Genomic DNA, 230,686 nt, shown 5'->3' with positions numbered 1-230,686 from the left:
CGGAAGGCAGATGCACAAGCTGGAAGAGGAATGTGGATTTCGCCTTTTCTATCGTCACGGGAGAGGCGTCATGCTGACGCCAGAAGGCCAATCCTTGCTCGACAGGGCCGGGCCGCTTCTGCTCGAGTTGACTGCGATTCCGTCCGATCTGCAATCGGAATACGCATCCCCCAAAGGCGCGGTGACTGTCGGCGTAACCCCTACTATCTGTAATCTGCTCGGCCTGAAGCTCATTACTTCCATCCAGGAAAAATATCCTGAGCTACAGATAAACCTGGTCAGCGGATACAGTGGTTATGTCCATGAGTGGCTGGTGGATGGGCGGGTTGATATTGCAATCTTGCACGATGCCCGGCGCTCTGCATCGATTCAGGTAGCGCCGTTGTGCCAGGCCGAGCTGTACTTCGTGACCTGCGCCAGCCACGACCCTTTTAAAAACACTGATCAGGTAGAACTGAGCCAGGTCACTGAACATCCCTTAGTCCTTCCTACCGGTAATCATGGCCTGCGCAGGACTTTGGACTATGCCACCAGCAAACTGGATATTAAGCCAAACATCAAATTTCAGTCCGACACGCTTGAGCTTCTCAAAGAAATCGTTACGGCAAATCTGGCCTCGACAATTTTGGCCAAACCCGCCGTGATGCAGGAAATCGCCAGAGGCACGTTGAGTGCGCACCTAATTACCTCCCCGTGTCTGTTTACAAAATTGGTACTGGCTACGGTGGTCAATCGCCCTGTAACCCGAGCCATCAAACTGATTGAGCAGGAAATAAAAAATATCGTCGACACACTCGTCGAAAATGACTCCGCCACGCTGGGCATCAGGTCCCTACGCACGCTCTAGTGGCCTGTACGGTTAGTCCGTTGCGACTGAATTTTTCGACGTACAACAACCTGATGTGATTTTGCCGTTTACGCAGATAAAACACATGAACCAGCCCTCCTTCACAATATCAAGGGTCAGCGGCCAGCCCAAAGGAATGCTGCCGAGGAATCTGCTCCTTAGCGATTGGCCGTCTAATGAGATAACCGGTATTCATTTCGCTATGCCGATTTCCGCAGCTAATCAAATGCATTGAATCAAGACAATCAACCTACCGACAAGCAGACTACTTCCAAGGCCTCAGAGATACCTGGCTAAACTCGGTTGTTATTTCGATAGGGGGATATCCGCATGAAGCATGCTAATAAGGTAGCTGTCGTAACCGGTGCTGCCCAGGGCCTGGGATTGGCTATCGCCGAACGTTTTATCGCAGATGGCGCTAAAGTTGTCTTGGTAGATGTGCAGGCCGACAAAGTGAAAGCAGAAGCGAAGCGCCTCGGCACCAACGCAAGCTGGATCGTTGCTGACTTGAGCGTTATCAGCCAAGACATCGCCAACGACATCGTCAACAAAACCGTCGATAAGTTTGGATCGCTGGACATTTTGATGAATAACGCGGGCATTATTCATCAGGCCGAGTTCGTCGATTTTCCCGAAGATATCTTCGACCGCATTCAGCAGATTAATGTCAAATCGTATTTCCTGATTGGCCAGGCTGTGGCTCGCTACATGATTGCCAATGGAATCAAGGGCGCCATCGTCAACATGTCCTCGATTAATGCGCTCTTGGCCATGCCAAATTCAGTGGGTTACGCCGTGTCAAAAGGCGCAGTAAAACAACTGACTTCAGTAATGGCCGTAAGCTTGATCAAACATGGCATCCGTGTGAATGCGGTCGGACCAGGCACTATCGCGAGCGACTTGGTCTCCACCGTACTGGCTAGCGACCCGAATGCCCGCCGTGGCATTCTATCCCGAACCCCGATCGGCAGAGTGGGGGAAGCCTCTGAAGTGGCCAGCGTTGTATCGTTCCTGGCCAGCGACGATGCCTCGTACATTGTTGGACAGACCATTTACCCGGATGGCGGTCGTTTGGTACTAAACACGGTCGTTCCGGTGACTGAGTAATTGATTTTCTACTATGTAGGGTCAGCCCATCTCCTGCACTCCCTCCGCACTGAACATCTCATTTTCAAGGATCGGGTTGAGAGTAAAGAGCTCAACCGCTCGTGAAAGCACTCATTAACATTGAGTGCTAGTTAAACTGGCAGCCTAGGCTTCATTTTTTTGCTCTTGTCATGCGTACTAATATTTTTTTGGATAGCGAGAGGCATCACGAATTATCGAGCGCAAGTATCGGTACGCGAATCCATAAAAACATACACAACGCTGTTCTTCTACAAAAAATCGAGATCCCCAAAAAACATGGACAAACTCGTGACATAACACCCACGCGCAGGAGTCGAACACAAAATAATTGGTCAAGAGCCAGTGTCGTTTTCACCTAACGAAGAAAGCAAATATATAATTATTTTTTCTGGAAACGATAAAAAACTCGAAACACCTAACGATATTGAGGTAAATGGAGATCTATCACTTCGTAGCATTCTTGATACCACGAAAAAAAGCCAAAAAAGAAGGCAAGCTTTACCTTCCGCAACCCCATGGTTGCGGAACACATCCCAAAAGTTGCGGAACGCTTCCTAAATCGCAGGCATTAAAAAACCCCGTAAACCATTGATTTACGGGGCTTTGAAGGTGGAGGCCGAGGTCGGAATCGAACCGGCGTAGATGGATTTGCAATCCACTGCATAACCATTTTGCTACTCGGCCTCAGGTCGAATCGAGCGCCCTTGCAAGCCAGGCTTGCCGCAACTCCTTGATTCTTCAGCGTTCACGACGTTGCCGCCCGAGCTGATGGCGCGCATTATGTCCTAGTTGCATGGCACTGGCAACCCCCTGAATTCTAATAATTTTTAGGTCAGTCCAGGTCTTTGCGCGCAGCCGCCAACTGTACCAGTCGCGCCGCCAGCGACTGGGCCTGACTCGCCACATCGGTGACCGCCGTACTCTCCCACCATAGGCCCCGCAACGGCGGTCCCATGGCAAACAGCCGCATGGAAATATCACCCTCCACATTCATTACCGCGCCGCCCGGATCGGCTGCGATACCTAGGGCCAACGGTCCTGGCCGGATCAATCCTCGTGCCAGTAATCGCTGGGGCAACGGGCGATCCACCCGACGCCAGTCATATTCGATACCCGTGGAGTTGATCAAGGCCGCGCCCGTGACGATACGTGTCTGCGACTCACCCCGAGGTCGAATGAAAATGCTTACCTGCCCGTCCCGTGGTTCGTCCAAGCCCTTGAACGATGCCGCCTCGATGGTCAGCCGCCCTTCCCTGTACAGGCGCTCCACCAGCTCGGCGCTCAAGGGTGGCGAACGGTGGTGATGGCTTTCCCACCATGGCCGTACATGCTGGAGAAACTGGCGACGCTGGATGTCGCTGGCCTGGCTCCAGAGTCGGCCGATATGAGCCCGTACCGTGTCCAGCGGCGCCTGCCAGTCGATGCCGGCCCGCAAGGCTTCGGCGCATTGGCAACGGACCTCGCGCAGCAGGTGGCGTGGGCTGCGAATACTCAGGTCGGCGGCCAGGAAGTCGACCCAGGCCGGTGGCTGGCGGCGCACATGGGGCAGCAGCCCGTGGCGGGAAATGACCCGGATCGGTCCGCGATGCCCGGCCTGTTCCAAAGACACCACGGCATCGACCATGGTCAGGCCGGAGCCGATGATCAGCACCGCGCCCTGTGGATCGAGCCGCGACAGGGTCGCTACGTCCCAAGGGTCCAGCGCCGCCGCGTTCAGGCCGTTAGATTGCTTTTGCCGGGCCCGCGCCGCCGGGAACATACCGGTCGCCAGTACCGCATGCTCCCCTCGCAGTTGCCGGCCATCGGCCAAGGTCAGGTGTACGCCGTGGCCGTCGCTGTGCAGGTCGACCGCCTCGCCGCGCACATGCTCGGCTGTCGAGCCCCAGGCCGCCCCCTGCTGCCGGGCCTCGGCCAAGCGCTGCTGGACGTAGAGGCCGAAGATTCCTCGGGGCATGAACAGTTCGCTGACCGGCACCTGTTGCTGGTCCGACTCGGGCCAGCCGCCAGCGGCGATATGGATCTGCAACCATTCGGTCAGGTCATCGGGATTGTCCGGGTCGACGCTCATCCGCGCCGCATTGGCGTTCAACGTGTGCCCAAGCTGCGTGGCACTGTAGGCCTCACCCCGTCCCAACTCGGCACGTGGCTCGACGATCAAAATCCGCCGCCGGCCCGCCAGACGCAGCAACTGCACTGCCAGCATCGCGCCACTCAGACCACCACCGACAATCAATACATCGGTCGCCAAGATAGCGTGTGTTGCTTGTCCGCTCAGGGTTTCAGCCATTATTCGCTCTCTTGTTCAATGCTCGCCTCAGTAGAAAGCGTGCAGGTCGCCGTGACCAGTCAATCATCCGACGTATTGCCGAGCACCAGCCGGCCAGTGTCGAATACGGGCCAGGCAGTTGGCAAAGACCGCCTCCAGAGTCCTCGCGAGTGCAAAAAGCAGGCATGGGACATCGCAAGAACAAAAAAAGCTTAAAGTCAGTTAATTACGCCAAAAATCTAGAGATTCCCACAAGCAAAAACAGTCAGCCGCCCATCAGCAGTTACTGCATCAATAGTGCCCAGCCGTCTAGATCACCACATTGCGCACAAACCGCGCAGCCGCCTCGCCATCATTGCGGTAGCCGTGGGGCTGGTTGCTGGCGAACATGAAGAACTCGCCGGCATGGATCTGCCGCTCCTGTTCGCCGAGCCACAGGGTCAGGCAACCCTCAAAAACGTACAGTTGCTCGCTCCAGCCATCGCCATCGGGCTCGGAGTGGTAGCGCTCGCCTGGTTCCAGGCGCCATTCCCATAGTTCGACTTCACGGCAAGCCACCGCCTTGGCCAATAGCACTGCCTTGCTCCCGGGAATCAACCCGGCCCAGGCCAGTTCGTTGATACGGCTCGGGTCACGGGCATCCGGCGCCTGGATCAGGTCGCTGAAGGCTACGTTCAGTGCTTCGGCCACACGATCGAGGGTGGTCAGGCTGACGTTCTTTTCCCCCGCTTCGATGGCCACCAGCATCCGCCGACTGACTCCGGATTTCTCCGACAGCGCGGTCTGGCTCAACTGGGCCTCATGCCGCAGGTGTCGCACATTTCGGCTGACGTGTTGCAGGACCGACGCGCGTTGCGAGGTTTCTTTGTGCACTATATTGCTCACTCAGTGGGTTTGCGCAGTATACTGCCCAGCTCCGGCGCATTGTGCGTCTCACTCAGGTAGCGCGCAAGGTCATGACTCCGGTGAAATCCAACAACAAGTGGTTACCCTCGACCCTAAGGTTCAGCAAAGCCGAATGCGTGCTGATCCTGATCACCATGGTCTGGGGCGGCACTTTTCTGCTGGTGCAAAACGCCATGACCGTCAGCGGGCCGATGTTCTTCGTGGGCTTGCGGTTTGCCGCGGCGGCGTGCATCGTCGCGCTGTTTTCGGCGCGCAGCCTGCGGGGCATAAGTGCTTTCGAGATGAAGGCCGGAATCTTTATCGGCACCGCGATCATGCTGGGCTACGGCTTGCAAACCGTGGGTTTGCAGACCATTCCCAGCAGCCAGTCGGCATTTATCACCGCGCTCTACGTGCCCTTCGTACCGCTGTTGCAATGGCTGGTGCTGGGCAAGCGGCCCGGGTTGATGCCAAGCATCGGCATCATGCTGGCTTTCACCGGGCTGATGCTGCTGTCCGGGCCGAGCGGCGCCCATCTGGACTTCAGTCCAGGGGAAATTGCCACCATTATCAGCGCCATCGCCATTGCCGCCGAGATCATCCTGATCAGCAACTATGCAGGCAAGGTCGATGTGCGTCGCGTCACCGTGGTGCAACTGGCCACCGCTTCGGTGTTGGCGTTCCTGATGATCGTGCCGACCCAGGAACAACTACCGGACTTTTCCTGGCTACTGTTGGCCAGTGCGGTCGGCCTGGGCGCCGCCAGCGCGGCGATCCAGGTGGCAATGAACTGGGCGCAGAAAAGTGTTTCGCCCACCCGCGCGACCTTGATCTATGCCGGCGAGCCGGTCTGGGCCGGGATTGCCGGGCGATTGGCCGGCGAACGCCTGCCGGGATTGGCACTGGTCGGGGCGGCATTGATCGTCGCGGCAGTGATTGTCAGCGAGCTGAAGACCAAGGGCAAACCGCTGGTCCCGGTCGATGACGAGATCGAGAGCGAGGCTCTGGATTCCAACAACCCATAACACTCGGTGGCGAGCGGGCTTGTCGGCACGCCGCACCGCCGCGCTCGGCTGCGCAGCAGTCACAACCTCAGTCCCTTGTTTTATCTGAGACACCCCGAGACCGGTTTTAGCGCCGCTTCGCACCCCGGTGCCGACAAGCCCGCTCGCCACAGGGCTCGGTTCTCCATCTACAATTTAGACCATGCATATCAGCCATTTATCTCCCACTTTGTAGGATTCGGCGACAGCTTAAGGGTTGGTGATCCAACTCCAGCCACGTATGATTCTTCGCAAACTCCCGCAGATTAGAAGCCTATGTCTCTGATAGTTCTACTACTTCTGCCTTTTATCGGCAGCTGTCTGGCGGCCCTGCTGCCGCATAACGCACGTAACAGTGAATCGATCCTGGCCGGTGTGATTGCCCTGGCCGGCACGATTCAAATGGCCTTGTTCTACCCGCAGATCGCCCATGGCGGTGTGATTCACGAGACCGTCACCTGGCTGCCCAGCCTGGGCCTGAACCTGATCCTGCGCCTGGACGGTTTTGCCTGGCTGTTCTCCATGCTGGTGCTCGGCATCGGCACGCTGGTGTCGCTGTACGCCCGCTACTACATGTCGCCTGACGATCCGGTGCCGCGCTTCTTCGCGTTTTTCCTGGCTTTCATGGGCGCGATGCTCGGCCTGGTACTGTCGGGCAACCTGATCCAGATCGTGTTTTTCTGGGAACTGACCAGCCTGTTCTCGTTCCTGCTGATCGGCTACTGGCACCACCGTTCCGATGCCCGCCGTGGCGCCTACATGGCACTGACGGTCACCGGCGCCGGTGGTTTATGCCTGCTGGCGGGGGTACTGATCCTCGGCCATGTGGTGGGCAGCTATGACCTGGACGCCGTGCTGGCAGCAGGCGACCAGATCCGTGCCCATGCCTTGTACCCCGTCCTGCTGCCACTGATCCTGATCGGCGCTCTGAGCAAGAGTGCGCAATTCCCCTTCCACTTCTGGCTGCCCCATGCCATGGCAGCGCCCACCCCGGTTTCCGCTTACCTGCATTCGGCGACGATGGTCAAGGCCGGGGTGTTTCTTCTGGCCCGGCTATGGCCGTCGCTGTCCGGCAGCGAAGAATGGTTCTGGATCGTCGGCGGCGCCGGCGCCGCGACCCTGGTGCTCGGTGCCTACTGCGCCATGTTCCAGAACGACCTCAAAGGCCTGCTGGCCTATTCGACCATCAGCCATCTGGGCTTGATCACCCTGCTGCTGGGCCTGAACAGCCCACTGGCCGCGGTCGCGGCGGTGTTCCATATCCTCAACCATGCGACCTTCAAGGCCTCGCTGTTTATGGCTGCCGGGATCATCGACCATGAAAGCGGGACCCGCGATATCCGCAAACTCAGCGGCCTGGTCAAACTGATCCCATTCACCGCCACGCTGGCGATGGTCGCCAGCGCCTCGATGGCTGGCGTGCCGCTGCTCAATGGTTTCCTCTCCAAGGAAATGTTCTTCGCCGAAACCGTTTTCATCCACTCCACCGCCTGGGTCGAGATCGCCCTGCCGATCATTGCGACCCTCGCCGGGACCTTCAGCGTTGCCTACTCGCTGCGCTTCACCGTCGATGTGTTCTTCGGCCCGGCGGCCACCGATCTGCCCCACACGCCCCACGAACCGCCGCGCTGGATGCGTGCGCCGGTGGAGTTGCTGGTGTTCACCTGCCTGCTGGTGGGCATATTCCCGGCGCAGGTAGTCGGCTCGATCCTCGCCAGCGCCGCCCTGCCGGTGGTGGGCGGGGCTCTGCCACCATACAGCCTGGCGATCTGGCACGGTCTGAACGCGCCGATGGTCATGAGCCTGATCGCCATGTCCGGCGGCGTGCTGCTCTACCTGCTGCTACGCAAGCAGCTCAAGCGCGGTCGCTTCAGTCGCCTGCCGTTGATCGGTCGCCTCAACGGCAAGCGTCTGTTCGAACGCAGCCTGGCGATCATGATGCGCGGTGCCCGGCACCTGGAACGCCGCATCAGCACCCAACGCCTGCAACCGCAACTGTTCCTGCTGGTGCTGGCAGCCGTGGTGGCCGGGCTGATCCCGATGCTCCACGCCAGCCTGAGCTTTGGCGATCGGCCGAAGATTCCCGGATCCATCGTCTTTGTCACCCTCTGGCTGCTGGCAATCGCCTGCGCCCTGGGCGCCGCCTGGCAAGCCAAGTACCATCGCTTGGCGGCCCTGACCATGGTCAGTGTCTGCGGCCTGATGACCTGTGTCACCTTTGTCTGGTTCTCCGCGCCGGATCTGGCCCTGACTCAATTGGTGGTCGAGGTGGTGACCACGGTGCTGATCCTGCTCGGCCTGCGCTGGCTGCCACGGCGGATCGAAGAGGTCTCGCCGCTGCCCGGCAGTCTGCGCAAGGCGCGCATTCGCCGCCTGCGCGATCTGCTGCTGTCGGGTCTGGTCGGTGGCGGCATGGCGCTGCTGTCCTACGCCATGCTGACGCGCCAGACGCCCAACGATATCTCCTCGTTCTACCTCAGCCGCGCCCTGCCCGAAAGCGGCGGCAGCAACGTAGTGAACGTGATGCTGGTGGATTTCCGTGGCTTCGATACCCTCGGCGAAATTACCGTGCTGGTGGCCACGGCCCTGGCGATCTTCGCCCTGCTGCGCCGCTTCCGCCCGCCCAAGGAAAGCCTCCAGTTGCCCAACCAGCAGCGCCAACTGGCCAGCGACGTGGTCACCGATCTGGTCAACCCGCGCAGCGCCAGCGATACCGCGCTGGGCTTTATGATGGTCCCGGCGGTGCTGGTGCGCCTGCTGCTGCCGATTGCCTTCATCGTCTCGATGTACCTGTTCATGCGCGGCCATAACCAGCCCGGCGGCGGCTTTGTTGCGGGCCTGGTGATGTCGGTGGCGTTCATCCTGCAATATATGGTCGCTGGCACCCAGTGGGTCGAGGCCCAAATGAGCCTGCGGCCACTGCGCTGGATGGGCACCGGCCTGCTGTTCGCCACCGTCACCGGGCTGGGGGCCATGGCCTTCGGCTATCCGTTCCTGACCACTCACACTGCGCACCTGCATCTGCCGCTGCTGGGTGATATCCATATTGCCAGCGCACTGTTCTTCGATATCGGTGTGTACGCAGTGGTGGTCGGCTCGACCCTGCTGATCCTCACGGCCCTGGCGCACCAGTCGGTGCGCGCCCATCGGCCAAGCCAATTGGCCCTGCCACATGCCAGGCCACAGCCTCAACTCAAGCCAGGAGCCGCCTGATGGAAGAAGTCATTGCAATTGCTATCGGCGTGCTCGCCGCGTCCGGCGTCTGGCTGATCCTGCGGCCCCGGACTTTCCAGGTGGTGATGGGCCTGTGCCTGCTGTCCTATGGGGTCAACCTGTTCATCTTCAGCATGGGCAGCCTGTTTATCGGCAAGGAGCCGATCATCAAGGATGGCGTACCCCAGGACCTGTTGAACTATACCGACCCGCTGCCCCAGGCCCTGGTGCTGACGGCGATTGTCATCAGCTTCGCCATGACTGCGCTGTTCCTGGTGGTGCTGCTGGCCTCACGGGGGCTGACCGGCACCGACCACGTCGATGGCCGGGAGGCCAAGGAATGAACCTGATGCCGCACCTGATCGTCGCGCCCATCCTACTACCGCTGCTGACGGCGGCGCTGATGCTGCTGCTCGGCGAGAAACATCGCCCGTTCAAGGCCCGCCTCAACCTGGTGTCGAGCCTGCTCGGCCTGGGTGTTTCCGTGCTGCTGCTGATCGGCGCTCAGCAATCTTCGGAACCTGCGTCCATTGGCGTGTATCTGCCGGGCAACTGGCAAGCACCGTTCGGCATCGTACTGGTGGCCGACCGCTTGTCGGCGCTGATGTTGGTGCTCACCGGGATCATCGGTGTCAGCGCCCTGCTGTTCGCCATGGCTCGCTGGGACCGTGCCGGCGCGAGTTTCCACGCACTGTTCCAGATCCAGTTGATGGGCCTGTACGGTGCCTTTCTGACCGCCGACCTGTTCAACCTGTTCGTGTTCTTCGAGGTGCTGCTGGCGGCCTCCTACGGTCTGGTCCTGCACGGTTCGGGACGGGCGCGGGTGTCCTCGGGCCTGCACTACATCGCGATCAACCTGCTGGCCTCGTCGCTGTTCCTGATCGGCGCGGCGATGGTTTATGGCGTTACCGGCACCCTGAACATGGCCGACCTGGCCCTGAAGATCCCGTTGGTGCCGGAAGCCGACCGTGGCCTGCTGCATGCCGGTGCGGCGATTCTCGCCGTGGCGTTCTTGGCCAAGGCCGGAATGTGGCCGCTAAACTTCTGGCTGGTGCCCGCCTACTCTTCGGCCAGCGCGCCGGTGGCGGCGATGTTCGCGATCATGACCAAGGTCGGGGTCTATACCCTGCTGCGGTTATGGACCCTGCTGTTCTCCGGTCAGGCCGGTGCTTCGGCGTACTTTGGTGGTAACTGGCTGATCTACGGCGGTATGGCGACCATCGCTTGCGCTGCCGTGGCGATCCTCGCCGCCCAACGCCTGGAGCGCATGGCCAGCCTGAGTATTCTGGTGTCGGCGGGGATCCTCCTGTCAGCAGTGGGTTTCGCCCAGCCGAACCTGACGGCGGGCGCGCTGTTCTATCTGGTCAGCTCGACCCTGGCGCTGAGCGCGCTGTTCCTGCTGGCCGAGCTGATCGAGCGCTCACGCTCGGCCAATGAGCTGCCGCTGGAGGAAGATATCGACCCATTGCCGCGTCCATTGGAATCGCTGCACCCGCGCCCCGGCACCAATCTCGACGACGAACAGAATGTGGTGGTCGGTCAGGTGATTCCCTGGACCATGGCTTTTCTCGGCCTGAGTTTTATCACCTGTGCCCTGTTGATCATCGGTATGCCGCCGCTGTCCGGGTTCATCGCCAAGCTGAGCCTGCTCAACGCCCTGCTCAATCCATTGGGCTTGGGCCATGAGACACTGATCTCGCCAGCGGCCTGGGGCTTGCTGGTATTGCTGATAGTGTCCGGCCTGGCCTCGCTGGTGGCCTTCTCGCGCATGGGCGTCCAGCGCTTCTGGACCCCGGCGGACCGCCCTTCGCCGACGCTGCGGCGCTTGGAATGCCTGCCTATTGTCGCCCTACTCGGCCTGTGTATCCTACTGACGATCAAGGCCGAGCCGCTGCTGCGCTACACCCAGGCCGTAGCCGACAACCTCAATACCCCCGAGCACTACGTCATGGCAGTGCTGGCGACCCGCGCGGTGCCCAGCCCCGAAGCCAGGGCCACGGCACTGGAGGTGCAGCCATGAAACGCTTGTTCCCCGCACCCTGGCTGTCCCTGGCGCTGTGGCTGCTATGGCTGGTGCTGAACCTGTCGATCAGCCCTGGCAACCTGCTGCTGGGCGCTGCCCTGGGGTTTTGTGCGCCATTGATGATGGCGCCACTGCGGCCGCTGCCGGTGCGCATTCGTCGACCGGGGGTGATCCTGCGCCTGTTCCTGCGGGTGGGATGGGATGTGATCGTCTCCAACCTAGCCGTCGGTTGGAGCGTTTTGAATGCCGGTCGGCGCCCGCCGCACTCGGCCTTCGTCAAGGTGCCGCTGGACTTGCGCGACGCCAACGGCCTGGCCGTGCTGTCGATGATCTGCACGGTGATTCCCGGCACGGTTTGGTCCGAGCTGGCGCTGGACCGCAGCATCCTGCTACTGCATGTGTTCAACCTGGAGGAAGAAGCGTCGTTTATCCAGAACTTCAAGGCGACTTACGAACGCCCCCTGATGGAGATTTTCACATGAGCGACCTGCTCGCCAACGCGATCCTGTTCAGCCTGTTCATCTTCAGCGTGGCCCTGGTGCTGACCGCCGTCCGGCTGTTCAAGGGCCCCTCGGCACAAGACCGGGTCCTGGCCCTGGACTACCTGTACATCGTCGCCATGCTGATGATGCTGGTGCTGGGCATCCGCTATGCCAGCGACACCTACTTCGAAGCGGCGCTGCTAATCGCCCTGTTCGGCTTTGTCGGCTCCTTTGCCCTGGCGAAATTCCTCCTGCGCGGCGAGGTGATTGAATGAACCAGTTGTCCCTGTGGATCGAGATTCCAGTGGCCGTACTACTGGTGCTCGGCAGTCTGTTCGCCCTCTGCGGTGCCATCGGCCTGCTGCGCATGAAGGACTTCTTTCAACGCATGCACCCGCCGGCCCTGGCCTCGACCCTCGGTGCCTGGTGCGTGGCACTGGCCTCGATCCTGTACTTTTCGGTGCTCAAGTCGGAGCCGGTGATCCATGCCTGGCTGATCCCGATCCTGCTGTCGATCACAGTGCCGGTGACCACCCTGTTGCTGGCTCGTACCGGGCTGTTTCGCCAGCGCGTGGCCGGCTACGACGTACCGGCGGAGGTCAGTGGTGGCCGTACCGAAGGCGGCAGTTGACCGCGTGCCCCGCTGCTATCAGCGCTCGCTGAAAAACGCCCGGCCATCGCGCTTGAGCAGGTCGAGCATGGTCTGCGCCGCCGGCGATAGATAACCGCCGGCCCGCACCGACACCACCAGGGTACGTTTCATCGTGGTTTCCTTGAGCCGCACCTCCCGCAGGTGCATCGCCCCCCGCACATCCTCCAGGGTTTCGCGCGCCAGGAAGCTCAGTAACCGGGTCTGGCCGATCAGGCGCGGCAGCAGGGAAATCGTGTTGGTCTCGATTTGCACCGAAGGTAGCGGCAGGTCATGGCCGAGAAACACATTGTCGATCCAGCGTCGCGATGACACCCCGGTTGCCGGCAACACCCAGCGATAGCGCCCCAACTCACTCAGGCGAATCGGTCCATCGAAAATCGGATGATTGCGACTGGCAACCACCACCGCTTCGTCGTCGAACAACGGATGGGATAGCAACTGCCGGTCATCGTCGAACAGCGGGCAGATCACCATGTCCAGCCGTCCCGAGCGCAACGACTCGCACAACATGTCGTCCTGGCCGATGGCCAGGTTCAGGGTGATCTGCGGTGCCCGCTCAAGCAGGGCGGTGGTTAGCTGCGGCAGCAGGTATTCGGCCATGCTCGCCGCGCAGCCCAGGCGGATATTGCCCAGCACCCCTCGGGCAAAGTCCCGCACCTCCCTGTGGGTATCGGCAATGCTCTGCTGCAATTGCCGACCGCGCTGCTGTAACAACACGCCCACCGGCGTCAGCTTGATCCGTCGACCCTCGCGCTCGAACAACTTAGTGCCGAACGATTCCTCCAGGCGCTGGATGCTCTTGGTCAGCGCCGGCTGGCTGCGATTGAGCCTTTGGGCCGCACGCCCCAGATGTCCCAACTCGGCGATGGTTTCGAAATAAGTGAGATCGCGCAGATCCATATTGATCAACCAAAGTTATCGATTCATCACAATTAGAAACTAGACTTGATCAATAGCGCCATCAATAATTGACCTACCGCGCCGATCCCAACGCCCTGCAACAGGCGCGTCCAGCGTTTTGGAGACTGTCCTTGTCCGCAACACCCCGCTTGTTTTTCACTACCTGGCCCCGCCCACTGCAATGGCTGGCCCTGATCATCCTCGCCGGCGCCGCCGGACAACTGCTCAAGAATGCCGAGCTGCCCGCCGGGCAATTTATCGGTCCGATGCTGGTGGCGATCGGCTTCGGCGTCAGCGGAGCCCATATTCGTATTCACCGTCAGGTCTTTCGCCTGAGCCAGGGGTGCATCGGCCTGCTTGCCGCTCACTCCATGACCCTGGCGGTCCTGACATCGATGGCCCAATCCTGGCAACTGATGCTGTTCGCCACGGTGCTGACGGTGTGCCTGAGTGCCCTGGTGGGCCTGGCAATGGTGCGTTTCGGCGGGATCAAGGCCAGCACCGCCGCCTGGGGCACCTCACCGGGCGCGGCGTCGGCCATGGTCCTGATGGCCGACGATTTCGGTGCCGACGGACGGGTCGTGGCAACCATGCAATACGTGCGCGTGGTCTGCGTGGTGGTGATCGGGGCGCTGGTCAGTCATATACTGGAGGCCCCCGTCAATGGCACCGACGTGCACGTCGCGGATACCGCCCTGCACAGTTTCAGCCCGGTCAATCTGGGGCTCACCTTGGCCGTCGCGATGCTCGGCATGCTGCTCGGCGCGCATATTCCTGCTGGCGCGCTACTGGTGCCGCTGCTGATCGGTGGCGCCTTGCAACTGTCCGGACTACTGCACATCACCCTGCCCGCCGGTCTGCTGGCAGTCGCCTACGGTGCCATCGGCTGCTTCGTCGGCCTGCGTTTCGACCGGCCCACCGTGCTGTACGTATGGAAACAGCTACCGACGATGATCCTCGGCGCCATCAGCCTGATCGCCCTCTGCGCCGCCTCGGCCTGGGTCCTGGCAAAATGGCTCGGCCTGGACTTCCTCTCGGTGTACCTGGCCACCAGCCCTGGTGGATTGGATACCATGGCGATCATTGCGGTCGACACCCACTCGGATGTCGGTCTGGTCCTGGCGATGCAGACCTTGCGCCTGCTGGCGGTGATCTTCACCGGCGCCTTCTTCGCTCGATTGGTGATTCGTCTCGCCCGCTAGTGGCCTGTACGAACTGATTTTGCGCGAAGGTCGGGCAACGCAAGCCGGCTTTCACCGCCATATGGGCGAGCGCAGATACATTTCGTACAGAGCCTGAGTCGCGAAGAAGACATTGGCCTTCGCACACACCCTCGTGTCCCTGGCGGACTGGATGAGCAAGAGGATAGCGGATAGAAAGGCAAAAGGTTTTTCGTATACCATATCCCCTTCCCCTCTTTCGAATGATCTCGCCGTGACTCTACCCAAGCTTAACCTCCCGGACCTGGGCAATGCGCCTTCGACCTCGGAGATCATCACCCGACATCTGCGCGAGGCCATCGTCGCCGGCAATTTCGCCGAGGACCAAGCGATTCGCCAGGACGAAATCGCCCGCCAGTTCAACGTCAGCAAGATTCCTGTGCGCGAGGCCCTCAAGCGTCTGGAGGCCGAAGGGCTGGTGGTGTTCCAGCGCAACCGCGGGGCGATGGTCACACGCCTCTCCGAGCCGGAACTGGCGCAAATGTTCGAAGTGCGCATGCTGCTCGAAGACAAGGTGCTGCGCCTGGCCATCCCGAACATGAGCGAAGACACCTTCGCCCAAGCCGAGCGCATCTGCCAGGAGTTCGTCGGCGAACACGACATCGGGCGCTGGGCTGAACTCAACTGGCAACTCCACACCTGCCTCTACGAGCCGGCGCAACGACCATTCCTGGTCAGCCTGATCCGCTCGGTCAATGACAAACTGGAACGCTACCTGCGTCTGCAGATGAGCCTTTCGGCTGGCAAGGAGCGCGCCGACCATGAGCACCGCGACATCATTGAGGCCTGCCGCGCCCGCGACGTGGAACGGGCGGTGAAACTGCTCGACGAACACATTGCCGGTGTTTGCGCGACACTCCTGGAGCACCTGCCGCGCGCCCGTTGAGTCGGGCCTCGCTGTGCTGATTTCCTCATCGGAGCGCCATAAAAGCATCAAGCCGCAGCACCCTCCGACAAGCCACTCTGCGAACTCTTTTATTCGCCAGTGGCCTGCCATGAAACGTATCAGTGTGATCGACTCTCATACCGGTGGCGAACCGACCCGCCTGGTGACCGCCGGTTTCCCTGAGCTGGGCGCTGGCAGCATGGCCGAGCGCCGCCAGCGGCTGGCCGAAGAATATGATGCGTGGCGCGCCGCCTGCGTTCTCGAACCACGCGGCAACGATGTGCTGGTCGGCGCCCTGTTGTGCGCACCGGTGAACCCGGCGGCCACGGCCGGGGTGATCTTCTTCAACAACACTGGCTACCTCGGCATGTGTGGGCATGGCACCATCGGCCTGATTGCCTCGCTGGCGCACCTGGGGCGCATCGGGCCGGGTATCCATGCCATCGAAACCCCGGTGGGCACGGTGCAGGCCACCCTTCACGCAGACCGCTCGGTCAGTGTGCGCAATGTCCCGTCCTACCGTTACCGGCACGCCTTGGCCCTGCACGTGCCGGGCATCGGCGAGGTGATGGGCGATGTGGCCTGGGGTGGCAACTGGTTCTTTCTGATCGCCGACCATGGCCTGGACGTCACCCGCGCCAACCTGCAAGCGCTGACCGCCTATACCTTCGCCGTACAACAAGCGCTGGAACAGCAAGGCATCCGTGGCGAGGACGGCGGCCTGATCGATCATGTCGAACTGTTCGTCGACGACGCCCACGCCGACAGCCGCAACTTTGTACTCTGCCCTGGCAAAGCCTACGACCGCTCGCCCTGTGGCACCGGCACCAGCGCCAAGCTGGCGTGCCTGGCGGCCGACGGCAAACTACTGCCGGGACAACTCTGGCGTCAGGCCAGTGTGATCGGCAGCGAATTTACAGGTTCCTACGAGTCCGACGGCGACCGCATCGTACCGACCATTCGCGGGCGTGCGCATATCAGCGCCGAAACCACCCTGATCCTCGAACGGGACGACCCATTCGCCTGGGGTATCTGCCCGTGAACGAAGGCACGGTGGCCGACATCATCGTGATCGGCGGCGGAATCATCGGCGCCGCCTGTGCTCAAGCGCTGGCGAATCGGCGCCTGAACGTGCTGGTGCTCGACGCCGGCCTGCCCAATGCCACGGCGGCGGGCATGGGCCACCTGCTGGTGCTCGACGACAACCCGGCGGAGTTGGCGCTGTGCCAATACTCCGTGCAACGCTGGCGCGAGGTGGCTGCCGACCTGCCCGAAGGCTGCGCCTATCGTAACAACGGCACGCTGTGGATCGCCGCCAACCCCGAGGAGATGGCGCTGGCCCAGGCCAAATACGCCCACTTGCAAGCCCATGGCATCGCCTGCGAGCTGCTCGGCAGCCAGGCTCTGCGCGCACGCGAAGCCCAACTGCGCGACGGCCTCGAAGGTGGCCTGCTGATCCATGGCGACGGCATTCTCTATGCCCCGGCCACGGCCCGCTGGATGCTCGAAACCGCCGGTATTCGCCAGCGCCGGGCACGGGTCAGCGAAGTCGACGGCAACCGTGTGCGACTCGACAACGGCCACTGGCTCGGCGCCGGGGCGGTGGTCCTGGCCAACGGCGTGCAGGCCAATGAGCTGTGCCCGGAACTGCCCATCGAACCGAAGAAAGGCCATCTGCTGATTACCGACCGTTACCCAGGAACCGTCACCCATACCCTGGTGGAGCTGGGCTATGTCACCAGCGCCCACCACGCCAACGGCCCTTCCGTTGCCTGCAATATCCAGCCACGCCCCACCGGCCAATTGTTTATCGGCGCCTCGCGACAGTTCGGCACTCGCGACCCGCAGGTCGAAGGCTGGATGCTGGCAAAAATGCTCAAGCGCGCCGTCGAATATCTGCCGGGCTTGGCTCGGCTGAATGCGATCCGAGCCTGGACCGGCCTGCGTGCCGCCAGCCCGGACGGTTTGCCGCTGGTGGGCCGACATCCACAGCGCGAGGGTGTGTGGCTGGCCGTCGGCCATGAAGGACTGGGAGTCACCACCGCCCCCGGCACGGCGGACCTGTTGGTCGCCCAGTTGTTCAACGAAACACCGCCCCTGACCGCCGCCGCCTATCTGCCGCAACGCTTTCTCGGAGCCCAGCGCCATGCCTGAGCTGACCCTGGACGGTCGCGCCCTGCGCGTCGCCGAAGGCACCACCGTGGCCGCGGCCCTGGCCCTGGGTGGTGACGGTTGCAGCCGTACCTCGGTCAGCGGCAGCCGTCGTGTACCGGTATGCGGCATGGGCATTTGCCAGGAATGCCGGGTCAACATCGACGGCAATCGCCGCCTGGCCTGCCAGACCCTGTGCCAGGACGGCATGCAAGTGGAGACCCGGCCATGATCGACTTCGCCGACCTACTGATCATCGGCGCCGGGCCGGCGGGCATCGCCGCCGCCCTGGCCGCCGCCCCCAGTGGCGCCCGTATCGTCATCATCGACGACAACCCGCAGGTGGGCGGGCAGATCTGGCGCGACGGTCCGCGGGCCAGGCTGGCGCCCCAGGCGCGCAAGCTACGTCAACGCCTGCAGGCCCGTGACAATGTGCGGCACTACCCCAGCACCCAAGTGATCGCCAGCAACGGCGCGAAACGACTGTTGCTCGAAGGTCCGCGACGGAGCTGGCAAATCGGCTACGATCAACTGATCCTTTGCACCGGAGCCCGCGAACTGTTGCTGCCGTTCCCCGGCTGGACGTTACCCGGTGTTACCGCCGTCGGCGGCCTGCAAGCACTGATCAAGGGCGGCTTGCCAGTCAGCGGCGAGCGCCTGGTGGTCGCCGGTAGCGGGCCGTTGCTCCTCGCCAGTGCCGCCACCGCCCGCCACGCCGGGGCGCGGATCCTGCGAGTCGCCGAACAGGCTGCATGGCGATCCGTCGCCGCTTTCGCCACGCAGTTGCCGCGCTGGCCACACAAATGGCTGCAAGCCTTCGCTCTGTTCGACCCGCATTACCGCACCGACAGCCACGTGATCGCCGCGCTCGGCAGCGAGCGCCTGGAGGCTGTGCGCCTGGAACAACGCGGCCAGATCACCGAGCTCGCCTGTGACCGCTTGGCCTGCGGCTTCGGCCTGATCCCCAATACCCAGCTCGGCCAGGCCCTGGGCTGCGCGCTCGACGGCCTGGCCCTCGCCGTCGACCCCTGGCAGGCCAGCAGCCTCGCCGATCATTACGCGGCCGGGGAATGCTGCGGTTTCGGCGGCAGTGAACTGGCCCTGGTGGAAGGCGCGATTGCCGGTCACGCGGCGGTCGGCGAGCGTGACGCGGCTCAGCGCCTGTGGCCGGTCCGAGCGCGCTGGCAGGGTTTCGCCGACACCCTGAACCAGACCTTCGCCCTGGACCCGCGACTCAAGGCCCTGGCCAAGCCCGACACCCTGGTGTGCCGTTGCGAGGATGTCACCTATGCCGCTCTGCAAGGCCATCGCGATTGGCACGAAGCGAAGCTGGCTAGTCGCTGCGGCATGGGTGCCTGCCAGGGCCGGGTGTGCGGTGCCGCAACCCGGCACCTGTTCGGTTGGCAACTTCCGGCACCACGCCCGCCCTTCAGTCCGGCGCGAATCGACACCCTGTTATGTCTCGACGACACTCCGCCGGTATAAGCCGGTATGAATAGTGGTGCGGGGGTTTCGACCGCCTCGCAGGGTCTCTATGATCCCAAGAGTTGCCGCCAGATGCCCGACGCCATGTACACCTCGCTCAACCGCTTCAAACCCTGTGACCTAGCGACCCTGCTAAGCAGCCTGAATGCCATCGCGCCCTTGCTCGATACCCTGGCGGACGTGGTGTTTTTCATTAAGGACAGCGAGGCGCGCTATGCCTTCGTCAATCAGACCCTAGCCCGGCGCTGCGGCTTCAAGCTGCCCGGCGAACTGCTGGGGCAGACCGCCGACCGGGTCTTTCCGGAACATTTCGGCACCTCCTATACCGCGCAAGACCGCCGGGTCTTGAACAGCGGGCGCGAGCTGGCCGACCAGTTGGAGCTGCACCTCTATGACGGCAATCAACCGATCTGGTGCTTGACCCACAAGGTCCCGCTGCGCGACCCAACGGGGCGGATCGTCGGCTTGGCGGGTATTTCCCGCGACCTGCAACTGCCGCAATCGCACCACCCGTCCTTCCAGAAGGTCGCCGCGGTGGACGCCCATATCCGCCAACATTTCGCCCAACCCATCAGCCTCGCCGAACTGACCCGGATCGCCGACTTGTCGGTGGCCCAACTGGAACGCCACTGCAAGCGGATCTTCCAACTCACCCCACGGCAGATGATCCACAAGGCCCGCCTGGAAGAAGCCGCGCAACTTCTGTTGCACACCCACCTGCCGATCACCGAGATCGCCCTGCGTTGTGGCTACACCGACCACAGCGCCTTCAGTCGCCAGTTCCGTGCGCTCACCGGCCTGTCGCCGAGCCATTACCGCGAAAGCCATCGCTGACCGTGGTGTTCCTTTAAGGGGCTTGCACGGGGAAAAATGCTCCCTTCTGTAACATCCTTTCACCCTTCAAACACGGGAAACTCGCCCCCGAAACCAGGCACCGCCTCTAATCAAAGGGCCACTGAGAGATTCATGTTCTGGTGTAGCAATCGGCACAGTCATTGCTAATATAATATCGTATACGAAATTCATAATACGAAGAACAACGCCACTTACCAATAACGAGGCATTCATGAAAAATCCCGTTTTTGTCGTAGCGCTCAGTGTGGTTCTCAGTTCGTCCCTTATAACCACGGCCCAGGCCGACAAGCTCGATGACATCATCGGTTCCGGCAAGCTGCGCTGTGCCGTGACCCTGGACTTTCCGCCGATGGGCTCGCGCGATGCCGGCAACCAGCCAGTGGGCTTCGACGTCGATTATTGCAACGACTTGGCAAAAGTCCTCGGGGTCGATGCCGAGATCATCGAAACGCCCTTTCCAGACCGTATTCCCGCACTGGTGTCGGGCCGTGCCGACGTGATCGTCGCCTCGACCTCCGATACCCTCGAACGGGCCAAAACCGTCGGCCTGACCATTCCCTACTTCGCCTTCCAGATGGTGGTACTGACCCGCGACGATACCGGGATCAACCAATACCAAGACCTCAAGGGTCATCCTGTCGGCAACACCAGCGGTACTTATGAAGCCATCGCTCTGGAAAAAGACCAGAAGAGCTGGGGCACTGGCAGCTTCCGCGCTTACCAGTCGCAGAACGACACCATCCTGGCCGTCGCCCAGGGTCATATCGATGCCACCGTCGTTACCAACACCGTGGCCGCCGCGACGCTCAAATCAGGCAAGTACAAAGGCTTGAAGGTCGTCGGCAATGCTCCTTACGTGATCGACTACGTCTCGCTGGGTGCCAAGCGCAACGAATACGGCCTGATCAACTACCTCAACCTGTTCGTCAACCAACAGGTGCGCACCGGACGTTACAAGGAGCTGTTCACCAAGTGGGTCGGGACCGAGATCCCACCGACCGACCTGACCGTGCCCCACGTCTACTACTGAGGAAGACCGCATGCCCAGCACCCCCACTTCCCTTACCGGACGCTGCCTGGTCGAGGGTGCCGCCCAAGGTCCGCTGCTGTTCGCCGATATCGGCCTGAGCTTCTGGGGCGGTGTCGATCCGTTCAGCGGCGAGGTGATCGACCGTCATCACCCCTTGAGTGGCGAGCACTTGGCCGGTTGTGTGCTGGCGCTACCCAGCGGTCGCGGGTCCTGTACCGGCAGCAGCGTGATGATGGAACTGATCAGCAACGGTCATGCCCCGGCCGCGTTGTTACTGGCCGAGGCCGACGAGATCCTGACCCTGGGCGTGCTGGTGGCCCAGGTGATTTTCGAACGCTCCCTGCCGGTGCTGTGCATCGGCAGGGAGGCCTTTGCCGCCTTGCGCGGCCAAGCGTTTGCCCGGATCGAAGGCGCCAGCCTGACACTCTTCGACAAAATACCCGCCGCCCCCTGGCGGGCACTGGCCATGCCGGTGCGAGCGCAACCCGCGACCCGCAGTGTCGCGCTCAGCCAACATGACCAGGCCCTGCTTGATGGCCAGTACGGCAAGGCCGCCCAGGTGGCTATGCAAATCGTCCTACAGATGGCCGAGCTACAAAGAGCCTCCAGCCTGCTGGACGTGACCCAGGCGCATATCGACGGCTGCATCTATACCGGGCCGGCGAGCCTGCGCTTTGCCGAACAACTGGTGCAATGGGGCGCGTGCGTGCGTGTCCCGACCACCCTCAACGCCATCTCCGTCGACCAGCGCCGCTGGCGTGAGTTGGGTGTCGACCCGGCCCTCGGTGAACCCGCCAGTGCCCTGGGCACGGCCTATATGGCGATGGGCGCGCAGCTCAGCTACACCTGCGCGCCCTACCTGCTCGACAGCGCGCCGAAGGCCGGCGAACAGATCGTCTGGGCCGAATCCAATGCCGTGGTCTATGCCAACAGCGTGCTCGGTGCCTGGACCCAGAAATACCCCGATTACCTGGATATCTGTATCGCCCTGACGGGCCGCGCACCGCTGACTGGCTGCCACCTGGCCGAACGGCGCAAGGCGCGCCTGGAGATCGAAGTACCGCCCATGAGCGAACTGGACGATGCCTTCTACCCGTTGCTCGGCTACCACATTGGCGCCCTGTCCGGCAGCTATATCCCGTTGATACGCGGCCTGGAGCTGGCCCGGCCCAGCCTCGACGACCTCAAGGCGTTCGGCGCGGCCTTCGCCACCACCTCGGCGGCGCCGCTGTTCCATATCGCCGGGGTCACCCCGGAGGCCCTCGACCCGCAGCAGGTGCTGGAGCCGGGTCGGTCGTTGCCGGTGCAACGTATCAGCCTCGACGATCTGCTGGGTAGCTGGCGTGAACTCAATAGCGCTCGCGAGCCGCAGGTGGATGTCGTCTCGCTGGGCAACCCGCACTTCTCCCTCAGCGAATTCGCCCACCTGGCACGCCTGTGCCGTGGTCGCCACAAGCACCCTGACGTGGTGCTGGCAATCACCTGCGGGCGGGCCGTGCTGGAGCAGGCCCGTGCCGCCGGGCATATCGCCGTGATCGAAGCCTTTGGCGCGAGCCTGATCACCGACACCTGCTGGTGCATGGTCGGTGAACCGGTGATTCCACCGGCCGCCCGGACGCTGATGACCAATTCCGGCAAGTACGCCCACTACGCCCCCGGCCTGGTGGGGCGCACGGTGCACTTCGCCAGCCTGGCCGAGTGTGTCGACAGCGCTTGCAGCGGCCAGGCCAGCGGGCACCTGCCGGCCTGGCTGCCACGAGAGGAAGCGGTCCATGTTTGAGTTCGACTATACGTTCCAGTGGCGCGCGGCGCTGCGCGCCCTGCCCGACATGCTCAACGGTGCCTGGGTGACCTTCGAGACAGCCGCTCTGTCGATGGTCTTCGGGGTGCTGATCGCCCTGACCCTGACCGTGATGCACGACGCCAAGCAACCGCTGTTGCGCGGCATCGCCAATGGTTGGGTGTCCATCGCCCGCAACACCCCGTCACTGTTCCAGATCTACATCCTCTACTTCGGCCTCGGCTCCCTGGGATTGCATGTCAGCTCCTGGCTGGCGCTGCTGGCCGGGATCACCTTCAACAACGCCGGCTATCTGGCGGAAAACTTCCGTGGCGGCCTCAAGGCCGTGCCCGACACTCAGATGCGCGCGGCACGCTCACTGGGCATGAGCGCTTTTCAGGCCTACCGGATGATTATCGTCCCGCAATTGTTGCGAGTGGTGTTCTATCCGCTGACCAACCAGATGGTCTGGGCGGTGCTGATGACCTCGCTGGGGGTGATCGTCGGTCTCAACAACGATCTGACCGGGGTGACTCAGGACTACAACGTCAAGACGTTTCGCACCTTCGAATACTTCGCCATCGCGGCGGTGCTGTATTACCTGATCGCCAAGGCGATCGTCGCGCTAGCCCGGCTCTTGTCCTGGCGGTTGTTTCGCTATTGAGGGGTCTGCTTGATGTTTTCCACCAGTCTTACCGGGAATGACCTGTTGTTCCTGCTCAGCGGAGCCTGGGTCACGCTGCAACTGACCGTCTGGTCGATCCTGCTCGGCACCGTGGCCGGCTTGCTGTTCGGTCTGTTGCGTGCCTTGCTGCCACGGCTTAGCCTGCCGCTGGCCTGGACTCTGGACGTGTTTCGCAGCGTGCCGCTGCTGATCCAGTTCGTCCTGTTCAACTCGCTCAAAAGCATCGTCGGCCTGAATATCAGCGCCTTCGCCGTCGGCTGCATCGTGCTCGGAATCTACGCCGCCGCCTACTTCACCGAGATCGTCCGCGGCGGCGTGCTCGCGGTGCCGCTGAACGTGCGCCGGGCCAGCCGTTCGTTGGGCCTGAGCTACCTGCAAGACCTGCGCTGGATCGTTCTACCCATGGCTTCACGGGTGGCGTTCCCCGGCTGGCTGAACCTGGTCCTCAGCGTCATGAAAGACACCGCGCTGGTGATGTGGATCGGCATCGTCGAACTGCTGCGCGCCTCGCAAACCGTCGTCACCCGCATCCAGGAACCCTTGCTGGTGTTGTGCATCGCGGGCCTTATCTACTACGTCATGAGCCTGGTGGTCGCCCGCCTGGGCGCTCGCCTGGAAAGAAGGTGGCAAGAAAATGATTGAGATCGACAACGTACACAAATCCTTCGGCGACCTGGAAGTGATCAAGGGCGTCAGCCTGACGGTGAACAAGGGTGAAGTGGTGTCGATCATCGGTGGCTCCGGCTCCGGCAAATCGACCCTGCTGATGTGTATTAACGGTCTGGAATCAATCCACCAGGGCCATATCCGCGTCGATGGCATCGAGGTCCACGATAAGGCCACCGACCTCAATCGCCTGCGGCAGAAGATCGGCATCGTGTTCCAACAATGGAACGCGTTCCCGCACCTGACCGTGTTGGAAAACGTCATGCTGGCGCCGCGCAAGGTGCTTGGCAGGAGCCAGCAGCAAGCCGAGGAACTGGCCGTGCGGCAACTGACCCACGTGGGTCTGGGCGACAAGCTCAAGAGTTTTCCCGGCAGGCTCTCCGGCGGTCAGCAACAACGCACGGCCATCGCCCGCGCCCTGGCCATGTCGCCAGACTACATGCTGTTCGACGAGGCCACTTCGGCCCTCGACCCGCAACTGGTAGGCGAGGTACTGGACACCATGCGCCTGCTCGCCGAAGACGGCATGACCATGGTCCTGGTGACTCATGAAATCCGCTTCGCCCGGGATGTCTCCGACCGCGTGGCGTTCTTTCGCAACGGCCTGGTGCACGAGATCGGCTCGCCCGACCAGGTCCTCGGCCATCCCCAGCGGCCGGAAACGGCGGCGTTCCTCAAATCGGTCAAATAGGAGCAATCCATGCGTTCATCGAAGATCATTCATGTGGTTAGCTGCCACGCCGAAGGTGAAGTCGGCGATGTGATTGTCGGCGGGGTCGCCCCGCCACCCGGCGCCACGGTGTGGGAGCAGTCGCGCTGGATCGCGCGGGATGAAACCCTACGCAATTTCGTGCTCAACGAACCGCGTGGCGGAGTGTTCCGCCACGTCAACCTGCTGGTGCCGGCCAAGGACCCACGGGCGCAGATGGCCTGGATCATCATGGAACCGGCCGATACCCCGCCGATGTCTGGCTCCAACTCGTTGTGCGTATCCACCGTGTTGCTCGACAGCGGCATCCTGCCGATGACCGAACCGCAAACCCGGCTGGTGCTCGAAGCCCCCGGCGGCCTGATCGAAGCCGTGGCCGAATGCAAGGATGGCAAGGTCCAGCGAGTGGAAATCAAGAATGTGCCGTCGTTCGCCGACCGCCTCGACGCTTGGATCGAAGTCGCAGGACTGGGATCGATCCGGGTCGACACGGCCTATGGCGGCGACAGCTTCGCCATTGTCGACGCCCATCACCTGGGCTTCGACATTCGTCCCGACGAAGCCCAGGACATGGTCGAGATCGGCCTGAGAATCACCCGCGCCGCCAACGAACAACTGGGCTTCGTCCATCCACTGAACCCCGACTGGTCGCATATCTCCTTCTGCCAGATCGCCGCTCCGGTGGTCTACGAGAACGGTGTCGCCACCGGTGCCAACGCCGTGGTGATCCGTCCTGGCAAGATCGACCGTTCGCCCTGCGGCACCGGTTGCTCGGCGCGCATGGCGGTGTTGCAAGCCAAGGGGGTACTGAAAGCCGGCGAGCGCTTTATTGGCCGCTCGATCATCGGCTCGCAGTTTCATTGTCGCATCGACTCCCTCACCGAACTGGCCGGCCGTGCGGCGATCTATCCGTGTCTTTCCGGCCGAGCCTGGATCACCGGAACCCATCAGTTGCTGCTCGACCCCACCGATCCGTGGCCACAAGGCTATCGATTGTCGGACACCTGGCCCGGCGCCTGAGTCCCCTCTGCCTGAGCGCTGATTGAAACAACGCTGTAGCGCCGACATGGCGCCCGACGAAAGAACACCGGGCGACTATTTTTACCTGAAAAATAGTATACGAAATACTTTTAATCCTTGGAGTTAATCATGAACAAGCGCATCAATTGGAGTGGCGTCTTCCCGGCGGTTACCACTCAATTCAACGACGACTTTTCCATCAACCTGGAAAAGACCCATCAGGTGATCTCCAACGTAATCCGCGACGGCGTCTCGGGTCTGGTGGTGTGCGGCTCGGTGGGGGAAAATACCTCGCTGAGTACCGAGGAAAAGATCGCCGTGACCGAAGTCGCGGTGGACGCCGCCAAGGGCCGCGTGCCGGTGATTTGCGGCGTTGCCGAGTTCACCAGCGTGCAGGCGGCCAAGGTCGCCAATGCGGTGCGCCAAGTCGGCATCGACGGTGTGATGCTGATGCCAGCGCTGGTCTACGGCTCCAAGCCGTTCGAGACCGCCGAGCACTACCGCTATGTGGCCAAGCACACCGACCTGGCGCTGATGGTCTACAACAACCCACCGATTTATAAAAACCACGTCACCCCAGACATCCTGATTTCCCTGGCCGACTGCGACAACGTGGTGTGCTTCAAGGACTCCTCCGGCGATACCCGACGCTTTATCGACGTGCGCAATGAAGTCGGCGACCGCTTCGTGCTGTTCGCCGGGCTCGATGACGTGGTGCTGGAGAGCATCGCCGTGGGTGCCGAAGGTTGGGTGTCGGGCATGTCCAACGTGTTCCCCAAGGAAGGCGAGACTATCTTCCGCCTGGCCAAGGCCGGACGTTTCGCCGAAGCCCTGCCGATCTACGAGTGGTTGATGCCGATTCTGCATCTGGATGCCCGTGCCGACCTCGTGCAGTGCATCAAGTTGTGCGAAGCCATTGCCGGTCGCGGCAGCGCGCTGACCCGCCCACCGCGCCTGGCGTTGCCGGAAGCGGACCGGCTGTTTGTCGAGCAGATTATGGCCAAGGCCATGGCCAATCGACCGGCATTGCCGGATGTGGGCCTCTGAGCGAGGCGCCCAGAACAAAAAGATATTTGTCGACTCCCCCTAAACCGCAGGCGTAGGGGGATTGGCAAGCAACGAACACCTTACTGCGCCTTGCTATCGCCTTGACCCATGTGTTTGTTCATGTTTCGCATCATTTCATTGCAGTTTTTCATCATTGAATTCATCTCCTGCATCATCGGCATCTTATTGCCATCCATCATATGCATACCTTCTCCTTTCATCATCTCAGAACTGCCTTGGACAATATTCTTGGATGGCTCGGCAACAGCAACGGAAACCGTACCAAAAATTATTGTGGAGGCAAGTATTGCGCTATAGACAATGGAATTACGCATGGCGATTCTCCTGATCGATAATGGTAGTTTGGTTTATGTTCCGGCTCAGCAACGGTTGCTTCGCAGCTTCTTGCTCGCAGGTCTTGCCCTTCATGTTCTTCATGCACATCCCGGCTATCACCAGGCAAGGCAAGACAGATAGCAGAATAGGCAGAGTGGCTACAGCAAACAGACTGTGCAAGTTAAGCAGCACAGTGAAGACGACGGCGACGGCAAGCCCCGCAACCAGTGGGTGACGCTGCAGTAGAGTCGTCAGGTAAAGCCTGGTGTTCTTGATCATCGTGCAACTCTCAAAATTGATTCAGGTGTGCAATGCTGATTAGCATATGCCAGTTACCTGGCTATCGCCCGGCCATGCCTATATGAACCATGTAGGGCCGGGCTTTAGCTGTGTCAAAGACATAATCCAGATACGGTAAAATTCAGACCCCCGCTCAATTGCCTGAACCAGCGCCGCCATAAACCTGATACTTCAAGGCTCGCACGGTGCCGCTGCTATCTTCATACCGCATGATCGAAGGCACGAGGCCGTATTCCTGGCTCGTATCGCTGATGGACAAGACCCGTGCAATATCCAGTTTCATTCCATAGCGGTAAGTCTCGACCGGAGGGCTGCCGGCTATCGTCGTGCCCCCTTGCATGGCTTGCCCCTGAGCAGCTTGAGCCATTCCACCAGCCACCAACAGAGTCATCGCGGCTAATAGAGTCGTGGCGCGTTTGGCATATATCGATCCAAGCACAAGCATAAGTTTCAACGTTTTCATTTGGTATTCTCCTCAAGCAGATAGCCGTATCCCTGATGAACCAGGGAATCGCCTCCGCGTGGTTGTGGGTATCAACAACAATCAAAATATCAGTGATCGTATCTAATATTATTCGTCTGAAAATCCGCCTCGCGGACGTCGACGAGAAGTTTCAGATAGTGCTCAGGACAGATTGTTTAGGAGGAAAAGGATCGGGAGCGACAGCCATACGGCCAAGAAGGAAAGCGTAATAATCATGTTGCGGCGAAGTCAGGCCGGACGCTGGGTCGACAATGTTCGTTACCGCCCCGAGATAAGAGGCCGTGCAACTGATCGAACAGGACATTTGGTGGTCCATATGTGGACAGACATTATCCACTTGCATATCGACTCCAGCCTGCACTCCTTGCATCACCAGGCAACTAACGGACGAACTTGCAGGCTCGGCGCTGAGTTCCCGGGGGCCGCCATGGGCCACACCCAGATACAAAATCAGCACCATGAGGAGCTTGATCAGTATTCTGTCCCCTCTTCGAGCCGTCGCCATTGTCATTTCCCAGGTTTAGATGAGCAGTTGAGTTAAAGCGTATTCCTTACCATGGTGGCAAGGTCAAGCGTTGGCCATGCGAAAATTCGACAAACTCAAGAATAACCATGGAAGCGTGGTCATTCTGGCAGGCGGCCTTCCTTTGTCCATCCATGCTAAACGGCTACAGGCCCTGATCCCCGAGCGGCATATCGAGCAGCGCCGAGCCTGCCGTTTCGCGAAACGCCAAAGACCTGATCAGAGCCGACCAACGTCATCGCCGAAGGCGCGGATCAGGTCCAGCAGCATCTTCACCCGCAGCGCCAGGTTGCCAACCGGATACACCGCATGCATTTGCGGGTTCTCGCCATTGCTGGAGGTCAGCCGGTACTCGGGGCAAACCCGCACTAGCCGCCCGAGTTCCACCTCGGGCTCCGCCAGCCAGTCTGCCAGCCGAGCAATCCCCACCCCCGCCAACGCCGCCTGAAACACCGCCGCGCCGGAGCTGAAGCGAAATTTCGGACGCACTCGGAAGTTGATAGCCTGCTGCTCGCTACGAAAATTCCACTCTTTAAGAATCCTGGGGGCGGTGTGCAGGATCAACGAATGGGTTTCCAATGCCTCTATCGAATCTGGCGTGCCACGGCGCTCCAGATAATCGGGACTGGTATAGAGATGGCGGGCATAGCTCCACAATGGAAAACCGATCAGGTCGCTGGACCGCGGAAAGGCACCGCGGATCGAGAAATCCAGCTTGCTCTTGGCCGGGTCGACGGTTTCGTCGGTGAAGATCACGTCGATACTCACCTCGGGATAGCGTTCGCAGTACTGCGCGATCAGCCTGGGTAGCACTCCATGGCCAAGAAACTCGGGCGCTGAAAAGCGGATCCAACCGGTGGCCGAACCACTGATGCCTGCCAGGTCTTCATCAGCCTCGCGTTGCAGATCGAGCATTTTGTGCGCATGGGGCAGCAGGTGCTCGCCGGCCTCGGTCAGGCTTACTGCATTGGCCGAGCGATTGAACAACTTGACACCGGCGTTTTCCTCAAGGGCCTGAACTGCACGGGTCAGCGAGCTCGGCGAGCGCCCCAGGGTACGCGCCGCAGCGATAAAACTGCGTTTGCGCGCCACGGTCGCGAACGCTTCGAGCTCACCCAACAAATCCAGCGCCATCCTCAACCTCATTGCACTTTTCACAATGTGACATTGCAACACAAAAATGCGCCCTTCCGTTAGCCTTCGCGCTTAACCCACAGGGACGTAGGCACACAGGAGCAAAGGACGTGTCAAAGCTGGATGAAACAGTCAGGAAGTCCGCCTTCCGGATCAGTGAGCAAAGCCAGCAATGGCAGGCCCCGAAGCCACCGGTATCGATTTTGTCGACCTTGCCTGAAATTCACATTTCGTTCACCGAGCATCAGCAGTTGAATGAAGCCCTTGCACCGTTCGCAATCACCGACAGCACCTCGGGTATTGCGAGCATGCCGGCCCTCGCCCGGTTGTTGGAAGGTGTCCTGGACGCGGAAAAACGCCAGGCACTCCGCGCCTTCCCCCGGTCCGGCGATGTGGCCCTGATTGTCCGTGGCCTGCCGGTCGACCCGCAGTTGCCGGCCACACCCTACGCTGCCGAGCCCGGTATCGAGCAGGTGCCGGTCCTGGCCGGCGCGATCCTGTCGGTGCTGGCTATGTTGGAAACCCACCCGGTGGCCTATGAAGGGGAAAGCGATACCACGGTATTCCGCCATGTCTCGCCCAAGCAGAAATACCAAACCACCACCAGTTCCTTCGGCTCGCGCCTGGGCCTGGGCATGCATGTCGACAATCCGCACCTGCCGCTGACCTGCGAGCCGGTCAGCGACTTGTCCGCCTGCCCCGAATACCTGAGCTTGACCGGACTGCGTTGCGAGCTGGATGTCCCCACGCGCATCGTCGCCATCCACGATGTGTTGGACAGACTGCCCGGCTTTGTCGAACAGGAACTGCAGCAACCACATTTTGCCATTCGCCGCCCAGACTCGTTCGGTAAGCAAGGCAACGTGCTGGAAAACGTGCCGCTGCTCTACAGGACCGAATCCGGTGGCCTGTACTGCCGCTACAACAAAGCCAGCGTCACCGCGACCACGGCCCATGCGGACGTTGCCCTGCAATTGTTCGACGCCGCCGCCAGCCACCCCGATGTCATCCGCCATATCCTGCTGCAGCCGGGCGACATGTTGATCTTCAAGAACCAGCAGACCCTGCATGCCCGGGACGGTTTCACTCCACGCTACGACGGCCGCGACCGCTGGCTGATCCGAGTGTTCGGGGTTGACGATCCGGCCCGCATGGTGCCGCTGGACCCGACTCTCCCCTTTATTGTAAGAGCCTGATTTCATGGTCGATATCGTCGTCCTTTGCCTCTTCGCCTTCTGCGCCGGTCTTATCGACGCAGCGGTCGGCGGTGGCGGACTCATCCAGATCCCGGCACTATTCAACGTGCTGCCCACGGCTTCGCCAGCCGCGCTACTGGGAACCAACAAGGTTGCCGCGGCCTGTGGCACGACCTTCGCGGCACGATCGTTCGTTCGCAAGGTGGTGATCGATTGGGGACTGGTGGTCCCGGCAGCCGGGGCGGCCTTTGTCATGGCGTTCTGCGGCGCGGCGACGGTCTCGGCGGTACCGCAATCGGTGATCCGTCCTGCGGTGCTGGTGCTGATCGTACTGATGGCGCTCTATACCTTCTGGAAAAAAGACTTCGGCGCGCTGCACAAGCCCCTGCGCATCGGCATCCGAGAAAAACTGCTGGCGATCCTGATCGGCGGCGCCATCGGCTTCTATGACGGACTGTTCGGCCCCGGCACCGGCAGCTTCCTGATCTTCCTGTTCATCCGCTGTTTCGCCTTCGACTTCCTTCACGCCTCGGCCTCGGCGAAACTGGTTAACATCGCGACCAATGTCGCCGCGCTCGTGTTCTTCATCCCCACCGGCAATGTGCTCTATCTGGTGGCGATTCCCATGGCGCTGTTCAATATCCTCGGCGCCCTGACCGGTACCTGGCTGGCGGTACACAAAGGCGTGCCCTTTGTCCGCGCGTTATTCCTGGTGCTGCTGGTCATCTTGATCAGCAAACTCTCCTACGACCTGATCACGCAACTCTGAGGAACGTCCATGCATCCAATCTTCGATCGACTGGTCAGTCTGCTGGACAGCCATGCCGCCACCTACCGCCTCTTGATGCACGACGCCGAGGGCCAATCGGCGCGAGTCGCGCAGATCCGTGGCACTCAACCAGGCCAGGGCGCCAAGGCTATGCTCTGCACCCTCAAGGGCCAGGCCGAACGATATGCCTTGGCCGTATTGCCGGGTGACCAGAAGCTCGATATGAAAAAACTGGGCGCTGCCCTGGGAGGAAAAAAGGCTGAACTGGTGAAGGCCGAAACCGCCATGGCACTAACCGGTTGCCGGATCGGGGCAATTCCGCCGTTCGTCTTCGATGAGCGGATCCAACTGATCGTCGACCCAACCCTGACCAGTCGTTATGAAGACATCGCCTTCAACGCCGGTCGCCTGGACGCCTCCATGGTCCTCGCAACCCGCGACTACCTGGCGATTGCCAGGCCGCGGTTGCTGGATATCAGTCTGATCTGATCACGATAAACACCGAAACACACCACCGCTCGTTATCGGAGTACAGGTCAAATATCAGCGGAGGTAAAGTGCCCAGCTCAAATTACGGTTGAGTCATACCGACGATCAATGACCAGAGGAGTGCCAGTCCCCGAAAACACGAATTGAATGCTGCCGACCATGACGCGCTGACCTATGGTCGGTCCCGTAAAACCAATTGCGTTCAAGTCGGTCTGACTGAAATCAAGGTAAAACCGAGCGCTGAAAACGAACATGAAAAAACTTTTATGGGTACTGGCTGCGCCTTCACTATTCCTGGGCACCGGCCCCGCTCAGGCAGCCAGCTTCGATTGCGACAAAGCCAGGCTACCGGCGGAAATGAGCATTTGCACCGACCGCCAACTGAACGACCTTGACGTCGAAATGGCCACCACTTACCGCTTACTGCGCGGCCTGTTCGCCATGGGAAACCGCGGCGCCATGCAAGATGAACAAGCTGCCTGGCTCAAGGAACGCAACGCCTGCGGCAGCGACCAGGATTGTCTTTCGCACGAGTACGAGAAGCGCCTGAGGCAGTTGAAACAGCGTTACGATCACATTGAAAAACCGCTCTGAGCCCTGATGAAACAACGCTTTCAGGCGTGCTCAGCGGTCGGGCTTTCTCAACTTCGACCCGATAGTGATCGGCCATTTCTTTGAGCCTGGTGCCTTTGCGGCTCGCGCTCTGGATCGCGCCAGGCTCATCCGGCCCCGACTCGCGCTTACGCGCCCAAGCCTGGGCAGCCTGTTTTCGGGCGAAGGTCTGGCTCTCCGTGTAGACTTGCTTTCCGTGGCGTTTGATGCGGATCTGAGCCGTGTAGCTCACAGTCCCATCTGCCAGTTTTCTTGCCCTGATAGTCGCCACATCTAAAGTGGTACGCGTCAGTTTTTGAGTGATAAATCGTACCGCTGAGACTTAAAAAACGCCTGAAAACACCCCAAAACACGCTAAAAACACGTTGAGTAAAATGGTACAAAAACAAAGTTCCAGCCCAGCAGAATCAAACCCCGCACTGTCTCGGCGCCTCAGCGTAGCCCCGATGATGGATTGCACCAACTAATCCTACAGGCCATGTAATCCGGCCATTACAGAGCAGACTAGAAAACTCCGTACCACTTTTGTACCACTCCTCACCTGAAACAGCATCTCCGGCAAGCCGTACAACCTACCGCGCCCATATCCCGGCGTAAGGTTCCGTCGCTCCAATCCCAGCACACACCTACAAGCACGCCCACGCGCTTTTAAGTGTGTGCACCAGAGCGTCCGTACATCATCGTCATGATGTGCGCAGTGAGGCGAACGGACGCACGGCGTGTATGCATGAGCGTTTTTTGAGTAAGGCGTCGGGAAAAGGTAAGAAATGTAAGTGCGGCCAGTGAATCAGCTACAGCCCTTTGTTTTCAAGGCTTTGAGGCGAAAGCGGAAAGGTAATATCTAAGTAATAAATAGGTTATGTAATTACTATTCTTCAAGGTAATCTGGACCCTGTCGCCCTCGGCCTCAACTTCTCCGCGATGGTCTTTGTCACGTTGCACGAGGGTAACCGGCAAGCCGTCGAAGCATTCGAGGCGGCGCTAGTCGAAATACCGCAGGTGATCGATGCGCAGCGGCTGTACGACGACAGCCTTTCAACATTGCCCAATGTTCAAAGACTGACGTCGACGCTGGTGATAAAACGGATGGTTCAGGATCGGCCGTTGCCGTTGTAGTTCGGCGTTCAGGCCCCCACGGCTTCGACAGGCGTTTGCCCACGGGCAAAGCGCGTCGCCGAGGTCTGCAGCAACAGCACGACCGACAGGGTCACCAGCAGGAACGGCAGCAGCCAGGCGTTCTCGATGATCGCCAACTGCATACTGAGGATCAGCAGCAGCATCGGCGTTGCCAGGGCATTTGCCTTGCTCACGTACAAACCGACGGCCGCTTCGCTGTAACGGCAGGCAATCGCGACACGGATATGCACACGAGCACCACCAAAGGCCATGCCCAGAATTAACAGGCTCAGCGCTTTGAGAAACAGCGTGTCCGGCATCAGCCACCACATCGTGGTGGAAATCACCGCCAGCGCAGTCAGCGCCGACAGGTAAACCAGCAGGTTACGGCCGGTGTTGGCGATGATGACCAGCACACCGATCAGCGCCATGCCCAAGCCGAACACGGCATCAAGGACACCCAGTTCAAAAAGCGTCCATCCGTGATTCGATACGTACACGGGCAGCATGAAATTGAACGCGCCCAGAATCGGCCAGATCAGCACCATCGGCACCAACAAGGTCATCGGCAGTCTGGCGGGAGCCGCCCCTTCGAGCTTCTCGCGAACATCCATAGGCAGGCCGTTGCGCGTGTAGCAAATACCCGCAACCAGCAAGAAACCGGTGCTCAGTACAAGGGAAAAACCGATGCCGGTCAGAATCGGCATCAAACCCGCTGCCAACAACGGACCGATCATCAGGGCCGCCTGGCTGGTGGCCGTGGTGGCGCCACTGATCCGCCGTACTTTGGCTTCATCCATGCCCCGTTGCAGCTGGGTAAACCACATGTCCAGGCTGGCCTCGAGCGACATGATCATCAGCCACACAAACAGGTTGGTGATCAGCAAGCCGAGGGTAAAGTTTCGCGAGAACCCGGAGATCAGCGCCAGGCCCGTCAGGCACAGTACGAACAGACTGCTCATCTGGCGTCCGGTCATGTGGCGCGACAGGCGCTTGATCATCATCGGGGTGATGAACGCCGGTATGAACGAGCAGAAAATCGCCAAGGCCAACGGCAGGTAGTCGCCATCGTTCTGTTTGAGAATGGTCCAGGTCAACGAGACCAGCAGTGCGCCGGAAAACAGGCGGTAGACCGTCGAGCAGAACAGGAAAATGACCAACTCTTTTGCGGGGCTTGGGTGTTCACTCATGTCGTCGATCCTTACCCTTGAGTACGCGCGATTCATTGAATTTGAACGGACGACGTCAGCCCCGTAGCCGCGTTGAGCGGTGCAGAAGACTGGCGTCGATCCGGGCTGGCTGGGTGTCAGGCGAACGTGCGCATGACCTTGAGGGTTTTCTCGATATCTTCAGGGGTGTTGATGATCCCGGCAGAGAAACGCACCGTCGAATGGCGATACGGTGTGGCACTGGCGATGATCTTCTGCGCTTTCAACTTCGCCACGACATCCTTGGGCGTCCAGCCTTTAACGTCGCAGCACACGATGCCAGCGGAAAACTCGGCGCAACGGGGCGTGTGCAAGTGCACATTGGGCAGCTTCGCCAGGCCCTCTTTCAGTTGACCGTTGAGTTCGGCGACGCGATCGGCGATGCGCTTGCGGCCGATTTTCTTGACGAACTCAAACGCCTCGATCACGCCCCACTGGTTTTCAAACGCCAGGAACCCGCCAGGGCTGACCCAGGCGGCCTGCGTTTCACCTTGCGGATCGCGTTGCTGGCGCCAGGCGTTGCCAGGCTCGGCGGCCATGATGGTAGGGATGGTGGGAGTGATCTGCGCCCATTGACCTTCACGTGCCCAGACCAGCCCCGTACCATGCGGGCCAAGAATCCACTTGTGCGTGCCAGCGCTGAAAAAGTCGCAGCCTAGACTCGCCACCTGCGCCTCGGAACAACCGAAGCCGTGCACACCGTCGATCACGTAGATGATCTGATCGGCTTCAGCGCGCTCACGATTGAGTCGGGTCACAAGTGTACCGATGTCCTTGAGCGGCAAGCGCACGCCAGTGCCCGAGTGCACCCAGGTCATGGCCAGAATGCGCGTCGAGGGTTTGATGGCCGCTTCTATGCGCGCGACGATCGCGTCGACACTGACATCCTCAGGCCCTTCGTACAGATCGATGCGACGGATGCTCCCACCCCATTTGACCACTGCCAGGCGCATGGCCTCGTCGTGGGTATACCACTCGTGATGGGTGGTCAGGATTTCCTGATCGGGACGCAGCTTCAGGCCGTTGTAAATCATCGCCAGACCCTGCGTGGTGCTGGTGGTCAGCGCAATGTCCTCAGCCCGGCCACCGGTGTACTCCGCCGCCGCAGAGCAAACCTTGCGCCAAACCATGTCTTCGGGTTTGGCGAACATATTGTCTTCAAGGTAGGTATAAGGGTTCTCGTCGAAGGCCTGGCGGTGGCGCGCCATCGCATCGCGTACCGGCTTGGGGTTGGAAGCCAGAAAGAAATTGGAAATGTGCACAATCTCCGGAGACAGCTTGAACTGCGCCCGTACCGACGCCCAATCGGCGGGATCAAGTGTCGTCACGGTTTCATCCTTGACAGGTGCTTGACCCACCTGTGCGTTTACTACACTTGCAACCATGCTGCCTCCAATCAGGGTCGCTCCTACAGTGGCGCCCATAAAATCACGTCTTCCCAGATTCATACCGGCTCCCTATCGATTCACATTGAAGTGCGCGCAGGGCGCGCGAACATAGCATTGAAAATACGCTGACCATAGAGGCCGACGGCCAGGCCGAGTACGATCAGCACCACCGCCAGTACTTTGCTCACCGGCACACTTTCGTTGAACACCACTACCGAACCGAGCATGCCGAAGATCGGCACCAGCAGAGACAGCGGCGCCACTGTGGAGAGCGGATAGGTTTTGAGCAGCGAGTTCCAGATCCAGTAAGCGAACAGCGTGTTGGGATAGACCTGGAACAGGATCGACAACATGGCAGTCGTGTTCACCTGACTGACAAACGCGGTGTAGCCGGCGCTGCCGTTCACCGCGTAATCGAGGGCGAACAGCGGAATCGGTGCAAAAGCGCTGGACCAGACCAGAAAGCCGAAGACATCCTTGGTGCTGGCCTTCTTGTTGATGATGTTGGCAACGCTCCAAGACGCCGCGCCCACCAACACCAGCAACACGCCGGTCAGGCTCACCGAACCGTCACTGATCTTGATGATGCACACCAGCCCCGCGAGGGCGATCAACATGCCCAGCACCTGAAAGCGGGTCAGCGCTTCCTTGAACACCCAACCGCCGAGCAGGATGGTGAAGAACGCGCTGAACTGCAGCACCAGCGACGCGATGCCCGCCGACAGCCCGGCCTTGATACCCAGATTGACCACGCCCCACAGACCGATGCCGAACACCAGACCATAGCCGATGATGTAGCGCCACGGCACGTCGGGTTTACGGATGAAGAAAATCGCCGGTAACGCACAGAGACTGAAGCGAATACCCGCCAGGATGAACGGATCGACGGTGGCCAGTCCCAGTTTGATCACCGAGAAATTCACACCCCAGATTGCCGTTATCAATACAGCCAACACTACGTGCAGTGGTTTCATGGATTATTTGCCTTGATGAAGGAGGTCGGTGTCACGCTACAGAGGTCAGGTTGTGCGCCAGGCGCACACGTGAAAACAACGATTGCATCCATGCCCGGGTCTGCTGGGGTTCCGCGCTTTTGACGATGCCGGCCAATGGCGCTTCGAACGCCGAATACGTCACGTGCTCCGGCAACAGCGCGCCCACTGACAGTTCATTCCATTGCACGACGTGCGCACTCGCGCGCAGCTCTTCGGCGCCGTCCAGGCCCTGGTAGATCCGCTCCGGATGGGTGTGCCCCGGGAACACAAACCAGCCGAAACCCAAGTCGCTCTGCTGGCAACTGAAGGCCGAAAGGTCCAGTTCGCCGTCTACGTGAATGCGTAATTCCAGCGACGGCAAGTGGATGCCCGTGGCGAGCTCATAGGTCGCGACCACATCCGCGCCACCGACTCGGTTACCGACCTCGAGGAACACCGGCTCGTCGTCCGCCATGATCGCTTCGAGATGAAACGCGCCATTGTGAATCTGCACCGCTTGCAGCGCCGCGCTGACCCACTCATGCATCGACGCCGTGGTTTCGATGTGCCACGAACCGAGCGGTTGACCGCGCTCCATGTAATCCAGGCAGGTGCCCACGTATTCGCTGGACATCAGGGTGATGACCCGACCGTTCAATACCAGACCGTCGAAATGGCGGATCGGGCCGCTGATGTACTCTTCGACCTGAAACTCATCAACGCGCAGCGCAAGACCACTGATCTTGTGCCTGATCTCATCGAAGGCGCGAGCCGGTTGCTGATGAATGCTGACGTCCATGCTCGACGCGCCGCTGTGAGGTTTCACCACGGTTGCGCCAGTCCACGGCGCATGGCCTTGCAGCGCCAGATAGCGCTCCAGCGACATGAAGCGCGGTACACGCAGATGCCGGGCTTGAACCGCTGCTTTCATCTCCAGCTTGTTGCGCGCCAGGGTCACCGACTGCAACGACGCACCTTCGATATTCAGCACTTTGCGCAGACGCGCCGCGTCGAGCAATTCGTACTCGGACATCGAAATGACGCGATCAAAGGTTTGTGGACTTTCAGCCAGCCACGCCAGCGTTTCATCGAAGGCGCTGTTCAGCCCGACTCGCACCACGCTGTGGCAGCGCAGGTCGGCGGGGAGCGTATCGATCGCCGATTGTTTGCCGATGTACGTGACATCGTGCAAGTCATGGTCAATCCCGCGGTGGTATTCGATACGCGGATACGGAACACGGTAAAGAATCAGGATTTTCATGCCGGGGATCTCAAAGCATATTAGAGAGAAGTCAGGACGCGACCTTGAACAATTGCGCAGCGGACAGGTGACGGTTCAGTACCGTGAGCCACTGTTCACGCAACACCGTCACCAGATCGCAGATGTCGATGCGCGCGTCATGCAACGCGACGCAGGCATGGGCCACGAAGTCGCTGTTGTCTCTGGGGGTTGCATGGATCAGCCGTGACTGGCCGATGATCCAGGCGCATTCGAGCAACACGATATCGTCCTTGGCCAAGTCGATGGTCTGCGCGGCCAACGTCAGCGTGTCATCAACCATGGTGCGGATTTCGCCCAGTTCGATCGCGTCGAGCGTCATGTCCTCGGGTACGCCGAACATCACCGTGGCGGCGCTGCAGGTTGCCGGTGGCAGTTCCTGCGGCACCGACGCGGAGAACACCGAATCGACCCACGCCGCATACAGATCGACTCCATGTACCGCGTGCGCCAGCGTCCAGATTTTCATGCCGCCGGGGCGACGGTTAGGCTCGATCACGGCCGTTTGGTAAGCGGCATCGCTGAGTTTGATCTCGTTGTGAAACGGACCGATTCGCTGGCCGACCAGACGATTGACCTGCTCGCCGGTCTGATAAATCGCCTGACGCTCTGGCTGGCTGAGGCGGGCGGGCAGGATCTGCGCTACTTCCACGGGATAACGTCCGGTGGCGCTGACTTTTTCCGTGATAAACCACAGATCGCCCAAGCCGTCATAGGAGTATTCGCGGGTGAAGGTGATGAACGCTTCTGCCAATACACCGCCCTCCAGGTAGGGCGCCACTTCGGCAAAAGCCTGCTCGCAATCGCCCCCCGGTGCGACCATCACCACCCCGCGATTGTTGCCTTCACACGCAGGTTTGATGACGAAGCCGCGTTCCTGGCGCAGGGCGAAATTGCGCACATCGTTGATGCATCCGATCTGCTGGAAGTCCGGCAGCATGACCCCCAGCGGCTCAAGCAGGGGACGATCGCGACGCTCGGCGATGCGGTAGGCCAGTTTGTCAAAGGCGCCCAGCGCCAGCTCGGCGTCGTCCACCGGCAGGCCGAGTTGTTCGAGCAGGGCCGCACCGCTGGCGACCGCGTTGTCGGAAAACACCATTCCGGCACTGATTCTGTCCGCGTCCTCGCCCAACTGACGCAGCGCATGGCGGACGAAATCCGAGTCCAGCGGGTCGGCATCGATGACCCGATCACTGATCTGCAGGTCATGATCCTGAGGATTGTCCCGGACCAGCCAGGTCTCGGCGCCCCATTGCTGGCGCGCATAGTTGCGCATGTGCAGAACATCGCCGATCCGGCTCAGGTTGTAGTCCACTATTAACAATACAGGCGCACGCAGCGGCATGTTCGTCATCCTCAAATGCATGGAATTGCTCGTGGACAGCATTGCTGTTCCAGGTGCTTGCTCAGCGGGATTTCAATGGCTTTCAACGTCGTACTGGATGTCCAGCGCCGTGGCGCAAAGACGCGCCAGGCGCTCAAGTTCCGTTGCCTGACGGTCTCGGTCGAACGTCCACAGCAACTGGCCCAAAAACACTTCGCGGGCATGCGCGGGAATCACATCGCCTGCTTTGAGCAGGATGTGTTTCACCACCGGCGCCAAGGGCAGGTCGTTGAGGGTGATTGAACTCAGTGTTCCCGGTTTGGCGAAATAAACCCGGAAGAAAGTCGCTGTGGTCTGTGCGCTGCTGCCGTCCGCCTGCCAGCCAAATTGGGTCAGGCGTTGCACAAGCGCTTCGCGGGGCAGGGCGTCGTCCTGACTGGCCAGAAGCAGATCCAGCCACAGCGAGAGCACGCTGTGGCCGCCGGTGACTGCCTGGACACTGTGGGAAATCAAGCTGCCGCCAACGCGCGGATTGATCTCGATCAGGTCCCAGTGTTGCCCGGTGAAACGCGCTTCAACGTGGTAGCAGCCCCACTTGAGATCCATGCAGTCCAGCACGTTCTTCAGCCACTGCAAGCCCGCCGCAATCTGCGCCTGATCAAGGCTTGCCGGCGGCGTGGTGCAGCTGTCTTCCAGTACCGTGTCAGCGGTCTCGGTCACTTCGTATTTTTCATGGACGGCCACGACATGCGCCTGACCATCGACCAACAGCATCTCGAAACTGAATTCCTGACCGGCGATGTAATCCTCCGCCATGAACTGCAAGCCGTCGTTGAAGGCCGAGGCATACACCGTGTCCTCGACCGAAGCCTTGCGCAGTTCCTCAAGCGCCTCCCAGGTGGTGTCCTTGCGCATCGGAAACGCCGCATACGAAGCGATCCCGTGGATCGGTTTGATGAAGTAGCGCTGGTTCCGCGCTTGCAGTGTTTCCAGTACCGGTGCAGTCAATGCATAAGCATTGGCTTGCGATAATCCTGCCTCGGCCAGTTGGTTGCGCACCTCAAGCTTGTTGCGCAATGCCAGTGCCTGTCGGGCATCAATGTCATACGTTCCAAGCGCAGCGTTGGCTGCGGCCATCAGGTGTCGATAACCTTCCCACACACTGATGCAGCAGGTGACTTGCTCGCCGGACCTGCGCAGCGTCTGGAGTGTGTTGTTCACCTCTTCCAGTCTCAACTGGTGAGAGTCTGCGGTGCAGAGCCGGTCCGCCCAGCCCTGAATCTGTTCCAGGCGGGCCGGTACGTGTTCAGGAAGCGGCAATGAAGTCAGTACGAAACACCGGAGCTGGCGGCGATGCAGCTCCTCCTTCAAGTCCTCCAGGAAAGAAAAGCCGCAGTGGCTCAGGATCAAAACGCCGGCTCGATTTGAATTCATTGCCTGCTCCATGGCTTAAGCTGCCTTGTCTTGCGGCTTGGCCAGGGTGTCGATGTACAGCTCGCTGAAGTACATGGCGAGAATTTTCTGATGCTCGGTCAGGTAGCGTTTCAGGGCTTCGATGTCCTGCTCACCTTTAATCAGGAAGCGCAGAGCGGCCCAGACTTCACCCGGATGGTCGTCGTTGATATCGGTGTGAGAGTGGGAAACCTGACCGATGATGTTTTTCTCGCCAACCGACGCCTTGAGGGCTTCGAGCTTGCGTGGTTCGAGCTTCACGTTCACATACTCGACCAGGTAGGAATAGGCAACGACGCCCAGTGGGCCTTCGTGGTCCAGCAGGTAGGAGAAGAAGCCCGCCAGCAACTTGGTGGACAGGTACGGTTCGGTGGCCAGGAACTCTTCGCGACTTACGCCGACACGTTCCAGATCCTGAATGAACAGGTCGTCGTGGAGCATTTCTTCCTGTTCGTAGTGGGCCCAGATCTGTGCAGCTTCCGGGCTGACCTTGGCCACATCGACCAGGGCTTTTGCTTCAGCCACGCGCAGCAGACGGATGCGCCATGCGGTTTCGACCAGGTGACGTTTGTAGTACGCGCTGTTGACGTCTTTGCCTTCCAGGTGAGCGGCTTGAGGCACGGTTGCGTACCATTGCTCGACTTGTGTATCGATAATCCGGTCAATTTCCCCACGCAGATTTAACGACGCGCCAGCATTGAGAAAAGGAGTGCGATCACCATAGCCAACATTCTTCACACGGTTAAGCATAATCAAGCCTCTGTTTTGGTTTTTTTAACGCGTTAATTAATGAACCGACTTCAACTGCAGCTATCAGCCAATGACGTCAATAGCTAATTCACCTCTTATCAGGCACTGGCACGCCAGACGGTATTCTTCTCCGGTGTAGCCCAGCACTTCGATAAACGCTTCCTCATCGCCGTCCCGAGGGCTTAACGCATCGAGACCAGATTTGACTTTGATCAGACATGCGCCGCAGGCCCCGACGCGGCACCCCAACGGAATCACATTCTTGCCACCAGCTTCCCACTCGATATCGGTAATAGGCGAGTTGACCGGTAATTGAAACTCAAGTTGATGCGACGCAATAGTGAGTGTGTGCAACGCCATACTGACCTCGGCTGATATTAAAGTGTGTGTGGCAGCCCCACTGTTTCACGCCAACCGTTAACTTACGATCGCGAGAAGTTTGTTGATGCTGGAAAGTTATTTGGAAGTCAGTCCCAGGTAGATCCAGTACATCAGGGCGATTGCGCTGATGGCGGCACCCAATATACAAACGACGACCCAGCCAAAGTGTGCATAAGTATAAGTAGCGGCTATTGCGCCCAGACCACTGCCCACCGAATAGAAACACATGTAGGCGCCCACCAGTCGGCTTTGTGCATCGGGTCGTGCGGCAAAGATCAGGCTCTGATTGGTGACATGGACGGCTTGCACGGCGAAATCCAGTAACACCACACCCACCACCATGGCGAACAATGAGTGTTCAACGAACGCCGTAGGCAGCCAGGACAAGGTCAACAGTGCTAACGCGACGCCCGTGGTGCGATTGCCTCGCCCTTGGTCGGCGAGCCGTCCAGCCCGTGCCGCTGCCAGCGCACCGGCCACACCGGCGAGTCCGAACAAACCAATCTGGGTGTGTGACAGCGACAACGGTGGCGCGCTGAGCGGCAGTACCATCGACGTCCACAACACACTGAACGCGGCGAAGATCAACAGGGCGAAGGTGCCCCGGACACGCAATGTGCGTTCGGTCAGGTACAACTGGAACACCGATCGCAGTAATTGCCAGTAGCCGCCTTTCGCCGGTGGCGTGGTGGAGGCAGGCATGGTGCGCATCAGCACCAGTGCCATGCCGATCATCAGGGCGGCCGAGACAAAATAAACGCCGCGCCAGCCGGCCAGATCAGCCACTGCACCGGAGACGAAGCGGGCCAGCAGAATTCCCAGCACCACGCCACTGGTCACGGTGCCGACGGCTTCGCCACGCTGCTCGGGACTCGCCAGCGAAGCGACGTAGGCAACCACCACTTGCACCACGACCGCCATCAGGCCCACCAGCACCATCGCGCCGAGCAACATGCCCCAATCCTGCGACAGGCCAACTGCGCACAGGGCCAGAGCCGACAGCAGCATTTGTGTAAGGATAAGTTTCTTGCGATTGAGCAAATCACCCAGCGGAACGATGAACAACAATCCGACGGCATAACCGGCTTGTGTCACGGTCACTACGACACCAATCGTGCCCGGCGAAACTGCCAGGCTGGCAGCCATCGATTCCAGCAAAGGCTGGGCGAAGTAGACGTTTGCGACCGCCATGGCGCAGATAATTGCAAAAAGAAAAGTCTGATAGCGACTGAGCTGGGAGGTGTCCCGGGTTGGAGGGGCTTGCGTGTGCCCACCGCTGAATTTTTCGGCTTCGATGTCCATCTTTACCGGGGCATGAGACTTGAACAGCATCACTCCATCCTTGGAATATGTGGTTTCTAAAGGAAACCGATGCGTTGATTTTTATCAAATGAGGTTGTTAAATGCAACCATATTGGTAAAACATTTTCGTCTGACGTTTGAACTTTTCCCCCCTTCCTACTGACCCGCCTCCAGGAGACCCATGGCCAGACAGCAATTACTGGCGCAGAGCGAATGCCCGGTCGCCCGCACGCTCGAAGCAATCGGAGATCGCTGGGTATTAATGATCATCCGCGATGCGTTCGACGACGTTCGCCGCTTCAGTGAATTTCAGAAACGTCTTGGTCTTGCCAAGAACATCCTCACGGTCAAGCTCAAAATGCTCGTCGAGTTGGGCGTATTCAACATCCAACCGGCATCCGACGGCAGTGCCTACAAAGAATATGTGCTGACTGATATGGGGCGCACGGTGTTTCCCATCATCGTCAGCATGCGCCAGTGGGGGGAGCGCTACTTGTTCAACACAGGGGAGAGCTACTCGGTGCTGCTCGACAATGAATTGTCGGAGCCGGTAGAAACCATCGCCGTACGTTCCAAGGCGGGCAAGGTGTTGACCTCGGTCGATTGTCATCGGCGGGTCGTCAAGCGCTGGGATTGACGCGAGTCGAAACGACTGGTCGACAGCAACGGATCGCCGATCAAGTTGCTCCGAAGCGCCGAAGAGTTGAATCGAACGAAGACCTGACCGCAAGCTAATCTGTTCATCACTGGCAGTGCTGCTAGCGATGAAAGGCAATTCAAACGGGCGTCAGGGTACTGTGGCGTCTTATCGTTTGCAGCGTAAAGGCGAATCCAATTAAGTCTCACGTGGAGGCCTCCCCGCTCGCGTTGCCTGTTTTCGGGCGAGGGTCTGGCTTTCCTGATAGACTATCGCGCCCTTTTGCATGATGTGAATCTATGCGTTATAGGCGACAGACCCGTCTTTGCGCTTGCGGACGGTGATAGATCCCATTTTGCTGAATTCCTAATGGCTCTTGCTGAATTTCAACAACACCATATCAACAATAAGCAAAAATGGTAGCCAATAGCGGTAAATAAGAGACTCAAGAATGCGGACAAAACCCACAGAAAACCTAGCTGAACTAGCAACTACGGCACTTAGGAGGTTTTCTGTTGCCCCGATGATGGATTGGACAGATAGACACTGCCGCTTCTTCCTGCGCCTGCTCTCCAAGCACACTCTGCTCTACACCGAAATGGTCACCACTGGCGCCATTCTCCAGGGTGATCACCAGCGTTTCCTGCGCTACCACGCCTCCGAGCACCCGCTGGCGCTGCAACTGGGCGGTAGTGTACCGGCTGATCTGGCCGCTTGCGCCCGCATGGCCCAGGACGCCAGTTATGACGAGGTGAACCTCAATGTCGGCTGTCCCAGCGATCGGGTGCAGAACAATATGATCGGCGCCTGCCTGATGGGGCACCCGGAACGGGTGGCCGATTGTGTGAAGGCAATGTGCGATGCGGTGTCGATTCCGGTGACGGTCAAGCATCGTATCGGGATCAATGGTCGTGACAGTTATGCGCAGCTCTGCGATTTCGTCGGCAAGGTCCGGGATGCCGGTTGCCGCAGTTTTACCGTGCATGCACGGATCGCGATCCTGGAAGGACTGTCACCCAAGGAGAACCGGGATATTCCACCGCTGCGGTACGACGTGGCCGCACGGCTGAAACAGGATTTCCCAGAGTTGGAGATTATCCTCAATGGCGGAATCAAGACGCTGGCGCAGTGTCATGAGCATTTGCAGACGTTTGACGGGGTCATGCTGGGGCGCGAGGCGTATCACAATCCATATCTGCTGGCGCAGGTGGATCAGCAGTTGTTTGGCAGTGATGCGCCGGTGATTTCCCGGGCTCAGGCGTTGGCAAGGTTGCGACCATATGTGGCCGGGCATATAGCCGATGGCGGGGCGATGCATCACGTGACCCGCCATGTGTTGGGACTGGCCACGGGGTTTGCTGGGGCGCGACGGTTTCGGCAACTGCTGTCGGTGGATATTCACAAGACGAAGGATCCGTTGGCGTTGCTGGATCAGGCCGGGGAGCTGTTGGAGGGGCACTAATCCGAGGGCGCGTTATCGTGCTTCGCGGGCTAGCCAGCGTCGACAAGGGCTGAGGGTTTTCGAAGGCGTAAAGAAAGCAATATCAAGGTAAATGTCACCCTTTTTGCGCTCAAGCCTTCAGTTGCTCAACTACGCTCCAGCGCGTTCACCAGGTCGTGAAACGCTTCGCGGTTGGAGTCGTTCAAGCCCATGAGGATCTTGTGCGCTTCCAGCACTTTGACCCGCACCACCTCTTCTGACTGGTCCTGCGAAGGCAGATCGGTCAGGCATTCCGGACACGGGACCGGGCGATTGACGATGTTGAATACTTGATCGAAACCCATGGACTGCAGCAAACGGGTGATGTCGTCGTGGACGGTTACCACGGTCGGCAACAAGCCTACTTTCTGCCGCGACAGGATCGAGAGCTTGGCCAGCAAGCCCAGGGTGGTGCTGTCGATGCTGCGGGTTTCGGTCAGGTCGATCACGATCGCCGTGAAATTCAGCGCCGTGAAGATCTTCTCGATCGTGGCATCCAACGCTGAACACAGAGTCAGGCGAACTTCACCAACGAACTTCAGAACGAAGGTGCCATCCTGCTCAGCGAACTGGATTCTACCGGTACTCATCAAAGATTCCTGCTCAACACTAACAAGGCGATATCATCCGGCATATCCCCAAGCGTGGCCAATCCAAAAACCTGGCGCAAGCCATCCAGGCTGCCTCCAGCTGTTCTCACCAATTGAGGCAAGGCAGCCTCTTTCTCTTTGAGTGTATCTTGTTGCAAAAGATCCAAAATGCCATCAGACATGAGTGTAAGACTAAATGTCTGTGGCAGTTTCAGAATGTGGTCTTCATAGGTGGCTTCGTTGAATAAGCCCACCGGCAGACCACGGCCTTCCAGATAATGCGCGCTGTCCGGGGTGTACAAGACCGGCAGCGGCAAATGGCCACCGATGCTGTAGGTCAACAACCCGGTTTCTTCATCGATCACGCCACCGACCATGGTCACATGCTTGCCCAGCTTGCAGTTGATCAGGCCACGGTTGATATGACCCAGCACCTGCGAGGGGGTGAACTCTGGCAAGGTGCCGTTGCGCTTGGACTCGAACAGTAGTCGCGTGGTCATGAACTTCAACAGCACGGTGACAAAAGCCGACGATGCGCCATGGCCCGAGACATCCGCCAGATAGAACGCCACACGTCGCTCATCGACTCGGAAGTAGTCAACGAAATCGCCGGACAAATACAGGGACGGGATGATTTGGTGAGCGAAGCGGAAGTTGTCGATGCTCCAGGGACTGACCGGCAGCATGTTCATCTGTACCTGGCGACCGGCGTTCTGATCCTCCTGCAACAGATGGAGGCTGGCTTCGAGTTCGCGGTTGGCGGTTTCAAGCTTCTCACGGTAGCGCTGGTTCTCCAGCAGCAGGCGCGCACGGTCCAGCGCCCGATGCACGGAATGCTCCAGCACGGCGAGGTCTTCGAGGGGCTTGATCAGGTAGTCCGCCGCGCCCAGGCGCAACGCTTCGACGGCATCGTTCATAACGCCCGCGCCCGATACCACGATCACCGGCGTCTGCGGGGAAAGGTCGGTCACCTGGCGAATAAGCTCAAGGCCGCCCATCTGGGGCATGCGCAGGTCGCAGATCACCAAATCAGGCCTTGTTTGCTCGAATACCTGAAGTCCCTGCTGGCCGTTACTGGCTTGCAGGACGCTGAATCCGCTGTCTTCCAAATAGGCCGCAAGGCTTGCGCGCACTACTTCGTCGTCATCAATTATCAGCAGCGTGGCACTGGTTTTTTGCATGTGGGCAAACGGCGCCAGGATTAGGTTGGCGTAGCCGGCGAGGCTTTTAGCCCGACGCGCACTACTGGATTCGCTCTGGCCCCTCTGTTTCGAACGCGACGGACGATCAAGTCCGGTGCATAGCGATCAGAGGTGCCCTTCTAAGGCGCAGACGGTACTCCCATCCGCCGGGCGTTTCAAGCTCATGCCGACAGTGGCTTGAGGTCTTTACACCTCAAATCACCGGGAGTTATAAAAAGTTCGAAAACCACAACGAAATCGCTAGAAGTCGTCCTCCACTTTGCCGTCCTTGACCTTGAATTCGCGGTTCTGCAGGTAAGCGTTGCGGATAAAGATGTACTTGTCGCCGCTGATCAGCTTCTCGCTGGACAACAGGCTCGCACGGGTGTCGATGATATCCACGCCGAAGGTGATGTTGCGCGCTGACATGTCGTCCATGTAGCGATAAGGCTTGGTGTAGCTGTCGGCAAACCTGGAAGGCGCGTCACGCAGGGTGCTCGGGCCGAAGAACGGGATAACTACGTAGGGACCGCTGCCAACGCCCCAGTGACCGAGGGTCTGACCAAAGTCTTCGTCGTTGCGCTGCAGCCCCATCTTGGTGCCGACATCAAAGAAACCCGCCACGCCGAGGGTGGTGTTCAGCAGCAAGCGCGCGGTATCGATACCGGCAGCCCGTGGTTTGAGCTGCAGTACGTCGTTGACCAGGTTGCCAACGTCGCCGAAGTTACGGTAGATGTTGTGAATACCGTTCTCTAGGAACTGCGGAGTGACCGCCTGATAGCCTTGGGCCAAGGGTTTCAGGGCGTAGGTGTCCAGTGTATCGTTGAATTTGAAGATCGGCCGGTTGAGGCTTTCCCACGGATCTTCGTCCGCCGCCTGCGCGGCAAATGGCGCCAGCGCAACGCCGGCACACAACGACAACTGAGCTAGACGATCGATCCAGCACATAGAGAGGAACTCCTTGGATGAGACGGGATACGAGGCGCTATGCCCTGATTAATAAGGCGCAGTATAAAGCGAATACTTGGATTTAGGCAGTGTGACCCGGACAAGTCCTACAAAGAATTACAGGTTAGACCAAGGACGCCTGGTCATCCAATTGTCATGGCGGCGCCTTATTCTACGCAGTCATCATCAGGGACGTTGCCATGCCATTACTCGCCGTCGCACCTCTACCCGCGCCCACCGCCCTGCTTTTAGGCTTGTCCGGTTGCCTGGTGGATTTCGGTGCCCGCGCTCGCCGACATCTGGATTCGGACGAACACCACCACACCACGCCGGGCGCACTGGACATTCTCCAAGGACTACAACAACGCGGTGTGCCGTGCGCCTGGCTGGATGAATTGCCCCACACACTGAGCCTACCGCTCGCCGCTCCCCTACCCGGTTGGATCAAACCCTCTCTCACCCCCGCCCACTGCGCACAGTGGCCGGCACCCAATGCCTGCTGGCATGCGCTGATGGCGCTCGGCGTGGAACAACTGGAGGGTTGTGTGTTGATCAGCGGCGAACCTCGCCTGCTGCAAGCGGGCTTGAATGCAGGCCTGTGGACCATCGGTCTGGCCTCCTGCGGCCCCTTGTGCGGCCTGTCATCCAGGGAATGGCAGGCGCTGTCAAAAAAAGAGCAGGAAAAAAAGCGCGCCAAGGCCACCGTGGAGCTGTTCAGCCTCGGCGCGCACTCGGTGATCGATCACTTGGGGGAACTGGCGAGCTGCCTGGACGATATTGCTCTGCGCCGGCTCAAGGGCGAGAAGCCCTGAGCAACGAACTGACGGTGCAGGCTGCTCGATCGGGCGCGGATCGCCAGTGTGGATTACTCTAAAAGGTAGGCATAGACCTTTATCATTGCATGAAGGTCTATGCCAGAGACTATCTAGAGAAGGAAACCACCATGCCTGCCCGCGAACTGCAAAAACAACTCAATACCTTGCGCGAGCAACTTAAACAGAATCCACCGCTGTCCAGAGCCGAGCGCGCCAATCTGCGGGAGCTGATGCGACAGATCGAATTGCAGTTGGAACTGGAAACCGCAACCCAGGACAGCAGTCTGGCCGACGGCGTCAACCTGGCGGTCGAGCGCTTCGAACTCGAACACCCCGCCATTGCCGGCACCTTGCGCAATATCGTGCAGACCCTGGGCAATATCGGTATCTGAACAGCGCGACACAGCAGCCCGCCCATCCGGCATCGCGAAGGCTGTTTTCAAGGCTGCAGGTCACAGGTCCGAGCTGTCGGGTGCCTGTGCCCTGTCCAGCGCTCGTTGGGTGATCCGCACCTCCTCGGCTTTGCGCTCACGATCGATCACTTCGAGCGCCTGCTCATAGACGGTATCGCTCATGTTCTGGCCTATGGGAATAGCCGCCTCGGCGATCCCCAAGGTACTGGCTCCCTGCCGCACCGTCTCGGTCCAATTGGCGATATCCCGTGGTGAGGCTTGCGGCTGCCGTGCCAATTGCTCCAGGGCCTCGCGCAGCTCTTCGAGGATTTGCAACTGCTCCTGTGCCACGAGTTCATAGCCTTCCGTCTCGGGCAGGGTTTTCAGGTAATCTTTCCAGAGCGGTTGCTCCAGCAGTAGCTCGACCTGTTTGCCAGGTACACTCTCGACCGCCAGGATTTGGTCGCCCGCTTCCTGGGTCATATCCTGAGTGACATTGCTGGCCCCCCGATACAGCATCGACAGCGGTTGCCAGGGTAGTGCCAGGCGCTCGGCGAGATCGACGCGGTAAGCCAGGTAGATCTCGACTTCATCGACATGCGGCCAACGCGCATCGGCGATCTCGGCCGCTACACGCCCGGCCTCCTCAATGTCGGTCTCACTCCGATCGCGCGCGCGCGCCGCAGCGATTGCCTGCGCCCTGGCATCCTCAATGCGGGAGGCCCTGAGAATATCCTGGTGGGCGGTTTCGACTTTGCAGATATCATTCAGCCGCGCCAAGCGCGAGCGCCCCAGAGCCAACTTCAGGTACGCTGCCTCCCTGGCATCGCCCTCAAGTTGCCGCGCCTCATAGAGCAGCACTTCACCGCCCAACCGGCTGAACACCTCGGTAAAACCGTCGGTGCAGGTTTCCAGGTCGCTCGTCCAATCGAACAAGGCCTGACGCAATTGGGTGTCGGCAGTCGCCGCCTCGATCATTCGCCAGACACGCCGCATCAACTGACTTCGGTATTCGCCGCGATAGTCGGCCGAGTAACGTAGCGCGGCAATCGCATCCAAAAAAGTTTCGCTCTCTGGCTCATGGGCAATCAGGTCCCACTGCGCTCTTTTGCGCTCCTGCTCTGCCACCGTGAAACTGCTGTCCAGCCAGTTTTCCACGACAGGCGTCAACCTCGGCACTTCTTGCTCGATGATGCCCGCGTCCTCCGGCAGGGTGAAACGTATAGAGGGTCGATCAATAAACTGGGAAATCGCATATCGCGTCGCCACATCGAACGGATTGCCGTAAAGCAGCACCGTTCTCATCCTGCGACTGCTCAGGCTGTAGAAGCTCCAGGGGATGGAGGTCAATCGATTGCCCTGTAGGTCCAGCAGCGCCAGATCGAGCAACTCCAGCACCCCACCCGGCCAGATGGACAATCCGGTGCGCTGCAGTTGCAGCGCCTGCAGCCTGGGCATTCCCGCGACACTGAACACTCCCAGCGGGTTGCCGTCCAGATTCAATTGCCTGAGGCGCCTCAGACCACGCAATCGCTGCCCCAGCACCTGGGTCCAGACAATCCGATTGTCATTGAGCTGCAACTTGAGCAGTTCGCTCATCCCGCTAATGCTTGATGGCAACCGTGTCAGCCGCCCGCCCGTGATGCGCAACTCACGTAGCCCTGGAAAGCCTTTGAGAAAGGCATCGAGATCCTCCCGTTCCCGAAGTCCGACCAAGGTCAGCTTCAATGAAATTACATGATCGAAACTACCCTCTTTCAGTTCGGGCAACTTCAGCAGGCGCTCCCCCGAAAGATCCAACTCATGCCCCACCGGCTGGCCACTGTCATCAAGCAGAGGACGCGACTCTCGACGCCAGCACCTTTTAATACGATCCACTACCCGTGACTTGGACGCCTTATTGACCAGCCACCCTCCCACACCCCCACCGCCATGCTCATACTCATTGTCAATGCGCCAGTGCTCCAGCGTCAGTTTCAACCGATGGTATTCGCCATACTGCTTATTGAGTGCTTTCAGGAACGCTTTGTCATCTTGCCCCTCAGCCGACAGGAACAGGCGAACAACCTCCAGGTCCTTACCGGGATAAAGCTTGTCGACCAACAGTTGCAACTGACTCGGCGATACCGCTTGCGCACTCTGCTGCCCACCGAGCGGGTAGCCGATCCGCCCATCGCTCAAGCGCAAGGGCGACCTGAATCCAGGCTTGATGGGTTGCATGCCGAGCAACGAGCGAGCGCGCGCGCGGTAGCATCAGGTGGCTCACTACCGCCTGCTTGAGCAATTCCGGGCGAGTTGTGCGCGAGAACCCCAGAGCCTTGAGCTGATTTTCCGGCAGTGCATGCAATAACTTCATCTGGAGGTTACCGGGCAGCTTTTGTCCCTCGATCTCATAGCCCCTCGACTGACGTACCAACTCCAGAGGAGCCTCGGAGGAGCGTGGGCCCAGGCTGTCGACCAGGCGTCGCCCGCTCGGTGCCAACTCGGCAGGCTCGTACAGCTCGATACGCAAGGTTTTCGACCAGCCCGGCAGGTTTTCCAGTGAATGCAAGAACAACCGATCGGCATCCAGGCTGACCGATGACTCGATAAAAAAACCTTCATAGGCCCGAGCGATACGCACCTGCTGCAGATACCAGCGACTTTCTTCCGCCAGCCGCAACGGCACCTTCCCGCTTTTCAGCACCTCGATCTCATACCCCTCGGCCGCATGGGCCAATTCATCGGCGATCGCCGTCGGCAAGCTGGGGAAATCGCGTTTGAACAAGGCGACAAAGGCATTTCGGGAGCGGCTACGAAACTCGTAATAGGCCTCGAACAATGCACTGCGTTGGTTCTGCGCCTCGGTGGCAAGTCGCTTGTTCAGAGCCGTCAGTTGCTCGGCAGGGGTCAACCGTGCCTCGCCTGCCTGACGACCGAGCAACGTATCGACCTCGTTCTGGTCAAGTCCGCGCAACACCACGTTCAGCAGTTCGGCCTCGTGTATCTGCGCTTCGGTGACGGTCACCACGGGCAACAGCGCCTTATTTGCCGGGCCGTATTCCTTCAACACCTGCCCTTCCCCATTGACGAATTGCAATACCTTGGTGGGTGGCCACAAGGTCTCGAGCAGTTGTTCCTGCATACGCCAATCGACAATGCCACCATTGGTGGTACCGGTCTGGATAAATCGTTGGATATCTTCATCGACCCTGAAGCGCTCAACCGTATCGCTCAGCAGCGCGGGCCGGCTCATCTGGTCCAGGTAGACCGGGCGCAACTGATCGGCCTCCACGCCGCTGATGGTCATGATTCGATCCGCCTGCTCCGGGGAAAAATCCGCCAGATCCGGTCCCAGGCGTTGGAACAGCTTGAACGCGTCCCACTGCAACGGCTCTTCCAGCTCATGCGTCCAGGCGCCTGAGCCGTTATGACTGAACAGTGGCGAATAGGTTGGCCGGTTGGGATGCTCGGCACGATACTCATGGCTGACGCGAGTGGGCCGAAGCTGGTAGTAGTTCCCGTCCAGTGCCAGGTAGCTACTGGAGTTGTGCACGCGTAGTCCTGAGCCGTCGGGCTCGAGCCCTTCGGGCAAGACCGGTGTATGTCGATAGGGCGCCAGGTCGGCTTTCCATAACCGGGTTCCTTCGTCCGACAGTTTGACCTGCTTGAGTGTGTCAACAAAAACAGCCGCTTCGGCGTCACGGGCCAGAACCTGGAGGAAGGCTCCAAGCTCCAGATTCAATACCACGCTAAGAAAGGTCAGTACCGCCTGCTTCTTTTCGTCGTGTTGCCAATCCTCGATCCCGTCGTAGAGCTGGACCAACAACTGGGCAGCCACCACCGCTAACATCGTTTCACCAAGGCCCGGTACAAAAAACAGCAAGCTGACACCCCAATCCAGAAAGGAATGCCAACGAGCGCTACGGGTCTTCTTGTCCTCCGCATTCGTCGACACCGCCAATATCCGGGCATCATCAAGCAGTTTGTCGGTGTGCTGCACATAGAGCTCGAAAAAGGGATCTCCCGTTATCGGGGCGAGCTGGAGCTGCAAGCGCGCCTGCTCATCGGGCACACGCCGACGTACCTCGGGATTCCAGCGATTCAGGCGTTCGTTCAGGGTGGTGAAAAACACCGGCTGAGTTCGCAGATGGAGGTAGCGCCGAAAGCCGTGTTGATAACCCTGATCACCCAGCCTGCCTCTGAGGTCGTCCTCGAACGCCGCCAGGCTTGAATATTGCTTGAGCGCCTGTTCGGTATCGCCGGACAGGTATACCACACAAGGGCAAGGCTCACGGGCGTTGGCGACGTCAAAACGGATCAGCAATGCGCCCTTGAGCAAAGCCCCCCGATAACCGCTGTCGGGAATACGCACATCGAGCATCTTTATCTCATGAAACTGTACGGCATGCTGGCTCCAGAGAGGGCTGGAGTCGCCGCCGACCCACTGCTTGAGCATCCGATAGGCCGAGCCGTCGATATGCCCTTTCATCACCGCGATATCGGCCTGCAGCGCCAGCTCGGAGATTTCCTTGGCCACGCACAATCGACGAAATTCATCGTCGCGTTGCCCGGAGGCGCTCTTACGCAACAGAAAAGACTCAATATGCTCTTTATATTTCCCGCCCAGATCCAAATCTCGGCATAACTTGGCAAATAGCTGGGGCGTAAACGCTTTCTTCAAGACAGCCGGACTCTTGCGAAGTATCTGCGAGCCTCGATCGAAACCAAAATAAGTGGTTTCGCTTTCCTCGAAGTTCTGTAAGGCAGCTTGTAATAGCGACTGTTGTGTAAGCTTTTGCTGATAGGGTGTGGAGAGTGTTTCTGCCGCCAGTATATGAACGTGCCTGAGCTGGTCCTGATGCACATCCAACCCTGTCCCGAACTCATCGTCCAGGGCTTGCTGCAACAGTGGCGCGGCAAAAGCCTCGGGGTTTCGCAAACCCTGTAGATAATCGGCCAGACGGGTTTTATTCGCCTGATGGCGACGCATGTTGGCCACATAGGCGCTACGGGAAGCGAAGGGCGCGGCCTTCAACCAATCCGGCAGTCGACTTGCCACCAGCGTATGATACTCCTCCCTTCCAAGGGGTGCAGCGACATCCGATGTTTCAAGAGCATAAACAACCATATCCGAAATACCTTAAATAATCCCACCCTCTTATACTAATCTTCAATCACTCGATAAAAAGTTCAAATAACCAATCGCTTAGCCTATTTTTTTATCTATATTACCCACTGATAATATATCTATTAACGCCCTCTAACAGTTCAATCGGTGAACGAGTCTTTGGCTGATCGCAGCCGCCTTTATAAAAACTCCAACAAAAAACCCCGACGCTCACGCGTCGGGGTTTTCGGTGACTGCTTCAGGCGATCAAAGCGTTGGTGAACCGCTCAATGCCAGGTCCATCAACTCACGGTTGGCGACCGCGTACATGGCGTAGTCGGTGCCGCTGGCGGCACGGATTTCCACCAGCATGGCACGCCAACGATCAGCCATGCTCGCGTTCTGCTCCAGCCACAGGGCCACGCGGGCTTCCATGTCCTCAGGCGCATCGGCCAGCTTCAGCACCGAGATGGTGATCGCCCGCTGCTGCCAATCGACATCGTCGCGGAACGCTTCGCGAGCCTGGGCCTGCCAGTTGTTGCCGACACGCAGGTCGCTGATCTGCTGGGAATACCAAGTCAGATCCAGGGCACTGCCCACCGCGAAGTAGGCCTTGGCCACTTCGGCGGCGTCGTGACCGGTGACATCGGCGGCCTCGATGATCGGCAACAGGGTGTACAGGTGCGTGGTGCCGGCCACCATACGCGCCAGCAGTTCCGGTACACCGGCCTGGACATAGGCCTGGTAGCGGATCTGCCAGACTTCCCGGGTCGGCCCTTCCAGCAGTTCGTCGAGTTTGAGGCCCAAGGCTGCCAGGTGCGGCCCGAAGTGCGCCACGTCACGGGCAGCATCTTGTTCGTTGCGACGGCTGCGTAGGAACCAGCGCGTGGCGCGACGACCCAGGCGCATCAATTCATCCATCAACTCCAGCTGGGTCTCGGCCGACACTTTGTAGTCCAACGCCTCGATCTGACGGAACCAGTGCGGAAGGTGGAAGATGTCACGCACGATGACATAGGCGCCGGCGACATTTGCCGGGCTCATGCCGGTGGACTCCTTCAGACGCTGCACGAAGGTGATGCCCATGTGGTTGACCAGGTCGTTGGCGATCTGGGTGCTGACGATTTCACGCTTGAGGCGGTGGCGACGCATCGCGTCGGCGAACTTGCTCACCAGCGTCGGCGGGAACGCAGTTTCCATGTCGCGGGTCAGGTACTCGTCGTCCGGTACCTTGGAGTCGAGCAACGCCGCCTTGAGGTCGATCTTGCTGTAGGAGATCAACACCGACAACTCGGCACGGGTCAGCCCCTGGCTGGCGGCAATACGCTCGGCCAGTTGCTCTTCCGAGGGCAGAAACTCGATGGCACGGTCCAGCTTGCCACGACCTTCCAGATCGCTCATCAGGCGCTTGTATTCGGCGATCCGCTCGTAGGCACGACGGGCGGCCAGGGACAGGGCCTGGGTCTGCTTGTAGTTATTGCCGAGCACCAGGCTGCCGACTTCATTGGTCATGCTGCCGAGCAACTGGTTGCGCTGCTTCTCGGTCATATCGCCAGCCTGCACCACTTCGTTGAGCAGGATCTTGATATTCACTTCGTGGTCGGAACAGTCCACGCCACCGGCGTTGTCGATGAAGTCGGTGTTGGAGCCGCCACCATTGAGGCCGAACTCGACGCGACCGAGCTGGGTCATGCCCAGGTTGCCGCCCTCGCCCACCACCTTGCAACGCAATTCGTTACCGTTCACGCGCAGTGCGTCATTGGCCTTGTCGCCGACATCGGCATGGCTTTCGCTGCTGGCTTTGACGTAGGTGCCAATACCGCCATTCCACAACAGGTCCACCGGTGCCTTGAGTAACGCATTCAACAGTTCGGTTGGGGTCAGTTTATCCGCGCTGATGTCGAAGCGCTCTTTCATCTGCGCGGAGATCGCAATGCTCTTCGCGCTACGCGAGAAGATACCGCCGCCTTCGGACATGATACGGGTGTCGTAGTCGGACCAGGCCGAACGCGGCAGATCGAACAGGCGCTGGCGCTCGGCGAAGCTGGTTGCCGGATCTGGATTCGGGTCGATGAAGATGTGCAGGTGGTTGAAGGCCGCGACCAACTTGAGCTTGTCGGACATCAACAGGCCGTTGCCGAACACGTCGCCGGCCATGTCGCCGACACCGACCACAGTGACACTGTCTTCCTGGACATTGATACCGCGCTCGCGGAAGTGACGCTGTACGCCCACCCACGCGCCCTTGGCGGTGATACCCATCTTCTTGTGGTCATAACCGGCCGAGCCGCCGGAAGCGAAGGCGTCGCCGAGCCAGAAACCGTAGTCGATGGCAATGCCGTTGGCGATATCGGAGAAGGTTGCGGTGCCCTTGTCCGCCGCCACCACCAGGTACGGATCATCGTCGTCATGGCGCACGACGTTGGCAGGCGGCACCAGGGCGCCGTCCTTGAGATTGTCGGTGATGTCCAACAGGCCGCAGATGAAGATGCGGTAGCAGGCGATCCCTTCGGCCGCGATCTCGTCACGGCTGCCGCCCAGGGGCAGGCGACGCGGCAGGAAGCCGCCTTTGGCGCCCACCGGCACGATGACCGAGTTCTTCACTTGCTGGGCTTTTACCAGGCCCAGGACTTCGGTACGGAAGTCCTCCTCGCGGTCCGACCAGCGCAGGCCACCACGAGCGACGTTACCGAAGCGCAGGTGTACACCTTCGACCCGTGGCGAATAGACGAAGATTTCAAACTTCGGCACCGGCTTGGGCAACTCGGGAATCGCGTGTGGGTTGAACTTGAAGCTGAAGTACGATTTGTTCTGGCCATTGGCATCGGCCTGATAGAAGTTGGTCCGCAGGGTCGCCTTGATCAGGTCAAGGTAACGACGCAGGATGCGGTCTTCGTTCAGCACCTGGACATCGTCCAGGGCCGTCAGGATTGCCTGTTCGAGGCGCAGTTGCTTGTCGTCGAGGTCATCGGCGCTCAGCTTGCGGGCCAGGTAGAAGCGGGTTTTGAACAGGCGCGTCAGCTCGCGGGCGATATCGGTGTGGTTGTTCAGGGTGCTGGCGATGTAACCCAAATCGAAACCCAGACGAATCTGCTTCAGGTAACGGGCGTAGGCACGCAGCAGCGCCACGTCGCGCCACGGCAGACCTGCGGTAAGTACCAGGCGGTTGAACGCATCGTTCTCGGCATCGCCACGAACGATGTGGACGAAAGCATCCTGCAGGGTGTCGTTCAGTTGCTGGATATCCAGGTCCAGGCCTTCGGCGGCGGTAAAGGCGAAGTCATGGATCCAGAACTCGCGACCGTTGCTGTGGCGCAAGCGATACGGGAACTCGCCCAGTACACGCAAACCGAGGTTTTCCAGAATGGGCAGGACGTCGGACAGTGCCAACGGAGTATCGGCATGGTAGAGCTTGCAATGCAGCTCCCGCTGGCCGGAAACCTGCCCCAGTGGCTGGTAGAAACTCATCACCAGCGGATTGGCCTCGGTCAGGCTCAGCAGGTGCTGCATGTCGACCACGGCGGAGTGCGCGGCGAAACGCTCGCGGTAACCGGCGGGAAAGCCTTTCGGGAAGTCCGACAACACGCTGGTGCCGTGGGCTTCGCCGAAGCTCTCGACCACCAGGCTGGCGTAGTCGTCCTGCCAGCTGCGGCAGGCCTGGACCACTTCTTTTTCCAGCAGGATCGGATCGATGTCCAGGCGATTCTTCGGATCGACCCGCAAAATCAGTTGCACACGGGCCAGCACGGACTCGGAGAAGAAGGTCCAGAACTCGCAGTCAGTGGCTTTCAGGCGATCCATCAGCACTTGCTGGATCTTTTGGCGCACTTCGGTGGAATAGACATCACGTGGCACATAGGCCAGGCAGTAGCAGAAACGGCCATACGGGTCCTTGCGCAGGAAAACCCGGATCTTGTTGCGTTCCTGAATCTGCACGATGGACATCACGGTGCAGAACAACTCATCCACCGGGGTCTGGAACAGGTCATCGCGCGGCAGCACTTCGAGCACCTGAGCCAGTTCCTTACCCAAGTGGGCCTTGGAATGGAAGCCGGAGCGGCGCTCGATTTCCTCGACCTTGCGGCGGATGTACGGAATCACCCGCACGCTCTCGCCGTACACCGAGGAGGTGTAGAGGCCCATGAAACGGCATTCCTTGAGCACCTTGCCGGCGCCATCGATCACTCGCACGGAAACGAAATCCGGGTAGGCCGGACGATGAACGCGACTCGGGTGCGCAGCCTTGGCGAACGACAGCGGAGTCGGTTCGGCCAGGTAATTCACGGCATAGTCTTCGATGTGCAGATCGTCGGCGGTGAGGCCGGCGCGCAGTAGTTTGGTCAGGCCGAGAAAGGAGCTCTGGTCATACTCGATGTGACCACCGTTCTGGCCGTCACGGACCACGAATTCTTCGTAGCCGAGGAAGGTGAAATGGTTGCCCACCAGCCATTCCAGGAAACTCTTGATCTCGCTCTTTTCATCGGCGGCAATAGCGAACTGACTGTTCTCGATACCGTCGATCAACTGCTGGACCTTGGCCTTCATCGGCTCGAAGTCAGCGACCGCGACCCGGACTTCCGCCAGAACCTGTTCCAGTTCCTTTGACAGCACGCTCAGCTCAGCGGCATTGGCGCAGCGGTCGATCTCCAGGTACATCAGCGATTCGTGGAAAACCCCCTCGCCCTGGGTGCCTTTTGGCAGGATTTCCAGTAATTCGCCCTTGCCGCCACGGCGAACACTGAGCACGGTGGTTTGCAGGGTATGGATGCTGTAGCCGCGGCGATTGAGTTCTGTACGCACCGAATCCACCAGAAATGGCAGGTCGTGGTGCAGGACTTCGACGGCGGTGTGGGTCGACTGCCAGCCATGGCGTTCGTAATCGGGGTTGTAGACCCTGACTTGTGGCTGGGCGTGATCGAAGCGCTCCAACAGGCGCCAGGCCGACAAGGTACAGCCGGCAAGATCGGAAAGTCGACGCTGGGTCAACTCGTCCAGGGAAATGATGCCGAAGAACTGTTCAGAAAACAACGCCACTTGGGCCAGTGCCTGTTCGCTGATGTGCTGGGCCAGTGCCGCTTGCAGTTGCTGCTGGAAGTCGGCTTTGCTGGCTGCGGTGAAGAACGCCATCTGTGGTACTCCGCTAGGGCTTGTTAAGAGAGAAGCGTCGCGCGTTTTCCCCGAAAAAAAGGGCCTGTATCACTCCGTAGGGTATATCGGGGCAGCGCAGAGTGACAGGTTGATGAAGCTGGTCGCGACCCAGGGGTCACATTCACGTTCGAAGACTAGCCTCTTCGGCGGCCGCCGCCGATTTTACAGACCACGGCCAGGGAAGAATTATCCGTTGCGAAGCTTAACGAGTGGGCGAACGCTTGTGCTTGCGACGCTGCGACATATTCGGACATTGACAGGCAGCAGAGGAGAAATCAGGCGCGATGCGCGCGCAATGCGGACATCCGCCCGTTGGAGAGGACTTTTTGATAGACACCGACATATCCGCGAACCATTTCCTTGGCGGTGAACAACTGCTCGAAGCGCAACTGCGCCCGAGCGCCCATCTCTTGAGTTCTTGGCGCATTGCCCCAGAGACGGGTCATGGCACAGGCCAGTGCCGCGGGATCTGCCGGCGGTACAACAAGGCCTGTCTCACCAGCGATATTGATATAACTAGTGCCCGTACCGATCTCGCAGGAAATCATTGCCTTACCGAACATCGCCGCCTCCAGCAGGGCGATCCCGAACGCTTCCGAGCGTAAATGGGAAGGGAAAACCATGCTGTAGCACAGTTGCAACAACGCGGCTTTATCGACATCCGCAAGCCCGCCCAGAAAATGCACATGAGTCAGCCCCAAACGCTCGGCCTTGGCTTTCAAGCTGGCCTCCAGGTTGCCAACCCCGACGATGGCGATGGGGTAAGTAATCTTTGCCGCCGCCTCCAGCAAATAATCGAGCCCTTTGTAATAACAGAGCCTCCCGACAAACAGAAAAAAGCGTTCCCCCATGACCGACCGCCAGAACGCCAGCTTTTCGGGGGGAACCTGGGGATAGGTGTCTTTATCAAGTCCGATAGGAATAACTGACAACTTGTCCCGATATCTGGCCAGCACCGGACTGCTTTCAAGGTAGTTGGGTGAACTGACGACGATACGATCCACGCTGCCCAGGAACCTGTGCATCAACGGCCTATATAGACCCAACAGAAATTTCTGCCTGACGATATCCGAATGGTAACTGACAACGGTCGGCTTGCGCAGACAGGTAGCGAAATGCACCACATCGGCGAAAGGCCATGGAAAATGATAATGGACAATGTCGGCTTCACGGGCCAATTCGGAGAAATCCTTAAAAGCCGAAAGCGAAAAACCGGTGGAGGCAACCTGCAAGTCGAGTCGTGAAGCATGAGAGTAATGTCGACCGACTGCTAAACAACGCGCGGGGCCCTGTGGGCTCAAATATAAGGTTTCGGCATTCACCCCGTGTGCAAATCCGCCTTCGGAGAGCTGGAAAATAAATTGCTCGATACCGCCGCCGAGACTCACGGGGTAATAGGTCTTGAAGAAATGAAGAATTTTCATGTTCTTTATTTCCTACTTATCAGGCGGGCCGGTACCCCGACGTATACACCTGCAACTTCAAGAGACTTCGTGGCGCAGGCCCCGGCCCCCAAGGTCACGCCATTGGCAATATTCAAACCATCGATCACCGTCGACCCCGCGCCCAGGAAACACCGGCGCCCTACCTGGCCACGACCCGCAACGCATGCGCCAATAGAGACATGGGAGTACTCCCCCACTGCCACCTCGTGGTCAATAACCGCACCCGTATTGACGATACATCCCTGTCCCAGATGAGACCTCGGTCCGACATGCGCATGTTGGGCAACAAAACACCCCGCTCCCAATACCGCGCCAAACCCGATAGTAGCCGTCGGCGCGACCAGGGTCGCCAGCGGCCAGCCACGCTCGATACTCCACTGGCACAACGCCTGTCTTTTACTGTTATCCCCACTTGCCGGCATGACAGCCCAGCCGTCAGGTAATTCACCGGGCCAATCGGTCAAAACTTCAAAACCTGCAAAGCACTCATTGGGCCGAGCATACTCATCAATAAAACAGAGCTGGCCTATCCCCCCGGCGATAGCCACATCGGCAACACTACGTGCATGCCCGCCAAAACCGAGTATCAACAATCCAAGATAGTTTTCCATTACCGTCTCCCTTACTTATCTTTAGAACCAGTGACCTGCACAATTAGTTGATTAGCTGAAATTCCGACACCGGCTGACCTAGAGGCTTATGGCGCCGAAACTAACTAACAGAACTAGCCACACGGACCACCAGATATCCGATCCAGGATTTCGATATGCTCATTGGCGACATCGGCCCATGTGCGTCGTGACAACACTTCGTAAAATTTTTTCTGTATTTCTAATAATTGCTCCCGGTGGGTAAGCCCCCATTCAATACATCTCGCCATGTCTCGCCAGTCATAAGGGTCGAAAAGAGTGACCTTGTATATCTGTGGGTCTTGAATGATTTCCTCGCTCACCGCCGTTCTTGCCATCACGACAGGCGTGGAAACTGACAGCGCCTCAGTCAGGGTAAAGGGGCAGCCGCCCTCGCTGAGGCTCGGATTGACGGCCAGGTCAGCCAGTTTGTAACAAGCTGCCAGCTCTTGAATGCTCAGGCCATGCAGGCAAATGACGTCATTTTCCAGGAAATGCTCCTTGATAAACTCACGTATCTGCGGATACCCATCGATATTGCCAGTCAATAGCAGCTTATGCGTAATAAACCGTCGTCTTAATAGGTACTCGTATGCAGTCAACAGCGTCAGGACATTTTTATTTGGACGAAATTGACTTGCATAAAATATAAATTTTACCTGAGCATTGGCAAAACCCGCAGCATATGAAAAATTTGATGACTTCTTGAACGCCCTTATTAACAACTTCTCACAGTAGTTCCGTGACGCCAATTCACCATCTGAAAACCCGTGCACCGTGACCAAGGAGCTCAAGTCATTTGGCGCATGGCGGATCACGGTAATGGCCGAGGGCGCTATGGCATAGCGATCAACCAGTGTCGCCCACTTCACCGTTTCGCTATAACAGACAAGATTCGTGGCTGATCGAATGGAGGATCCGATTTGTTCAAACACCTGTAGAAATCTATTTTCACCGACGTTTGAAAATCCAACGGAAAAATCAGCCAGCACGACATCGGGTACACACATAAGACGCGGAGTGGCGATGTTATTGAACGCAGGCCAAAAGGCCGTCGGGCAATACCAGGCCCTGACCTCATCCATGCGCTCGATGAGATGCTGCATTCTCTCGGCTTCGGCCCACTCAAGCCGCTTATACAGCCGCAATACAAACGCATCGCCCTTGGGCCGATTCACCATGGAATACCAGCGTGAAGCGGTTGACGTTGAGCCAATGGCCCCAAGAACTCTTTTGAGACGTCGCGCACCCGCCGTGATACCAAGGCCTATTCCCCACAGAACCGCCAAAGGGCTTAACAACAGCAGCAGCAGAAGGACAATCAGAACCTCAATGCCGATTAAAAATAACCCCCGGTATGAAAACGTACTCACCAAGCGATTCTCGACATGCTGGAGGCCACGTGATTTCAATGCCCTGAATTTATCCAACAACCAGGTTTTAAGACCTAGCGTTCTACGCCGGCCTCTCCTCGCGAGATAGGCCTCGTACAGATAAATAATCAAGGGAACCCGCTCAGGAGAAACCACTTCGAATCGATCCTGGCGTACACCCTCGCTGATAAAGAGAGACTCAAGATCGTCTTTCGACCAGTTTGGGCAAATCAACACAAAGCGGACGTCCTCACGCTCGGCTGCGCCTTTGAGAAATGCAGCCAGATGCCGACCCAATCCCTCATGCTTGAGATTGACGCCCGGCGCGTAAGCCAGATAAATGCCGAACGTTCTTATAGACATGTTCTAACCACCCGCCAGTAATCTCCTGCCAACGCCTCCAGGCCCTGTTCCAGCATCTTGCTACGATCAGGCAGACAAGTTCGAAGCGCCCGATAGGAGCGCTCCATCTCTTTGAGACCGGCCGCCATTTGCCGGGGCTCGAACGCATCCATCCAGCTCACCCCCAGTGAAAACTGCTGATCAATTTCGCGCATGGCCGGATAATCGCTGCTAAGCGCCGGCACCCCCAGGCTGGCTGCTTCGACAACACTGAAAGTACCGTTGTCGATTGCGCCCGCATGCCAAAGAAAAGCCGCATTGGCCAACAGTTGCCGGTAGTCTCGATCTGGCAATTCACCCCGAATCGTCAACTGTCTACTTAGCGGGACACTCTTCTTAACAAGTTCAGCCAGGCGCCGTGGGCGTCGCAAATCACCTTTCAACAACTTCTCCGTTTCCACTCCGACCAGAAAGCACACCAACTCCCCCTGCATCTCTTCGTAGTAGATCTTCAATGCCTTGAGGGCATTCTCATGGTTCTTGTGCATGGCCAGATTGCTTGTCCACAAAAAATACGCAGGGGCTTGTGGATCTCTCGGAAAGATGGGTGTGTCTGGGTAAAGGTCCGGCGCCAACATGGGTAGTTTGAACACCTTGTCAGGCGCAACACCGGCATATTGAAGTACATCGTTGTGGGTAAACCGAGTGGTCACCAGAACTTTCGTGGCACGCCGGGCAGCATCCAGGTAAGGCTGATCAGCACCATCGGGCAAGATACGCACATACCGCTGCAAGTAGTCATAGACCATTAAAATGGCCGGTTTGATCGGCAACAGGGGCGCGGACAGCCGGTCAGAAACAACCAACCACAGGTCACAGTCCTCAAGCGAGTGAATACCATCATCCACCGCAAGATAACGTTCACTATCGGGCTCCCAGCCCTCATGGCCGGCATAGCGCATGGCTCGACGCGCAGCATCGCGACTCAAAACCATCCATCGGAAGGGACGCACAGAGATATCCGTCGGCACATCATCGAACAGTTCAGGCGAATAGACTTCAGGACTGTCAAGATGAAGAAAAACGATATCGGCATCTTCACCGGCCTGACGGCTCCCGACACTGAGGGCTCTGGCAAGTAGAATGGCTCCCCTTAGACTGCCCCCACGATATTCAATGGGAAGGATCACCCCAATGCGCTTGCGCTTTCTGGGGCGAGACAAGGATTCACTGAGTGCTACCGCGCGTGCGGCAATGACCTTTGCGAAACCAGCACTCCAGAATTGTTTACAATATCCGGCACTCATCCGATCCAGCAGGCAGACTTGGCTCTCGCAAATACTTTTTATCAATTTCTCGTCGTTGGCGAGCAGGCGCCTGGCCTTCGTTCTAGCCTCTGCAATGGATTTGCAACGACCAGGAAGTACCAACCCACCCATTTTATCCAGCATGCCACCGGCCATGAACAACAGCGGCATACCCTGTTTTACCGCTTCGAAGGGGTGATAGTGAATATGATTAGGCTCCGTCGAATGATAAAACATCAATTTATGCTGCTTCATGTTGTATTCATGCTGTTCGCTCGAAACGAAACCGAGCACCCGGACATCGCTTACGGCGATGGGCTGTGCCCCACCCACGCTATAGTCAAACCCGGCAAAATCGCGCACAAATGTTCGATAGATATTTTCAAAATAAGGAGATGAGCCAATTCGTGGGCATACAAATAATATTTTGTTCAACATGCCCTGCCACCCTCCGACCCTGTCGATATCTTTCAATCCCATGGGTAAGAAACAGGTACGATCGGCCAGGAAGTGACACTCGTTATCGCTTAAATGCTCATAGCCCACGCCGAACCAGAAACGAGCTCCCATGGACTTGATCTTTCTGACGACCGCCTCCCCGACCTCTTCGTATAAAAGTTGGGAATAAGAGTATCCCGCGCTAAGCCCGAATACCCGGAGAATGACCGAGCCGTGGAATCTGTAGACGGTCGATTCGATTTGCTTGGGGAAAAAACCGATGATCGCGATATCGAAATGGCGATTGACGATATCCCATGCCTCGTCGCTGGGCGACGAATACCAGTCTTGCGCGTTAAGCACTGCCAACGACTCGGCCGACAACGATAAAGTTGCATCCTGGCTGAAGTCGATACTGGCGGAGAGGTTCCCTTCATCATAGGCAAAGCTTTTGGGCAGAAATATCTCAGACACCCCACAGGCACGAAGCTGTTCAATCTCAAACTTTCGCAAGGTGGTGTGATTGAGCAACCAGAGGACACGCAATGTCTTCATGATTGCCTCACACCGTTGATGATCTGGTACTCCGTGATGGCTTGCTCACAAGGCCCGTCATAAACCAGCCGCCCGTGATGGAAGACCAGGCCACGGCTGCAGATTGAACGCAGGGCACTGAAATCATGCGAAGCAAGGACCAGGATTTCCGACTGCTCGATAAGACCGGCAATGCGTTGCCTGGCCCTCGCCATAAAACTAGCATCACCCGCGCCGATGACTTCATCCAACAGCAGGATATCGCCACCGACCATGGTCGATATGGCGAATGCCAACCTGACCTGCATACCTGCCGAATAAGTCCTGATCGGATAATCGATGAACTCGCCCAAATCGGCAAAAGCAACGATCTCTGCTTCTTTTTCACGCATGAAGCCAGGCGTCAAACCCAACAATAAACCACGATAAAGAATGTTTTCCCGACCACTGGCATCGGGCTCAAACCCCAGGCTCAGGTCAAAGAGAGAACGGATTGCCCCCTCAACACTCACTGTGCCGCTGGAAACCGGATACAGCCCGGCCACTGTTTTCAGAAAGGTACTCTTGCCAGCACCGTTGTGCCCCAGCAACCCCACCCGCTCACCCTGCACGATATCGACGCTGATATTTTTCAACGCGTGGATATCCAGCACGTTTGCCCTGCTGTTTTTTTTGCTGAAAAGCCCAGTCATGAGCGTTTTCAACGAGCGCTCCTTGTACGCCACAGAGGCATAGTGAAGGTTGACGTTCTGCAGGGAAATCCTGTTCTTTTTCATAGATAAAAAATCACCTTACGCTCGACCCGTCGGCCAACGAGTAGTGCAATCAGTGCAAACAAGCACGCTGTGCCCACACTGAAGAGATAGTTATCCATTGTTGGCCACTCTCCGTTTAACAAAGGAGCTCTAATCAACTGAAGGATGTGATAGACCGGGTTATAGTCAACCAATGCGTCAAGCCCACCGCGCCTGAACATTTTCTCCTCGAAATAAACCGGCGAGATGAACCACAGCGATTGCATCACCAACCCGAGGGCATGGGGAATGTCTCGAAAACGGCTACTGATATAGGACAACAGTGTCGCCACCGGCCAGGCGATCAGGCAGAGAATGGGGTATAAGGTCAAGCTTGCCAGCCAGCACCAGCCTATATTTTGCGGCAGTACGACCGCTGCCCAACCATAGAGAGACAAACTCGCCAGCATCAATACAATGACGCTACCAATCACGGTACGCAAGGTATAGATGGCCAACGGATGATTACATTGTTTTATATAGGCATCCGCCTGCACAAAAGAAAGCGAGCCGGCCACGGTGTTAGCAGAGATAAACTCCCAAACGATAATTCCTGACAAGATATACGGTGCATAACTGACAATATTGGTATTGAACAACTTACTGAATACAAGGGCCAGTAACAAGGTCATCCCCAGCGGCTGAATGACCGACCAGGCCACCCCTAAAAATGATCGCCGCCACCTGGCTCTCAAATCGGCAAGTGCAAGGTGTACCCAAAAATAGCGGGCGTCCCAGATACGAGCAAAATAAGTACTCATCAAGCAGACCGCTCCAAGTAGCTGCGAATTTCCTCGCTCACCTGCAGCACCTGATCCTGACGTAAGGTTGGATAACTGGGTAAATTGAGACCGCGAGAACTCAGGCTCTGTGCCACTTCAAATATCTCGTCGGTTTGACAATGAGGCATGGTGTGCGCGGGTGGAAACAGTGGCCGCGTATCTATGCCACATGCCTTTAGCCAATCCCGAAGCCCCTGACACAGACAGGACTCCCGCAAAAGAATGGAGCACATCCAGTAGGAATGGCGCGTACCGGCTAATTCAGCGTGAAACGTCAGGGGTAAACCTTCCAATGCCTCACGGTACCAATGTGCAATCTGACGTTTGCGGGCAATGATGGTGTCTGCCTGTTCCAACTGCGCAAGCCCTATGGCCGCACAGATATTGGTCATGCGGTAGTTGTACGCCACTTCGTCGTGCCAATACTCGCGAGTCTTCGAAACTCCCTGATTTTTCAGGTAGCAGGCTCTCTCGTGAACATCCTCTTTCTGGCAAACGACCATTCCGCCTTCCCCCGTGGTGATGGTCTTGTTGCCGAAGAAACTGAAAGTCGCTACATCACCGAACGTGCCGACGTGACGACCTTTATAAAGAGAACCAAATGCTTCGGCGCAGTCCTCGATCAGCAATAGATTGTGCTCCCTGCACAGCGCGACGATTTCATCCATGTCACAAGCTTGACCATATAGATGAACCACCATCACGGCTTTTGTTCTTGCGTTGATACGCGCCCTGATATCGGCAACATTGATATTCCAGCTGGGTTCGGACGAGTCTGCGAACACCACACGGGCGCCTGTTTGCATGATCGTATTGATTGATGCTATGTAGGTCAGAGTCGGAGCAATGACTTCATCACCCACCCCGATCCTCAACGCAGCCATTGCCAGATGAAGCGCGACGGTGCCGTTACTGACCGTCGTTGCATGCTCCGAACCAATATAGCTGGCAAACTCGCGCTCGAAGCGCGAAATGAATTCGCCCCGTGAGGAAATCCATGTCGACTCAAGACATTGGTTAACATATTCCTTCTCACGAGCGCCTAAATAAGGCTGATAGACCGGAATCATCCAAACCTCCGCTATTCTTGACCATTGAAATACTTATAACCATGGGTCTTGGCCAACTGATCCCTGCTAGCTTCGCGCATATCTTCGCGCATCATCTCTTCGACCAAGTGCGTAAAGGGAATTTTTGGCGTCCAACCCAACTGTTCTCTGGCTTTTCCAGGGTCGCCCAACAGCGTTTCAACTTCCGTCGGACGAAAATAACGGGAATCAACGCAGACAATGCACTTTCCGGTCTGCGCGTCATAACCTTTCTCGTCAACGCCGCTCCCTTCCCAATTGATGTCGATATCAATGACCCTGGCGGCCAGCTCCACGAACTCGCGAACCGAGTGTTGCTCTCCCGTGGCAATCACGTAATCGCGCGGCACAGCCTGTTGCAACATGATCCATTGCATTTCAACATAGTCACGCGCGTGCCCCCAGTCACGTAGCGCGTTCATATTGCCCAGATACAAACACTCCTGCAGCCCAAGTTTTATACGGGCCAGTGCGCGAGTGATCTTGCGCGTTACAAAAGTTTCACCGCGCAGGGGCGATTCGTGATTGAACAAGATGCCGTTACACGCATAGATGCCATAGGCTTCCCGATAATTGACGGTCATCCAGTAGGCGTAAAGCTTCGCAACCGCATAAGGTGAACGAGGGTAAAACGGCGTCGTTTCTCGTTGCGGAACTTCTTGTACGAGCCCATATAGTTCGGATGTAGAAGCCTGGTAAAATCGTGATTTTTTCTCCAAACCGGCAATACGAATGGCTTCAAGAAGACGCAGTGCGCCGAGCCCATCGGAGTTCGCCGTGTATTCAGGCTCCTCAAAAGAAACCGCGACATGACTTTGAGCACCGAGATTGTAGATCTCATCCGGCTGCACATCACTGACGATACGAATAAGACTGCTGGAGTCCGTCAAGTCACCGTGATGCAAGGTCAAGTCATAACCTTGCGCATGCGGGTCATGATACAAATGATCGATACGTGCCGTATTGAATTGCGAACTACGGCGTCTTATGCCATGCACGGAATATCCTTTCTTGAGCAAAAACTCGGCCAGATAGGCTCCGTCCTGCCCAGTAATACCGGTAATCAATGCTACTTTTTTGGCATCCATATCTTCACCGCTTAAAAAATCAATTAGCTGACAGAGAACATCCGGAAAGCACCCACGCTTCCAACAGACGAAACTCTCCTGTCGTCGGGGAAACCCGAACAAGATCACTACTACAGAACTCAGTGACCCACTGACTAAAACCTAGCGACCAGCCACTTCGACACGACCATAAGTGTCTTCAAAACGAACAATGTCATCCTCACCGAGATAATCTCCGCTCTGGACTTCAATCAACACCAGATCCACCACTCCTGGATTGCCCAGCCTGTGCTTGCGGCCCGCCAAAATGAGCGTGGACTCATTGGGGTTGAGCACCATCTCCTGTTGATCATTGACAACCAGCGCCGTACCACTGACCACGATCCAGTGCTCACAACGATGATGGTGCATTTGCAGGGATAACGAGGCTTTGGGCCTCACCACTATTCGCTTGATCTTGAAACGTTCACCTTGCTCAAGCACCGTATAGGTGCCCCAGGGCCGGTGAACGGTGCGATGCAACAGATGTGAGGTATGGCCACTGGATTTGAGATGCCCGACAATATGCTTCACCTCCTGCGCATGATCCTTGTGAGCGACCAAAATCGCATCGGGCGTTTCAACGACCAGCAGGTCCTCGACGCCCACCAGCGCCATCAGACGGTCCTCACTGTAGACATAGTTATTGCGAGCCGAATGAGTGACCACCTCACCGGCGAAGCGATTACCTTGAACATCGGCGGGCGTCAGATGACTCACGGCATTCCATGAACCAATGTCGCTCCAACCAATATCACAGACAACGGTCGCCACCCTGCTGGAACGCTGCATCAGGGCACAATCGATCGAGACCTCGGGAACCGTTGCAAATGTCTCGGCATCCAGTGTCAGGCAGCGATGACCGGAAGCCGTCGTGGTTCGAGAGCGGGCGAGTGTCTCGACAGCTGCGCCAAGCACATCTGGCGCGTGCAGTTGCAACTCATCCAATAGACTGCCTATGCGAAAACAGAACATGCCGGAGTTCCAGTACCAGCAACCCGTTGAGACATAGTCCCGTGCCGTTTGCAGGTCGGGTTTCTCGACAAAATGTTTTACCGCAAAACCACCCCCGAGATCCTCTCCAGTTGTCTCGATATAACCAAAACCCACCTCGGGATGCGTCGGAGTCATACCAAAAGTCACCAGCCAGCCCTTATCAGCCAATGCCTTCGCATCGCTGACCGCGCGAGTAAACGCCGCGTCATCCTGGATCAAGTGGTCGGCCGCCAATACCAGCATTTGCGCATCGGAGCCGTAGATAGCCTGCAGTTGCAAAGCCGCAATTGCCACCGCTGCCGCCGTATTACGACCGAAGGGTTCGAGAATAAAACCCTGCCTATGCCCTTGCTGATCGATAGCCCGATATTCAGCTTGTGCCTTGAAAAGTAACTCCTGATTCATCACCGTCAGGATTTCAACAACCCCTTGTACTTCAGAGGCACGCAGAAATGCCTTCTGAATCAGATTTTGCCCGTCGGGCAGAAACATGAAAGGTTTGGGATGATCTTCTCGTGATAACGGCCATAGGCGGCTCCCCACTCCTCCAGAAAGAATCACGGAAATCAGTCCCATTCTTTAATCCCCGGAGTTCCGACAGTCATTTTCATTCCAGATCCCGATATTTTTTCTGCACCGATAATCTCAAAATGGCATGAGCGCACAAACTTGAATTACCCGCACTGTAAAACCGGCAATATCCTCTGAATTGAAAAAAAACAACACTCCTCAATTCCGTTAAAAAGATAAGAACCTTCCGATAAAATACATCCAACATTCCTACAGAATTATCGAGACACGACAGCTTGCCCGACACACCCGCCAATTCACCGCGCAACCCTGCCCAGCCGCAACCCTGCCCATGAGCAGCATGAAAGGTTTGCAACCATACCAAGACGGTATTTATTCTTTTGTTCTGGTTGCAGGTATCGTCCTGATCAAGCCAGGTGTGCTGGCCCGCCGGGATTGCAGGAGCACAACCGGATAACAGGAGATTATTCGAACCAACGAGTAACCTGAGGCGCTCCACGAACCAGCCACTGGCGTCATGCCGGACTGTCTTTGGGAACGCCTCGCCGGGGCTGCTACCGGGTATCGGCAGACTCCAGCTGGAATGGTTTTGGCATACAAAGAAGTTAATCTGTCTGACCAGAAAACACCGGCAGACATACTTCAGGATTTTCAATACCGCGCTCCTCCGCAAAGATTTTTATGAAAAATCTTGAACCGGACAACACTGGAACTCGGCTTGGAGACGATTATCAGGATTTCAGTTGACGGCGTCTACTGTCAAAAATGACAGGTATGTACGAGTAGTCCCACTTAAAGCGAGAACAGATAAACCTGCGTGGATGGCACGAAACATATGAGATCACGCTGAGTGGCGTCCTCAATATAGATTTACCTTAGATAAACTGGCGCCTACTTAGCGATCAACCTGACGTTCCAGTGAGTCGCCTCCTTGGGACCACTTCAAGTCGTCAGTGTCAGAGTTTCGTTATTTTTTCAGCACTCGGTTTGAAGGGTTGACCGCGACGCGGCGGATCCTGAAAAAAAATCCGAATGCAGGCAAAATACGCTATCTCTCTGCCCAGATAGGACACCTCTCCATGCAACTCAATACCGCCCATCTCATCGCCAACCCTTGCGACGATGAAGAAGACGATATGGCCATGCTTTGTTGCCACAGTGACACGGGGGAAATGTTTCTGATGACCCGCTATCCCGACGAGGATGAACTGGAGATCACCCTCGATGGCGAACCCTCCACCCTCGATGGCGTCAAGATCACGCTGAGCGCCACACGTCTGCTGATCGAAATCGCACCCGGCGATGCCGATGCGTTGAACGGCGATGATCACCTTGAGATCCGTCACAAGACCCCTGCTTCGGACCTGGCGGAAGTCGAGCAGACGCTGAAAAACATCCTCGACGGTACCGGTACCTATATCAGCGAATTGGGTTAGTAGCCTGAAACATTCAGGATCAGAATCGACATAAAAAATAGAGGATTGCTGGTTTAGAGTGCTGCAGTTTTTATTTCTGATCAGGAATCCCGAATGAGCAAGTGGCTTAAAATCTCAGCGCCGGTGGTGGCTGCGGCGGTATTGGTGGCGGTGTCCTGGCTGATCTGGGGGCACGGCAACGGTGATGCGCTGTGGCGGATTGTCAGCCAGCAATGTGTGCCTGATCAACGAGACATGAAAAACTCCGCACCTTGCCTGGTGGTAGACCTCGAACAGCACTATGTCCTGTTCAAGGATCGCCAGGGGCCTTTGCACCATCTGATCATTCCGACAGAGCGGATCACAGGTATCGAAAGCCCGCGGCTGCTCGAAGACAATGCCTACGCTTTTTTTGCCAATGCCTGGCAGCAACGTGGGCGCCTGGCCGCCGAAGCAGGCCAGCCGATCAACGACCAATTGCTGTCGCTGGCTGTCAACTCCCGTTATGGCCGCTCCCAGGGCCAGTTGCATATCCACCTGGCCTGTCTGCGTCCCGAGACGCGCGCGTTATTGGACGAACATGCCCCACAGGTCACGCGGGACTGGCAGCCTCTGGGCGTCAGACTGAACAGGCATGCATACCTGGCGAAACGCCTTGACGGCCAGGATCTGGTCCGGGAAAACCCGTTCAAGGTATTGGGTGACTATGTACGTCGGCAAGATGACAGCATTGCCCGCTATGGCCTGGCCCTGGTGGTAGCCCCTGGGGGAGACCTGCTGTTGCTGGCAAACCGCCTGAGCCTGGTTGATTTCAACCTGGGCTCTGCCGGCGAGATCCAGGACTATGGCTGCGCGCTGGCCAGGTAAACCTGAGAACCACGCAGTCTGGCCCCGCCCAAAGCGACAGGACGGGGTCATGTACAAGATAGGTGCCTCAATAATAATGTAGGACTTTTCCTCAAAATCCATAAAATCTCCCCTGGCCGTTAGTCGGCACCGCCGCGATGGATTAAAGTAACGCCCTCAGCCGCGATATTATTCGAATGCCGTCGGCCACCCTCTCCAGGAACACTCATCGATGGAACATCGTGAAGCGCTGCTGGCGCTGCGAACCTTTCTCTCAGCGCAGATTCTCGGCCAGGAAAAACTGATCGAGCGCCTGCTGATCGCGTTGCTGGCCGACGGCCACATGCTGGTCGAAGGCGCCCCCGGCCTGGCCAAGACCAAGGCCATCAAAGAGTTGGCCGAAGGCATCGAAGCGCAGTTCCATCGCATCCAGTTCACCCCTGATTTGCTGCCTGCCGATATTACCGGCACCGAGATCTATCGCCCGGAAACCGGCAGCTTCGTGTTCCAGCAAGGCCCGATCTTCCATAACCTGGTACTGGCGGACGAAATCAACCGGGCTCCGGCCAAGGTCCAGTCGGCCTTGCTTGAGGCCATGGCCGAGCGCCAGGTCAGTGTCGGACGCAGCACTTACGAGCTGTCACCGCTGTTCCTGGTGATGGCGACCCAAAACCCAATCGAGCAGGAAGGCACCTATCCATTGCCCGAAGCCCAGCTCGACCGTTTCCTGATGCACGTCAAGATCGGTTTCCCGGATGCCGCTGTCGAACGGCGAATCCTGCAACAAGCTCGCGGCGAAGCGCTGAACGGCGAAACCAAGCCCGAGCGTCGGGTCAGCCAGCAGGCGATCTTCGCCGCACGCAAGGAGATCCTCGGCTTGTACATGGCCGATGCCGTGGAGGAGTATCTGGTGCAATTGGTCATGGCGACCCGCACCCCGGCCAAGTTCGACCCGGAAATGGCCGAATGGATCGCCTACGGCGCCAGTCCGCGCGGTTCGATCGCTCTTGACCGTTGTGCCCGCGCCCATGCCTGGCTGGCTGGCCGCGACTTCGTCAGCCCGGAGGATATTCAAGCAGTACTGTTCGATGTGCTGCGTCACCGCATCATCCTGTCGTTTGAGGCCGAAGCAGCGGGGATTGACCAGGACCGGGTCGTGCAGCGGATTCTCGATGTCGTCGCCGTCGCCTGACCATGATTCCCCCCCTGCCCGCCGAACCCGGCATCCGCACCACACTCGCCGAGTTGATCGAGATGCGCCATCGCGTGCGCGAAGTGCAGCTATTCTCAACGCCAAGCCAGCGCAGCCCGTTGATCGGCCTGCATCATTCGAAACTGCGTGGACGCGGGGTGGACTTTGACCAGGTGCGGGTCTACCAGGCCGGTGACGATGTGCGGACTATCGACTGGCGAGTCACCGCGCGGACCCAGGAACCCCATACGAAACTGTTCCACGAAGAACGGGAGCGGCCGATTTTCATTCTCGTGGAGCAAAGCCGACAGTTGTTCTTCGGTTCGGGGCAGACGTTCAAGTCGGTGCTCGCCGCCCAGGCGGCAAGCCTGATCGGTTGGGCCGCGCTGGGCCACAACGACCGGGTCGGCGGGCTGGTTTATGGTGATAACGAGCACTACGAGATCAAGCCCCGACGCAGCAAACAGAGCCTGCTGCAGTTGCTCAATCGGCTGGTGCGGGTCAACCAATCGCTGCACACCGAAACCGCAGCAGATCGCGATGCGCTGGGCCTGGCGCTGATTCGTGCGCGCGAAGTACTGCGTCCGGGCAGCCTGGTGATTGTCATCTGCGACGAACGAGCGCTGAGCAATGCCGCCGAACAGCAGTTGAGCCTGCTATCGCGCCATTGCGACCTGTTGCTGCTACCGGTGTCCGATCCACTCGACCACGCCCTGCCCGCCGCCGGCCTGCTGCGTTTTTCCGAACGTGGCGCGCAATTGGAACTCGATACCCTGAACCCGGAGCTGCGTCGGGCTTATCGCGACCAGGGTGAAGCGCGGGTTGCCCGCTGGGAACTGCTGGCGCAGAAATTGCGGGTGTTGCTGATGCCCTTGAGCACTCAGAGCGAAATGGTCGAGCAGTTGCGCGACTACCTCAATCCGCAACGTCCGGGGAAACAGCCATGAGCGGGCTGGACTCGTTGCAACCATTGATCAGTCCGCCGGTCCAGGGTTTCTGGCCGCCGGCACCGGGCTGGTGGCTACTGGCGCTGTTGCTCCCACTGCTGGGCGTCGGCCTCGGGTATCTGCGCCGCTGGCTGGTGGGCAAACGCCCACTGGCGCTCGCCGAACAGCCGCTGGATCCGCTGCGACTGGCTGCGCTGGACGAACTCGCACGCCTGCCCAAGCCCTATGACGGCGCGCCAGCCGGTGCCTGGCTGCAGCAACTCAACGCGCTGCTCAAGCGCTTGTGTCGCAACGATTACCCTTATAGCCAGAGCCATACCCTCAATGGCCGTCAATGGCTGGCATTCCTCGACAACCGCTGCCCGGCTGCCGGGCTGACCCGCTGGATGGTGCTGGTGGAGGGGGCCTACAAGCCCGAATGCAAACTCGACGACAAGGCCATCGCCGGGTTGAGTCAGTCCATCGACACCTGGATTCGCAAGCATGTTTGAGTTCGCCTGGCCATGGATTTTCGCGCTGTTGCCGCTGCCCTGGTTGCTGCGCCTGGTGCTGCCGGTGGCCGACAGTGGCGAAGCGGCACTGAAGGTCAGCTTTCTCGCCGATCTCGAAATCCTCGCCCGTCGCCGCGCCCGGATCAACCTGCCGGGCTGGCGCCAACAGCTCCCCTTCCTGTTGCTCTGGCTGCTGCTGTTGATGGCCGCTGCCCGCCCGCAGTGGCTTGGCGAGCCGTTGCCGATCGCCGCCAGCGGCCGCGATCTGCTGGTAGCAGTGGATGTCTCCGGCTCCATGGAGTTTCCCGACATGCACTGGCAGGACGAAGAAGTCAGCCGCTTGAACCTGGTCCAGCACCTACTCGGCGACTTCCTCGAAGGCCGCCAAGGCGACCGCGTCGGGCTGATCCTGTTCGGTAGCAAGGCCTATGTCCAGGCGCCGCTGACCTTCGACCGGCGCACCGTGCGGATCTGGCTGGACGAAGCGAAGATCGGCATCGCCGGGAAAAACACCGCCATCGGCGATGCCATCGGCCTGGCCCTCAAGCGCCTGCGCCAGCGCCCGGCACAGAGCCGGGTGCTGATCCTGGTCACCGACGGTGCCAACAATGGCGGTGAGATCGACCCGATCACCGCCGCGCGCCTGGCGGCCGAAGAACAGGTGAAAATCTACCCGATTGGTATCGGAGCCGATCCGCAGCAGAGCGCCAGCCTGTCCATGCTCGGGCTCAATCCGAGCATGGATCTGGACGAAGCGAGCCTCAAAGAAATCGCCCAGATCACCGGCGGCCAGTATTTCCGAGCCCGCGACGGCAATGAACTGCAACTGATCCGCCGCACCCTCGACACACTCGAACCCGTGGCCCAGCAACCGACCCAAGCCCGTCCCGTTCACGCCCTTTACCATTGGCCGCTGGCCATCGCGTTGGTATTGAGCCTGCTGTTGGTGATCCGCGAGCATTGGCCGGACAAGATGCTCCAACGCTGGCTGGCCAGCCGCCACTTCTTAACCCAACATCCGCACTGGCGCCAGCGTCTCAATCGCCTGCGCTTGCGGAGGCGTCGATGATCGCCGAACTCTGGTCCACCCTCTGGCCGCACTGGTTCCGCCCCTGGTGGCTGTTACTCTTGCCCCTGCTCGGTCGGTTGCTGTGGCAACTCTGGCATCGCCAAAAACGTGCCGGGCGCTGGCAGATGATCCTGCCATCCGCCTTTCACCGCGTGTTGCTCGGCGGTGGCAGCGGGCGCGACAGCAAACTACCGTGGATCGCCCTCGGACTGGGCTGGACACTGGCCCTGTTAGCGCTACTAGGCCCCAGTTGGCAGCGTGTCGAACAATCGACCCAGAAACCCTCGGACCCGCTGGTGGTGCTACTGGAACTGACCCCGGACATGCTCGCCACCGATGTCCTGCCCAATCGCCTGGAGCAGGCCCGCCGCAAGCTGTTGGACCTGCTACGGGCGCGCAGCGACGCACAGACGGCGATCATCGTCTATGCCGGCAGCGCCCACACCCTGGTGCCGCTGTCCGATGACATGAGTACCAGCCGCAACCTGCTGGACACCCTCAAGCCCTCCATCATGCCCCAGCAGGGACACCGGGCCGACCTCGCCGTGGCCAAGGCACTGACCTTGCTCGAACGTGGCGCTCAGGGCCAGGGTCGCCTCTTGCTGATCGGCTCCTCTCTCAGCGAACAGGAGCGTGAAGGTATTCGCCGAGCCCTGGACGGGCGGCGTCACAGTCTATTGATCCTTGGCATCGGCACCCGTGACGGTGCGCCGGTCGTCCAGGACAACGGCGGTTTGCTCAAGAATGCCCAGGGCGCGATACAGGTCTCGCGCCTCGACGGCCGCCGTCTCAGGGCCTTTGTCGGCGAAGTGGGTGGCCGTTATCGCCAGGCGCGCCTGGACGAGAGCGATCTGCGCGGCCTGGGCCTGCTCGACGGCCCACGGCATTTGCGTGACGACGGCCAGGTCGTGCAACTCGACAGTTGGGTCGACCAGGGTTACTGGCTGCTACTGCCCCTGCTGCTGTTGGCCGCCTGTGCCGGGCGGCGCGGCTGGTTGTTCTGTCTGCCGTTGTGGTTTCTGTTCCCACAGCCGAGTCAGGCCTTCGAGTTCAACGACCTGTGGCTGCGACCGGACCAGCAAGGCCTCAAGCTGCTGGAACAGCAGCGTCCACTGGAGGCGGCCAAGCACTTCGAGGATCCGCAGTGGCAGGGCCTGGCCCTCTACGAGGCCGGCGACTATGTCGCCGCCGCCCGCAGGTTTGCCGAGGGCAACGATGCCAATGCCCATTACAATCGCGGCAATGCACTGGCCCGCAGCGGCGAGCTGGAGGCAGCCCTGGACGCCTATGAGCAGGCGCTGGAGCGTCAGCCCGACTTGCGCCCGGCCTTGAGAAACAAGGCCCTGGTCGAGCAGATACTTGAGGAAAAACGCACCCAGCCGCCGGTTGAGCCGGACAAACTCGCCGACACCGCACGAACCGGTAGTGAGTCGCCTGTCGTTGACCACCAAGCCCAGCCCGGCAGCGTCCCCTCTGACCAGCAGACAAACAGCACCGCGATGCCGCGGGAGGACAACTCGCCCTCCGATACGGGACCGCCCGAGACCACCGTTGCGGCGACGAGTGAGAATGACGTACCGGGTAGCGAACTGGGCGACGAGCACACTACCCGGCCACCGCCGCGCAACGCCTCGCAGACCCTCGATGGCGAGCGGCGCCAGGCCCTCGAACAATGGCTGCGGCAGATCCCCGATGATCCGGGCGAGCTGCTGCGACGCAAATTCTGGTACGAACAACAGCTCCATCAGGACAAGACCCGATGACCACTCGCTTTTCCGTTCTCTGGCTGTGGCTGCTGTGCGGGGTCCTGCCAGCCCACGCCGATGGGTTGATCGCCAGCGTCGACCGCATGCGCCTGAACTCCGGCGAGTCGGTGGAGCTGACCCTGGAGTCCGCCGATGTCACCCAATTCGGCAAGCCAGACCTGGAGCCGCTGGCCAGCCAGTTCGAAGTGCGCGGTACGCGCCAGGTCAACCAGTTGAGATCCCTGGGCGGTGACAAACAGGCGACGACGCGCTGGATCATTACCCTGACCCCGAAGCAGAACGGCAGCGTGCTCATTCCGTCATTGCAATTGGGCGAGCTGAAGAGCCAGCCCATCACCCTGCAAGTGCTGCAGAGCGAGGAACAAGACGCGGCCAACAGTCTGGCGCCGGTGTTCATCGAGGCCAACCTCGACCAGGACAGTGTCTACGTCCAGGCCCAGGCGGTACTGACCCTACGGATCTACCATTCAGTGTCGCTGTATGACGACAGCAGCCTGAGCCCCTTGCAGGTGAGCGATGGACGCATCGAGCTATTGGGCGAATCACGCACCTATGAAAAGCTGATCAATGGTGTGCGCCATGGGGTGATCGAGCTGCGCTACGCGATCTATCCGCAACACAGTGGCAAGCTGACGATTCCGGCACAGGTGTTCAGCGCGACGCTGGTGGATATCGGCCAGGACCAGGTGCCGGCGGTGCCCAAGCCCGGCAAGCTGATTCATGTCAGCTCGGCCGAGATGACTCTCGACGTCAAGCCACAGCCCTCCACTTGGCCCGCCGATACTCCCTGGCTGCCAGCCCGCAGCCTAAGCCTGAGCGAAAGCTGGAGCCCGGAGCCCGAGCACAGCCAGGTCGGAGACTCACTGACCCGCAGCCTCACCGTCAAGGCCGAAGGCCTGTCCAGTGCCCAGTTGCCACCGCTGCCGACGACCAGCCTCAGTGGTCTGCGCCGCTACCCGGACCAGCCGCAATTGGACAATCAGAACAGTGAACGCGGGCTGATCGGCAGCCGTGAAGAGCGCGAGGCGCTGGTGCCAACCCACAGTGGCAGCTTCGAGCTACCGGCAGTGGCCGTGATCTGGTGGAATACCTACGAAGATCATATGGAACGCAGCAGCCTGCCGGCACGGACCCTGCAGGTAGCGAACAACCCAAGCCTGGCGCCGGACACCCCGGTCAGCGGAGTACCGGGAAACGTCGCCGCTGACGCGACGAACCTATGGATCTGGAAACTCAGCACCCTGTTACTGGCCTGCACCACCCTGTTCGGTTTCGGCCTCTGGTGGCGGGCGCGCCAGCAGCCGGCCGTGCACCGTGCCACACAGACCGGTCCGAGCCCACGCACCCTGCTCGATGATCTCAAACGTAGCTGCCTGGCCAACGACCCCCAGGTCACGCGCCAGGCGCTGGACGCCTGGGCTCGCCAGCAACCGGAAACCCTGGCCGAAATGGCCGCGCGTTTCGTGCCGCTGTCCGATGCTCTGGACGGCTTGAACGGTGCACTGTACAGCGAAACCGGCCTACACTGGCAGGGCGAAGAGTTGTGGCGGGTGATCCGCGCCATCCCGGCGGCCGAGCGGGCGCAGGATCCGGTGGGCGACAGTGGCTTGCCGCCGCTCTATCCCAAATAGCTGCGCACTGATCCCTCAACACCTGCATTTACCCGTAAACTTACTGGTCTTGCGCACCGCCACCTTGTCTTGAGCGGTCGCCACCGTCTTCGCGGAGTTTGCCTTGCGCCTGTTTCATACCTCCGACTGGCACCTGGGTCAGAACCTTCATGGCCAGGAGCGGGATTTCGAACACGCCTGCTTCCTGACCTGGCTGCTCGCCCAGCTCGCCAGCCAACAGCCGGATGTGCTGCTGATCGCCGGTGATATCTTCGACACCGTCAACCCGCCGGTCAAAGCCCAGGAACGCCTCTACGACTTTATCGTCGGAGCCCACGAACAGCAGCCGCTGCTGACCATCGTGATGATCGCCGGCAACCACGACTCCGGCTCGCGAATCGAGCTGCCCGCACCGTTGATGCGGCGCCTGCGTACCCATGCCCTGGGCCGGGTGCTGTGGCTCGACGACGGTCGGCTCGACAGCGAACGCCTGCTGATCCCGCTGCCCGACGCCCGTGGCAACATCGCCGCCTGGGGCCTGGCACTGCCCTTCCTGCGCCCGGCCGAAGTCACCGGCATGCAACTGGGCGACGACTACCTGCGTGGCATCGCTCAGGTCCATCGCTGGCTGATCGAGGCGGCTAATGCCAAACGCCAACCGGGACAGGCACTGATCGCCATCAGCCATGCGCACATGGCCGGCGGCTCGGTCTCGCAAGATTCCGAACGCAGCCTGATCATCGGTACTGCCGAAGCCCTGCCCGCCAGCCTGTTCGATGCCAGTGTCAGCTATGTTGCCCTGGGCCACCTGCACAAGCCGCAGAAGGTCAACGGCGAAGAGCGCATTCGTTATAGCGGCTCGCCGATCCCGTTGTCATTCTCGGAAATCGGCTATCAACACCAGATCCTTGATATCGTCCTCGACGGCGAAACCCTGGTCAGTGTCGAACCGCGGTTGATCCCGCGCGCCGTGAACCTGCAACGCCTGGGTCCGCTACCGTTCGCCGAGATGCTGGAAAAGCTCGCCGAATTGCCGAACGTCGACCTGCTGGCCGACCTGCAACGCCAACCCTGGCTGGAAGTGCGGTTGTGCCTCGACGAGCCACAACCGGACCTGCGTCAGCGGGTGGAAACCGCTCTGCAGGGCAAGGCTGTGCGCCTGGTGCGCATCGCCGCCGAATACGCAGGCGGCAGGAGCGACCGCGACGATGACCCTGAGCGGTTGATCGACCTCGACCAACTCAGCCCCCAGCAGTTGTTCTGCCGTGCCTGGCAGGACAGCTATGGCAATGCAGTCGACGAGCAGACCCTCAACGACTTTGCCGAACTCCTGCGGGAAGTTCAGTGGGAGGGCGAACAGCCATGAAGATCCTCGCCATTCGCCTGAAGAACCTCGCCTCCCTGGCAGGCCCCTTCGAGCTGGACTTTACCGCGCAGCCGCTGGTCAGCGCCGGTCTGTTTGCCATTACCGGGCCAACCGGCGCCGGCAAGAGCACTCTGCTCGATGCCCTCTGCCTGGCGCTGTTCGGTGCCGTGCCGCGCCTGAACAACGCCTCGCGGGACGCCAAGGTGCCCGACGCCGACGGTGAAATCGCTACCGGCGACCCGCGCACCCTGTTGCGTCGCGGCACCGGCGCCGGCTTTGCCGAGGTGGATTTTGTCGGTATCGATGGCCGCCGCTATCGTGCTCGCTGGGAGGCCAATCGGGCTCGGGACAAGGCCAATGGCAAACTACAGGCCAGTCGCCAGAGCCTGCGCGACCTCGACAGCGACCAGTTGCTGGCCAGCCAGAAAGGCGAATACAAAGCCCAGCTCGAAGCTTGCCTGGGGCTCAATTTCGAGCAGTTCACCCGCGCCGTGCTGCTGGCCCAGAGCGAATTCAGCGCCTTTCTCAAGGCCGACGACAACGAACGCAGCGAACTGCTGGAAAAACTCACCGACACGGCGCTGTATACCCGCCTCGGCCGCCGCGCCTTCGACAAGACCAAGCAAGCCCGCGAGACCTGCAAGCAGTTGCAGGACCAGGCCAGCGGCGTCACCCCCCTGCCTATTGAGGCGCGCGCCGAACTCGACGAGCGCTTCAACGCTGCACAGCAGCGGCTCGAGCTGCAGAAGGCACAACTGCGCCAGCTTGAGCAGCAACAAGCCTGGCTCAAGGACTTGCACCAATTACAGGACGTACAACGGGCCGCCGCCGAGCGGCTGGAAAGCGTCCAGCAAGAGTGGCAAGGGCTGGCCGACGAACGCCTGAAACTGACGCGCCTGGAACAGCTCGCCCCGCAACGGCATCAGTTCGCTCGCCAGCGCGAAGTCGATAACCTGCTGACGCCCCTGGCGGAGCAAATCGCCCACCACACCCAACAGCACAGCGCGTTGAGCGAACGCCAGGGCCAACTGGAGCACAGCCTTGCGGCGGCCCAATCAGCCTTGATAGCCGCACAACAACAGCACAACAGCAGTGTTCCCTTGCTGCGCCAGGCCTTTGAAGAGCAGAGCAGTCTCACTCGCCTGGCCAGGGACGCTCTGCTTGGCGCGCAAGCACAAGACGTAGCCGAACAGGCTTGCATTGAGGGCCAGAAGACGATTCAGGCTCTGCTCGATCAGCAACGACAGGTCGCCGGGCGCCTGCAGCGGGTCGCCGCTGAACTTGCGCAAAGTGTCCATCTGGCGCCCTTGAGTGACGCCTGGAATGCCTACCGCGACCGCCTGCAACAGTTGATGCTGATCGGTAACCGGCTCAACCAGGGCCAGGCGGAACTGGCGAGCCTGGCACACACTGCCGACCAGGCCGCACAAACGCTGAGCGAACAGAAACAACAACTGCAAGTGCTCTATCAGGAAGCCGCCGCCGAACCAGATGCCGTGGTCGAGCAGATCGGCATCCTCGGCGGCCTGCTACAGGACAACCGCAAGCAACTGCGCGCCATCGAAGACCTGACTCGGCTCTGGTCCGGCCAGCAGGAACTGGACAAGCGCAGCGCCGAGCTACAACAACGCCTGCTCCAGGCCCAGCAGGAACGCGAGCGCCTGACCCAGGAGGGGGTCAAGACCAAGGCCGAGCTAACGGTGGCTGAACAGACCTTCAACGTCACCCGCGAACTGCTGGAGCGCCAGCGCCTGGCGCGCAGTGCCAGTGTCGAAGAGCTGCGTGCGCAGTTGCAAAAGGACCAGCCATGCCCGGTCTGTGGCAGTCATGAGCATCCTTATTATCAGCCCGAAGCCCTGCTGCAGAGCCTCGGTCGTCATGATGAGAGCGAACAGGCCCATGCCCAGGCCTTGGTGGACCGGCTCAAGGAACAACTCGGCGAACTGCGTGCCGAAGTCGGTGGGCTGATCGCCCAGCAAAAAGAACTGCGGCAACAACAGGAACAACTGACGGAGCAGCAGCAGGCCCTGGCACCGAGCCTCGAAGCCCATCCGCTGGCGACGCAACTGCTTGACCTGGCAGCCGACCAGCGCGATGCCTGGCTCGCCCGGCAGGCTAGCCAGTTGAACCAGAGCCTGAGCCAGGACGAACAGCGCCAGAACGCCCTGCTCACCCTGCAACAGGATGCCGCGCGCCTGATACAGCAACTGCGCCAGACTGAAACCGCGCATCAGCAGGCCGCCCAACGGTTGAGCAACCAACAGCGGGAACTGAGCAGCGACCGCCAGCGCCTGGACGAAGAGTTGCAGGCCTTCAGCGCGCTGCTACCGGCGTCCACACTGGAAGCTCTGCGCAACGAACCGGCAGCGACCTTTATCCAGCTTGACCGGCAGATCGCCGAGCGACTGCAACAGCTTGAGCAACAGAGCGACGAGCTCGCCGAGCAACAACAACGCCAGCAGACCCTGGAGAAGGAACAGGACCGCCAGCAGAGTCGCGAACAGCAACTGGAAAGCGCCCGTCAGCAGTTCAAGGTCCTGGCCGAGCAACAACAGGCCAGCCAGCAGCAACTTGGCCAACTGCTCGGCGAGCACACCAGCGCCGAGCATTGGCAGCAGCAACTGGAACAAACCGTAGACCAGGCCCGCATGGCCGAAACCACTACCACCCAGGCGTTGCAGGAACTGCGCACGCAGCTTGTACAAATCGCCGCCGAGTGCAAGGCGCAACAGCAGCGCCTGGAGGCGCTGGAGCATGAGGCCCATGAGCTGGCCGGCAAGATTGATGACTGGCGTGCCGGTCATCCCGAGCTGGACGATGGCGGTCTCGAAAGCCTACTCGGCCTTGATGACAGCCAGGTCGACGAACTGCGCCAGCGCTTGCAGCACCATGAAAAAGCCATCGAACAAGCCAAAGTGGTGTTGCAGGAACGTGACCAGCGCCTGCTTGAACATCAGGCGCAACACAACAGCAACCTCGACGCCGCACAACTAGTCAGCGCACTCGCCGAGTTGCAGACACAGTTCAGCACGACGGAACAACTATGTGCCGAGCTGCGGGCCGAACAGAGCGAGGACCAGCGCCGACAGAACGTCAATCAGGCCCTGGCCGGGCAAATCGCCGCCGCCGATGGCGAGTACCAGCGTTGGGCGCGCCTGGATGCCCTGATCGGCTCGGCCACCGGCGACCGTTTCCGCAAGCTGGCCCAGGCCTATAACCTTGACTTGCTGGTCCATCACGCCAACGCACAGTTGCGGCAATTGGTACGTCGTTATCGCCTCAAGCGCGGTGGCAGCCTGCTCGGGCTGCTGGTGATGGACATCGAAATGGGCGACGAACTGCGCTCGGTGCATTCGTTGTCCGGTGGCGAGACCTTCCTCGTGTCGCTGGCGCTGGCGCTAGGGCTCGCGTCCATGGCATCGAGCACACTGAAGATCGAGTCGCTGTTTATCGATGAAGGCTTCGGCAGCCTCGACCCGGAGTCCCTGCAACTGGCGATGGAGGCGCTCGACGGCCTGCAGGCCCAGGGACGCAAGGTTGCGGTGATTTCCCACGTGCAGGAAATGCATGAACGAATCCCGGTACAGATCCAGGTACGGCGCCAGGGCAACGGGCTGAGCACTTTGCAAGTGAAATGAAGCCCCACGCGCAGGTCCGCCCACATGGCGGCAGCCAGCGTCACACCGGGTTTTACACCCCGGATTCAGCGCCGTGCTCAAACGCTCCGACAGACTGAACCTTATGTTCGGTTTGAAGGACCGGTGCCGCCATCTGCAGCGACATATCACTTGAAGCGTCGGTCAAGGAGGACAGGCTGACGAGCAATACCATCGCCACATACAAGCTGATAGCGATGTAGGCGCCGTGTCTGGCGGAAGTCAAAAGAGAGCTGGCCATGGTGTTCTCCACAGGCAAATGGCAGGCCTGTAGAGTCGATCATAACCGCTAGAATAAATAGTTAACTATTTAAATAGTCGCTATCAACACTATTAATCTAATCGCTGTGCGACGATCAGTTTCCCGGCAACTCAGGCGAAGGTCCGCGAAGGCTATCGCTGGTGTCGCAGACGGCGGCGGACAGGACAGGCGTGGAATAGAGAAACAGCAGCACGACGGCCAGACGCATAACCATGGTATTGATCCCTGTGTGGGGTGCAAGTCAATAAACAAGCGTCAGATTTAAACACATGGCCATATGACATGACGATAGAAATTCAATCGATAACTGCAAATACCATGACGCACACGGCAACGCCGGAGCGAATTCACTCTTTTGACCAGATAGTTCTCAAACCATCCAAACGAAGAGGTGCATTCGATCCGGCGTTATAGTGTGGTTAAGCGCTCAGTGCTGGGCTTTATGGTCCAGGGCGGCGTAGAAGTTGGCACTCTGTTGCAGGTATTTGGGGGTGTAGCTCTGGGTGTGGGCTTTTTTGTCGGTGATTTCGACGTTGGCACTGGCTGGCAGAGCCACGGTAGCCGAGATCGCAGAAGCGGCGATGATGGAAAAGAGGTTGAAGTTCATCGGGGTAAATCCTCAAATGTCAGTTGGCTTGCTTGCCCTTTCAGGCCGTGAGTCAAAAGTACATCCGTGGGTGACCACGTTGAAATTCATTGCATCAGTAGCCGATATCAGCGTCATTAATAGAAGTGCAAGTCCCCCGATAGCACGGGGGCCGCGGTCTATTGTCGCAGCAGGAAACCGAGGTAGCTCGGGGCATCGAACGGCAGGCTCTGCACGGTCTTGCCGAGCAAGCCGGTGTGGGTATCCCGCTCGATTACTACGATCTCGTTGCTCTTCTGATTGGCCACCAGCAGGAACCTGCCGCTCGGGTCCAGGGTGAATTCCCGTGGATGATCGCCTTCTACTGAACGCCGTTGCAACGCCTTCAACTCACCGCTGGCCGGGTCGATGGCGAACACCAGCAACTGGTTGGCGCTGCCGCGGTTGCTGACATAGAGGAACTTACCATCCTTGGAGGCATGCAGGGCGGCGGCGGCTTTGTCCGCAAGCGGCTGCTGGTCCGCCAGCTCGACCCGCTGTTTCTGGGTCAGCTTGCCGTCCCGGTAATCGAACACAGTGATCTGTGCGCTCATTTCCGTGGTCAGCCATGCGTGCATGCCATCGGCGCTGAACAGCAGGTGGCGCGGTCCGCTGCCCGGCGGCAATTGAACGAAGGCCGGCTTGGCCGGTGTCAACGGCATTTGCGGGTTGGCCTTGGGGTCATAGTGGTAGACAAAGATCTTGTCCGCGCCCAAGTCGCTGGCGAAAACGAAACGCCCATCCGGCGAGGACACCACCGAATGCACATGGGCCGAGGCCTGACGTTCCAGATTGACCAGGCTGGCCGGGTGGCTACTGAGCTGGATCGGCGGCGACAGCTTACCCCTGCCATCCACCGGCAACACCGCGAGGCTGCCGCCCGGATCTTCCAGCACCGAATAGTTGGCGACAAACAGATAACGCTGATCGCCACTGAGGCTGGCATGAGTCGGCTCGTTACCCAGGCTCGGGACCTGGTTGATCCGCTTGAGCCGATGGCTCTTGGGATCGATGGAATAGCTGCTGACGCGGCCAACCGGATCGTTCTGGCCCGGACCGTTTTCATTGACCACGTACAACCGACGCTGATCGCCGGACAGGGTCAGCCAGGACGGGTTGTCGGTCTTGACCACCTGCAGCGGCTTGGGGTCGAGCTGGCCGGTGCGACTGTCGAACTGCAGGCGGTAGATACCTTCGCTCTTGCCCTGGGTGTAGGAACCCACGAGCAACTGCTCGGTGTCGGCGACTGCCGACAGGATCGGCATGGCACCGATGCCGTCAGCCATCAACAACGGCCAACACTTACGTATCATCATCTTCTGGGTCCTTTTCTTCCTTGACGCTGAATGCGCTCATGCAGACCAGCCGATACTCACTGGAATCGTCGCTGACCGTCCAGCTTTGCAGCGCTTCATCGAAGCTCGCGGCGTTGAGCTGGGCCTGGGTGAAGCTCCAGCGCTTCTCGGCGCGGCCATCCATGCATTCGATCAGCAGACGGTGGTTGTCGAGAGTGAAGTTGAAGGCGTGCAGGCCGTCGACTTCGAGCATGTCACAGGTTTTGAGAGCATTGAGCAGGGTGTCGGTGGCGACGGTCATAGCGTTCTATCGTATTTGGGAAGGGACTCATGATAGGCGATATCGACAATAGGCAAAGCCATTCGTTGCAGTGATGGAGCTTGCCCACTCACCACAAAGCATCAGTGCCTGATCGCTCAATGGGAAAATAACGAGCCGCCCAGCTTGCCCGCCAATTTCTCCGGTTTGATCAGAAACCGCGCCAGGGCCGGCAGCAGCCACAGCGCGCCGAACATGTTCCACAGCAACATGAAGGTCAGCATCAGGCCCATGTCGGCCTGGAACTTGATGGCCGAGAAGATCCAAGTGCAGACGCCGATTGCCAGGCACAGACCAGTGAACAGCACCGCCTTGCCGGTGGATTTCAGGGTCTGGTAATAGGCTTCCTGCAAGGGCAGTCCAGCGCGCAGGAAACTTTCTAGGCGACTGTGGATATAAATCCCGTAATCCACGCCGATCCCCACGCCCAGCGCCACCACCGGCAAGGTCGCGACTTTCACGCCAATGCCCATCAAAGCCATCAGGGCGTTGCCGAGCACCGAGGTCAGTACCAACGGCAGGACGATGCACAGGGTCGCCGCCCAGGAACGAAAAGTGATCATGCACATGCTTGCGACACAGAGATACACCAGGATCAGGATGGTCAACTCCGACTCCTTGATCACTTCGTTGGTCGCGGCCTCGATCCCGGCATTACCGGCGGCGAGAAGAAACTCCAGGCCATCCTGATTGTTATCCCTGGCAAAGTCCTACACCGCATGCACCGCACGGTCCAGGGTCGCGGCCTTGTGGTCGTTGAGGAACACCAGCACCGGCGCCAGGGAGCAGTCGTTGTTGTACAAGCCCTCGGCCCGGGCGATGGAGTTGTTCAGTACATCGGGGTTGCGCGACAGGGTTTCCCATTTCAGGTTGCCCTCGTTCATGCCCTTGATCACCTGCTTGGACACGCTCACCAGAGAGATCGCCGACTGCACGCCCTCGGTGTTCTGCATCTTCCACATCAGTTCGTCGATCGGCGCCATGGCGGCATAACGCGAACAGCCTTCGACCGCGGTCTTGACCATGACCACCAGCACGTCGGAGCTGGTGGAGTAGTTGTTGATGATAAAGCGGTTGTCCTTGTTGTAGCGCGAATCGGGACGCAGCTCCGGCGCGCCCTGGTCAAGATCGCCGACCTTCAGGTTCTGGCTGTACCAGAGGCCGCCGCCAAAGGCCAGCAAGGCCAGGACGATGGACACCGGGGCGACCTTCGGGCTGGCAAAATTCGCCAACAGGCGCCAGAACGGATGCTCGCGGGTGGCGTCCTTCCTGCTGCGCTCGACGGCCTTGTTGCTGATGCCGACATAGGAGATCGCCACGGGCAGCAGGATCAGGTTGGTGAACACGATCACCGCCACGCCGATGGAGGCGCCGATGGCCAGTTCGCGGATCACCCCAATATCGATGATCAACAGGGTGATAAAACCCACGGCGTCGGCCAGGATCGCGATCATCCCCGGCAGGAACAATTGCCGAAAGGTCCGCCGCGCCGCCGTCAAGGGGTTGTCGGCGTCACCGGACTGCAGCGCGATGCCGTTGATTTTCTGCACGCCGTGGGAAATGCCGATGGCGAAAATCAGAAACGGCACCAGCATCGAATAGGGATCCAGGCCGAAACCCGCAGTGTGCATCAGCCCGAGTTGCCAGACCACCGCCACCAGCGTGGTGATCAACACCGCGATGGTGCTGCGCAGACACCAGGTGAACCCGTACAACAGCACCAGAGTAATGACAAAAGCCACGCCGAAGAACAGCAGCACCATGCTCAAGCCATCGATCAGGTCGCCGACCTTCTTGGCGAAACCGACGATATGGATCTGCACATTGGGGTTCTGCGCTTCGAACTTGTCGCGGATCTTCTCTTCAAGCTGATGGGAGAACTTCTGGTAATCGAGGGCCAGCAACTTGCCCTGATCACGCGGGTCCGGGTAAGACTCCAGCAACGGGATATCGACGATGCTCGACTTGAAGTCGTTGGCCACCAAACGCCCAACCTGGCCGGACTTGAGCACGTTGTTGCGCAGTTGTTCGAGGCTGGCGGTCGAACCGTTGTAGCTCTGTGGAATCACCTCGCCGCCGGCAAAGCCCTCCTCCGTCACTTCGGTCCAGCGCACGCTGGGACTCCACAGCGACTTGAGACCGGAGCGGTCGACGCCGACAAGGTAGAACACCTCGTCGTTAACCTGCCTCAGGGTCTCCATGTATGGTTGGGTGAAGATATCGCCCTCCTTGGCTTGCACTGAGATTCGCACCGTGTTGCCGAGGTTGGCGAGGTCGTTGCGGTGCTCCATCATCTTTTCAATGAAAGGATGATGGAGCGGAATCATTTTCTCGAAGCTGGTCGAAGGACGGATCAGCGTGGCCTGCCAGAACAACAACGCACTGACCAACAGGCAGATTACGATCACTGCCGGGCGGTGATTGAAAATCAGGCGTTCAAGAAAGGTCGCCTTGTCCTGATGATGGCTGCTCATATGCCCCTAACCTCCTGGTTATTTTGCTCGGTCTACCGAGCCTGCTCGCCACCCGTCGCCGAGGTGAGATGGGCGCCTCCCTGGCCGACCAGGATCAGGTTGCCGTTGCCGGCTGCAGTGACCGCCGATAGGGAAATACGGTCGGGACGATTGAAGACGCTGAATGTCATGCCGTCATCGGTGCTGCGAATCAGGCTGCCGCCGTTACCGACAATCACCAGTGAGCCGTCGTCCTGCACCGAGCCGCCGGACAAACCGAACTCCAGCGCGCCACCGCCAGCCTTCAGCTCGACCAGTTGCCAACTCGAACCGAAATCGCCGGAGCGGTAGAGATTGCCGCGCAAACCGTAGACCAGAAGGCTTGCCGGCTGGGCGGTGGCGATTACGCCGAAGAGCGAGCCCTGATAGGGACCGTCGAGGCGCTCCCAGGTTTGGCCCCAGTCGGCCGAGCGAAACATGCTGCCCTGCTCGCCCACGACAAAAAGCCCGGAATCCTTGATCGCGGCAATGGCATTGAGATGGTATTGGTCTGCGTTGTCGAGGCGATCACTGACATCTTCCCAGTGCCGACCACCGTCGGTGGTTTCCAGCAAGGCACCGTAGGCACCCACGGCCAAGCCAGTGCTGAGGTCCTTGAACCAGATGTCCAGCAATGGCGCTTCGCGCTTGAGGTCTTCGAACTGTTTGCTCCAGGTGGCGCCGCCATCGCTGCTGGCGAGGATTTGCGCATCATGGCCAACAGCCCAGCCATGCGGGTCGTCGACAAAATAGACCGCCGTGAGCATTTGCCGGGTCGGCACCTTGGCCTGGGTCCAACTAGCGCCCTGGTCATCGGAATAGAGGATGTGCCCACGATCCCCTACGGCGACCAGGCGGGCACCGGCATGCCCTACATCAAGCAGCAAGCTCTTCACGGCCTGCGATGATTCGATGGCATAGACCTTGTCGCCAGCGTCTGCCTCGGCGGCGCGGGCCGGTGCGCACAGTGCCGCCAGCCCTGGCAGAGACAACACCGAGGCCAACAACACCACACGACACCCTACCGGCGGACGGCAATAATCCTTCATAGACCTTCCTCTTATTATTATTGTTGTGATCTGTACAAACCTGCCTGATCGTCGCTCGGCGAGTTTTCGTACAACCCCTTCGGTCATCCAGACTTTCAGGGCGCCTTCGAAGGCGTTTTCATTATTGTCGGTGCGTCTGAAACCGGTAATCTAGGGTTGAAACTATCCTGTCGGGCCTACGCCAGGCTTTTGCTGACAACCTCGTAGACATCCGCCGACAGCTCGCCTGAGTTGCGGATGCGCTCCAGCTCGGCCTTCATCAGTGCCTGGCGGGCCTTGTCGTACTTGCGCCAGCGGGTCAGTGGCGCCAGTAGGCGCGAGGCGATCTGCGGGTTGAGGGCGTTGAGCTGGATCACCAGATCAGCCAGGAAGCGATAGCCGCAACCCTCCGCCGCATGGAAGTTGATCAGGTTCTGCCCGGCAAACGCACCGATCAGCGCCCGCACCTTGTTCGGGTTCTTCAGGGTAAATGCCGGATGCTCCATCAACGCCTTGACCCGTTGCAAGCCACCGGGCAGGACACTGGCGGCCTGGACGCTGAACCACTGGTCCATGACCAGCGGATTGTCCTTGAAGTGTTCGGCGAAGCTCGCCAGCGCCAGGGCCTTTTGTGCCTCGAACGGCGAATTCACCAACACCGCCAGCGCGGTCAGGCGCTCGGTCATGTTGTCGGCAGCCTCGAACTGCTCCAGGGTCGCGGCCAGCACCTGCGGTTTGCCGCTGAGCATCAGGTAGGACAAGGCGATATTCTGCAGCGCACGCCGGGCAAAATGTTCGTTCTCGGCGATATAGACGGTCTTCTTCGACCGTTCGCGATTGGCCTGATAACGCTGCCACAGGTCGTCGAACAACTGCTCGGCGAGTTGCCGGCGGGCAAACTCACGGGCACCGTGGATGGCATCGACATCTGCCACCTCACTGATTTCAGTGAGGTATGCCTCGCTCGGCAACGAGAGCATCTCGGCAACCATGGCCTGATCCAGCCGGTCGTTGGCCAGTACGCTGCGCAAGGCTTCGACCAGACGCGAGTCGAGCACCAGGGCCTGGCCTTTCTGATGCTGGCCGATCAGTTCCTGCAACACTTGCACCGACAACTGCTGGCCGGCGTCCCAACGGTTGAAGCCGTCGGTATCGTGTTGCATCAGGAACATCAATTGATCACGGTTGTACGGGAAGCTCAGCTTCACCGGCGCCGAGAAGCCGCGCAGCAGCGACGGCAACGGCTTGGCGGCGATGTCGATAAAGCTGAAGGTCTGCTCGACTTCGGTCACCGAGAGCACGCGACGGGTCGCGCCGGGAGCTGATTCGCCCGCCAGTTGCAGGGCGATTTCAGCACCGTGAGCATCCAGCAGGCCAAGCTCCACCGGAATCACGAACGGCAGCTTTTCCTGCTCGTCCGGGGTTTGCGGGCAGCTCTGGCGGAAGGTCAGGCTATAGGTTTTCGCCGCCGCATCGTAGCTTTCGCTGACGGCCAGGCGTGGGGTGCCGGCCTGGCTGTACCAACGCTTGAATTGGGTCAGGTCGATGCCGTTGGCGTCCTCCATGGCCTTGACGAAGTCGTCGCAGGTCACAGCCTGGCCGTCATGGCGTTCGAAGTACAGGTCACTGCCTTTGCGAAAACCATCGGCACCGAGCAGCGTATGAATCATGCCGACCACTTCCGCACCCTTCTCATAGACGGTCAGGGTGTAGAAGTTAGAGATCTCGATAAAGCTGTCTGGACGCACTGCGTGGGCCATGGGCCCGGCGTCTTCGGCAAACTGGTGGGTACGCAGGTAGGCCACATCCTGGATGCGCTTGACGGTGCGCGAGTTCATGTCCGCCGAGAACCCGGCGTCGCGGAACACCGTGAAACCTTCCTTGAGCGACAGCTGGAACCAGTCCCGGCAGGTCACGCGGTTGCCCGACCAGTTATGAAAGTATTCGTGGGCGACGATAGCCTCGACCCGCTGGTGTGCGGCGTCGGTGGCGGTTTCGGCGCGGGCCAGCACGGCGCTGGAGTTAAAGATGTTGAGGCCCTTGTTCTCCATCGCCCCCATGTTGAAATCATTGACCGCGACAATCATGAAGATGTCCAGGTCATACTCGCGGCCATAGGTCTGCTCATCCCAACGCATGGACTTCTTCAGGCTGTTCATGGCGTGCTGGCACTTGTCGATGTTTTCCGGTTCGACATAGATACGCAACGCCACGTCGCGCCCGCTCATGGTGGTGAAGCTGTCTTCGACGCACCACAGGTCACCGGCCACCAGGGCGAACAGGTAGGCCGGCTTCATGAACGGGTCTTGCCAGGTCGCCCAGTGCCGCCCGTCTTCCTGCGGGCCGTTGTCGAGCGGGTTGCCGTTGGACAGCAGCACCGGGTAGCGATGCTGCTCGGCGATCACCGTGGTGGTGAACTTGCTCATCACATCAGGACGGTCGAGGTAGTAGGTGATCTTGCGAAATCCTTCGGCCTCGCACTGGGTACAGAACATCCCGCCAGACTTGTACAGGCCTTCCAGGGCGGTATTGCTTTCGGGGTGGATCCGCACGCTGGTGTCGACGGTGAAGCTGGCACCGGTTGGCTGCAGGGTCAGGTGGCTTTCGCTCAACTGATAATCGGCGGCGCTCAGCTCGCGATCCGCCAGGCTGACCGACAGCAACTCCAGCTGCTGGCCGTCGAGTACCAACGGCGGCAGACCGGCGCCCTTCTCTTCACTGCGCGCAGGGTTACGGCGCATCAGCAGTTGCGCATGGACCAGCGTGTGGTCCTCGAACAACTCGAAGGTCAGGTGCGTCTCGTCGATCAGGTACTCGGGGGCCTGATAGTCCTTCAGATAGATCATCTGCGGTTGTTCGGTGCGCATGCGGGTGTCCTTCTACTGATGCACGGCGAGCTGGTAGGCCGTGTATTTACGGATATTGATCACGCCGGTGTCGAAGATCAAGTATTGGCCCTTGATCCCCATCAGCGTGCCCTCGGCAATCGGGTTCTTGTCCAGATTGAAGCTGACGATCTTGGTCGGGTAGGACTCGATGGGGTAACGGATTTGCAACGGCTCGAGATCCCGGACCGGCTGGATCGCCTGCAAGCCAAAACGCGCCTGTAAGGCAAGCAGGCCCTCGGCGCAGGATTCGAACAACTGCTCGCGTACCTGCTTGAGATCCACCTCCGGCGCATCGCCCTTGAGCAAGGCGCGCCAATTGGTCTTGTCGGCCACCTGGCTGCGGAACAGGTCTTCGACGAAACCGGACTGCTGGCGGGTCGCCACGCGCACGATCGGCAAGGCCTGGCTCGCGCCCTGGTCGAGCCAGCGGGTCGGCAACTGGGTAGCACGGGTGATGCCGACCTTGATTCCCGAGGAATTGGCCAGATAGACCACATGGTCAGTCATGCAGAACCGCTCGCCCCAGGCCGGATCGCGACAGGTCCCGGCGTCGTAGTGGCAGCGCTCCGGGCTCATGATGCAGGTGTCGCATTGTGCCAGCTTGGTCATACACGGGTAGCAATAGCCCTGGCTGAAGCTGGTTTTGGTCTTGCGCCCGCAGTGAATGCAATGGATGGCGCCGAGAAACTCCAGGCGCAGCTTCTGGCCGATCAACGGATTGACCGCCACCTCGCTGTCACCCAGGCGAAAGCTGTATTGCACGGTCGCCTCGTCCAGACGGACCGCCATCTTGCTGACTGCACCACGGCCAATCTCGATCAATGGATGGCATCCGACTTGAATAGGATATTGGGCACCGGTGCCGACTTCGAGGCACACTCCTGCGGGCCCATGTAGCCAGTGCGCTGCTCTTCGGGCAGGTTCTGGGTTTCCCAGGCGATCATCGCCTGCAACGATAGCTCGCGCTGTTCGGCGGTCAACTTGCGGCCATCGGACCACTTGCCGATTTCCACCGCCAGCTTCAGGCTCTCGTAGATATCGGGGGTGATGTTTTCAATCATTTCGCTGAAAGAGGACATTAAAGTCTCCAATTTTTTCAAGACATTCGAATCAGGCGGCCAGTTTACGTCGGGACCACAGCCCGCCCAACAAACCGGTGAAACATCCGATGAGCAGTCCGCCGACATGGGCACCATTGGCGATTTCGCCGAAGCCGATCAGCGAAATCAACCCGGAGAGGCACACCAACAACCAAATCAGCATCATCGCCAGCACGCCACGCGGCAGACGATAGATCGGGTTCGGCGACAGCACCTGATAGATCCAGCAATGGCCGAGCAGGCCATAGAGCACGCCGGACAGGCCGCCAAACAGGGTCGGGCCGCTGACGTAATATTGCGTGAAGTTCGACACCAGGCTGAACAGCAACGTCAGCCCCAGCAGATTGATACCGCCCTGACGCAGTTCGATGCGCTTGCCCAGTTCCCAGTACCACATGCCGTTCATGGCGATATGCAGGAAGCCGAAGTGGATCAGCATCGGTGTCACCAGCCGCCACCACTGCCCCGCCGCCAGGCCGTCGGCCAGGGGCGTGAATTGGATGTAGTCACCTCGCACCTGGAAATCGAGGAAGGTGAACCAGTGCAGGGTCTGCAAGTGGTCGCCGAGCAAGGTGAGCGCGGCAACGACCAGGCTCAATAGCATGATCGACGCGCTCATCGGGCTCTGGCGCACCTGCTGGATAAAGCTCGGAGGCTTGATGGGCGGCGCATCTGCTGGCACTTCCAGTTGATTGTGCGGATCACCCTCGGGAAAGCGCCGATACAGCGACAATACATCGGTGCTGATCGACTCCGGCACCCACAGCACTTGCTCACCGCCTTCTTCGTTGATCCGATGGGGGACCTGCAGACGTTGCAGCAACCGGATAAAACCGCTCAGGTCGGTGGTCAACGGCAGGCGCAGGACGGCGGACACACTCATTTCAGGACCTCAGGGCGTTCAACGTCGACCCAGACGAATTTGTTCGGGTCCAGACAGGCCTCCTGGTCCAGCCGGTAGGCCGCCAGCTTGCCGTAGAGTACTGCGCTGTAATCCAGGCAGGCCAGGTTGGGGCGAATCGGCGCCGGTTTGCCACTGCGCCAATAGTGACCGACAAACAGCATCGGCTCATCCAGGCCGTAGCGCAGCAAGGCGTTCTTTTCGGTGGAAGACAACGGCTTGCTCGCCACCCGCTCGGGCAGGGCATCGGGCTGGAACACGATATCGCCATAGGTCTGTGGGTCGTCTTCCCAGAACTTGGTGCGAAAGAAGGCTCGGCTCAGACCATCGCCACCGGTCAGGGTCAGTCCGTCCGGCAGGCGCATATCGGTACCGTGTAGCAGGCGGTTGAACACCGTACTGGCAAAACTGCCCTGCACCGCCGAGGCCTGGAGGAAATGTTCGTCGATACGCCCATCCGGATATCGCCGACGCAACGATTCGATCAAGCCGCCATCCCAACAGGCATGTACCACCCGGAAACGCCCGGCATCGAGGAATAGCGGCAGTTCGTAGAACCAGCGCAGGAAATCCTGCCAGTCACCCGGATGTTGTTCGAACTGGGTCAGGGTTTCCTGCAGCAGGCGGGCGTGGCGTGGCGTGTGTTCACGCACGAACTGCTTGGCGCTGCCCGGTGGCGTGGGCGTCATCCAACCCAACGCGTTGAATTCATGGTTGCCCATGATGCACAGCGCCTGTCCGGCCTCGACCATGTCGTGGACAATATGCAACGCCTCGCGAATACGCGGACCACGGTCGATGATATCGCCGAGGAATACCGCCATGCGCGACGGATGGCGCCAGAGGCCATCGAGCTTGTGGTAGCCGAGCATGTCCAGCAGATGTTCAAGGGTATGAGCGCAACCGTGTACATCACCGATCAGATCGTAGCCACGCGCGGGATCGAGCATCAGTCGCCTCCACCACCCAACCGGCTGCCCCAGCCGAGCTTGGTCCGACAGACTTCGTAGTAGTTGTGGCCCAACGGATGAATCAACCGCAGTTTCTGCGATTTCTTGCTGACGGTCACCGTATCGCCCGGCGCACAGGTGAAATGGTTCTGCCCGTCGCAGGAGACTTGTGGGTAGATCTGCATATCCTTGGACACGACGATTTTCAACTCGCTGTTGCCATCCACCACAATGGGGCGGCTGGACAAGGTATGGGGGTACATCGGCACAATCACAATGGCATCGAGCTTGGGATGCATGATCGGGCCGCCGGCGGACAGCGCATAGGCGGTGGAGCCGGTGGGGGTGGCGACGATCAGGCCGTCGGCCTTCTGGCTGCAGACGAACTGGCCGTCGATGTACAGCTCGAATTCGATCATTCGGGTCGACTTACCGGGGTGCAGCACTACGTCGTTCAGTGCGTCACCCTGGCCAATGGCTTCCGCATGGCGGCGTACTTCGGCTTGCAACAGGAAGCGATTTTCCACCAGGTAGTGCCCATCGAGGACCTTGGCCACTTCGACTTCCAGGTCGTCCGGACGGATATCGGTGAGAAAGCCCAGATTGCCGCGGTTGATCCCCAGCACCGGCACATTGTGCCGCGCCAGCGCACGGGCGGCGCCCAGCAGGCTACCGTCGCCGCCGACGACGATGACCATGTCGCAGACTTCGCCCAGCATCTTGCGTGACGAGGTCTGCAGGCCATGGCCCGGCAGGACTTCGGCGATGGTGTCTTCGAGGATCACATGCATGTGCCGCTCAAGTAGAAAGCGCTTGAGGCGGCGAACGGTATCCAGCACCTGCGAACTGCCCAGGCGGCCAATGATGCCGATATTGCGAAATTGCTCCATGGGGCTCCTGAAAAGGTTCTGCGGCAGGCAAAGGAACGATTATGGGCGAAACCCGGCCCGAGACAAAATCCTTTCAGCCACGAACCAACCCGCTATGCTCGCAGAATGATCCTGTTCCCTGGCTTGCTCAACCTTCCCAGACAGTTGCGTCACCCCCAAGTGCGCGATTTGGCCTGGGTCATTCTCGCGCCGCCGATGCTGCTCGATACGCCGTGGCCGCAGCGCCATCCACTGGCCGGCAGCGACTGGGTCGAGGCGCCGCAACAACTGGAACACTGGCTGCGGCAACTGGATCGCGACAGCAGCGCCTTGCAGCACTGGCTGGCCCTGGCAGCCACGCGTCGGCTCGGGTTGTACTACGAACGGCTCTGGCAATTCGCGGTGCGCCAGGCACCGGGAATCGAACTGATCGGCGCCAACGTGCCGATCCGTCGCGACGGTCATACCTTGGGCGAACTCGATATGCTGCTGCGCGACCGTGACGGCGTGCATCATCTGGAACTGGCGATCAAGCTCTACCTGGGACCGCAGCAGGGCTCGGGGGAAGATCCCGCACGCTGGCTCGGCCCCGGCTGCCATGATCGGCTGGATATCAAGCTGGCCCACATGAGCCAACACCAGTTGCCGATTTCCGCCCGTGCGCAAAGTCGCGAAGTGCTGGCGGCACTGGGCATCCAGGCCTTCAGCGCGCAATTGTGGCTCGGTGGCTACCTGCTCTATCCCTGGCCCGGCACCTCGCGGCCACCGCGTGGCGCACACCCGCTGCATCTGCACGGACGCTGGTTGCACCAGCGCGACTGGGCGAACTTTCGCCTCCAGAGCCCACCAGGGCGCTGGCAGCCCCTGCCCCGTCATGCCTGGTTGGCTCCGGCGCATTACACCGAGGACCAGGCCTGGACAGAACAACGACTGGATGACTGGTGGAATCAGCTCGATCCCCAGGCTCCGGCACAACTGCTGGTGCGCCTGACAAAAAACCGCGAAGGCAACTGGGAGGAAGCCGAACGGCTGTTCCTGGTGGCCGACCTCTGGCCGAATGTACCGGGAACCATCGACCCGGTCGCGGTCAGCCCACGGACAGACGCAGCGCCAACGCCGCCAGGGTCACCAGCAGCACCGGCAGGGTCAGGACGATGCCGACCTTGAAGTAATACCCCCAACCGATGCGAATCCCCTTGCGCTCCAGCACATGCAGCCAGAGTAGCGTCGCCAGGCTGCCGATCGGCGTGATCTTCGGTCCCAGGTCGCTACCAATGACGTTGGCATAGATCATCGCGTCCTTGACCACTCCGCTGGCGTGGCTGGCATCGATGGACAAGGCGCCAATCAGCACCGTCGGCAGGTTGTTCATGATCGACGACAAAAACGCCGTCAACAGCCCGGTCCCCATGGCCGCGCCCCAAACGCCATACCTGGCGAACCCGTCCAGCCAACCGGCCAGCCAGGTAGTCAGCCCGGCGTTGCGCAGGCCATAGACCACCAGGTACATGCCCAGGGAAAAAATCACGATCTGCCAGGGTGCCTCACGCAGCACCTTGCGCGTGGAAATGCGATGACCACGGGCGGCGATGCCCAGCAGCAGAGCGGCACACACCGCCGAAATGGCACTGATGGGAATACCCAGTGGCTCAAGGGCGAAACACCCGATCAAGAGAATACCCAGCACCCACCAGCCGGCGATAAAGGTCGCCTTGTCATGGATCGCGCTGGCCGGTGTGTCCAGTTGACCGAGGTCGTATTGCGCCGGAATATCACGACGAAAAAACCACAGCAGGATGCCCAGGGTCGCCGCCACGCTGACCAGGTTCACCGGCACCATGATCGCCGCGTAGCTGTTGAAGCCAATGCCGAAATAGTCCGCCGAGACGATATTCACCAGGTTCGAAACCACCAGCGGCAGGCTTGCGGTATCGGCGATAAAGCCGGCGGCCATGACAAAAGCCAGGGTCGCCGCCTTGGAAAAACGTAGCGCCAGCAGCATGGCAATCACGATGGGCGTCAGGATCAGCGCCGCGCCATCGTTGGCGAACAGCGCCGAAATCTGTGCTCCCAGCAACACGAAGGCAGCGAACAGCTTGCGCCCGCTCCCCCGCCCCCAGCGCGCCACATGCAGCGCGGCCCAGGCAAAGAAACCGGCTTCGTCGAGCAGCAGGCTGATGATGATCAGCGCGATAAAGGTGCCGGTGGCATTCCAGATGATCTGCCACACCAGCGGGATATCGCTGAGCTGGACCACACCGCTGATCAAGGCCAGAACTGCCCCCACCATCGCGCTCCAACCCACCCCCAGGCCCTTCGGTTGCCAGATCACCAGGGTGATGGTCAGCAGGAAAATCAGCACGGCAATCAACATGGGTAATGCCCTTTTTGCTCAACGGGACGGTTTTGGAAGGTCATCAGCAGCAACGTGCCGGGCGCTCGAGCATGCCTTGCAAACGTTGGATATCCGCCGTCAGCCAGGTTTCATTAGCCGCGAGCGTGCCCTGCAACAGGGCGCTGACCCAGGGCGGTAATTGCGGGTGCAGGCGATAAAACACCCACTGCCCCTGACGCCGGTCGGTCAGCAGACCGCCACTGCGTAATTGCGCCAGGTGACGAGAAATCTTCGGTTGGCTCAGTTCGAGAGCAGCCATCAGCTCGCAGACGCACAACTCGCCCTCGCGCAGCACCAGCAGCGCAATCCGGCTGCGGGTGTCGTCGGCCAGGCATTTGAAGAGCTCCACGGGAGAGATCGCAGGGGACATGGCAAAGTGCTTTAATCGATGGGAAATCGAATATACGAAATTCCATATATACAAGCAATCACTCTCCTCGGCCGAGCTACCGGGAAAAGCCTCGACGACCCTGCAAGCCGCCGGTATGGACAAACACCAGGCGTGTGCCCGGTTCGAAGCGCCCGGCCTGCACCCGCCCCTGAAGGGCCAGCAGGGCCTTGCCGGTATACAGCGGCTCCAGCGGCACGCCGCTTTGCCGTTCGCTTTCGGCGATAAACGCCAACAGTACCGGATCGACCTTGGCGAAGCCGCCTCGGCAGGCGTCGATCAGCTCATACCCGTCGTTCGTGGCGCCCGCCTCTGCGAGAATCCCGGCGATCAACGGCGCTACGCCATGATCGTCCGGCACCGCCAAGGCTGCATGCACCCATCGCTGGCCGGCTTCGGCCAGCACTAATCCGGCGGCGGTGGTGCCGGTTCCCGCCGCCAGCCACCAGCCGTGATAATCGGTCCAGCCGATCGCTGCCAGTTGCTCGCCGACCATGTCGGGCAACACCGCACAACCCTGTGCGCCCGCCAGTCCGCCGCCGCCCTCGGGCACTGCATGAAAACCCGGATAACGCGCCTGCCACGGAGCCCAAAAACCCGGCGCGTGGCGCTGACGATAGCCCTCGTAACCGAGCCAATGCAGTTCCATGCCGAAGGTGGAGAGATCGCTGACAGTTGGGGTGTCGACGGGATGACCGCGCAGCAGGCCGACCGTGGAAAAGCCCAAACGCTTGCCGGCGGCGGCCAGGGCGTGAAGGTGGTTGGAGTGGGCGCCGCCCAGACTGATCAGCCCATTGGCGCCCGTCTGATGGGCAGCCGCCAGATAATGGCTGAGCTTGAACCCTTTATTGCCGCTGATCAGCGGGTCGATCTGATCCAGGCGCAGCACCGCCACTTCGACACCGGCTTGGGCCAACCAGTCGAAATGGAGCCGTTCAAGGGAAGCGTGGGGACGCCAGTCGAATGAGGCCAGCATCAGCGCAGGTTCCATCAAGGAGGAACCGCCAGTCTATCAGCTGAGTGACCCATTCCGTGGCGGGTTGGCCTGCCCATGCTCGGTTGCGCAGCCGCCGTAACATCAACCACCGCCGCATGCCTGGCAAAAAAGTGGCAGATTTCACCGTTACAGCTCGGCGGCCAATCGCGAACCCTGATTGATTGCACGCTTGGCATCCAGCTCCGCCGCGACATCCGCGCCACCGATCAGGTGCACGTTCTGCCCGGCAGCCACCAAGCCGTCCTGCAATTCGCGCAAAGGCTCCTGGCCGGCACAGACGATCACGTTGTCCACTGGCAACAACCGCGGCTCGCCCTCGCCGATACGGATATGCAGGCCTTCATCGTCGATCTTCAGGTATTCGACGCTGTTGAGCATCTGCACACCTTTGTTCTTCAAGCCGAGACGGTGAATCCAGCCGGTGGTCTTGCCCAAACCATCACCGACCTTGGAGGCCTTGCGCTGCAACAGGAACACCTGGCGCGCCGGTGCAGTGGGCTCAGGCTTGATCCCCGCGACGCCGCCGCGTGCCTCGAGCCGGGTATCGATCCCCCACTCGCGCCAGAACGCCTGGCGATCCTGGCGGGTGGCAACACCCGAGTGTACGAGAAACTCCGACACGTCGAAACCGATCCCACCGGCACCGATCACCGCGACCCTGGCTCCGACCGGCTTGCGCTCCAGAAGCACGTCCAGATAGCTCAGTACCTTGGCATTGTCGATCCCGCGAATCGCCGGCAGCCGTGGCGCGATGCCGGTAGCGAGAATGATCTCGTCGTAACTCCCGGCCAGCAATTGTGCGACATCCACGCGGGTATCGAGACGCAGTTCGACATGGCTGGTCTGCAGTTTGCGCTTGAAGTAGCGCAGGGTTTCAAAGAACTCCGCCTTACCCGGCACCCGCTTGGCTACATTGAACTGGCCACCGATCTCACTGGCCGAATCGAACAGGGTGACCCGGTGCCCGCGCTCGGCGGCCACGGTCGCCGCCGCCAGGCCCGCCGGTCCCGCACCGACCACGGCAATCCTCTTGATCTGCGTGACCGGCAGGTAGTTGAGCTCGGTCTCATGGCAAGCCCGTGGATTGACCAGGCAGGAGGTCAGCTTGCCGCCGAAGGTGTGGTCCAGGCAGGCCTGGTTGCAGCCGATGCAGGTATTGATTTCATCCGCGCGACCTTCGGCGGCCTTGTTGACGAAATCTGGATCGGCGAGGAACGGGCGCGCCATGGACACCATGTCGGCGTCACCCTCGGCAAGGATCTGCTCGGCGACTTGCGGGGTATTGATACGGTTGGTGGTAATCAGCGGGATCGACACCGCGCCACGCAACTTGGCCGTGACCTTGCTGAAAGCCGCACGCGGGACCTTGGTGGCGATGGTCGGGATCCGCGCTTCGTGCCAGCCAATCCCGGTATTGATGAGGGTCGCACCGGCCCGTTCGATAGCCTTGGCCAACTGCACCACCTCTTCCCAGGTGCTGCCGCCTTCCACCAGGTCGAGCATCGACAGACGGAAGATGATGATGAAATTCGGCCCGACCGCCTCACGCACCCGCCGCACGATTTCCACCGGCAGGCGCATGCGGTTCTCGTAGCTGCCGCCCCAGCGGTCGGTACGCTGGTTGGTGTGGGCCACGAGGAACTGGTTGATGAAGTAGCCTTCCGACCCCATGATCTCGACGCCGTCGTACTCCGCGTACTGGGCCAGGGTCGAGCAGGTGACAAAATCGGCGATCTGTTTCTCGATCCCCTCCTCGTCCAGCGCCCTGGGCTTGAACGGGTTGATCGGTGCCTGGATCGCACTGGGCGCCACTTGTTTCGGGCTGTAGGCATAACGCCCGGCATGGAGGATCTGCATGCAGATTTTACCGCCCGCCGCCTGTACCGCACGGGTCACGATACGGTGCCGGTCCGCTTCCTCGCGAGTGGTCAACCTGGCGGCACCGGAGTACACCCCGCCTTCGTCGTTCGGCGCAATGCCGCCGGTCACCATCAGGCCAACACCGCCCCGGGCACGCTCGGCGAAATAGGCCGCCATGCGCTCGAAACCGCCGGGCTGTTCCTCCAGCCCGGTATGCATCGAGCCCATCAGGGTACGGTTGCGCAGCGTCGTGAAGCCCAGGTCGAGCGGAGCCAGCAGATGCGGATACGAGATGGCGGTCATGGTCACTCCAGGACAGGTATATGACTGGCACGGTAAAGAGCCGCCACCACCGACTCAATGGCTGAAACTGACAACTTATTGATCCAAATGCGCAGTGCCTCTTGGCAAGCCCGGTTATGCGCCCTACCCTAGTGGCCTGTGTGGTTAGTCCTGTTAGTCAATGGCCGTTGGTTCATGCGCAAATTTCTTGTCGCCAGCTTTCTCATCGCCCTGATCGCCGCGCTTACGCTCTACGGCGTCTGGACCCAGCAGCGCACGACCGGTCACTACCTGTCGGACCTGCGAATCAAACTCGCGGTGAACCTGGGGGTTCCCGGCGAGCATGGCAACCTGCTCGGCATCCAACCGGAGCTCTTCCCCAGCGACTACCAGAGCCTGCCACGCCTGCACCGCAAGCTGGCGGCCTACCTGCAACAAGCGCGCAACCAGGGTCTGCTCAGTGCCAGAACAGTGGTGGTGCTGCCCGAACATGTCGGCACCTGGCTGGTGCTGCGCGGTGAAAAGGACGACCTCTACCAAGCTATCAACCGACAGGAGGCGATGAACTGGCTGATGGTCAGCAATCCGCTGAAATTCACCGGCGCGGTCTTCAAGGCCAAGGGCCGCAGCCGTCTGGACGACGCCCGGCTGCGTATGAAAGCGCGGACCATGGCCAGCGACTACCAGGCGGTCTTCGGCGGCTTGGCGAAAGAGTTCGGCATCACTCTGGTGGCGGGCTCGATCCTGCTGCCGACACCGAGCATCGAACAGGGCATGCTTAAAGTCGGTCGTGGCTCGCTGTACAACGCCAGCCTGACCTTCGGTGCCGACGGTCGCCCCCTGGGCCAGCCGCAACGCCAGTTGTACCCGACCTTCGAGCAACGTGGCTATGTGCTAGGCGCCTCCGACCAGCCGCTGAATGTCGTCGATACCCCAGCCGGCCGCCTGGGCATCCTGATCGGCAGCGATAGCTGGTATCCGAGCGCCTACCGCCAACTCGACGCCCTGGGGGTGAAGCTGATCGCCGTACCGGCCTTTGTCGCTGGCAAGGGCAGTTGGGATAGCCCCTGGCGTGGCTTCAAAAGTGCGGTCACGCCGTCAGCAGTCAGCCTACGCCCCGGCGAGCTCAGCGAAGGCGATGCCTGGCACCGCCTGACCCTGATCGGTCGTGCGCCGAACAGCCAGTCCATCGCCGGGATCAGTGTGTTCCTGCGCGGCCAGCTCTGGGACCAGCATAGCTCGGGGCAGAGCTTCATCAGCTACAACGGACAAACCTTCACCCAGGACAACGCCAGCGGGCGTGGTGCCCGCCTGTTGAACCTGTGGTTGCCATGAAGCCGTCACCGATGCGCCTCGGCGACCTCTCTGTCAGCTTCGTCCACAGCCTGGCCGACGCGGTGCGCGAACTGGGCGAAGATCCCCAGGAACTGCTGGACCAGTACGAGCTGGATCCGGCGCGCTTGGCTCAACCTGGGGCACGCTTGTCGATTGCACGTTATATGCGCCTGGGCCAGGCGGCGATCCAGCTCACTGGCAATCCGGCGCTCGGCTTGCACATGGGCCGGCTCAGCCGCCTGAGCCACGCCGGACTGGCCGGCATCACCGCCGCTCAGGCCCCGACCGTGCGCGAAGCCGCAAGAGTCCTGACTCGCTTCGAAGCACTCTACGCCTCCAACTACCGCGGCCAATCGAGCTTCCATGAAGACGCTGGCGGCGCCTGGCTGCGTTTCTATTCCATCAGCCCGTACAACGCCTACAACCGTTTCGTGGTCGATTCGATCATTGCCGGCTGGCTCAAGCAATTATCGAGCGTCGCCGAGCAATCCCTGCGGTGCATACGGATCGATATCGAGTTCAGCGAGCCGGATTACGCCGCCGACTATCGGCTGCTCGGCGACAGCCCGGTGCATTTCGGCGCCGAGACCAATCAATTGCGCCTGGATCACGCCAGTCTCGGTTTACACAACCCGCAACACTGCCCGAGTACCTGGCATCACCTGCTGCAACTGTGTGAACGGGAACTGGAACAACTGACCCGCACTCGCAGCCTGCGTGAACGCATCACTCAGTTGCTGGGGCCTTTGCTCAACGGTGGCCGGGAGCCGGACCTGGAAGAAGTGGCGGCACACCTGAAACTGCCGACCTGGACCTTGCGTCGCAAGCTTGCCGAGGAAGGCACGCAATTTCGCGCGATTCTCAACGACACTCGCCGCGATCTGGCGATGACCTATATTCGGGATACCGAGCTGGCGTTTGGCGAAATCGCCTACCTGCTCGGTTTTGCTTCAGCCGAAGCCTTTCAACGAGCCTTCAAACGCTGGAACGGTCAGACTCCGGGCGAATTTCGCCGCAGTCAACGACATTCCGCTTGAGCAAAAAAAACGCCACCGTTTACAGCTCGGTAGCGTCATCAGCCGGTTCGACGGGATCCAGCTCGAAAGCGTGGAACTCCAGCAATTCTTCCTGATAATCGTCCATTGTGAAACTCCTTTTACTCGTGGATAAAAAGCGCCTGTGTAACTGACCTGCAGGGCCAGCATACGTTGCCCGTGTTAAAGAAAAATGAAACGCCCTGTCACCAGACGTTCTCCCGCGTAGAAAAACTAACAGATGAGTCAGGTTTTTTTCCAGTCATTTTTTATTCACACGAAATATGATCGCGTAGACAATCAATTGCTCGATTGCTGCAGGGTGGAGAAGCCGATTCGGGCGAGCCTGATGGGGCCACACTCCCCCCACAAGTCAGGCAGGCTGCGCGGAGCGCTTTATTGAGCCGGCGTGGCCGGCTCGGTGCTGGCAGGGGTCGGCTCCGCCGGTTTTTCCACCGTTGCCGATTCGTCCGGAGTCGTCGCAGGCGCTTGCGGCAACAGTTTCACCGGTTCAGCAATAGCCGGAGCGCTAAGAGCGGGAGCGACCGGCGTCGGCTCAACATGGCTCGGCTCGGCAGCTTTGGCCGACTCCGCCGGTGGCGGCACAGAGGCCTCGGGTTTGATCGCCGCCGGAGCGACTTCGGGCACGCCAAGGTCAGCCTTGGGTTTTTCGTCGGTGTGTTTTTCCTTCTTCACTTCAGGCGGCAGAAACAACTCCACCAAGGTAAAGAAGCGGTCATAGAACTTGGCCGAGGACACTGTTTCACTCGCTACCTTGACCATCGAATCATCGGTCGAGCCGATCGGCATCGACACCGAACCCAACACACCCACCCCGAGGCTCGCGGAGTTGTTGACCTTCTTCAGCGCATAACGGTCCTGCAAGGCATTGGCGAACATCGTCGAGTGATGATCGACGCCGCCGTCGGCCGCACACACGACACTGAAGCTGATCTGCAGGTGGGTATCGCCGGTCTGCTGGAAGCTTTTGTTGCCGGCAATCAGCTTCGGATCGCTGCTGGTGATGATATAGCCCTGACTGAGCAAGGCACGGCGGGCCGCCTCGCAAGACGCCGTATCGGTCACCGGATAGTTGCGCGAGAAGGTTCCGGAGTCGTCGAAGTTTTCGTGTTCATAAACGGCGGTCTTCGGCGAGGAGCAGCCCGCGGCGGCCGCCAGCACCAGTGCCAGCACCACGACACGCGAGTGGGTTGATATCGACATTGATAATCCTGAGTAAAACGGTCCGGGGCGTATTGTGCATCAGATCGCCAAGCCAGCGCGCACGCTTTAGTGCCTTAACTAATTTACGGCAGCGATTTTTCAGGAAAAAGACCTGCGCTGGGGTAGTCGATCAGTGCCCGTGTTTTGCACGGGCATGACGACTGGACGACCAGCGCCTCAAGAAGCTCCACAGCGCCGCACATCGTCCCTCGGCGACAGCGCTTTTTTACCGGTAAATTGGCTGGATGGTTTAAAGCGCACTGATCGCCAAGACCTGGTGCGCCCCGTGTTGTCTCAGTCGTCCTGTAGATTGCCCCTGAGCGTGGTGCTGCGGTAACGATCACGCAACCTGCCACGGCGCTGCAGCTCAGGGCTTACCAGGTCGGCAAACTCCTCGAAGCATCCCGGCGTATAGGTGGCGGCAAGCATGAAACCGTCGGCGCCGCCGTCGTCCATGTAATGCTCGATTTGATCGGCAATGTCAGCGGCGGTGCCGACCGCAACGGGCATACCCATGCCCATGGCATAGATCAGCGCCGCCTCACGCACAGTGACCGGCGCGCCGCCCTTGGCATAGATGATCGATTCGAACAAACCCTGGATACCGGGAATGGCAATGTCTTGCACGATGTCATCCAGGGAGTATTTGCTGAAGTCCGGCCCGAAGTGTCCGGATATCCAGGCCAACGCACCCTCCAGGGGAATATTGGCTTTGAGTTGCTCATACTTTTCCTGGGCTTCGCTGCGGCTCCTGCCAACCACCGTTTGCAGCCCGTAAATCAACTTGACACTACCGGCCGCGCGGGCGAACTTGCCTTCGCGTTCGCGGATATCATCGTGGTACTGGCGCATGCGCTGGACACTCGGATGCACCGCGAAGATCGCCTCGGCATGTTCGGCGGCAAAATCACGCCCGCGATCCGAAGAGCCGGCCTGCCACAACACTGGCCGACCTTGCGGCGAAGGACTGACAAAGGGTCGCGCATTGGAACGGAAATAACGTCCCTGGTGAGACACCTGCCGGATTTTCGCAGGGTCGGCGTACACCCCGCTGGCCTTGTCGGCGATGATCGCCCCAGGCTCCCAGGCGTCCCAATACTTGTAGCAAAGCTCCAGGTATTCCTGCATTTTTTCGTAGCGGTCTTCACGCTGGCTCATGTCTGCGCCATAGGCGTCCCATTCACTTTTTGAATACGAACTGACGACGTTCCACGCCACTCGCCCGCCAGACAAGTGATCCAGGCTGGACAGCCGCCGGACCAGCGAATAGGGATGTTCGAACGCAGTGGAAAGCGTCACGCCGATACCCAGGTGGCGTGTCGCGCGCGCCATGATCGGCACCAGCGTGGAGGGTTCATGGGTGGGAAATTGCACCGCATATTTTACCGTGGCATCCGAGCTGCCCTGGTAGTTGTTGTACGGCGCCAGTTCGTCGGCAATGAACACCCCGGTAAAAAAACCGCGCTCCATGGTGCGGGCCATGTGTTCCCAATACGGCGGCGTGCGCCAATCCCAGTTGACCTTGTCTTGGTCATGCCGCCACATTCCCATGGCATGGCTATTCATCCCATGCTGGATAAATCCCAACAAGTGAGCTTTACGTTTTGCATTGGACATTGTTAAACCCTATTGGATTGATTGACGCTCGTGCTGAGCTATCGGAGGAATGACCTGGTGGCCGAAATCGAGAGGCTCATCGTTGTCGTACAGCCAGCCAATCAGCAGCCTGTTGGTCCAGATCCTCCGAGCGTTGCTCGATGATGAAGGCGCTGATCACGCCCACTGCGGCACCAAGCCCGGCGAACGGCACCAAGTACCAGAACAACGGTGCGACAGACAGCAGGTAGATCAGCAAGACCGAACCGATAATACTGTTGAGCACCTTGAAGTTGATGCGCGTATAGGAGGCCCAGTCGTAGGACTCATCGGCGACGGCATGGATCTCCCGGGAGGCGCGCTTAATACCGTCATAGACGTAATACAGATACACCACCGAGATCAGTACGGCGAGCAACGTGGCAACGATGGCAAAGAGCATGCGGATGGACTCCGTAAGGTTTAAGAGGCACTGCTGATGCGCAGATCTACGTGGTTATGGGCTTCCAGTTGCCGTGCATATGCCTGGAAATCGAAGTGACGATTGCTGAGTAATCCGAGGGTGATCGGTACGATGGCGCTGACACCGGTAATGATCAGGATGCCTGCCAGCTCACCGTAGAAGTAACGCACGCTCATGCCGATGACCACGGCCAGAATGATCCCCCAACTGAAGCCCGAGGCTGTGGTGCGCCGCCAGGTGATTGCCAGCAGCAGCGGCACCAGAATCGAGGCGTTGAGCGACTGGGCGAGCAACACCAGGCTGACGAAGTCCCAGCCGGACATGACGATGGCACCGGCGACGATGCCGAACAGCACAATGCTCAATTTGGTCAGGGTAAACAGCGCCTTGCCGCCTAGCCGTGGAAACAGCGGCATGAGTACATTGACCGATACCAGGGAGGAAATCGCCGAAAAGGCTCCGTCAATGCTTGAGTAGCTGCAGTTAAGCACCACGAATACATACAGCGCGACGATCACCACCGGTAAGCCGATATGAGAAATGATGTATGGCCCGATGGAGGCGGAGTCGCCGCCGATGTCTGCCAGGTTGACTCCATAGCCCAGGCCGATCAGGCCGAGTATGCCGGCAATGATCGGGATCGGATAAAACAGCGCTCCCCCCCAGATGAAAGTACGCGACAGATGTCGGGGTTTTACCGCCCAGGCTTTCTGCCAGAAACTCTGGTCCGAGACCGATGCGCCCAGCAATCCCAGCGCCAGGGTAAGACCGAAGGCAGCGGCGGCGTCGTAACTGAAGATGCTCAGGTACTCGGGATTTTTTTTGGCCAGCGAATCGAAGACCCATTCCGGGCCACCGATCTTCGCCAGGGCGAACAGCACGATGACCGCTAACGGTACCAGGATCAGCAACGTGTTGATGGTGCCGGTGATGGTCGAGGTCCACAGCCCACCGAGGTAGGAGTAGACCGTCACGATCACCAACACCACGGCGAGCACCACGGCGGGTTTAAGGTCGAACACGGCGCTGGTAACCAGTACCGTACCCTTCAGGTTGATCAGGATCGAAAACAGCAGCGCCAGCAACATGATGACCGTGGCGATGGCTGCGGCGAAGCGGGACGACAACCGGCTGCGAATGTAATCCGGAATGGTGTAGCCATTGGGCACCACTTTGCGCAGGCGCAAGGCCAGCGGCGCCAGCAGGATAATCGCCACACCGTTGGGAAGGGTGAACCACAGCAACCCGGAGAGCCCCCAGGTATAAGCCGATGCGGCTGACATCACGATGGCCATCGACCATGTCCACACCGCAATCACTGCACCGACACTAAAACCTAGCCCTACCTTGCGGTTGGCGATGATGTAGTCCTTGGTATTTCGCACTAGTTTTAGCCGGACAGTGATGGCGATCAGCGTCAGGAAAACTCCCAGTCCAACAATAAGGGACCAGCCGAGGGTAGGTGGAAAATATTGGGTGGGCTGAAGCATGACATCCTCGCTGATATCCGAACCAAGTTCCGTCTGTGGAACGTTGGCCCGCGAGTATGCTCAGCAGGATTTGTCTTTCAAAGTAACAATTAATACTACCCTTATATTATTTTCCGCAGCGTTTCCACGGCGTCTTTTTCGTATCGAACCTGAACACACCGCCCTATCGCTGGGAGCAGCCGACGGGCGAGCGCCGACCTCCAAGTGCCCGATCAGCCCAACTTTCGCAGAATAGAACCATCGTTTCGCTTTCGCACTTTCCAGCCAGGCATCAAAGCGGCTGCATCTGAACGAAGGGTCTGCGGACCGACCATTGCCTTCGTGCCCGACAACGAGCAGCATCGACGCCACCCTGAACTATCGTTCACCCAGGACATTCGCGTGCCGGCAGCCGCATCGATTTGACAGGGGAGCCGGTGTCCATCTTGTTGGGCGAGTCCCGTGTGCAGATCAGCCGCATTCAGAACGGAAAATAATAATGACACTGAATCAACTGAAAGCTTTTTATTGGGCCGCGAAACTGGGGACCTTCGCTATCGCCGCGGATCGATTGCATGTCACTCAGTCATCCCTTTCCAAGCGCATTGCCGAGCTGGAAACGGATATAGGTCTACAGTTGTTCGACCGGTCCGGCAAACGGGCCGTACTTACCGGCGTCGGTTCGCTGCTGCTGGAGAAGGCCAGACGCATGATCGAGCTGGAAGAAGAGGTACGTTCAAGCCTGACCCAAGACATCATTCCAACGGGGCTATGCCGCTTTGGCCTCAGCGAGTTCTCGGCCACCACCTGGTTTCCCAGTTTCGTCCAGCGCTTAGGCGAGGAATATCCCACGCTGACGATTGGTCCCATAGTGGGTTTGAGTCGCCTGCTGGAAAGACTGGTCGAGCGCGGAGAGCTGGATCTTGCGGTCATTGCGGGAACGTCCGCTAACCATGCCATTGCCTCGAAAAGCGTGGCTGAGGTGAGTTTCTCCTGGATGTCCTCACCCTCGCGACTCGCCGCCGGAACCATTCTCAACGCAAAGCATTTGCAGGAACATCCGGTGATTTCCTCCACCTCGGAGTCGGGCCTTTCCTTCGCGTTCGAGAGCTGGCTGGCGGCGTACAATATCAAGATTGGCCAGACCATTCCCTGTAACAGCCTGACCGCCATTACCGGTCTTACCGTGGCGGGCATCGGCGTGAGCTTTTTGCCCACGCATTACGTGCAGCCCTTGATCAACAAGGACCTGTTGGTGGCCTTGCGCAGCGACCCTCCCCTGCCCGTGCTCAAATACAGCCTGATCTGGCGCCGCGATGACAACCGCAGACTGATCCAGGTAGCGAGAGATCTACTTGAACAGGAAATCAATTTCTCTCGCCCCAATACGCTGTGGGGCGCTTGATATACCGATTCGGCGGATGAGGCTGACATTCCTTTTTCGCCTATGAGCCGATGAATAAATATCGTTTTTCACACAGTAAGGGTCTCTCCAAACTCCCCTCCATAACAACGACGGCAACACCGTCTCTGGAGGCTATGTCATGGCTGGACCCTTGTCTCATCTGCGTGTACTCGACATGTCCAGGATTCTCGCGGGGCCGTGGGCCAGCCAGAATCTGGCCGATCTGGGCGCCGAGGTCATCAAGATAGAACGTCCAGGGCACGGTGACGATACGCGTGCCTGGGGGCCACCTTTCCTCAAGAACGCCGAGGGCGGCGAAACAAGCGAAACGGCCTATTTTCTTTGCGCCAATCGTGGCAAGAAATCCCTCACCGTCGATATCGCCACGGAAGATGGCCGCAGCATCATTGTCGAGTTGGTTCGCCAATCGGATGTGCTTATCGAGAACTTCAAGACCGGCGATTTGAGCCGATATGGCCTTGACTATGACACGCTGAAGGTCATCAACCCGCAATTGGTGTATTGCTCGATAACCGGTTTTGGCCAGAACGGCCCATTCAAATCGCAAGCCGGTTATGACTTCATGATTCAAGGCACCGGCGGGCTTATGAGCCTCACGGGCAGCCCTGAAGGACTCAACGGCGGCGAACCGATGAAGGTCGCGGTACCGGTGGCGGACCTGATGACCGGAATGTACGCGACCGTCGCGATCATGGCCGCCCTGACCCGGCGTGACCGCAGTGGCGGCGGCGAACACATTGACGTGGCGTTGCTCGATTGTCAGGTATCCATGTTGTCGAATCAGGCGCAGAACTTTCTGATTGCACAAACCGTCCCCAAACGCTATGGCAATTCTCATCCCAATGTCGTGCCTTACCAGGCATTTCCTACCGCTGATGGCCATCTTATTCTCGCGGTCGGCAATGATTACCAGTTCAGCAAATTCTGTGAGGCCGCTGGGGTGCCCTGGCTGGCGAAAGATCAACGCTTCATCACCAACGCCGCACGGGTCTGCCATCGCGAGGAGCTGATTCCCGAAATGGTCGCACTGTTCACGCAGCGCGGCACAGATGCCTGGATGGACCTGCTGAGCCCCATCGGAGTGCCGTGTGGTCCCATCAACCGACTTGACCAGACGTTCGACCACCCACAGGTCAGGCATCGGCATATGAAAATCGAGATGGATCATCCCCTGGCGGGCAAGGTTCCGCTCGTCGCCAACCCGATCCATTTCGTCGAGCACCCTATTGAGTACCAGCTCCCACCGCCGTTGTTGGGCCAGCACACCGTCGAGTTGCTACGCGACCTCTTGGGCATGAGCGAAGAGCGCATCGCCACGTTACGCGAGAGCGCAATCGTATAAGCGTTGCCGTCCGATTCCATCACGGGAAATCATTTTCATGCTGAGCAAAGCCTTTCAACCGTGCCCCCTGCCGCCCGACGCCGAGGCGTTACGCCCGCAAATCAGGGCGTTTCTGGACGAACACTTACGCGATTATTCCAACGTCGACCGTGCCTATTCCTGGATGGGATTCGATGCGGCTTTCACCCGCAAGCTTGCCGAGCGTGGCTGGATCGGCATGACCTGGCCGCGCCGTTATGGCGGCAGTGAAGCCAGTGCGTTTTCACGTTATGTGCTCGTCGAGGAGTTACTGGCGGTAGGCGCTCCGGTACTCGCTCACTGGACCGCCGACCGGCAGAGCGGTCCGTTGATTCTGAATGTCGGAACCGAAGCACAGAAGGAGCGCTTTCTGCCTGCCATCTGTCGAGGCGAATCGTTTTTTTGCATCGGCATGAGCGAGCCCGACTCAGGATCGGATCTGGCCGCCACCCGCACCCGTGGGTTGCGCACCGATACCGGCTGGCTGATCAACGGCACGAAACTGTGGACGACCAACGCCCATCACTGCCACTACATGATCGCGCTCGTGCGAACCACACCGGGATCAGAGAAACAGCAGGGCCTGTCCCAAATCATCATCGATCTGCACGCCGAGGGTGTCACGGTCAGCCCCATCCGTGACCTGGCGGGCGAATCGCATTTCAACGAAGTGGTGTTCCAAGAGGTGTCAGTGCCCCATGAAAACCTGATCGGCACCGAAGGTAACGGTTGGGCGCAGGTCATGTCGGAACTGGCTTTCGAGCGTAGTGGCCCGGAGCGCTACCTGAGTACTATCGCCTTGTTGCAGGAAATGCTTCGTTGCGTGGGTTCGGCCCCAGACGCGCAAGTGCAGACCGCCATTGGGCGCATCGTCGCGCACATCATCGTATTGAGACAGATGTCCCTGGCGATTGCCGGGCAGCTCGAACAGAAGCACAACCCGGCGATCGAAGCCGCCTACGTCAAGGACCTGGGGACCGAACTCGAACAGAGCCTTCCGGAGATCGCCCATGCCTTGATCGACCTGCAACCGAGCTTGGCCTCCCACGATTACGCGCGCGTACTGTCCTATATCACCCAGGTCGCGCCTTCATTCTCCCTGCGCGGCGGAACCCGCGAAATTCTGCGAGGCATCATCGCTCGCGGTCTCGGCCTGAGGTAATCGACGTGCGCGATATTCTTGAAGACAGCATCACTCGCCTATTGGGCGACTATGTGACGCCGCACCTGTTACAGGACGCGGAGCGCGGCATCTGGTGCAGTGCTTTGTGGGACGAAATCACCCATAACGGCTTTCCCGGGGCACTGGTCAGCGAAGCCAAGGGGGGCTCGGGCTGTTCATGGTCCGAGGTCTTTCCCCTGGTCGCGGCGGCGGGCAAATACACGCTCCCCTTGCCACTGCCGGAAACCCTGCTTGCGGCGTGGATACTCGATCAAGCCGGGCTCGACATACCGGACGGTCCGATCACGATTGCCGATCCCCTCGTCCATGGGCCAATCGAGGCGACAAGCGTCGATGGTGTCTGGCGCTTGTCGGGAGAGCTCGGACACCTTCCATGGGGCAACGCCGTAACGTTCTGCGTGGCTGAAGTGGCAACCCGTGACGGTGCACGGATCGCCTTGTTCTCGCCGTCCGACGCCGACATGCAGAACGATCGGAACATCGCTGGCGAAGCACGCGATCACCTGAAGCTCGCGGCAACGGCGGCATTGCTGATTGCCCCCTTGCCGCCATCGCTGCCACCCAATCCCCTGCGCTTTTATGGGGCAATGTTGCGCAGCGCGCAAATCTCGGGGGCCATTGAGAGGCTGTTGGAACACTGCCTGCTGTACGCCAGCGAGCGGGTGCAGTTCGGTAAGCCCCTCTCGAAGTTCCAGGCGATTCAACAGCAGATTGCCGTATTGGGCTGCGAGTCGGCGGCCTGTTTTACCGCCGCCGCTTATGCCTTCCAAACCATGGGCAGCCCCCAGGAGCAGATGGCGATTGCCGCCGCCAAGGCCCGTACCAGCGAGGCTGCGGGCAAGGCCGCGGCTATCGCCCATGCCGTGCATGGCGCCATCGGTTTTACCTACGAACATTCGTTGCAGTTTGCCACTCGCCGCCTCTGGTCTTGGCGCAGTGAGTTCGGCAGCCATGGATGGTGGTCACAACGACTGGGCCAGGCGATCTGCGCCAATACCAGCGCCAGCACGCTTTGGCCGGCGGTGACAGAAGGCACGCTAGAGCTATTGCAGGGCTGACCCGGCAACCATCCCAACCACGACGCCAGAGCCAGGGTGCGAGCACAACATGAATGATTTTCTGATCTACGAACAAGTCGATGGCATCGTCACGCTGACGATGAACCGTGCGGATGAGCGCAATGCCTTGTCCGAAGAAGTGCAGATGCTCGAATTCGTCGATGTCTGCAACAAGATCACCCGCGACGCCAGTGTGCGCCTGGTGATTCTGACCGGTGCGGGCAGGGCGTTTTCCGCCGGCGGCAACGTCAAGCACATGCGGGACAAGAAAAGCTTTTCCGCCGGATCGCCCCTGCAGATCCGCAACGCCTATCGCAACGGTATTCAACAGATTCCGCTGGCGCTCTATAACCTGGAAGTGCCGACCATCGCTGCGGTGAATGGCCACGCCATCGGCGCCGGCATGGACCTGGCGTGCATGTGCGATATCCGGATCGCCTCCGAGAATGCCAAATTCGCCAGCTCCTTCGCCAAGCTCGGTATCGTTCCGGCAGACGGCGGAGCCTGGTTGTTGTCACGCACCATCGGGCCAGCCAAAGCCTTGGAACTGATGCTGACCTGCGAAACCATCGACGCTCACGAAGCCAAGGCTATTGGCCTGGTCACCAAGGTGACGGCACATGACAGGTTAATGGCCGACGTCCTCGAATTCGCCCAACGCATCACCTGCCTGGCGCCGCAAACCTTACGGTTGACCAAACGCCTGCTGCGTGAAAGCCAGCACCTCAGCCTGGCCAGCTCGCTGGAGTTGGCCAGCGCGTACCAGGCGCTGGCGCATCACTCCGCCGACCATGACGAAGCCGTCAACGCCTTTCTGGAAAAGCGCACACCTGTTTTCGTGGGCCGTTGAACGGACGGCTCGATAGCAATCGCCATGATCAAGCAGAGGCTACTGATGAGTGACGTCAACCAAGCACTGTTCCGGCTCGATGGTCATCGCGCCTTGATTACCGGCGCCTCTGGTGGTTTGGGCCAGAGGTTCGCCCTTACGCTGGCATCGGCTGGCGCTGACATCGTCGTGGCGGCACGTCGCAGTGATCGCCTGGCCGAGTTGGTCAGCCAGATCCGCGCCATGGGCAGAATGGTCCAGGCAGTGGAACTCGATGTGACTGACTCGGCGACCATCAAGGCGGCATTCGACGAGATTGAGCAACATGGCCAACCGGTGGACATTCTGGTCAACAACGCCGGGGTCACCGTCAGCAAGGCGTTCCTGGAGCAAAGCGAAGCCGATTGGGATCATGTGCTGAACACAAATCTGCGCGGCACCTGGAGCGTGGCGCAGGAATGCGCTCGGCGCCTGGTGGACAGCGCCCGCTCCGGCAGCATCATCAACGTCGCCTCGATTCTCGGCGAACGTGTGGCGAGTCATGTCGGGCCTTACGCGGTTTCCAAAGCCGGTCTGATCCAGGCCACCAAAACCACCGCCCTGGAGCTGGCGCGCTACGGTATTCGGGTCAACGCCCTCCTGCCCGGCTATATCGTCACCGACCTGAACCAGGCGTTTCTGCAAAGCGAAGCCGGCCTACGTTTGCGCGACCGCATCCCTTCGCGTCGGTTCGGCCACCCACAGGACCTGGACGGCCCACTGCTGCTGCTGGCCAGTGATGCTGGCCGGCATATCACCGGCGCGACCCTGGCCGTCGATGGTGGCCATCTCATCAGCAGCTTGTGATGCCTGTGCGTGCCAGCCGGTTGGCAACCGCATCCGCGACTGCCAATGGCTCATCCATCGATCAGAAAAAAGGATTAGAGAGTGACTGCTACCTAACGGCCCGACCCTAGAGGAAACGCAATGACTACAAAAATAAAAGACATTGTTGACTGTTCATCCACCGAACATGACGACGGCAGCATCGGCGCGTTTTATCGCAGCATGAACCCCATGGCCAAACGAACATTCTGGGCGTGCAGCGCGGGGTGGGGACTGGACGGGCTGGATTTCATGATTTACCCGCTGGTCATTGGCTCGATCATGGCGCTTTGGAACGTCGACATGGGCGCCGCCGGTTTCGCCGTGACCGCCACGCTATTGTTTTCCGCCATCGGTGGCTGGCTGGCGGGTTTTCTGTCTGATCGCATCGGCCGCGTCAAAACCCTGCAATATACGATTATCTGGTTCGCTACCTTCAGCCTGCTGTCGGCTTTCGCGCAAAACTTCACCCAACTGACGATCTGCCGAGCGCTGCTCGGCTTAGGCTTCGGCGGGGAATGGGCCGCCGGGGCGGTGTTGATGGGAGAAGCTATCGGCGCGCAATACCGGGGACGCGCGGTCGGCTGTATGCAGTCTGCCTGGGCCATTGGCTGGGGCTTCGCGGTACTGGCCCAAGCGGTGCTGTTCAGTCTCATGGATCAGGAAATCGCCTGGCGCACCATGTATGTCGTCGGCGCGCTGCCCGCCGTGCTGGTGTTCTTCCTGCGCCGTTATGTCGACGAGCCCGTGCAGGCCGCCGAAGTCCGCCGCAAGCAGATCGAGACCGGAACCAAGCGCCCCTCGATACTGGAAATTTTCCAGCCCGACATCCTGCGCACCACCTTGCTGGCATCGTTGATGTCGACCGGCTTGCAAGGCGGGTATTACGCGATCACCACCTGGGTTCCGACCTTCTTGCGCAAGGAGCGGGAGCTGACCGTAGTGGGATCGAGTGGCTATCTGGCCCTGCTCATCGCCGGCAGCTTCGTGGGATACCTGGTCGGGGCCTGGTTGGCCGACCGTATTGGCCGGCGCAAATTGTTCCTGGTGTTTTCGGTGGCGGCCATTGTGCTGGTGCTGGTTTATACCAAGGTCAAGATTTCCAATAGCGCGATGTTGTTGCTCGGCTTCCCCCTGGGTTTCTTCTCCAGCGGCTATCTTTCCGGGGTTGGCGCTTTTTTGACCGAGCTGTTTCCGACGCGCCTGCGTGGCTCCGGCCAAGGCTTCACCTACAACTTCGGGCGTGGCATCGGCGCCTTGTTTCCAGCGCTGGTGGGTTACTTGTCGGCAAGAATCGGCCTGGCCGATTCCATTGCACTCTTTGCGGTGCTGGCCTACAGCTTGTTCTTTATCACGGCATTCCTGCTGCCAGAAACCCGTGGTCGGGTGCTTGATGTGGATGCCTGACATTGCCATAAGAGGACGCTGCCCCATGATGTATCTGGACCATCCACCGGTTCTGCTGGAAACCCGCTTGTTCAGTGCCATGCCAGCGGAGTTTCGCCGGGTCGACGTTGACTCGGCCTGGTCGCTGGCCAATAAAGGCGCGCAACGGGTCGACAGCTTCATCGAAGGCCCCTGCTTCGACAGCCAAGGCAATCTGTACGTTGTCGATATTCCCTTCGGACGCATCTTCCGGATAAACAACGCCAGGCAATGGACGCTGGTGGCCGAATACGATGGCGAGCCCAATGGGCTCAAAGTCCTGGCCGATGGTCGTCTGCTGATCGCCGACTATCGAAATGGCTTGATCGAACTGGACCCGGTGAGCGGTCAAACACGCCCCTTCCTGTCACGCCACAACAGCGAGTCGTTTAAAGGGATCAACGACTTGACCCTGGCCGCCAATGGCGACATTTATTTCACCGATCAGGGACAAACCGGCCTGCATGATCCCACTGGCCGTGTCTTCAGACTCTCAAGGACAGGCAAACTGGACTGCCTGTGCGCCACGGGCATCAGCCCGAATGGACTGGTGCTCGACCCGCAGGAAAAGGTCCTGTATGTCGCCATGACCCGCGACAACTCGGTCTGGCGCCTGCCATTGATGGCCGACGGAAGCGTCGCGAAAGTCGGGCGTTTTTGCAGCCTGTTCGGCGTCGCCGGACCCGATGGCCTGGCCATCGACGCCGAGGGCAACCTACTGGTCGCCCACGCCTCCCTGGGCCATGTATTCATGTTCGCCCCCAACGGCGAGTGCATTGCGCGCATCAAGTCTTGCGCGGGAAACATCACGACTAACATCACATTTGGCGGACCGGCAAATAAGCAGTTGTTCATCACCGAATCGAAAACCGCTTCGGTGTTGTTGGCCGACATGCCGCATCCGGGTGTGGCACCTGCAATCGACTCGACGCTGAGGGCTTCATAGATGGAATTCTCGATATCGCCTGAACTACAGACCTTGCAAGCTCGGGTACGCCGCTTCATCGAGCAACGAATTATCCCGCTGGAGCGCGATGCGCGCTGCGGCTCCCACGGCCCCAGCGACGAGTTGCGCCAACATTTGATCGGCCTGGCCAAAGCCGAAGGCCTGCTCACCGCACATATCGCACGCGCCTATGGCGGGCTCGGCCTGGACCACCGGGCCAAGGCCATTTTTTTCGAAGAAGCCGGGTATTCACCCTTAGGCCCGGTGGCGTTGAACATCGCGGCGCCCGACGAAGGCAATATGCACCTGCTTGAGGCCATCGCCACTCCAGCACAAAAAGAGCGTTGGCTGCGCCCACTGGCAGCGGGTGATATCCGTTCGTGTTTCTGCATGACCGAGCCGGACCCCGGCGCCGGCTCCGACCCCGGCATGCTACAGACCCTGGCGGTCCAGAGCGGCGAAGACTTCATCATCAATGGCCGCAAATGGTTTATCACTGGCGCGGACGGCGCCAGCCTGGGCATCGTCATGGCCAAGCTCGAAGACGGTCGCGCCACGATGTTCCTGGTGGACATGAAAACCCCTGGCATCCGCATCGAGCGTTCAATGGACTCACTGGACAGTTGCTTTCCGGGAGGGCACTGCGTGGTGGCATTCGATAACGTGAGCGTGTCGGCGAGCGCGGTGCTCGGGGAATTGGGGGAAGGTTTCAAATACGCTCAGGTGCGGCTTTCGCCAGCGCGCCTGACCCACTGCATGCGCTGGCTCGGTGCCGCTCGTCGCTGCCATGAAATAGCCTGTGGCTACGCCGCCCGACGCATGGCATTCGGCAAGCCGCTCGGCCAGCATGAAGGTGTCGGTTTTATGCTGGCGGACAATGAAATGGACATGCACTCCTGCCGTCTGGCGATCTGGCATACCGCCTGGGTGCTGGACCAGGGCCGGCTTGGCCTGACCGAATCGAGCATGACCAAGGTCCTGGCCTCCGAAGCCGCCTGGCGTGTGGTCGATCGCAGCGTGCAAGTGCTCGGCGGGCAAGGCGTCACGGGGGAAACCGTGGTCGCGCGAATCTTTGCCGACCTGCGTGCCTTTCGCATCTATGACGGCCCCTCCGAAGTCCATCGCTGGAGCCTGGCCAAGCGTATTTTTCGGCAATACAGCGCATGAACGACACGATGCGCATCGCCCTGCAAACCTATGTCGCGACACAGGCACGGGCAGTCCACGTGCAATTTCGCGAGCATTCGCTGTTGTCCGGTGGCGCCATCCAGGAAAACTGGCGGGTGATTGCCGACGTGACGGGCGGCCCCTATGCGGGTGTTCTCGCGCTGGTCATTCGCGCGGACTCACCGTCCGGCGTCTCTGTCAGTCATGGCCGGGCGCAGGAATTCCAGCTACTCAAGGCAGCGTTCGAAGCCGGTGTCACGGTGCCCGAGCCGCTCTGGCTGTGTACCGATGTCGGCGTCATTGGTCGACCGTTCATCGTCATGCGCAAGGTCGCCGGCCTGGCCGCCGGGCATGTATTGGTAAAAAACCTCGGTCTTGGCGGTGATCGCCAGGCGCTGACCTTTCGTCTCGGCGCCGAGCTGGCGACTATTCACACGATTCGCCCGCCGCGCCAGGATCTCGCGTTTCTGCCGAGGTACGAGGAGTCGCCCGCCTTGTATGCCGTGAACCGCTGCCGAATGTTTCTGGACCGGCATCACACTCCTCATCCGGCGCTGGAGTGGGGGCTGCGCTGGCTCGAAAGGCACGCCCCGGACTGCACAGAACGGGTGCTGGCGCATCGGGATTTTCGTACCGGAAACTACATGGTCGACGAGCATGGCCTCACGGCGATTCTCGACTGGGAGTTCGCCGGCTGGAGCGATCCACTGGAGGATCTGGGCTGGTTCTGCGCCAAATGCTGGCGTTTCGGCGCAACGGCCCTGGAAGCGGGAGGAATCGGCGAGCGCGCCGACTTCTATAACGGCTATGCCAGTGTCTCCGGGAAACCGGTGCCCACGGAGCAGGTGTACTACTGGGAAGTGATGGCGCACCTCAACTGGGCCATCATCGCCATCCAGCAGGCCGAACGGCACCTCTCGGGCGAAGAGTCGTCGTTGTTACTGGCTCTCACCGGCCATATCGTTGCAGAACTCGAATATGAAATCTTGCGCATGACGGAGGTCGACTGATGCGTGACGCACCCGATGGCGAACAATTGCTCATCACTGCCCAAGCGCTGCTACGCGATGAGCTACTGCCGACACTGGCGGCGGATCAACGTCATGCCGGATTGATGATTGCCAGAGCCATGGCCATTGCCATTGGGCAAATGCACAACGGTGATCGACATGAGCTTGAGGAGTTGGCGGTCCTGGACACGCTCATTCCCCTGCCTGGCGCGCCAGAGCTGCCTTGGCGAGAAAGACTGCGGGAGGCCAACCGTCAACTGAGCCTGTTGATCCGCCAGGGGTTCGCCGACCACGGCGAACCCCGCCAAGGGGTGTATCGGCACCTTCTGGATACGGCACGCCACAAGCTGCGGGAGAGCAATCCCGGTTATCGGCAGTAATCGACCCTCGTGGCAAAGCCCGCCTTGGTTGCACCGAGGCGGGCTTTTTTATCAAGATACAGCGGTAGTACTCTTGCTGACAGAAACGTTCGCGCTTGCTGATCTCGATCATCCGTGCCGAACCGCCGCCTTTGCGCCAGTTGTAATCCCAATAGCTGACGCCAGGATGTTTTTGCGCGCTGCGACTGCTTCTATCGCTGATCTGCTGCATGTCTTTCCAACGGGAAATACCCAGTGAGCTGGTGATCACGCTAAAACCATGTTCAAAGGCATACAAGGCAGCACGTTCAAAGCGCATGTCGAAACATCGGCCACGCTGGTGAGCGCGCCCCAGGACAATGCTCGTTTTCCAGTTCACGAACCGGGCGAGCGAAACAGCTCAGTTGCTGCCGCAAAAGTGGCGGTCGGTTTAATCACGCAAGGCGTGATGGCCGGATGAATACGATAGCTTCGCTGTTCAAACTGATCTACTACTTCCCTGCGGCTAGGAAGCACCCACTCCACGCGCAAGTGGATCAGCAAGGCCCACAGAATAAAGTCACTTCAGCAGCGACGTTGCGTTTCAAACCACTGTTCGGCCATTGAAACTAACGTAAAAATTTGCTGTCACAACCATTCATCGCAAGATTTCTAGGTAGCATCACTTATTACCAAGGAGAGGTTCATTTGGCGTTCGACGCTTTCATTCAAATAGCAGACATCCCAGGCGAAGCGCTGGACGAGAAGTACAGCAAGTGGATCGAAATCACCGGCTACAACTTCGGCGTTAGCCAAAGCACCTCTGCCACCGCTAGTTCCTCGGGCGGTGCTTCATCCGGTCGCACCACCCTGACCAACTTCACCTTCACCAAATACCTCGACAGTGCCAGCTGTAAGCTGATGGAAGCCAGTTACGCGGGCCAGCACCTCAAGGAAGTGAAACTGGTGCTGTGCCGCGCCGGCGCTGACAAGCTCAAATACTAGGAAGTGGTACTCGAGGAAGTCATCATCGCCGACTACTCACAAAGCGCCAGCGCGGGCATACCCATCGAAATCGTACAGCTCAATTACGGCCGCATTAAAACCACTTACACCCTGCAGAAACGTGTCGATGGCAGCGCAGGCGGTAACGTGGCTGGCGGTTGGGACCGCATCAATAATAAAAAGTATTCGTGAGGCAAGACCATGCCCGACGCACGATCCCTTATCAATTCCAGAACGCAGACTTTCGACTCTCTGAAAGCCAATCTTGCGCTGCCAAAGAATGTCAAAGCCAAGTTTGTTGCTCTCAACTCCCACATTTCGGGCTCAGTTGTTCTTGCTGGTGAACTGGTGAACTGGTGAACTGGTGAACTGGTGAACTGGTGAACTGGTGAACTGGTGAACTGGTGATTGTGGGGGACTCTTCAACCCCGTCGTCTACCGCTCAAGAAGCTTTCCTGATGGCAAAGGCTGCCGAGGTGCCTACGGCGTTGCTTGCTAACGAGGTGGAAGCTGATGATTTTTTTCTTGATAATTTTGAGCTGCTCAAACAGGCGATACCCTACAGCTAGGAATTACAACCGGCCCAGGTGCATTGGCCTGCACTGTAATAGGAGGTGCCGCTGGCAGATGGGTGGGCGGGGAAGGAGGTCAGTGGGTCGGTGGAAAAATTGGAGAATATATTTATGGAGCAGTTACAAAATGACAAGTATCTCTATAGGACTATTGGGTATTTTTATAATGGTTCCCATGATTGTCAATTTGATTGCGATTGCTATAATTGCTCATAACTACGTTGAGGTTATCGAAGGTCGGCTTCCAAATTGTTCTTCTGTAGTAACCATTAGAGAAGCATGGTCCGGTGGCGGCTTGCTTGGGAAAGTAATTCGAGGAGGCGTAATTGCGATAGTGATGATGGTGCCAAATCTCTGCGCAAAAAAGGCATTGTCGACATCGATGAGATGCGTAGATTACCTGCTCGCTATAAGCGGTTATTAATAATTCCTATGCTTATAGGTATTTTTCTTTTTGTAGCTATGATGGGATTAAGGGTCGCTGGATATTGGTTAGGGCTTTAGACGCCTTTGGGCACGCAGCAGGTGATCCTGATTCTGGCCATACTGACGACCCTTCTAGGGACAGCCACCCTGTGGTGGTTGGCCAAGGCACGCGATCCACTCGTGACTTCGACCCTTGAGGCTGACCAGAAAGCCGGAAAATGAACATTCCGAGCCGGCTTTCAACGTTGGGTCGGACGTTCAACGGCGCAGGTTTTATATCAGCGCTTTAAATGCAAACGGCCACCGCCCTGTGACATCAACTCTGCCTCCGCATGCTCGACAGTCCTGACAACCGTGGCAAAACGCCGAGGCTCGATCATGGTCAGTACCAGCGCCAATGTGGTCAGTGAGCAGATGCTGAGGAAACCGAACACATAGTCCCAGTTGTAGCTGTCCAGGATGACCCCGATAACGAAGGGTACAAACGCGCCCCCCAGCGAGCCGCCGGTATTGACCACCGCGGCGGCAAACGGAACCTTCTCCTTGGAGGCCAGGCCCATCGGGTAGACCAGAAAAGTCGAATACCCGAGGTTCAGCAAAACACCCGCCAACATGAACAGTGAGGCCAGCAGCATGGGGTCGGCTGGCGAGTGAATCAAGGCGTACATCATCACCACCGTCGATGCCGCCGTCATCAACATCACCGGTTTGCGCCGCTTGTCGAAAAGCCGATCCGACAGCCAACCGCCGAGCAAATTACCGATGATCGCGCCCACCCACGGCGCCGAGGCGACAAACCCCATGCTCATGATCGAATAGTGTTTGACGTTCAACAGGTAGGTGGGCACCCACGTCATGATCGAATAGGCGATACCGACCATCAGGAAGTAGCCAAATGTACACGCCCAGTTGTTCCACGACAGCAGGATATCGCGATTGTTATCCAGTAGCGGCACATCGCGCGAACGAATGAAGCGGTCCAGCCAGCGCCTGTCCTTATCATCGCGCGGCCTCGATGCATCAGGTCTGTGGATTGCGCCGGTCTCCTGGATATATTCGACCTCGCGTTGCGAGCAGTATTTGCTTTGCGAAGGTTCGTCCTTGACCAGCCAGTACCACAGCGCGGCAATGAAAAATCCCGGAACGGCGAAGAGGTAGAACACTTCGCGCCAGCCATATAGCTGGATCAACAGTGCGCAGAGCGGTGGCACGAACGCCGGGGCTGTCTTGATCGCGGACATATAGAGGCCGGTCGCAAAGCCTTTCTCCCGCTCCGGAAACCAACGATTGATGATGGCGATAATACCGATACCGATCGGACCTTCGGCCGCGCCCAGCAGCGCTCGGGCCATCTTCAGTTGCAGGACGCTCTGGGTGAAACCGATCAACAACGTCGCCAGCGATGTCAGGATCAGCGAGCCGGTGAGCAATGTGCGAATGCCGACTTTACCGAAGTAATAACCGGCTGGGATCTGGACAACGGCGTAGGTGATATAAAACAGACTGGCCATGGCGCCGATGTCGGTATTGCTCAGTACATATTCTTGTTTGATAAAGGGCAGGACCACGCCGATATTCGCTCGATCAGCCCCCGCCACCATGTATGCCAGGCAATACAGAGTCGCTACCAGCCAGCGAAAGCGGCCCACCCGCATTCTGGAGTCATTCATTGTTCACCCCAATTTCTTGAATTTATTGTGCTTGGATGAGTCAGGGCCGGGGCAGCATGAGGGCGAATGATTCAGAAGTCTCGCCTGGGTCGATGACACGGTGCCTGCAAGGGATGCTATCGAACGAACAAGACTCGAAATAGTGAATAATCGGCTGGTCCTCGTAGTCGTTTAGGGACTCACCGCTATGGCGGTTATCTCGGTAGCGGCAATCAACGCCCATGCCGCGTACCGCCGCTACTCGGTCGTTGGAGGTGGCGTCGCCAAAGGCCTCGGATGCCATAAGTCCATGGCCAAGGCGCTGTGACGAGTCATAGCCGGGCTATGGCGAGGAACAGCAACGCAAGTCAGGGATTTATGGCGCCGAAATTGACTCATAGAACTCACCACACAGGCCACTAGCGACAGCTCGCAGGAACGGAGGGCGAAGTATTGGCTGGGCGGACAACCCTGTGCGCCAGGGTTCAGCCGGCGGTGAGTCGCGGTGGCAGGTCGGTACACTCAGCATTCGATGTACTGAAATGCAACGGATTGACCCCATAGTACCGACGGAACACTTTGGCGAAATGGCTGGCATTGGTATAACCCACCGCTGCCGCCACGTCGCTCACGCGACCTTGTTCGCGCAACAGTTGCGCCGCGCGTTCGATGCGCATTTTTTGCAGGCAGCCATAAACGCCGCTGTCGTAGAGCTGGCGAAAGCCTTGTTTGAGTTTGCGAGTGTTGAGTTCGACGCGCTGAGCCAGGCTTTCGATGGTCCAGTCGTGCTCGGGGTGTGCTTGAAGCAATGCGCGCGCCCGCTCGACCCGTGCCAGATCGCGCCCGCCTCTGTTCACGCCGTTAAAGTGCTCCAGATCCTGGATATGCGCGGTGAGCTGGCCGAGCATTTCATAGGCCTTGCCCCGCAGGAGCAGGTCCCGGGCTACGCCTTGGAGTCGGCAACCGAGCATTTCCTGGCCGATGCGCCGTACCACCTGGGGCGCCGGGAATTGGGCCAGGCGTGCGGCGTTATCCGAGGTGCTGGTCTTTTCCCAATTGCCGGTGAATTCGAATAGCTGTGTAGCCAGTTCGAGTAGCCCCGGACGGTGGGCGGCGAAACTGATATTGACCCCGCGCCAACGCGTGCCGGCAGGCACGAAGCCCACGCCCTTGACCCCACGGGTGGAATGAAACAGCGAGCAATGGTCCTTGCGCCAACTCAACGCCGGGGTATCGGCAAACTGCCGCCAGCCAGCACAGTTGGCGTGATAGGACACCGTCAACGAAGCCTCGCAAGAGGAGTCGAGGTGGCGGTCTTCATCCACCTGCCACTCGATCAGGCGGATGTCGAGCTCGTCCCCCACTTCCTCGGTCAACACTTTGGGCAGTTCATAGTCAGCGCAGTAATGATTAAGGCTCATGGAGAAGCTGCTCTTTGGGAACATAGTACAAATGATAACACTTATCAATTATAGTTCCGATCACGCGGACAATGACCCCGATCACACGCGCACTGCAAGGGCCATCTCCAGAAGATAGCGTCACTTCATCTACCCCAAGGCCTTCTCATGCTGCGCGCTCTATCCAGCCTGGCGATCCTGTTCGCCCTTACCCGCTACGCGTTGGCGGACAACGCCTTGACCTTGCCCGAGCTGCAAGTGACCGCCAACAAACGGCTACAGGCGCAGGACCAGACCGATCTCGCCTTGTCGGTTGCCACCGAGACCGATTTGCAGCGGGCCAATGTCTACAACAGCGGTGAGCTGGAGCGAGTGTTTCCCGAGTTGCTGGTACGCAATACCGGCGCAGGGCTGTTCCCCAGCCTGAGTTTGCGCGGTGTCTCCTCGTCCGATCCCTACAATGCACCGGTGGGTGTCTATGTCGATGGCGTCCCGCAATACCTGGGCACGTTCCAGCAGCAACTGCTGAACATCGAGCACATCGAATTACTCAACGGCCCCCAGGGCACGCTGTATGGCCGCAATGCCCAAGCCGGCGCGCTGAACATCATCACACGCCCACCCGACCACACCCCGACCGCAACGGTCCAAAGCCGCATCAGCAACTTGCACCGCCAGGTCGCCGTGACGGCCTCGACGCCGCTGGTGGACGACACTCTGTTTCTCCAGGGCGCGCTCTATCACGACGACGTCGACGGCGAGCTGACCCGCAGCCCTCACCACGGCGACAGCGACAACGGCGGCGGCAACCTGGCGCTGACCTATCGCCCGAACGCGGATTTCAACCTGAAACTGGCCTATGCCCGTGATCGGCTGACCTCCTACAACGAGCAATACTTGGCCGATGCCACCTATGAAAGACGCCGGGCTAGCGTCCCGTTATTGGAGTCGCAGTACACACGGCGGGTAGAAACCAGCAGTGCCACCATGGACTGGAGCTTGAGCGACGCGCTAAAGCTGACCGCTATCACGGCCCTGCAAAGCTACCGCCACGAGCGGCTGTTCGGCGACCTGGGTTTCCTCTGGCCGGAAACCCAGCGCACCATCAGCCAGGAACTACGCCTCGCCACTCAGGGGGCCGATCACACCTGGGATGCTGTCGGCGGTCTCTACTGGCAGAACAGTCGCAGCCATTCCCAGCGTGAACCGGACACTAGCGCGCCGTTGTTCGGCCTGTACGGCGCCGCCGACAGTCGTATCGACAACACCGAGAAAGCCGTGTTCGGCGAATTCACCTGGCACCTCGCGCCGCGTTGGGACCTGACCCTGGGCGTTCGTCACAGTGAGGAAAAGGCCGATACCCGATACGTACAAACCAACGCCACCTACACCCCAGGCTTCACCTATAAAGGTCACGACACCTTCACCAGCACCACGCCGAAAATCGCCCTGGGCTTTCAGGCCACGCCTGATACACGCCTCTACGCTTCTCTCACCCAGGGTTTCAAGACCGGCGGCTACAATCGGATCGGCGCCATGACCCCGGGTGCCGTGGCTTATTCACCGGAAAAATCCCTGAGCAGCGAAATAGGCGTCAAGTCGAGCCTGCTGGACAAACGCGTATGGCTCAACGCCGCGGTGTATCGCATCGATATTGATGACGTGCAGCAGTTTATCGGGGCCGCCGGCACCGGTACGCAATCGCTGGCCAACATTGGCAAAGCCCGCAGCGAAGGCGCACAGATGTCGCTGGACTGGCGCGTCGACGACGCCACCTCGATTCGTCTCGCCGGCACCGTCAACCGCAACCGCATGCTCGACTCCGAGCGCCAGGGTAACCATTTGACTTACACGCCCAACCGCACTTTGCGCGTGTCGGCCGAACGCAGTTTCTTCTTCGGCAATCAGTTGGGCGAGTTGCGTCCGAGCGTCGGCCTGAGCTACACCGGCAAACACGACTTCGATGTCGATAACCAGGTTGCCCAGGGGGGTTACAGCCTCGTGGATGCACGGCTTTCCTGGCTACCCACGCCCGACGTGGAACTGGCGCTGTATGGCAACAACCTGGGAAACAAGGATTACCGTACTTACTCCTACCTCTCCGCCGGTAACCCGTTCAGTCAGCCAGGTCAAGGGCGTGAACTGGGTGTCAGCAGTAAAATCGCCTTCTGAAGCCGCCCTGCATGAAGGGGCCAACCGGCCCTTTCTTTTATGCCTGGCGGTATTCCTTGGGCGACATCTCATGACGCTGGCGAAACAGGCGCGAGAGGTGACTACTATGGGAAAACCCGCAACGCCAGGCCACTTCCTTGATCGGCAAATCCGAACTTCTCAATAGTTTGCCGGCCTGCTCCAACCGACAATCAAGCACGTAGCTGTAGACGCTGGTGCCGAACAGTTCGTTGAACTGGCGCTTGAGCACACCGTGCCCAATGCCTACCATGCGACTGATTTCGGGGACTGTCAGCGGCTCCAGACAATGCTCTTGAATGTAGGTACGCGCCGCCAGCAACAGGCGCCGCTCGCGCCGGTTGATGCGCGGCGGCGCTGGCGTATCGAGGGACAACGGCGCTGGTTCAAGTTCAATACCTTCAGCCGTCAGGCGGCGCGCCAGCCCCCAGAGCAACTCCATGGTCCGAGCATGAGCCTTGAGACCTAGCAGCGGATTGTCCGGCACGCCGTCGGCCATAAAACACCCGGCAATCCGTTGCTCCTCGGCGGTCATGCGCAGGCGCAGCACGCCAGCCTGGCGCTGAGGATGGGAGAACCAGTGTCCGCTGCCCTTGCCACTTGCCATCAACGGTGCGAAGACCTCCAGCCACTCCAGGCTGAAATGCACAATCGCCAGTTTCAGGTCGTGATAGGCCGGAAAAAAGTCCATACCGGTGAACGGTTCACAGGCACAACTGAGGTAGCAATAACCCGAATCGTAGGTACACAGCTCAGGCACGCCTTCCATCACGAAATGGCCGTTGCCCTTGATCATCATCGCCAGAGATAAATGCCGATCCACATTGACCTGGCGACACACATCCCGAGCAGGAAAACCGTCCACCAGCCCAATGCGTACACCGTCGTGAACTTCGCTCCAGACGATGCCCGGCATGTACTGATTATGCTGCTCCAGCGTAGGGGCACTGGGACGCAAGGTGGTAACAATCGACATAGGGTTGTCCCTCAGTCATGGTGGGTGAAACGGCAATGCACCAGCGCGGGGGCCAAACGCTGGCGCAGCGGCCAAATGCGCGACAGTAATGCCAGGGCGCGTATATAGCGAGGCCAGGGCTCGCCGTAGGTCAAGGCTTGCACCACCTGTAGCCCCGGCACTTGGTGCACGAAGGATTCGAGCTCGCCCAAGGCGATGCCAAACGGCATCGGCGGAACCTGGTAGCGCGGCGTCATGGCCAGTCCCTTCAAGGTCTTGCGCGAGTACCAGGGCGGGATACAGTCGAAAAACAATTCGCCCTGCCCCAGACGTCGCACCAATCGTTGCAACAAATCCAGTACCTGGGCTGCCTGAAAATACATCAGCAGCCCGGCGGCGGTGACAAACACCGGCCCCCGCGTCTGCTGGCTGACCACCTCCAGCCATTGCCGATCCAGAGCCGAACACGCCAACAACGTATTGCGCGGATGGGCCGGGAGAAACGCACGACGCGTCTCGATCGCTTCAGGCAGATCCACCGAATACCACTTCACCCGACCGTTATCGACACGCCACAGCTGGGTTTCCAGGCCTTCGCCGAGGGCAACCACTGTGCCGTCGGGGTAACGCGACAGGAAATCCCGCACGCGGTCATCGGCATACCGCGATCGAATGCCATGGGCCGCCTGGGCCTTGCCGAAGCGGCCCTGAAAGTCGTAGTCGATGCGTTCGATCAGTTGCAGCAACACCGGGTCATCCAACAATGGATCAGCCCCTTGGGCAAATGCGGCACGGTTCCATACCGTCATCAGCATGGTCTCCGGAACGCCGGAAAGACCGGGTACCAGTCGCTGAGGTTGCACTGCTGAATTCATCCACGTTTCTCCAGATAGACCCGCTGCCGGGCGCATCATACGGGCAATGGTCGGAGGGATCTGCGCGCCACGAGAAGAACTGTAGCGCGGGGAAACATCCAAGTATTAATGAGAACAATAACTATTAACCTAATTGTGCTCATCGTAAACCCTTTGTGATCCTAATCGCTATCACGCCGCTTTATTCTGCGCCACCGATGTGTGCCGAGCCCGTCACGCAAGCCACCAGCCAACGGAGTGCCGGATGAAGAAACCAACCAAAGCCGCCAGAATGCCAACAGGGCAACCGCTGACAGTCATGAAGTTGCTGGCACTCGCTCGCGGATTGTTCGGCCTGGCAATCACTAGCGCCGTGGTTTCTACGTTGTTCGGTATTGTGCCGTTGTGGTGCGTCTACCAGATCGCTCGACAACTGCTGGCGGCGCAGCCGGACTCAACGGTTGTCCTCCACTGGGGCCTGGCGGCTCTGGGCGCGGTAATGCTGCGCTGGCTGTTGATAAGTGCCAGTCATGTGTGCGCCCACTTGGCCGCGTTCGAGTTGCTGCGTCAGTTACGCCGGCGCATCGCCCGACATTTGGGCGAGGTACCCTTGAGCTTTTTCGCTCGGCACAACAGCACCGACCTGCGCCGTATCGCTAACGATGACGTGGGTGCACTGGAAAGCTTTTTTGCGCATTTGCTGCCCGATGCGGTGTCCGCGCTCGTCACCCCGCCACTGACGTTGATCGTGCTCGCGGCCATCGACTGGCGCTTGGCGCTGGCCTGTATCGCCCCGCTGCCGCTGGCCCTGTTGGCGCAGACACTCATGATCAAAGGCGCCACGGCACGCATGGCGCAATGGCACCTTCTGCAACAGCGCATTTCCCGCAGTTTCAGCGAGTACCTGCGGGGCATCCAGGTGGTCAAGAGCTTCGGCCTGACCAGTCTGCGCTTTGGCACCCTGAGCCGCGACATCCATGAGGCAGCTGCCTGGGTAGCCGGCTTCGCACGTAAAAGCTCACTGTTCTGGGTGGTGTTTTCCGGCCTGCTGAGCGCTAACCTGATCGTCGTCGCGCCCTTGGGTGCCCTGCTGCTGCTCAAGGGGCAGATCAGCCTGGACACCCTCCTGCTGTTTTTATTGCTGGCTCCCGCCGTATTGATGCCCCTGCTGCGCCTGACCTACATTCAGGGCGAATTGATCCAACGCAACGCCGCCCTGGCCCGCATCAACCGGGTGTTGCAATGCCCTGCCTTGGAAAACAGCCCCACCGCGCACGTCCCCGAAGCGCCGTTGCATCTGTGTGTGCAAGATGTTCGTCATGCCTATGGCGAGCGCCAGGCACTGGACGGTGTCAGCTTCACCGCCCAATCCGGCCAGTTGACCGCGCTGGTTGGCCCCAGTGGCTCAGGCAAAAGCACCGTGGCCCAATTGGTCTGCCGCTTGTTCGACGCCGACAGCGGCCATATCACACTGGGCGGCACCGACCTGCGGGACTGGCCGCTGGACGCCTTACTGGAACAGGTGGCGACGGTCTTTCAGCAGGTCCATCTGTTCGATGGCAGCGTACTCGACAATCTGCGCCTGGCACGCCCCGAAGCCAACCTGGCCACGGTTCACGCCGCCGCACACGCCGCGTGTGCCCATGATTTTATCCAACGCTTGCCCCAGGGCTACCTGACACCCATCGGTGAGCGTGGCGCGCAGTTGTCCGGGGGAGAACGCCAACGCCTGTCAATTGCCCGTGCCCTGCTCAAGGACGCACCGGTGCTGATTCTCGACGAAGCCACCGCCTATGCCGACAGCGATAGCGAAGTCCTGATCCAGCAAGCCCTGGCCAATCTCTGCCGGGGCCGCACCGTGTTAATGATTGCCCACCGCCTGCATACCGTGACTGCGGCAGACAGCATCGTGGTGCTCGATCAAGGGCAAGTACGCGGTATTGGCCGTCATGCGCAACTGCTCGACACCTGCCCGCTTTACCAACAGCTCTGGCAGGACCACACGCGCATTCGCCACTGGCATCTCAACGTCTCCGGAGTACCGGCATGATCGGTCCATTGATGCGTGCCGGCGAGCGTCTGGCTGGCGAACGTGACGTTCGCCTGAGCCAAGGCCTGCGCCTGACGGCCCTCGAAGGACTGCTGAGCGCGGCGCTCTACCCGTTGCTGTATATGTTGCTGGACAACCTGTTCCACGGTCGCGCCGACTATCACGGCATCCTGGTGTTGGCCCTGGCGATGATCGCCTGCCTGGCGGCACGAATTGTGGTCGGCGCACTCGGCACTCCGCTGGTTTTTACCGGTGCCTACGCCATGATGGCCACTGCCCGCCTGCGCCTGATCGACCATTTGCAGCGCCTGCCGTTGGGTTGGTTCGGCCAGGCCAACAGCGGTGAAATCAGCGCACAGGTCACCAGCGACCTGGAACTGGTGGAAAACCTCTGGTCGCACTTTCTTGGGGTGTTTGCGTTGTCCCTGGCGCAACTGGCTGGCCTGATGGTTTTTCTGTTCTGGTTGCAACCGCTGCTGGCCGCATGGGTATTGCTGACCCTGCCCCTCGCGGGGCTGGCAATGTGGGTTGCAATCCGCAAGGCCATGCGCCACGCCGAGCGCATGCTGGCGAGCAACAACCGGACCCAGGCAGCGCTGCAGGATTACCTGCAGGGTATCGCGGTGATTCGCAGCTTTGGCCGTTTTGGCAGCGCCCTGCAGCGTTTGAACAAAGTACTGGACGCGCAGCATCGGACAATGATTGCCATCGAACTCAAGCCGGCGCCCTGGATTGCACTGTTCGGGCTGGTGATCGAGGCCGGTTATATCTTCACGGTATTGCTCGGTTGCCTACTGATCGAGCAGGGGCGCCAGGGGCTGGCGGACCTGTTGCTGTTTTACGTACTGGCCCTACCGCTGTATCGCCAGGCCCTTGACCTGGGTTTCGCCACCCTGCTACTGCGTTTCGGCCACCTGGCATTGTCTCGTACCGCACAGTTGTTGAGCCAGGCGCCCCTGCCTGAACCGGCCATCCCGCGTCGGCCTAAAGCTTTCGACATTCAATTGCAAAATGTCAGCTTCCGTTATCCGACACGCGAAAATCGCGTGCTCGACAGCCTGTCTTGCCACCTGCCCGCCGGATCGTTCACTGCGCTGGTCGGTCCCAGCGGCGCCGGTAAAAGCACCCTGGCCCACCTGGTAGCGCGCCTCTGGGATGTCGACAGCGGCCAACTGCGTATCGGCGGCATCGACGTGCGCGAGATCGGCAGCGCACGGGTGCAGGAACATATTTCCATGGTGTTCCAGGACGTCACACTGTTCTGTGGCAGCGTCCTGGACAACCTGCGGGTGGGCAACCTCGACGCCAGCGAAGCCGAGGTGATCGAGGCCGCACGCCTGGCGCAAGCCCACGATTTTATCCAGGCGTTGCCCGAAGGCTACGCCACGCGCATCGGCGAAGGCGGCGGCTGGCTGTCCGGCGGCGAACGCCAGCGCCTGTCGATAGCCCGCGCCCTGCTCAAGAACAGCCCGATCCTGCTCCTTGATGAAGCCACCTCCAGCGTCGACCCGTCCTCGGCAGCCGCTATCCAACAGGGCCTCGATGTACTGGTACGGGAACGCACGGTGCTGGTAATCGCGCACCGCCTGCACAGCATCCAGCACGCCGACCAGATCCTGGTGATGGACTGTGGACGCATTGTCGAGCGTGGACGCCACACCGAGCTACTGGCTCTGGGCGGTCTCTATAGCCACCTGTGGCGGCAACAAAGCCTGGCACGCCACTGGCACTTGAACACCTGAACCCCGCATGCCGCCCCGGCGCGGCACGAGTACTTGTCTGGATGGAGTCTCACCATGTACACATCGACCAGAACAGCCTCGACGGCAACCCCCACTGCCACTACGAAGCTCACCCCGACAGCATTGGTCGAAGCCGTCGCCCGACAACTGGGCCTGACTGTCGAACAGCTTCCCCTCGACGCCAACCTGTTGCGCCTGGGCCTGGACTCGATGCACCTGATGGCCTGGCTCAACCGTTTGCGCCGCCAAGGGTGCAACGTGACCCTGAGCCAACTCTACGAGCAATCGACGCTGCAAGGTTGGTGCGCCCTGTTGCAGGAGCCTGCGCCCGCGCCCCAAGCCCCTCTCGCGGCGCAACCGCTGCCACGCATGAGCGACGGCCAGCCCTTTCCGCTGACGGCGGTACAACACGCCTATTTTGTCGGGCGTTCCAGTGAACAGCCCTTGGGCGGCGTGGGCTGCCACCTCTATCAGGAGTTCGACGGCCAGGGCCTGACGCCTCAGGCCCTGGAGCCGGCCATCGAGCAACTGATCGAGCGCCACCCCATGCTCAAGACACGCTTCTTGGCCAACGGCAGCCAGCAATGGCAGGCGCAATCCAGTTGGCCGGGCCTCAAGGTTCACGACCTGCGCCGGTACGAAGAGACCGCTCGCGAACAATGCCTGCTGCACCTGCGCGAGCAACTGGGGCACCGTCGCCTGCGGGTCGAAGACGGTGAAACCTTCGACTTCCAATTGTGCCTGCTGCCTGAAGGCCGCCATCGCTTGCTCGTCAACATCGACCTGCTGGTGGCCGATGCGGCCAGCTTCAACCAACTGTTTGAAGAACTGATCGCCCTGATCGCTCGCCAACCGCTACCACCGACGCCCGGCGATTATGACTTTTGCGCTTACCTGGCCCAGTTGCAGCGTCACGAGCAACCCCGTATCGAACAGGCCCAAGCCTGGTGGCTGGCGCGCCTGGAGTCGTTGCCCCTGGCTCCGCAACTGCCCCTGGCCCAGGAGCCCGAACGCATCGAACAGGTGCGCATCAGCCGTCGACGCGGGCAACTGGATGCCCGCCAGTGGCAACGGTTCAAAGAGCATGCCGGCCAACACGGGGTGACGCCGACCATGGCCCTGGCCACGTTGTTCAGCGCCGTACTTGGCCGCTGGAGCGGGCAACAGCGGCTGTTGCTCAACCTCACCCTGTTTGATCGCCAGCCCCTGCATCCGGCGGTGGCCGGGATGATTGCCGACTTCACCAATATCCTGCCGTTGCCCGTGCATTGCAGCGGGCCAACCTTCGCGGAGTTGGCCCTGGCCAATCAGCGCAGCTTCGCCGAGGTCTACGAACACAGCGCCTGGTCCGGCGTACACGTGTTGCGCGAACTGAAAAAACACCAGCGCCACCCCCACGGCGCGCCAATCGTGTTCACCAGTAACCTGGGGCGCCCCTTGTATGGCGAGGCCACCGCCGACACTCTGGGTGAACCGGCCTGGGGCATTTCCCAGACGCCCCAGGTGTGGATCGACCACCTGGCGTTCGAGCATCACGATCAGATCATCCTGCAATGGGACAGCAACGCCCAACTGTTTCCCGCCGGCCTCACTGACACCCTATTCGAGGTTTACCTGGAACAGGTACTGGCACTGGTCGACGATCCAGGGTGCTGGGCGCGCCCGCTGCCAGAGCTGATGCCGTTGGCCCAGCGCGAGGTACGCCGACAGGTCAACGCCACCGCACAACCGCAGCCAGGCGGCCTGCTTCATGAGGGCATATTCGCCCAGGCCCAACGCTCACCCGACGCCATCGCGCTGATCCAGGGCCCACGGCAATTGAGCTTCGCCCGTCTCGCCGACCAGGCCAACCGCCTCGCGGGCGCATTGCAGGGCTTGGGCGTCGGCCCCGGTGACACCGTTGCGGTCAGCCTGCTCAAGGGCATCGGCCAAGTCATTGCCGTACTGGGCACCCTCCAGGCCGGCGCGATCTACGTACCCGTGCCACCGGATCAGCCGCTGGCGCGACGCCTGGGGATCTACCGCGGTGCCGAGGTCAAATGCGTCATCACCAGCGCCGATGAACCTGTCGAAGCCGAGGTGCAGCCGCGTCTGGACTGGCAACAGGCGATACTCGCCGATCCGCTGCTCTCACCGGTATCGGTCGATCCCCAGCAACCGGCGTACATCATCTACACCTCCGGTTCCACCGGTGAGCCCAAGGGCGTGGTGATCAGCCACCAGAGCGCGCTCAACACCTGCGTGGACATCAGCCGGCGCCACCATGTCACGCCACGGGACCGGGTGCTGGCTTTGTCGGCGCTGCACTTCGACCTGTCGGTGTATGACATTTTCGGCGTGCTCGGCGCAGGCGCTTCGGTGGTCCTGATCGAGGAACCACAACGGCGCGACCCATCGGTGTGGTGCGAATTGATCGTGCGCCATCGCATCAGCCTGTGGAACAGCGTGCCCGCTCTGTTCGACATGCTGCTCACCTACAGCGAAGGCTTCGAGCTGCCGGCACCGGCGTCACTGCGAGTGGTAATACTGTCCGGCGATTGGATCGGCCTCGACTTGCCTGGCCGTTATCACGCCTACCGTGCCGACGGGCAGTTCATCGCCATGGGCGGGGCAACGGAGGCGGCTATCTGGTCCAACACCTACACGGTGACGCGGGTCGAACCCCATTGGCGCTCCATTCCCTATGGCCAGCCGCTGGCCAACCAGTGCTATCGGGTCATGGACGAGCTGGGTCGCGACTGCCCCGACTGGGTGGCGGGCGAACTGTGGATTGGCGGTGCTGGCGTAGCCAAGGGCTATTTCAACGACAGCGAACGCAGTGCCCGCCAGTTTGTCGAGGTGCAGGCGCAACGCTGGTATCGCACCGGCGATCTGGGCTGTTACTGGCCCGATGGCACGCTGGAGTTTCTGGGCAGACGCGACAAGCAGGTCAAGATCGGCGGCTACCGCATTGAGTTGGGCGAGATCGACGCCGCGCTCAATCGCATCGAGGGGGTCAAGAGCGCTATCAGCCTGGCCCTGGGAGAGCGCGAAAAAAGCCTGGTGGCGTTCGTGGTGCCCCAGGGTGCCAGCCTCTACGGCCCGGTACCGATGGATCCGCGCACGCCCGCCGATTACCCCGACTGGCTGGCATCGAACGGCGTCAGTCCGGCCCCGGCGGACAACACGCCGTTGGTGGATTTCCTGCTGCAACACCTGGCGCTCAACCATGTCACGCTGAGCACTCCCACCGATCTCGACACGCTCATGCAGCACTACGGTTGTGCCGCCGATTGGCGCCCGCTATTGGGCCGTTGGCTGGCCTGGCTGGGTGCGCAAGGTGTCCTGCACAGCAACGAAGCGGGCCAATGGCAACGGGTCTCGACAATCGACAGGGCCCCAATCGACACGCAGCACTATGCTCTGAGCGAGGCGCTGAGCGCACACCATGACGGCTTGCGCGACATCCTTTGCGGCCAGCGTGATGCGCTCACCTTGCTCGATCACCCCTACTGGTCGCCGGAGCACCTGTTGCTGCAAAGCCCGGGCAACCGTGAAACCCTGGAACAACTGGGCCGCCATCTCGCCTGCCTGAGTCAACAGTTGCAACGCCCCGTGCGCCTGATCGAGGTCGGCGCACGCAGTGCCTTGGTCGGCGCGCAATGGCTGCAACGGTTGGATCCCTCGCAGCTGCAGTACACCGCTCTCGATGCTTCCCTGGCCATGGTGCTCAAGGCCCGCGAGCGCCTGTCCGGCTTCGCCCATGGCACAGCGCTGCGCGATCACTACGACGATCACTCGGCCTTGCTGTATAGCGCCGATGTGTTGCTGATCAACAATGCGCTGCATCGTCTGCAGCAACCCCAGGCCGCGCTGTCAAACTGGCTGGCGTTGTGCGCGCCGGGCGCGGCGGTGTGCGTGTTGGAACTGGCGCAAGCCGGCGCTCTGGCGTTGGTCAGCAGCGATTTGTTGGATGAACGCCAGGAGGCCGCGCAACAACTGCGAAGCCTCGAGCATTGGCGGCAGCTGCTGAGCGACGCCGGTCTGCGTCCGTGCCAGGCCAGTGTGCTGGGCGATGTGCAACGCCTGGTCCTACGCGCAGCCGAACAGCCCCAGCGTCCCGACCCTGCCAAGCTTGACCAGGCCCTGGCCAACCAACTGCCCGGCTACATGGTGCCCCAGCGTCTGTACTTCCTCGACGCTCTGCCCCTCACCGCCAATGGCAAGGTGGACCATCAAGCCCTCTCGCGCCTGTCCAAACCTGCTGTGCTCAGCCACGCAGAGCAGGCCGCCCAAGGCGCTACCGAACAACGGCTCGCCAGCCTCTGGCAACAGTTGCTGCAAACCTCGCCAATACACCGCCACAGCCAGTTTTTCCAACTGGGCGGCGACAGCCTGCTGGCCACACGCATGATCGGCGAGCTGGCCAAACAAGGCTATCGCGCACGTCTCGACGATCTGTTCAATTTCCCCACCCTGAGCGCCTTCGCCGCTACCCTGGTTGCCGACGACCAGGCGCCGGGCCTGGAGTTGCACCACGACCCGGCAGCCCGCTACCAGCCGTTCGCCCTCAGCGATGTGCAGCAGGCATATTGGGTAGGTCGTCGTCCAGGTTTTGTGTTGGGTGGCGTGGGCGCGCATTTCTTTGTCGAGTTTAACGTCGAAGACCTCGACCTAGCGCGCCTGGAAGCGGCCTGGCGGCGCTTGATCGAACGTCACGACATGCTGCGCGCGGTAGTCCGCGACGGTTGCCTGCAGGTACTGGAAAAGGTGCCGGCGTTTAGCCCCTATCGCCATCGGGTCAGCGCACTGGACGCCAGCGAAACCCTGGCGCTACGCGAGCGCCTGTCGCATCAAGTACTCGACCCTGCGCGTTGGCCACTGTTCGATGTACAGATTGCCGAAGATGCGAGCCAGCACAGCCGGGTGTTCATCAGCCTCGACAACCTGCTGCTCGACGGCATGAGCATGCAAATCCTCCTGGCGGAACTGGAATTGCTCTATGAACAGCCCGAGCGCGCGCTGGAAGAAATCGCCATTGGCTTTCGCGACTACCAGTGCCTGCGCGCCAGCCAGCCACCGAGCGCCAACGCCCAGGCCTATTGGCAGCGTCGCCTCGACACGCTACCGCCAGCCCCCCAACTGCCGTTGCGTCGGGACCCTGCCGACATCGGCGTGCCTCGTTTCGTGCGGCTGGCCGAACGCCTTCCCGCCCGCCAGTGGGAAGCGTTGCAAACCAACGCCCACCAACATCAGTTAACCCCGTCCGGCCTGTTGCTCAGCGCGTTCTGTGCAGTGTTGTCCGCCTGGAGCCGCGAGCGCGAACTCACCCTCAACCTGACACTGTTCGACCGCCAACCCCTGCACCCACATATCGATCGGGTGCTGGGCGACTTCACCTCGTTGCTGTTGCTGGCCTGGCAACCCGTTGGAACCTGGCTGGACAGCGCTCAACGCCTGCAACAACGGTTGTGGCGTGATTTGGCGCACCGTGACCACTCGGCTATTCGTGTCATGCGCGAACTGGCCAGCCGCCAGGGCTTGGCCGCGGCTCAGATGCCGGTGGTGTTTACCAGCGCACTGGGGTTCGACAATGGCCGCTTCATGGCGCAATCGTCGTGGCTCAAGCCGGTCTGGGGGATTTCCCAGACCCCGCAGATCTGGCTCGACCATCAGGTCTACGAATCAGAAGGCGACCTGTGCCTGAACTGGGACGCCGTCGAGGCGCTGTTCGATCCTCACACCCTGCAAGGTATGTTCGACCAGTACATCGCGCTGTTGCGCCAGTTGGCCGACCAGCCCCAGGCCTGGGCCTTGTCCCTCGAGAAACTGGTGCCGCTTAACGCCTGCGCGCCAGCGCCTCTGCGGCTCGTCACGCCGCAGCCTACGCCATGCACGCCTGCCGCCCAGGCTTGCGAGCAGACCGTGGAGCTGATCCGCCGGGCGTTTAGCGAGGTCGTCGGACTGAAGCTAGGCGATAGCCGGCAAAACTTTTTCGAGGCGGGCGCCAGCTCGCTGAAGCTGGTGCAACTGCATATTCGCCTGACGCAGTCGGGATTCCCCCATCTGCTGGTCACCGATGTGTTCGGCTACCCCAACGCCCACGCGCTGGCCGTGCACTTGCGCCCTGGCGCCGCGCCCGTGAACAGGCCACTAACGGATCGGCAAAGCCGGCTTGAACAACGCAACAGTCGACGCTTGCGTCGCATCGGAGGTGTTTGATGATGCGCTATCTGCCTTATTGGTGCTACTACCTGCATCAAGGCATGCTCACCGCTCTCATGCTGCAAGGGGTGGTGGGTTATTTCCGCCACCAGGGCCTGGATCTGGCCAGCCTGAGCTTGTTGTCGCTGACATTTTTGCCATGGATCGGCAAGTTCCTATGGGCGCCCTGGTGCGAACGTCACAGCATTGCCCTGCGCGGCAATCGCTACCTGGGCAGCCTGGTTATCTTGCAACTGAGCATGGCCGCGCTGCTGTTGCTGCTCAGTGCCTTGGCCCCCGAGCATTCGATCTATCCGATCCTGGCAGGGCTGATGCTGCTGGCGTTGCTGTCCGCCAGCCACGATATCTACGCCGATGGCATCACCATCACCACCTGTGACGCCGAAAGTCGCCCGTTCGCCAATACCGCCCAGGTCGGCGGCAGTTACCTGGGGATTGTCTTCGGCTCCTTCGTGTTCCTGTTCCTGGCCGAGCACTGGGGCTGGCGAGCCGGCTTTATCGGCATGGCCTGGGTGTCGGTGTTGTTGCTATTGCCAGTGGCGTGGTTACCGGTTCAGCAAACCAGCTTCGCTGCCGTCGAACAACCGCGCCTGGATTACGGCAGTGTTACCGCGCTGTGGCCGGCATTGTGCCTCACCGCGATTTACTACCTGGCCATGCGCGGCCTGATGGCGGTGCAAACCGTGCTGCTGCTGGACCAGGGACTGAGCCTGGCTGACCTGGGGCTGGCCTCCACGCTGTACAACACCCTGGCCAGTGCCCTCGGCGTAGTGCTCGGGGGCTGGATGGCCAAGCGCTTCGGCGCCTGGCGCTGCCTGCTACCGGCCATGGTCCTGCACGCACTGATCGCCGTGGCCGCTGCCTTGGGCGCGCGGGTGTATGACTTACCTATCTGGTTGGCCTTGTTCGCTGTGGTCAACGTGGCCGCCGCGATCAGTTTCGTCACGCTCTACAACCTGCTGATGGGCGTGGTTCGTCCTCATCAGCCTGCCTCGGACTATGCCCTGCTGCAATCGGTGGACGCCGCCGTGGCGATGCTCGCTTCGATGGCGGCGCTACAGGTTGCCTATCGCCTGGGCTATCCCATCTTGCTCGGCGGCCTGGCGCTGATCGCCTGTGTCTGCCTCTGGCCCGCCTGGCGTTTGCGTCTGCGCCTGCAGCGCAACCTGCCCGCGACTCCGTCTTCCCCATCTACCCATGAGGTCATGCATGCACAGCCTTGAAGCGCTCTATGGCGCCAGCGAACCCATCGCGGTGATCGGCCTGGCCTGCCGTTTTCCCGGCGCCCGCGACAGTAACGAATACTGGCAGAACCTGCTGGCCGGCCGCGAGTGCAGCCGCCGTTTCAGCCGTGAGGAACTGTTGGCCGCCGGCCTGGAACCGGCATTGATCGACCATCCGGACTTCGTCAACGTGGCGGCGGTGATCGACGCCGCCGACCAGTTCGACGCCACCCTGTTCGGCTATTCGCGCCAGGAGGCCGAGTCCATCGACCCCCAACAACGGCTGTTCCTGCAAACCGTCTGGCACGCTCTGGAGCACGCAGGCTTCGCGCCCCGTGAGGTGCCCCACAAGACCGGCGTGTTCGCCTCTGCCCGCATGAGTACCTACCCGGCGCGTGAGCAGATCCGCGTCACCGAGGTGGCCCAGGTCAGGGGCCTGCAAGCGCTGATGGGTAACGACAAGGATTACCTGGCCACCCGTGCCGCTTACAAGCTCAACCTGCGCGGCCCGGCCATCACGGTGCAGACCGCCTGTTCCAGCTCCCTGGTGGCGGTGCATATGGCCTGCGAAAGCCTGCGCAGTGGTGAGTGCGGCATGGCCGTGGCCGGCGGGGTGGCGGTATCGTTCCCGCAACAGGCCGGCTACCGGTATCAGCCGGGCATGATTTTTTCTCCCGACGGTCGCTGCCGCCCGTTCGATGCCGGCGCTCAAGGCACCTTCGCCGGCAATGGCGTCGGCGCGGTGACCCTGCGCCGCCTGGAAGACGCCCTGCGTGACGGTGACCCGGTGCTGGCGGTGCTGCGTGCCAGTGCGATCAACAATGACGGGCAGCACAAGGTCGGTTACAGCGCACCGTCGATCATCGGCCAGCGCGAGGTGATCAGCGATGCCCTGCAGCTGGCGGATATCGACTGCGCCAGTATCGGCATGCTCGAAGCCCACGGCACCGCGACGCCATTGGGCGATCCCATTGAAGTGCAGGCGCTGCGGGAGGTGTTCGCCACCCGCGCCGATATTGCCGGTTGCGCACTGGGCTCGGTCAAGGGCAATCTCGGCCACTTGGACACTGCCGCCGGCATTGCCAGCCTGATCAAAACGGTGTTGGCGGTCAGCCACGGGCGTATTCCGCCCAGCTTGCACTTTGAGCGGGCCAACCCGGCGCTGAAACTTGAACACAGTCCGTTTTATGTACCGGTGCAGGTGCAGGACTGGCCACACGGCCCGCGCCGGGCCGGTGTGTCCTCGTTCGGCATTGGCGGCACCAACTGCCACGTGATCGTCGAAGCCCTGCCTGATACCTTGCGTGCCGAAACAGCCGAGGCGCAGGCCAACGCGTTGCTGCTCAGTGCCGCCAGCCGCACTTCGCTGCAGCAACTGGCCGGACACTATGCACAAGCACTCGCCAGCAGCGAAGCGCCGGCCAACCTCGTGCATACCGCGCTGCACGCCCGCCAGTTGGACTTACCCCACCGCCTGGCGGTAGCCCTGCATGAAGAAACCGCGCAGGCGTTGCAGGCATTTGCCCAGGGCAACCATGACGCCTTGCTGTATGACGGCCAGGCCGGCCCAGGCGGCCAATTGTGGCTCTGCAGCGGCCAGGGCAGCCAGTGGGCCGGCATGGGTCAGAGCCTGTATGGCCAATCCGAGGCCTTCACCCAAAGCCTGGACCGCAGCTTCGCCGTGTGCGCCGCGCATTTGCAGCTCCCGCTCAAAGCGGTGATGTTCGGCGAGCACGCCGGCCTGATCGACCGCATGGACTACGCGCAACCCGCCATTGTCGCCCACGCGGTAGCCATGGCCGCCCATTGGCGCGCACTCGGGCTGACGCCGGACTGGTTGATCGGGCACTCGGTAGGAGAATATGCCGCCGCCGTGATCGCCGGTATTTACCGCCTGGAAGACGTGCTGCCGCTGGTCATCAGCCGTGGCCGCCTGATGCACCAGTGCGCCGCAGAAGGCGCGATGCTCGCGGTGTTCTGCGATGCAGCGCAACTGGCCCCCCTGGCCGACCAGCATGGCGTGGAAATCGCGGTGTACAACGGTCAGCGGCAACTGGTGGCGTGTGGCACGCGCTCGGGCATCGATGCGCTGGCCCTGGTACTGCAAACGCTACGGATTCGTTGCCACCGCCTGAATATCGCCGGCGCCGCGCATTCGCGGCTGCTTGATCCGATTCTCGATGAGTTCCAACAGGCCAGCTCGGCCTTGCGCGCACGCCCAGGCAACATCCCGCTGATCTCCACTCTCAGCGGCCAAGCGCTGACCCACGCCGAGCTGGACAGCGGTCTCTATTGGCGCCGCCACCTGCGCGAACCGGTACGATTCCACCAGGCCCTGGAACAGGCACTGCGCAGCGACATCAGCCTGGGATTGGAGTTGGGCGCCGATGCCTCGTTGACAGCTATCGCCAGCCATCTCCCCAAAACACAGGTGCGCTGGGTAGCCAGCGCCCGTCGCCATAAACCGGCGCCAGGGGTGCTGCAAGACAGCCTGCTGCGGCTGTTCGCCGCCGGTGTCACCCTGCCATGGCGTGAGTTGCTACCCAGCCACGGGCAACGCATCCAGGCCCCTCTGTATACGTTCGATCAACAACGCTACTGGTGCGACACACCCAGCTCTGCCTCACCGAACCAAGAGGATCGGCTGCTGCAGGGCGGGCGCGAAGTGGCGGTCCGCGAAGGTGCCAACCTCGACTTGCCGCGCCTGGAGCGCTTGTACACCTGCGTGACCCAACTGCATGGGTTGTATGTGGACCAAATGGTGCGCCAGTGTGTTGGCGATGGCATCGACCGCGGCGTCACCGCCCTCGACATCCTGCGCGGCGGGCGCCTGTTACCGCGCTATCGACAACTGTTGGTGCGCTTGCTCAACGCCTGCGTGGAGGACGGCTACTACCGTCACCACCACGGCCTCTATCACAGCGCCCGCGCGGTACCGGTGGCCGAGCGCACGGCATTGCTGCACACCCTGCGGGCCTGCTGCGAAGGCCTGGACGTGATCGCCGACACCGTGGAGCGGGCGGGCGAACAGTTGTGCGCGATGATGAACGGCACGGTTGAACCGGTGGCGGTGATCTTCCCGCAAAGCGCGTCCAGCGGCGTCGAGGTGTTGTACCAGCAGTTCAGCTTTGGGCGCTATTTCAATCAGATAGCCGCCGGTGTGGTCGCGGGACTGGTGCGTGAACATCAACAGGCCGAGGCTCGCCCGTTGCGCATCCTGGAAGTCGGCGGCGGTACCGGCGGCACCACCGCCTGGCTGCTGCCCGTGCTCAAGGACGTGGCCCAGGTGAATTATTGCTTCACTGACATTTCGGCGATTTTCAGCCGCCGCGCCGAAGAAAAATTCGCCGAGTTTCCCTTCGTCGAATACCGCCAGTTCGACTTGCAAAAGCCGGCCACCGATCAGGGCTTCCAGGCCGGGCACTATGACCTGATCGTCGCCGCCAACGTGATCCACGCCACCCAGCATGTCGGCCAGACGCTGCGCAACCTACGTCCGCTGCTCAAGCCCGGCGGCGCCTTGCTGATGCGGGAAATCACCCGCCCCATGCGCCTGTTCGACTTCGTATTCGGACCGCTGGTACTGCCTCTGTACGATGAACAGGCGCGTGGCGGCGAGCTGTTCCTGTCCACCGAGCAGTGGCGCCAACAATGCCAGGCCAGCGGTTTCGAACGTCTGCACTGGCTGCCCGACGATGGCAGCGCCACCGCGCGGATCAGCGAACATATCCTGCTGGCCCGCACTGGCGCTGCGCTCCAGGCCCCCCTGCAAGCCATCGGGCACGACAGCGGCGAGCCGATCCTTGGCCGGCAACTGGGTCCGCACCTGTATCAGGCGAACTGGTCCGATTGCGCAGGCAACCCTCAACGCTGGCAGCAACGCCTGGATGCCGTCTGCGCAACTCTCGCGGCGCGGCATGGCGAGCCGCGTCGGGCGCCACGGTTCAGCCATCCGCTGGCACTGCCCGAGGCACTGGACAGCATCGGCATCGAATGGCGAGGCGCAGTCCTCGGCGACGCCCAGGTAATCCTCCGTCAACGCGGCCCCGAGGGCCAATGGCACCCGTTACACAGCAGCGGCCCGACGCCCGCTTGCCAGGCCTGTCCCCACACGCACTACACCTGGCACTGGCAACCGCTGGAACTCAGCCGAGCCGCAGCCCCCTCACCCGACGGCACCCGCGTGCTGAAACTTGCCCCCGGCACGCTGACGAGCATGGCCGATGAAATCATCCGGGCCCTGGCCGATCCCGACGATCGACCCTTGCTGGTAGTGACCCGTAACGCCTGGGCGCTGCCCGGCGACCCGCCCGTGGTACCCGAGCAACGCGCCCTTTGGGGCTTGTTGCGGGTGGCGAACGCAGAGCAGCCGCAACGCCCGCTGGCGGTGATGGACCTGGATGGCGATGACCAGGCCACGCTGTCGCTCGGCATGGCCGCCGCCGGTAGCGGCGAACGCTGGATTGCGGTACGCGACGGCCAGGCTTGGGTACAAACCCTGGTGCCACAAACCCACAGTGCGCCGGCATTGCCGGCAAACAGCTTCAGCGACGGCGGCTGGCATCTGGTCACCGGCGGGTTCGGCGGGTTGGGACGCCTGAGCGCGGCCTGGCTGGCGGCCCAGGGAGCCCGACACATAGCCCTGCTCGCCCCGCGCTGTTCGGCCGACAGCGCCGCCTGGATCGAACAGTTGCAACACACCCATAGCGGCGAGGTGCGCTGGTTTGCCTGCGATGTCAGCGATTCGCAAGCCCTGGCGCGGAGCTTGGAAGCCTTACGAGCGAAAAGGCCCCTCAGCGGTGCGATTCATTGCGCTGGCCTGCTGGACGATACCCCGCTGGTCAATCTGTCGTCCGCACGTTTGAGCCCGCTGTTACAGGTCAAATGCCAGGCGGCGGCGCAGTTGCAAGAAGCGTTGGCCGAACAGGGTCGCTACCTACTGCTGTATTCCTCGGCGGCCGCCAGCCTCGGCGCACCCGGTCAAGGCGCCCATGCCCTGGCCAGCGCTTACTTGGATGGTCTGGCCGAAGCCACTGTCGACCAACCCCTGCGCACCCTCAGCCTGGCGTGGGGCGCCTGGGGCGAAGTCGGGCGTGCCGCCGAGCACGGCATGCACGCCAAACTGGCCCAGGCCGGCATGCTCACGCTGAGTACCCACGAAGGTCTATGGCACCTGGAACAGGCGATCATGCGCGGCACGCCGGGGTACCTGGCCATGCGCGTCGACCCTGCGCGCATCGATCCGCATCGACGCCTGTTCCCCCGCGAAACGCACGAGTCGGCGCACACAGATTCAGTTAAAACACCGCCTACACGCGAGGTTCCGTCAGCACCGGTGCTCAGCGGCGACCACGACACCGACCGTCCGGTGCTGCAGCACTGGCTCGAGACTTCGATTCGTCGGCAACTGCGCCTGAGTGCCGAGACTGGCCTGGCGCTGAATCAGGACCTGATGCAATTGGGCCTGGATTCGCTGCTGTTTCTCGAACTGAGCAGCGACATCCAGCGCCAGTTGGGCGTTCGCCTGGATGCCGAGCAGGCCTACCGGGATCTGAGCATCGACGGGCTGACCACGCTGCTGTTAACCCAGGCGCCCGGCGCAGCACCGATAGCGAGCCCAGCGACGATCGTCCTCGATCGACGGGCGCGTTTCGAGCCCTTCGCGCTGACGCCGATTCAGCATGCCTACTGGCTGGGCCGTACCGACCTGATCGAATACGGCGGCGTCGCCTGCCATGTGTTGTTTGAATGGGACAAAGCCTACGCCAGCTTCGATCCAGGTCGCTTCGAGCAGGCATGGAACGCGCTGATCCGGCGCCACGACATGCTGCGCATGGTGGTCGACAGCGACGGTCGGCAACGCATCCTCGAACAGACGCCATGGTATCGCTTGCCACGCCACGACTTGCGGGCACTAAGCCCGGATGCCCGACAACAGCGTCTGCTGGCGATTCGTGAAGACATGTCCTATCGCGTGCTGCCCGCCGACCGCTGGCCCCTGTTCGAAGTCAGCCTCAGTGAGTTGGACAGCGAGCATTGCCGCTTGCACATGAACCTCGACTTGCTGCTGTTCGATGTCCAGAGCTTCAAGGTGATGATGGATGACCTGGCAAAAGCCTATGCCGGCCAAGACCTGGCGCCCTTGCAACTGACGTTCCGCGATTACGTGATGGCCGAGCAAGCCCAGCGTGACACCCTGGCCTGGCGCCAATCCTGGCGTTTCTGGATGGACACGCTGGAGCGCCTGCCGGCAGCCCCGCAATTGCCCATGGCGACCGGCACCGCGGGCGGCCCGCCGCGCTTTCGCACCTTGCAGGCGAGCCTCCAAGCCCCGCGCTGGAGCCGCCTGAAGGGCCACTGCCAACAACTGGGCCTGACCGCTTCGGCGGCGCTACTGGCGCTGTTCGCCCAGACCCTGGAGAGCGTCAGCCGCCGCCCGGACTTCAGCCTCAACCTGACCTACTTCAACCGTCGCCCGGTGCATCCACAGGTGCAACAGTTGATTGGTGACTTCACCTCGGTGTTATTGATGGACTTCCAGCTCGGCCGGGGTGCCAGCTTGCGTGAGGTGATGCAGACCACCCAGTCACGCCTCTGGCAGCGCCTGGCCCACACCGCCGTCAACGGCGTGGAGGTGCTGCGCGAACTCGGCAGGCGTCAGGGCCAAGGTCGTCAACCGGCCATGCCGGTGGTGTTCACCAGCCTGCTCGGCATGTCACTGGACGGCCAGGCCATCGATCAGGCGATGACCGCCACCCTCGGCGATCCAGTGCATGTCTTCACCCAGACGCCACAGGTGTGGCTTGACCACCAGGTCATGGAGATCGACGGTGAACTGGTGTTCAGTTGGTACTGCATGGAGGAGGTCCTGGCCGACGGCCTGATCGACCGCCTGTTCCACACTTACAGTCAGTGGCTGCAACAACTGGCGGATGACCCCGCCGGCTTTGACCAACCGCCCGCGCTGCCCCGTATGGACTGGTCGGTGCAATTGGACAGCGAGCCGGTCGATTTGCAGGCACTCGAAACCCATTTGCGCCAGACACCCGGGGTGTATAGCGCCAACGTGAGTGTGGACCACCAGCAGCGCAAGCTGATTGCCCAGGTCGTGGCACACGCGCCGCAACCGGTGGACGGTGGCTCGGCACTGGTGGTCGACGCCCTGCCCGATCTGAATGACCCACAACGCACGGAGGTCGAACTGACTTGGCACGCTCTGGAACAGCGCGCTCGCCAAGGCATCGTCTTCACTTTGCGCAAGCACGGCCTGTTCACCCAGACCGGGCAGCGCCACGATCTGCTTCAGGTAATGACACGCCTGGCCGCCCGACCGCAATTCAGCGGATTGCTGGGTCAGTGGCTGACGATGCTCTGTCAGCAGGGCTGGGTTGCCTTGGAGGGGACGAGCTACGTCACGCTACAGCCGTTGCCCGACGCAGCAGCGCTGCCGCTACCGGATGCACCGTGGAGCCAGACTCTGGCGGGCTACCTCGACACATGCATCGAGTTGCACGGTGAGCTGCTACGCGGCGAACGCTCGGCCCTAGGCCTGTTGTTCGGCGACAACGATGCAGTGGTGAACGCCTTTTACAGCGACAATCCAGTGTTGCAATGCCTCAATCGCAGCCTGGCGCTCACGGCCAAAAAACTCGCCGGCAAACGTAACGACCTGCGGGTGCTGGAAGTCGGCGCGGGAACCGGCGCCAGCACCGCGCACCTGCTGCCGGCCCTGGAAACTCATCTACGGGAGTATCGCTTTACCGACATCTCCAGCCTGTTCCTGGAACAGGCACGGGAGCGTTTTGCCAACTGGCCGCAGCTGCGCTGCTCGCTGCTGGACCTCAATCAACCGGTGGACTTCAACCAGCACCCGCCAACAGGCTATGACCTGATCGTCGCGGTCAACGTGCTGCACGACGTGGTGCATGTGCCCCGCAGCCTCAAGCGTCTGCATAGCCTGCTGCGCCCTGCTGGTCATCTGCTGCTGGTGGAAGCCACCGAGCGTGACAGTGCGCTGCAACTGGCAAGCATCGGCTTTATCGAAAACCTCAGCCATTTCGAGGATGCTCGCGCTGACGACGACAAAGCCATGCTCGACTTGCGGCGCTGGCGGGAAGCGCTGCAGGCAGCGGGTTTCACCTGGCGGATGAATTGGCCGCAACGGGCCGATGACAACATGCGTCAACACTTGATCGTGGCGCAGGCCGAAAACCCCGCGCCGCTGGACCTGCCAGCCTTGCACGAACAGGTGCGGAGCTGGTCCGCGCCCTGGCCGCTAGCGCTCAATCGCGTGGAATTCGGCGACGATGCCAGGCCCGCGACAACGGCAGTACCGGCCACGCCTCGCCAGCCCGTACAAGCCGTTCCCGCCTTGTTTGAGGCAGTCGCGGCACTGTGGCAGGAACTGCTCGGTCAACCGGTACACGTCAGCAGCGACTTCTTCCACACAGGCGGTGACAGCCTGATCGCCACGCGCATGATTGCCCGCCTCAACCGCCTGGGTTACACCGCCAGCAGCCTGCGCAACCTGTTCGACAACCCGCGTCTGGAGGACTTCTGCGCCACGCTTGAGGCAAGCTCCGGCGCAGTCGACGATAACCCGCTGGCCCTGGCCCGTGGACGGCATGACCTCAAGGTGTTTGCCTTTCACGCCTCCGACGGTGAGATCGGTGCGTACCTGTCCCTGGCTCAGGCATTGGATTGCCAGGTGTTCGGGCTGCACGCCGCCAACGCGCTGCAGGCACACTCACTCAATGAACTGGCGACGCGTTATGCCGAGGCCATTGTCCGGCAACAACCCGCTGGGCCTTATGTGCTGCTGGGTTGGTCCTACGGCAGCTTTGTCGCCGAAGCGGCAGCCCGGCAACTGCATGCCAGGGGCGAACGGGTGCGCCTGGTGCTGCTGGACCCCGTCTGCCGCGAGGATTTCCGTGTCGACAACCGCAGCAGCCTGTTGCGGCTGATGGCCCAGGGCGCGAAAAAGATCGAGCTTCCCGCCGACCTCGAGCAATTGAGCGAGGCGCGGCAACTGGAGGTATTCATGACCCTCGCGACTCAAGCCACCGTGCTGAAAAACCAGCCATCGCCCGCCGAAGCGCATCAGTGGTTGCAGCGCATCGAACATTTGATGCGCCTGCTCGGCCAACATACCCGGCCCCACGCCCTGGAGCTGCCTTGCCTGTGGCTAAGCGCGGCCACACGCCCGGCGCACTGGTTGCCCGCCGAACACGACTGGCAAGACTGGGCCTCGCAAGCCCAACGCGAAACCCTCACCGGCGATCACTGGCAGTTGCTGCTGGACCCCGATCACCTGCCACACACGGTTGCCCGCATCACGGCCTGGCTGGCCGCACCTCATAAGGAGCCTCAAGCATGACCCATCCATTGAAAGTCCTGGTGGTCGGGGCCAAGTTCGGCGAGTGGTACCTCAACAGTTTCCTGGTGACACAACCCGGACTGCAACTGGCCGGCCTGCTGGCCAACGGCAGCCCACGGGCCCGCGCCCTGGCCAATGCATTCGGCGTCCCGCTGTACACCGACCTGGCGCAACTGCCCGCCGACCTCGACCTCGCTTGCGTGGTGGTGCGTTCCGGCGTAGTGGGCGGAGCCGGTGCTCAACTGACCGAAAACCTGCTACAGCGTGGACTACATGTGATTCAGGAACATCCGGTGCACCCGGACGAGATCGCTCGACATCAACAATTGGCGATCTCCCTCGGGCGCCAGTATCGGGTCAACAGCTTCTATCCGCATACCGAGGCCGGGCGTTGCTGGATCGACACCGCTCGCCGGGTTCGGCAATTGCTCACGGGCCAGTCACCCAGCCTTGCACAACTGACCACAAGCCGCCAACTGCTGTATTCGAGCCTGGACCTGATGCTGCAAGCCTTGGGTTGCGAGTTGACGGCACAGGCCAAGGTCAGCCTGGTAGACCGTGATACTCACTTCCACACCCTGGCCCTGGACCTGCCGGACTGCCGTGTGCTGTTGCGCCTGCAAAACTGGATGAACCCCGACGATCCCGACTTGCACAGCCTCGTCATGCACCAGATGAGCCTGGCTTGGCCCAGCGGCTACCTGTCGCTGGATGCCAGCTACGGGCCGGTCAACTGGACGCCGACGTTGCACAGCGACTCTCATGCCGATAACCGGCAAACCGCCTACGCCAGCGCGGCGGCTTACCTGGAGCGGCCAACGGCCCTACCCTTGCATCCGGCCGCGGCCAACTGGCGCAGCGCTCAGGAAATCGAAGGCCCGGCGGGGGTGGGCCACTTGTTGCAACGCGTGCGCGGTCATTTGACAGGCGAGCCGGTCGAGGCCGGGCTCAGCGACCACTATCAATTGGCTCTCGCTCGTCTGTGGCAGGACGTACTGCGTTGTGCCGGCCCAGCCGAGCTGCGTCCGGCCACCCCGCCGCAACTGATCGATGCCGCACAACTACGCGTCGGGAGCCAGGCGGCATGAGCATGTTGCGTCCCTACTTGAGCGGCGACGGTGCTGCCGGCCATTTATTGTTGTGTCCGTTCGCCGGGGCCAGCGGCGGCGCCTTTCATGGTTGGCGTGGTCTTGAGGGACTGGGCCTGGACCTCTCCCTGGTGGTCTATCCGGGCCGTGATCAGCGCATGCACGAACCCTGCCTGCGACAGGTCGACCCGCTGGCCAGAAGCCTGGCCGCCGCCGCTCAAGTCCAGGGCGCGTCGCAACGCAAGCCGCTCATCCTCTGTGGGCACAGCATGGGCGCCCAAGTGGCGTTCGAAACCTGCCTGTTGCTGGAGCAGGCAGGCACACCGCCTGCCGGCCTGGTGCTGTCGGCCTGTCATGCCCCGCACCAAAGCGGGCGGCGCCTGCTCAGCCACCTGGATGACTCGGGTTTTATCGAGCAACTCGTGGCGATTGGCGGTTGCAGCCAGGCGCTGCTGGATGACCGTGCCCTGCTGCAACTGTTCATGCCATTGCTGCGCGCCGATTTCCAGGCCACCGAGAGCTACCACCGTCCGCTGGAACCACAGCGTCCACGCCTGCGCACGCCCACCCTGCTACTCAACGGCAGCCATGACCCCGAGGCCGACGCCACGGAAGTGGCGGCTTGGTCGCATTGGCTGGACGGCGACTATCAGCAGCACGATGTCGCCGGCGATCACTTCTACCTCACCCAGCGCCCGCGCGCGTTTGCCGCCCGTGTCCTGAGTTTTATCGAACACAGCATCAGCCCTTTCCATTATTGACGGGAATCGACCATGCCGACTTCACCCTTATTGCCCTTTCTCTCCCTGACGCTGCCCCAGCGCCTTGAACGATGGGCACAGGCCCATGGCAGCCGCGTCGCGCTAGTGGCTGGCGAATCGCGCATCAGCTACACACAACTCGACCAGCGTGTCTCGCGCCTGGCCGGCGGCCTGGCCGCGCTGGGTATCCAGGCTGGCGACCGGGTCATGCTGCAATTGCCCAATAGCGTCGGGTTAGTCAGCGCGCTGTTTGCCGTGATGCGCCTGGGCGCCCTGCCGGTGCTGGCCATGCCCAGCCAGCGCGCTCAGGACATCGAAGCGTTGTGCAGACTGGCCGAACCGGTGGCTTACTTGATTCCCGAGCGCATTCGCGACTTTGACTTTCGCTCCATGGCCGGCGAGATTGCCCAGCGTCAGCCAGCGTTGCGCCAGGTAATTGTCGACGGCGAGCCAGGGCCTTTTACCGCATTGTCCAGCCTGGATGCAGCGTGCCCGCCGCTGCCGGTGGTGGCCGCGCAAGACACCGCTCTGCTGTTGCTGTCGGGTGGCACCACCGGCACGCCGAAACTGATCCCGCGCAGCCACGCGGACTATGCCTACAACTTCACGCATTCGGCGCAGCTATGTGAAATCGACCGGGACAGCGTGTACCTGGCGGTGCTGCCCATCGCCCACAACTTCACCCTGGCCTGCCCCGGCATCCTAGGCACGTTGGCCGCCGGGGCCTGCGTGGTGCTCGCCGAGAGCGCCGGTTGCGACGAGGCAATGCCGCTGATCGCGCGCGAACGGGTCACCCACGTGGCGTTGGTGCCGCCGTTGGCACAACTGTGGGCACAGGGCCGTGAATGGGAAGACAGCGACCTATCGAGCCTCAAGCTGCTGCAAGTGGGTGGTTCGCGACTCGACCCTGGACTGGCCCGGCAACTGGTGGATGTCCTAGGCCGCCGCCTGCAACAAGTGTTCGGCATGGCGGAAGGGCTGCTCTGCTTCACACGTCCTGGCGATTCACTGGAGGTAGTGCTCAATACCCAGGGCCGCCCGCTGTCGCCGGAAGACCAAGTGCGCCTGGTAGATACCGACCTGTGCGAGGTTGCCCCCGGTCAGGTCGGCGAGCTGCTGACCCGTGGCCCCTACACCATCAACGGCTATTACCGCGCCGCCGAGCATAACGCCCTGGCCTTCACCGTCGATGGCTTCTACCGCAGCGGCGACCTGGCACGCTGGACGCCCGAGGGCAATCTGGTGGTCGAGGGTCGAATCAAGGAACAGATCCAGCGGGGCGGCGAAAAAATCTCCGCTGCGCTGATCGAGTCACATCTCAACGCCCTGCCTCAGGTCGAATCCTGCGTGGTGGTCGCGGTGCCCGACAGTCTGCTGGGGGAGCGCATCTGCGCGTTCATCCTCGGCGAACCCGCCGCCACCGCGCAGGTGTTACGTGAGCAATTGCGCCAGGGCGGACTGGGTGACGACAAATTGCCCGACCAGTTCGAATGGCTGATGGCCTGGCCGCTGACGGCCGTGGGCAAGATCGACAAACAGCAACTGGCCGTTCTGGCCCAGTAACCGCAGGAGCCTCCCATGAATGCCATCAAGCCCGCGCTGCAATGCGCAAACCTCCAAGACATACGCCAGGGTATCGACCACCTTGACCGCCAGTTGGTCGAGCTGTTGGCCGCACGCCTGACTTATGTGCAGGCCGCCACACGTTTCAAGGCGAACCTGCAGGCCATTCCCGCTCCAGAACGCGTCAGCGCCATGCTTGAAGAGCGCAGGCTCTGGGCCGCCGACGCTGGATTACCGGTGGATGAAACCGAGGAATTCTTTGGTGACCTGATTCACTGGTTCATCAACCTGCAAATCAATCATTGGCATACCCTGCACCTGCAAGAGGCACAACCATGACGCGCACGCCTTCGTTCACCGGCCTGCTCAAATGCCTGAGTGCCGCCCGGGCGCAAACCAACATCACAAAGACACAGGTGCTGGCCTCCTTTTCCACGCTGTCACCCAAGGTCGATCAACTGGCGTTGTTCAGTGCCAACCACCGGCACATGTTGGCGTGTTTGTGGCACGTCCAGGCTCAGGGCGTATTTCGCCTCGGCCTGGGCCAGGCTCATGAGTTCAAGGGCCATCACGACGAAAGCTGGCAGGCCCTGGGGCAGCGCTGGCAGCACATGGTTGCGCAAGCCACGGTGCATGGGCGTCATCGTCCGGCGCTGTTCGGCGGCTTCGCTTTCGACAAGGGCAAACCGCGCACGCGCTTATGGCGTGACTTTCCCGACTCGGCCCTGACCCTGCCCCGCTTCGAATGGCATGAAAGTCAGGGCCAGACCCGCCTGGTGGTCAATGTGCTGGTGGGACCACGCACCGATTGTCGACGCCTGGCCCGGGCCTTGTTCGGCGAGTGGGCGGCTATTGGCGCGCGCTCGTTGCCTACGGCCAATGCCGATCAGGGCGCTCATGTCCGTCGGTCGATGCCCCATTTGTGGAAGCAGGATGTGAGCAATGCCGTCAACCTGATTCAGCGCGGCAGCTTGAAAAAAGTCGTGTTGGCGCGCTCGCAGAAGGTCCCGGCCTCAGAACCCTTGCACGTGGTCATGCAACGTCTGCTGGATAAACAGCCTCATGCCTATCTGTTCGCCTTTGCCCGCGACCGCAGTTGTTTTGTCGGGGCCTCGCCGGAATGCCTGCTGAGCGTGCGCGACCAATACCTGCACACCATGGCCCTGGCAGGCAGCGCACCCCGTGGCCAGGACGCCGTAAGCGACGAGCACTTGGGCGCGCAACTGCTGGCCAGCGAGAAAGACAATGCCGAGCATGCCATGGTGGTCGCCAGCCTCAGCGAGTGCCTGCAACGCCATTGCACCGAGCTGCAGGTTGCCCCACGACCGCACCTGCATAAGCTGGCACATATCCAGCATCTGTTGACCCCAATGACGGGCCTACTCAGGGCAGACAACAATCTGTTGAGTGTCGCCGAATGCCTGCACCCAACGCCAGCCGTGGGCGGTCTTCCACGCCAGGCCGCGCTGGACTATATCCGCCACGCGGAGCAGTTGGACCGTGGCTGGTACGCCGGCCCGGTAGGCTGGCTAAACGACAGGGGCGACGGAGAGTTTGCCGTGGCCCTGCGTTCGGCCCTGCTGGAGGGCGGTCGCGCTACGCTGTTTGCGGGATGCGGCCTGGTCGAAGGTTCGGACCCGGAAAGCGAGTATCGCGAAAGTGACCTGAAAATGCAGACCATGCACGAAGTACTGATAGCTGATTGAACGCGGCGGCGTTGGCATACACCTTCCAGAGACTGACCTCGGGGTCACCCTGGCAGGATCGATGATGGCCTCGACCAACGTAAGCCCCGCTGCCCTGGCGAGCTGCCCTCTTGCCAGGTCAGTAATCCGACGCGCCCGCAGCCTGGCCACCGACGATACTCACGCCCGAACTGGTGCCCAAGCGCGTGGCACCCGCCTCGATCATGGCCATTGCCGTCACGTAGTCACGCACCCCGCCCGACGCCTTGACCCCCATGTGCGGCCCGACGACGCGGCGCATCAAGGCAATGTCTTCCAGGGTTGCGCCGCCGCGACTGAAACCGGTCGAGGTTTTCACGAAAGCCACGCCCAACTCGCGACAAATTTCACAGGCGCGGGTCTTTTGCGCATCGTCCAACAAGCAGGTTTCGAGAATCACTTTCAACGGCACCGGGCCGCAAGCCTGCTGCACCGCTGCGATGTCGTCGTGCACCGTATCGAACAGTCCCTCTCGCAGCGCGCCGATGTTGAGCACCATGTCGATCTCGCCAGCACCCGCCGCAATTGCTTGTCGGGCTTCAAAGGCTTTACTCCCGCTCAGTCCGGCGCCCAGCGGAAACCCGACCACCGCGCAGACTTTGACTCGCTGCCCGGCGAGTAATTGCGCGGCATAGGGTACCTGGCCTGAGTTCACACACACGGAATAAAAACCATGGTGCCGCGCCTCTGCGCACAACACCGCGATCTGTTGACGCGTGGCGTCAGCCGCCAGCAAGGTATGATCGATAAACCGGGCAAGTGCTTGGGGTGTGATCGAGCTCATGAGGTTCGGTCCTGATGAAGAAGCCTGGGGGGTGACACTTAAGAAACCACACACTACATATGTTAATATAACATCAATAAATGTTTAAATCACAACATAATTAGTCGATGGAACGTCTGTGGAAAGCAAACAATCAGAACGCATCAAACTGATCCAGCAAGCCCTGCAGGACCAAAAGGCGATTCATCTTCGCGAGATGGCCGCATTGCTCGACGTCTCTGAAATGACCCTGCGCCGCGACCTGAATCGCTACCCGGACAAATTCCATTTGTTGGGCGGGCATATCACCCTGGCGTTCGACCCTGCCGACGGGCACGACTACAAGGTCACTGAACAAGGCAGTCGGCACGTTGAAGAAAAACGTCGCATCGGCAAGCTCGCAGCCGCGTTCATCAAGAGCGGCGACACGGTGTTCTTCGATTGCGGCACCACCGTACCCTATGTGATTGACTTCATACCTGATGAACTGGAGTTCACGGCTGTGTGCAACTCGCTCAACGTCCTGCTCAAACTGCAGCAAAAACCCAACTGCAACATCGTACTGTGCGGCGGCACTTTTCATCGCAAAAACCAGGTATTCGACCATGCGGACGAAAGCAGTATCCTCGACCGTATACGCTTGACCTGGGCGTTCATCTCAGCGGCGGGCGTGAGCGAAACCTTCGGCGTGACGTGCTTCAATTTCAATGAAGTCGAGGTCAAGCAGAAAGTCCTGCGCCAGGCGCAGCACAGCATGTTGCTGGCCGATCACAGCAAGTTCGACGCTGTGCGCACCGCGCATTTCGCCAACCTCGAACAGTTCAACGTGGTAATTTCCGACAAGAAACTGCCCAAGCCCTATCGCGAACTGATCGCCAAGAACGGCGCGCAATGCGTGGTTTGAATCCGGTCATTCGCCCCACGTTCGGCCTAGCCGGCGCCGCTCTTCAACCGACAAATATCCGGTAGTGACACTGAAGACGGCGCTTTGCCCACCCGCCAATGAGCGAACGTTGCCCTTGGCTTTTTCCGCCCGGTAGCCCTCGGGTTCGCAGGTAGCGGGCAGCACGAATGCGGCGACGCCCTGGTCGGCGTTGTGCAGAATCCAGCGTGTCGCGTGGGAGAACTGCTCAGGCCGGTAGCAGGTGTAGAACGCCGATCCGGCGGGATGATCGAGGAGAAAATGCGCATAACCTGACGCATCCGCTGGCACGCCTTCGAAGAAACAGACGATTTCCGGATCATACAAAGCTGGCGTGTCCAGGGTACTCAACCGTGACGGATCCTCGCTCAACCGCGCCATATAATCCGACCATTCAGGTGTCGGTTGCACATGGGCAGGAACGCTCTGACGCACGCGCGCGCAGGCTCCGCCGAGTGGTTCGAACAGACGCCCGCCGGGCACGTAGGCGTAGTTCATGTGAGCCATGTACATCAACTCCATGGCTTTGCCCGCCAGGTTGGTGACCTGCATGTCGATATCGAACACGCCCAGGCCGGCACGCAAGGTGATCGAGGGCATCGCACGGTAGTGATCGCCAAACCCTTGCACGTATTCATACTGTCCGCTCAGCAGCAGGTAGGGGCCAACGGCGTCCTCGCCGACCTCTAACCACGCTGTGTCCATTAGCGCGCAGGGCATCTCGCCGTGCAACGTGTGATCATCGTCCGGCGCCGGGCAGCCATTGCGCAACAGCCCGGCGTGAAACATGAAGCAGCCGTAGGTGCCGATCACCGTCGGGCTTGGTTTGGGTTGACTGAACATATTGCGCATGGTCAGGTCGCAGTCATCAAAGATCGCCGACCAGATCATCTGCCCCTGATACGGTAAGGCCACCACACGTCCACGGGCGTTTTCCAATGCCAGCGCCTTCACGCCACTGGGATAGGTCCAGGCCAACACGCGAAAATCGGCGGTTTCCAGCAGGGTCTTCTCAGCCCCAGTGAATTGTTCGGGAGACAACGCCAGCGTAACGCTTTTCATGAGGCCACCACTGTTCCGACCCCAGACAGCGTGGCACGACTGTGACGCAGGCACGAATAGGCGTAGACAACAATCACCACGAAGCACAGCAACGGCACGCTATAGGCGAGCTGCATGTTGCCGTGGGTGGCATCCGACAACAGGCCCTGGAAGACCGGAATCACCCCGCCGCCGACGATGCTCATCACCAACAGCGATCCGCCAACGCCGGTGTCCTCACCCAACCCGTCGATGGTGAGACCGTAGATGGTCGGCCAGCACGGCCCGAGGAAAATGCTGACCCCCACCGCCGCATACACGGCGGTTATGTTTGGCACCAAGATGGTGTAGGCCAGCAGCACAATGGTCAGCACGCCGTAGATCGCCAATACCTTGGCTGGATGAAGTTTGCGCATTAACAGATTGGCGATCATCTTGCCCAAAAAGTAGGCGGCAAACGTGGTGAGCAGGAACCATGACGCGCTGCGCTCATTCATCCCGCCCATCTGCATCGCCAGACGAATGGTGAAACTCCACACCCCGACCTGGGCGCCCACATAGAGGAATTGCGTCAGTACGCCAAAGCTAAAGCGCGGGTTGCGCGATAGTCGTGCAAGGCTCTGCCCGAGGCTGCGCGTCTTTACGTTCGCCGTGGCGTTGCCCCGGCACGCCGGGAACCGCGTGATGGCGATCAAGATGAACATCAGCACCAGGACAGCAATCATCCATTTGTACGGCAGCAGGGTCGACTGGATCATCTCCAGCTGCTGGACAGCCGCCTGCGAAGCGCTCATTTGCGTCAGTTGTTCACGCGTGGCGTCGGTGTCCTTGAACATGACGAAACTGCCGACATACACGCCGGCCATGGCACCGAACGGGTGGAAGGTCTGAGAGATGTTCAATCGACGGGTGCCGGTTTCACGCGGGCCCATCAACGTCGAATAGGTGTTGCAGGCGGTTTCCAGAAACGACAACCCGCACGCGATGACGAACAGCGCCATCAGAAACATGCCATACGTTGCCGTCGAAGCCGCAGGAAAGAACAGCGCGCAGCCCAACATATACAACATCAGACCGAGCAGAATCGTGCTTTTATAGCCCAAGCGTCGCACGACCATCGCCGCAGGCATCGCCACGAAAAAATAACCCAGGTAAAACGCCGACTGCACGAAGGCCGTCTGAAAATCGCTGAGCAAAAACGCCTTTTTGAAATGCGCGATCAGCACATCATTCATGCTCGCGGCAGCCGCCCATAGCGCGAAAATACTGCACAACAACAGGAACGCAAACCAGGGTGTGCGGTTGAGGTAAAAACCATCGGGGGTTTGTTGGAGCGGGACTTTTGTCATTGTTATTCTCCGTGGGAAATAGGGCGCGTCAGCGCCATACCGGCCGCGATCATCGGATTAGACGCCGTCAAGAAACCGCGTAAAGCTACCAGCGTCGGGGTACGAGCTTTGGGTGCCCAAGGCGGTGACCGAGCAAGCGGAATACGCCACTGCCCGTGTCATTGCCGCACGCATGTCGCCATCCCGATTCCAGTAATGAGCGAAGCAGCCAATGAACGCATCGCCAGCGCCGGTGGTGTCACGTGCGACGACCGAGCGACCCGGCACGTGAAACTCACCCTCCGCGCCCACGTATAGCGCGCCTTTTTCCCCAAGAGTAACGATGACATGGCAGATGCCTTGCGCGGACAACTCACGCGCAGCCAGCAGCGCCGTGTCGGGACCGTCGACAGGCTTGCCGGTGATCAGCGCCAGCTCGCTTTCGTTGGGGATCAAAAAATCGAGTTGCGCCAAATGCTCGCGGCTCAACCCCGCGACCGCGGGTGCGGGATTGAGCAACACCGCAATGCCATGGCGCTTGGCAAAATCAATGGCGTGGTAGACGGTCGCCAGCTCGATTTCCAACTGCAGGACGATAAGGCTGCACTCGCGCAGCGCCGCTTCGGCGGTATCGATATCGGCAGGCTTCAAATGCGCATTGGCGCCTTTGACGATAAGGATGCTGTTGTGGGAATCGCTCTGGACAAAAATCGGCGCCACGCCACTGGACACGCCCGCCACACGCGTCACGTAGCGGGCGTCGATGCCATGGCGCTGAAAATTGGCGAGGGTGTTATCGGCGAACAGATCGTCGCCCACTTTACTCAGCATCAACACCTCGGTGCCGAGCTTGGCGGCAGCTACTGCCTGGTTGGCGCCTTTACCGCCGCAGCCCATGGCAAAGCCTGGCGCCTCCAGGGTCTCGCCCTGGCGAGGCATTCGGTCGATATAGGTAATCAAGTCCACCATGTTGCTGCCGATGACCGCGATCTTGTTCATGGATATTTTTACCTTGTGCACGTTGTGGCAGGCACCACGACGTCATTATTTTTGTTATTTAAATAACATTTATTGTTACTATTCAACCTTTTTTATCAAAACCCGCAAAAAAAGATCAACGCGACAAGGATGTTGGGCACCGGAAACACTGAATCCCCTTCGATTGCCCGATGCGTGGCAGCGCGCAGTACTGCTCGAACGCTCCGATCACGCGTGGTCCGTATTCGGGTAACCATTTAGCGCTGCTCCGGGCTGAGGCCGGAAGCCGAGGGAGCGCGAGGAACAGACCGAGTCAGCCAACCCTTGTTCGATGAAAACAGTCAGCCCAAAATTGCTCACCTCGGCACTCTCAGGACACATTTTCTGTTCGACATCGAGTCAACGGAGGAAATCGGAACAGTCAATGAAACCTTACTAAGGACGGACCCGAACTATCCCTTTGCGGTCAACAACCCCGCGAAAACCTGCTGTTGAGTTCGGATGCAAAAATCGTTGATCGGCCTGCTGACGAAGCGGTTTGGCACGCGATCAGGGAGCTCATTCAGCTGCCGCCAAAAGCGTAATTTCACGATGTAGGTGGGCACTACGCCACTGCCCTTCACGAGCGGGCGCAGTGGGCTGGACATCACTCTCCGTTGCAGCACGAAGACGTGACGTCAGCCTGTTCGCCCGGGTCGCCAGGCGGCGCGTTTGCGGCGTTGATCGTCGAGAGGGGCGCCGTCTGATGTGCAAAAGCAATTCGTGGGGCGAGGCGTCAGGATTCAGGCCAGGACAATAGTGCGGCGTGTACCACCCGGCGGGACGCCTCCCTCGAAAAACCGGCTTTCGCCTGGACAGCCATGCCCTGGATCAACGTGACTATGAGTGAGGCGGCATCGTCGCAGGTCATGCCCGGTGGCAGTGGGCCCACCGCGACCGTTTCTTCGAACCGGTCCCGTAGCTTCAGTCTGAATCGCTCGCGGTTACGTGCAAGTTCCAATCTGATCAGCTCGGCGTCCGTGGAGCAGGCCAGCGCGGCGTTGGTTTCGAGACAGCCCGGCGGGGTTAGTTCAGCGCTGTGCAACTGCGTCATTCCGTAGAGCAGCCGCTCGGCGATACGACGCGGCGTCGGCTCTGCAAGTGCCTCCTGCCGAAAACCCAGAAAGTCACGATAATATCGCTCGACAACGCGCCGGAATAGCGCCTCCTTACTGCTGAAAGCCTTGTAGAGGCTGGATTTGGTCAGCCCCATCGCCTCGAGCAGATCACTTAGCGAGGTGCCCTCATAACCTTTCTCCCAGAAGACCTGAAGGGCAGCCTGCAAAACCTCATTTTCATCAAACTCTCGCGGACGTGCCATTTGCTTGCCTGTTTTCCTAGTGTGAATAGGGACCAATCGGTTCCGATTCCACTAGCTTACCGAACTTTGGCTACCGCGGGGTAGCGCCCGGCTTTCGCATCGAGCTACCCGAACCTCATGGACCCACCGCTGAAGCTGCGCTTCGGGTGGCCCGTGGCTCGCCTTGATCGGGCCTTAGGCCGGGTCCGAACCGAACAACCAGCCTCAGAGGGAACCACTGCGTGCCCACTAGGCGACGAGGAGCCGTCAACGGCATGTTGACATCCGTCCGACATCTCTGAATAATTGGATACCAATTGGTCCAGAATAGATTGTTGTTGCGCGCTCATTGCACCGAAGGTCGCGGCCTGCTTGTGGCACGGGTCGCCGAGGCGAGAATCAATCCTGAAGAGGCCCTGGATACGGGCCTGTTCACAGCCGAGGTTCGAGCACGCAAGCAGACATGGATCAAGCGTGGAATTCGGTCGGCACCGACCCTTGTCTTCAAGGAACACAAAACGGTGATGGGCGATCAGTTGATCGACGCCTTTAAGACCTTGATCCGCAAGCTGGTGGGTTAGCCAGCGAGCGCCTGATATTTTTTCGCCTAGAAATGTACCGATAGGTTCACAATGTTAAGAGGATCACTCCATGAAACTTAGCAGTGAAGTTGCCGTCGCCAAGGCTGTCGTCGCCAAACGCGGCAGCCCTGCGATGGGCATTAGCGTCGTTGGCGACGCAGCACATCTTGTCGGCTTCGCCTCGTTCATCGGCCTCATCGGCATGGCGAGCGATCTCAGCGCCTCCGTACCGACAGCCGGCCTGCTCACAGCCCAACATTCACATCGGCGTGCTGCCGCGCTTGCACTGCCGTTCGCCCACGGGCGGATGGTGACGCCGGAACTCCCGCTTGACGCTTTTTTTTAACTTTACTTGCCCATAAGGATCACATCATGTCCGATCGCATCTCATTCATCGTCCGCCTGCCTGCCAAGCCCGGCCATGTCGAGGAACTTAAGAAGGGCTTGCTCTTCGTCACCGACCAGATGGCCAACGAACCCGATTTCGTCACCACTTGGATTCATCACCCGGTCGACGATCCCGACACAATCGTTCTCTACGAAACCTGGGACTGCAGCATGGAATATTTCATGTCCCATCACATGAAAGCTTCGTACCGCGCCGACTATGAGGCGGTGCTGTCGAAGGTACTGCGCACAGAGCGCAGCTTCGAATTCCTCGTGCCGTTCAAAGAATATCCCAAAGCCACCTGATTCCTGCTTCCCAGGGTCTGTACGCAATGTTTGCCAGGCGAGCCGGCTTTCAACGCCGCATGAGCGAGCGCAGCTGCATGTCGGCCAGAGCCTAGGTAAAGCGGATCACTGAAAAGAAAGACTACGATGGTAAGAACTGAGGCGCTAAACCCGGACCCAGTGCCGGCCGGTTTGAAACCGACTCTCGATGCATTCAGCAAGAGCCTCGGATTCACCCCGAATAGGCTGGCGACTTTCGCGCAGAGCCCGATCGCGGTCCGGCGCAGACTGGAAGCGGCAGCAGCCTAGAACAATCCCGGAGAGGTAGGGATGAAGCACATGGCCCGAATACCGGGCCGGTTTATTCAACAGGAGATCAGCTATGACCAACACGAACGCAACGAAATTCAAAGAGGCGGCCTATCACGGTCTGCCGGCGGAAGACAATTATGGCTATGCACAGGCGATCAAGACCGGAAACATGATCTATGTGTCCGGCCAGCTCAGCCACGACGATAAAGGTGCCATGATCGCACCTGCCACGCTCGATGCAACCGGCAAGCCAGCCGACTTCTCGATGATGGCGCAGCAGATGCGAGTGACCTATGCAAACGCCGCGAAGATCCTGGCACAGTTCGGAGCCACCCTCGACCACGTGGTGGAAGAGACGCTCTATGTCCTCGATGTCGATGAGGCGTTCGCGGTGGCGGGCAAGGTGCGCAAAGAAGCCTACGCCACGGCGCGCCCTCAGTGCGCCAGCAATCTGATTGGCGTATCGAGATTGGCCTTTCCTGAGCAGCTCATCGAAATCGTCTTCAAGGCGGTGCTACCTCCAACATAGCCAGACGCGGATTGATATCCACTGGAACCGTATGCCCGTTCGAGCCAGTCTTTTCGGGTGAGATCGAAGATGCTGTCGGTGTCATGTGTGTGCGCTAGCGCACTGAGATCGATAAGGCGCAGGGGCCGCAGATCAAGATGAGGCTCGTCATAGTTCCCCTGACTCGCGCCCCCTGAAAATAGATCAGAAGGTGTAAACCCTTATTCAGGACGGGACAGTGGATTTTTTCAGACGCGAAAAAAAGCGGCCCATGGCCGCTATTTTCGTAGCTTCCGGGCGTTCAGTGGCCCTGATGGAAGCAAATATGGCGCAGCGGACGGGACTCGAACCCGCGACCCCCGGCGTGACAGGCCGGTATTCTAACCGACTGAACTACCGCTGCGTATCGCTCAGACTTGCGTCTGTTTGAAACCTTTAAACCCGTGATCGAAAGCCTTCGGTGGCTGTCAATCGCAGACCGGTCACTCGTTTACCAAGTAGTCGATCTGTACAAATATGGCGCAGCGGACGGGACTCGAACCCGCGACCCCCGGCGTGACAGGCCGGTATTCTAACCGACTGAACTACCGCTGCGCGTCGGTTGGAGACTCCTTGCGGAATTTCCGATTTTCTTGCCACTCTCTTGCGAGATGCTTTCTGACGAAAGACTCTGGAAGTGGTGGGTGATGACGGGATCGAACCGCCGACCCTCTGCTTGTAAGGCAGATGCTCTCCCGGCTGAGCTAATCACCCTTTGCTTCGTCGAGGCCGCGAAATTTACGCAGATAACGAATCTAAGTCAATAGCCTGCTTGAAGTTTTTCTGAAAAAGACCAATTAATGTCAGCACCACCGGCGCCCCGTCGGGACGAAAAACCCTGGCCACACGACCCACAGCCGTCTAGTCGCAATAAATCATTTTCTTGCTCATGCCACCATCGACCACAAATTCCTGGCCAGTGACAAAGCCCGCACTTTTCGACAACAACCATGCCACGATCGCCGCCACATCCTCGACCGTGCCGACCCGGCCCGCCGGATGCTGGGCATGGTCGATATCGCTGAGCGGCTCGGCACGACGCACCGAAGGATCACGAGCATCGATCCAGCCCGGACTGACTGCATTGACGCGAACTTCCGGGCCGAGACTGATTGCCAGGGCGTGGGTCAATGCCAGCAACCCACCCTTGCTCGCCGCATAAGCCTCGGTATCAGGCTCCGACTGCGCCGCTCGGGTCGACGCCAGGTTGACGATGGCCCCGCAATGGGCGCGAAGGTACGGCGCACAATGCTTGGCCAGCAACATCGGCCCGCTGAGGTTGACCGCCAGCACACGGTTCCAATGCGCCAGGTCGAGGCTTTCGAGGGTGATGTTGTGCGGATCGGCAATCGCCGCATTGCACACTAACGCATCCAACCGACCGAACCGCCCTAATACATCGGCCACACCCTGGGCCACTTGCGCTTCGTCGGAAACATCCATGGCGATGAAGCAGGCATTCTCGCCCAGGGCATCGGCGACTTTGGCGCCCCGAGCCTTGTCGAGGTCGCTCAGGACCACCTGCCAGCCTTCGCTGATCAACCAAGCGGCGATACCCAATCCGATGCCCCGCGCCGCGCCAGTGACCAGCGCGACGCGGCCGTTGTTGCCAACGCCGGCTTCGAGGGACAGCTCGATCACAGCGCGGCCAGACCGCGTGCCAGATCGGCTTGCAGATCCGCCACGTCTTCCAGGCCAACCGCAACGCGAATCAGACTGTCGCGAATCCCCGCCGCTTCACGCTCCTGCGGCGACAGGCGACCGTGGGAGGTGGTGCTCGGATGGGTGATGGTAGTCTTGGTGTCACCCAGGTTGGCGGTGATCGAGATCAACCGGGTAGCGTCGATAAAGCGCCAGGCACCCTCTTTGCCGCCCTTGACCTCAAAGCTCACCACGCCGCCAAAGCCGCGCTGCTGGCGCTGGGCCAACTCATGTTGCGGATGGCTCTTGAGGCCCGCGTAGTACACCGCCTCGACACCGTCCTGCCGCTCCAGCCACTCGGCCAGGGCCAGGGCATTGGCGCAGTGTGCGCGCATGCGCAAGTTCAGGGTTTCCAAGCTCTTGAGGAAGATCCAGGCATTGAACGGGCTGAGACTCGGCCCGGCGGTACGCAGGAAGCCGACGACTTCCTTCATTTGCTCGCCACGACCGCAAACCACCCCGCCCATGCAACGGCCCTGGCCGTCAATGTACTTGGTCGCCGAGTGCACCACGATGTCCGCACCGAGTTGCAGCGGCTGTTGCACGGCGGGCGTGCAGAAGCAGTTGTCGACCACCAGCAACGCCCCTTTGGCATGGGCGATATCCGCCAGGGCGGCGATATCCACCAGCTCGGCCAGCGGGTTCGATGGCGATTCGACGAACAGCAGCTTGGTATTGGCCTTGATGGCCGTCTCCCAGCCGGACAATTGCGCCAGGGGCACGTAGTCGACTTCGACGCCAAAGCGCTTGAAGTACTTTTCGAACAGGCTGATGGTCGACCCGAATACGCTACGCGATACCAGCACGTGGTCACCGGCACTGCACAAGCTCATCACCACGGCCATGATCGCGGCCATGCCGGTCGAGGTCGCAACGGCCTGCTCGGCGCCTTCCAGGGCGGCGATGCGCTCTTCGAACGCACGCACGGTCGGGTTGGTATAGCGTGAATAGACATTGCCCGGCACTTCCCCGGCAAACCGTGCAGCCGCATCGGCGGCAGTGCGGAAAACGTAGCTGGAGGTGAAGAACATCGGGTCACTGTGCTCCCCTTCCGGGGTACGGTGCTGACCGGCACGAACGGCCAGGGTGTCGAAGGCTACGCCGTCGAGATCGCTGTCCAGCCGACCGGCATCCCATTCCTGACTCATGCTGCCACTCCTTGCTCTGATCTTTGGAAGATACCAAACCGGCCCCTTGGGGCCGGTTCTTACTCAGTTGTTGTACAGATCGATGATCGCACTGACCGCCTGGGTCTTTACCTTAGACGCATCATTGCGCGCCTGCTCGATCTTGTTCAGGTAGTGCTCGTCGATATCGCCAGTGACGTATTGGCCGTCGAACACCGCGCAGTCGAACTGTTCGATCTTGATCTTGCCACCGCCCACCGCCTCGATCAGGTCCGGCAGGTCCTGATAGATCAACCAGTCGGCACCGATCAGGTCCGCGACATCCTGGGTGGAACGGTTGTGGGCGATCAGTTCGTGGGCACTCGGCATATCGATGCCGTAGACGTTGGGGTAACGCACCGCCGGGGCCGCCGAGCAGAAGTAGACGTTCTTCGCGCCAGCTTCACGGGCCATCTGGATAATCTGCTTGCAGGTGGTGCCGCGCACGATGGAGTCGTCCACCAGCATCACGTTCTTGCCACGGAATTCCAGCTCGATGGCGTTGAGTTTCTGCCTTACCGATTTCTTGCGCGCCGCCTGGCCCGGCATGATAAAGGTCCGACCGATGTAGCGGTTCTTCACGAAACCTTCGCGAAACTTCACGCCCAGGTGGTTAGCCAGCTCCAGGGCCGCGGTACGGCTGGTGTCGGGAATGGGGATGACCACGTCGATGTCATGCTCTGGACGCTCGCGCAGGATCTTCTCCGCCAGCTTCTCGCCCATGCGCAGACGCGCCTTGTACACCGAGATGCCGTCGATGATCGAATCAGGACGCGCCAGGTAGACGTGCTCGAAGATGCATGGGGTCAGGCTCGGGTTGCTCGCGCACTGACGGGTGTGCAGCTTGCCCTCTTCAGTGATGTAAACCGCTTCGCCGGGCGCCAGATCGCGAATCAGGGTAAAACCGAGTACGTCCAGGGACACGCTTTCAGAGGCGATCATGTACTCAACGCCTTCGTCGGTGTGACGCTGGCCGAAAACGATCGGGCGAATGCCATGGGGGTCGCGAAAGCCAACGATGCCGTAGCCGGTGATCATCGCCACCACGGCGTAGCCACCGACACAACGGTTATGTACGTCGGTCACGGCGGCAAAAACGTCTTCCTCGGTCGGTTGCAGCTTACCGCGCTGGGCCAGCTCATGGGCGAACACATTGAGTAGCACTTCCGAGTCGGAGCTGGTGTTGACGTGACGCAAGTCGGACTCGTAGATCTCCTTGGCCAACTGTTCGACGTTGGTCAGGTTGCCGTTGTGTGCCAGGGTGATGCCATATGGCGAGTTGACGTAGAACGGCTGGGCCTCGGCCGAGGTCGAGCTGCCGGCGGTCGGGTAACGCACGTGGCCGATGCCCATGTGGCCAACCAGGCGTTGCATATGGCGCTGATGAAACACATCACGGACCAGGCCGTTGTCCTTGCGCAGGAATAACCTGCCGTCATGGCTGGTCACGATACCGGCAGCGTCCTGGCCGCGGTGCTGGAGTACGGTTAGCGCGTCATACAGCGCCTGATTGACGTTCGACTTACCGACGATACCGACGATGCCACACATGCGACGCAACCCCTACTTAATGAATCTGAACTGAACAGCACTTACTGGGGCGCTTTGGCCGGTAAGAGATGTTCCTTGAACGGAAGGTCAGCAGGTACGCTGATCCCGCTGGCCAGCCACTGACTGCTCCACCCCAGGATGAGGTTCTTGGACCAGTCGGCAACCAATAGAAATTGTGGCACGAGTCGGGACTCCTGCCACCATGCATCCTGCTGTACCGGCCCCAGGCTGAGCAGCCCGACCGCCACGACCACCAGCAACGCGCCACGCGCGGCACCGAAGGCCATGCCGAGAAATCGATCGGTGCCGGACAGCCCGGTAACGCGAATCAACTCGCCGATAAGGTAATTGACCATGGCGCCGACCAACAAGGTAGCGACGAACATGATGGCACAACCCGCGATCACGCGAGCCGAAGGTGTCTGAATATAGTCGGCGAGGTACACGGACAACGAGCCACCGAACATCCAGGCAATGACGCCGGCGATGATCCAGGTAAGCAAGGACAAGGCCTCTTTGACAAAGCCGCGACTCAAGCTGATCAAAGCGGAAACGACGATTACCGCGATAATCGCCCAGTCAACCCAGGTAAATGGCACAGTGCAGCCTACGAACGGATAAGGCGGCGCATTTTAGCAGAGCGCCGCCTTGCTGGTAAGGCGATTGTCAGTGCATTTCGATACAAGCCGCCGCTTAACCGCGTTCAGGTTGGAATCTTACGACAAAACCGTTCAGCTTCTGCTGGCGACCGAGCAAGTCACGCAGGCGATCGGCCTCCGCACGCTCGATCAGCGGACCGACAAATACCCGGTTCTTGCCGTCTGCGGAGCGGATATAAGCGTTGTAGCCCTGGCTACGCAGGTTTTTTTGCAGGCTTTCGGCACTTTCACGGCTCGACAGGCTGGCCAATTGCACCGACCAAGTGATCGGCAGACCGTTGGGGTCCACTCGGCTCTGCGTGGTATCGAGCTTCGCCGGCGCTACCGCCACCGCTTGGGCTGGCGTCTGCGCGGGCGCGGTGGCGGGCTTGGGTGTGGCCGGCGGGGCGGCAGGCTTGGTCGCGGCGACCGCCGTTGGCGGCTTGGTGGCCGGAATCGGCATCGATGGCACTGGGGGTGGCGTGACCGCCATCTCGTCCTGCTCTTCCGGCACGGGTTCCTGGGGCAGGCTTTGCGGCTCGGGCACCGCTACCGGCTCGACCTGTACCTGAGGCATGGCCGGAGCCTGCGGCGCGGCGGGCGGATCGACGCGTATCTGACGTCGCTCGTCCTGACGGGAAAACAGCATCGGCAGAAAGATCACCGCCAGCGCCACCAAAACCAGGGCACCCACCATCCGCTGCTTGTACGCTTTATCCAGCAATGCCATATGCAGCTTCCTCCGTGGCGCGCCGGGCGAGCCATTCCAGCGCCTCGGCCACACAAAAAAACGATCCGAACAACAGAATTTCATCGTCAGCCGTCGCCAGGTCGCATTGCCCTTCCAGAGCCGCAGCGACGCTTTCGTAGGCCGTCACCGACGCTCCGCGAGCCTGCAAGGCAGCCTGCAGATCGACCGCCGGCCGGCTGCGCGGCGATTGCAACGGCGTCACCGCCCACTCTTGCACATAAGCATCGAGTGGCGACACCACGCCGTCAAGATCCTTGTCCAACAGCAGGCCGAACACCGCGAGGCGCCGCCCGCCGGGGACGCGGCGGGCCAGGCGCTCCGCCAGGTATTGGGCGGCATGGGGGTTGTGCCCGACATCCAGCATGAGTTGCAACGATTTGCCCCGCCAGTTGACGGTACGGCGATCCAGGCGACCGACGATACGGGTCGCCCGCAAGGCGGCGGCGATCCGCTCCGGCTGCCACGGCAAATCCATCAGGGCATAGGCCTGGAGCGCCAACGCAGCGTTCTCCATCGGCAGGTCGAGCAATGGCAGGTCACGCAGCTCCAGCACCCGCCCCTTGCCGCCCAGGCCGCGCCACTGCCAATGCGACTCGGTGATGCCAAGATCAAAATCGCGACCGCGCAGGAAAAACCGGCAACCCAGCTCCCGCACCCTGTCCAGCAGGGCCTGCGGCGGATTCAGGTCACCGCACAGTGCCGGCCGGCCCTGACGAAAGATTCCGGCCTTTTCATAGGCTACCGATTCGCGGGTATTGCCCAGGTATTCGCTATGATCGACACCGATACCAGTCACCAGCGCCAGGTCGGCATCCACCACATTGACCGTGTCCAAACGCCCGCCGAGCCCGACTTCCAGGACCACGACATCCAGTTGCTCACGCTCGAACAGCCAGAACGCCGCCAGGGTGCCCATTTCGAAGTAGGTCAGGGAAATCTCGCCACGGCCAGCGTCCAGCGCCGTGAAGGCCTCGCACAACTGCGCATCGCTCGCTTCCACGCCGTCGATCTGCACGCGCTCGTTGTAGCGCAGCAGGTGCGGCGAACTGTAGACCCCGACCTTGAGGCCCTGGGCCTGCAGCAAAGCGGCGACAAAAGCACAAGTCGAACCCTTGCCATTGGTGCCGGTCACGGTCACTACCCGAGGCGCCGGCCTGCCCAACCCCATGCGTTTCGCTACCTCTTGCGAACGCTCCAGCCCCATGTCGATAGCCGAGGGGTGCAATTGCTCCAGGTAGGTGAGCCAGTCGGCCAGGGTCCGTTGGGTCATACGGTTGCCGGCACCGGCGGGATAACGATGGAGTCCACAGGAGCGGCGACATACACCGGCGTCGGCAGCCCCATCATCTGGGCCAGCAGGCTACCCAGGCGCGGACGCAGTTCCTGGCGCGGGATAATCATATCGATGGCACCGTGCTCCAGTAGGAACTCACTACGCTGGAAGCCTTCCGGCAGCTTCTCGCGAACGGTCTGCTCGATCACTCGCGGACCGGCGAAACCGATCAGCGCCTTGGGTTCGCCGACGATCACATCGCCGAGCATCGCCAGGCTGGCGGAAACACCGCCGTAGACCGGATCGGTCAGCACGGAGATGAACGGCAGCCCTTCTTCACGAAGACGCGCCAACACCGCCGAAGTCTTGGCCATCTGCATCAGCGAGATCAGCGCTTCCTGCATCCGCGCACCACCGGAAGCCGAGAAGCAAACCATTGGACAACGGTTCTCCAGGGCATAATTGGCGGCACGAACGAAGCGCTCGCCGACGATAGCGCCCATGGAACCGCCCATGAACGAGAATTCGAATGCCGAAACCACCACCGGCATCCCCAGCAGCGTGCCACTCATGGAGATCAGCGCGTCTTTTTCGCCGGTCTGCTTCTGCGCCGCGCTCAAGCGGTCCTTGTACTTCTTGCCGTCACGGAATTTCAGCCGGTCCACGGGCTCCAGGTCCGCGCCCAGCTCGGTGCGACCTTCGGCGTCCAGGAAGATATCGATGCGGGCACGGGCACCAATACGCATGTGGTGGTTGCACTTGGGGCAGACGTCCAGGGTCTTTTCCAGCTCAGGACGATAGAGCACCGCCTCGCACGAGGGGCATTTGTGCCACAAACCTTCAGGCACCGAGCTTTTCTTCACCTCGGAACGCATGATCGAAGGGATCAGTTTGTCTACTAACCAGTTGCTCATGCTTTCTTTCTCCAATTCGTTTTCGGCCCGTCCAACAACCGGGCCCGCCTGTTTTCTAGCGGCGGTATGCATGGACGGTGGCAGGCTGTCGTCCGTCACATCGGCGATCAACAGGCGCGCACCGCCTGGATGAACGCTTTGATCTTGGCGGGGTCCTTGATGCCCTTGCTGCGCTCTACCCCACCGCTGGTGTCCACGGCATACGGCCTGACCTGGGCAATCGCGTCCGCCACGTTCTGCGCATCCAACCCCCCAGCCAGAATGATCGGCTTGCTCAATCCTTGCGGCACCAAAGACCAATCGAATGCCTCGCCGGTGCCACCGGGAACGCCCTCGACATAGCTATCGAGCAGTATCGCGCTGGCACTGGGATAGGCCTGGCACGCTGCGGCGATATCGTCGCCAGGCTTGACTCGTAGCGCCTTGATGTAGGGGCGGTGAAAGCCCTCGCACTGCTCGCGGGTTTCATCGCCATGGAACTGCAGCGTGTCCAGCGGCACCGCATCGAGGATCTCGCCCAGTTCACAACGGCTGACATTGACGAACAGACCTACGGTGGTCACAAACGGCGGCAAGGCAGCGATGATCGCTCGCGCCCGCTGGAAGGTCACTGCCCGTGGGCTCTGGGCATAGAACACCAAACCAATGGCATCGGCACCGGCTTCGACAGCGGCCAACGCATCTTCAATGCGGGTGATCCCGCAGATTTTGCTGCGAACGATGGACATGGCGGCAGAACCCCTAGGGTTTTTCGAGTAAAGTTCCGGATGGTAGCAAATGCTTTTCCAGGCGTCAGCCGGCAAGTTCCGAGAATCCCGTCAGGAAGTGCGGCCCGATATAACGCTGCGGTAAAGCGAACTCCTCCCGGTATTCCACCTGCACCAGGTACAAACCGAACGGATGAGCCGTTACGCCGCCTGTACGGCGGATACGGCTTTCCAACACCTCGCGCGCCCACGCCACCGGTCGCTCGCCGGCACCGATGGTCATCAGCACCCCGGCGATATTGCGCACCATATGATGCAGGAAGGCACCGGCACGGATATCGATGACAATCATCTTGCCATGCCGGGTCACTCGCAGGTGGTGGACTTCCTTGATCGGCGACTTGGCCTGGCATTGCCCAGCCCGGAACGCGCTGAAATCGTGGATACCCTCCAGATGGCGGGCCGCCTCGGCCATGCGCTGCTCATCCAGTGGCCGGTGATTCCAGGTGACTTCCTCATTGAGGTGCGCCGGACGGATCGAGTCATTATAGATCACATAACGATAACGCCGAGCGATGGCCTTGAAGCGCGCATGGAAATGTGCCGGCATAACCTTGGCCCAACTGACGCTGATGTCATGGGGCAGATTGATATTGGCGCCCATGACCCACGCCTTCAGCGAGCGCTCGGCCTGTGTGTCGAAATGCACCACCTGCCCGCAAGCGTGTACCCCGGCATCGGTGCGCCCGGCACACATCAGGGAAACTGGCGAAGCCGCCACTTTCGACAAGGCGTTTTCCAGGGTTTCCTGCACCGTGAGCACACCGCAGGCCTGACGCTGCCAGCCGCGATAACGCGAGCCTTTGTATTCGACACCCAGGGCGATCCGGGAAAAGCCGTCAGCCGCCATTTCGACAGCCGGGTTATCTATATTTGCCAAGGACTTACAGCCTGATAATTTGCGCAAAGGCGTGCATTATAAAGCGCGCGCCCGCGGGCGCCATGCATCGAGCGCTTTTTTAGTTCGATCAAACGACAACGGCAGCCCGAAGGCCGCCGTTGTCTTTAGCGCCAGCAGATCAACTTATGTCAGACGATTGAGCATTTCCCTGGCTTGGTTTTTTTGCACTTCGCTGCCTTCACTCAGGACTTCAGCGAGAATATCCCGTGCGCCATCCTTGTCGTCCATGTCGATATAGGCCTGGGCCAAATCGAGCTTGGTCGCCGCCTCGTCGGCTCCCGAGAGGAAGTCGAACTCCGGTTCGTCATTCCCCAGGGCCGCCTTATCGACGGTCGAGGTCGGTGCCACCGGCGATGGCTGCTCCAACCCTTGAGACAGACGCTCCAGCTCGGCATTGACATCATCGAGCTCGTCGGTGAAAGCATTCGACCCGGTATCAACCGCCGATTCGTCGGCCAACGACAGGTCGAAATCGTCCGCCAGCCCTAACTCATCCAGCGCATCGAGAGCCGGTAGTGCGCCCTGTGGCGCCAGGGGATCGTCGGTCAAGCCCAGCAGAAAGTCCTCGTGCGCCTCGATTGGGGCCGGCTCGTTACCCCCCAGATCCAGATCGAAGTCCAACAGGTCGTCGGAGCTCGCCGAGGCTTTAGTCTGTTGCCCCAGCACCGATTCGAAGCTCAGGTCGTCGTCGAGTTGCAGGTCATCCAGGCCCAGATCGGCGACCGGAGCCGAAACCACCGAAGGCGAAGCTGCCTCCAGGTCATCCAGACTGAGGTCGAAGTCGCTGTCGAACCCCTCCACCACTGGCGCTGTCGCAGGCGCCTGCGCAACCACGGGTTCCGGCGTCGCAACCGCGGCTGGCGGCTCATCCTGCAACAGTGCCTGGACAAACTGTTCGTCCAGCTCGGCCGCGACGGCCGCCGCGCCAAGACCGGCGACCGCCGCCGTGGCGATCATGCCGGGAAAGCGACTCTTGAGCTGCTCGACCTGGGCATGGTTATCGCCATTGGCGATCAGCTGTCGTTCTTGGACGACAAAGCCGTCACGATCACCCTGGCGACCATAAACCTCCATGAGTTTCAGCCGCAGATCGCTACGCCGCGGCTCGAGCTTGACCGCTTCTTCCAATAGATCGGCGGCCTGGTTCAGGTGGCCGCGCTCGATATGCAGCGCTGCCTGCCCCAACACATCGGTTGGGCGCTCAGCGATGGGAGCCGGCGCTTGGGCCGGCGTCAGCTTTACGCTGGGCGCAGGCACCTCCAGGCCCTCGAAACTGCTTTGCGGTAGAGACAGGTCTGCCGCGAAGTCACTTTCTTCAGACAGCGCCCGCGCCATGCGCTGGTGCTTTTCGGCTTCCTGCTGAGCCTTGCGACGACGGATCAGCAGCAGCATGAGCAACAACAACACCAGCACCACGGAACCGGCGATCAAGCCCAGCAGAATCGGGCTGGACAGCAAGTCGTCGAGCTTGCGCTCTTTGCCGGGCGCAACGTCGGCCTGAACCGGCTTGCTCGGCTCGCTTGGCGCAGGCGCCACTTGCGGCTTGGCCACCAGTTCGGCCGGCATTGCCGGCTGGCCGGCGGCGGGTGCGACGTCCGTACCTTGCGCTTGCAACTTGGCCAGTTGATCGTTCTTGAGTTGGATCAGTCGCTGCAGTTTGTCCAACTGGCTCTGCAGGTCGTCCATACGGCTTTTCAGCTCGGCATTGTCGCGACGGGCAGCATCGAGGCTTTCCTGCGTCACCGCCAATTTGTCGCTCAAGGCCTTGCTGTCGCCAGCCGCGCCCTTGCCGCCCTTCTTGGCGCTCTCGGCCGAGACCAGGCTCAGGTTATCCTTGTCGGCGCCGGGGGCTGGTGCCGCTTCACCGCCCTGGCGTCGGCTGGCATCCACTTGCTGTTTGCCGGTATGGGAAGAACGACGCCCCTGGCGCCACGCGGCATTCTGCGCGGCCACCTCGGCAATCGCCTTGGAGGGCGCCAGGCGGGTGCTTTGCACCGGATCCGGCAGGCGCAGCACCTGGCCGGTTTTCATGCGGTTGATGTTGCCATCGATAAAGGCATCCGGGTTCAATGCCTGGATAGCCAGCATGGTCTGCTGCACGGAAGCGCCATTGCGCTCCTGGGCGGCAATTTCCCAGAGGGTATCCTTGGGACCGGTGGTGTATTGCTTGACCTGGGTCGGCGCGGTGACTGGCGCGCTGGGTGCGACAACGGGCGCCGACTGGCCGGCATCGCCCGCCGGGGCATACTTCGACGGATCGAGCAGTACGCTGTAATCACGCATCAGCCGGCCACTGGGCCACTGCACCTGGACCAAAAACCGCACATAGGCTTCAGACAACGGTTTGCTCGAAGTGACACGCACCACGCTGCGCCCGGCGGGGTTCAGCACCGGGGTGAAAGTCAGGTCGTTCAGGAAGTCCTGGCGGTTGACGCCAGCGTCGCTGAACGCCTGGGGAGAAGCCAGGCTGGGAACGATATCGGAAGCGCTGAGGCCACCGACATCTTGCAATTCGATTTCCACCAGCAACGGCTGGTTCAGGGTCGACTTGAGGGTCATTTCCCCCAGCCCAAGCGCATGCGCCATACCGGAGGACAGCGCCGAAGCGGCCGCTATTGCTAACACCAGTTTGCGAACTTGAACCATAGCCTCTTCCTTTGTTAGTGCATTCCTCGGCCAGCGAGAAGGTGGTGTAGCTGCCTTGCGGCATGGCGTGCGGCCCTGAAAAACCACCGCAACACCCTGTTTTAGCCGATACCGCTGCAAGTGCCCGAGGGCAGCTCACCTTCAGCAACCAGCCTGAGCATAGCGTCAGGCTCGAATCATTCTGCAAATTGTCGCCAAGTATCTTTTACAGCGGGTCTTTTATCAACAATTCGGCCAATTGCACAGCGTTTAGCGCGGCACCTTTGCGGACATTGTCCGATGTCAGCCACAGATTCAATTCCGACAGATCATCAACACCGTGACGAACCCGCCCCACATAGACCACATCCTGGCCCACGGCGTCACCGACGGCGGTCGGATAATCACCGGCGTCCACCAGTTCGATGCCGTCCGCGGCTTCCAGCGCGGCGTTCACCGCTTGCAGATCGACATCAGCCGCCGCTTGCAGAGACACACTATAGCTATCGCCAAAAAACACCGGGGCTTGAACGCAAGTGACTGAAATTTTTAGTAAAGGTGTTGCGAGCAGTTCACGCAACTCGCTGACCAGGCGTTTTTCCAGGGCAACATGCCCCTCGCTATCCGGCTTGCCGACCTGGGCCAACAGGTTGAACGCCACCTGCCGATCGAAGAAGCGCGGCTCCAGCGGGCGCACATTCAACAGCTCAGCAGTCTGCCGGGCCAGTTCGCCGACGGCTTCGCGGCCCTGGCTGGACACCGCCAGGCAAGCGGTCAAGGTCACGCGCTGGAGATCGAGCAGGCCCTTGAGCGGTGCCAACACCACGGCCAGGGAGGTGGCCGCTGCGCTCGGACTGCACACCTGCACTGGCTTTTTCAGCGTGGCCAACACTTGGGCATTGGCCTCCGGCACCACCTGAGGCGCGAGCAAGGCGCCGGACAGATCGATAACCGTGCAACCGGCCATGGCGGCACGCGGGGCAAAACTGAGGGTTACCGCCGGACCGGCAGCGAAAAACACCAACTGGGCCTTGGCGAAATCGAACTCATCGACCTCACGAACACGCACGTTCTTGCCGCGAAATGGCACCGAGTGACCGGCGGACTCGCTGCTGGCCAGCACATGCAAGTCAGCCACAGGAAAGTCGCGCTCTTCGAGAATCTGCACCAAGGTCTCGCCCACCGAGCCGGTGGCGCCGATCACGGCAATATCAAAGGACTGTCTCATGGGTTTGATCTCTGGCAACGCGGGGGAGCGGCACTTTACCCGTGACGGCGCGGACAGGCAATTGAGTGCCCGCAGGCCTCACACGGTGATGGTGGCGAGCCGGCTTGTCGGAGCGACTGACACACCGGGGTCTGCGAGCTTAGGGCCGGCAAGCCCACCAGCCACAAACAAGCCACTGACGACAAAAAAGTAGCATTGCGCTGGCCGAAACCCAAAAAAAACCGCGACCCTGACGAGGCGCGGTTTTTTCGATCCTTCGGCGTATCAACGCTCCAGCAGGATCCGCAACATGCGCCGCAGCGGCTCGGCCGCGCCCCACAGCAACTGGTCACCCACCGTGAACGCACCGAGGAACTGCGAGCCCATGTTCAGCTTGCGCAGACGCCCCACCGGGATATTCAGGGTGCCGGTGACTTTGGTCGGACTCAGCTCCTGCATGCTGATATCACGCTGGTTCGGCACCAGCTTGACCCATGGGTTGTGCTGGCTGATCAGCCCCTCGATATCGGCGATCGGCACATCCTTGTTGAGCTTGATGGTCAGCGCCTGGCTATGGCAACGCATGGCGCCGATGCGCACGCAGATGCCGTCCACCGGGATCGGACTCTTGAAGCGACCGAGGATCTTGTTGGTTTCGGCCTGGGCCTTCCATTCTTCGCGGCTCTGGCCGTTCGGCAGCTCCTTGTCGATCCACGGAATCAGGCTACCGGCCAATGGCACCCCGAAGTTTTCGGTCGGGTAGGCGTCGCCGCGCATGGCTTCGGCCACACGGCGGTCGATGTCGAGGATGGCGCTGGCCGGATCGGCCAGTTGCTCGGCAACGGCGGCGTGGGTGGCGCCCATCTGCTTGATCAGCTCACGCATGTTCTGCGCGCCGGCACCGGACGCCGCCTGATAGGTCATGGCGCTCATCCACTCCACCAGGCCGGCTTCGAACAGGCCGCCCAAGCCCATCAGCATCAGGCTGACGGTGCAATTGCCGCCGATGTAGTTCTTGGTTCCGGCATCCAGTTGCTGGTCGATGACCTTGCGGTTCACCGGGTCGAGGATGATGACCGCGTCATCCTGCATGCGCAGGCTAGAGGCGGCATCGATCCAATAACCCTGCCAGCCGGCCTCGCGCAGCTTGGGGAAAACCTCGCTGGTGTAGTCGCCACCCTGGCAGGTCAGAATCACGTCGAGGGTTTTCAGCTCTTCAATGCTGTAGGCATCCTTCAGCGGGGCAATATCCTTGCCCACGGACGGACCTTGGCCACCGACATTGGAAGTGGTGAAAAACACCGGCTCAATAAGATCGAAGTCCTGCTCTTCCAGCATCCGCTGCATGAGCACGGAACCGACCATACCGCGCCAACCGATCAGACCTACACGTTTCATCGCAACTACACCTTTTACAAAAGTGGGTCACCGCTTCCAGGGATGAAAGAAACGGCGGGCCCGAGAGATTACAGATTCCGCAGCGCGGCGACTACTGCGTCGCCCATTTCCCGCGTTCCGACTTTGCTGCAGCCGGTCGACCAGATGTCGCCGGTCCGCAGGCCCTGGTCCAGCACCCGGCTCACAGCCTGCTCGATGGCAGATGCGGCGTCGTGCAGATTGAAGCTGTAGCGCAGCATCATCGACACCGACAGGATGGTCGCCAACGGGTTGGCGATGCCCTGCCCGGCGATGTCCGGAGCCGAACCGTGGCAAGGCTCGTACATGCCCTTGTTGTTGGCATCCAGCGAGGCCGACGGCAACATGCCGATGGAGCCGGTGAGCATCGACGCTTCGTCGGAAAGAATGTCGCCGAACAGGTTGTCGGTGACAATCACGTCGAACTGCTTGGGCGCGCGCACCAGTTGCATCGCGGCGTTGTCGACGTACATGTGGCTCAGCTCGATGTCCGGGTAGTCCTTGGCGACCTCCTCGACCACTTCGCGCCATAGCTGGCTGGAGGCCAGAACGTTGGCCTTGTCCACCGAGCAGAGCTTCTTGCCGCGCACGCGAGCCATGTCGAAGCCGACACGGGCGATGCGACGGATTTCGCTTTCGCTGTACGGCAGGGTGTCGTAGGCCTGGCGCTCGCCGTTTGCCAGCGTCTGGCTGCCGCGTGGGGCGCCGAAGTAGATGCCGCCGGTCAGTTCGCGGACGATCAGGATATCCAGGCCCGAGACGATTTCTGCCTTCAGGCTCGATGCATCGGCCAATTGCGGGTAGAGGATCGCCGGACGCAAATTGCCAAACAGGCCCAGTTGCGCCCGGATCTTCAGCAGGCCGCGCTCGGGACGGATATCCCGTTCGATCTTGTCCCACTTCGGTCCACCCACGGCACCGAGCAACACCGCATCGGCGGCACGGGCGCGGTCCAGGGTTTCATCGGCCAAGGGCACGCCATGTTTGTCGATGGCGGCACCGCCGATCACATCGTGGCTTAACTCGAAACCCAGACCGTACTTCTCGTTGGCCAGCTCCAGCACCTTGACCGCTTCGGCCATGATTTCCGGGCCAATACCGTCACCCGGGAGAATCAGAATCTGCTTGCTCATGTTTTCCTCATGTTATCTGTCGGTGCGCCCGTGATCACGGCACAACCTGGAAAAAATCTAGTGCTCGGCCCACGGCAGTGCGCCTGACGCATGTGCGGGCGACCTGTTCACCGAAGGGCTTTTTTTGCTCGACAACCTGCGTGAGCGTGGAGGCCACTGCAGCAACTCAAGCGTCACGAAACAACCACGGTTGGCTGGCCCGATGCTTGGCCTCAAAGGCCGCGATCGCGTCGCCGTCGGTCAAGGTCAGGCCGATATCGTCCAGGCCGTTGAGCAAGCAGTGCTTGCGAAACGCATCGACTTCGAAACGATAGACCTTACCGTCCGGACGGGTCACGGTCTGAGCGGCGAGATCGATCGTCAACTGGTAGCCTGGGGTCGCTTCGACCTGCTGGAACAGTTCATCGACTTCGCTTTCATCGAGAATGATTGGCAACAGGCCATTCTTGAAGCTGTTGTTGAAGAATATATCGGCATAGCTCGGCGCGATGATGCTGCGAAAACCGTACTCATCCAAAGCCCACGGCGCATGCTCGCGACTGGAACCGCAACCGAAGTTTTCCCGCGCCAGCAGGACACTGGCCCCCTGGTAACGCTCGGCGTTGAGCACGAAGTCCTTGTTCAAGGGACGCTTGGAATTGTCCTGGTAGGCGTAGCCGACATCCAGGTAGCGCCACTCGTCGAACAGGTTCGGACCAAAGCCGGTGCGCTTGATCGACTTGAGAAACTGCTTGGGAATGATCTGGTCGGTATCGACGTTGGCACGGTCCAATGGGGCGACGAGACCGCTGTGCTGGGTAAAGGCTTTCATGGGGTTTTCCTCAGATCAATTCGCGAACGTCGATAAAACGACCGTTGACGGCAGCCGCCGCCGCCATGGCGGGACTGACGAGGTGGGTACGCCCGCCAGCGCCCTGGCGCCCTTCGAAGTTGCGGTTGGAGGTCGATGCGCAGTGCTCGCCGCTTTCCAGGCGGTCGGGGTTCATCGCCAGGCACATGGAGCAGCCCGGTTCACGCCACTCGAAACCGGCCTCGAGGAAAATCTTGTCCAGGCCTTCCGCTTCCGCCTGGGCCTTCACCAGGCCCGAACCCGGCACCACAATGGCCTGCTTGATGGTCGAAGCCACCTTGCGCCCCTTGGCGATCGCCGCCGCCGCACGCAAGTCTTCGATACGCGAGTTGGTGCAAGAACCGATGAACACGCGATCGAGCTGGATATCGGTGATCGCCTGGTTGGCCTGCAGGCCCATGTATTTGAGCGCCCGCTCGATGGAGCCGCGCTTGACCAGGTCGGTTTCCTTGGCCGGGTCCGGCACGTGCTGATCAACCGCCAGGACCATTTCCGGCGAAGTGCCCCAACTGACTTGCGGCTTGATCTGCGTGGCGTCGAGCTCGACCACCGTGTCGAACACCGCATCGGCGTCGGACACCAGGTCTTTCCAGGCTTCAACAGCCAGGTCCCACTCGGCGCCTTTCGGTGCGAACGGGCGACCCTTGACGTAGGCCACGGTCTTTTCATCGGCGGCCACCAAGCCCACGCGAGCACCGGCTTCAATGGACATGTTGCAGATGGTCATACGGCCTTCGATGGACAACTCGCGGATCGCACTGCCGGCGAACTCGATGGCGTGGCCGTTACCGCCGGCGGTGCCGATCTTGCCGATCACAGCGAGGACGATGTCCTTGGCGGTCACGCCAAACGGCAACTGGCCCTCAACGCGCACCAGCATGTTCTTCATTTTCTTCGCCACCAGGCACTGGGTGGCGAACACATGCTCGACCTCGGAAGTGCCGATACCGTGGGCCAAGGCGCCGAAGGCGCCGTGGGTCGAGGTATGGGAGTCACCACAGACAACGGTCATGCCCGGCAAGGTCGCGCCCTGCTCCGGGCCGATGACGTGCACGATGCCCTGGCGCACGTCATTCATCTTGAATTCGGTGATGCCATATTCATCGCAATAATCGTCGAGGGTCTGGACCTGCAGGCGCGACACCTGGTCGGCGATCGCCGTGATACCGCCTTTGCGTTCAGGGGTGGTCGGCACGTTGTGGTCGGGGGTGGCAATGATCGAGTCGACCCGCCAAGGCTTGCGCCCGGCCAGCTTGAGACCTTCGAACGCTTGCGGCGAGGTCACTTCGTGGATGATGTGACGGTCGATATAGATCAGCGACGACCCATCGTCGCGCCGTTTCACTTCATGGGAATCCCAAAGCTTATCGTAAAGCGTTTTGCCGGCCATCAGACGTTTCCTCATCAGCGTGTTTCTATGCCCCGGTCTATTGATCACTGTTCTCAATAACCCTTTGGCTTGTGAGGTCGATCCTAGGGCGTTAGAGTGAATAACTCAAATTCATAATTTTTATGCTTTGGATAGCCTAACGGAATACCATCATGGACCTGGCCAACCTCAACGCCTTTATCGCCATTGCCGAGACGGGCACCTTCTCCGGTGCCGGCGAACGCCTGCACCTGACCCAGCCGGCCATCAGCAAACGAATTGCGGTGCTGGAGCAGCAACTCAAGGTGCGCCTGTTCGACCGGCTGGGCCGCGAGGTGGGCCTGACCGAAGCCGGCCAGGCGCTACTGCCCCGTGCCTACCAAATCCTCAATGTACTGGATGACACCCGCCGAGCGCTGACCAACCTCAACGGCGAAGTCAGCGGACGCCTGACACTAGCCACAAGCCATCATTTGGGCCTGCATCGCCTTCCCCCGCTGCTGCGAGCCTTCACCCGCCGGTATCCCCAGGTGGCGCTGGATATTCAGTTCCTCGACTCGGAGGTGGCCTATGAGGAAATCCTCCATGGGCGCGCCGAGCTGGCGGTCATCACCCTGGCACCCGAACCGCATCATCTGGTCCGCGCGGTGCCGGTCTGGGACGACCCCCTGGATTTTGTCGTCGCCCCCGAGCACCCGTTGGCCAGAAACGGCACGGTCAGCCTCAGGGACATTGCCCACCAACCGGCAGTTTTCCCCGGCGGCAACACCTTTACCCACCATATCGTCCAGCGTCTGTTCGAGGGTCAGGGTCTTACACCGAATATCGCCATGAGCACCAACTACCTGGAAACCATCAAGATGATGGTTTCCATCGGCCTGGCCTGGAGCGTACTACCGCGCACCATGCTCGACGATCAGGTGGTACGCATACCTTTACCGGGCATACAACTGAGTCGCCAGCTAGGCTATATCTTGCACACTGAACGGACGTTGTCGAACGCCGCGCGGGCCTTTATGGCTTTATTGGATGAACAGACGGATTTGCCAGCCTTATCGGCATAAGTCGGAGCTGGCTGACCCCATCAGGTCTTTGCAGCAAAAACATTCCTTTCATCCCAAGGACTGCTGTTGATGCCCAAGCATGCTAGCCGTATTCCGCCATTGCCACGCATCCATGCCCTTGACCCCAACGAATCGGAAAAGAGCTGGGAAAGCGCACCACAATTATTGGCCGCCCTCAATGGTGCGCGTCTCGGGGCCTGGTATTGGGACATCGAAAGCGGTCTGATCAGTTGGTCCCGTGGCACTCAGGCGCTGTTTGGCTTCGACCCCCACCAGCCGCTGCCCAAGGACCTCGACTACCTTGAACTGCTGCCGGCCGAGGACCGTGCCCGTACAGTGCGAGCCTTTCATGCCGTGCTGGCCGGAGAGCCACTGGAACAGGCGATGCGTCATCGCATTCAGTGGCCGGACGGCAGCCTGCACTGGCTGGAGGTCAATGGTAGCCTGCTGCCGGACAAGAGCGGCAAGCCACGGATGATCGGCGTGATCCGCGAAATCACTCACCAGCGCCAGCGCGAACACGCCCTTAGCAGCTCGGAAAAGCGCTTTGCCACGCTGTTCCACCTGTGTCCGAACATGGTGTTGCTGACTCGCGAGGAAGATGGCCTGATCAGTGAGGCCAACCAGTATTTCGAAAGCCTGTTCGGCTGGCCGGCGCGCCAGGTAATCGGCCTGACCACCGTCGAGCTGGACTTGTGGGTGCATCCCGAAGAGCGCGAGCGGTTGGTCAAATCCCTGCGGGCCAAGGGCGAGTCGGTTAGCCAGGAAGTACAACTGCGCGGTAGCAACGGGCGAATTCACGACGGCATCCTCAGTGCCCAGCGGGTCGAACTGGAAGGGCAGGCCTACCTGCTCAGCACCTTTCTCGACACCACCGAACAGAAAAATGCCGAGCAAGCGCTCAAGGACAGCCAGGAACGCCTCGATCTGGCGCTGAATTCGGCCCAACTGGGGACCTGGGACTGGCATATCCCCAGCGGCATGCTCTATGGTTCGGCGCGGGCGGCGCAGTTGCACGGTCGGGAGCCACAGCCGTTCCATGAGCCCTTCGACGCGTTCTTCGACAGCGTTCCTACCGAAGAACGCGACAATATGCGCCAGGCCTATCGCAGCCTGCGCGAAGGCCCGGAGGGCAACTACCAACTGACCTACCGGGTGCAGTTGGAAAACGGCACCTCGCGCTACCTGGAAAGCCGTGCCCGGCTCTACCTCGACAGCGAGGGCAACCCGCTGCGCATGGCCGGCACCCTGCTCGATATCACCGAGCAGGTCGAGCGCGAAAGGCGCCTGCAGGCGTCGGAAGAGAAGTTCGCCAGCCTGTTCCAGGCCAGCCCCGATCCGATTTGCGTGACCCTACAGGACAGCGGACAGTTTATCGAGATCAACTCGGCGTTCACCCAGACCTTTGGCTGGAACATCGACGAGATCCGCCATCGCAGCGCACAACAGATCGGCCTCTGGGACGACTCGGACAAGCGCCTGTACCGCATCCAACAGCTAATCCGCGACAAGGCGCTGAACAATGTGGCGGTCATCGTCCACCACAAGAGCGGCCAGGCCCTGACCTGTGTGATCATCAGCCGGCAGATCGTGGTCGAGGAACAACCCTGCATCGTCACCACCCTGCATGACATCACTCAGCAGCAACGGGCCGCGGCCGCGCTCAAGGCGAGCGAGGAGAAATTCGCCAAAGCCTTTCACTCCAGTCCCGACGCCATCATCATCACCGAGCGCGATAGCGGGCGCTATCTGGAGGTCAACGACGGTTTCTGCCGGCTGACCGGCTACACCAGCAGCGAGGTGATCGGGCGTACCGTGTATGAACTCGGTATCTGGGCCGACCACAAACAGCGTACCGCCCTGCTCAACGAACTCAAGGAAAGGGGCCACGTCCACCATCGCGATATGCTCGGGCGCAACAAACGCGGCGATGTGCTGACGGTGGAGCTCTCGGTCGAGCCCATCACCCTCAACGAAACCGCCTGCCTGCTGCTGACCGCCCGCGATATCAGCCTACTCAAGAACGCCCAGGCGCAGATTCGTCATCTGGCCTACCACGACTCGCTAACCAACCTGCCCAACCGTGCTCTGTTGATGGATCGCCTGAGCCAGCAGATCGCCCTGCTCAAGCAGCACCACCTGCGCGGCGCCCTGCTGTTCCTCGACCTGGACCACTTCAAACACATTAACGATTCCCTCGGTCATCCGGTCGGCGATACGGTGCTCAAGGTGGTCACCGCGCGCCTGGAAGCCAGCGTGCGCACCGAGGACACCGTGGCCCGTCTCGGCGGTGACGAATTCGTGGTATTGCTCAGCGGCCTCGATGGCTCGCGTAGTGAAGTCACGCAGAAGGTCCGCGATCTGGCGGACACGATCCGTGAGCTACTGGCCGAGCCGATGTTTCTCGACGGCCACCGCTTGCAGGTGACCCCGAGCATCGGCGTGGCCCTTATCCCAGACCACGGCTCAACCCCTGCCGACCTGCTCAAGCGCGCCGATATCGCGCTGTATCGGGCCAAGGACTCCGGACGCAATATCACCCAGATGTTCCACAGCACCATGCAGAAGGCCGCCAGCGAACGCCTGCGCGTGGAAAACGACTTGCGCCAGGCGCTTTCCCGGGGCGAATTCAGCGTGCACTTCCAGCCCCAGGTCGACGCCCGCGACAACAGCATTGTCGGCGCCGAAGCCCTGGTGCGTTGGCATCACCCCGAGCTGGGCGCGCAATCGCCCACCGAGTTCATCAAAGTGCTGGAAGACAGCGGATTGATCCTGGAGGTCGGCACCTGGATCCTCGATCATGCTTGCGAGGCGTTTGGCGTGCTGCTGCGCGACGGGCTGATCCCACGCTCCTTCAGCCTGTGCGTGAACATCAGCCCGCGCCAGTTCCGCCAGGCCGACTTCGTCGAGCGCGTGCAACACACGCTGGTGCGGCACAACGTGCCGTCATCGATACTCAAGCTGGAAATCACCGAAGGCATCGTGATCCAGAACATGGAAGACACCATCAGCAAGATGCGTCGCCTGAACAAGATCGGCGTCAGTTTCGCCATGGATGATTTCGGCACCGGCTATTCGTCACTCACCTATCTCAAGCGCTTGCCGGTGGACGCGCTGAAAATCGACCAGTCGTTTGTCCGTGATGCGACCCATGACCCCAACGACGCGGAGATCATCCGTGCGATTGTCGCCATGGCTCGCAGCCTCGGGCTGACGGTGATTGCCGAAGGCGTGGAACTGGCCGAACAACTGGTATTCCTTGAGGGGCTGGGCTGTCACCTGTACCAGGGCTACCTACACAGCCGGCCATTGCCCATGGAGGAATTCAGGAAGCTGCTGACCAGCATCCCCTGAAACACAGAACCCCGCCGAAGCGGGGTTCTGGTCTTGTGGGCTTGCGCTTAGTGCTGCAAAGCCGCTTGTTGCGCGCCGTTGATCGGGATGCGCTTGGCTTTCGCCTCTTCCGGCACGACCCGCAACAGGTCGATATTCAACAGGCCGTTGCTCAAGCCAGCGGCCTTGACCTCGATATGGTCGGCCAGGCGGAACGATAACTTGAAGGCGCGCTGGGCGATACCCTGATGCAGGTAGCTGACGCTTTCAGCCTTGGGCTCACGTTTGCCGCCACTGACAGTCAGCACGCCTTTTTCGACTTGCAGCTCCAGGTCTTCTTCCTGGAAACCGGCTGCCGCGACGACGATGCGGTACTGATCTTCGCCGTGTTTCTCGACGTTGTATGGGGGGTAGCTGCTGCCCGGCTCATTGCGCAGCGCGGTTTCGAACAGATCGTTGAAACGGTCGAAGCCGACGGAAGAACGGAACAGTGGAGCCAGGGAAAATGCAGTAGTCATGTCAATCTCCTGAAGTTCAGCGAGTGGTTTTAGCCGCGACCCGAATTCGGCATCGCGTACTCCTTAGATAGGAGCACCGCCATGCATTTCAAGAGAGTGTGCAGATTTTTTTCAAGCGACTTCAGGCAGCGGCGCATTCACCAGGCGCCCGACCGCGTCGCAATCGGTCTCCCGGCGCACGGTATTGAACAGCTCGACGGCCTGCGGGTAATTGCGGGTCAACATCGCCAGCCACTGCTTCAGGCGGCCGGGCGCCTGGCGTGGCGTCAGTTGCGTGACCACTTGTGCCCAGAAGTCGCGGATCAACGGTTGCAGGTCGGCCCAGCTCATCTCGACCACCTCCTCGCCAGCCCGCGCCGCCACGATCTGTCGGGCCAGGTCCGGGCGTGACACCAGGCCGCGACCGAGCATGAAGTCCTCGGCGCCGCTGACTTCGCGGCAACGCCGCCAATCTTCCACCGACCAGATATCGCCATTGGCGAACACCGGCACCTTGACCACTTCCTGTACCCGCGCCACCCACTCCCAATGAGCCGGTGGCTTGTAGCCGTCGACCTTGGTTCGTGCGTGCACGACAATCTGCGATGCGCCGCCTTCGGCCAGAGCGATGCCGCAGACCAGCGCACCATCCGGGCTGTCGAAGCCCAGGCGCATCTTCGCCGTCACCGGGATATGCGCAGGCACCGCCCGGCGCACCTGCTCGACGATACTGTTGAGCAGTTCCGGCTCCTTGAGCAGCACCGCCCCGCCCCGGGACTTGTTCACCGTTTTGGCCGGACAACCGAAGTTCAGGTCGATGACCTGCGACCCCAGCTCACACGCCAATGCCGCATTTTCCGCCAGGCACACCGGATCGGAACCCAGTAACTGCACCCGCAGCGGCACGCCGGCAGCGGTCCGGGCTTCGCTCAGCAATTCGGGGGCGAACTTGTGGAAATAGGCTGGCATCAACAGCGAGTCATTGACCCGGATAAACTCGGTGACACACCAGTCGATGCCGCCAACCCGAGTCAGGACATCGCGCAGGATGTTGTCGACCAATCCCTCCATGGGCGCCAGGGCAATTTGCATCGGTACTCTCATCGAAAAAAGCGGTCACAGAAAAAGGGCGGCAGTTTACGGGCTTCTTGCGTAAACCGGTACCTCCTCAGACCGGCTGCACCGCCGAACCATAGCCTTCGAGAAACTCCGCCGGCATGCGCTTGGGCCGGCCACTGGACAGCTCGATGCAAACAAAGGTGGTTTGCGCGCGCAACAGCGTCAGGTTGTCGCTGGGACGGACCAGTTGGAACCGGCGAGTCATTTTCAGGCGCCGGTCCCACTCGACGATCCAGGTCGCCAGTTGCAGTTCGTCGCCTTCATAGGCTGGCGCCAGGTAATCGATCTCGTGGCGCACCACCGCCATCGCTCGGTCCAGCCGGCGATACTCGGCCAGGTCCAGCCCCAGGCGCTGCGAATGACGCCAGGCACAACGTTCCAGCCAGGTGACATACGCCGCGTTATTGGCGTGCCCGAGGCCGTCGATGTCCTCGGCGGCCACCTGCAGGTCGAGGGTGAAGGGTGTCGCCAGATCCCAGCTCATGTATCACTCCCGGTCAATTCAAAGACCGGGGCAGTGTAACGGATCCAGCCCAAAGTGCTCATTGCGTGCCACCTCGGACCAGAGGTGCAACCTGTCAGAGCGCCGCCGACTGGGCGGCGTGCAACAAAAACGGAATTCAGCGCGAAAAGGTCAAACGCCAGACAAACAAAAGGGCCATTCAATAAGTGAATGACCCTTATAAAATCCCGCAAAGCGGGCAATCGTGGCGTCCCCTAGGGGACTCGAACCCCTGTTACCGCCGTGAAAGGGCGGTGTCCTAGGCCACTAGACGAAGGGGACACAAACCCTTCTATACAGCTGATCGGCACTCAATACCGATCAATTCAAGGCCAGTGTGGCCAGGCCCTGAACTGTAAATTTGGTGGAGCTAGACGGGATCGAACCGTCGACCTCTTGCATGCCATGCAAGCGCTCTCCCAGCTGAGCTATAGCCCCAGGTTTTTCGCCTCGCGGCGGAGTGACGGCAATTTGCGCTATCACTTCTGTAAAGCTGGCGTCCCCTAGGGGACTCGAACCCCTGTTACCGCCGTGAAAGGGCGGTGTCCTAGGCCACTAGACGAAGGGGACGTAACCCTTGTGTACCTGATCGGTGTTGATTCCGATCTTTCGGTACAAGCCCCAGAGCAGTCTAGCCTACCCTGCGACCTCTAAATTGGTGGAGCTAGACGGGATCGAACCGTCGACCTCTTGCATGCCATGCAAGCGCTCTCCCAGCTGAGCTATAGCCCCACATTCAACACTCACGCCACAGCGCTATGGCTGCCCTGTTTGCGTGTTGTCTTGTGGACGGGGCGCATATTAAGTGTGACCTACTTCCCTGTCAAATTTTTTTTAAACAATTTTCAAAGAAATTTTCCGGGATAACAATCACTTACCGGCCTCTGCGAAAAACCGGGGGGTGGCGGCCACGCCTCCTGCCAATGAAACCGCAGTGGCGTGGCGGCCACGGACTCAGGCAATCGTGCCCAGCAGCTTTTCCCACTCCTTGTTTTCTTTCTTCGAGACGCCACCCAGCAGGTCCAGCGCCTGGCGCAGGCGGAAGCGCGTCAGGTCGGGGCCGAGGATTTCCATCGCATCAAGCACCGACACCGAGCTCGCCTGCCCGGTAATCGAGGCGAACATCAACGGCATGGCATCACGCAGTTTAAGCGCCAAAGCATCGACCACTGCCTGGATGGTGGCGGTGATGCTGTCCTTTTCCCACTGGCGCAGACTCTCCAGCTTCCACAGGATCAATTGCATCAGCTTGCGCACCTCATCCGCTGAGAGCTTCTTGTGCTCGAACAGTTTGGCGTCCAGCGCCAGGCTGCCGGCGAAGAAGAAATTCGCCAGTGGCGCGACCTGGCTGAAAGTCTCGACGCGGCCCTGGACCAGCGGCGCGATCCGCATCAGGTACTCAGGATTCAATGCCCAATGGCGCACGCGACTGGCGAACTGTTCCACCGACAGTTCGCGCAGCCACTGGCCGTTGAGCCAGGACAGCTTCTCGATATCGAAAATCGGCCCGCCGAGAGAGACACGGGACAGGTCGAAGTGGTCGACCATTTCCTGCAGCGAGAACTTCTCGCGCTCGTCAGGCATCGACCAGCCCATACGACCCAGGTAGTTGAGCATGGCCTCGGGCATAAAGCCCATGCGCTCGTAGAAAGTGACCGAGGTCGGATTCTTGCGCTTGGACAGCTTGCTCTTGTCCGGGTTGCGCAGCAGCGGCATATAGCAGAGCTGCGGCTGTTCCCAGCCGAAGTATTCGTAGAGCAGGATCAGTTTCGGCGCCGACGGCAGCCACTCCTCGCCACGCAGCACATGAGTGATGCCCATCAGGTGGTCATCGACCACGTTGGCCAGGAAGTAGGTCGGCAGGCCATCGGCCTTCATCAACACTTGCATATCCATGCGATCCCAGGGGATCTCGACGTCGCCGCGCAACATGTCCGGCACCACGCAGATGCCCTCGGTCGGCACCTTCATGCGGATCACATGGGGTTCGCCAGCCGCCAGGCGGTGGGCCACTTCGTCCTTCGACAGCAACAGCGCACGACCATCGTAGCGTGGGGTCTCGCCACGGGCCATCTGCTCGGCGCGCATCTGGTCCAGCTCTTCGGCGGTACAAAAACAGGGGAAGGCATGACCCATGTCGACCAATTGTTGGGTGTACTGCTTGTAGATCTCGCTACGCTCGCTCTGCCGGTACGGGCCGTGCGGCCCGCCCACGTCCGGGCCTTCGGCCCAGGTGATGCCCAGCCAGTTCAGCGCATCAAAAATCTGCTGTTCGGACTCGCGGGTCGAGCGCAACTGATCGGTGTCTTCGATCCGCAGAATGAACTCACCGCCATGCTGCTTGGCAAAGCAGTAGTTGAACAAGGCGATGTAGGCGGTACCAACATGGGGGTCCCCAGTAGGCGATGGCGCGATGCGAGTGCGAACGGTGGTCATGGGCGGTCTCGAAATAGAGATAAAACAAAGGGCGAATGGTAACAGGCCGACATGCCTCGTCTCCAGCATGGACGCCGGACAGAAGGCACATAAGCCAGGCTGCCCGGTAAAAATGGCGCCAGGCCGCTAAAATCGGGCGGGTGGTGCAAATCGCCATGACTCCGTCGACGCCCACGGGCTTCTCGTCTCGCCCCTGGTATGTTGCATGGCGCGGAGCGGCTCCTGCGACCAGCATTTAACCCGCAGAAAGCAAGCGGCGATCGACCAACACATCAAAACCTACTTTGCCGCCATTGGCCTTGAGCAGAATCGGCCATTTCTCAAATGCATACTTGATCAAATTGGCTGAGTCTTTCTTAGCCAGATCCACAGCCATGGCGTAGCGAGTCATATTTGGAAAACGCGAACTCTGCAAAGCGCCAGGCGAACCTGCCTTGGCGCTATCCTTTGCGAGTTGCCCATGGGTTGGCGAGCCGATTGCACAACGCTTCGGACTGCCCCAACTGACATAGCCCGACACAAGCCCATGTTCGCGCAATTCCCGCACGCGTAACCTGCCCTCGGGTGTCCATACACTGATCGCAGGCACCTGCGCCCAGGTGCTGTATTGCTCCTCGGACAATTCAACATAATTGGAATGGGCATAAAAATCCTGAACGGCATGTAACGCCTGGCCTAAAGAAAAGAAAGCTTTCTGAAGTGCCGCTTCATACGCCATCATACTTCCTTGCAGTTCTAGCTCTTTTGCAAAGTTCGCTCTGGTGCCCACCTCACTCAACAATTGATCAATGTACTCTTCGGCGCCAGAAAAGTCGCAGTTGTCAAAATGGGCCTTGGACTGCATCTGATGCCCGGTATCTTGCCAGTACATTGCGGCACGCAAAGACCCAACGTACCTATTAGCCACCAGGCTTGAGAGCGCGCTTTCATGACCGGGAAACTTGAAACTCGGCTCAGGCGAGCAATTGATACAAACAACCATCGTATTACGAGCATCAATGACTGGAACACTCCAGATGCGAACTCCAGGTGGATGATCTACTCCTGAAGAAAGCGGTGAATCAGTAGCCGCCGCCCCTGTAGACAAGAACCCGAACAAACACAGAAATAGCATTACTTTGTGCGGTTTAGCATCGATGTTCATGGTATTTCCAACCCTGCTGTTAAATGGACCACCAGAGCATCGGGAGAAGCTGATCTCTCGAGTAACCTCGGGATGGTGCATAAGGTATAAGCAAGAAAACCGAGTCCTGCCGGCCAATTCATGGCAAAAGGCAGCATAAGCTTTGCTACTGGATCGATCAGCTCAGTCCCGGAGTTGCCGTGTCCGAGCAGTAACCCGCCAGACGGCGGCGTCCAACCGTGCAAAACCGGCACCCGGCGGCGATCCGGCTTTCTGGGTTTTGGGGGCAACGCCTGCCCTGCGAGAAACCATGTCGTCGGGCGAGAGCGGGCTTGCCCGCAACGGCAACTCAGGAGTAGTTTGCCGCCATCCACTGACCGAAGGCGGAGAGCCGCATGTCCAACGTAGTTCTGGTGTTGACCGAAACCGTCGACGAATACTTGCCGATTATCGAGCACCATGGCTTCGAGCTGATTCGAGCACCGACGGCCGTGCTGCGAGCCGAAGCCATCGCCGCTCACGGCCAGCGTATCAATGCCGTCCTGACTCGCGGCCCGCTGGGCCTGTTCGCCGATGAAATCGCCGCCTTGCCCCTGCTGGAAATCATCTGCGTGATTGGCGCCGGTTACGAAAAGGTCGACCTGCACGCCGCCGCGCAACGCGGCATCGTCGTGACCAACGGTGCCGGTACCAACGCCTCGTCGGTAGCCGATCACGCCATGGCCCTGCTGCTGTCGCTGGTGCGCGATATTCCCCGGGCCGATGCGTCGGTACGCCGTGGCGAATGGCGCAAGCTGATGCGCCCGTCCCTGGGCGGCAAGCGCCTGGGCATTCTCGGCATGGGCGCGGTCGGCGTGGCGATTGCCCAACGCGCGGCCCTCGGTTTTGGTATGTCGGTGAGCTACCACAACCGCCGCCAGCGCGAGGACATCGGCTATGCCTATTGCGCAACCCCGGTCGAACTCGCGCAGGCCTCGGACTTCCTGATCGTCGCCACGCCGGGCGGCGCCGGCACCCACGGCCTGATCGATCGACAAGCCCTGGAAGCCCTGGGACCGGAAGGATTCATCGTCAATATCGCCCGCGCCAGCGTCGTGCGGACCGCCGACCTCGTGAACGCGCTGGAACAAGGCCGGATTGCCGGGGCCGCGCTGGATGTCTTCGATGACGAACCGAATGTACCGCAGGTACTCAAGGGATTGCCCAACGTCGTGCTCACCCCCCATGTCGCCGGCCTTTCGCCGCAGGCCTCCGAAGCCACGGTCAAGCTGGTGGCGGAGAATCTTCTGGCATATTTTGCCGGTAAGCCGCTACTCACGCCCGTCCCCCTTCCCGGCTGACCGCCAACTCGCCGTTGATCGGGACCGCCGATGCCCCGGAACCCTGCGACGCGCCGGGGCACTACCTAGTGACCTGTGTGATGAGTTCTATGAGTCAATTTCGGCGCCACAAGCCCTGGCCGGCGTTGCTGTTCCTCGCCATAGCCCGGCTAGACGGGTCACAGCGCCTTGGCCATGGACGCGTGGCATCCGAGCTTGAGCTAACGAACTCACCGTACAGGCCACTAGCAATCGAGCTGAACTCCGCCGAGGAATGCCAGTCAGCTTGGTGAGTGCCTTCAAACGCGCACACTGACAGTGCCATCCCCCCTACATAGGCAGGAGTTTCGCGGCCATGGTCGATCTTTCCAAAGAACCCCAAAGCGCGATCGAGGCCCACGGCATCATCGGCGACATGAGCAGCGCCGCGCTGATCAACGACCGTGGCAGTGTCGATTTTTTCTGCTGGCCGGCCTTTGACAGCCCCTCGATCTTCTGCGCCCTGCTCGACAGTCCGCAGGCGGGGATTTTCCAACTGGCTCCCGACCTGCCCGACGCTCGCCGCGAACAGATCTACCTGCCCGATACCAATGTCCTGCAGACCCGCTGGCTGAGCGCCGGAGCCGTGGTAGAAATCACCGACCTGCTGCCCATCAGCGACGACGAAGACGACCTGCCCATGCTGCTCCGCCGGGTGCGGATGGTCAGCGGCCACGCTACCTTCCATATGTGCTGCGCCGTGCGCCATGACTATGCGCGCGCCGCGACCCGCGCCCGACTCGACGATCATGATGTGTGCTTCGATGCGCCCGACCAGCCCAGCCTGCGCCTGTGTGCCGACCAACCGTTGCAACTGCGGCACAACGCCGCCGTCGCCACCTTCCGGCTGGAACAGGGGCAAAACGCCGAATTCCTCCTCGGCGGCGCCGACGATCCGCGAATCAAGGTCGGCGGCGGCGACCTCGCCTTGCAACGGACCCTGACCTTCTGGCGACACTGGATCGGCCGCTCCAACTATCGGGGTCGCTGGCGCGAAGCGGTCAATCGCTCGGCCCTGGTGCTCAAACTGCTGACCTCGCGCAAGCATGGCGCCATCCTCGCCGCCGCCACATTCGGTCTGCCGGAAAGCCCCGGCGGTCAACGCAACTGGGACTATCGCTACACCTGGATCCGGGATGCCTCGTTTACCATCTACGCCTTCATGCGCCTGGGCTATACCGAAGAAGCCAATGGCTTTATGCGCTGGCTGCGTGGGCGCGTCGGCGATTGCAGTGACCAGCCCTTGAAACTGAATATCCTCTATGCCATCGACGGCACCCAGCAATTGCCCGAAACCGAACTCAAACATCTGTCCGGCCATGGCAATGCCCGCCCGGTGCGCATCGGCAACCAGGCCTATGACCAGATCCAGTTGGATATCTTCGGCGAGTTGCTGGACGCGGTGTACCTGACCAACAAATACGGCGAAGCGATTTCCCAGGAAGGCTGGCTGCATGTCAGCCAGATTGTCGATCAGGTCTGCGCAACCTGGGACCACGCCGATGTCGGGATCTGGGAAATGCGCGGCGAGAAACACCATTTCCTGCACTCGCGACTGATGTGTTGGGTCGCCCTCGACCGCGCCATCCGTCTGGCCTCCAAGCGCTCGCTACCGGCACCTTTCGCCCGTTGGGACAAGACCCGCCAGGCAATCCACAGCGACATCTGGAACAACTTCTGGAATCGGGAGCACGGGCATTTCGTCCAACATATCGGTGGCACCGGCCTCGACGGCTCGATGCTACTGATGCCGCTGGTACGTTTTGTCGGCGCCACCGACCCGCGCTGGCTGGCCACCCTGGAGGCCATCGAGAAAAGCCTGGTGCGCGCCGGCATGGTCTATCGGTATCGCAACGACGATCATCCCATCGACGGCCTGCCGGGCACCGAAGGCGCCTTCGCCGCCTGCTCGTTCTGGTACGTCGAGTGCCTGGCTCGCGCTGGCCGCGTGGAACAGGCGCATCTGGAGTTCGAGCAACTGCTGCGCTATGCCAACCCGTTGGGTTTGTATGCCGAAGAGTTCGATCCCCAGGCCCGGCATCTGGGCAACACCCCACAGGCCCTGACCCACCTGGCGCTGATCAGCGCGGCGTGTTTCCTCGACCGCAAACTCAGCAGTGATATGACACCGTGGCAGCCGTGAGACATACCTCGTCGATACCTGTCTGGTATGTGATGTGAAGTTCCAGGAATTCGATCCCCTCGAACTACATGATCGTGTAAATATTTATTTGATTATACGAATGCTTATCATATAGATTATTAAATATGCATTTCACTATCAATCAATAATCCCCGCGTGATGCCAAGGTCACCCAACAGGGCTTGGGCTGGAACCCGCAAGCGTCTAAGCTGGGGAATCCCTCTCTTCAGCCTCGGATCGCCGCGTGAAATTCAATTTGCCGAAAGTGGCCACCGCCCCCTTCTGTCCCTCCGAAGTGAACGGCTCGATTGCAGTCGACGGCGCTGCGCCGTTTTTTAAGCGCGTCTTGCGCTTCGCCGGGCCTGGACTGCTGGTGTCCATCGGCTACATGGACCCCGGCAACTGGGCCACGGCGATTGAGGCCGGCTCGCGCTATGGCTACAACCTGCTGTTCGTGGTGCTGCTGGCAAGCCTGGCGGGCATGGCCGTGCAATGCCTGTGTTCGCGCCTGGGCATCGCCACCGGTCGCGACCTGGCGCAACTGTGCCGCGAGCGCTACAGCCCCCGTTCGGCGCGAACCCAGTGGCTGCTGGCGGAAGTCTCGATCATCGCCACGGACCTGGCTGAGGTGCTGGGCTGTGCGCTGGCCTTCCACCTGCTGCTGGGCTGTTCGCTGACTTTCGGGATTGTCCTGACCGCCTTCGATACCCTGTTGATCCTGGCCTTGCAGAACCGCGGATTCCGGCGCCTGGAAGCGATCATGTTGGTGTTAATGGCGACCATCGGCGGGTGTTTTTTTGTTGAGCTGGTGCTGATCAAACCCTATTGGCCGGACGTGTTCAACGGCTTCAAGCCGTCCATGTCGGCGCTGACCGACGCCGCGCCGCTGTATCTGGCGATCGGCATCCTCGGAGCCACGGTGATGCCCCACAACCTCTACCTGCACACCTCGATTGTCCAGACCCGGTTAATCGGCAAGGACCGGGCCAGCCGTCAGGACGCGGTCCGCCTGGCGCGGGTCGATACCATCGGTTCACTGGCCCTGGCGCTGCTGGTCAACGCGGCGATTCTGATCCTCGCGGCGGCAGCCTTTCATCAGTCCGGGCACACCGATGTCGTGGAGATCCAAGACGCCTATCACCTGCTTGATCCACTGGTCGGCGGAGCCTTCGCCAGCACCCTGTTCGGCATCGCCCTGCTGGCGTCGGGGCAAAGCTCGACCTTTACCGGAACCATCGCCGGGCAGGTGATCATGGAAGGTTACCTGAACCTGAAGATTCCCTGCTGGCAGCGCCGCTTGATCACCCGTGGGCTGGCCCTGATCCCAGCCTTTATCGGCGTCTGGCTGATGGGCGAAGGCGCGGTGGGCAAACTGCTGGTCCTGAGCCAGGTGGTGCTCAGCCTGCAACTGCCGTTTGCCCTGTACCCGTTGATCCGCATGACTGGCGATGAACGCCTGATGGGCGAGTTCGTCAACCGTTGGTATACCCAGGGCCTCGCCTGGGGGCTGTTCGCTGTAATCAGCGGGGCGAATATCTGGCTGATTGCGCAGGTGTTCAGCGAGTGACGCAACAACGCCCCGACTTCCGTCGGGGCGCCTTTCTATCAGTGTCTCAATCAATGCCTCACGGACAGATGTGGTCGCCGAGCAATGTCCAGGCGCTACCCGGTGGTTGAGTGTTTATCCAGTATTTGGCCTGATACAACTTGCCCTGGTGAATTACCTGGTTGCCCGCGACATAAGGCCGTCCAGTCTGCCAAGGCACCGGCAGGTGGCTGATCAGGGTAAAGGCATCGGTTTTGTCCGGCGAGATACCACGGCTCGACCAGCCGGCTCGCCAGACCACCCCGTTATGCTGCACCATATCGCCGCCGACATAAGTCCTGAGCGTATCCCATTGCGGGTAAAGCCCGGCGTTCGGGTCGGTCGGAATACAGCCTTCTCCGCCACCGGATCCGGCGACCACCCTCACCTTCTTGGTTTTTGTGTCGTTGCGCCCCTGCGCGTCACGCACAGTGAGTTGCACCATACGCTCTCCCGCGGTGGCCGGCGCGGTGGCGTTGAGACGTTGGCTGCTGGAATTGGCGGGGGTGAAACCAGGCAGGACCCATGCATAAGTCAGTTGGTTGCCCGTCGAGGCCGCCGCCGAAAACTCAAGGGGCTTACCGGTTTCGACCTGCTCATGGGCGCTGATGACGGCCACGGGAGCGGGACTGGAAGGCTCGGCGCTGACATTGACAGTCTGGCTATCGCTGAGTTCGTCACTGTTGGTCACCGTCAGGCGGAAGCTGAAAATCATGCTGTGCCCCACCGCCGGAACCCGTGCCTGCGCCTCCCGTGACGAACTGCCGGTGATGCTGACCTCCGGCGTCCCGTCCGTCTGCTCCCAACGATAGCGCAACGCCCCACCCGCCGGGTCGGAAGACTGCGAGCCATCGAGCAGGACCACCTGTGGGCCGGTCACGGCCGAAGGCTCAGCCCTGGCCACCGCATAGGGGGGAAGGGCTTCCACCGGATCCGGGTAGAAATTCGCCACTACCGGCGCCCGCAATGCCCAGACCCTGGCGTTGTCGCTGACATTCACAACCCCCAGGGGCGCTTCCTTGTAAGTGCGATAAGGGTTCGACCAGTAATTGATCACGCTGCAACGGGAACAGTAAGGCGCCATGATCGTTGACCAACGAATGTCGCCCGAGGTTTTCTGATGGCCGGAACCAAAGGGAAACACATTGCCCTGTGCTTCTTCGGGCGTGTGATCGGCACCGAGATTGTGGCCAATTTCGTGCTGGACCGTCGTACCGTCCGAGAAACATGTCCAGTCAACCGCCCCGTAGGCCGTTTCCTTGCTCGAATTCAACGTAGCCAGGCCGCAGTAGGAGCGGATATCCGCCACCAGCACCACCAGGTCCGCACGATGCTCATCGCGTAGCGCCCAGGTCGGTGCCCCCAGATCCGGGTCGGATCGGCTCTCGATCTTGTCCAGCAGCCGATCGCCGTCCGCCTGGGGCAGTTGGTCGTAATTGACAATGTAAGTACCGGCACTCTCGAAGCGGGTAGGAATGTCACTGTTGACGAAGGATTGGTTCGACTCCTCGATCACCAGGGCGGCCTGGGCTTGCAGGCCCGCATTGCCACCGAGCTTCTCTACAGCCAGTGGCGTGGCGACGATCATCACCCGGATCGTGCTGATTCCGTCACGCGGGCGTGGCCCGACCTCCGACTCCATCGTTGCCGCACCTGAGTCCTTGCGAATGACAAGCTCGCCCTGTTCATTCGCCTCGTCGAAGCGTCCCCTCTTCGTCTGATCGACCTTCACCAGGACCTGCCCGCCATGATTGAGTGGCAGGATTCTGTAGACTTCGCCGCCCACCCGGACGATCCCGGTGATCTGATCGGCGTTACGCACCAGAATCACCGAATTCAACTCATCGACCAGTACCTCGTGCTTGGCCCCACCTGGGTCGTTTGCGCCCGGCGCGGAGATTTCCCCTCGCCAGATGGATCCGGTAGCGGTGGTACGGTAGAACAGCTTGCGTGCGGTAACAACACGACCATCGCCCAACGGAATCCGAACCACGTCGAGTTGATCGGACAACAGGTCCGCATGGGTCTGCACCCGATGTACCGAAGTAAACATCTGTACTCCCAGGATCGCCGCCAACGCCGGATCATTCGTTTGTCGCATCTGTTGTGGGGATTGCGCGGATTCGATGGTCAACAGGCTATCTGTCGCCCAGGCGACAGGGGCAACGGTCAACAGACAGAGAATCCACGCGAACAAGCTGTAGCGTTTCCATGAGCCGGATCGCGCACCGGACAGGTGACAAGTCATAACACTCTCCCATTCGAACGGACAAAGCGCCGCCTTGGCAGTTCGTACATTGGTGTTTTGGTGGGGGTGCTGATGACGATCGACTACGCGCTACACCATGATGGATGCGCTGGCACGCACCCTACGACTCAAACGCCTGCTCGCCGGCATTCGAAAGCCGTTTCAACACGACGGGAAGCTGACTGGATCACTACGCCTACTACCTTCCCAGGTGAAACAGACGTCCGGCCTCGACCAGTACCCTGGACAGTAAAGGCCTGTTGCACTGCACAGGAGAGTCTAGACATAAAATCGCCAGGCAAACGAGGTTGCCCGACAATTGTCACAACACACCCAGCAATGCCCACACCCGCCGTGCCTCGGCATCGGAGGAAATCAACTCCGACAACAGCTCGTTCAACGGCTTGTTGCCCCACGCCACCGCCTTCTTGACCACATAGGGTACCGGGCTGTGAGGCTCGGTCTTGGCCAGGTAGTCGGCAATCAGCAACAACTGCCGGTAAGCCTCCTCGCGACTGCAAGGAGCAGCCGGGCGAGATGCCTGCTGCGTGGTGGCGGCAGCTACCGGCTCATCCTCCTCGACATCGGTAGGGGTCGGTACCACGGGCGGCTCAGGTTGCTGGGGGTGCATGGCGATAAACTCCTGGGTCAGTGTGCTCAAGGCCTGCATGACGTCACGCAAAGGCCCGCAAGTCGGGGCGAGCTCCGCCAAATAATGGTCGACCCACTGCTCCAGCGCTTCCAACTGGTGCAACGACGCCAGCAACAGATTCTGGTTGTGCAGCCACCAGGACAGCGGCGTGGCGCGAATCAGTTCGTTGACCTTCTGCTGCTCCAGCCGTGCCGCCTCGACGATGGCCTTGGCGCTCTTGTTGTCCCCAGTCAGCACTTGCCGGCCCTGCAACTGCTGCCAGCCATACAGGCTCATTCCGGAAAAATCGTTGCCGCCACCGGGGGCAAACAACGGCACCCGCGTATGCAGCACCTCGGCATAGCGCCGCACTAGCCAGTCCACGGGTGTCACCCGCCAGGACCGGTCGCCCTCCTCGGCCTGCGGGTGCAACTGGTCGGGGTAGCGTTCGCACAACCCCAGCAGCAACGCCAATGCCGCCCGCAACCCTTCAAGCCCATGCCGGTGCAACCAGGCCTCACCGAGCCAGGCCGCGACCATCAGGTCTTTGCTGCGGCTGCGCAGGATCTCGCTGGCCAACTGTTCGACGCCGGCCCACTCGGCCCGCTTGATCTCCTTTTCCCAAACCCCATTGGACAGGCTGGTGTCATCCTCGCGCCGCAGTTCGCGTAAGCGATCGTAGTCGGCCTCGTAGCGCAGGTTCTGCCCACACGGCGCCTCTGCGCAAATCGCCACGAGCAGCGGTTCCACCAACAGCGACAATCCGCTGCCCGACTGATTCATAAGGCCCCCGGATGGCTGCTCACGGTGCTGGCCGTGCCAAAATTCGAAAAAGGCGACGCCGGCGCCCGCACCGGCAGCGGCACCAGCGACAATGGCAGCTTGCCGCCCTGGGTCATCAGCGACAGGCGGATAAACATGGTGGTCTGGCTGTCACCGTTGATCGAACCGCGCACCGGCAGGCGCAAGGTCAGGGGGAAGTCACTGTAGTCCATGTTCGGCTGCCGTATCACCGACAGGTGTGAACGCATCATCCGCAACAACGACCATGGTCCACCATACTCCCAATCGGCTTCCAAGTCGGCGACCGCCAGGCTCGGTTGCAGCGGATCGCTGACCGGTCGCTCGGACCCATTGCGCGCCCAGCGCAGCATCAGACGGATCGGTTGCCCGAGCATCCAACGCAAGCGCTGTTGGGCCTCTCCCGGATAGTTGATCTGCTGGCTGCCGGCATTCAGGCTCCAGGCGATCACCTGATCGGCGCCGCGCTCCTCCTCGCGGTCGGTGCGCCAGCGTACCTCCATGTCAAAGCCGATCATCCCGCTCGGGTCTCGCCGGAACAACGGTCCGAGCCAGACCCGCGCCTGTTTCAAGCGTTCGAGGAAATCCGCCGCTGCCAGCCGTTCGGGCGACTGGCTCAGCAGCAGGCCAGCCTGGGCCTTGGGCAAGCGGGTGTCGATCAGCTCAAGCAGATGCTGGACCCGCGCCGGTTCGGCATCCGCCGCCTGCACACCGTGGGAAAACGGAAAACGCTCGGACAGGTACTGGTTGAAGTAACCGGCCAACTCATTCCAGGCGCTGATCGCTTGTGCCTGCTGCAACGCCTGGCAGCGACGCATGGCCTCCTGCTGCAAGGTCACCGCCCGCAACGCCAACTCGCCAGGGTCGGCCGGCAGGTTGGCCGACGAGAGGATCTGGGCACAACTGCCGGCGTCCATATCGATAAAATCACGACTGACCAGTTGCTCGATCAACGCCGGTGAACTGGCCGGGTTCTGCTCCTTGTACTTGAGTAATTCATCGTGCAGGGAATTGAGGCGCGTGAATCGCTCATAGTCCCCCACCCCAAGGTTGCGCTGCTGGACCCGGAGCCACTCAAGCGCCGGCGCCCGCGCCTCGGCAATATTCTGCATGGCGGTGAACTGCTGCTTGAGATCGAGCTTCAGGTCCGGCACATCGTTGGCTCGGAACAACTGCAAGCCGAGGTTCTTCGAGCCATCCCAACTGTCGATATCGACCCGCTCGTGGAACACCGCCTGCGCATTGATCTGCTCCAGGCCGCTGCTGACCTCGGCCAGCGCCCGGCGGTTGAGGGAGTTTTGCAGGTTGCTCGCCAGGTCTGCCCGCTTAAGCTCGATAAACGCACTGTGTACCGCCAACGCCTGATCGGTCTTGATATTGAACGCTGCCGTCCCCGCTGCCTGACCGCGATTGCCTTCAACGCTCAGCCACATGGCCTTGGCTGCAGCATTTTCGGCGACACGCAGCATCGGTCCGCGATAGGCCGGCGGGATGCGCGGCATGTCCTCGCTGGCGTAACTCTTGTAGCTGGCAAAATACGTCAGGGCATTGTTCAGGTCGTCGCTGTCGAGGCTCTGATAGCTGCTCCCGGCACTGTCGTCGGTACGCATGGCCATGGCGACAAAATCGCGCCGAAACAGCGCCGCGATGGCGTTGTTCAATTGCAGGACATGCTCCTGCAACACCAGTTGGCCGCTGCCTTGCTGGATCAGCAGGTTGCCCCGAGAACCGGCCTTGGCGATCCACTGGTCGCGGAAACTCTGCCGCAGCCTCGCCGCCTGATCTTCCAGGCTCTGCTCCAGCGGTGCGCCGAGCAAAGCACTCTGACGTACCTTGTCCATCAGTGCGCTGTAGCCGGGGACCAGATCCTGGCCCTTACCGCGACTCCAGGTGGAGTTGGTCAGGCTGACCACCGCCTGCAGGTCCTCGATCATCGCCTTGAGGTCTTCCAGCTCCGTCAGGGAGTTCACCGCACCGGACTCCAACTGGTCCAGGTGCAACTTCAGGTAGCCCGCCTGGCGGACGAAGTTTTCGGCCAAATAGTACTGATCCAACCAGCGCCCCATCAGCTCCTTAAAGTTTTCGCCGATGGTCAGGCGCTCGGTCGGCAGGTCCAGGCGTATCAGGTTCGACAGGTCCATCTTTGCCAAGTGCTGGTTATAGAATGCCGCCCGCTGGAGCGTCCCGGCATTGAGGTTGAGCCCCAGGGCCAGGTTGCCCAGGGACGCCAGCTCATCCAGCGGTGTTTTGTGGTTGTTCACCGCCTTGGTAAACAACAGGTATTGCTGTTCCAACGCCGTAGCCCGCTCCACCAGATCCTTGGATTTGACGTAGGTCTGCCACTGCGCCGGGTCTTCGCCTTCCAGGTTGGGACGCCGGTCGGTGTTCTGGATTGCCCTGAGTTGCGTCAGGTTCATCTGCAACAACTCACCCAGCGGCAGCACCATATGCTTCATGGCCATGTCGCGCAGCATCCGGTCACGCTCATGATCGAGGTAGGAAAACCAGGAACTGGGCAATACCAGCGAGGTGAAGTGCCAACGCGGCGACTGTTCCATAAGCTGCCAGAACGCCTGTACATTGCGTCGGGTCGGCCCCAGCCGGTGATTTTCGTCAACCACCGTGACATAGCCCTTCTGCGCGCCCTCCAACAACTGCGCCAGCTCACGGGCATCCTTGAGCGAATCCTGCCAGACCCAGACCATCGCCACCGCCCAGACCAGCCCGACCAGCGCCGCCGTCACGCCGACCACCCGCTGCCAGCGCCGACGCAACCGTAACAGACGTGGCACCACTTGGGCCAAGCCCTGTTCGGCAGCGATCCGCCGTTGCCAGAGCGACCGGGAGAAGGTGCTTTGCAGCAGTGGGACATCGCCGGCGCAAAGCGCCGACGCCGAGCTCGACGCCTCGCTGGCGGTGAAATACACACCGCGAAACTGCGGAGCCTCGTTCTGTGCATTGCCCTGGAAAACCGGATCGAGCAGGGTCTGCAGGTTGCCGCGCAGGGCCTCGAAACGCTCCGGCAGGCCGTACAAGTCTTCACCCAAGTGCCCAGACAGCGCGCCGATTTCGCTAATCGCCTCCACCAGCACCCGTGTCACCTGGTCCAGTGCCTGGTCGCTCCATTCCGATTGCCAGAGGGTTTCCGGAGCAAATGGTGAAGTCCAGCCAAGGATCCGCTCGCGGGACGCCTTGGGCAACGCGGCGATCAGTTCCTGGAAGCCGGGGATCTGCTCCATGTCGGTGACCAGCACATACACCGGTAGACTCAGGCCCAGGTACTGCAATAAGTCGATAAAACGCCGGCGGGCCGCGATACCCAGGGCCGCTGCCTGCTCATCGTCCCACAGGCGACTGGCCGAGACGGTCCAGATCACCCCGTCCAGCGGGCGCCGGGCACGTAAGCGCAGGATCAACCCAAGCAACCGCCACCAACTGCCACGCTTGAGCTTGAGCCCTTCATCCGGCAGGAACAACGCCTCTGGCACCACCAGCACCGCGCCATCGGGATCGGACCACCAGCGCCCGAACCAGGCCGGCTTGTCCGTGGGCAGCAGATGCCAGCTGGAACACAGTTGCGCGCCCCGGACATCGTTGCCGAGCATCAACAACCAGCGCAACTGATAGCGGTCCCGCACGCCCTGTTCCTGCTCCATCTGCCGAACGGCGCCGTAGAAACTGCGAATCGCCGCGCCGCTCTGGGTGCGTAACCACCAGATCGCCAGGGCCAGCAACGCCAGCACCAGCAGCACGCCGACCACCCCGGTGAGAATCGCCGGGGTACTCAAGGGTTCTGCTCCGCCGATGCATCGACACGGTCTTGCCGCATCGCCGATTGCACCTGCGCGTTGATGTCGTACCAAAAGTAGTGGCTGAGGCCGATCAGCAGCAGCGTCCCCACGAGAATCGCCAAGGCCAGGCGCAGGCCGTCCGGCAGCGATTGGCGAGTCGGCAGCCGCCGCGCCGGCACATTGCTCGGGCGCTCGAGGCAATCGCTGACATCGACATAATCCGGCTCACGCTGCCAGGCGAAGGCAAACAACGCACGGCGCCACTTTTCATGCACGACCAGCCCGCTTTCTCCACGCAGGCGCCCGTGAAAACCGAGCATCAAGCATTGCAAGTAGACGTTGGCGAGGTCGCGACTGGCGGGCACTTCGTCCGCCAGGAGTTTCTCGATTGCCAGGGGAATCTGCTCGCCGGCATGGCGCGAGGCATACAGCAGCGACTCCAGGGGATCGCTCTGCCAGGTCGGTTGCCCCGGCCAGGTGGCGTACAACAGGGTTTCATCCACCAATGCGACAAAGGCATACACCGTGGCCTTGACCTGATGCTCGGCCGAGTCACCGACACTGGCAAAGGCGCCGCGCCAGAGCTTGCGACTGATCTTCGTGGAAAACTCCGCCACCGTGCCGACCTGCCGTGGCACATCCTCGTCGTCCTTGTTCAAGCCGCTCCAGGCCTCCAGCCACTCCAACCAGGCCTGGCGAAAGGCGCTGCTCAAGGGTGACTGTTGCAAGCCCGTTCCGATGTTTCCATCTGGCATTGCCTTCCCCTTCCTTGACTACGATGCTTCACTGGCCTGCTCGACGAACAGGACGATCTGCCACGGGTTGATCGCCAGCTTCGAGGCTGGCGCGATAATACGCAGCGGTTGTTCGGGATCGAACCACTCGCCCTCGGCCTCGACGACAAACAGCCGGGTGTCGCTGCCGACGCTGTAGGCTACTTGTTCCTGGCGACTCATGACGTGGTGACGTAGTCCGGGCATGCGTTGTCGGGCCAGCACGGTCAGGTGGCTGTCGGAGGCAATGATGGTGCGCTCCAACCATTCGATCGCCGCGCTTTCGCCGGCGCCAGCAGGCATTCGCAGGCCGATCACCAGACGCTGCCGGGGCTGGCGCTCGGGCAGTTGCAGGGAGAACATTTCACCGGTCTGCTCGAACGGCAGGCAGCGATAACCGACACGGATCAGTTCCAGGTCCAGTTCAAGCCAGTTCAGTACCTCTTCGTAACCGCGTCGCAGATCCAGGTAATCCAGCGGCATGAACGCCGGCACCCCGGCCAGCGGATCGAGCAGCGACCAGCCCCCCGCCATCCCCAACAACACCCCGTGCAGCGCTTGAGGGGTGGCGATGCGGCTATTCAGCAGGCCTTCGACTTCCGGCAGGCGAGCCCAGAGCGCACCCAGTTGACGGCGGATTTGCGCGGCATCCTCCTGACTGCCCGCCTGCTGTGCCTGGCGCAGGCGGCCGGCGAGAAACAGACACTTTTCCCGGGCCCGCGCACACAGTGCCGCCACCCGCCGCCCCAAGGGCGACTCCGGCAGCAATCTTGGGCTAGGCGGGACATAGGGCACCTGAACGAAACCGCCGCCCTCCTTACGGATACGCAGCAGCGGCAAACAGATCGAATCGGCCCTTTGGGTGTCGGTGCACAGGTGCGGATTCGGCCGCCAGACCGTGACCGGTTGCGGGTTCTGTCCACTGGTCAAGTCCGGCAACGCCTCGCTGGTCAGCGATTGCAGGCGCCCCTGGAGCTCGCGCAATTGCCCAGCCCGCCAGAGCGGCGTAACCGCCAGGTAGACCGTGACCATCGACTGAGTCGAGTTATCGATAGCCTCGCCGACCTCCAATTCAAGGCGCGCGCCGTCGGCGGCGTCGAGGCTCACCGGCAAGCCGTCGGGAAAGGTGGCTTGCAGGGACAGGATACGCACCTGCCCGGCACACAGCGCGGAGGGATCGATCTCCAGTTGTTCGACCCCCCAGAACCACGGATTGCCCGCCTGGACCAAGTGCGCGGCCAGGGCTTCGCCTCGCAGGCCCTGCAACTGGAAGTGCTGGGGCAGCAATTGCATACCCTCGTACCAGCAGACCGCATCAGGTAACAGACTCATAGGCCTCCCCTCGACATCCGATAGTGCACCTGAGCGACGCGCATCAGTGATCGGTCGGATTCAACAGACTCATTTCCCGGCTGTTGAACTTCAGCCAAGCCTCCTGCTGATCATCCAGCCTGAGCCGGTGCGCACCGGGAGTGTTATAGCTGGCGAACACCAAAAGTCCAGCCGCCTTCTCGCCCCGCAACGGGAAGTCCTGCTCGGCGACAAACTGTCCGGGAACCAGCTCCAGTCCCCACACACTGACTTGCTGGCGATAATCGCGCTGAAACTGCTCACGCTCGCCGAACCACTGCTTGGCGCTCATCCCCACCACTTGCTTGAGCAGGTCGGGGTCCTTCACCGCGACGAAATCCACGGCGATCGGTGTGTTGTCGTTGGCCAGAGGCGCCACGTCCAGGGTGAGCCTCGCCATACCGACCCTGGGCTCGAAAAACGAACAGCCTGACAATGCCAGTACCACTACCAATATAAGAATTTTTTGCGACAAAATTGAATTTTCCCTTTCTTGTGTAGGTCACATAGTGTTTTGCCTTGCTTTTTTATAGACCTGTTCTAGCGTCTTGGGTAGTTCGTCATCGCGACGAATTGGAGGGACCGACGAAAGATTGGCGGGATCGTGTGCTCCACCCCCTGTCTGGCTTTCGCGGTTCGGCGAGGGAAGCGATCACGGGTAACCGCTGCATTGCGCCCGCTCAACGCATCGGAGTCAGCCCACATGGCCGAAAGTACCCAGCACAAGCTCGACCGGATTCGTCCGCCGCGCGTCCAGATCACCTACGACGTGGAGACCGGTGGCGCCATCGAGAAAAAAGAATTGCCCTTGGTCGTCGGCATTCTCGCCGATCTGTCGGGCAAGCCTGTCAACCCGCCGGCGAAACTCAGCGAGCGACGCTTCGTCGAGATCGATCGCGACAATTTCAACGAAGTCCTCGCCTCCATTGCTCCGCGCTCGGTGCTACAGGTCAAGAACACCCTGGCCAATGACGACAGCAAGCTCAATATCGAGCTCAAATTCGGCCATATCGACGATTTCGATCCGGTCAAAGTAGTGGAGCAGGTCACTCCGTTGCGCCGCCTGTTCGAGGCCCGTCAGCGCCTGCGCGATCTACTGACCAAGCTCGACGGCAACGACGATCTGGACAAGCTGCTGCGCGACGTGATCGCCAACACCGAAGGCTTGCAGCAGATCAAATCGTCCGCCCGCGTGCAGGACACCCCGGTCGCCAATGAAGACGGCGCCGCAGCCGAAGAGCCGCAAGCCTGATCGTCGACCCACCCACGGAGGATTTGTCATGCCCAGTTCAGCCAGTGCCGAAAATACCAGCAGCGAAGGCAGTACCCAGACGTTATCCCTGTTGGACCAGATCATTGCCGACGGGCGCATGGCCCATGACGACAGCCAACAGGAATATGCCCGCGACATGCTCGCGGAGTTCGCCACCCAGGTCCTCGACGAAGGCATGGCGATCGACAAAGACACGGTGGCGATGATCAACGACCGTATCAGCCAGATCGACCAACTGATCAGCGCCCAGCTCAATGAGATCTATCACCACCCGGACATGCAGAAGCTCGAAGCCTCATGGCGTGGCCTGCACATGCTGGTGCAGAACACCGAGACCAGCTCGCGGCTGAAACTGCGGCTGCTCAATGTCAGCCAGAAAGAACTGCAAAACGACCTGGAAAAAGCCGTCGAATTCGACCAAAGCTCGCTGTTCAAGAAAATCTACGAAGACGAGTACGGCACCCTCGGCGGACACCCCTACAGCGTGCTGGTAGGCGATTACACCTTCGGTCGTCACCCCCAGGACATTGGCCTGCTGGAGAAATTGTCGAATGTCGCGGCCGCGGCCCACGCGCCGTTCATCGCCGCCGCCAGCCCGAAGCTGTTCGACATGACCAGTTTCACCGAGCTGGCCGTACCCCGCGACCTGTCGAAGATTTTCGAAAGCCAGGAGTTGATCAAGTGGCGTTCCTTCCGTGAAAGCGAAGATTCGCGTTATGTCTCCCTGGTGCTGCCGCACACCCTGCTGCGCCTGCCTTACGGCCCCGACACCAAGCCGGTCGAAGGCATCAACTACATCGAAGACGTGAACGGTTCCGACCACAGCAAGTACCTCTGGGGCAATGCTGCCTGGGCCTTGTCCCAACGCATCACCGAAGCCTTTGCCAACTACGGCTGGTGCGCGGCGATCCGTGGCGCCGAAGGCGGTGGCGCGGTGGCGGGCCTGCCGGCGCATACTTTCCGCACCAGCTCCGGCGACCTGTCGCTCAAGTGCCCGACCGAAGTGGCGATCACCGACCGTCGCGAGAAGGAGCTCAACGACCTCGGCTTTATCGCCCTGTGTCACAAGAAGAACAGCGACGTGGCGGTATTCTTCGGCGGCCAGACCACCAATAAGTCCAAGCTCTACAACACCAACGAGGCCAACGCCAACGCGCGGATCTCGGCGATGTTGCCCTACGTGCTGGCGGCGTCGCGCTTCGCTCACTATCTGAAAGTGATCATGCGCGACAAGGTCGGCAGCTTCATGACCCGCGACAACGTGCAGACCTATCTCAACAACTGGATCGCCGACTACGTGCTGATCAACGACAACGCGCCCCAGGAAATCAAGGCGCAATACCCGTTGCGCGAAGCCCGGATCGACGTCACGGAAATCGCCGGAAAGCCCGGTGCCTACCGAGCCACGGTGTTTCTGCGGCCGCACTTCCAGTTGGAGGAGCTGACGGCTTCGATCCGCCTGGTCGCCAGCCTGCCACCACCGGTCGCGGCCTGAGCCTGTGCCCACCGGTCTCCGGACCGGCGGTTTTTCCTCTTCCTTCCAGTGACAATCCTTTCAGGAGTTTCAGGCGATGGATGCAATCATTCTCGACCTCGGCGGCGACATCAAAGGCGACAGCTTGCTTGAGGGCTACAAGGACAAAATCGAAATCATGTCCTACAGCCACAACGTGGCGATGCAAGTGACCAACGACGTCAGCAACTCGGAACGGACGTCGGGCAAGCCGCATATCGGCGAATTCACCCTGACCAAGTTCGTCGACACCTCGACCCCGTCGCTCAATGAATACTGCTGTGCCGGCAAACCGATCCCGGAGGCGAAAGTCACCATCGGCCGTAACGCCGCCGAAGGCAGCGGGCAATTGCTGCCGTTCATCATCTACACCCTGAGCAACGTGGTGCTGTCCAACGTCAGCGTCAGCGGCGGTGCCGGCGGCAAGCCCGTGGAGACCATCTCGCTGAACTTCACCAAGATCAAATGGGAACTCACCGCCCAGAAGGATGACGGCACCAAGGAAGGCACCGCCGCCTCGACCTGGGACATGGCCGCCAACAAGCTGGTTAAGTAAGGGAGCCGGGCGGCCATGGCAGCGACCGGCATACTTGCCCCGCTATTTGAGCGCCTTGCCGGTGGCGAGGATCAGGCGCAGGCGCTGGAAGCCTTCAATCACCAGGCACTGGCCAACTCGGTGCGCAGCGAACTGCTGCGCCTGTTCAACACACGCCGGGCGGGCGCGGCCATGACCTCGCCACCCAGCATTCTCGACTATGGCATCGCCGACTGGACCTCACTGCAAAGCCAGCGTAGCGACGACCGCCGCAAGCTGGCCCGGGAAATCCGCCAGGCCGTGGAGCACTTCGAGCCTCGTCTGGCCCTCGATGAAGTCGATGTGCGTGCCGTGACAGGCCAGCCCCAGCAACTGAGTATCGTCCTGCATGGTGCTCTGCGCAGTGGTGATCGACATTGGCCCGTGGCCTTTGTCATCGAGCAGACCCAGCAGGGTCTCGAGGTCAGCCATGAGCGATTCGATTGACGCTGAACTGCTCGATTATTACCAACGGGAGCTGACCTGGCTGCGGCATGCCGGAAGCATCTTTGCCCAACAATACCCCAAGGTGGCACGCCGGCTGGAGCTGTCGCCCGGCGAATGCCCCGACCCCCATGTCGAACGCCTGCTGGAAGGTTTCGCCCTGCTGACCGCACGCCTGCAGCGCCGGCTGGACGATGACTATGCGCAATTCAGCGACGCCCTACTGGAACAACTCTATCCCCTGGCGGTGCGCCCTTTACCCTCCTGTGCCATCGTCCAGTTCCAACCGGACCCGAGCAAAGGCAATCTGGCCGCCGGCTATCGTCTGCCTCGGGATACGCCACTGTTCGTCACCACCCGCCAAGGTGACAGCATCCATTTGCGCACCAGCGCCGAGGTCAATCTGTGGCCCCTGGAGATCACCGAGGCGGTGTTGCTCGACCGTGATGAAGCCCAGGCCCTGACCGGGCTGAACCAGGCACGCTCGGCCCTGCGCCTGAGCTTTCGCTGTCAAGGCAAGACCCTCTGGTCAGAGCTGGCGGCGCACCAATTGCGTTTGCACCTGGGCGCCTCACCGGTGGTCAACGCCACGCTCTACGACCTGCTCGGTGCCCATGCCACCCACGTACTCGCCGGTCCGCCCGGCGCCCCGCCACAACCCCTCGACGGTTTACCGCAGATAGTCGGTTTCGCCAGCGACGAAGCTTTATTGCCGGAAGAAGACGGCGTCCATCCGGGCCTGCGCCTGCTGGCTGAATACTTTGCCTTCCCGGATAAATTCAGCTTCTTCGATGTGCCTTTCGGCGGTGGCCGGGACGACAGTGACATCCTCTATCTGTACCTGGTATTCGACCGCACGCCTGGCAGCCGTCTGCGCCTGCAGGCCAGCGATATCGTCTTGGGCTGCTGTCCGGCGCTCAATCTGTTTCCGCGCACATCCGAACCCCTGCGCCCGGACGGCACCCGTAGCGAATACCGGCTGGTCGCCGACAGCCACCGGGAAAACAGCGTGGAGATCCACAGCATCCGTGGCTTGCGTGCCATGACCCCACACGGCGTGCAGAAGGTTGCGGCCTACTACGGCAGCCAGCATGCGCTGGGCGAAAGCCACCTGTACTGGCATGCCCGGCGCATCAGCGGGCTGACGCCCAACCGGTTGGGCAGCGACCTGATGCTGAGCCTGGTGGACACCCGGTTCAACCCCCGCGAAGACGCACCGCAATACAGTGTCACCGCCGAACTGCTGTGTACCAACCGATACCTGGCGCAAAGCCTCGGCGCCGGTACGCCACTGGGTTTCGAGCGCCCCGGCCCGGTGGCCTGGGCACGCCTGCGCAATCCGCCCAGCCCGCAGAGCCTGCCGCGCCTGGATGGCGAGTCGCGCTGGAAACTGGTGTCGCAACTGACCCTCAATCACCTGTCGCTGGTGGAAGGCCCGCGAGCCCTCGACGCCCTCAAGGAAATCCTCGAACTGCATAACCTGCGCGACGAGGCCAGTGTCCGTCGGCAGATCGAAGGACTGCTGGGAATGACCTGCGAGCGGGTGGCCGCGCATGTCGGCGAAGATGCCTGGCGCGGTTGGCGCAATGGCCTGGAAGTGCGCGTGCAATTAGATCCGCAACGCTTTGTCGGCCATAGTGCGGTGCTGTTTAGCGCCGTGCTGGCACAGTTCTTCTCACTCTATGCCACCGCCAATCGCTTCGTGCGCACGGTGCTGGTCCAGTCCGACAAGGAGGTCAAGACATGGCAACCCCAACCCGGCCAGCCACTGTCCCTCTGAGTCGACAACTGCGCGACGCCCCGCAGGCCTTCGAATTGTTGCAGGCCCTGTTGTTGCTCGAATGCGAATGTCCGCAGGCGGTGCCACTGGGCACCGGCACCGCACCCGACGCCGAGGCCATGCGCCTGCGCGGACCGTTGACACCATTGTTCCCCAGCAGTGAAGTGCAAAGCCTGAAGGAAACCGAGGGCCGGCAACCGGTGTTGACCACGCCGGTGTTCGGTCTCGGCGGCCCCGATGGGCCATTGCCCTACGCCGACCAGGAATGGTTGCAACAACGAGCCCGGCAGAAGGACCACGCCCCTGCCGAGTTCCTCGATCTGTTCCAGCACCGATTGATCAGCCTGCTGTATCGGGTGATGCGCAAGCACCGGGTCGCCGTGGGCTTTGCATTGCCCGCCGCCACCCCTGTACACCGCCAGTTGCGCGCCTTGACGGGCTTGTTGCCCAACGCCCTGCATGATCGCGGTGCCTTGCCCGATGCGGCGGTACTGGCACGCAGCGCGCTGTTCGCTGGCGGGCGACGGTCATTGGCGGGGTTCGCGGCGGTGGTACGCGGGCATTTCAACATACCGGTGGCGGTCGAGGCCTATATCGGTGCCTGGCGGGAGATCCCCTCGGCCAGTCGCAGTCGCATGCTACCCGGTGGCCGCAATCTGACCCTGGGGCGCGATGCCGTCGCCGGCACACGGGTCTGGGATGAACATGCCGGTATCCGCCTGACCCTGGGCCCGCTGCGCAACCGCCAGGCTGCGCGCTTTCTCCCCGACGGCGAGGCCCATCCGGCCCTGGCCGCTCTCGCCGGCCTGTACTTCGGCCCTGACTTGGACTGCAACCTGACCCTGCTGATCAGCGACGCCGGGCCATTGACCCTCGACAGCGGCGCACCGCCGCAACTGAGTTGGAATGGCGGCCTGCAAGCGCAACCCACTGACCATGTGCAACGAATCGAAACTCGCTTGCGCCCACAGGAGATCACCTGAGCATGGAACTGGGCAGCCTGATCGGACGCCTCAACGCCGACAACCGTCGCGCTCTGGAAAAGGCTGCCCAGCGCTGCCTGCAACGGGGTCATCACTATGTGGAAATCGAGCACCTGTTGCTGGAACTGCTGGAGATCGAAGGCGGTGACTTTGCCTGGCTGCTGCCGCGTTTCGGCCTGGAGCGCGATGCCTTGTCGGCGCAGATCAACCAGGCGCTGGAACTGTTCAAGTCCGGCAGCACCCGCACCCCAGCCCTGTCGGCACAGACCATCGGCCTGCTGGAAGATGTGGTGGTCCAGGCCAGCGTGCTCGGCCTCGATAGCATTCGCTCGGGGTTGTTGCTATTGGCCCTGCTCGATCGCGATGAGCGGCGCAGCCTGCTGCTCAACAGCGCCTCGTCGCTGCTGAAGATTCCTCGCGATACCCTGCGCGCCAATCTGCTGGAATGGACGGAGAACTCTCGCGAACACAGCGGGCCGAAACGTTCGACTGCCGCTGCCAAGGAGAAGCCCGCCCAGCAGAACACGGCGCGGGACTCAGTGCTCGACCAATACACCCAGGACCTCACCGCCGATGCCCACGCTGGGCGCATCGACCCCATCGTCGGCCGCGACGGCGAGATCCGCCAGTGCATCGATATCCTCCTGCGGCGCCGGCAGAACAACCCGATCCTGGTGGGCGCGCCGGGGGTCGGCAAGACGGCAGTGGTCGAGGGCCTGGCCCTGCGCATTGCCGCCGGCGACGTGCCACCCTCGTTACAGGAAGTCAGCCTGCGGGTGTTGGATCTGGGCCTGTTGCAGGCCGGGGCCGGGATCAAGGGCGAATTCGAACAACGCCTCAAGGGGGTGATCGATGCGGTTCGCACCGCCGATAAACCGATCATCCTGTTTATCGACGAAGCCCATACCCTAATCGGCGCAGGCGGCGCGGAAGGTGGCAGCGATGCGGCCAATCTGCTCAAGCCGGCGCTGGCCCGAGGCGAATTACGCACCCTCGCCGCCACCACCTGGATGGAATACAAGAAATACTTCGAGAAGGACCCGGCCCTGGCCCGGCGTTTCCAGTTGGTGCAGGTTGAAGAGCCCAACGAAACCACTGCCGTGGAAATGCTCCGGGGCGTGGCCGCCAAGCTGGAACAGCACCACGGCGTGCAGGTGCTGGATGCGGCGATTCACGACGCAGTCAAGTTGTCCCACCGCTACATCTCCGGACGACAACTGCCGGACAAGGCCATCAGCATTCTCGACACCGCCTGCGCACGGGTCGCTCTCGGCCAGCACGATATTCCGCCACCATTGGAAAGCCTGCGTCATCGCCAGCAGAGCCTCAAGGAAGAACTCGACCGCTTGCGCCGCGAACAAGCGACGGGGCTGGATCATCGTGAACGCATCACCGTGCTGGAAAGCGAATCCACCGACAATCTGCAAGCCATTCACGAGCTGGAAATCCGCTGGGGCGAAGAGCGCGAGGCCGTGCGCGAACTGTTGGAAAAACGCCGTGAATTGCTCGCCTTGAGCGACAGCCTGGACAACGGCAAATCCGACGAAGAAACCGACAGTCGCATCGACACCCTTGCCGCCGAACTGGTGCGCCTGGAAGCCGGGCTCGATGCCATTCGCCAGGACGATCCACTGGTACCCGAACAGGTCGATTCGAAAACCGTGGCGGCGGTGATTGCCGGTTGGACCGGGATTCCCGTGGGCAAGATGCTCGCCGACGAAGCCCATGCGGTACGCACCCTCGGACAACGCATGGGCCAGCGGGTGATGGGCCAATCGGCGGCTCTGGGAACCATAGCCCAGCGTTTGCAGGCCTATCGGGCCGGGCTGACCGATCCACAAAAACCGGTGGGGGTATTTCTGCTGCTTGGCCCTACCGGCGTGGGCAAGACCGAAACCGCTTATGCCCTGGCGGACGCCTTGTATGGCGGCGAACGCAACCTGATCAGCATCAATCTTTCCGAGTACCAGGAAGCCCATACCGTCAGCCAACTGAAAGGCGCCCCGCCCGGCTATGTCGGTTATGGCAGCGGTGGCGTACTGACCGAAGCCGTGCGGCGCAAACCTTATTCGGTGGTGCTGCTGGATGAAATCGAAAAGGCCCACCCGGACGTGCTGGAAGCGTTCTACAACGTCTTCGACAAGGGCGTGATGGAGGACGGCACCGGGCTGGTGGTGGACTTCAAGAACACCGTGATGCTGGCGACCAGCAATGTCGGTGCGCAATTGATTCTCGATACACCGATTGCGCAGTTGGGCAACGATGCCTTTAACGAGCGTCTGCGCAAGGTGCTGGTGCAGGCCTTCCGACCGGCGTTCCTGGCACGCATGACAACAGTGCCTTATCGGCCACTGGACGAGACGACGCTGGAAGCAATCGTCCTGGCGAAACTGGAGAAGCTGCGCGAGCGCTACAAGGCGGCCACCGGCAAGCAGTTCGAGTTTGATGCGGGGATTGTCAAGGCGGTGTTGGCCAAGTGCAGCGCGGCGGGTGCCCGCGATGTCGAGAACGTATTGATGACACAAGTGACCGGAAAGTTGGCGGAATGGGTACTGGAGTGAAGACTAGTGGCCTGGACTCTATACAGGGACTTACAATGTCGTTTTATTACCAAGTAACCAACGTAAAGAATCTATTCAGCATCAAACTATATGGCCTGGCTCCGCGAGTGAATCGGCCTGCGGGCCTGGCGCAGGGGGCTACGGCCCAAGATCGCACGGCCAGCGAAGCGGGAAAAGTAGAAAGTTTTGTCCGAGAATTCCTTTTCAAAATTCTTAAAGATGGGCATAGCATAGAGAGCATACTACAAGCAGCGAATCCAGGAATCATCTTAGAACCGCCGCTGATCACAGGTGAAATAGACTATTCCACGACTCCACCGACGCGCATTGACAATCTATGGCTCGATGCTAACAGCCAAGAATATATCGAGCGTTACTGCAAATTCCTTGGAAAAGGCACTGTCAACAAGAGCAGCTTCAAGGCCCTTAAACTGGACACTTACACTAACTACAAGAAAGCCTACGCCTCTCTGGCAAGAGCCTTCATTGCAATCAACCCCGATCATTTTCTCACGCAACTAGCCATACGCCACGTCAGAACCTACTACGAAATAGAATTCATGGTCGCTGGCACGAACATCTACTTCTTCGATCAACAAAACATGATCATAAACTATGGAGGTTATGTAAAAACCATTGGCGGGGGGTTGTACGAAAAAATGGCGCTACTCAGGGTTCACCAAAGCAACCTTGGAAAATTATATCCAGACTCCGCACAAGGCAACGCCGTCACCAGCAAAAACAGCGTACCCGCGACAGCCATCGAGTTCATCATTGGTGCTTCACTGGAAAGTGTCAACACCGGAACGATATTCAACAATGGAGAATGGCATGCGCTGTCAACGATAAGTTTTACCAAACTGTCCGAGCATCTGCCCGCGATAACAAAATCATAAATACAACAAAAACAACAATACAAAAAATGCGCTGAGAGAAAAAATGACCTCCATCAGAATCCTGACATGGAATAGCACCGGGGAAAGTCCGGCCAAAGCCATCAGCCTTGGTAATCAGGCGGTGAATCCGGGAGGCTACTTGGGTCATCCATTTATCGATGTCTACCTGATTCAGGAAGCCCAACAAGCCCCCGGCGGGGATATCAGCAACTACCTGACGGGGCTGGCAGGCTACACAGTCCATCACATCCAGGAAAACCTTGGCGGCGGTGGAAAGGGTTATATATGTGCCACTCGTGACCTGAGCGTTACCGTGACAACGCCATTGACACTGTGGAATTACGCGGCTGATCCTCTTTTCATGTTATGGCCCGGCCGCAACGCCTTGCAGGCATCCAGCTGGACACCTCCTGCCAGAACCCCAGCCTATACACTGGTGACCGTCGGCGCGATAAACATTCTATTGATTACCTGGCATGCGCCCTTGGGCGTATCGACCCTGCCGATCATCGTCGGCTCGATGACCGGCGGCGCCTTGATCGACGCTTACCTGGCATTCGATCACAGCCAACTGCTTAGCAACCCAATGGTGGCGGTGGGTGTCGTTCCCGACTTCATCGTGATTGCCGGTGATCTCAATGCAAAGCCGGCCGCCTTGGGTAAAAACTATTTCGGCTATACGCCGCTGGACGATTTCGACGGCGTTTCAAATAACCTCGACCACATCCTGGCAACCTCTCCGGCACATATGCACTTTCATTTTTCCCAAGACTACAGCTACGGAACAGCCAGCGTTCATGACATCTTTTGCGCCCGCCTGCACTGGTGATAATTGATGCCCCGCTCAGTCGATAGCAACACCAGTGTGTCACTCAGCGCTTCGTCACTGTCGGCGCTTTATCCGCAATCCCTTTGCGGCGAAGAAGCCCTGAACCAACTCGGCCAATACCACCTGCTCGGCCTCAACGACGGCCCCTCCCTCACCCTGAGCAGCGCCATCGCCAGCCACGTCACCACAACCTTTCATCACGACGCGCTGATTCGCCCACTCGATGCGCTGGTCGCCGAAATCCGCCAACTGCCCGCCGATGCCACCGCCGAGCGCTACCAACTGGTATTGCGCCCCTGGCTCTGGTGGCTGACGCTCGCCAGCAACAACCGCGTGTTCCAGAACCTCAGCACTTCGGATATCGTCACCACGATCTTCAAGGCCCATGCCTTCAGTGACTTCAAACTGTCGCTCAGCGCCAGCTACACCCCGCGCGCATACTGCATCCAGTACGGCGAGACCGATTTCGCCTTTGTTTCGCGGCTGCTGGAGGAAGAAGGCATCTTCTGGTTCTTCACCCATGAAGACGGCAAACATACCCTGGTGCTGGCGGACAGCAATGATGCTTTCCCGCAGATTCCCAACGGACCGAAAGTAGCGTATCTGGGCCAGGAAATCGGCGTGCGCGAACTGCACGGCATCCGCTGTGGCCAACAATGCCTGCAGGCCGTCGCCGGGACCTATCAGACCACCGACTACGAATTCACCACCCCGACCACGTCGCTTTATGCCCAGGCCGAAGCCGTTGCCGGACCGCGCACGGTGTATGAACACCCCGGCGGCTACACGGCCAAGGCGCGTGGCGACACCCTGAGCAAGCAGCGGCTGGACGCCCTGCGCGGCCAGGAAAAACGCTTTGTCGGCGAAAGCGATTGCCGCTGGCTGGTGCCGGGTCACTGGTTCACCCTCACCGGCCATGATGACGCCAGCCTGAATATCGACTGGGTAGTGACCTCGGTAACCCACGAGGTCGATCACGAAAACTACCGCAATCGCTTCGAAGCAATTCCCAAGGCGAGCGCCTTTCGCCCGGCGCGCAACACGCCAAAGCCCCGCATGCACACACAGACCGCCCTGGTGGTGGGCAAGTCCGGCGAGGAGATCTGGACCGATGAATACGGTCGGATCAAGCTGCAATTTCCCTGGGACCGCGATGGCAAGCATGATGAAACCAGCTCCTGCTGGGTGCGCGTGGTCCTGCCCTGGAGCGGCAAGGGCTTCGGCATGCAGTTCGTGCCGCGGATCGGCCAGGAAGTGATCGTCACCTTTATCGACGGTGACCCGGACCGGCCATTGGTCACCGGCTGTGTCTATAACGGCGACAATGCCCTGCCCTACGCGCTGCCGACGAACCAGACCCAGTCCGGGATCAAAACCAACTCGTCCAAAGGTGGTGGTGGCTTCAACGAACTGCGTTTCGAGGACAAGAAGGACGCCGAAGAAGTCTTTCTCCAGGCCCAGAAAGACTTCAAGATCAATGTGCTCAACGACACCACCGCGACCGTCGGCCACGATGAAACCCTCACCGTACAGAACGCCCGCACCCGCACGGTGAAGGACGGCGACGAAACCGTGACCCTGGAAAAGGGCAAGCGTAGCGTCACTCTCCAGACCGGCAGCGATACCCTCGATGTGAAGGACAGCCGCACGGTGAAGGTCGGCGCCGACCAGACCCACAGCACCGGTGGCAATTACCAACACCAGGTCAGCGGCAACTACAGTCTCACCGTGGACGGCAACCTGACGATCAAGGTGACCGGCACCCTGACCCTGCAGAGCGGCGCCAGCTTCGCCATCAAGAGCGATGCCGACCTGGCGGCTCAGGCCGCGACCTCCATCAGCCAGAAGGCGGGTACTTCGCTGAGCAACCAAGCCGGCACCTCGCTGGATAACAAGGCCGGTACCAGCATGACCAACGACGCCGGCATCAGCCTGACCAACAAGGCCGGTGCCGAACAGACCGTGGACGGCGGCGGCATGTTGACCATCAAGGGTGGCCTGGTGAAGGTCAATTGAGGAGCGCCCATGAGTGACTCGAGCAAACTGGACCTGATACGCGGCGACAGTCGTCTCACCGGTCACCTGCTGGATGAGCGGCTGACAGGACCACTGCAGATCGAGGAAGCCGGACGCCCCCAGGCCAGCCTGAACTACAGCCAGGGCGAGTTGCAGGGGTGGTCGACGCTCTATCACTCCAATGGCAAGATCTCGGCGCAAGTGCCCTATATGGCCGGCAAAACCCACGGTATCGCCAGTTTCTTCAGCGCCGAAGGCGACTTGCAGCGCAAGGCGGCTTATCGCCACGGCCTGCTGCACGGCGAGGCGAGCAACTACTTTGCCGACGGTGGCGTGGCGCAGGTCGAGCACTATCGCGATGGCGTGCGTGATGGCCTGTACCAGCGCTTTCACCAAAACGGCCAACTCGCCCTGAGCAGCCGTTATCGCAACGGCCAGTTGCTCGATGCCGGGCAAGCCTACGCCGAGGACGGTCGTCCGCTGGATGTCGAGGGCAAGCCGATCTCGCGCTGGCGCTGGTGGTGGTTGCGCCGTGAAGGTCAGGAAGAGATCTGAGCTTCAGGGAATCAGCATTTGTACCTGTCCCGGCACGACGATCTTGATCACCCCGCCCCACGTACACATCACGCAGCTGTTGGCATCCAGTGCCGGCATGCCGCCCAGCAGCAAGGTCGGCGGACCACCGGGAATCCACGGTGTGGCGGTGGCCGGAATGCACGGCATGGGCGTCAGCACGCCGAGTGCGGCGGCGGTCGCGGCGGCCACCATGGGATTGGCGATGCTCTGGCACATGCCAAACGTGCCGATATTCACCAGCGGGATGTAATCCATGATAGTCGCAGCCGGCATGCTGCTGGTCAGGGTCCGATTGATCGGCAGTACGTTGAGCAGACCCGGCGCGGCGCCGAAGCTGCATTGCAAGGTGGCGCCGCTGCACACCTGGGGACTGCCCATGGGGATCTCCTCTTCGTGTTGGCTGTGAGACAGTGCCAGCGTAGACCAGAACAGGTGGTTAGCGATTACACTGTCATTTCCTCCGCGCCCCGGACGCCCCATGGATATCGACCTCGCCCGCACCTTTCTCGAAATCGCTCGCTACGGCAGCCTGGTGGCCGCCGCCGAGAAACTGCATGTGACCCAGACCGCGATCACCGCCCGGGTGCAGAAACTCGAAAGCCAGCTCGATGCCACGCTGTTTGTGCGCAATCGTGCTGGCGCCAGACTGACCGCCGATGGCGAGGCTTTCGTGGTCTACGCCAACCAGTTGGTGCAGACTTGGGAAGCCGCTCGCCGCGATCTGCCACTGCCGGACGGTTTCAACAACGTGCTGCATATCGGCGGCGAGGTCAGCCTCGGCAACCCGCTGATCCTCAGTTGGGCCAAAGCGCTGCGCGAACAGATCCCGACCCATGCGCTGCGCACGGAAATCCGCGACGGCGAGCAGTTGCTGCGCCAGCTCGAACTGGGTGTGCTGGATGCCGCGCTGGTCTATCAGCCGGCGTACTGGACAGGGTTGCAAGTTGAGCAATTGTTGGAGGAAAAACTGATCTTGGTGCGCTTGACGCAACAGCCCGAACCCTATGTGTATGTCGACTGGGGCGAGGGCTTTCGCCGTCAGCACGACGCCGCCTTGCCAGACAAGGCGCGGGCCGCCGCCAGTTTCAACCTGGGGCCGGTGGCCTTGCAGTTCATCCTCGGCAACGGCGGCTGCGGGTATTTCCGCGCTCGGGTGGTGCAGAGTTATCTGGACAGCGGCCTCCTGGAGCGAGTGCCCAAAGCGCCGGAGTTCAGTTACCCGACCTATCTGGTGTACGCCCGCGAGCGGGACTCGGCCACCTTGCAGAAGGCTTTCGAATTGTTGCGCGAGATCGTCAAGGCCGGCAGTGACTGGTCCCAGCGCTGGGACTCGATGATCTGAGCTTCAGGCCAGGCTGATCAAGCGCACAGGCTTAGTCGCGCTCGAAAAAACGCTATTGATAATTACTCTCAATTGATCTACCGTCGCGTCGCCGCGCTTGCGGTGGCCTTCGTAAGGATTACCCTCTCCCGACGGAAAGGGTATCGAGAGTGTTTTTGTGACAGACCCCGCTGCACGGCTCCAGCTCTATCTCAGCCATCGACCCGCCTTGATCAACTATGCCAAGGCGGTGGTGGGCGAACGCACGCAGGCCGAGGATGTGGTGCAGGATGCGTTTCTGCGCTTCAACGATCGGCAGCATGATCCGGTCGAACAACCGACCGCCTACCTGTACCGTATCGTGCGTAATCTGGCGCTGGATACCGTGCGCCGCCAGGCCAGCGAAAAGCGCCAGATCCAGAGCCCGCCGTCCTGGTTGCGACCGGCGAACCCGCTGTCTCCCGAACAACGCGCGCTGCACAGCGCCGATGCCAGCCAAATAGCCCGCACCCTGGCCGGTCTGCCCGAACAGATGCGGATCGCCGTCGAGATGCATCGCCTGGGTGGATATACTCTACAGCAGATCGCGGCCCACCTCGGCGTCTCGCTGTCCACCGCCCACCGTCTGGTCAAGGAAGCCATCGTCCACCTGGCCGCCAGCCTCGAGCCCCATGACCGGGCGCCGCTCGTGTCCCGCAAGGAAAGCCCCCATGCCTGACTCCTCGCCCCTCCCGCCGGTATCACAGGCCAGCCTTGAACAGGCAGCCGAGTGGCTGTTGCGCCTGGAAACCGCGCCGGAGTGTTTCGATGATTTCGATTTATGGCTGCACAGCCAGCCGGAACATTTCGTCGCCTGGGCACGCGTCAACCAGGCAGTGGTTGCGTTGGCTGAACAGCCAGCCACCGGCACCGGACACTGGCCGGCCACATCGCCGCCCAGGTCCAGGGCGTCCACGACATTGCCACGGCCACGCTATCGCCTACGTCGGCGCTGGCTGGTGGCTGCCTGTGCGAGTGTTTGCGCCGTGGCTCTGGTGCTGTTACTGAACCCTGAGTGGCACAGCGACTACAGTACCGGTACCGGGCAGACGCGGCTGATCTCGCTGGCCGATGGCAGCCAACTGACCCTGGCCCCGCAAAGTGCCGTGGATGTGAACTTCGCGGGGCCCCTGCGACAGGTGAAACTGCTTCGCGGCGAAGCGTTCTTCGAGGTGGTCCACGATGTCACCCGGCCCTTTGAAGTGCAGCACAACGATACGGCGGTCCGCGTGCTGGGCACCGCCTTCGACGTCGCGCAAAACGAGGCGGGACTCAAAGTCGAAGTGCGTGAAGGCGCGGTCGGGGTCACCCACCAGGGCCAACCCTATCGCCTGAGCCCAGGCCAGCGCCTGTGGATCGAACGCCGCAACGGGCGAGTCAGCCAGACACAGATCGCCACTCAGGAAATAGGCGGTTGGATCGACGGGCCGCAGTTCTTCGAAAACGCCAGCGTCGCCCAGGTGGTCGAGCAATTGCGGCGTTATCAGCGCGGCTGGATCGTACTCGACGAAAATCTGGCCGGCCAGCGCGTCACCGGCCTCTACGACCTGCGTGATACCCAGCGCGCCTTGCGGGCCTTGGTGGCACCGTTGGGCGGCGAGATCAGCCAGTATTCGCCACTGCTGAGCGTGATCCGTAAAAAATAATTATATCCGCGCTGAAAAAAACGCCCGAGGTGTTCGTCTTTGTTGCTTTTATATTGCGAATGAGTCGCAATATATTTTGCCTGGAGACGAGGAAGCATGCGTCAACGATCACAATCGCGCCCGATAGCCGGGCCGGCCAAACGCCCTCACACCCCGCTCGCCCTGGCCTTGCTGGCAGCGCTGCTGGGCACGGTCGGGCTGGGGAGCGACGGCGCGCTGGCGGTCGAACAGAGCTGGCCGGCCGATAACGCTCTGCGCTCGTTCAATATTCCCGCGCAACCGCTGACCACCGCCCTGAGCGCTTTTGCCCGCCAGGCCGGCCTGCAGCTGGGGCTCGCAGCGGGTCTGGTCGACGGCTTCCAGGCACCCGCCGTGCAAGGCAGCTACAGCCCGGAGCAGGCACTACGCCTGCTGCTCGGCAACACACCGATACACTGGACGATCGATGATCAGCGCAGCCTGATCCTGAGCCGCAGCCGAGCGAGCGAGCCTGGCAACGATGCAGTGGCTGACGACCTGGACGACTCGCAGTTGCTCGGCGCGGTGACCATCAAGGGTGGCAAGACCAGCCGACTCAACGGCGATGCGGCGCGAGTTTACAGCGCCGCACGCTCTTCGGCGTTCATCTCCGCGCAAACCCTCAACCGCTTTCGTGGCAGTTCGGTCGGCGACATGCTCAAGGGCGTGCCTGGCGTGCAGGTCGGTGACAACCGCAACGGCGGTGCCCTGGATGTGAACATCCGGGGCATCCAGAGCCAGAGCCGGGTCCCGGTGACCATCGATGGCAGCCAGCAGGCCATCGACGCCTATCGCGGCTACGGCGGCATGCAACAACGCAGCTATGTCGACCCCGACCTGATCAGCGAAGTAACCGTCAACAAGGGCCCCAGCCTCGACGCCGACGCTGCGGGCGCCATCGGTGGCATCGTCAAGATGAAGACCCTGCAGCCGGCCGATATCCTGAAAAAGGGTGAAACTGTCGGCATCCGCCTCAAAGGCGATATCGCCAACAACAGCAGCGAGCGTCCCAGCGAGTACAACGCCAAGCCGCGCCATGGCGGCAACAGCCTGGCTGATCTCGACAGTCACTCGGGCAGCCTGGCCTTCGCCAGTACCAGCGAACACTTGGACGTGGTCGCCGCTTACTCCCATCGTCAAAGCGGCAACTACTACGCCGGCAAGCAGGGTTTCAAGAAATACCAAGTGTTCAAGAATGTCCGGCGCTGGGACCCGGCGACCCACCAATATGTCACCCGCACCGAGGAGCAGAACGGCCCGGCCAAGGTCTTCAAGGCCGGCGACGAAGTCCTCAACACCTCCAGCGACAGCGAATCGGCGCTGCTCAAGATGACCCTCAAGCCGACCACGGAGCAGTCGCTGGAGCTGGGTTATCGCTACACCGATAGCCAATTCGGCGAGGTGATGCCCTCGCGAATCATCCGTAACACCAGCGGTACAGTGCCGCAATGGGCGCCTGGCAAGATGCGCATCAATGCCTACACTGCCCGCTATGCCTTCAAGCCCGAGGACAACCCACTGGTGGACCTCAAGGCCAATCTCTGGTTGACCCAGGCCAACAGCCTGATGTTCAACGGTCTGAGCACCGTGACGCCACTGGGTGGCTCGCCCAGCGAGCCCGATCAACTCAGTGAGGACGGCTATCGCGATGCCTTGCGCAACGAAACCAAGAACACTCGCTGGGGCTCCGACATCAGCAACACGTCGCGCTTCACCACCGGCGTCGGTGATTTTGCCTTCAGCTACGGCGGCTCCTACCAACATGAAAAGCTCGGTCCCGGCGACCATACTCCAGTGTTGCAATCGGATCTCGACCAGAACCGCTTTATCCGCAGCGGCGAACGCCAGGAAGCCAGCCTGGTCAGTTCGCTGCAATGGAATCCGGTTCAACGCCTGACCCTGACCGCCGGCGGGCGCTACAGCGAATTCCACAGCAAAGACCACAACCGCCTGGCCACGCCAAGAACTTTCGGCGAGCGCCCGGTGCGCTGGACCTGGTTGCTCAGGGGAGGCAAACGCATCGGCTACGTGTACTGGGCGCCAGACCAGAACGGTCAGTTCACTAACGCCTCGCTCAATGCCACGCCTTATGAAGGCGGCACGGTGGCGGGCAGCGGCTACGACAGCTTCGACGCCAATGATCCGCAGATTCAGCAATACCCGACCTCCTACAGCTACGCCAAACCCATCGAACGCCGGGCCCACGCCTTTACCCCCTCGATCAGCGCGAAGTTCGACCTGACCCCCGACAGCTTCGTCTACGCCAGCTACACCGAAGGCGTGCGCATGCCGAGCCTGTTCGAATCGTCCCTCGGCCTGTTCACTGCCGCCGTTCCTGGCGCCGACCTGAAACCCGAACGCAGCAAAGCCTGGGAGTTGGGCGCCAGTACGCTGCGCAACGACTGGTTGACCGAGGGCGATACGGCGGCGTTGAAACTGGCGTACTTCAATAACAAGATCCAGAACTACATCACCCGCGATTATCTCGACATCTCCGCGGGCAACCTGCAGAACGTCGACAGTTTCACTGTGCGCGGCCTGGAGCTGCAGTCGAGCTACGACATGGGACGGCTGTTCGCCGACTTCTCCGCCACTTACTACATCGACGCCAAGACCTGTGCGCCGAACCTGGCGCAGCAGATGCGCAACGACGGCACCCCCAATACCCCCAATTGCGTCTCCGGCGGCTTCCCCGGTTCCTACACCAACACCCAGAACCCGCCGAAATACTCGCTCAACAGCACCCTGGGCACACGTTGGTTCGATAACCGCCTGACACTCGGCATGCGCCTGGTCTACAACAGCGCGCCGACCGCCAAGCTGAACAAGGACTGGAACGAAGGCATCACCACCAACCAGATCTACTACCAGACTTCAGCGGTCTACGACGCCTTTGCCAGCCTGGAAATCTTCAAGGACACCCAACTGGATTTCACCGTGCAGAACCTGACCAACGTCTACTACGTCGACCCACTGGCGCAAAGCTTTATGCCAGCGCCGGGCCGGGCCTTGCGCACCGGTCTGACCATGAAGTTCTGAGCCCTATCACCCCTGACAAGAACGGGCTGCTCTTGGCGGGAGCGGCCCCTGTACCGAGAACACTGTGACTGACCTGATGATGGCATCGACCACCTGCGGTACGCTCCAACGGCGTCCCCCCAATTACCTGCAAGGCGACGGCACCCGGCGCTGGAGTCTGGCGATCTTGGCGACTCTGGGGGTCTATGCCGCCGTGGCGGCATTTCTCCTGTATGACGCGCCGATTCCGACGGCCACCGCGCCAGCCGCAATGATGATCGAACTGGCGCCCGTGCCGGTGGCCCAGGTGGTCCCGGAAGACCTGCAGGTCGCCCCTGACAAAACCGTGACCATGCCATCGAACGCAGCAATGCCGGCCAAGCCCAGGGCACTAGCGAAACAGGCAAGATCACAGGCTCAGAAACCCGTGCCCAAGCCCGTGGCCCATCCGTTGCAGAGCACGCCGCAGCCCGCCAGGGAAACCCTGGTCTCGCCTTCCTCCACGGCGCAGCCAGCGCGCCAGAATGATCAGGACGATGCCGACCAGACCTCCCCCGCCGCTGCCTCGACCGCCACGGCGCCGCCCAAGACTGAGGCCATGCCGGCCGAGCGCACGGCGGCGAGCCAGTCCTCCAGAGGCGCTGCCGACCCGGCGTTGCGGGCACAGTGGGAGTCGCAGTTGCTGGCGCATATCGAACGTTTCAAGCGTTACCCGCAAGGTGCCCGCGAGCGAGGTGATCGCGGCACAGCCTATCTGCGCTTCGAGATCGACACCGAGGGCCAGGTGCTGTCGGCGCGGATCGCCAGAAGCTCGGGGCTTGCCGAACTGGACCAGGCGGCCCTCGACATGATCCATCGCGCATCCCCCGTCCCACGCCCCCCGATGGGGAGCGCGAGCCGCTTCACCGTGCCGGTGGTGTTTGCCCAGTGAAATCCATTCAACAAGAGCCGCGAATCGACATGAACCCACCCGCCGCCCATGGCCCTCACCGACGCGGACACGATAGAGCTTCAACGTCGAGTTAGTCAGTGCAAAATCGCGGGCACCGATCAGCGGGAGGAGATAGGCCATGGGGTCGATCCGATCCGTCGGCCAGCGTTTGATCGCCAAGCGTTGGCGGCGCATCGGCGGTAGCCGCCGAATGGGCCAGTCCTTCCCGGCCACCAGAGCGGGTATCCGTCGGGGTCCGACAGCACGCCAAAACGAAAAACCCGCCAAAGCAGACTGTGTGAAAACCTAGCAATCTGCGCAGTGCTCGAAGAAAATGCTCCGTATCGAAAGATACGGAGCATTTTTCGTTATGGCTTACATCCAGGGACAGTCCCGCAGCCAGACCAGCCTGTTTCCGGTATCGCTGGAAGAGTTGATCCCCGAGGATCACCTCGTTCGCGTTATCGACCTTTACGTCTCCAAACTGGATCTGGTGCGACTAGGCTTTGATAAAGCACTTCCCAAAAGCACCGGCCGGCCTTCTTACGATCCAGCCGATCAGCTAAAACTTTACCTCTACGGTTATTTCCAGCGGATCCGTTCATCACGGCGCCTC

The 230,686-nt window shown here is 60.5% G+C and carries 182 protein-coding genes, 8 tRNA genes and 8 pseudogenes (1 of these 198 cut by a window edge); 100 read left to right on the top strand and 98 right to left on the bottom strand.

All coding sequences use genetic code 11. The annotated features are described in order from the left end of the window. Positions 1 to 847, top strand: the 3' portion of a protein-coding gene (locus BMX68_RS09360; RefSeq protein ID WP_017133510.1) for a LysR family transcriptional regulator. The gene continues 95 nt to the left of window position 1, outside the view; 847 of the gene's 942 nt are visible here — the last part of the coding sequence; the start codon falls outside the window, past its left edge; its stop codon occupies positions 845 to 847. 330 nt (positions 848 to 1,177) lie between these two features. Beyond that, on the top strand, positions 1,178 to 1,954 hold the full coding sequence (locus BMX68_RS09355) for an SDR family NAD(P)-dependent oxidoreductase (RefSeq protein ID WP_017133511.1): 777 nt from the start codon (positions 1,178 to 1,180) through the stop codon (positions 1,952 to 1,954). Positions 1,955 to 2,585: 631 nt separating this feature from the next. On the opposite strand, the gene BMX68_RS09350 is transcribed toward BMX68_RS09355, so the two are convergent. From BMX68_RS09350 to BMX68_RS09340, 3 genes are all read right to left on the bottom strand, one after another. Next, positions 2,586 to 2,659 (bottom strand) — tRNA-Cys (locus BMX68_RS09350). 148 nt (positions 2,660 to 2,807) lie between these two features. Next, complete coding sequence (locus tag BMX68_RS09345; RefSeq protein ID WP_074862064.1) at positions 2,808 to 4,262, bottom strand: FAD/NAD(P)-binding protein; 1,455 nt, start codon at positions 4,260 to 4,262, stop codon at positions 2,808 to 2,810. Positions 4,263 to 4,550: 288 nt separating this feature from the next. Then, positions 4,551 to 5,114: a helix-turn-helix domain-containing protein gene (locus BMX68_RS09340; RefSeq protein ID WP_017133512.1), complete on the bottom strand. Its 564-nt coding sequence runs from the start codon at positions 5,112 to 5,114 to the stop codon at positions 4,551 to 4,553. Positions 5,115 to 5,197: 83 nt separating this feature from the next. Between BMX68_RS09340 and BMX68_RS09335 the strand changes: the two genes are divergently transcribed. The 7 genes from BMX68_RS09335 to BMX68_RS09305 all read left to right on the top strand — a co-directional run bounded on the left by BMX68_RS09335 (position 5,198) and on the right by BMX68_RS09305 (position 12,518). Continuing rightward, positions 5,198 to 6,151, top strand: coding sequence for a DMT family transporter (locus tag BMX68_RS09335; protein WP_017133513.1), 954 nt, complete (start codon positions 5,198 to 5,200; stop codon positions 6,149 to 6,151). Between the two features lie 294 nt (positions 6,152 to 6,445). Further along, positions 6,446 to 9,382, top strand: coding sequence for a monovalent cation/H+ antiporter subunit A (locus BMX68_RS09330; protein ID WP_017133514.1), 2,937 nt, complete (start codon positions 6,446 to 6,448; stop codon positions 9,380 to 9,382). Further along, positions 9,382 to 9,726 carry a Na+/H+ antiporter subunit C gene (locus tag BMX68_RS09325; RefSeq protein WP_017133515.1) on the top strand — a complete coding sequence of 115 codons (345 nt, stop codon included), beginning with the start codon at positions 9,382 to 9,384 and terminating at the stop codon, positions 9,724 to 9,726. Before BMX68_RS09330 ends, BMX68_RS09325 begins: the two co-directional genes overlap by 1 nt. Continuing rightward, positions 9,723 to 11,402 (top strand): monovalent cation/H+ antiporter subunit D, encoded by a 1,680-nt coding sequence (locus BMX68_RS09320; RefSeq protein WP_017133516.1) that lies wholly within the window; start codon positions 9,723 to 9,725, stop codon positions 11,400 to 11,402. Before BMX68_RS09325 ends, BMX68_RS09320 begins: the two co-directional genes overlap by 4 nt. After that, complete coding sequence (locus BMX68_RS09315) at positions 11,399 to 11,887, top strand: Na+/H+ antiporter subunit E (RefSeq protein ID WP_017133517.1); 489 nt, start codon at positions 11,399 to 11,401, stop codon at positions 11,885 to 11,887. Before BMX68_RS09320 ends, BMX68_RS09315 begins: the two co-directional genes overlap by 4 nt. Continuing rightward, positions 11,884 to 12,162 carry a K+/H+ antiporter subunit F gene (locus tag BMX68_RS09310; RefSeq protein WP_017133518.1) on the top strand — a complete coding sequence of 93 codons (279 nt, stop codon included), beginning with the start codon at positions 11,884 to 11,886 and terminating at the stop codon, positions 12,160 to 12,162. The genes BMX68_RS09315 and BMX68_RS09310 overlap by 4 nt, the downstream gene beginning before the upstream one ends. Next, positions 12,159 to 12,518, top strand: a complete 360-nt coding sequence (locus tag BMX68_RS09305; protein ID WP_017133519.1) for a Na+/H+ antiporter subunit G — start codon at positions 12,159 to 12,161, stop codon at positions 12,516 to 12,518. The genes BMX68_RS09310 and BMX68_RS09305 overlap by 4 nt, the downstream gene beginning before the upstream one ends. An 18-nt stretch (positions 12,519 to 12,536) precedes the next feature. On the opposite strand, the gene BMX68_RS09300 is transcribed toward BMX68_RS09305, so the two are convergent. Then, positions 12,537 to 13,439 (bottom strand): LysR family transcriptional regulator, encoded by a 903-nt coding sequence (locus BMX68_RS09300; RefSeq protein WP_017133520.1) that lies wholly within the window; start codon positions 13,437 to 13,439, stop codon positions 12,537 to 12,539. A gap of 131 nt (positions 13,440 to 13,570) precedes the next feature. Here BMX68_RS09300 and BMX68_RS09295 point away from each other — a divergent pair, with 131 nt between their 5' ends. From BMX68_RS09295 to BMX68_RS09230, 14 genes are all read left to right on the top strand, one after another. Beyond that, positions 13,571 to 14,641 carry an AbrB family transcriptional regulator gene (locus BMX68_RS09295; protein ID WP_026013354.1) on the top strand — a complete coding sequence of 357 codons (1,071 nt, stop codon included), beginning with the start codon at positions 13,571 to 13,573 and terminating at the stop codon, positions 14,639 to 14,641. A 232-nt stretch (positions 14,642 to 14,873) separates the two neighbouring features. Beyond that, entirely contained in the window at positions 14,874 to 15,545 is a 672-nt protein-coding gene (locus BMX68_RS09290; protein WP_017133523.1) for a GntR family transcriptional regulator, read from the top strand. Positions 15,546 to 15,654: 109 nt separating this feature from the next. Continuing rightward, positions 15,655 to 16,587, top strand: coding sequence for a 4-hydroxyproline epimerase (locus tag BMX68_RS09285; RefSeq protein ID WP_017133524.1), 933 nt, complete (start codon positions 15,655 to 15,657; stop codon positions 16,585 to 16,587). Then, positions 16,584 to 17,699, top strand: a complete 1,116-nt coding sequence (locus BMX68_RS09280; RefSeq protein ID WP_074862060.1) for an NAD(P)/FAD-dependent oxidoreductase — start codon at positions 16,584 to 16,586, stop codon at positions 17,697 to 17,699. The genes BMX68_RS09285 and BMX68_RS09280 overlap by 4 nt, the downstream gene beginning before the upstream one ends. Then, on the top strand, positions 17,692 to 17,928 hold the full coding sequence (locus BMX68_RS09275; RefSeq protein WP_017133527.1) for a (2Fe-2S)-binding protein: 237 nt from the start codon (positions 17,692 to 17,694) through the stop codon (positions 17,926 to 17,928). Before BMX68_RS09280 ends, BMX68_RS09275 begins: the two co-directional genes overlap by 8 nt. Beyond that, positions 17,925 to 19,181, top strand: coding sequence for an NAD(P)/FAD-dependent oxidoreductase (locus tag BMX68_RS09270; RefSeq protein WP_017133528.1), 1,257 nt, complete (start codon positions 17,925 to 17,927; stop codon positions 19,179 to 19,181). Before BMX68_RS09275 ends, BMX68_RS09270 begins: the two co-directional genes overlap by 4 nt. An 84-nt stretch (positions 19,182 to 19,265) precedes the next feature. Further along, positions 19,266 to 20,015: an AraC family transcriptional regulator gene (locus tag BMX68_RS09265; RefSeq protein ID WP_026013355.1), complete on the top strand. Its 750-nt coding sequence runs from the start codon at positions 19,266 to 19,268 to the stop codon at positions 20,013 to 20,015. Between the two features lie 232 nt (positions 20,016 to 20,247). Further along, positions 20,248 to 21,066, top strand: a complete 819-nt coding sequence (locus BMX68_RS09260; protein WP_017133530.1) for an ABC transporter substrate-binding protein — start codon at positions 20,248 to 20,250, stop codon at positions 21,064 to 21,066. Between the two features lie 10 nt (positions 21,067 to 21,076). Next, on the top strand, positions 21,077 to 22,846 hold the full coding sequence (gene lhpI / locus BMX68_RS09255) for a cis-3-hydroxy-L-proline dehydratase (protein ID WP_017133531.1): 1,770 nt from the start codon (positions 21,077 to 21,079) through the stop codon (positions 22,844 to 22,846). Further along, the gene (locus BMX68_RS09250; RefSeq protein WP_017133532.1) at positions 22,839 to 23,510 is read left to right on the top strand and encodes an amino acid ABC transporter permease; all 672 of its coding nucleotides are present in this window, start codon (positions 22,839 to 22,841) and stop codon (positions 23,508 to 23,510) included. The genes lhpI and BMX68_RS09250 overlap by 8 nt, the downstream gene beginning before the upstream one ends. Positions 23,511 to 23,522: 12 nt before the next feature. Beyond that, entirely contained in the window at positions 23,523 to 24,173 is a 651-nt protein-coding gene (locus tag BMX68_RS09245; protein ID WP_017133533.1) for an amino acid ABC transporter permease, read from the top strand. Beyond that, positions 24,166 to 24,888 (top strand): amino acid ABC transporter ATP-binding protein, encoded by a 723-nt coding sequence (locus BMX68_RS09240; protein ID WP_017133534.1) that lies wholly within the window; start codon positions 24,166 to 24,168, stop codon positions 24,886 to 24,888. Before BMX68_RS09245 ends, BMX68_RS09240 begins: the two co-directional genes overlap by 8 nt. Before the next feature lie 9 nt (positions 24,889 to 24,897). Beyond that, complete coding sequence (locus tag BMX68_RS09235) at positions 24,898 to 25,926, top strand: trans-3-hydroxy-L-proline dehydratase (RefSeq protein WP_017133535.1); 1,029 nt, start codon at positions 24,898 to 24,900, stop codon at positions 25,924 to 25,926. Between the two features lie 129 nt (positions 25,927 to 26,055). After that, positions 26,056 to 26,973, top strand: coding sequence for a dihydrodipicolinate synthase family protein (locus BMX68_RS09230; protein ID WP_074862056.1), 918 nt, complete (start codon positions 26,056 to 26,058; stop codon positions 26,971 to 26,973). Positions 26,974 to 27,053: 80 nt separating this feature from the next. Here BMX68_RS09230 and BMX68_RS09225 read toward each other — a convergent pair whose 3' ends face one another. From BMX68_RS09225 to BMX68_RS09205, 4 genes are all read right to left on the bottom strand, one after another. Beyond that, positions 27,054 to 27,308, bottom strand: coding sequence for a hypothetical protein (locus tag BMX68_RS09225; protein WP_017133537.1), 255 nt, complete (start codon positions 27,306 to 27,308; stop codon positions 27,054 to 27,056). Then, a complete protein-coding gene (locus BMX68_RS09220) occupies positions 27,301 to 27,588 on the bottom strand; it encodes a hypothetical protein (RefSeq protein WP_017133538.1) in 288 nt (95 codons plus the stop codon). The genes BMX68_RS09225 and BMX68_RS09220 overlap by 8 nt, the downstream gene beginning before the upstream one ends. A gap of 154 nt (positions 27,589 to 27,742) precedes the next feature. Further along, positions 27,743 to 28,072 (bottom strand): DUF2790 domain-containing protein, encoded by a 330-nt coding sequence (locus BMX68_RS09215; protein WP_017133539.1) that lies wholly within the window; start codon positions 28,070 to 28,072, stop codon positions 27,743 to 27,745. 763 nt (positions 28,073 to 28,835) lie between these two features. Continuing rightward, on the bottom strand, positions 28,836 to 29,750 hold the full coding sequence (locus BMX68_RS09205) for a LysR family transcriptional regulator (RefSeq protein ID WP_017133541.1): 915 nt from the start codon (positions 29,748 to 29,750) through the stop codon (positions 28,836 to 28,838). Positions 29,751 to 29,860: 110 nt separating this feature from the next. Here BMX68_RS09205 and BMX68_RS09200 point away from each other — a divergent pair, with 110 nt between their 5' ends. The 4 genes from BMX68_RS09200 (at position 29,861) to BMX68_RS09185 (ending at position 32,798) form a co-directional block, all read left to right on the top strand. Next, positions 29,861 to 30,946 (top strand): TauD/TfdA family dioxygenase, encoded by a 1,086-nt coding sequence (locus BMX68_RS09200; RefSeq protein ID WP_017133542.1) that lies wholly within the window; start codon positions 29,861 to 29,863, stop codon positions 30,944 to 30,946. Positions 30,947 to 30,950: 4 nt separating this feature from the next. Continuing rightward, positions 30,951 to 31,715: a sulfite exporter TauE/SafE family protein gene (locus tag BMX68_RS09195; protein ID WP_017133543.1), complete on the top strand. Its 765-nt coding sequence runs from the start codon at positions 30,951 to 30,953 to the stop codon at positions 31,713 to 31,715. A gap of 9 nt (positions 31,716 to 31,724) precedes the next feature. Beyond that, positions 31,725 to 32,204: a YbaK/prolyl-tRNA synthetase associated domain-containing protein gene (locus BMX68_RS09190; RefSeq protein ID WP_017133544.1), complete on the top strand. Its 480-nt coding sequence runs from the start codon at positions 31,725 to 31,727 to the stop codon at positions 32,202 to 32,204. A 252-nt stretch (positions 32,205 to 32,456) separates the two neighbouring features. Next, positions 32,457 to 32,798 (top strand): lysozyme inhibitor LprI family protein, encoded by a 342-nt coding sequence (locus BMX68_RS09185; protein WP_017133546.1) that lies wholly within the window; start codon positions 32,457 to 32,459, stop codon positions 32,796 to 32,798. 31 nt (positions 32,799 to 32,829) lie between these two features. Here the strand turns inward: BMX68_RS09185 and BMX68_RS26335 are convergent. Then, positions 32,830 to 33,087 (bottom strand): annotated as a pseudogene (locus BMX68_RS26335) (site-specific integrase); the annotation flags it as partial. A 605-nt stretch (positions 33,088 to 33,692) separates the two neighbouring features. Between BMX68_RS26335 and BMX68_RS09175 the strand changes: the two are divergent. Continuing rightward, positions 33,693 to 33,932, top strand: a pseudogene (locus tag BMX68_RS09175) (AsnC family transcriptional regulator); the annotation flags it as partial. Positions 33,933 to 33,940: 8 nt separating this feature from the next. On the opposite strand, the gene BMX68_RS09170 reads toward BMX68_RS09175, so the two are convergent. The 9 genes from BMX68_RS09170 to BMX68_RS09130 form a co-directional block, all read right to left on the bottom strand. Then, entirely contained in the window at positions 33,941 to 35,122 is a 1,182-nt protein-coding gene (locus BMX68_RS09170; protein ID WP_017133547.1) for an MFS transporter, read from the bottom strand. 116 nt (positions 35,123 to 35,238) lie between these two features. Then, a complete protein-coding gene (locus BMX68_RS09165) occupies positions 35,239 to 36,468 on the bottom strand; it encodes an aminotransferase class V-fold PLP-dependent enzyme (RefSeq protein ID WP_244159582.1) in 1,230 nt (409 codons plus the stop codon). Positions 36,469 to 36,605: 137 nt separating this feature from the next. Then, positions 36,606 to 37,502 (bottom strand): EamA family transporter, encoded by an 897-nt coding sequence (locus BMX68_RS09160; protein ID WP_017133549.1) that lies wholly within the window; start codon positions 37,500 to 37,502, stop codon positions 36,606 to 36,608. A gap of 31 nt (positions 37,503 to 37,533) precedes the next feature. Then, positions 37,534 to 38,763: an ATP-grasp domain-containing protein gene (locus tag BMX68_RS09155; protein ID WP_017133550.1), complete on the bottom strand. Its 1,230-nt coding sequence runs from the start codon at positions 38,761 to 38,763 to the stop codon at positions 37,534 to 37,536. A gap of 31 nt (positions 38,764 to 38,794) precedes the next feature. After that, complete coding sequence (locus BMX68_RS09150) at positions 38,795 to 40,126, bottom strand: ATP-grasp domain-containing protein (protein WP_017133551.1); 1,332 nt, start codon at positions 40,124 to 40,126, stop codon at positions 38,795 to 38,797. 72 nt (positions 40,127 to 40,198) lie between these two features. Beyond that, on the bottom strand, positions 40,199 to 41,539 hold the full coding sequence (locus BMX68_RS09145; RefSeq protein WP_017133552.1) for an ATP-grasp domain-containing protein: 1,341 nt from the start codon (positions 41,537 to 41,539) through the stop codon (positions 40,199 to 40,201). Between the two features lie 15 nt (positions 41,540 to 41,554). Continuing rightward, the gene (locus BMX68_RS09140; RefSeq protein ID WP_017133553.1) at positions 41,555 to 42,307 is read right to left on the bottom strand and encodes a hypothetical protein; all 753 of its coding nucleotides are present in this window, start codon (positions 42,305 to 42,307) and stop codon (positions 41,555 to 41,557) included. Positions 42,308 to 42,370: 63 nt separating this feature from the next. Then, positions 42,371 to 42,667 carry a 2Fe-2S iron-sulfur cluster-binding protein gene (locus BMX68_RS09135; RefSeq protein ID WP_017133554.1) on the bottom strand — a complete coding sequence of 99 codons (297 nt, stop codon included), beginning with the start codon at positions 42,665 to 42,667 and terminating at the stop codon, positions 42,371 to 42,373. A 96-nt stretch (positions 42,668 to 42,763) separates the two neighbouring features. Next, positions 42,764 to 44,020: an MFS transporter gene (locus BMX68_RS09130; protein WP_017133555.1), complete on the bottom strand. Its 1,257-nt coding sequence runs from the start codon at positions 44,018 to 44,020 to the stop codon at positions 42,764 to 42,766. 151 nt (positions 44,021 to 44,171) lie between these two features. Here BMX68_RS09130 and BMX68_RS09125 point away from each other — a divergent pair, with 151 nt between their 5' ends. Next, a complete protein-coding gene (locus BMX68_RS09125; protein ID WP_017133556.1) occupies positions 44,172 to 44,627 on the top strand; it encodes a winged helix-turn-helix transcriptional regulator in 456 nt (151 codons plus the stop codon). A 451-nt stretch (positions 44,628 to 45,078) separates the two neighbouring features. Continuing rightward, a complete protein-coding gene (gene dusA, locus BMX68_RS09120) occupies positions 45,079 to 46,089 on the top strand; it encodes a tRNA dihydrouridine(20/20a) synthase DusA (RefSeq protein ID WP_026013358.1) in 1,011 nt (336 codons plus the stop codon). 125 nt (positions 46,090 to 46,214) lie between these two features. Here dusA and rssC read toward each other — a convergent pair whose 3' ends face one another. The 3 genes from rssC to BMX68_RS09105 form a co-directional block, all read right to left on the bottom strand. Next, positions 46,215 to 46,697, bottom strand: coding sequence for an anti-sigma factor antagonist RssC (gene rssC / locus BMX68_RS09115; RefSeq protein ID WP_017133558.1), 483 nt, complete (start codon positions 46,695 to 46,697; stop codon positions 46,215 to 46,217). Beyond that, on the bottom strand, positions 46,697 to 47,878 hold the full coding sequence (gene rssB, locus BMX68_RS09110; protein WP_017133559.1) for a two-component system response regulator RssB: 1,182 nt from the start codon (positions 47,876 to 47,878) through the stop codon (positions 46,697 to 46,699). The genes rssC and rssB overlap by 1 nt, the downstream gene beginning before the upstream one ends. A gap of 261 nt (positions 47,879 to 48,139) precedes the next feature. Beyond that, positions 48,140 to 48,826, bottom strand: a complete 687-nt coding sequence (locus BMX68_RS09105) for an MlaA family lipoprotein (RefSeq protein WP_017133560.1) — start codon at positions 48,824 to 48,826, stop codon at positions 48,140 to 48,142. Positions 48,827 to 49,026: 200 nt separating this feature from the next. Between BMX68_RS09105 and pcrP the strand changes: the two genes are divergently transcribed. Both pcrP and BMX68_RS09095 read left to right on the top strand, forming a co-directional pair. Further along, positions 49,027 to 49,638, top strand: coding sequence for an HAD superfamily inactivated hydrolase PcrP (gene pcrP / locus BMX68_RS09100; RefSeq protein WP_017133561.1), 612 nt, complete (start codon positions 49,027 to 49,029; stop codon positions 49,636 to 49,638). A 131-nt stretch (positions 49,639 to 49,769) separates the two neighbouring features. Further along, the gene (locus tag BMX68_RS09095; RefSeq protein ID WP_017133562.1) at positions 49,770 to 50,033 is read left to right on the top strand and encodes a DUF4404 family protein; all 264 of its coding nucleotides are present in this window, start codon (positions 49,770 to 49,772) and stop codon (positions 50,031 to 50,033) included. 60 nt (positions 50,034 to 50,093) lie between these two features. Here BMX68_RS09095 and BMX68_RS09090 read toward each other — a convergent pair whose 3' ends face one another. The 13 genes from BMX68_RS09090 to BMX68_RS25405 form a co-directional block, all read right to left on the bottom strand. Beyond that, entirely contained in the window at positions 50,094 to 52,220 is a 2,127-nt protein-coding gene (locus BMX68_RS09090; RefSeq protein WP_017133563.1) for an NEL-type E3 ubiquitin ligase domain-containing protein, read from the bottom strand. Continuing rightward, a complete protein-coding gene (locus BMX68_RS25875; RefSeq protein ID WP_026013359.1) occupies positions 52,111 to 55,074 on the bottom strand; it encodes a dermonecrotic toxin domain-containing protein in 2,964 nt (987 codons plus the stop codon). The genes BMX68_RS09090 and BMX68_RS25875 overlap by 110 nt, the downstream gene beginning before the upstream one ends. Positions 55,075 to 55,389: 315 nt before the next feature. Beyond that, positions 55,390 to 60,249, bottom strand: coding sequence for an NAD-glutamate dehydrogenase (locus BMX68_RS09080; RefSeq protein ID WP_017133564.1), 4,860 nt, complete (start codon positions 60,247 to 60,249; stop codon positions 55,390 to 55,392). Positions 60,250 to 60,545: 296 nt separating this feature from the next. Beyond that, complete coding sequence (locus tag BMX68_RS09075) at positions 60,546 to 61,694, bottom strand: glycosyltransferase family 4 protein (protein WP_017133565.1); 1,149 nt, start codon at positions 61,692 to 61,694, stop codon at positions 60,546 to 60,548. Between the two features lie 5 nt (positions 61,695 to 61,699). After that, positions 61,700 to 62,326, bottom strand: a complete 627-nt coding sequence (locus BMX68_RS09070) for a NeuD/PglB/VioB family sugar acetyltransferase (protein WP_017133566.1) — start codon at positions 62,324 to 62,326, stop codon at positions 61,700 to 61,702. 113 nt (positions 62,327 to 62,439) lie between these two features. Next, the gene (locus tag BMX68_RS09065) at positions 62,440 to 64,080 is read right to left on the bottom strand and encodes a glycosyltransferase (RefSeq protein ID WP_244159583.1); all 1,641 of its coding nucleotides are present in this window, start codon (positions 64,078 to 64,080) and stop codon (positions 62,440 to 62,442) included. Beyond that, positions 64,071 to 66,359 carry a glycosyltransferase gene (locus BMX68_RS09060; RefSeq protein ID WP_017133568.1) on the bottom strand — a complete coding sequence of 763 codons (2,289 nt, stop codon included), beginning with the start codon at positions 66,357 to 66,359 and terminating at the stop codon, positions 64,071 to 64,073. The genes BMX68_RS09065 and BMX68_RS09060 overlap by 10 nt, the downstream gene beginning before the upstream one ends. Continuing rightward, the gene (locus BMX68_RS09055) at positions 66,356 to 67,114 is read right to left on the bottom strand and encodes an ABC transporter ATP-binding protein (RefSeq protein WP_017133569.1); all 759 of its coding nucleotides are present in this window, start codon (positions 67,112 to 67,114) and stop codon (positions 66,356 to 66,358) included. Before BMX68_RS09055 ends, BMX68_RS09060 begins: the two co-directional genes overlap by 4 nt. After that, complete coding sequence (locus BMX68_RS09050) at positions 67,111 to 67,893, bottom strand: ABC transporter permease (protein ID WP_017133570.1); 783 nt, start codon at positions 67,891 to 67,893, stop codon at positions 67,111 to 67,113. The genes BMX68_RS09055 and BMX68_RS09050 overlap by 4 nt, the downstream gene beginning before the upstream one ends. Then, entirely contained in the window at positions 67,893 to 68,984 is a 1,092-nt protein-coding gene (locus tag BMX68_RS09045) for a DegT/DnrJ/EryC1/StrS family aminotransferase (RefSeq protein ID WP_017133571.1), read from the bottom strand. The genes BMX68_RS09050 and BMX68_RS09045 overlap by 1 nt, the downstream gene beginning before the upstream one ends. An 11-nt stretch (positions 68,985 to 68,995) precedes the next feature. Continuing rightward, entirely contained in the window at positions 68,996 to 70,090 is a 1,095-nt protein-coding gene (gene gmd, locus BMX68_RS09040; protein ID WP_017133572.1) for a GDP-mannose 4,6-dehydratase, read from the bottom strand. 141 nt (positions 70,091 to 70,231) lie between these two features. Next, entirely contained in the window at positions 70,232 to 71,680 is a 1,449-nt protein-coding gene (locus BMX68_RS09035) for a mannose-1-phosphate guanylyltransferase/mannose-6-phosphate isomerase (protein WP_026013360.1), read from the bottom strand. A gap of 31 nt (positions 71,681 to 71,711) precedes the next feature. Continuing rightward, positions 71,712 to 72,290 carry a hypothetical protein gene (locus tag BMX68_RS25405; RefSeq protein WP_143063267.1) on the bottom strand — a complete coding sequence of 193 codons (579 nt, stop codon included), beginning with the start codon at positions 72,288 to 72,290 and terminating at the stop codon, positions 71,712 to 71,714. A 424-nt stretch (positions 72,291 to 72,714) separates the two neighbouring features. Here BMX68_RS25405 and BMX68_RS09030 point away from each other — a divergent pair, with 424 nt between their 5' ends. The 10 genes from BMX68_RS09030 to BMX68_RS08985 all read left to right on the top strand — a co-directional run bounded on the left by BMX68_RS09030 (position 72,715) and on the right by BMX68_RS08985 (position 85,975). Then, the gene (locus BMX68_RS09030; RefSeq protein ID WP_017133574.1) at positions 72,715 to 73,071 is read left to right on the top strand and encodes a hypothetical protein; all 357 of its coding nucleotides are present in this window, start codon (positions 72,715 to 72,717) and stop codon (positions 73,069 to 73,071) included. 93 nt (positions 73,072 to 73,164) lie between these two features. Next, positions 73,165 to 73,917, top strand: a complete 753-nt coding sequence (locus BMX68_RS09025; protein WP_074862053.1) for a CDP-diacylglycerol diphosphatase — start codon at positions 73,165 to 73,167, stop codon at positions 73,915 to 73,917. A 211-nt stretch (positions 73,918 to 74,128) separates the two neighbouring features. Beyond that, on the top strand, positions 74,129 to 75,088 hold the full coding sequence (locus BMX68_RS09020; RefSeq protein WP_017127865.1) for an AAA family ATPase: 960 nt from the start codon (positions 74,129 to 74,131) through the stop codon (positions 75,086 to 75,088). Positions 75,089 to 75,090: 2 nt separating this feature from the next. Beyond that, on the top strand, positions 75,091 to 76,035 hold the full coding sequence (locus tag BMX68_RS09015) for a DUF58 domain-containing protein (RefSeq protein ID WP_017133576.1): 945 nt from the start codon (positions 75,091 to 75,093) through the stop codon (positions 76,033 to 76,035). Then, positions 76,032 to 76,526 carry a DUF4381 domain-containing protein gene (locus BMX68_RS09010; protein ID WP_017133577.1) on the top strand — a complete coding sequence of 165 codons (495 nt, stop codon included), beginning with the start codon at positions 76,032 to 76,034 and terminating at the stop codon, positions 76,524 to 76,526. The genes BMX68_RS09015 and BMX68_RS09010 overlap by 4 nt, the downstream gene beginning before the upstream one ends. After that, entirely contained in the window at positions 76,519 to 77,595 is a 1,077-nt protein-coding gene (locus BMX68_RS09005; protein ID WP_060783659.1) for a vWA domain-containing protein, read from the top strand. Before BMX68_RS09010 ends, BMX68_RS09005 begins: the two co-directional genes overlap by 8 nt. Next, entirely contained in the window at positions 77,592 to 79,358 is a 1,767-nt protein-coding gene (locus tag BMX68_RS09000; RefSeq protein ID WP_017133580.1) for a VWA domain-containing protein, read from the top strand. The genes BMX68_RS09005 and BMX68_RS09000 overlap by 4 nt, the downstream gene beginning before the upstream one ends. Continuing rightward, positions 79,355 to 80,992, top strand: a complete 1,638-nt coding sequence (locus BMX68_RS08995) for a BatD family protein (protein ID WP_074862049.1) — start codon at positions 79,355 to 79,357, stop codon at positions 80,990 to 80,992. The genes BMX68_RS09000 and BMX68_RS08995 overlap by 4 nt, the downstream gene beginning before the upstream one ends. Positions 80,993 to 81,095: 103 nt before the next feature. Next, positions 81,096 to 82,337, top strand: a complete 1,242-nt coding sequence (locus BMX68_RS08990; protein ID WP_017133582.1) for an exonuclease SbcCD subunit D C-terminal domain-containing protein — start codon at positions 81,096 to 81,098, stop codon at positions 82,335 to 82,337. Further along, complete coding sequence (locus BMX68_RS08985) at positions 82,334 to 85,975, top strand: AAA family ATPase (protein ID WP_017133583.1); 3,642 nt, start codon at positions 82,334 to 82,336, stop codon at positions 85,973 to 85,975. Before BMX68_RS08990 ends, BMX68_RS08985 begins: the two co-directional genes overlap by 4 nt. Positions 85,976 to 86,027: 52 nt before the next feature. Here BMX68_RS08985 and BMX68_RS08980 read toward each other — a convergent pair whose 3' ends face one another. The 12 genes and pseudogenes from BMX68_RS08980 to BMX68_RS08925 all read right to left on the bottom strand — a co-directional run bounded on the left by BMX68_RS08980 (position 86,028) and on the right by BMX68_RS08925 (position 98,743). Next, positions 86,028 to 86,234, bottom strand: a complete 207-nt coding sequence (locus tag BMX68_RS08980) for a hypothetical protein (RefSeq protein ID WP_017133584.1) — start codon at positions 86,232 to 86,234, stop codon at positions 86,028 to 86,030. A 448-nt stretch (positions 86,235 to 86,682) separates the two neighbouring features. Beyond that, on the bottom strand, positions 86,683 to 86,862 hold the full coding sequence (locus tag BMX68_RS08975) for a hypothetical protein (RefSeq protein ID WP_017133585.1): 180 nt from the start codon (positions 86,860 to 86,862) through the stop codon (positions 86,683 to 86,685). Between the two features lie 158 nt (positions 86,863 to 87,020). Beyond that, positions 87,021 to 88,196 (bottom strand): lactonase family protein, encoded by a 1,176-nt coding sequence (locus BMX68_RS08970; RefSeq protein WP_017133586.1) that lies wholly within the window; start codon positions 88,194 to 88,196, stop codon positions 87,021 to 87,023. Further along, positions 88,183 to 88,476: a DUF5629 family protein gene (locus BMX68_RS08965; RefSeq protein WP_017133587.1), complete on the bottom strand. Its 294-nt coding sequence runs from the start codon at positions 88,474 to 88,476 to the stop codon at positions 88,183 to 88,185. The genes BMX68_RS08970 and BMX68_RS08965 overlap by 14 nt, the downstream gene beginning before the upstream one ends. Positions 88,477 to 88,592: 116 nt before the next feature. Further along, positions 88,593 to 90,968 (bottom strand): annotated as a pseudogene (locus BMX68_RS08960) (efflux RND transporter permease subunit). Between the two features lie 32 nt (positions 90,969 to 91,000). Continuing rightward, complete coding sequence (locus BMX68_RS08955) at positions 91,001 to 92,035, bottom strand: WD40/YVTN/BNR-like repeat-containing protein (protein WP_017133590.1); 1,035 nt, start codon at positions 92,033 to 92,035, stop codon at positions 91,001 to 91,003. Between the two features lie 176 nt (positions 92,036 to 92,211). Further along, a complete protein-coding gene (gene pepN / locus BMX68_RS08950) occupies positions 92,212 to 94,881 on the bottom strand; it encodes an aminopeptidase N (protein WP_017133591.1) in 2,670 nt (889 codons plus the stop codon). Positions 94,882 to 94,893: 12 nt separating this feature from the next. Continuing rightward, positions 94,894 to 95,724, bottom strand: coding sequence for a DUF2797 domain-containing protein (locus tag BMX68_RS08945; RefSeq protein ID WP_017133592.1), 831 nt, complete (start codon positions 95,722 to 95,724; stop codon positions 94,894 to 94,896). Continuing rightward, complete coding sequence (locus BMX68_RS08940) at positions 95,721 to 95,981, bottom strand: YeaC family protein (RefSeq protein ID WP_017133593.1); 261 nt, start codon at positions 95,979 to 95,981, stop codon at positions 95,721 to 95,723. The genes BMX68_RS08945 and BMX68_RS08940 overlap by 4 nt, the downstream gene beginning before the upstream one ends. A gap of 31 nt (positions 95,982 to 96,012) precedes the next feature. Further along, positions 96,013 to 96,885: a rhomboid family intramembrane serine protease gene (locus tag BMX68_RS08935; RefSeq protein WP_017133594.1), complete on the bottom strand. Its 873-nt coding sequence runs from the start codon at positions 96,883 to 96,885 to the stop codon at positions 96,013 to 96,015. Further along, positions 96,882 to 97,853: a metallophosphoesterase gene (locus BMX68_RS08930; protein WP_017133595.1), complete on the bottom strand. Its 972-nt coding sequence runs from the start codon at positions 97,851 to 97,853 to the stop codon at positions 96,882 to 96,884. Before BMX68_RS08930 ends, BMX68_RS08935 begins: the two co-directional genes overlap by 4 nt. Beyond that, entirely contained in the window at positions 97,853 to 98,743 is an 891-nt protein-coding gene (locus tag BMX68_RS08925; protein WP_017133596.1) for an NAD(+) kinase, read from the bottom strand. Before BMX68_RS08925 ends, BMX68_RS08930 begins: the two co-directional genes overlap by 1 nt. Here BMX68_RS08925 and BMX68_RS08920 point away from each other — a divergent pair. Further along, positions 98,735 to 99,889, top strand: coding sequence for a DUF1853 family protein (locus BMX68_RS08920; RefSeq protein ID WP_439896037.1), 1,155 nt, complete (start codon positions 98,735 to 98,737; stop codon positions 99,887 to 99,889). The genes BMX68_RS08925 and BMX68_RS08920 overlap by 9 nt on opposite strands. Here BMX68_RS08920 and BMX68_RS08915 read toward each other — a convergent pair. The 4 genes from BMX68_RS08915 to BMX68_RS08900 all read right to left on the bottom strand — a co-directional run bounded on the left by BMX68_RS08915 (position 99,810) and on the right by BMX68_RS08900 (position 104,665). After that, positions 99,810 to 101,096 (bottom strand): arsenic transporter, encoded by a 1,287-nt coding sequence (locus tag BMX68_RS08915; RefSeq protein WP_017133598.1) that lies wholly within the window; start codon positions 101,094 to 101,096, stop codon positions 99,810 to 99,812. The two genes, BMX68_RS08920 and BMX68_RS08915, sit on opposite strands and share 80 nt — an antisense overlap. Before the next feature lie 43 nt (positions 101,097 to 101,139). Next, a complete protein-coding gene (locus BMX68_RS08910; RefSeq protein WP_017133599.1) occupies positions 101,140 to 101,487 on the bottom strand; it encodes a metalloregulator ArsR/SmtB family transcription factor in 348 nt (115 codons plus the stop codon). A gap of 76 nt (positions 101,488 to 101,563) precedes the next feature. After that, complete coding sequence (locus BMX68_RS08905; RefSeq protein ID WP_017133600.1) at positions 101,564 to 102,481, bottom strand: 1-aminocyclopropane-1-carboxylate deaminase/D-cysteine desulfhydrase; 918 nt, start codon at positions 102,479 to 102,481, stop codon at positions 101,564 to 101,566. 147 nt (positions 102,482 to 102,628) lie between these two features. Then, positions 102,629 to 104,665, bottom strand: a complete 2,037-nt coding sequence (locus tag BMX68_RS08900) for an NADPH-dependent 2,4-dienoyl-CoA reductase (protein WP_060783668.1) — start codon at positions 104,663 to 104,665, stop codon at positions 102,629 to 102,631. A 174-nt stretch (positions 104,666 to 104,839) separates the two neighbouring features. Between BMX68_RS08900 and BMX68_RS08895 the strand changes: the two genes are divergently transcribed. Both BMX68_RS08895 and BMX68_RS08890 read left to right on the top strand, forming a co-directional pair. After that, positions 104,840 to 105,979, top strand: a complete 1,140-nt coding sequence (locus tag BMX68_RS08895; protein ID WP_017133601.1) for a carbon-nitrogen hydrolase family protein — start codon at positions 104,840 to 104,842, stop codon at positions 105,977 to 105,979. Beyond that, positions 105,976 to 107,016, top strand: a complete 1,041-nt coding sequence (locus BMX68_RS08890; protein ID WP_026013362.1) for an AraC family transcriptional regulator — start codon at positions 105,976 to 105,978, stop codon at positions 107,014 to 107,016. The genes BMX68_RS08895 and BMX68_RS08890 overlap by 4 nt, the downstream gene beginning before the upstream one ends. Before the next feature lie 393 nt (positions 107,017 to 107,409). Here the strand turns inward: BMX68_RS08890 and BMX68_RS08885 are convergent, their stop codons facing one another. The 4 genes from BMX68_RS08885 to BMX68_RS08870 all read right to left on the bottom strand — a co-directional run bounded on the left by BMX68_RS08885 (position 107,410) and on the right by BMX68_RS08870 (position 111,786). Next, positions 107,410 to 108,237 (bottom strand): DUF2242 domain-containing protein, encoded by an 828-nt coding sequence (locus BMX68_RS08885; protein ID WP_017133604.1) that lies wholly within the window; start codon positions 108,235 to 108,237, stop codon positions 107,410 to 107,412. 294 nt (positions 108,238 to 108,531) lie between these two features. Continuing rightward, on the bottom strand, positions 108,532 to 109,854 hold the full coding sequence (locus BMX68_RS08880; RefSeq protein WP_060783669.1) for an NtaA/DmoA family FMN-dependent monooxygenase: 1,323 nt from the start codon (positions 109,852 to 109,854) through the stop codon (positions 108,532 to 108,534). Positions 109,855 to 109,930: 76 nt separating this feature from the next. Then, positions 109,931 to 110,275 carry a hypothetical protein gene (locus BMX68_RS08875; protein ID WP_017133606.1) on the bottom strand — a complete coding sequence of 115 codons (345 nt, stop codon included), beginning with the start codon at positions 110,273 to 110,275 and terminating at the stop codon, positions 109,931 to 109,933. 20 nt (positions 110,276 to 110,295) lie between these two features. Continuing rightward, positions 110,296 to 111,786 (bottom strand): sodium:solute symporter family transporter, encoded by a 1,491-nt coding sequence (locus tag BMX68_RS08870; protein WP_051000687.1) that lies wholly within the window; start codon positions 111,784 to 111,786, stop codon positions 110,296 to 110,298. A 478-nt stretch (positions 111,787 to 112,264) separates the two neighbouring features. Between BMX68_RS08870 and BMX68_RS08865 the strand changes: the two genes are divergently transcribed. The 11 genes from BMX68_RS08865 to BMX68_RS08815 all read left to right on the top strand — a co-directional run bounded on the left by BMX68_RS08865 (position 112,265) and on the right by BMX68_RS08815 (position 123,413). Continuing rightward, on the top strand, positions 112,265 to 113,170 hold the full coding sequence (locus BMX68_RS08865) for a LysR family transcriptional regulator (RefSeq protein ID WP_017133608.1): 906 nt from the start codon (positions 112,265 to 112,267) through the stop codon (positions 113,168 to 113,170). A gap of 139 nt (positions 113,171 to 113,309) precedes the next feature. Further along, complete coding sequence (locus BMX68_RS08860) at positions 113,310 to 114,533, top strand: CaiB/BaiF CoA transferase family protein (protein ID WP_017133609.1); 1,224 nt, start codon at positions 113,310 to 113,312, stop codon at positions 114,531 to 114,533. A gap of 37 nt (positions 114,534 to 114,570) precedes the next feature. Continuing rightward, positions 114,571 to 115,713, top strand: coding sequence for an acyl-CoA dehydrogenase family protein (locus BMX68_RS08855; RefSeq protein ID WP_017133610.1), 1,143 nt, complete (start codon positions 114,571 to 114,573; stop codon positions 115,711 to 115,713). A 5-nt stretch (positions 115,714 to 115,718) separates the two neighbouring features. Further along, positions 115,719 to 116,792, top strand: coding sequence for an acyl-CoA dehydrogenase family protein (locus tag BMX68_RS08850; protein ID WP_017133611.1), 1,074 nt, complete (start codon positions 115,719 to 115,721; stop codon positions 116,790 to 116,792). A 49-nt stretch (positions 116,793 to 116,841) separates the two neighbouring features. Further along, positions 116,842 to 117,642, top strand: a complete 801-nt coding sequence (locus BMX68_RS08845) for a crotonase/enoyl-CoA hydratase family protein (protein WP_017133612.1) — start codon at positions 116,842 to 116,844, stop codon at positions 117,640 to 117,642. 45 nt (positions 117,643 to 117,687) lie between these two features. Then, positions 117,688 to 118,467, top strand: a complete 780-nt coding sequence (locus tag BMX68_RS08840) for an SDR family NAD(P)-dependent oxidoreductase (RefSeq protein WP_026013363.1) — start codon at positions 117,688 to 117,690, stop codon at positions 118,465 to 118,467. Positions 118,468 to 118,587: 120 nt separating this feature from the next. Next, positions 118,588 to 119,892 (top strand): MFS transporter, encoded by a 1,305-nt coding sequence (locus BMX68_RS08835; protein ID WP_017133614.1) that lies wholly within the window; start codon positions 118,588 to 118,590, stop codon positions 119,890 to 119,892. 25 nt (positions 119,893 to 119,917) lie between these two features. Next, positions 119,918 to 120,856, top strand: a complete 939-nt coding sequence (locus tag BMX68_RS08830; protein WP_017133615.1) for an SMP-30/gluconolactonase/LRE family protein — start codon at positions 119,918 to 119,920, stop codon at positions 120,854 to 120,856. Continuing rightward, a complete protein-coding gene (locus BMX68_RS08825) occupies positions 120,857 to 122,023 on the top strand; it encodes an acyl-CoA dehydrogenase family protein (protein ID WP_017133616.1) in 1,167 nt (388 codons plus the stop codon). After that, positions 122,020 to 123,033 (top strand): phosphotransferase family protein, encoded by a 1,014-nt coding sequence (locus BMX68_RS08820; protein WP_017133617.1) that lies wholly within the window; start codon positions 122,020 to 122,022, stop codon positions 123,031 to 123,033. The genes BMX68_RS08825 and BMX68_RS08820 overlap by 4 nt, the downstream gene beginning before the upstream one ends. Next, positions 123,033 to 123,413, top strand: coding sequence for a DUF6285 domain-containing protein (locus tag BMX68_RS08815; protein WP_074862046.1), 381 nt, complete (start codon positions 123,033 to 123,035; stop codon positions 123,411 to 123,413). Before BMX68_RS08820 ends, BMX68_RS08815 begins: the two co-directional genes overlap by 1 nt. 115 nt (positions 123,414 to 123,528) lie before the next feature. Here BMX68_RS08815 and BMX68_RS08810 read toward each other — a convergent pair. Then, positions 123,529 to 123,711: pseudogene (locus BMX68_RS08810) on the bottom strand (epoxyqueuosine reductase QueH); the annotation flags it as partial. On the opposite strand from BMX68_RS08810, the gene BMX68_RS25870 reads away from it, so the two are divergent. From BMX68_RS25870 to BMX68_RS26330, 5 genes and pseudogenes are all read left to right on the top strand, one after another. Further along, positions 123,673 to 123,852, top strand: coding sequence for a hypothetical protein (locus tag BMX68_RS25870; RefSeq protein ID WP_017133619.1), 180 nt, complete (start codon positions 123,673 to 123,675; stop codon positions 123,850 to 123,852). The pseudogene BMX68_RS08810 and the gene BMX68_RS25870 overlap by 39 nt on opposite strands. Then, positions 123,849 to 123,998 carry a hypothetical protein gene (locus BMX68_RS25865; protein ID WP_017133620.1) on the top strand — a complete coding sequence of 50 codons (150 nt, stop codon included), beginning with the start codon at positions 123,849 to 123,851 and terminating at the stop codon, positions 123,996 to 123,998. Before BMX68_RS25870 ends, BMX68_RS25865 begins: the two co-directional genes overlap by 4 nt. 81 nt (positions 123,999 to 124,079) lie before the next feature. Next, positions 124,080 to 124,568 (top strand): annotated as a pseudogene (locus tag BMX68_RS25400) (Hcp family type VI secretion system effector). A gap of 9 nt (positions 124,569 to 124,577) precedes the next feature. After that, a pseudogene (locus BMX68_RS08800) lies at positions 124,578 to 124,942 on the top strand (hypothetical protein); the annotation flags it as partial. A 133-nt stretch (positions 124,943 to 125,075) separates the two neighbouring features. Continuing rightward, a pseudogene (locus tag BMX68_RS26330) lies at positions 125,076 to 125,452 on the top strand (hypothetical protein). Positions 125,453 to 125,652: 200 nt separating this feature from the next. On the opposite strand, the gene BMX68_RS08790 reads toward BMX68_RS26330, so the two are convergent. After that, a complete protein-coding gene (locus BMX68_RS08790) occupies positions 125,653 to 127,044 on the bottom strand; it encodes an MFS transporter (RefSeq protein ID WP_039792829.1) in 1,392 nt (463 codons plus the stop codon). Positions 127,045 to 127,508: 464 nt separating this feature from the next. Continuing rightward, the gene (locus BMX68_RS08785) at positions 127,509 to 128,444 is read right to left on the bottom strand and encodes a helix-turn-helix transcriptional regulator (RefSeq protein WP_017133626.1); all 936 of its coding nucleotides are present in this window, start codon (positions 128,442 to 128,444) and stop codon (positions 127,509 to 127,511) included. Between the two features lie 147 nt (positions 128,445 to 128,591). Here BMX68_RS08785 and BMX68_RS08780 point away from each other — a divergent pair, with 147 nt between their 5' ends. Beyond that, entirely contained in the window at positions 128,592 to 130,595 is a 2,004-nt protein-coding gene (locus tag BMX68_RS08780) for a TonB-dependent receptor (RefSeq protein ID WP_074862044.1), read from the top strand. Between the two features lie 37 nt (positions 130,596 to 130,632). Here BMX68_RS08780 and BMX68_RS08775 read toward each other — a convergent pair whose 3' ends face one another. Then, the gene (locus BMX68_RS08775) at positions 130,633 to 131,589 is read right to left on the bottom strand and encodes a helix-turn-helix transcriptional regulator (RefSeq protein ID WP_074862041.1); all 957 of its coding nucleotides are present in this window, start codon (positions 131,587 to 131,589) and stop codon (positions 130,633 to 130,635) included. Between the two features lie 11 nt (positions 131,590 to 131,600). Further along, positions 131,601 to 132,443, bottom strand: a complete 843-nt coding sequence (locus BMX68_RS08770; RefSeq protein ID WP_017133631.1) for a class I SAM-dependent methyltransferase — start codon at positions 132,441 to 132,443, stop codon at positions 131,601 to 131,603. A 244-nt stretch (positions 132,444 to 132,687) separates the two neighbouring features. Here BMX68_RS08770 and BMX68_RS08765 point away from each other — a divergent pair, with 244 nt between their 5' ends. Genes BMX68_RS08765 through BMX68_RS08720 form a run of 10 tightly spaced genes read left to right on the top strand, consistent with a single transcriptional unit; the run spans position 132,688 to position 158,135 of the window. Beyond that, positions 132,688 to 134,472 carry an ABC transporter ATP-binding protein gene (locus tag BMX68_RS08765; RefSeq protein ID WP_017133632.1) on the top strand — a complete coding sequence of 595 codons (1,785 nt, stop codon included), beginning with the start codon at positions 132,688 to 132,690 and terminating at the stop codon, positions 134,470 to 134,472. Next, the gene (locus BMX68_RS08760; RefSeq protein ID WP_017133633.1) at positions 134,469 to 136,214 is read left to right on the top strand and encodes an ABC transporter ATP-binding protein; all 1,746 of its coding nucleotides are present in this window, start codon (positions 134,469 to 134,471) and stop codon (positions 136,212 to 136,214) included. The genes BMX68_RS08765 and BMX68_RS08760 overlap by 4 nt, the downstream gene beginning before the upstream one ends. Positions 136,215 to 136,268: 54 nt before the next feature. Beyond that, on the top strand, positions 136,269 to 142,415 hold the full coding sequence (locus tag BMX68_RS08755; protein ID WP_074862037.1) for a non-ribosomal peptide synthetase: 6,147 nt from the start codon (positions 136,269 to 136,271) through the stop codon (positions 142,413 to 142,415). Beyond that, entirely contained in the window at positions 142,415 to 143,641 is a 1,227-nt protein-coding gene (locus BMX68_RS08750; RefSeq protein WP_017133635.1) for an MFS transporter, read from the top strand. Before BMX68_RS08755 ends, BMX68_RS08750 begins: the two co-directional genes overlap by 1 nt. Then, complete coding sequence (locus BMX68_RS08745) at positions 143,628 to 153,017, top strand: type I polyketide synthase (protein WP_074862034.1); 9,390 nt, start codon at positions 143,628 to 143,630, stop codon at positions 153,015 to 153,017. The genes BMX68_RS08750 and BMX68_RS08745 overlap by 14 nt, the downstream gene beginning before the upstream one ends. Next, the gene (locus BMX68_RS08740) at positions 153,014 to 154,105 is read left to right on the top strand and encodes a thiazolinyl imide reductase (protein WP_017133636.1); all 1,092 of its coding nucleotides are present in this window, start codon (positions 153,014 to 153,016) and stop codon (positions 154,103 to 154,105) included. Before BMX68_RS08745 ends, BMX68_RS08740 begins: the two co-directional genes overlap by 4 nt. Then, on the top strand, positions 154,102 to 154,866 hold the full coding sequence (locus BMX68_RS08735; protein ID WP_017133637.1) for a thioesterase II family protein: 765 nt from the start codon (positions 154,102 to 154,104) through the stop codon (positions 154,864 to 154,866). The genes BMX68_RS08740 and BMX68_RS08735 overlap by 4 nt, the downstream gene beginning before the upstream one ends. A gap of 12 nt (positions 154,867 to 154,878) precedes the next feature. Next, a complete protein-coding gene (locus tag BMX68_RS08730; RefSeq protein WP_017133638.1) occupies positions 154,879 to 156,429 on the top strand; it encodes a (2,3-dihydroxybenzoyl)adenylate synthase in 1,551 nt (516 codons plus the stop codon). Between the two features lie 15 nt (positions 156,430 to 156,444). Next, positions 156,445 to 156,768, top strand: a complete 324-nt coding sequence (locus BMX68_RS08725; protein ID WP_017133639.1) for an isochorismate lyase — start codon at positions 156,445 to 156,447, stop codon at positions 156,766 to 156,768. Next, a complete protein-coding gene (locus BMX68_RS08720; RefSeq protein WP_017133640.1) occupies positions 156,765 to 158,135 on the top strand; it encodes an isochorismate synthase in 1,371 nt (456 codons plus the stop codon). The genes BMX68_RS08725 and BMX68_RS08720 overlap by 4 nt, the downstream gene beginning before the upstream one ends. Before the next feature lie 118 nt (positions 158,136 to 158,253). On the opposite strand, the gene deoC is transcribed toward BMX68_RS08720, so the two are convergent. Next, positions 158,254 to 158,937, bottom strand: a complete 684-nt coding sequence (deoC, locus tag BMX68_RS08715) for a deoxyribose-phosphate aldolase (RefSeq protein WP_017133641.1) — start codon at positions 158,935 to 158,937, stop codon at positions 158,254 to 158,256. A 118-nt stretch (positions 158,938 to 159,055) separates the two neighbouring features. On the opposite strand from deoC, the gene deoR reads away from it, so the two are divergent. Further along, complete coding sequence (deoR, locus tag BMX68_RS08710) at positions 159,056 to 159,820, top strand: DNA-binding transcriptional repressor DeoR (protein ID WP_017133642.1); 765 nt, start codon at positions 159,056 to 159,058, stop codon at positions 159,818 to 159,820. A gap of 6 nt (positions 159,821 to 159,826) precedes the next feature. Here the strand turns inward: deoR and BMX68_RS08705 are convergent, their stop codons facing one another. From BMX68_RS08705 to rbsK, 3 genes are read right to left on the bottom strand one after another with little or no spacing between them, the layout of a single operon-like run. Continuing rightward, positions 159,827 to 160,900, bottom strand: a complete 1,074-nt coding sequence (locus tag BMX68_RS08705; RefSeq protein ID WP_017133643.1) for an aldose 1-epimerase family protein — start codon at positions 160,898 to 160,900, stop codon at positions 159,827 to 159,829. After that, the gene (fucP, locus tag BMX68_RS08700; RefSeq protein ID WP_060783695.1) at positions 160,897 to 162,228 is read right to left on the bottom strand and encodes an L-fucose:H+ symporter permease; all 1,332 of its coding nucleotides are present in this window, start codon (positions 162,226 to 162,228) and stop codon (positions 160,897 to 160,899) included. The genes BMX68_RS08705 and fucP overlap by 4 nt, the downstream gene beginning before the upstream one ends. Before the next feature lie 57 nt (positions 162,229 to 162,285). Further along, entirely contained in the window at positions 162,286 to 163,206 is a 921-nt protein-coding gene (gene rbsK, locus BMX68_RS08695; RefSeq protein ID WP_017133644.1) for a ribokinase, read from the bottom strand. 262 nt (positions 163,207 to 163,468) lie between these two features. Here rbsK and BMX68_RS26640 point away from each other — a divergent pair. Then, positions 163,469 to 163,925: pseudogene (locus tag BMX68_RS26640) on the top strand (zincin-like metallopeptidase domain-containing protein); the annotation flags it as partial. A 35-nt stretch (positions 163,926 to 163,960) separates the two neighbouring features. Here BMX68_RS26640 and BMX68_RS08685 read toward each other — a convergent pair. Further along, entirely contained in the window at positions 163,961 to 164,545 is a 585-nt protein-coding gene (locus BMX68_RS08685) for a TetR/AcrR family transcriptional regulator (protein ID WP_017133646.1), read from the bottom strand. 296 nt (positions 164,546 to 164,841) lie between these two features. Here BMX68_RS08685 and BMX68_RS08680 point away from each other — a divergent pair, with 296 nt between their 5' ends. The 4 genes from BMX68_RS08680 to BMX68_RS08660 all read left to right on the top strand — a co-directional run bounded on the left by BMX68_RS08680 (position 164,842) and on the right by BMX68_RS08660 (position 166,618). Further along, a complete protein-coding gene (locus BMX68_RS08680; RefSeq protein ID WP_143063264.1) occupies positions 164,842 to 165,105 on the top strand; it encodes a thioredoxin domain-containing protein in 264 nt (87 codons plus the stop codon). Between the two features lie 70 nt (positions 165,106 to 165,175). Continuing rightward, positions 165,176 to 165,451, top strand: a complete 276-nt coding sequence (locus BMX68_RS08675) for a hypothetical protein (RefSeq protein ID WP_017133648.1) — start codon at positions 165,176 to 165,178, stop codon at positions 165,449 to 165,451. 26 nt (positions 165,452 to 165,477) lie between these two features. Beyond that, positions 165,478 to 165,798: a putative quinol monooxygenase gene (locus tag BMX68_RS08670; RefSeq protein WP_017133649.1), complete on the top strand. Its 321-nt coding sequence runs from the start codon at positions 165,478 to 165,480 to the stop codon at positions 165,796 to 165,798. A 361-nt stretch (positions 165,799 to 166,159) separates the two neighbouring features. Next, complete coding sequence (locus tag BMX68_RS08660) at positions 166,160 to 166,618, top strand: RidA family protein (protein WP_017133651.1); 459 nt, start codon at positions 166,160 to 166,162, stop codon at positions 166,616 to 166,618. Between the two features lie 305 nt (positions 166,619 to 166,923). On the opposite strand, the gene BMX68_RS08655 is transcribed toward BMX68_RS08660, so the two are convergent. From BMX68_RS08655 to leuC, 18 genes are all read right to left on the bottom strand, one after another. Further along, positions 166,924 to 167,000 (bottom strand) — tRNA-Asp (locus BMX68_RS08655). Positions 167,001 to 167,114: 114 nt separating this feature from the next. Further along, positions 167,115 to 167,191: transfer RNA gene (locus BMX68_RS08650), tRNA-Asp, on the bottom strand. 83 nt (positions 167,192 to 167,274) lie between these two features. Beyond that, positions 167,275 to 167,350 (bottom strand) — tRNA-Val (locus BMX68_RS08645). A 147-nt stretch (positions 167,351 to 167,497) separates the two neighbouring features. Then, the gene (locus tag BMX68_RS08640) at positions 167,498 to 168,277 is read right to left on the bottom strand and encodes an SDR family oxidoreductase (RefSeq protein WP_017133652.1); all 780 of its coding nucleotides are present in this window, start codon (positions 168,275 to 168,277) and stop codon (positions 167,498 to 167,500) included. Next, positions 168,274 to 169,485, bottom strand: a complete 1,212-nt coding sequence (locus tag BMX68_RS08635; protein WP_017133653.1) for an O-succinylhomoserine sulfhydrylase — start codon at positions 169,483 to 169,485, stop codon at positions 168,274 to 168,276. The genes BMX68_RS08640 and BMX68_RS08635 overlap by 4 nt, the downstream gene beginning before the upstream one ends. A 63-nt stretch (positions 169,486 to 169,548) precedes the next feature. Next, positions 169,549 to 171,054, bottom strand: a complete 1,506-nt coding sequence (gene purF / locus BMX68_RS08630; protein ID WP_017133654.1) for an amidophosphoribosyltransferase — start codon at positions 171,052 to 171,054, stop codon at positions 169,549 to 169,551. Between the two features lie 41 nt (positions 171,055 to 171,095). Then, positions 171,096 to 171,653 (bottom strand): CvpA family protein, encoded by a 558-nt coding sequence (locus BMX68_RS08625; protein WP_017133655.1) that lies wholly within the window; start codon positions 171,651 to 171,653, stop codon positions 171,096 to 171,098. Positions 171,654 to 171,747: 94 nt separating this feature from the next. After that, entirely contained in the window at positions 171,748 to 172,422 is a 675-nt protein-coding gene (locus tag BMX68_RS08620; protein ID WP_060783699.1) for an SPOR domain-containing protein, read from the bottom strand. Then, positions 172,406 to 173,713, bottom strand: coding sequence for a bifunctional tetrahydrofolate synthase/dihydrofolate synthase (gene folC, locus BMX68_RS08615; protein WP_017133656.1), 1,308 nt, complete (start codon positions 173,711 to 173,713; stop codon positions 172,406 to 172,408). The genes BMX68_RS08620 and folC overlap by 17 nt, the downstream gene beginning before the upstream one ends. After that, the gene (gene accD / locus BMX68_RS08610) at positions 173,710 to 174,630 is read right to left on the bottom strand and encodes an acetyl-CoA carboxylase, carboxyltransferase subunit beta (RefSeq protein WP_060784031.1); all 921 of its coding nucleotides are present in this window, start codon (positions 174,628 to 174,630) and stop codon (positions 173,710 to 173,712) included. Before accD ends, folC begins: the two co-directional genes overlap by 4 nt. Before the next feature lie 107 nt (positions 174,631 to 174,737). Continuing rightward, on the bottom strand, positions 174,738 to 175,358 hold the full coding sequence (locus BMX68_RS08605; protein ID WP_017133657.1) for a phosphoribosylanthranilate isomerase: 621 nt from the start codon (positions 175,356 to 175,358) through the stop codon (positions 174,738 to 174,740). 64 nt (positions 175,359 to 175,422) lie between these two features. Next, on the bottom strand, positions 175,423 to 176,247 hold the full coding sequence (gene truA / locus BMX68_RS08600; RefSeq protein WP_017133658.1) for a tRNA pseudouridine(38-40) synthase TruA: 825 nt from the start codon (positions 176,245 to 176,247) through the stop codon (positions 175,423 to 175,425). 174 nt (positions 176,248 to 176,421) lie between these two features. Then, positions 176,422 to 178,944, bottom strand: coding sequence for a FimV/HubP family polar landmark protein (locus tag BMX68_RS08595; protein WP_017133659.1), 2,523 nt, complete (start codon positions 178,942 to 178,944; stop codon positions 176,422 to 176,424). A gap of 205 nt (positions 178,945 to 179,149) precedes the next feature. Next, a complete protein-coding gene (locus BMX68_RS08590; RefSeq protein WP_017133660.1) occupies positions 179,150 to 180,151 on the bottom strand; it encodes an aspartate-semialdehyde dehydrogenase in 1,002 nt (333 codons plus the stop codon). A 264-nt stretch (positions 180,152 to 180,415) separates the two neighbouring features. Continuing rightward, the gene (asd, locus tag BMX68_RS08585) at positions 180,416 to 181,528 is read right to left on the bottom strand and encodes an aspartate-semialdehyde dehydrogenase (RefSeq protein WP_017133661.1); all 1,113 of its coding nucleotides are present in this window, start codon (positions 181,526 to 181,528) and stop codon (positions 180,416 to 180,418) included. A gap of 68 nt (positions 181,529 to 181,596) precedes the next feature. Beyond that, positions 181,597 to 182,679, bottom strand: a complete 1,083-nt coding sequence (gene leuB, locus BMX68_RS08580; RefSeq protein WP_017133662.1) for a 3-isopropylmalate dehydrogenase — start codon at positions 182,677 to 182,679, stop codon at positions 181,597 to 181,599. 166 nt (positions 182,680 to 182,845) lie between these two features. Further along, a complete protein-coding gene (gene leuD / locus BMX68_RS08575; RefSeq protein ID WP_017133663.1) occupies positions 182,846 to 183,490 on the bottom strand; it encodes a 3-isopropylmalate dehydratase small subunit in 645 nt (214 codons plus the stop codon). 10 nt (positions 183,491 to 183,500) lie between these two features. Continuing rightward, on the bottom strand, positions 183,501 to 184,919 hold the full coding sequence (leuC, locus tag BMX68_RS08570; protein ID WP_060783707.1) for a 3-isopropylmalate dehydratase large subunit: 1,419 nt from the start codon (positions 184,917 to 184,919) through the stop codon (positions 183,501 to 183,503). Positions 184,920 to 185,071: 152 nt separating this feature from the next. Between leuC and BMX68_RS08565 the strand changes: the two genes are divergently transcribed. Beyond that, positions 185,072 to 185,962, top strand: coding sequence for a LysR family transcriptional regulator (locus tag BMX68_RS08565; protein ID WP_060783708.1), 891 nt, complete (start codon positions 185,072 to 185,074; stop codon positions 185,960 to 185,962). Between the two features lie 69 nt (positions 185,963 to 186,031). Continuing rightward, on the top strand, positions 186,032 to 189,316 hold the full coding sequence (locus tag BMX68_RS08560) for an EAL domain-containing protein (RefSeq protein WP_017133664.1): 3,285 nt from the start codon (positions 186,032 to 186,034) through the stop codon (positions 189,314 to 189,316). A 47-nt stretch (positions 189,317 to 189,363) separates the two neighbouring features. Here the strand turns inward: BMX68_RS08560 and BMX68_RS08555 are convergent, their stop codons facing one another. From BMX68_RS08555 to BMX68_RS25385, 9 genes are all read right to left on the bottom strand, one after another. Beyond that, positions 189,364 to 189,813 (bottom strand): Hsp20 family protein, encoded by a 450-nt coding sequence (locus tag BMX68_RS08555; protein WP_017133665.1) that lies wholly within the window; start codon positions 189,811 to 189,813, stop codon positions 189,364 to 189,366. 111 nt (positions 189,814 to 189,924) lie between these two features. Continuing rightward, positions 189,925 to 190,884: a tRNA dihydrouridine synthase gene (locus BMX68_RS08550; protein ID WP_017133666.1), complete on the bottom strand. Its 960-nt coding sequence runs from the start codon at positions 190,882 to 190,884 to the stop codon at positions 189,925 to 189,927. A 76-nt stretch (positions 190,885 to 190,960) separates the two neighbouring features. Then, positions 190,961 to 191,395, bottom strand: coding sequence for an acyl-CoA thioesterase (locus tag BMX68_RS08545; protein WP_017133667.1), 435 nt, complete (start codon positions 191,393 to 191,395; stop codon positions 190,961 to 190,963). A gap of 224 nt (positions 191,396 to 191,619) precedes the next feature. After that, positions 191,620 to 191,695, bottom strand: a tRNA-Glu gene (locus BMX68_RS08540). Positions 191,696 to 191,775: 80 nt separating this feature from the next. Next, a tRNA-Ala gene (locus BMX68_RS08535) sits at positions 191,776 to 191,851 on the bottom strand. A 56-nt stretch (positions 191,852 to 191,907) separates the two neighbouring features. Beyond that, positions 191,908 to 191,983, bottom strand: a tRNA-Glu gene (locus BMX68_RS08530). Between the two features lie 86 nt (positions 191,984 to 192,069). Then, positions 192,070 to 192,145: transfer RNA gene (locus BMX68_RS08525), tRNA-Ala, on the bottom strand. Between the two features lie 222 nt (positions 192,146 to 192,367). Further along, positions 192,368 to 193,849: a glutamate--tRNA ligase gene (gltX, locus tag BMX68_RS08520; RefSeq protein WP_017133668.1), complete on the bottom strand. Its 1,482-nt coding sequence runs from the start codon at positions 193,847 to 193,849 to the stop codon at positions 192,368 to 192,370. A gap of 235 nt (positions 193,850 to 194,084) precedes the next feature. Continuing rightward, positions 194,085 to 194,993 (bottom strand): HET-C-related protein, encoded by a 909-nt coding sequence (locus tag BMX68_RS25385; RefSeq protein ID WP_157214262.1) that lies wholly within the window; start codon positions 194,991 to 194,993, stop codon positions 194,085 to 194,087. Between the two features lie 374 nt (positions 194,994 to 195,367). Here BMX68_RS25385 and BMX68_RS08510 point away from each other — a divergent pair, with 374 nt between their 5' ends. The 3 genes from BMX68_RS08510 to BMX68_RS08500 all read left to right on the top strand — a co-directional run bounded on the left by BMX68_RS08510 (position 195,368) and on the right by BMX68_RS08500 (position 200,040). Continuing rightward, positions 195,368 to 196,312, top strand: a complete 945-nt coding sequence (locus tag BMX68_RS08510) for a 2-hydroxyacid dehydrogenase (RefSeq protein WP_017133670.1) — start codon at positions 195,368 to 195,370, stop codon at positions 196,310 to 196,312. 334 nt (positions 196,313 to 196,646) lie between these two features. Next, positions 196,647 to 198,473 (top strand): glycoside hydrolase family 15 protein, encoded by a 1,827-nt coding sequence (locus BMX68_RS08505; protein ID WP_017133671.1) that lies wholly within the window; start codon positions 196,647 to 196,649, stop codon positions 198,471 to 198,473. A gap of 244 nt (positions 198,474 to 198,717) precedes the next feature. After that, positions 198,718 to 200,040: an Nramp family divalent metal transporter gene (locus tag BMX68_RS08500; RefSeq protein ID WP_017133672.1), complete on the top strand. Its 1,323-nt coding sequence runs from the start codon at positions 198,718 to 198,720 to the stop codon at positions 200,038 to 200,040. Positions 200,041 to 200,098: 58 nt separating this feature from the next. Here the strand turns inward: BMX68_RS08500 and BMX68_RS08495 are convergent, their stop codons facing one another. From BMX68_RS08495 to BMX68_RS08470, 6 genes are all read right to left on the bottom strand, one after another. After that, complete coding sequence (locus BMX68_RS08495; RefSeq protein WP_026013367.1) at positions 200,099 to 202,306, bottom strand: PKD domain-containing protein; 2,208 nt, start codon at positions 202,304 to 202,306, stop codon at positions 200,099 to 200,101. 322 nt (positions 202,307 to 202,628) lie between these two features. Continuing rightward, the gene (tssA, locus tag BMX68_RS08490; protein WP_074862031.1) at positions 202,629 to 203,720 is read right to left on the bottom strand and encodes a type VI secretion system protein TssA; all 1,092 of its coding nucleotides are present in this window, start codon (positions 203,718 to 203,720) and stop codon (positions 202,629 to 202,631) included. After that, entirely contained in the window at positions 203,717 to 207,526 is a 3,810-nt protein-coding gene (locus tag BMX68_RS08485; protein WP_017133674.1) for a type VI secretion system protein, read from the bottom strand. Before BMX68_RS08485 ends, tssA begins: the two co-directional genes overlap by 4 nt. After that, the gene (locus BMX68_RS08480) at positions 207,523 to 208,284 is read right to left on the bottom strand and encodes a DotU family type IV/VI secretion system protein (protein ID WP_017133675.1); all 762 of its coding nucleotides are present in this window, start codon (positions 208,282 to 208,284) and stop codon (positions 207,523 to 207,525) included. Before BMX68_RS08480 ends, BMX68_RS08485 begins: the two co-directional genes overlap by 4 nt. A gap of 18 nt (positions 208,285 to 208,302) precedes the next feature. Further along, positions 208,303 to 209,634: a type VI secretion system baseplate subunit TssK gene (tssK, locus tag BMX68_RS08475; protein ID WP_026013368.1), complete on the bottom strand. Its 1,332-nt coding sequence runs from the start codon at positions 209,632 to 209,634 to the stop codon at positions 208,303 to 208,305. A gap of 43 nt (positions 209,635 to 209,677) precedes the next feature. After that, positions 209,678 to 210,052, bottom strand: coding sequence for a hypothetical protein (locus BMX68_RS08470; protein WP_017133677.1), 375 nt, complete (start codon positions 210,050 to 210,052; stop codon positions 209,678 to 209,680). 303 nt (positions 210,053 to 210,355) lie between these two features. Between BMX68_RS08470 and tssB the strand changes: the two genes are divergently transcribed. From tssB to BMX68_RS08415, 11 genes are all read left to right on the top strand, one after another. Further along, complete coding sequence (gene tssB / locus BMX68_RS08465; RefSeq protein WP_017133678.1) at positions 210,356 to 210,904, top strand: type VI secretion system contractile sheath small subunit; 549 nt, start codon at positions 210,356 to 210,358, stop codon at positions 210,902 to 210,904. 28 nt (positions 210,905 to 210,932) lie between these two features. Continuing rightward, positions 210,933 to 212,420 (top strand): type VI secretion system contractile sheath large subunit, encoded by a 1,488-nt coding sequence (gene tssC, locus BMX68_RS08460; RefSeq protein WP_017133679.1) that lies wholly within the window; start codon positions 210,933 to 210,935, stop codon positions 212,418 to 212,420. Between the two features lie 76 nt (positions 212,421 to 212,496). Then, on the top strand, positions 212,497 to 212,994 hold the full coding sequence (locus BMX68_RS08455; RefSeq protein ID WP_017133680.1) for an Hcp family type VI secretion system effector: 498 nt from the start codon (positions 212,497 to 212,499) through the stop codon (positions 212,992 to 212,994). Positions 212,995 to 213,009: 15 nt separating this feature from the next. Beyond that, a complete protein-coding gene (gene tssE, locus BMX68_RS08450; protein ID WP_017133681.1) occupies positions 213,010 to 213,459 on the top strand; it encodes a type VI secretion system baseplate subunit TssE in 450 nt (149 codons plus the stop codon). Further along, on the top strand, positions 213,443 to 215,236 hold the full coding sequence (gene tssF / locus BMX68_RS08445) for a type VI secretion system baseplate subunit TssF (protein WP_017133682.1): 1,794 nt from the start codon (positions 213,443 to 213,445) through the stop codon (positions 215,234 to 215,236). Before tssE ends, tssF begins: the two co-directional genes overlap by 17 nt. After that, positions 215,200 to 216,219, top strand: coding sequence for a type VI secretion system baseplate subunit TssG (gene tssG / locus BMX68_RS08440; protein WP_017133683.1), 1,020 nt, complete (start codon positions 215,200 to 215,202; stop codon positions 216,217 to 216,219). Before tssF ends, tssG begins: the two co-directional genes overlap by 37 nt. A gap of 2 nt (positions 216,220 to 216,221) precedes the next feature. Then, a complete protein-coding gene (gene tssH, locus BMX68_RS08435) occupies positions 216,222 to 218,780 on the top strand; it encodes a type VI secretion system ATPase TssH (RefSeq protein ID WP_017133684.1) in 2,559 nt (852 codons plus the stop codon). A 35-nt stretch (positions 218,781 to 218,815) separates the two neighbouring features. Beyond that, complete coding sequence (locus BMX68_RS08430; protein ID WP_143063262.1) at positions 218,816 to 219,676, top strand: hypothetical protein; 861 nt, start codon at positions 218,816 to 218,818, stop codon at positions 219,674 to 219,676. 43 nt (positions 219,677 to 219,719) lie between these two features. Further along, positions 219,720 to 220,505 carry a hypothetical protein gene (locus tag BMX68_RS26325; protein ID WP_017133686.1) on the top strand — a complete coding sequence of 262 codons (786 nt, stop codon included), beginning with the start codon at positions 219,720 to 219,722 and terminating at the stop codon, positions 220,503 to 220,505. A 6-nt stretch (positions 220,506 to 220,511) separates the two neighbouring features. Beyond that, a complete protein-coding gene (gene tssI / locus BMX68_RS08420; protein ID WP_017133687.1) occupies positions 220,512 to 222,521 on the top strand; it encodes a type VI secretion system tip protein TssI/VgrG in 2,010 nt (669 codons plus the stop codon). Positions 222,522 to 222,530: 9 nt separating this feature from the next. Beyond that, positions 222,531 to 223,076: a toxin-antitoxin system YwqK family antitoxin gene (locus BMX68_RS08415; RefSeq protein WP_017133688.1), complete on the top strand. Its 546-nt coding sequence runs from the start codon at positions 222,531 to 222,533 to the stop codon at positions 223,074 to 223,076. A gap of 3 nt (positions 223,077 to 223,079) precedes the next feature. Here BMX68_RS08415 and BMX68_RS08410 read toward each other — a convergent pair whose 3' ends face one another. After that, entirely contained in the window at positions 223,080 to 223,475 is a 396-nt protein-coding gene (locus BMX68_RS08410; RefSeq protein WP_017133689.1) for a DUF4280 domain-containing protein, read from the bottom strand. Positions 223,476 to 223,575: 100 nt separating this feature from the next. Between BMX68_RS08410 and BMX68_RS08405 the strand changes: the two genes are divergently transcribed. The 6 genes from BMX68_RS08405 to BMX68_RS08380 all read left to right on the top strand — a co-directional run. Continuing rightward, positions 223,576 to 224,439: a LysR family transcriptional regulator gene (locus BMX68_RS08405; RefSeq protein ID WP_060783722.1), complete on the top strand. Its 864-nt coding sequence runs from the start codon at positions 223,576 to 223,578 to the stop codon at positions 224,437 to 224,439. A 157-nt stretch (positions 224,440 to 224,596) separates the two neighbouring features. Next, on the top strand, positions 224,597 to 225,136 hold the full coding sequence (locus BMX68_RS08400) for an RNA polymerase sigma factor (RefSeq protein ID WP_074862028.1): 540 nt from the start codon (positions 224,597 to 224,599) through the stop codon (positions 225,134 to 225,136). Next, the gene (locus BMX68_RS08395; protein ID WP_017133691.1) at positions 225,129 to 226,103 is read left to right on the top strand and encodes a FecR family protein; all 975 of its coding nucleotides are present in this window, start codon (positions 225,129 to 225,131) and stop codon (positions 226,101 to 226,103) included. Before BMX68_RS08400 ends, BMX68_RS08395 begins: the two co-directional genes overlap by 8 nt. A gap of 96 nt (positions 226,104 to 226,199) precedes the next feature. Further along, positions 226,200 to 229,160, top strand: a complete 2,961-nt coding sequence (locus tag BMX68_RS08390; protein WP_074862025.1) for a TonB-dependent receptor — start codon at positions 226,200 to 226,202, stop codon at positions 229,158 to 229,160. Positions 229,161 to 229,224: 64 nt separating this feature from the next. Further along, the gene (locus BMX68_RS08385) at positions 229,225 to 230,070 is read left to right on the top strand and encodes a TonB family protein (RefSeq protein WP_074862022.1); all 846 of its coding nucleotides are present in this window, start codon (positions 229,225 to 229,227) and stop codon (positions 230,068 to 230,070) included. A 370-nt stretch (positions 230,071 to 230,440) separates the two neighbouring features. Further along, positions 230,441 to 230,686 (top strand): transposase (locus BMX68_RS08380; protein ID WP_177178866.1); only part of this gene is annotated, 246 nt, incomplete at its 3' end.

The organism is Pseudomonas agarici (assembly GCF_900109755.1).
GTDB classification, from domain to species: Bacteria; Pseudomonadota; Gammaproteobacteria; order Pseudomonadales; family Pseudomonadaceae; genus Aquipseudomonas; species Aquipseudomonas agarici.
This window is presented reverse-complemented; position numbering and strand designations above follow the sequence as displayed.

Excerpts from the sequence above, each read along its gene's own strand:
- BMX68_RS08840 (WP_026013363.1), top strand. The coding sequence starts at position 117,688 with ATGAGTGACGTCAACCAAGCACTGTTCCGGCTCGATGGTCATCGCGCC.
- BMX68_RS09235 (WP_017133535.1), top strand. The coding sequence starts at position 24,898 with ATGCGTTCATCGAAGATCATTCATGTGGTTAGCTGCCACGCCGAAGGT.
- BMX68_RS09310 (WP_017133518.1), top strand. The coding sequence starts at position 11,884 with ATGAGCGACCTGCTCGCCAACGCGATCCTGTTCAGCCTGTTCATCTTC.
- tssC (WP_017133679.1), top strand. The coding sequence starts at position 210,933 with ATGCCCAGTTCAGCCAGTGCCGAAAATACCAGCAGCGAAGGCAGTACC.
- BMX68_RS08765 (WP_017133632.1), top strand. The coding sequence starts at position 132,688 with ATGAAGAAACCAACCAAAGCCGCCAGAATGCCAACAGGGCAACCGCTG.
- BMX68_RS08905 (WP_017133600.1), bottom strand. The coding sequence starts at position 102,481 with ATGCTGGCCTCATTCGACTGGCGTCCCCACGCTTCCCTTGAACGGCTC.
- BMX68_RS08720 (WP_017133640.1), top strand. The coding sequence starts at position 156,765 with ATGACGCGCACGCCTTCGTTCACCGGCCTGCTCAAATGCCTGAGTGCC.
- BMX68_RS08985 (WP_017133583.1), top strand. The coding sequence starts at position 82,334 with ATGAAGATCCTCGCCATTCGCCTGAAGAACCTCGCCTCCCTGGCAGGC.
- BMX68_RS08775 (WP_074862041.1), bottom strand. The coding sequence starts at position 131,589 with ATGTCGATTGTTACCACCTTGCGTCCCAGTGCCCCTACGCTGGAGCAG.
- BMX68_RS08505 (WP_017133671.1), top strand. The coding sequence starts at position 196,647 with ATGGTCGATCTTTCCAAAGAACCCCAAAGCGCGATCGAGGCCCACGGC.
- BMX68_RS08895 (WP_017133601.1), top strand. The coding sequence starts at position 104,840 with ATGCGCAAATTTCTTGTCGCCAGCTTTCTCATCGCCCTGATCGCCGCG.
- BMX68_RS09325 (WP_017133515.1), top strand. The coding sequence starts at position 9,382 with ATGGAAGAAGTCATTGCAATTGCTATCGGCGTGCTCGCCGCGTCCGGC.
- BMX68_RS09170 (WP_017133547.1), bottom strand. The coding sequence starts at position 35,122 with ATGAGTGAACACCCAAGCCCCGCAAAAGAGTTGGTCATTTTCCTGTTC.
- BMX68_RS09185 (WP_017133546.1), top strand. The coding sequence starts at position 32,457 with ATGAAAAAACTTTTATGGGTACTGGCTGCGCCTTCACTATTCCTGGGC.
- deoC (WP_017133641.1), bottom strand. The coding sequence starts at position 158,937 with ATGAGCTCGATCACACCCCAAGCACTTGCCCGGTTTATCGATCATACC.
- BMX68_RS09030 (WP_017133574.1), top strand. The coding sequence starts at position 72,715 with ATGCAACTCAATACCGCCCATCTCATCGCCAACCCTTGCGACGATGAA.
- BMX68_RS09250 (WP_017133532.1), top strand. The coding sequence starts at position 22,839 with ATGTTTGAGTTCGACTATACGTTCCAGTGGCGCGCGGCGCTGCGCGCC.
- BMX68_RS09320 (WP_017133516.1), top strand. The coding sequence starts at position 9,723 with ATGAACCTGATGCCGCACCTGATCGTCGCGCCCATCCTACTACCGCTG.
- BMX68_RS08755 (WP_074862037.1), top strand. The coding sequence starts at position 136,269 with ATGTACACATCGACCAGAACAGCCTCGACGGCAACCCCCACTGCCACT.
- BMX68_RS09105 (WP_017133560.1), bottom strand. The coding sequence starts at position 48,826 with ATGTGCTGGATCGATCGTCTAGCTCAGTTGTCGTTGTGTGCCGGCGTT.
- BMX68_RS09275 (WP_017133527.1), top strand. The coding sequence starts at position 17,692 with ATGCCTGAGCTGACCCTGGACGGTCGCGCCCTGCGCGTCGCCGAAGGC.
- BMX68_RS08825 (WP_017133616.1), top strand. The coding sequence starts at position 120,857 with ATGGAATTCTCGATATCGCCTGAACTACAGACCTTGCAAGCTCGGGTA.
- BMX68_RS09025 (WP_074862053.1), top strand. The coding sequence starts at position 73,165 with ATGAGCAAGTGGCTTAAAATCTCAGCGCCGGTGGTGGCTGCGGCGGTA.
- BMX68_RS08925 (WP_017133596.1), bottom strand. The coding sequence starts at position 98,743 with ATGGAGCAATTTCGCAATATCGGCATCATTGGCCGCCTGGGCAGTTCG.
- asd (WP_017133661.1), bottom strand. The coding sequence starts at position 181,528 with ATGAAACGTGTAGGTCTGATCGGTTGGCGCGGTATGGTCGGTTCCGTG.
- BMX68_RS08455 (WP_017133680.1), top strand. The coding sequence starts at position 212,497 with ATGGATGCAATCATTCTCGACCTCGGCGGCGACATCAAAGGCGACAGC.
- BMX68_RS09070 (WP_017133566.1), bottom strand. The coding sequence starts at position 62,326 with ATGGAAAACTATCTTGGATTGTTGATACTCGGTTTTGGCGGGCATGCA.
- BMX68_RS08770 (WP_017133631.1), bottom strand. The coding sequence starts at position 132,443 with ATGAATTCAGCAGTGCAACCTCAGCGACTGGTACCCGGTCTTTCCGGC.
- BMX68_RS09355 (WP_017133511.1), top strand. The coding sequence starts at position 1,178 with ATGAAGCATGCTAATAAGGTAGCTGTCGTAACCGGTGCTGCCCAGGGC.
- BMX68_RS08405 (WP_060783722.1), top strand. The coding sequence starts at position 223,576 with ATGGATATCGACCTCGCCCGCACCTTTCTCGAAATCGCTCGCTACGGC.
- BMX68_RS09155 (WP_017133550.1), bottom strand. The coding sequence starts at position 38,763 with ATGAAAATCCTGATTCTTTACCGTGTTCCGTATCCGCGTATCGAATAC.
- BMX68_RS08415 (WP_017133688.1), top strand. The coding sequence starts at position 222,531 with ATGAGTGACTCGAGCAAACTGGACCTGATACGCGGCGACAGTCGTCTC.
- BMX68_RS09150 (WP_017133551.1), bottom strand. The coding sequence starts at position 40,126 with ATGCCGCTGCGTGCGCCTGTATTGTTAATAGTGGACTACAACCTGAGC.
- fucP (WP_060783695.1), bottom strand. The coding sequence starts at position 162,228 with ATGACAAAAGTCCCGCTCCAACAAACCCCCGATGGTTTTTACCTCAAC.
- BMX68_RS09035 (WP_026013360.1), bottom strand. The coding sequence starts at position 71,680 with ATGGGACTGATTTCCGTGATTCTTTCTGGAGGAGTGGGGAGCCGCCTA.
- BMX68_RS09000 (WP_017133580.1), top strand. The coding sequence starts at position 77,592 with ATGATCGCCGAACTCTGGTCCACCCTCTGGCCGCACTGGTTCCGCCCC.
- BMX68_RS08660 (WP_017133651.1), top strand. The coding sequence starts at position 166,160 with ATGACCAACACGAACGCAACGAAATTCAAAGAGGCGGCCTATCACGGT.
- BMX68_RS08955 (WP_017133590.1), bottom strand. The coding sequence starts at position 92,035 with ATGAAGGATTATTGCCGTCCGCCGGTAGGGTGTCGTGTGGTGTTGTTG.
- BMX68_RS09265 (WP_026013355.1), top strand. The coding sequence starts at position 19,266 with ATGTACACCTCGCTCAACCGCTTCAAACCCTGTGACCTAGCGACCCTG.
- BMX68_RS09345 (WP_074862064.1), bottom strand. The coding sequence starts at position 4,262 with ATGGCTGAAACCCTGAGCGGACAAGCAACACACGCTATCTTGGCGACC.
- BMX68_RS09300 (WP_017133520.1), bottom strand. The coding sequence starts at position 13,439 with ATGGATCTGCGCGATCTCACTTATTTCGAAACCATCGCCGAGTTGGGA.
- BMX68_RS08865 (WP_017133608.1), top strand. The coding sequence starts at position 112,265 with ATGACACTGAATCAACTGAAAGCTTTTTATTGGGCCGCGAAACTGGGG.
- BMX68_RS08830 (WP_017133615.1), top strand. The coding sequence starts at position 119,918 with ATGATGTATCTGGACCATCCACCGGTTCTGCTGGAAACCCGCTTGTTC.
- leuB (WP_017133662.1), bottom strand. The coding sequence starts at position 182,679 with ATGAGCAAGCAGATTCTGATTCTCCCGGGTGACGGTATTGGCCCGGAA.
- BMX68_RS25865 (WP_017133620.1), top strand. The coding sequence starts at position 123,849 with ATGAATACGATAGCTTCGCTGTTCAAACTGATCTACTACTTCCCTGCG.
- pcrP (WP_017133561.1), top strand. The coding sequence starts at position 49,027 with ATGCCATTACTCGCCGTCGCACCTCTACCCGCGCCCACCGCCCTGCTT.
- tssB (WP_017133678.1), top strand. The coding sequence starts at position 210,356 with ATGGCCGAAAGTACCCAGCACAAGCTCGACCGGATTCGTCCGCCGCGC.
- BMX68_RS09015 (WP_017133576.1), top strand. The coding sequence starts at position 75,091 with ATGATTCCCCCCCTGCCCGCCGAACCCGGCATCCGCACCACACTCGCC.
- BMX68_RS09145 (WP_017133552.1), bottom strand. The coding sequence starts at position 41,539 with ATGAATTCAAATCGAGCCGGCGTTTTGATCCTGAGCCACTGCGGCTTT.
- BMX68_RS09315 (WP_017133517.1), top strand. The coding sequence starts at position 11,399 with ATGAAACGCTTGTTCCCCGCACCCTGGCTGTCCCTGGCGCTGTGGCTG.
- BMX68_RS08430 (WP_143063262.1), top strand. The coding sequence starts at position 218,816 with ATGTCGTTTTATTACCAAGTAACCAACGTAAAGAATCTATTCAGCATC.
- BMX68_RS08675 (WP_017133648.1), top strand. The coding sequence starts at position 165,176 with ATGAAACTTAGCAGTGAAGTTGCCGTCGCCAAGGCTGTCGTCGCCAAA.
- BMX68_RS09270 (WP_017133528.1), top strand. The coding sequence starts at position 17,925 with ATGATCGACTTCGCCGACCTACTGATCATCGGCGCCGGGCCGGCGGGC.
- BMX68_RS08875 (WP_017133606.1), bottom strand. The coding sequence starts at position 110,275 with ATGCTCTTTGCCATCGTTGCCACGTTGCTCGCCGTACTGATCTCGGTG.
- BMX68_RS25385 (WP_157214262.1), bottom strand. The coding sequence starts at position 194,993 with ATGAACATCGATGCTAAACCGCACAAAGTAATGCTATTTCTGTGTTTG.
- BMX68_RS08745 (WP_074862034.1), top strand. The coding sequence starts at position 143,628 with ATGCACAGCCTTGAAGCGCTCTATGGCGCCAGCGAACCCATCGCGGTG.
- dusA (WP_026013358.1), top strand. The coding sequence starts at position 45,079 with ATGCGGACAAAACCCACAGAAAACCTAGCTGAACTAGCAACTACGGCA.
- BMX68_RS08750 (WP_017133635.1), top strand. The coding sequence starts at position 142,415 with ATGATGCGCTATCTGCCTTATTGGTGCTACTACCTGCATCAAGGCATG.
- BMX68_RS08965 (WP_017133587.1), bottom strand. The coding sequence starts at position 88,476 with ATGACCGTCGCCACCGACACCCTGCTCAATGCTCTCAAAACCTGTGAC.
- BMX68_RS08930 (WP_017133595.1), bottom strand. The coding sequence starts at position 97,853 with ATGCTCGATCCCGCGCGTGGCTACGATCTGATCGGTGATGTACACGGT.
- BMX68_RS08980 (WP_017133584.1), bottom strand. The coding sequence starts at position 86,234 with ATGGCCAGCTCTCTTTTGACTTCCGCCAGACACGGCGCCTACATCGCT.
- rbsK (WP_017133644.1), bottom strand. The coding sequence starts at position 163,206 with ATGAACAAGATCGCGGTCATCGGCAGCAACATGGTGGACTTGATTACC.
- BMX68_RS09205 (WP_017133541.1), bottom strand. The coding sequence starts at position 29,750 with ATGGCGCTGGATTTGTTGGGTGAGCTCGAAGCGTTCGCGACCGTGGCG.
- BMX68_RS08915 (WP_017133598.1), bottom strand. The coding sequence starts at position 101,096 with ATGTTGATTGCCGTGCTGATTTTCCTGCTGACCATCACCCTGGTGATC.
- lhpI (WP_017133531.1), top strand. The coding sequence starts at position 21,077 with ATGCCCAGCACCCCCACTTCCCTTACCGGACGCTGCCTGGTCGAGGGT.
- BMX68_RS08510 (WP_017133670.1), top strand. The coding sequence starts at position 195,368 with ATGTCCAACGTAGTTCTGGTGTTGACCGAAACCGTCGACGAATACTTG.
- BMX68_RS08685 (WP_017133646.1), bottom strand. The coding sequence starts at position 164,545 with ATGGCACGTCCGCGAGAGTTTGATGAAAATGAGGTTTTGCAGGCTGCC.
- BMX68_RS08940 (WP_017133593.1), bottom strand. The coding sequence starts at position 95,981 with ATGTCCTCTTTCAGCGAAATGATTGAAAACATCACCCCCGATATCTAC.
- BMX68_RS09190 (WP_017133544.1), top strand. The coding sequence starts at position 31,725 with ATGCATCCAATCTTCGATCGACTGGTCAGTCTGCTGGACAGCCATGCC.
- BMX68_RS25870 (WP_017133619.1), top strand. The coding sequence starts at position 123,673 with ATGTTCAAAGGCATACAAGGCAGCACGTTCAAAGCGCATGTCGAAACA.
- BMX68_RS08635 (WP_017133653.1), bottom strand. The coding sequence starts at position 169,485 with ATGAGTCAGGAATGGGATGCCGGTCGGCTGGACAGCGATCTCGACGGC.
- tssH (WP_017133684.1), top strand. The coding sequence starts at position 216,222 with ATGGAACTGGGCAGCCTGATCGGACGCCTCAACGCCGACAACCGTCGC.
- BMX68_RS08845 (WP_017133612.1), top strand. The coding sequence starts at position 116,842 with ATGAATGATTTTCTGATCTACGAACAAGTCGATGGCATCGTCACGCTG.
- BMX68_RS08565 (WP_060783708.1), top strand. The coding sequence starts at position 185,072 with ATGGACCTGGCCAACCTCAACGCCTTTATCGCCATTGCCGAGACGGGC.
- gltX (WP_017133668.1), bottom strand. The coding sequence starts at position 193,849 with ATGACCACCGTTCGCACTCGCATCGCGCCATCGCCTACTGGGGACCCC.
- BMX68_RS08885 (WP_017133604.1), bottom strand. The coding sequence starts at position 108,237 with ATGTCGATATCAACCCACTCGCGTGTCGTGGTGCTGGCACTGGTGCTG.
- BMX68_RS08590 (WP_017133660.1), bottom strand. The coding sequence starts at position 180,151 with ATGAGACAGTCCTTTGATATTGCCGTGATCGGCGCCACCGGCTCGGTG.
- BMX68_RS09060 (WP_017133568.1), bottom strand. The coding sequence starts at position 66,359 with ATGAAGACATTGCGTGTCCTCTGGTTGCTCAATCACACCACCTTGCGA.
- tssF (WP_017133682.1), top strand. The coding sequence starts at position 213,443 with ATGAGCGATTCGATTGACGCTGAACTGCTCGATTATTACCAACGGGAG.
- BMX68_RS08785 (WP_017133626.1), bottom strand. The coding sequence starts at position 128,444 with ATGAGCCTTAATCATTACTGCGCTGACTATGAACTGCCCAAAGTGTTG.
- BMX68_RS08975 (WP_017133585.1), bottom strand. The coding sequence starts at position 86,862 with ATGAACTTCAACCTCTTTTCCATCATCGCCGCTTCTGCGATCTCGGCT.
- BMX68_RS08860 (WP_017133609.1), top strand. The coding sequence starts at position 113,310 with ATGGCTGGACCCTTGTCTCATCTGCGTGTACTCGACATGTCCAGGATT.
- BMX68_RS09125 (WP_017133556.1), top strand. The coding sequence starts at position 44,172 with ATGGCCAGACAGCAATTACTGGCGCAGAGCGAATGCCCGGTCGCCCGC.
- BMX68_RS09095 (WP_017133562.1), top strand. The coding sequence starts at position 49,770 with ATGCCTGCCCGCGAACTGCAAAAACAACTCAATACCTTGCGCGAGCAA.
- BMX68_RS09245 (WP_017133533.1), top strand. The coding sequence starts at position 23,523 with ATGTTTTCCACCAGTCTTACCGGGAATGACCTGTTGTTCCTGCTCAGC.
- rssC (WP_017133558.1), bottom strand. The coding sequence starts at position 46,697 with ATGAGTACCGGTAGAATCCAGTTCGCTGAGCAGGATGGCACCTTCGTT.
- truA (WP_017133658.1), bottom strand. The coding sequence starts at position 176,247 with ATGGCGGCTGACGGCTTTTCCCGGATCGCCCTGGGTGTCGAATACAAA.
- BMX68_RS09010 (WP_017133577.1), top strand. The coding sequence starts at position 76,032 with ATGAGCGGGCTGGACTCGTTGCAACCATTGATCAGTCCGCCGGTCCAG.
- BMX68_RS08735 (WP_017133637.1), top strand. The coding sequence starts at position 154,102 with ATGAGCATGTTGCGTCCCTACTTGAGCGGCGACGGTGCTGCCGGCCAT.
- BMX68_RS08605 (WP_017133657.1), bottom strand. The coding sequence starts at position 175,358 with ATGTCCATCGTTCGCAGCAAAATCTGCGGGATCACCCGCATTGAAGAT.
- rssB (WP_017133559.1), bottom strand. The coding sequence starts at position 47,878 with ATGCAAAAAACCAGTGCCACGCTGCTGATAATTGATGACGACGAAGTA.
- BMX68_RS08890 (WP_026013362.1), top strand. The coding sequence starts at position 105,976 with ATGAAGCCGTCACCGATGCGCCTCGGCGACCTCTCTGTCAGCTTCGTC.
- BMX68_RS08545 (WP_017133667.1), bottom strand. The coding sequence starts at position 191,395 with ATGAGCTGGGATCTGGCGACACCCTTCACCCTCGACCTGCAGGTGGCC.
- BMX68_RS08910 (WP_017133599.1), bottom strand. The coding sequence starts at position 101,487 with ATGTCCCCTGCGATCTCTCCCGTGGAGCTCTTCAAATGCCTGGCCGAC.
- BMX68_RS08740 (WP_017133636.1), top strand. The coding sequence starts at position 153,014 with ATGACCCATCCATTGAAAGTCCTGGTGGTCGGGGCCAAGTTCGGCGAG.
- BMX68_RS09330 (WP_017133514.1), top strand. The coding sequence starts at position 6,446 with ATGTCTCTGATAGTTCTACTACTTCTGCCTTTTATCGGCAGCTGTCTG.
- BMX68_RS09305 (WP_017133519.1), top strand. The coding sequence starts at position 12,159 with ATGAACCAGTTGTCCCTGTGGATCGAGATTCCAGTGGCCGTACTACTG.
- BMX68_RS08595 (WP_017133659.1), bottom strand. The coding sequence starts at position 178,944 with ATGGTTCAAGTTCGCAAACTGGTGTTAGCAATAGCGGCCGCTTCGGCG.
- BMX68_RS08560 (WP_017133664.1), top strand. The coding sequence starts at position 186,032 with ATGCCCAAGCATGCTAGCCGTATTCCGCCATTGCCACGCATCCATGCC.
- purF (WP_017133654.1), bottom strand. The coding sequence starts at position 171,054 with ATGTGTGGCATCGTCGGTATCGTCGGTAAGTCGAACGTCAATCAGGCG.
- BMX68_RS09140 (WP_017133553.1), bottom strand. The coding sequence starts at position 42,307 with ATGCTTAACCGTGTGAAGAATGTTGGCTATGGTGATCGCACTCCTTTT.
- BMX68_RS08620 (WP_060783699.1), bottom strand. The coding sequence starts at position 172,422 with ATGGCATTGCTGGATAAAGCGTACAAGCAGCGGATGGTGGGTGCCCTG.
- BMX68_RS09065 (WP_244159583.1), bottom strand. The coding sequence starts at position 64,080 with ATGTCTATAAGAACGTTCGGCATTTATCTGGCTTACGCGCCGGGCGTC.
- tssA (WP_074862031.1), bottom strand. The coding sequence starts at position 203,720 with ATGAATCAGTCGGGCAGCGGATTGTCGCTGTTGGTGGAACCGCTGCTC.
- accD (WP_060784031.1), bottom strand. The coding sequence starts at position 174,630 with ATGAGCAACTGGTTAGTAGACAAACTGATCCCTTCGATCATGCGTTCC.
- BMX68_RS08780 (WP_074862044.1), top strand. The coding sequence starts at position 128,592 with ATGCTGCGCGCTCTATCCAGCCTGGCGATCCTGTTCGCCCTTACCCGC.
- leuD (WP_017133663.1), bottom strand. The coding sequence starts at position 183,490 with ATGAAAGCCTTTACCCAGCACAGCGGTCTCGTCGCCCCATTGGACCGT.
- BMX68_RS08705 (WP_017133643.1), bottom strand. The coding sequence starts at position 160,900 with ATGAAAAGCGTTACGCTGGCGTTGTCTCCCGAACAATTCACTGGGGCT.
- BMX68_RS08395 (WP_017133691.1), top strand. The coding sequence starts at position 225,129 with ATGCCTGACTCCTCGCCCCTCCCGCCGGTATCACAGGCCAGCCTTGAA.
- BMX68_RS08550 (WP_017133666.1), bottom strand. The coding sequence starts at position 190,884 with ATGCAAATTGCCCTGGCGCCCATGGAGGGATTGGTCGACAACATCCTG.
- BMX68_RS09335 (WP_017133513.1), top strand. The coding sequence starts at position 5,198 with ATGACTCCGGTGAAATCCAACAACAAGTGGTTACCCTCGACCCTAAGG.
- BMX68_RS08870 (WP_051000687.1), bottom strand. The coding sequence starts at position 111,786 with ATGCTTCAGCCCACCCAATATTTTCCACCTACCCTCGGCTGGTCCCTT.
- BMX68_RS08835 (WP_017133614.1), top strand. The coding sequence starts at position 118,588 with ATGACTACAAAAATAAAAGACATTGTTGACTGTTCATCCACCGAACAT.
- gmd (WP_017133572.1), bottom strand. The coding sequence starts at position 70,090 with ATGGATGCCAAAAAAGTAGCATTGATTACCGGTATTACTGGGCAGGAC.
- BMX68_RS08855 (WP_017133610.1), top strand. The coding sequence starts at position 114,571 with ATGCTGAGCAAAGCCTTTCAACCGTGCCCCCTGCCGCCCGACGCCGAG.
- pepN (WP_017133591.1), bottom strand. The coding sequence starts at position 94,881 with ATGCGCACCGAACAACCGCAGATGATCTATCTGAAGGACTATCAGGCC.
- BMX68_RS09020 (WP_017127865.1), top strand. The coding sequence starts at position 74,129 with ATGGAACATCGTGAAGCGCTGCTGGCGCTGCGAACCTTTCTCTCAGCG.
- BMX68_RS09080 (WP_017133564.1), bottom strand. The coding sequence starts at position 60,249 with ATGGCGTTCTTCACCGCAGCCAGCAAAGCCGACTTCCAGCAGCAACTG.
- BMX68_RS08790 (WP_039792829.1), bottom strand. The coding sequence starts at position 127,044 with ATGAATGACTCCAGAATGCGGGTGGGCCGCTTTCGCTGGCTGGTAGCG.
- BMX68_RS09230 (WP_074862056.1), top strand. The coding sequence starts at position 26,056 with ATGAACAAGCGCATCAATTGGAGTGGCGTCTTCCCGGCGGTTACCACT.
- BMX68_RS08410 (WP_017133689.1), bottom strand. The coding sequence starts at position 223,475 with ATGGGCAGTCCCCAGGTGTGCAGCGGCGCCACCTTGCAATGCAGCTTC.
- BMX68_RS08820 (WP_017133617.1), top strand. The coding sequence starts at position 122,020 with ATGAACGACACGATGCGCATCGCCCTGCAAACCTATGTCGCGACACAG.
- BMX68_RS08470 (WP_017133677.1), bottom strand. The coding sequence starts at position 210,052 with ATGGCGAGGCTCACCCTGGACGTGGCGCCTCTGGCCAACGACAACACA.
- BMX68_RS08480 (WP_017133675.1), bottom strand. The coding sequence starts at position 208,284 with ATGCCAGATGGAAACATCGGAACGGGCTTGCAACAGTCACCCTTGAGC.
- BMX68_RS09135 (WP_017133554.1), bottom strand. The coding sequence starts at position 42,667 with ATGGCGTTGCACACACTCACTATTGCGTCGCATCAACTTGAGTTTCAA.
- BMX68_RS09240 (WP_017133534.1), top strand. The coding sequence starts at position 24,166 with ATGATTGAGATCGACAACGTACACAAATCCTTCGGCGACCTGGAAGTG.
- BMX68_RS08555 (WP_017133665.1), bottom strand. The coding sequence starts at position 189,813 with ATGACTACTGCATTTTCCCTGGCTCCACTGTTCCGTTCTTCCGTCGGC.
- BMX68_RS08390 (WP_074862025.1), top strand. The coding sequence starts at position 226,200 with ATGCGTCAACGATCACAATCGCGCCCGATAGCCGGGCCGGCCAAACGC.
- BMX68_RS09220 (WP_017133538.1), bottom strand. The coding sequence starts at position 27,588 with ATGATCAAGAACACCAGGCTTTACCTGACGACTCTACTGCAGCGTCAC.
- BMX68_RS26325 (WP_017133686.1), top strand. The coding sequence starts at position 219,720 with ATGACCTCCATCAGAATCCTGACATGGAATAGCACCGGGGAAAGTCCG.
- tssI (WP_017133687.1), top strand. The coding sequence starts at position 220,512 with ATGCCCCGCTCAGTCGATAGCAACACCAGTGTGTCACTCAGCGCTTCG.
- BMX68_RS09225 (WP_017133537.1), bottom strand. The coding sequence starts at position 27,308 with ATGCGTAATTCCATTGTCTATAGCGCAATACTTGCCTCCACAATAATT.
- tssK (WP_026013368.1), bottom strand. The coding sequence starts at position 209,634 with ATGAGTCTGTTACCTGATGCGGTCTGCTGGTACGAGGGTATGCAATTG.
- BMX68_RS08730 (WP_017133638.1), top strand. The coding sequence starts at position 154,879 with ATGCCGACTTCACCCTTATTGCCCTTTCTCTCCCTGACGCTGCCCCAG.
- BMX68_RS08970 (WP_017133586.1), bottom strand. The coding sequence starts at position 88,196 with ATGATGATACGTAAGTGTTGGCCGTTGTTGATGGCTGACGGCATCGGT.
- BMX68_RS09285 (WP_017133524.1), top strand. The coding sequence starts at position 15,655 with ATGAAACGTATCAGTGTGATCGACTCTCATACCGGTGGCGAACCGACC.
- BMX68_RS09055 (WP_017133569.1), bottom strand. The coding sequence starts at position 67,114 with ATGAAAAAGAACAGGATTTCCCTGCAGAACGTCAACCTTCACTATGCC.
- leuC (WP_060783707.1), bottom strand. The coding sequence starts at position 184,919 with ATGGCCGGCAAAACGCTTTACGATAAGCTTTGGGATTCCCATGAAGTG.
- BMX68_RS08725 (WP_017133639.1), top strand. The coding sequence starts at position 156,445 with ATGAATGCCATCAAGCCCGCGCTGCAATGCGCAAACCTCCAAGACATA.
- folC (WP_017133656.1), bottom strand. The coding sequence starts at position 173,713 with ATGACCCAACGGACCCTGGCCGACTGGCTCACCTACCTGGAGCAATTG.
- BMX68_RS09045 (WP_017133571.1), bottom strand. The coding sequence starts at position 68,984 with ATGATTCCGGTCTATCAGCCTTATTTAGGCGCTCGTGAGAAGGAATAT.
- BMX68_RS08935 (WP_017133594.1), bottom strand. The coding sequence starts at position 96,885 with ATGAGTGTGTCCGCCGTCCTGCGCCTGCCGTTGACCACCGACCTGAGC.
- BMX68_RS09005 (WP_060783659.1), top strand. The coding sequence starts at position 76,519 with ATGTTTGAGTTCGCCTGGCCATGGATTTTCGCGCTGTTGCCGCTGCCC.
- tssG (WP_017133683.1), top strand. The coding sequence starts at position 215,200 with ATGGCAACCCCAACCCGGCCAGCCACTGTCCCTCTGAGTCGACAACTG.
- BMX68_RS09160 (WP_017133549.1), bottom strand. The coding sequence starts at position 37,502 with ATGAAACCACTGCACGTAGTGTTGGCTGTATTGATAACGGCAATCTGG.
- BMX68_RS09215 (WP_017133539.1), bottom strand. The coding sequence starts at position 28,072 with ATGAAAACGTTGAAACTTATGCTTGTGCTTGGATCGATATATGCCAAA.
- BMX68_RS09075 (WP_017133565.1), bottom strand. The coding sequence starts at position 61,694 with ATGAAAATTCTTCATTTCTTCAAGACCTATTACCCCGTGAGTCTCGGC.
- BMX68_RS09260 (WP_017133530.1), top strand. The coding sequence starts at position 20,248 with ATGAAAAATCCCGTTTTTGTCGTAGCGCTCAGTGTGGTTCTCAGTTCG.
- BMX68_RS08900 (WP_060783668.1), bottom strand. The coding sequence starts at position 104,665 with ATGACCGCCATCTCGTATCCGCATCTGCTGGCTCCGCTCGACCTGGGC.
- BMX68_RS08995 (WP_074862049.1), top strand. The coding sequence starts at position 79,355 with ATGACCACTCGCTTTTCCGTTCTCTGGCTGTGGCTGCTGTGCGGGGTC.
- BMX68_RS08495 (WP_026013367.1), bottom strand. The coding sequence starts at position 202,306 with ATGACTTGTCACCTGTCCGGTGCGCGATCCGGCTCATGGAAACGCTAC.
- BMX68_RS08815 (WP_074862046.1), top strand. The coding sequence starts at position 123,033 with ATGCGTGACGCACCCGATGGCGAACAATTGCTCATCACTGCCCAAGCG.
- BMX68_RS09130 (WP_017133555.1), bottom strand. The coding sequence starts at position 44,020 with ATGCTGTTCAAGTCTCATGCCCCGGTAAAGATGGACATCGAAGCCGAA.
- BMX68_RS09195 (WP_017133543.1), top strand. The coding sequence starts at position 30,951 with ATGGTCGATATCGTCGTCCTTTGCCTCTTCGCCTTCTGCGCCGGTCTT.
- BMX68_RS08760 (WP_017133633.1), top strand. The coding sequence starts at position 134,469 with ATGATCGGTCCATTGATGCGTGCCGGCGAGCGTCTGGCTGGCGAACGT.
- BMX68_RS08670 (WP_017133649.1), top strand. The coding sequence starts at position 165,478 with ATGTCCGATCGCATCTCATTCATCGTCCGCCTGCCTGCCAAGCCCGGC.
- BMX68_RS09050 (WP_017133570.1), bottom strand. The coding sequence starts at position 67,893 with ATGAGTACTTATTTTGCTCGTATCTGGGACGCCCGCTATTTTTGGGTA.
- tssE (WP_017133681.1), top strand. The coding sequence starts at position 213,010 with ATGGCAGCGACCGGCATACTTGCCCCGCTATTTGAGCGCCTTGCCGGT.
- BMX68_RS08880 (WP_060783669.1), bottom strand. The coding sequence starts at position 109,854 with ATGTCCAATGCAAAACGTAAAGCTCACTTGTTGGGATTTATCCAGCAT.